The following is a 230,686-nucleotide window of genomic DNA, read 5'->3' as shown; positions in this document are numbered from 1 at the left end:
TCCTGCGTTTGGTGTTGGCTCCGGTAAACGGTGTACCGTGATATTGAATCGGATTTCAGCAGGACATCCGTAAGCACTATACGTATTTTTAACTACCGCAATGATTTCGTGCGTCAGGTAATCCGTGATCGTATAAGCTCCCGGTGTTCCAATTGGTGTTCCGTTGGCTAAATCAGCATCCGAAGCATAGTAGCTTATGCTAAAGTTCGGATCCGCTGCCTGTACAGGCCCTAAGATCGTAGCGTCTAAATCATTCAAGTTAAACGTTTCCGTTTGATCATTCAGATCATCACATCTGTCGATATCCGCTACATCGGTAGCTTCCGATCCTCGCTCTACAAATAATTGGAAACTGGTCGTATTGTAACATCCTGTTGCGGTGTTTACCACACGTACATAGATGGTCTCTCCGTTCACGGTACTTGGGTGACTGGTTGCCAGTGGATTTGCTCCGGTATCCGCATCTGCCTGGTTAGCATGGTAGCTCACCGTGTAACCTGCTGGACCTTGTCCGGCTAAAGCTTCAGGGGTTTTCGTACTTAAATCAAATACACCACTTCCTGTGAATAGAATCTGACACATATGGTAATCCGTTACAGGACCTGCCGCTGGTCGTGGGTTTACGATTAATGGTTGTTCTACTACTAACGAACAACGGTCACGGTTGTTAGCCGGTGCAGTTGTTACACGTACCCATACGCTGGTTAAAGCGTTTCCGTTAGCATCCATATTTTGCCAGTTGGTTGGTGTAGCAATCGCGTTGATTCCCGCTAAAGCATCCGCCTGAGTTGGGTGATACGTTAATACGTAGTTCGCATTATTTAAGATGTAGCTCGCATTTTGCGTTACATCAAAGAACGTGATTCCGTCTCCAGGGTAATCATCATCACAGGTTACAAGTGGTGCCGGGTCGAATTTCGGTTCCGGTAGTGGCGTAACACGGATGGTTAAGGTTACATAACTGCTACAGCCTGCTCCGCTTACTACTCCTACTAATAACGTCTGTACTGTAGCCGTATTGTGGAACGCGGTTGGATCGGTGATCAACGTAGCCGGGTTCGGTGGTAAAGCCGTACTGCTGTAGTAGTTGAAAGTATATCCTGTGGCGCCTCCGGTGATTTGCGCCTCGCGAATCGTTAGGTCAAAGATCTGACGCTGATCGTTTGGTAAAGCATCATCACAAAGGGTAATCTCATCCGGCTGGGTTAATTGCAGCGGACTGTTTACAATCAGTTTAAAGCTTCCGATGGTGAAACATCCCGTTGCTTTATGCGTAACACGTACCCAGATCGTTTGTCCGTTGGTTCCGATAAAGTTCCCGTTGGATACGATAAATGGTGAACCATTCTGAGCATTGGTTTGTGAAATATAGTAGTTCACTTCATAATCCGATGCCGCTCCTGGTTGAGCCGCAAGGATTGTCGCAGTGTGTACTGTTAAATCAAACATCGTCTGGTTGTCATGCGGATTCGAATCCGTATCACACTCGGCAAGATCCAATAACGTTGGCATGATTGGTGCCGGCTCTACTTTTAACTGGAACGAGTATACACTCTTACATCCCGTTACCGTGTTAGTCGCCAATACCCATAACGTCTGGTTCCATGGGTTGATGTTTTGGTACGGTTGAACCGTAATTGGGAACAAGCCGTTTTCTGCATTTTGTTGTGTTTCGTGGAAACTCAACACTACGTTAGCTTCGCCACTTAACATACCCGGAATTAAAGTCGTTAAATCAAAATCACCAATTCCATCGTTGTTCGTTCCGTCACATGTGGTTACCGGAGCGGTTGGCATTACCAATACCGGTAGTGGCTCTACCCGTAGGTCCATTGCCGTTACCGTGTAACAACCTGTTGTACTATTGGTCACACGTACAAAAATCGTTTGTACTGTGGCTACTTCGTTGGTATATAATGTTGGTAATTCCGTTCCGGCTGTTCCGGCATTGGCTAAAACCTGTGTTTTATAAAACTTAACCTCCAAGCCGGTTGTTGTTCCGATGATTTCCGGAATCTTGGTCGATAGATCGAATTGCTCGTATAACGCCTGTCCGGTGTAATCACACAATGTATACGCCGGCACAGGGTTCGGTACCGTTGGTAGTGGGTTTACGATTAAATCGAATGAACCTACAGCGATACATCCTGATGCATTTTGCAATTGATACCAGATCGTTTGTGGGTTCGTAGCATTAGTATAAGCTGCCGCACCTGTAATTGGGTTGGTACCTGCTAAGGCATCCGGTTCGTTTGTATAGTACGTTACGTTTACTCCTGTCTGACCATTGATCGCTTCGGTATCTTTAGTCGTTAGGTTAAAGATTTCAAATCCGTCTCCCGGTGTACTGGTCTCACATAATTCGTAATCGGTAATATCTCCTTCTACAATACGTGGTCTTTCGTTAACAATTAAAGTTAAGGTACTGAAAGAAGCACAAGCGTTTACTCCGGTGTTTACCACACGGATGTAAATAATTTGTGTATGTGGATTAATATTCGTGTATAATGGCATTGCAATCGGATAGTTACCTAACTGAGCATCTTCCGGTGTTTCGTGGAAGGTTACCGTTAAGTTAGGATCACCTCCGGTGATTTCTGCAATTTTAATACTCAAATCAAACGTTTCAATTCCGTCGTCGTAGTTGGAGTTACAAACTTCTAGTGGCGTCGGGTTGAAAATGGTTGGCGCTACTACTGTAGTTACCGTATGGCTCGTTGTTTGCGGCTGACTACAGTTTGGTGTTCCGTTGCTTTGTACGCTTACCAAAGCATACGTAACCGGTCCGGTTATTGCTCCTGTGGCAACTGTAGCGGTTCCGGCACTGTTTAAGGTAATTGTAAACTGAGTCGGATCCGTTCCGATAGTATAGGTTACCGTAGCATTTGGCGTTCCGTTGAATACGATATCCGCAGAACTTCCTGAACATACCGAAGCTGGTCCGGTTACTGTTGCTACCGGTAGGGCTTTAACACCTATCGTTACCGATGCACTTAAGTTCTGGTTACATGCCGGTGGTCCCGCAACCGCTACATTTACTAAGGTATAGGTAGCCGATGCTGTTAGTACAGGAGTCGTGATAGTAGCTTGTCCTGCCCCATCAAGATTGATTGTAGCAGTAGCCGTCCCGTCACTATAGGTAATCGTAGCATTCGCAGGACCTGTAAAAGTTACTACTGCTGTGTCTCCAGAACAGATTAATGCAGGCGCGCTGATTGTAGCCGTTGGTAATGGGTTTACGGTAATTGTAGCACTGCCCGTTAAGGTTGCCAGACAAGCAGGAGTTCCCGAAGAAATAACCCGCACAAGATTATAAGTCGTTGTTGCTGATAACGGACCAACTGTTACGCTAGCAGCTCCGGTTCCATCCAATGTTACCGTTTGATCAACAGTTCCGTTATTATAAGTAACAACAGCATTTGGTGTTCCGTTAAATGTTAGTACTGCGGTATCACCGGAACAGATTGTCGTATCGGTTCCTATTGTAGCCGTTGGTGCATTATAAACCGTTATATTAACCGAACCCGTAAGGTTTCGGGCACACTGTGGTGCTGTATCATTACTTACCACGCTAACCAGACTATAAACCGTATTAGCAGTTACTGGCGGCGTAATTACCGACCCATTTCCGGAAGCATCCAAAGTGATGCTGGCCGGATTAGTATCAACCGTATAATTTACCGTTGCATTAGGCGTACCTTGAAAAACGATTATTGCCGAACTACCATTACAAATACCATCAGGTCCGCTAATAGTAGCCAAAGGCAATGCTTTTAGAATCAAGTTAAAACTGGTTGTTCCAAAAACAGTTGGATCTGCTGCTCTTTCCATACGGATATAAACCGTTTGGTTGCCTGTAGTAAAAGCATTGGCCGGTGTAATTGGATTCACATCATTATCGGCATCTGCCTGATTAAGATGGAATGTAATATTGTAGTCGGACGCATTTTGTCCTCCCAGGATAGTTGTATAGAATTGCGTCAGATCGAATGTTTCCAAACCATCACTATCAATATCACAAACTGTTTGATCATCTGGGCGTACCGGATCAGCTGTACACGAAATCACGTTTACATTAAACTGACGGATAACATAACAGGCATTTTCACCCGTTGAAACATTCACATAAATCGTTCGGGTAATTGGCGTCAGGAAATTTGTTGGATCCTGGACATAATTTGCTCCTTGTTCCGCATCGGCCAAACTGGTATGATACGTAATGATGGTACCCGGATCAAGACCCGCTAATATTGCAGCATGATTTTCATCTAAATTAAAGCTAACCGGAGTTGTCCCGTCACCACACCTAAATAAATCGATCGGTGTCCCGGCCGCAATAGGTGGAAAGACCTCCACCGTAACCGGATCGGGTTGTTGGACACAGGCACCGGAAACATTTGTAATGATAACACCATAAGTCCCGGGTGCCGAAACACCATAGGAAGGTCCGGTTGCCCCAGGAATAGGATTTCCTCCGTTAGTCCACTGGAATGTATAAAAAGCCGGATCCAATCCGGTAGATAAGGTTCGAATCTCACCCGGACACAAAGCCCCAAGGTTATCAATTGTAAGGTTTCCGCCTAAAGAAGCCTGTCCTACGTTAAAACTACCTGCCTGTAAAAATACCGCAGAGTCATAAGCGGTATCACTAGTATTATTAGGTGGTTGTCCACCTCCATCTCCAATTACCATTTTAATCCGGTAAGGGGTATTTGGAGTAACCATTGCAGAAGCATTCATTACAACCGTTCTTCCGTTAAAATTGATCGGAGCCGCCGGGGTCCCATTTTGCGGATAATACATCCCAAAATAAGCCGGGTTTTGAGAAACACAGCTATTATTATTTGCCTGATCACTTACTGTAAAAACAGAAATTGGAATTGAAGTTCCCGGCACAACAGCCAGATTCGTACTCTGCCCCGTGGTTAAATTTGTTAAAATAAAAGCAAAAGCATCCGTATAATCGGTCGTACATTGATACGTTCCATATTCTTCCGATGCAAACAGGAAATTAAAACTAAAACTATCCGTTAAAGGTGTAAAGTTAAACTGTATATAGCTGGCATTGTTATACACATATGCGTTACTCACAACACCTGCATTTACCATTGCTTGTTTCAGATCGGCATCTCCGGTCCAGGAAGTACTACCCTGACTTAAAATTCCGTTGTTCGGTCCGGGAGCTGAAGTCGCTCTACCGGTACTCAGGATAACTCCCGACTGAATTGGGAAGTTAGGATTGGTATTTTGAAAATATCCGATACCGTTTTCTGATCCTTGTCCATTGGTATTTCCTGTTCTCCAGGTCACGTTCGAAATTTGCGCACATTGAGAGTTGATCAAAACATCCTGCACCAATTGAGGAACTGTATACGTATTGGAATTCACGGTTATAGGCTGGGAAAAAGCCACAACGGAGAATAGCAAAAACAATAGAGGGGAGAGTTTTTTCATGTTTGCTTAAGCTTGTAAAATATCTTATTTTTGGGTTAAAACAGTTCCTTAATGTTAATTTTTCCTTTAAAATTTCCAAATATACTTATTCAAACGATATATGTTCGTTAAATTTGCAAAAAATCACAAAAAAAATGTTAAAAGTAACAATACGAGATACGCAAAACCCTGCTATTGTGAAGTTTGAATTTCCAGATTTCATAACAAAAAGTGAAAGTTTCGAGTTTAAAAACATCGACGAAACCGCACCGTCACCCCTTGCAAAACAGCTATTTTACCTACCTTTTGTTAAGACCGTATATATTTCTGGCAACTTTATTGCCATCGAAAAATATTCGATTGTAGAATGGCATGAGGTAAAAGAATTATTGGCCGAACAGATCGAAAGTTTTGTAGATAAAGGCGGAAAAATCATCAACATCGATGAAAATAAAAGCAAAAAAGTACCGGTTACGGTTTATGCGGAAACAACCCCTAACCCATCGGTATTAAAATTTGTTGCCAGTCGGCTACTGACTAAAACCAGTGTGGAGTTTAAAAACATCGACGAAACGGCTGCGTCACCGTTGGCAAAAGAATTATTCAAGCTTCCGTTTGTAAAAGAGGTTTTTATTGACGAAAACTATATTTCGATTACCAAATACGACATTAACGAGTGGCAGGAGATTACACAGGAGGTGCGTACCTTTATCAAAAATTACATTGAAGAAGGCAACCCCATTATTGATGAGACCCAGATTGTAAAAACTTCTAATCACGAAAAACAACAGGAGGAGTATTTCAACAACCTGGATGTGACGTCACAGCAAATCATCAATATCCTGGACGAATATGTAAAACCGGCTGTAGCTTCGGATGGTGGTAACATTATTTTCGAATCGTACGATGAAACCGACAAACGCGTAAAGGTGATCCTTCAGGGCGCTTGCAGCGGTTGCCCGTCGTCGACTTTTACGTTGAAAAACGGTATTGAAAACATGCTAAAAGAAATGTTACACGATCAAAACATTAAAGTAGAAGCGGTAAACGGCTAACACACAACTCTTTTCGGGCAATTCCGATTGTTTTTTAAACTTTTATATACTACCTTTAATAGCTTAACCTTAAAACTGGTAAATTATGGGAGTCCTAAAAGTTATCGAGTTACTTTCCAGTTCGGAAGTAAGCTGGGAAGAAGCCACCCGAAAAGCGGTTGCGGAAGCATCGAAAACCCTGAAACATATCCGATCGGTTTATGTTCAGGAACAGAGCGCCGTTGTTAACGATGATCAGGTGACAGAATTCAGGGTAAACCTGAAACTTACTTTTGAAATAAAATAAAAAAGATACAGGCGTTCGAATGAACGCCTTTTTTAAAACCATGAACGAACTCCAATACGAATCCAGTCCTTACCTACTCCAACATGCGCAAAATCCGATCCATTGGAAAGCGTGGAACGATGCTACACTGGCCACTGCCAAAACCGAAAACAAATTGATGATCGTTAGTATCGGATATTCGGCCTGCCATTGGTGCCATGTGATGGAACACGAAAGTTTTGAAGACACCGAAGTAGCCGCCGTAATGAATACCGGATTTATTTCCGTTAAAGTCGACCGCGAAGAACGTCCCGATGTGGATGCCATCTATATGAAAGCCGTACAACTAATGACCAGTCATGGCGGATGGCCGCTCAATGTGGTTTGTTTACCGGATGGCCGACCGGTTTGGGGTGGCACCTATTTTAAAAAGGACAACTGGATGGATATTTTAAGCCAGCTTCAAAACCTGTATCAGACCAATCCCGGCAAGATGCTGGAATATGCCGAAAAACTACACGAAGGCATTTCGTTTTTAGGAATCGTAAACCACACACAAGCCAATCCCGAAGAACAGGATCCGGCACGTATTAAAATACTGATTGAAAAGTGGTCCAAAAGTTTCGACTGGGATTTTGGCGGTTATGCACGTGCGCCTAAATTTATGATGCCGAATAATTTTATTTTCCTACAACGATTCGGCTACCAAACGGCTTCAAAAGACCTTTTAGATTTTGTAGATCTAACCCTGACCAAAATGGCTCACGGCGGACTATTTGACGTTTTGGGTGGTGGCTTTTCCCGTTACTCCGTCGATATGCGCTGGCATGTTCCGCATTTCGAAAAAATGCTTTATGATAACGGTCAGTTGGTTACACTATATGCTCAGGCTTATAAGCGGACACAAAATCCGCTGTATCAAGAAGTAATCGAAAAAACGTTGGCATTCGTCGAACGCGAACTTTTACATCCGGAAGGCGGTTTTTATGCGGCGCTCGATGCCGACAGTTTAAATGCAAAACAGCAACTCGAAGAAGGCGCTTATTACGTTTGGCAAAAAGAACAACTGCAACAACTTTTACAGGACGATTTTGAAGTTTTTAGCGCCTTGTTTAATATTAATGACTTCGGCTATTGGGAACACGACAATTACGTGCTTATCCAAAGTCAGACACTGGACAGTATTGCTGAACAATTCGGATTAACCGTAGCCGTGCTTTCTGACAAAAAACAACAGTGGGAACAGTTATTATTCCGCGAACAGCAAAAAAGGCCCAAACCACGACTGGATGATAAATCGCTCACGTCGTGGAATGCCATTATGCTAAAAGGTTATACCGAGGCGTACAATGCTCTTGGCTCGGCTTCCTTTTTGGAACGGGCACTTCAGAACGCCTCTTTTATCATCCAAAAACTTTGGTCGGAAGATGGCTATTTATGGCATAGCTATAAAAACGGACAAAGTAGTATCGTTGGATTTTTAGAAGATTATGCCTTTACGATCGACGCCTTTATCAGTTTGTATCAGGCTACACTGGACGAAACCTTTTTGTATCACGCCAAACAATTAACCGATTATTGCTTTGATCATTTCTATGATGAAACACAGCAATTTTTCCTGTTTAAAGCCAAAAACACCACAGCCTTAATCGCCGAACATTATGAAATTGAAGACAACGTAATCCCGTCGTCCAACTCGGTTATGGCGAACAACCTGTATACGCTTGGGATACTGTTTCACAACAGTCATTATGAAAAAACGGCCCTGCAAATGCTTAACCATGTCATTCCCAATATCGATTATGGTTCGGCTTTTTCAAACTGGCTGAATTTATGGATGAACCTATCAACCGACAACAAAGAACTGGCCGTTTGCGGTGCGGATGCGATTGCCGGTATAAAGGCGGTGCAGCAGCAATACCTACCGCATGTGGTTCTCGCCGGAAGTACAAGTCCGTCAAAAATTCCATTCCTTCAAAATCGATTTGACGAAAAGGACACACTGTTTTATATTTGCGAAAACAGAAACTGTCAGCTACCCGTTCGTGAACTGACCACCGTATTAGACGAATTAGCAATTAAATAAATCCCCCTTATGGAACAAATGAATAACTTTTTTATTCACTATTTTAATGTTTTACTGGATTATTCACCCAAAGTGATCTCGGCCATCATTATCCTTTTTGTCGGAATTTGGGGAATCCGTTTTATCCGGAAAATTGCCGAAACGGTAATGACAAAAAGAGAACTGGAACCTACATTGATCAAATTCCTGTTGGACTTCCTGATCTGGGCTTTGCGTATTCTATTATTTGTATCGGTAATTTCCAAACTAGGTATCGAAACGTCATCGTTTGTCGCTATTTTAGGAGCCATCGGATTGGCCGTAGGTTTGTCGCTACAAGGTTCGCTTTCAAATTTTGCCGGTGGTGTATTAATCATCCTTTTTAAACCCTTTAAAGTAGGCGACACCATCGAAGCGCAATCTGAAAATGGAAAAGTATTAGGCATTCAGATATTTTCGACTAAAATATTAACCGCTCAAAACCAGATCATCTATATTCCGAACGGACTTTTATCCAACGGAAAGATTAAAAACTTTTCGCAGAAAACAACCCGTAGAACCACACTGGTAGTACCGACAGGATATGATTCGGACATCAAAAACATCAAAATCAAACTGGAAGCACTGGTAAAGAATCATCCGAAAGTATTACAAACTCCGGCACCTGAAGTAGTGATCAGCGATATGGGCGAAAAGAACCTGATTTTTTCCCTTCGCGCCTGGACCTATAATGCCGATTATGGTACCGTTTGTTCGGAATTACTGGAAGAAAGCAGCAAGATTGTTAAAGTTACGACTTCTTAGGCTTTGTAGTCATCACGAAGTCTTTTAAATAAAAAGGTTCAAAGTAAGCGACATCTACGGTGTCGCTTTTTTGATACTTTTCAAAGGAGATCCGGCTCATTTCTCTGGCCGACGGATATACAATAGCATCATGGTATATAAACCTCGGATCGTTTAAAACCGCTTTGCATTTTGCGGCACCATCGCCAACCAAATGCAACGTTCCTTCGAGTGTATCGTATGTTGTAGTTTCAATAATTTCTGCTTCCGTAGCCCGTAATCGGGAATAGGAAGAATCAAAAACAGCGGTAAAAACTTCCATTCTTCGGGCATCAATCATCGGGATAATCTTTCCTTCGGTTAGCGTTAACTGTCGCGCCAGGGTTTCCAGCGTATCAATCGCCAACAATGGAATATTCAATGCATAACACAAACCTTTGGCCGCCGAAACACCGATGCGAAGTCCGGTATACGAACCCGGTCCCTGACTTACCGCTATCGCGTTCAAATCCTGAAATGCCAACCCAGCCTGTTGCAAAGCCTGTTCAAAAAAGACATGAAGTTTTTCTGCGTGGGAATAGCCTTCTTCGGCCATCTCAAGACACACCAGTATTTCTCCGTCTTTTGCGAGGGTTACGGAACAATTCTTTGTTGCCGTTTCAATATTCAGAATGTAAGCCATTTTCAGTAAAATTATTGGCAAAGATAATCATATATTTTTTTGCCACGGTTGCAATATCTTACCGACTTTTTCGTCAGAAAAAATAGTGCAACCGTGGCAAATGTATTCCCGGGAATTACCCCGGTGGTAATCAAAAAACTAAGCGTTATTATTTTTTATCTTTTCCTTTATCGGAGACTCCGTTTTTTTTGATCACAACTTTATCTCCGGGCTTTAAATCTTTGGTAACTGTAGTATACGGACCAGTAATAATCGCATCCCCTTTCTTCAAACCTTCGACAATTTCGATATTCGTATCGTCCTGGATTCCGGATTTGATTTTACGCAATTCTGCTTTATCGCCTACTTTTACAAATACACATTCGAATTTCTTTTCGGTAGATCCTTTTGTTTTTTCCTTTTCTTCTTTTTCCAACTCTTCCATGACATCTTTTTTAGCTCCTGAAATATCGGCATCGGTTTTCATCACTACCGCACTAATCGGCACGGCCAGAATATTTTCTTTACGTTTGGTTTCGATATCAACCGTTGCTGTCATTCCCGGTCGGAAAGGCGAATAATTCTCCTGTTTTCCAACCAAAAGATCCTGATACGATTCTTTTAAGATGCGCACTTTTACTTTAAAGTTTGTCACCTGATCGGCTGTTAGTGTCGAACTGGCCGAATTGGAAATACTGGTTACCACTCCTTTAAATTCTTTTTTCAGATAGGCATCCACTTCGATTTTGGCCGGATCGCCGATATTTACTTTAACGATATCGTTTTCGTTTACATCGACTTCTACTTCCATATTGTTGAGGTTGGCCACACGCAATAATTCGGTACCCGCCATTTGTTGCGTTCCTAACACACGTTCCCCTAATTCCACATCCAGTCGGGAAATGGTTCCGTCTACCGGTGCATAAATAGTGGTTCGGTTTAAATTATCATTGGCTTCGGTCACGGTTGCCGTAGCACTTTGTACATTATAATAGGCCGATTGTTTGGCAGCAACCGCTACTTCGTAGGCCGATACGATTTTATCCCATTCGGATTTAGAAATAACTCCTTTAGCAAACAACTGTTTGTTACGATCGTAGTTAGCTTTGGCTTCTTTCATCTGAGCTTCCGCCTGGCTTAATCCTGCTTTGGAGGTTGATAAAGACGCTACCGATCGGTTCACTCCCGACTCGTATAAGTCGCGTTTGATACGAACCAACAAATCTCCTTTTTTTACGTTTTGTCCTTCTTTAACCGGAAGGCCAATAATCTCTCCGGAAACATCGGATGAAATTTTCACTTCAATTTCAGGTTGTATCTTCCCGGTAGCCGAAACCGTTTCGACAATCGTCATCTGATTGGCTTGCGTCGTTTCTACTTCCGTTCCTTTTTCTTTGTTACCGATTACACCCGATTTACTAAGGGCAACCAATACAACAACCAACAAAACAACACTACCCAACAGGATGTATTTTGTACTCTTTTTCATAAATTTTTATTTTTGAATAATTGGCAACCCAAAGTAGAATTCCAATATTTTCGTTCTGAATATATAATCATATTTTGTTCGCAACACTTCCGACTGGGCATTTACGAATAAGGTTTGCGCCTGTGTAAAATCGAAAACATTCATCAAGCCCACTTCATAACGCTCTTTTGCATAGTTAAACGATTCTTGTCGGGCTTCCAGCGTTGCCACAGCCGCTTCGTATGATTTAAGCGATCCTTTGGTATCGGTAAAAGCGGTATAAACAGTTCTTTCCAAATCCAGTTCCTGTTGTTCCAATGCGATTCTGGAACGCTCCAACGCTACTTTAGAACGCTCGACATTATTACGAACTGAGAAACCATTTAGCAACGGAATATTTAACGATAACCCAAAATTCTGTCCTTTGTTATTGCTAAACTGATCAAAAATTGGTTCCGGACTTCCTAAAACCGGACGGTAGTTGTTTTGCAACACCTGTAATCCATTTTCCGTGAAATACTGTGTTGGAAGCGTCGGATTAGCCGCATCCAGTTGGTAACCGGTAATTCTATCGGCATAAGCCGCACGGGTACTGAAACTATAGAATCCCTGAAGTGTCGGATGGTATTTTCCTCTTGCGATAGACAAATCTTTTTCGGCTATCGAAACATTGGCTTCCGCAATTTTTATATTCGCTCGGGTTTCTTTTGCTTTCTGAAAAATATTTTTTGGATTTTCAAGCAACACACTACTGTTTTGCACCGGCGTTTCAGAATCAACAATATCAAACTCCTGAAAGTCGTCCAGTTGTAATAATTGCGCCAAACTTAGCTTTGACAACAACAGTGCGTTTTCTCCGGCAATCAATTTCTGATTGTCTGCCATCACCGTAGCTTTCACATCCAGTAAGTCCCCTTTAGGCACTACTCCGGCATCCACAAGCTCTTGTGTACGCTCCATTTGTTTGGTATCGTAGGCCAGCTGTTTGGTCTGAACTTTCAGATTTTCTTTATTGAAAAGGATTTGCAAATAGGCATTCACAACATTCAACGAAACATCTTCCTGCATTTTCTGCAACTGATATTGTGACGCGATGATCGAAAGATTGGCTTTTCGCAACTGATTTTGATGCTGTAACCCTTTATAAATATCAATTCCCACATTTAATGCGGCAGAAGTATACTGAATGGTTTGATTTTCCAAAAGACCTGTGGTGATGTTCTGGTTTAAACCCACGTTCCAGGAGTGCGATGCTTGTCCGTTAACAGTTGGCAGGAAACTACCCCAGGCATCTTTTTTAGAGATTTCGGCCACCTGTTTATCTAAAATCGATTGTCGGATCGAAATATTCTTCTCCATTGCGTGATTCACACACTCTTCCAAAGTCCATTTTTTAGCTTGTGCTTTCATTTGAATTGTCACCATCGACAAACCCAAAAACAGCAATGTTGTGTTCTTCATATTATTGATTTTCCTACAAATATAAAATTTCTGTGCACATATGCATTTTTATTCGGTATCCATTAGACGCAATTCTTTAACGAACGTTACAATTTTATTTCAATAAAAACCTACTTTTACCGAAGATTTTTAGACAACTCTTATGAAAACTTTTTTTTCATTCCTGGCAGTGATAAGCCTGGCAATGCTAATAACCCGTTGCGGAACTACCGGAAAAATTAACACCCTAAAACCGGAGCCGAGCGACAACAAACCCGCGGTTTACGAAACCACCACTTCTTTTATCAATATGCCGATAGAAATTCCGCTAAAGGAAATTGAAATCCAACTTAACAAATCCCTAAACGGATTAATTTATAACGACAGTATTCTGGCCGATGATAAAACGGAAATGAAAATCTGGAAACAGGCTCCGATAAAATTAACGGAAAAAGATGGCAAAATCCGATCGGTAATTCCTTTAAAAATATGGACCAAATTCAAATACGGGACTGATTTTTTAGGGTTGAACGACACGAAAGAAATCAACTTAAACGGACAAATCACTCTTTTGAGTGATGCAAAATTATCGAACTGGAAACTTTCGACCACTTCTGTAATTGAAGATTTCGAATGGAAAGACAGTCCGAGTATTGTGGTAGCCGGCAAAAACGTACCGATCACCTATGTTGTCAATCCGACGATCCGTTTGTTTAAAGCCAAAATTGCCAAAACGATAGACGATGCCATCAACAAAACCACCGATTTCAAGCCACAGGTATTAGCCGTTCTGGAAAAAATCAGTACGCCGTTTAAAACCAGCGAGGTTTACGAAACCTGGTTTAAGGTAGCGCCAACCGAATTATACGTGACCGACGCCATCCTTTCGAAAAGCAAAATCACGATGGATATGGGCTTAAAATGCAAAATGCAAACCATCGTAGGTCAGGAGCCCCTAAACACGTTTAAAAAAGAAGCTATCGTTTTAAAACCGGTAGCCAAAATGCCAAACAAGATCGAAGCTACGGTTGCCGCGGTTTCGACTTATGAAAGTGCATCGCGTATCATCACCAAAAACTTCCAGGGTAAGGAATTTGCTTCCGGAAGCCGCAAGATCACCATTCAAAAAGTTGACCTATGGCATAAAGATGGTAAAATGATCATAGCATTAAGCATGACCGGCAGTTTAGACGGGACGATTTACCTGTCGGGAATCCCGAACTACAATGCGGTTTCGAAAGAGATTTATTTTGACCAAATGGACTATGTTTTAAACACCAAAGGTATTCTAACCAAAACGGCCAACTGGTTGATGCAAGGCTATATTCTAAATAAGATACAGGAAAGCTGTCGTTATTCGATTAAGGACAATCTGGAAGAAGGCAAGAAAAACATGTTGCCATACTTAAACAACTATTCGCCAATGAAAGGTGTTTTTGTGAACGGAAACATTAACGATTTTATTTTTGATAAAGTTGAGGTTACCGATAAAGCGATTATTGCTTTTATTAAAACTTCCGGACAAATGAGTATTAAAATCGACGGAATGGAGTAATTAACAACAATAAAAAACAAAATCCCGGGCATCGGTTCGGGGTTTTGTTTTTTATTAGTAAGGAATTTATTTGCTTGTTTCTCTATTCACTCGGATTGCAAATCCAAGCGATCTGGCAATCTGGATGTAAACCTGTAGAAACAAGGTTTTTCCTTAATGAAAATCAACTTTTTTATCAATATACATATATCTTTCAAGCATATTAACAGGTTTATCACCAACATTCTCTTCCTTAGCATATTGCTCAACAACAATCCCTCTTATATTTTTTCTTCCATTGCTTTCGAAAATAACAGGAAACTCCATTATTGCTTTATCTCCAAATGTGATTGTATCAAATTTAACCGAATCCATATTACTGAAATCATCTTTAATACTATCACTAAATAATATTGAAACATAACTTTTTTCATTCAGCTTTCTATTATATATCAGTTTCCCTTTAAAGGAAGCTCCTCCTTTATCTTTATAAAAAACAATGTCAGCAATATCGCTACGTAATGTATCAAGTAACCCATTCTTATAAAAAAGCACTTGATTACTCAACTGTGAATTATTGAGAATCACATAATGTTGCTTTTGAAAGAGCCTTCTATTCCTGTCATAATAATTCCACCAACCAATTTCTCTACACCATCTATCAACATTTCCTTCACCTATTACTATTCCATTATCATAATATGTTTCACTATCATATAGAGTATCATTCTTTCTAAAATATTGAGAAACGAGTTTTTTTCCATTATAAATTTTTGCATTATCCAGCTTATCATTTTTAAATTCTATAATAGCTTTAAGATTTCCTTTTTTATAAAAAGCATCTCTTCTAATCAGAATTTCATTTTCATAATAATCTATATAAAAATCTCCATTTGAAAAAAAATTCTTCTCTTCTTTAGTCTTAACACAACTTATAAAAAGCATCATTAAGCAAACAATTGACATTTTTTTTATCATTACCCCATTATTTATCATTTTAGTTTCAAAGTATCTTTCCCATTAATAAACATATATCCTTTTTTCTCTTTTATTTTATAACCATTAACAGTTCCTCCAAACCCACCAAAATCATCGAATCTATTAGTTTTCAAACGAACTGTATCACTATAAATAAAAGTTTTAAATTGTACATCTTTATCATTCCTATTTTTCATAATTCCAGTCATTTCCATTTCAGTGGAAAAAAGATCCGCAAACAATTTTATATCCTCTAAAACTTTAGAAAATTTTGTTGCATACAAAGTTGGTCCAGGTGCCCATGGAGACTCAACTGCATTATAAATCACGCCTTTCTTTCCAGGATTGTCTCCTAAAAAATCTGTTTTCATTTCTCCATCCATCTGCACGTAACCGCTTTGCCTATCAAAAATATCACGAAGAAAACTGAAACCACTCAAGATTGATGGATTTAACTGGGAATTATGATGGCATGTATTGCATGGTATCGTTTCTTTATTTCTCTGGACAACAATATCATTTAAATTAACAGTGTATGCCACATCATTTGTCTTTTCTATTTCTTGGTAGCCAGTTTCTTTAGCACCTTTAAATGTACTCTTAAACCAGTCCCCAATTCGCTTAAAGAAACCTGGTGGGTCAACTGACTGCATTCCATCCGGATCAATCAAATTAATCGGGTTTTGCATCGTATAATTATACGGATTCCATCCCTGATAGTTCTGAGCCAACGGATCCACACTTAACCAAATACTAATTTTTGGATCGTAATAACGGGCACCATAATAATACATTCCTGTTTCGCTATCCAGTTCTTTACCGTTAAATTTATAAGGTGATGCATAGTTTTCTGTAAAACTGTGCATTTCCACCATTGTTTCTCCGAATGGTAAATTTAAGAAAAATTGGTACGGCATTCCATTCGCATCTGTTAAATACGTACTCGATCCCAAATGATCCGGATGGTAGTAATAAATATCCGTATACGGGAACTGCTCTGTTACCTGCGAGGCTCGTTCACTCTCCAGCTCCTCACCATCTTTTTCTTTCGTAAGTATCTCCGGTTTATAATCTTTAAAGTATACTTTTCCGTTATCCGATTTTGAAACCATTTGTTCCAAATCTGTTTTTTGAGCCAATTGCAGCTTTTTAATATCCAACTCCGTTTTATCCAAACGTTCAAAAATACTTGCATCGCTTTCTCCGATTCGACTAACAATACGTTGCGCTCCGGCATAATAGTGCTTGCTGTATTCTCCTCTTCCGTCGACTACAACATACGCACTCGGATAAGTCGTATAGGCTTCAAAACTTACACCACTTCCGTTTACCAATGTTCCATTTTCGAACACCTGTTCCACTCGTGAAGTTCCCTTTAAGATACGCTCTCCGATAGCATCATAAATATAATGTTGCATCTGACCGTCTTTATCGACCACGCGTAAACGGTTACTTTCATCCCAATACATCGAAGTATTCATTCCTACCGATGTTGATCGTACGGTCATATTACCGTTTAAGTCATATTTAAAATCTTCCATATTTCCGGTATTCGAATCGACAATACTCTTCACTCTATGCGATCCCGAAATATATTCGTAATTATTACTATAGGTATTATCCGGATTCGTCAAATAACTATTAACAGCATGTGTCTGGTTTTTCACTTTGATACCATGCGTATCATTATACTCCATATCCGATGAATAATCACTGTTGTTATTCGTCTCCCGATTTACAAACCCTATAAAACTTCCTCTGCCCGATGTCAGTCGGTTTAAGTTGTCGTATTTGAATGTATGCTCATACGTTCCTCCTAATTGATTTGTAGGATTATAAGGCGCATTGTTTGAAATTGTTCTGACATTCCCGACATTATCATATGCATAATTATTATTAAACATATTCTGCTGGGCAGCTGTTTTAACATTCAGATTACTCAAACGTCGTAATGACGGGCTATATGTATATTTTGTTTCCGTATTATTTCCATATAACAAATACGTTCGCTGTTCATAGTGATCATAATCGATTCGCTGGATATATTCGTAATCTGTACTGGCTACATTTCCTAGCACTCGGTTCAAGTTTCCACCAAGATCGTAGTAATATGACACTCTTTCTCCGTCCGGATAAGTCATCTTTTTTAATCGGTTCCAGCTATCGTATTCAAAATACGTTTCAAATACACGCGTCGGGATATTCGGCCCTACTACGGTACGTTTGTTATAAATCAGTTCGCCCATACTACCATAATCAAAATGTTGCTCTCCCGAAGCATCTTTTTGATAGACTAGTCTACCCGTCACCGGCCCGCCATTTCCATATTTATAGGTCACATCACTAATATTGACTCCACTTGCGGTTGGCGGAAACTTAATCTTAATCGGTCTGTTGTATTCATATTCATATGAAATAGCAGTTCCGGCATTTGTTAAATTAGCGGTTTCCAATTTCGTAAGGTTACCAGCATTGTCATATGCATATTTTGTTGTTCCGTTATCCGGATGTGTTACTTCCGTCTTTCTTCCCAAATCGTCATAATCATACGTTGTAGTTAAATCTTCCGCATCAACATAGGCCAACAATTCGCCAATTCCATTATAGTTGAATTTTGTCCAGATGTCGCCGGATGGCCCTACATTCTTAGTCATATTCACTCTTCCGTTGATATCTTTAAAAATTTCCGATATCACTTCTTGCGATCCGTTTTGGTCGGTAACCGATCTCGTTTTCAATGCCATACTACCATTTTGATCTGTATCGACGGTATACGTCATTGTCGCTTCTTTACCATCCTGATCGGTAGTTTTTACCACACGATCCAATTCGTCGTATTCCGTTTTCGAGAAATACGGAACCACCTGTTGGTTAATCTTATAATTTACCGCACAACTCTTACCTTCATAAGTAGGATTATACTGTCGGATTCCTCTTCCGTAATCATCGTAATACACCCATCCGGAAACCGACATCGCTTCTTCATACACCGGCTTATCGATTGTTCCAGTATTGATTTCAATATCTTTTTTCACCTGCATTGGTCTTCCCAATCCATCCATAAACGTAAACGTTTCAATCGCATTCGGATCGTGTTGTTCGTCATAATGCGTTGTTACCGCTACCGGAAGGAAGTCGGTACTTGAAACACATGGGTTAGCTCCTAAATCCGCGTGAGTAGGATAATATTTAAATTTAATCGTATAATCCGAAATGGCCGCAACGAGTTCTTTCGGTCCTTTTACTGTAACTAGTCGACCAAAGGTATCATATTGATATTGCGCAATACTACCACCAATATCGATAGTCTCCAATACTTTATCAAATTTCGGATCGTATTCTGTAGTCGAATAATAACCAAAGGCATCATCGATCTGCGTCACATACTTATTGGTTGCTGTATCATACCCGTACATATACCAGAAAGCCTGGTTATTATGATTTCGAGGGAATTCCACCCGTGTAAGATTACCAAAACCATCATATTCCATAGTGGTCTTTACAAAACTACCCGCGTCTTTATAGGCCAGAATCGCTCCGATTGCTCCTGTATTCGGGTTGATTTCATCCGTTATTCTTCTTCGTTTTAATACAGATGAACCGCTACTGGAATCGAACACCTTAATCTCTTTCGGAACATTCAAGATATTTTTAGCGACTAAAACAGCATCATTATGATAAGAAACCGTAGACGAATAATTATCAGCTGTTGTTGCCAGATCACCATCATTTATATAATCAGTCACCCTTCCGTAACCGTCATATTTCATACGACTTTCCGAAACAATTGTATTTGTACCTAATTCATAAACCTCATTTCGGGTTTTAACCATTACAACACCGGCCTGTCTTCTACCTTCTTTACCACCCACGTCAAATGTTAACGGTAATGAAGAATTGGTATCCATCTGCCCGTTAGCTAATATCTTTCTTAACTCATAGAAATTCTCCATTTGTGAGAATACAGGACCGCTGGCTGTACCATAATAAGGGCCTTTTTTTACATACGATTTCTTCACCAATCCTTTTAAGAAATAATTATCGTTATGGTATTCCGCTATCGTAGTTCTGTACGCTTGTTCATTTGGTTTATAATCAAGCGTTCTTACGATTCCGTAACCATAGAACTCTCTTTCTCGTCTGTCATAACGTCCTCTTTCGTATTCGAAACTTTTTCTATAAATATCAACTCCTTCATTAGCCAATGTTTTTCCGTCATGAATTACAAGACCGGACATTACCCATCGGGAATGCGGGTTGTTATAATCAACCGGTTTCGGTGTATAGTCAACTGTAAAAGTTCCTCCTAATGGATTCTGAACTGTTTTTAACAAGTTGGTTCTTTTAATATTAGAGTGATAAACTATAAAATCCCCTCCGTCTTTGGCTACCATATCGGTAAACCCGTCTTTATTAAAATCTCTGTATGACTTCAGGTTTTCAGTAATCGCAAGATTGGCATTACCTCCTACACTAGCTCCCCATTTAAAATGTAGGATAGGAAAATAAACAAACAGAAATTTACAACAGATTGTAAAATGGGAAAACATGGCTACCTGTCCGGCAATGGATAAAGCAGTACTTTGAGAGTCATTATTCAGATTTACTGTGATTGGATAAACCGTATCTGAGAATCGGGTCCCTTCATTAAAACGCACCCCATTACTTGTAATTATATCTACAAGTCCGTCATTATTAACATCCTCAAAAGTAACTCTTGTGTTATTTCCATTTCTACTAGCTCCTATATCAATACTAAATTCTAGCGGTACAGATTGTAATAAGCCTGAAACCATTCCATCAATACTAAAACCTAAACTTACTCCCAACGGACTTGGTGTACTCATATATGATGTTAGGTTTCTATAATTAGCATTTTCAAATACCGTTTGTCCTATTGTTCCTTTATTTAACTGGACTCTAAAAACATTGCCATCGATATTAATTCTGTCGGGCAATCCGTCACCGTTAACATCCTGCCAAAAGTTTTCACCGTGATTATCTCCATCCAGACTCACCGACACTCCAATTCTATCAGAAGGTTTCCCAATATTCATTGCTCTTTTTTCTTCCCCCCCTCTTCCATTGCTATCACTATTTGAATCGGATCCGGTACTCTTATTCCCTGCAATAATAGATCCTTTAGCTAAGGTAAAGCCATTATTTTCACTATGACTAACCGATATATGTCCAAAACCGGGATCTCCCGACGGGCTTCTATGTCCACCCGTCATAGTTGTTGTTTGTAGATTGTCTGTTAGAAATATTTCCGGGTATCCGTCACCATTCAAGTCCATAAACTCACGTGTTGATTGGCTATATCCCTCATCATTCAAGCTACTACGACTAAAGTTAATCGGTCCCCAACCTACAGTATACGATCTTGATGCACTTTGATGCTGTTTGTTAATAGCAAACATACCTGTATTCATATCCGCTTGCTCTGTAAAATGAGTATGACTGTCGTCTTCATTAAACATATCTCCAAAAGACGATGTTGTAAAATCACCAGCCCGCATAGTCGTTGCACTGGAATATGTGGTATCAAAAAAACCTTCCCATTTCTCAATCATTTGGTTATTTTCATTCACATTTCGCGTTGGCTTTGCTTCCAATAAACAAATAGCTGGCGGATTAATCGAAAACTGGTTTAATAAATCACCCAACGCTTGTAAATCCTGAATGCTATACTGTGAAAAATCAGTATTTTCATTCGGCAAATTAAACGCCGAAGTCAACACCCCTTGTATACAGGCTCCTGGATCCGGAGCATTATCACACTGACTGGTATCAATGCCCATATCTGCCAATATATCGGTAGACATTCCTAACATCGGATTGGCAATTACACTATGATTAAGTAGTTTTCCATAACTATCTGATCGTGTATTGGGATTTGGATCATGATTTTCGTTGTACAAAAACTGTCCCCATCCATTATGCAATGAGCCTAAATGTTCTAAAGAATACCTGAATATTTCTCCCCAATATTGATATTGAGAATTTCCATAGCTTTTACTGGTATAGTAAGCGCTATAAGGAACTTCACGATTATAATAAGATCCAGTTTGATAGGGTAATGACCAATCATAACCAATATAAATTAACGAACCTCTATCTTTATAAGTTGTTACTATTGTAACACCATCTGGCGCTATATAAGACTCATAGTGACTCTGCACCAACCCTCTCCATTTTACAAAAAGCTCATCATTTTGCGCACCATCAACATAAAACTCTACGTTTATATCAACCGGTGTCGCAATACTGTTTATATTTCCAGTATAAAGAGGGATGGGGTCATTATTATTTGAAACATTGACTGTTCCATTTTGGATCGTTATTTTTCTTTTCGCTATATATTTTCCATTTTTCTTTACTACCATCAGGAAAGAACCATTATCTTCATTTGTAAACGGATAAGCTGGATTACTTTCCAACATATTATTAATTTTTAAACCATAGGTCTGAACCGTATTAGGCACATTCCAAATTATAGGTCTGCCATATACATTGTTATGATTGGGACCTAAACGATATTTACTTGTGTATCCTCTATATATTGAATATTTGACTATCGGATATTTATAGACGCTTCGATTTACCACTCCCCCAGTAATTGCATTGGCATCAGGGATATAGGTGAATTTTGGTTTCCATTCAATTGCTTTCCATTTTACGTTAGAATCAGATTCTACAAATAATTTAAAAACAACTTGTTGGTTATTTGAGAGATTAGACATGACGTAGTTACTAACATCTATAGCCATTGTATTCCCTGCCATTGACACAACCGTACTCGAGTTTTGCGGGCAAATTTTCTGATAGATCACCTCCTCCAACGGTTGTGCTTGAAGATTAGTCAGATCATACGTATATTTTACAATTTTATAAGTCACATCATCCGACATATTCGCCACTGTAAAATTGGACCACTCAAATTTAACAGTTCCTGTCCCTGGTAATTCCGTTTCGTCCTCCTTACTCAAAATAAAAGAATCTGCATAGTTACTTCTATTATTATCGATTCCGTTCGGATCTAAAAGCGGCCCCATCGGCACTCCAAATTCATCAACAAACTCTATACTAGGATTTGAATTTAAAACGGCATTAGAGCCATTTGTATTTTTATGTAGCCTAAAATAGAATTTAACATTTTTATCAACTGCTAATACTCCATTATTATTGAGAAAGTCTGCCCCTAAAGGGACATTATCATCTGTAATCAATACATCTACCGGTGGTTGAGCAGCTGTTAATTCTTTTAAATAAAGTCTGTAACCGATGTTTCTTCCTCCTAATACTTCAATAGAATAGACTGCCTTATCTTCAGGGTTATTTCCTTGTAGAGAAATTCGGTCTCTTATTATAACATGTCCACTAGCTGGTGATACCCATACCCGTACGACATCATAATCCGTCATCACATCCATCTGCTGATCATCTGGATCTGGCTCTTCATTTGGTCTTATACCTGGATCGGCAGTGATTACCATATTTGGTGTTAGCTCACTGGAAGCATAAAACGTTGGTGTTTCATTACTATCCAGTCGGTTAAAATACACCACTCCATTACTTACAATGTCAATTAAACCATCATGGTTCGCGTCTGTAAAATAGGTAATGGTTTCCGAACTACTTTTAAATCGTTTTGTTCCGAAAAAGAATGGTGCTCCAAACAACTGGAACTTAAAATTCCATCCTTCTAAAAACTTGTTCTTAGATGTACCCTCACTTCTAAAAAATTCTCCCGCTTTATTTATTTTTTTGGCGGAATCAAAATAATGTTCCGTTGTATCATAGTCCCGAACTTTATGCCCAAGATACCAAAGTCCATCACTTTTTTGATATACCACATCTTCTAATCCATCTCCATCAATATCAACTAAAGTCACTTTTCCAACCTCTTTTGTTGTAGATTCACCAAACGGAAAACCAAACATAAAGGTAGGCGACGGATTCTGACTGATGCTCCAAAACCTTAACTGAATCCCTAAAGACGGTTCTACTTCCCATCCTTTATCAACATTTTGAGAAGAATTCATTTTTGATGCATTCAGCATATTACCAAAACTAAGTTGGTAATTCGGTGCGATTTCCGGGACCTGTACTTTTACTCCCTGATTGAACAAATTGGTATTCTCTAAATCATCATAATACATTAAATTATGAGAATAGGCTATCTGTCCCGTTGCATCTTTTTCAGTAATTGTCTTAAGCAATGATTTATTGAACTTTCCAATCGCATATACAAAGTCATAGCTTCTTATCGATGCTGTATTATATAGAACATCAATCTTTTTCAATCGGTATACATTAATCTGCTTAATTCCCAGTCTATTGTTTACAGACACATCTGGTCTTATTACATTTGTCTCATTTGTAAAATCGACACGGTATTTTCCATCGTCTCCTCCTTTACCGGTGTAATAAATATTTTTTATATTAAAAACTCTCCCACCTGTAAGAATTGCATTATCACCTGACTGGACTCCAAGGTTAAAATTATCATATACATACTTTATTCGGTTTCCATTTACATCTTCCGTCATATAAAGCGCCCAATGCACGATATTATTATTATCATTTTTAATAACCGCATTATCGACTATTGCTCCATCTTTTCCACCATACCAACTTACAGTCCCATCGGTTGCCGTTACTTTCCAAAAGTAATTTGCAGGTGTTGAACCAAATCTTTCAACTAATGTATTATCCGTTTTCTTTCTAAATGAAAATGCTTTTTTATTTGCGGATAAAGCATAGGAACGTAACTGTTTTTCGGTACTATATACCGTTGATCCGTTTGATGCTGTACCGGCATCCATATGTCGGTTCGGCATATAGTCTTCTCCGTTGGCCATTTTCGGATACATTAACTGCTCTCCTGCCAATGTATAAATTTCCGTTTCTTTTTGCACATCAAAAAGCGGAACTCCCCAACGGGTATCTAATGTGATCGCCGGAACAGAAATATTCCACCCTTCTCCTAACCATCCACCCTTGGATTCGCTGCTATATTGTACGGCAAGATTAGGTTGCATTCCTTTTCTTCCGGCCGGTATTTTGATCGGATAACTTACGTTCGCATTACCGTCGTATGATGCCTGCGGTGGACTCATCATTGTGATTTCTGCTGATGGATCTGCGGCTTTTATATCATTCATCATGGTGGGCGCAAATGCTGTCGACTGCGGACTTTCCGGCACCTGAATGATTCCGTTGATATAATCTGTAAAATGGGTTGTTTCGGAGACAATACTTTTTGCTTCCGTATCTACCTGATCTCTTTGTACTTCAATCCATCTTTTTTGTTGGGTATCAAAATAAAAAGTTTTAATATCGGCAGCTGTATATCCTTTCGGGATTAGCAGACTATCATATTCCAATGCAATTTTTACGGGTTTTTCAAATTTTGTTCCATCCGGTAAAAAACGATAGGCCTTCCCGCCTTTTGTTACGTTGATCAATCCTGAACCTAACGGAACGATATCTATTTTTCGTAACTCCCGAATCGAAACCAATCTGGATTTTACCAATGCACTGTCCGGTACGGTAATTTTAGCTCCAGATATGGCAAACATACCGCCTTTGTAGGCTTCAAAACGATTGGTTATAAAATCTTTCGTTTTTTCGATTTCAAAATACTGATCGGCTTCTAAAAGATAACCAACGGTAAGTAATTCCTGTCCGATTAATCCCTCTTCATCTTCCGCTTTGATCACAACAAGCTGATCTTTTTTAATACGGTCACTTAACTCGATAAATCCTTCGAATTCACCGTTAGTATAGCGCAATGCTTTTCCATTAGCGGTTACTTTAGCAATCGCTTCTTCTTTTCCCTTTAAAAATCCCTTAATATAGATTTTATTATCTTTTGACAGTGTAATATCTGAGTTATGTACAACGACCGTCGGTGCGATTTCTAACGGTTTCTTTTTCTCAACTGCAATCGTCACATTTTTAATGCTGTATTGGTAGGTTGATCGTTCCGGAGTAGCAAAAACAACTTTGTTCTCTCCATTTTTTAACCAATCCCCATCGATCTCTTCTTTTTGTTGGCTCCAATTTTTAGTTTCTTTAACAATATAACCACCCGTTGCCAAACGGTCGTTAATGGATCTTGATACGGCATTAACACCGTCTACACCATATACATCATATTTCAGATAGACATTATAATCACGGCTATCCGGCAACGCATCGATATTGAATTTAAAAACATTATCCGAAGGGCTATCCATCGGCATTTCTTTTGTACTTCCGATAATTCCCGACGGGATATCTGCTACCCATTGCTTTACAGCCGTCGTTACTGTTTTTACTGTTGAAATATCATCCGATACACGAATCGGTTCCGTTTTAATTTGTCCGACTTGATTAGACAAAGTTGTAGTATCGGAATTACCGAATAATCTTTCCGGATGTTTTTTTGCCATCGAACCGGCATAATATTGGATGTTCGACGGCTTAAAATAGGCTTCTAAAATACCTTGAGCGGGCGCTACAAATGTACTGTGCAGCATACCGATCAAAACAATATAATGAACCGTTTGAAAAACGTTTTTCTTTATTCCGGAATAACGGGTATTTCTATAATCCATGCTTATAAATATGAGTAGGGGTAATTGTATTATCTAACTATTAATTTTCGGGCTGATGTTTCACCATTTATACTGATCAGTACCATATAAGTTCCTTCTACACTAATACTATCTTTATGTGTATGGTACTTTATATTTTTAAAGCTTTTCTCGCGAATTTGTCTTCCGTTTAAATCGTATACTTTAATCTGAGCATCGGCTTTTTCCAATAAGTTAAACATTATAGAAAAATCGCTGGTAATGCCAACCGGATTCGGATAAAGGACCAATTGATCACCATTACTATTATCGTTTGCCAATACTTTAAAAGGTAGTACTCTTGAACAACCTTCCTTATTAAGAATACGAAGCGAATAATTTCCGGTTTGAGTCATGGTTGCTTTTTTATCGGTTGCGATTATATCAGTATCATGTAACCACTCATAAGAAAGGCCTTTTTCATTGCCTTCAGTGATTATAGGCATGATATCGATTGATCCATCAGTACTTAAATACCATTTTTCGGCAAGTTTTACATCCAGATTATCCAGACTTTCTACGATCGCTTCTTTTTCAAATATCTGTTTATTATGATCTACCATCGTTAAACGGTAAATACCCGGACGAACATCTTCCAACATTAAAGACGTTTCTGTTGTAGTATATTGTTTTTTCAGATTTCCGGAAAATAATGTCACATTATACGGAGCCTGACCACCGATAAATTTAACTTCGATCTTACCTTGTTGTGCCGTGATACAATTAGGATCTGTTGTTTTTATTTCGGCAAAGAAAGCCGGTGCTTTTACAAAGGTAAACAACGCTGTATCTTTCCATGGAATTTTATTGAAATGAAGAGTATCATTGTTTAGCGTCTCTACTTGTTTGTAATAAATAGCAGAAGTATAATCGAATTCCCCTTCCGTTTGTGCTGAAACTGCTAACCAAAGGAATTTATCTTTTTCAGCACGACCAGAATCGATTTTCATTTCTTTTTTCAGGATTCGCACCTGAGTAAAAATAGTGTCTTGTGCTATTTTATTAAAAGCAACCGATTTCCATATTCGATCCATTTTTTGTACTCCCGCATCATTTTTAACCGGAATACCAGACATCTTATTATTATCTCCCCAAATAAGATATGTATTATCTTTCAGCTTATTTTTATTGGCTCTGTTTTCTTTTTCAATCGTCCCTAAACCAATATATAAGCCGTCATGTTCTGCATTCCCGGACTGCTTTTGATACAATTGCTGATAATCAGCACGACCGATACCGGTTACCCGACTATTATAGCTTTTGTTTTTGTTATAATCCCATATCGTATCGTGGGTAGCATTGATATAGTCGTAATTCCCTTTTAAGGAAATACCGTATTTTATCGAAAGATAGGTTTCTATTTTACGGCGTTCTACTGCGCTAACGACTTTCGGGAAATAAATAAATTCCAACAATTGTTCTTTGTTGTCTTTACTATTTTGAATATCATCAACAATATCAAAAAGAAGGGTATTTTTCTTTTTTACAAATGGTTCTGTTTTATCATAGAGATAACTTAATACAATACCATTTTTAGAATCAACTTCTTTATATTCCAATACTTTATCACTAAGTATTTGTTTATTGGTTACAAACGTTCTTTCTTTTCCATATTGAAGTGTCAAAACAGATTTTTCTTCTTCTACATCCGATTTAAAAACCACAAAAAGAGACGATTGATCACTCAATTTATTTTTGAACAGACTTTCCGTTTTTAATATTGTTGGATTAAAATTAAACAGCAGAACATTATCCCCTGTGTTATGAGAAGTTGGTAAAGGATCCTGTACGCCTTTTATCCATAATCGATTTGAGGAAAAGCCATTATTATACTGGGCTGAAACCGATTGAAAACCTAGAATAATCAGCGATATCAGTAAAGATTTCACAAAAAAAGTTGTCTTCATTACTATTTTATCAAAAATTTAATACTGTTTTCTAAACAAAACAGCAAAAATATAAATTATAATAGCAACTCCGATTTTTATTTAAATTATTAATAAAAAGATAAGCTTTTCATTATAAAATATTAAAAAAAACACAACACTTAGAGTTTTAAAATACTAAAAACAATATTTTAACAATAAAGTCACTTGAAAATCATTTGAAAAATCAAAAAACAGAAAAGCCGGAGTTTTATCACTTTTTAATTTATTTAAGTGATAAAATCCGGCTTTATCCAATAATATAACATTTCTTTATCTCTGTTTCTTCTTAGTCTTTAATCGGTAAATCGCATAACCCAACACTCCAACCAACACATACGGAATCACCATCAGGTATACAATTCCGTCGTTTACGGCTTCTGCTTTTACACCACCTTCTTCACTTTCCAAAGCCGCCCGACACATCGCACATTGCGCATTTGCATTTAGCGACATTAGCAATACCACAATCGATAAAAACAGTGGCTTTATAGTCTTCTTAATGCGCATAATAGGGAGCAATCATAAGGTAAACAATCACACCAGTCACCGCCACATACAACCACATCGGGAATGTAATCTTCGCAATCTTTTTGTGTCGCTCAAAACTACCGGCCAAAGCCCTTACATAGGTAATCAACACAAAAGGAATGATGATCACTGATAAAAGGATATGTGTTACCAAAATAAAATAATAAATATAGCGGATCGCACCTTCGCCTCCGAACTTCGTTGAATCGGATGTCATATGATAGGCCACATACATCGCCAGAAAGGCTACCGAACAGGCAATCGCCACCTTCATCAGGTTTTCATGCAGGCTTCTTTTGCCGTTTTTAATCGCCCAAACCGCCGCAACCAATAAAACCGCTGTTATTCCGTTGATCGTCGCGTAAATAGGCGGTAAAAAAGATAACGGCTGTACATCATAGCCTAATTTTCTAAGGTTAACACCAAACAACAACGCCACTACTAACGGTATCGCTACCGAAAGCACCACAATCCATTTATTGTATTTTTTTTCTACTGAATTTTCCATTATACTTATTCTTCTAGCAATTTCTTAATATCTTCTTTTATCGCTTTAATTCCCGCTTCTTCCAAACCATCGTAATACAAAATAGGGTTATCAAAACTATCTTTTCGACAACGGATATTTCCTTCTTTGTCGATTAACGCAAACAAACCGGAATGTTCAAATCCGCCCGCCTGTTTGTCGTTTTCCCCGGCATATAGGTTAAATCCTTTTAACGCCAGATCGTAAATATATTTTTTATCACCGGTAAGGAAATGCCAATTGTAATTCTTCACCCCCAACTGATCGGCGTGTGCTTTTAAAACCGCCGGTGTATCGTGTTCCGGATCGATCGTAATAGAGGCAATTCCGAAACTTGGATTTCCGTAAAACTCTTCCTGTAGTTTCAGCATATTCTGATTCATAATCGGGCAAATCGTCGGACAAGTCGAAAAGAAGAATTCCACCACGTATACTTTTCCGAGGTAATCGGCATTGCTTATTTTTTTATTGTTCTGATCGGTTAGTTCAAACTTCGGCACCGGTCCGATGGTTACTAAATCTGCTTTTTGAAATTTGGCCAGGATTTTCGGCACCGCCCAGATCCCGAAGATCAGTACGATAAATGAAATTCCGATATACGATTTGTTTTTCATGAGGTAAACTATTTAGAGTAATGCGGATTATATTTTGCGTTTGTTATTCTTTTTCAGCGCCAGTCGGTATTCGGCCAGGATGATTTTCACATCGTCACTCATTTCATTGTGCAAATCGGCAGCCGAAATGGTATTATACCCTTCTTTGTATTCTTCTTCTCCTTTTTTATTCTTGCCTTTACGCCCTCTTAGGTTGAGGTCTTTATCGATAATAAAAACATTTGGCGTACGTAGGTTTTTATCCAGCTTTCCAACCAGTTTCAGCGCGTCGTAATAAGCTTGAATCTCTTCCGGTTTAGCAAATACATAATGCCACACTTTTAGATCGGAAATTCCGCTTAATTCCGTTTTTAACTGACGCGCCTGCTCTTCGGTTCCTTCGGGCGCAATCATCACCACCTGAAAATCGGCAAACTCTCTGTTTTTATTATAGATTTTCTGATCGAGATTAAAGGCATCCCCTTTATTGAACAGGATTTCGGATCCGGGGAATCCCAGAATCGTGATTTTATCTTTTAGACGAACAGTATCGCCATCAAGCGATTTCCAGTTGGAAAGCTCCTTGATATTGGGTGTTACGGTAGGCAATTTTGCAAAACTGTTTACGCCGGATGCGAAGAACAGATACGCACAGATAGGCAATGCAAAAAGAACGGTGAGAACAATATATTTTTTCATGGGATACACCTGAATTTTAGTCTTCACAAAATTAAAAAAAGGCGGTTGAATAACCGCCTTTTTTATAATTTAATATGCTATTAAAAAATCCATCTGTAATCGGAATTTTTAAACACATCAAAGATATAATTACCTTCTACCAGTAAGATGAACACTAAATAGATAATTAAAAAAACCAGTGGTCCAACAATCGACCATCTGAAACTTCCTTTTTCTCCTTCAAGGTGCATGAAGGCCCACATGATATAGTAAGCTTTCACAACGGTTAAGATAATGAAAATCCAGTTAAGCAAATTCATAGACAATAGGTTTGTCATGTATAATGCTTTTGGTTTATCGATACCTAAAATAACTTCGATGATTGTAATTACGGACAGGATTCCGAAAACAACCCATATTCTTTTTGTATTTGATTCGTGCGCGGTATGTGCCATGATATACTTATTCTTTTAAATCAATTAAACTAAATAGAAGAATGTAAATACGAACACCCAAACTAAATCTACAAAGTGCCAGTACAATCCAACTTTTTCAACCATTTCATAACTTCTTCTTTTCTCGTAGGTACCTAAGATCACATTAAAGAAAATCAAGATGTTGATCAATACTCCGGTAAATACGTGGAATCCGTGGAAACCTGTAATAAAGAAGAAGAAGTTAGCAAATAATTTATGACCATACTCGTTACGGATCAGGTTAGCCCCTTCCACAACATATTTCACGTCATTTAATTTTTTCAATGATTCTTCTCTCGACAATACCGTTTTCGTTTTGTCTTTAGTATTGAATTCCGAACGAATCAATAGATCCGGATTGGCTTTGAATCCTTCTACAACCTGTTCTACAGAATAGTTAGGAGTAGCATGTGAATCACTCATATACCAAACCCCTTTATTTCGGGTTAATTGTTCTCTTTCTTTAGGAAGGTGCGCAGCAAAATCACCCAACGCTACTCTTTTTCCGTCTTTATCGACGAACTGAAGGATTAAACCTCCTTTAGTTTCCACAGCCCCGTAAGTACCCTGGATAAAGTTTTTCCATTCCCATGCCTGAGATCCCAGGAAGATAAAACCACCAATGATGGTTAAAAGCATGTAAACGGCTACTTTTGTTTTTTTCATATGATGTCCTGCATCAACCGCCAATACCATGGTTACAGATGAGAAAATCAAAATAAATGTCATCAATGCCACATAATACATCGGTGCATCAACGCCATGCATGAACGGGAAGTGATTAAAAACCTCGTCTGCAATAGGCCAGGATTCTATAAATTTAAATCTTGAAAAACCGTAGGCTGCTAGAAATCCAGAAAAAGTCAAGGCATCCGATACGATGAAAAACCACATCATCATCTTACCATAACTTGCTCCCATCGGCTCATTACCGCCGTCCCAAGTTTTTCCATTAGTAGCTGTTGTAGTAACTGTCGCTCCCATTATAAAGTAATTAGTTAAAAAGTTCCCAAATTTACATTTTTTTTCTATTTGTAGAAATAGAAAAATAAAAACAAATACACCCAAAGAAAATCAAGAAAGTGCCAAAACATCGCACCAAGCTCTATACCAAGGGTTTGACCTGAATTGTATTTTTGTTTAAAATGATTATAAATTATGATCAAAAGTGCTACTAAACCCCCGAATAAGTGGGCCAGATGGACAATCACCACCACGTATAAAAACGAAGTTGTGATCGTACTCTCACTTCCGGTAAAAAAATAGCCGCTTTCGATAACCTGTGCAAAACCTTCAAATTGTAGGACCACAAAAGTAATCCCCAAAGCCAATGTTAGCCATAACAAATTGGTCGTTGCTTTTCTATTATCTTTTTGAATGGCTTTTTTAGCCAGATGAAACGTCACACTACTCAGCAACATCACTACCGTACTGGCGATAAAAGCACTTGGCAAGGTAAAATCCTTTAACCAATCTGGTCTGGACTTACTCACCACATAGGCACTTGTTAACCCTGCAAACACCATCACAATGCTGATCATCGCGAACCAAAGCATCATTTTATATGATTTTGCTTTTCTTTCGTTATGTTCTTCAACTGACATTTTTATACTATCTGTCGTACTCATACTCTACTATCGTAAAAATTTATCTATAACATACACCAATTGCAGCAACGAAATATACGAAACACTCACCAGCATTAACTTGCGCGCTGCTTTTTCGTCCATTTCCCGGTATAATTTCACTGCAAAGTACAACATCCAAAGTCCCAAAAGCAATACAAAACCGGCAGCCACATAACTCAGCTTTAAATCGCCTGTAAAACCGACAACCGGAATCAAAGAAGCAATAATCAACCAAACCGTATACAATATCGTTTGCAAAGCTGTTTTCTTATCTTGTTTTCCTGTTGGCAACATAAAGAACCCGGCTTTTTCGTAGTCTTTATACAAAAACCATCCGATAGCCCAGAAATGCGGGAACTGCCAGAAAAACTGGATCAGAAAAAGTGTTCCGGCTTCGATGCCAAACTCGTTGGTCGCGGCCACCCATCCCAACATAAACGGAATTGCCCCCGGAAAAGCGCCCACAAACACCGAAAGTGGCGTCATGGTTTTCAAGGGCGTATATACACTGGTATATAAAAAAATGGATATCGCACCAAACATAGCGGTTTTCGGATTGATCGAATACAGAATTGCAATCCCGACAACGGTTAGTATCCCTCCTAAAACAAAGGCTGTTTGTTTGGAAATTCTCCCGGAAGGAAGCGGTCTGTTCTTGGTACGATCCATCAACGCATCCAGATCTTTTTCGATAATCTGATTAAACACATTGGAAGCGCCCACCATACAATAGCCACCAATTCCAAGCAGTATAAAAGTAACCCAACTAAAAGGCGTTTCATCAGAAACCCCTAATAAATAGCCTACTATAGACGAAAAGACAACACTAATAGCCAGTCCTGCTTTGGTGATTCCTTTAAAATCCGCAAATAAAGAGGTAAGTGAAATTGTTTTTTCTGAAGCGTTCAAGGCAGTTTTCATTATTATTTATAAAAACGGTGCGCAAATATACTTCAAAAATTAGTTTTCATCAAAAGTAAAGCCTTAAAATCAACCGCAAACAGCAGTTTTAACAAAAAAGAGAGGTCCTTCAACCTCTCTTCGTAAATTTTTATTGTTTTTCCAATATGGCTTTCATATCCTTCAAGCCGGTTTCCAAAGCACCACCCAGTTCTTTTTCCATATCCATAAACAGCAACAGCAGATTCATCGGATAATTGATCGAACCTTTAAAACCCCATTTTACTTTGGTTTGGTTTTCCGATACCGCTTCGGTTATCATATACGCATCATCATCGGCTTCCATTGGTTCTTTAAAACGCAACTTCATGTCTACCCGATCGCCATCGACAATACGAACAATTTCCTGCTCACCTTTTCCAACTTCCTTATTGGTACTTTCCCAGGCATAAACAAAACCAACTTCTCCATCGTTTCCTTTATAATCTTTTTTCATTGCCGGATCTTTCTGATTCCAGACACTAAAATTATCCTGGTTTTTAATATGCCGTATATAATCGAACACTTCCGCTTTAGGTTTGTTGATCACTATTTCTCTTTCAATAGCATAATCTTTTTTCACAAACAAACCTGCCACGAGTAGCAAGACAATAATCGCCAGAAAGAACAGTATAATATTTTTTATTATTCTCATAAAATGATGTTTTTTAGTAGTTATAATACTAAAGTTACAAAAAATAATTAAAAATCATAATACCAATTAAACAAATCCACCCGCAAACCGACTGAAAACCAGGTTGTCGAACTTTTTACTACCGTTGGTGTTTCGGTAGTCGGATCGAAGTTTCTATAGATTACATTCCCGAATATTTTCAGGTTCATCGCCGGATTGACCAGATAACCCGCCTGAAGATCTGCCATTAAAACATTGGTCTTATTCCCTTGTCCGGTAACGACTCCGGTGTCATATGGCCGGTCTTCGTCATAATTCCGATAGATATCACCACCGTAATTATAGGTATTATCAGCCGTATTAAAATCAAGACCTCTTTGTCCGTAAATCAACTTTGCATCGACAAACCAACGGCCGTAGTAGTAACGGGCAATTCCCATCACTTCTTTCAGATTGGCACCCCAAAGGTGTCCCATACTTTGGTTGTTATGTCCGTAGTTCGTTAACACATTACTATGCGAATACACATACGGACGCACATAATTGTATTCGGCCTGCAACATCAGGTTTTTAATTTTAAACGCATCGTAATATTTTCCTCCGATCTGGAAGCCATATTTATTTTTCCAGCTTCCGTTTCCGGCTTTAATATCGCTTAATGAAAACTCATCCAACAGGAATTGTCCGTAGATATTCATTTGGTTGCTCAGCTTATACTTCGAGGTAAGTCCCAAAACGGCATTTCCACTTTTGGAAGACGAAGTAAACTCCACCGCACGGTAAAAAATGATCGGATTCACAAAACTAAAATCAAAACCACGGTCGTTCGTATTACTCCAAACCACCGATTCAAAGAATCCCATATTCCAACGCTTCGACACATTCCAGCTTAGGTAATGATTCGCCATATATTTGGTCGCATAGGTTTTTTCGGCCGTTACGTCATTGCGGACATCTTTTAGCCACATATACGTATTGGTATATTTGATTTTCCAAAACGTCGTATTGATTTTAAAATACGGGTAAGGACTCGCTACATCACTAAAAATCAGCGAACGATAGCCATCCCCGATAAAATTCCGACCGTATCCCAATTGCAGGTTGATAAATTTATTGGGTGTATAGGATATATTAGCTTCAGCCAATGGAAAATCATAACCATCGCCATTAAATTCTTTCGCAATACCGATACCCGGAATAATCGCCGGATTTCCACCCGATGGTTTAATCGACTCGGCATAGCGGTTGTAATAATCCGCAAAACGCCCCTGACTTTCATAAACCGAACTCGAGAACGTGAGCTGCTCACCCAACGCTCCCTGAACATGAATCCCACGAGTGTTTACATAGGTATATTTGAGTTCGCTATCCATATCTTTTCCAACGCGCAGGTCGAAGATCGGATTGATCGTAAACCAATAGCCGTCACCCTGAATGGCAACCAGGTTTTCGTTCCAGAGTTTTCGTCCCCACCAGGAGGTTTTATTTTTAAGCAGTTTTTGCTGTTCTTTATCGAAATCGTAATATTTGGATACTTCTGCATAGGAATACGGTTTGGAAGCCGAATGATTATTACTACCCACCTGATTTACGGCCGCATCGAAAACGGCATAATTCTGATGTGAGAAAGGAATATTCAAATGGCTTTTAAACTGCGGATTCCGGAAGGGCTTGCTAACGATTTTATCAAACTCATCCAGTTCCCGTTGCACTTTCGGATTGGTTTTTCCGGAAGTAGTCGCTACAGCTGTTGTTTCATCCGTTACCGGTTTTTCCAACGGAATAGCAATACGCACCGTATATTTAGCATAGGTTGCCCGGCCTGCAAATTTTGCCGGCTCTACCTTTTCGAACTGCTCAAAAACCCTTTTGGTTTCCTCTTTCAGTTCCGGGTAGGCCGCATCGATATACAAGGGTTTAAAAGTCCCGGTCGAATCGACTTCAAACAAGGCGATAACGGTCCCTTTATAATTCGCATCCGTTACTTGCTGCGGCACCTTAAAATGCGAATAGAAAAAATCCTGAACTTTAGCATTAAAGCAGGATTCCTGATCTTTTGGGGGATTATTTCTACAGTCCTTAAAAACCGGAAACTGCTCGCTTTCTGTTTGAGAGAAAGAATTTGTTATTCCAAGGAACAACAATGCTACGCACCATAAATGCCTCATGTACTACAGGGTTTAATATTCGCTATTTGAATTTTCGCCATGAGCGATGGCTTTCGCCGAGGACGTACCGATTCTTTTCACGCCCAGTTGAATCATTTCGAGGGCTTCATTACGCGTACGTACACCACCGGCTGCTTTTACCGGTAATGGGAATGAATTTTCGAGCATTAGCTTTATTCCGGGTACGGTAGCGCCATTTGGCTTCCCATCTTCGGTTTTATAAAACCCGGTTGATGATTTTACAAAAACCGATTCGTATTGATTTTCTTTAAAATTGGCAATAACCACATTCTTTATCAATGCAGACAATTGTACAATTTGATGATCATTTAGAGCGGCTATTTCGATAATCCATTTTACAATTTTATTATGCGACAATCCCAAACGGGTACATTCCAGGACATCTTTTTTAACCTTATCGGTTTCGCCACGTTTAAACGCTTCGTAATCTACTACAAAATCGAGATCGTCCGCACCATCCTGAATCGCCTGCTCCGCTTCTTGCAGTTTCTCTTCCAGTGTTCCGTTACCGTTTGGAAAATCGATAACCGTTCCGATGGTTACGGCCGAATTATTTTCAGCGATCATCGTTCTGGCCATGGCTACCATATCCGGGCGAATCATAATCAGTTTAAATTTTTCCCGAATCGCCTCCGCAACATAGTCGGCTACAATTTTTCGGTTTTCCGTTTCTGAAACACCAGCCTGTTCGGCGGTTTTTAAATAGGTCGAGTCTAAATAATTTCTAATATCCATGGTATAAAAATAAAAAAATCCCACAAAAGTGGGATTACTATGTTGCAATTAATTTAGTCTTTCAGCTTCTGACTTCTATTTAGATACAGCAATGCTATTGCTATAAGTCCTCCTGTGGTATTGGCCAGTACATCAAAAATGTCTGCCGATCTTGTTGCTGTAAACAGTCCCTGACAGATTTCAATTCCAACACCATAGCAAAAACCGAAAAGAAATACGATTCGTAGTTTTTTTACCAATGGTTCATTCGGGAATCTACTATCGAGTGTCCGAAACCACAAAATTGTAAACAGGAAGTAAAAAACGAAATGTACAAACTTATCTTTAAAAGGAATTTTCCCACCCACATTGGTATTAATGGTTATCAGACAGGCAATACCTATCACTAACGACCACACTAATGCGAGTAAAAGATTGAGTTTACGCACCAATCAAGGCTTTATAATCGTCGCTTGACAAAAGTCCTTCCACTTCAGCCGGATTGCTGATTTTTACTTTGATCATCCATCCCGCTCCGTAAGGATCGGTGTTCACACTTTCCGGTTCCGACTCTAAATCTTCGTTAAATTCAATGATCTCTCCTGTTAAAGGCAAGAACAAATCCGATACTGTTTTTACCGCTTCAACGGTTCCGAAAACTTCGTCTTTGTCCAGTGTCTGATCCAATGTTTCCACTTCAACATAAACGATATCTCCCAATTCTTTTTGTGCAAAATCAGTAATTCCAATCGTTGCAATCTCGCCGTCAAGGCTAACCCATTCGTGATCTTTTGTGTACTTTAAGTTAGATGGTATATTCATTGTGTTTATTTTTATTGACAAATGTAATTTTATTAGCGGTAACTTTAAAATGTTTTGCTTATTAATTTCCGAAGTTATATCGCAGTGTAAAACCGGAACGGATATTCGTCATCGGGAACGAAGTCGAGATCACCGCCTGCGAGAACGAATGGTCGTAATAGAAAATCGCTGTCAGGTTTTTACTGAACATATAATCGGCTGTTAATTTTAACGACCAGATATCCTGACCACCAGCCAACTGGTTATTATCGTAATCCAAATAACGAACGATCGTCTGATTTTGACGCAATGTTAAATTCGCTTTCAGGTTAATATCACTACGAATCACACCCATTGGATTATCGGCCAGTTTGGAGTTGATTGTAACATCTTTAAAACGATATCCAAATTCCAGCGTATACTCATTTCCTTTCACTTCGGTTAACAATCCGTTATCGAAACTCAATGATAAGCTTCGGTCTTTTTTCATTTCGGCTAAAATCTTGAATGAGTTTTTCATTTCAAAATCCACTCGCATCAACGGATTAAACTGCTCCACTAAGTTGACATTCGCTACAATTGTTTTCACCGGATAGTTTCCTGTTGTCGGGTTAATAGCATTCGGATCGGCATCGTAATCGAAATTCGAACGGAATGAACTTACCGTATACGAGGCACGATAACCGTGTTGTAATGAGAATCGTTTGAAATTTTCTTTAAAGAACCCATAACGCATCAATCCGGTATATTTTATATTCCAGTTCGGAATTGGCACATCGCGGAAAATTCCTGTTGACACACTTGAAGCGCTTGTTCCGGTATAAGCAGCAAGGAATGCTGGTAATAATACCGCCTGGCTATTTCTTCCAAATCCAACCGGATAACCATCCGGAGTAGTATTATTCGGATCCAGACCTCTTTCGGTTGCCAAACGTCTTGCAATGGTCAATCGGTTTTCTCTAAAATCGTTAAACGCATCCGAACCGGTTTCGTCACTTCTTGAAAACGCTGTTTTAATCAACACTGTTGAAATCGAGAAGTTACCAAAATCGTAAGGCGAACGGGCGTTATAATTTCCGAATGCATCCACATCGTACTGTTCTGAGAAATTCTGCGAATAGGTACGATTCGCATTTAAGTCAATTTTTAAATCATTAAACGGTTCTACCTGTGCGGTAATATCCAATAATTTATTACGCACCTGTGTAAAACTCTGGTTGAATTCCGGATAAGTAGTTAACCATCCGTTTTTGGCTGCTTCATAACGAATATCCGACTGGCTACCCATAATAAATCCTAACGACGGTTGCATGGTTCCGAAGAAACCTACTTTCGGTAAATACCCCGGAAGTACGGTACCACCATTATCGGTATAGTTAATCTGAATATTTTTCACACTGGTTGCCAATCCGATCAAACCGTCGATAATCACATTTGGTTTGTCTTCCGGAGCTTGCTGGATCTGGGTAATTTTCTGACCCGGAACCGGAGCTTTCGGAGCCGGTGTATTCGCTTTTGGCACTGCTTTTCTACGTTGTTTGGTCAGACCGATATACTTATAGAAATTATCCATTGTCAATACCGTATTCAATCGGTGTGACGCTGCATTCTGAATCGTGTTCCCCAAATCGTAACCATCGATCGACGAGAAAGCATCCGACGAACGTTGCCAGTTGTAATCACCGGTATACGTATAGGTCGATTTTACAAAGCTTAAGAACGGCAATTTATTTATCGGCAGATCGTAATTTACGTTTAACTGTTGCGTATGATTGTTTGGCTCTCCGATATCAAAATAGCTATCCCAGATAGTATTTGTCGGATCCGGTATTTTATTTTCATCCAGATAATTTCGAACGATATTATTGGATGACGCACTATAATTAATACGCAATGATTTCGTCAGGTTATAGTTGAATCCGTATTGGTAATTAAAGAAGTAATTTCTTCGGTACAACGGATCGATTCCAATACCATCTACCCCTTCCACTTGTCGGAACTGTTGTCTGTTATACTGACGCAAAATGGTCGAGCTGAATGAAATGGTTGTTGGCAGGTAATTAAAATTAAAATCGCTCAACATCTTCCAGTAGCTGCTTTTCTTCATAAACTTCGTTTTCTTAAACGGCTCCACAGCTTTTGGCTTGAATGTATAGGCATAATCGGCTGAGGTTTTCACCTGCTGATCCACCAAACTTTCCACTTCAAAATCGTGGTGTTCCATTTCGTTAAACGAGTACGACAAGGTTAGATTTTCTACATCATACACGTGCTGTTTCTGTTCCGGTGCCCGGTCTTTTTTCACCCCGATAAAGTTGATACTTTTACGTTTGGTATAATTAATCGCACGGTTGCGGATATTGTCTTTTTCAGCGCCATCGGCAGTTACATCCAACAACTGTTGCAGCTTGATATCCTGATTAAACGGATCGTATTGCGGTGTAATGATCTCCTCACCCACCCCATAGTTAAACGGCAAGTTGATTCCCCATTTCTTTGGCAATAATTTACCGATGTTAATGTTGGTAACGATGTTATATTGTTTGGAATCCTCACGACTTCTTTCGTTAGGTCCCTGTTCTAATGTTCCGAAACCGATGGTACTCATTCTACCGGTTGCCGAAATATTCATCAGGTCGGCAAAGTTGGTATCTAAATTAGCAATAGCCGCCATACCGCCTTTGTTATCCATATCAGACATCCGCAATTCGTTAAACCAAACTTCCCCGCGCACTTCCTGAGTGGAGATATTTTTCACCCCGACCATTAAGGTACGTACCAGACCAAAGTTCGGATTACCTTTAATACCTAATGTCAGCATATTTGGTTTTCCAGACAATGACGGATCCAGGACATCCTCACGTGCATATCCGATACCCGTTAACGGATCCACCGGATTCGGCAGGTTTCCTTGTAATGCGAGTACTTTTAATTTGGTTAACAATTCCAGACTTAAATCGATTTGATTATCCGCAGGCCAGATTTCTTCTGCCGAACGCGACGAGAAAGCCGACGGTTTAAGCGGAATCTCCACCTGGTAGAAGTTTTGGGTAAAGTCGTTACCAAAACGGATAAACGCTACCATCTGATCGGCCATTAACGGTTGTGTTTCGGCCGGTGGTTGCAAAGCTTCGGCGTGAAGGAACATACGTAGTTTTTTAAACTGACGCATATCCACACTTACGTTTTTAAACACCGCTCTGGCATCGCCCGGTTCCAAACCTCCTAATCCCGGAAGGTTCGCATCTTTTTTATAAACACGCAACGATAACGATTGCTCGTTTTGGTTGATAATCGTATTGTTGTTGTATAATTGTTCGCGGGTTACTCCCGGAGGTGTTACATACGGAATTGGCAAACGGTTGCCATTTTCCTGGATGTTTACCGCTACTACGTCAAACCCGGTATTGTCATTTTCGTTTTGTTGTTCGGTTTCGTTTGGATCCAGTGTTCCGGTATAACGTCTCCACTCCCCACGTACCAAATCTAAAGCTCCGAAACGCAATGTGATCTGATCGGAGAAGTTCGACATAAACATTCTCATAAAACGGATCGAACGGAAATCGGAAATTGAACCTTCCTGATTGGCACTGGTTGCTTCCAGAATTGGAATTTTATATAAGATCCAACGTACACGACCGGTACCACCATTGGCAAGGTCAACGTTATTGTTTACCCGAACGTCGGCAATATAATCCTGTCCCACCGGAACTTCACCCGGATAATATTTCACCGGAACTTCGAACTTCCAATACGCATTAATCGTATTCATCGTGTTATCACGGTTGATATCCTCTACATCCGGTAAGGTTGTCGATCCACGGTTGGTATCCGAAACGGCGATTGGCGAGTTCCCCTGAACACCATTATAATTTCGGTAACGCTGAATAATATTTCCTTGTGCATTTAAGAAGTACTGGTAGTTATCGGCAGCGGGATCGGGATTACTGGCAAAAGCAGGGAATTTTGCTGCTTCTTCGGCATCGTTCAATCCATCCAAACCAACATCCTGCGCTTCACGATTCCCTTCATTGGTATCGAACGCATAGATTAGCGATTGCGACGCCGGCACATTCCCCCAAGGACCTTGCGGTTGTACCAGAACCTGGTTCGGCCCTAATCCGTTTTCATAGAATTTTCTTCCGTCTTTTAAGATGTCTTCCGAAATCTCTCCAATATTGAACGTTAATTTCCCTTCATTGGTTGTAATCCCCTGAACATCGGAACCGTAATACGGATCCATCATCCAGAACTGGATATACTCCACATTCGACTGTTCGAAGTTGGTTGAGTTAATCGCTCTCATAATACCACCCCAGTTATTTTGTGGGTTGGCTAAGGAGTTATCAGAAGGATTTGCCAACGGGCTAAAGTTATACGGCCCTCTTTCCTTTGGATAGTAGGTTAAATCGAGTGTATTGACCACCGTACTTTGCCCCTGTGCAATATCCGTAACCGGATATAACTCCTGACTATAAATACGACGGGTACGGTTTGAAGAAATATCATCTACCGATAAACCGGCCGGTAATTGCGACGACGCATAGAAGGTCGGGTCAATAGAATACCATGATAATTTTGCTCTTCGGAAACCATAATCCGGAGCCGTCAATTCGTCTCCGTAGCCCACCGGCGTACTCGCCAACGACCAGGCCTGAGCCGAACGCATATCGATGGTAGTCTGCGAACCTTCGAAGTCATCGATATAAGTTGTCGCTTCCCCGTTAAACTGATCCGCGGTAGAAGCACCCGGTTGTAAATAGGCGATCTCTCCACGGAAGGATAAGTTCGACGGTACATCGGTATCCACATTCGGAAGTTTGTTTACCAAACGGGTAAAGAAGGGTACTTCGGTAGAGAAATTGGTATTTAGACCATAAATGGTATTGTTTACCGACTCCTGACCGTAGTTTGATTTTTGTGTAAACGGACGTTCCGATAATCGTAGGAACGTACCTCCTACCAGGAATTTATCCGAGAATTTGTGTTCCACGTTTAAACCGTAAAAACGTCGGGTTTGCTGACCAAAGATGGCGTTATTCTCCAACGACACTTCAATCGGAATACTGGACGCCTGTAAAGACGGATCCAGGATTTGTACGCGTCCTCTCTGATAATCTACGGTATAATCCACACCTTCAACCAAACGACGTCCACCGGCGGTTACAACAACCGACCCCTGTGGTACGTTAAAGGCTCCAATCGCAATACCGTCCCCTCCCGAGGATTTGAATTTACCTTTTAACTGGAACTTATTTTTATCACTATCCTGTAATGCACCCGCCTGAGTGGTTTTATACAGGTTTCGGAATACATATTTACGCTGGTTGGCATTATAATCGATACCACTGGTTACGTCACCATCATAATTTTCATTTCCGTTGGATCGTAATTTTTCAAAAAGGTGATCCCCGAATGGCTCTACAGTAGTAAAGATGATACGTCCATTTTGCTGATCGACCGTAATACCCGGAACAAAATCGAAGAAACCGTCGCCCCCTACCTGCGGGTCGTTCGTATAATTCAGACGGTCTACATTGAAAACTTTAATCAATGGTGTATTTTCCACATCACCCGGTAATGGAATCGCGGGTTGCGATCCACTGCCCGGACCAGCCGGAACAATATAGTTTAACGGTGATGGGTCGGTATACAAAATATTAAAACGGAAATCTTCCTGCGACAACTGGTAAGCACCCGGGATCTGATAGATATTTTTCATCATCAAATTCCAGATGGGCTGGTTTACGTTGGTCAGGTTACTTTTTAATAATTTTACGATAAGACTTTGTGTCGACGGGATTCCGTTTTGAACCTGTGTGGCATCGATACCATCGGTTCCGAATTCCCCAACCTGGTATACTTTATCCCCGATGGTATACTGGTAGGCTACTGCCAATACTTCGTCGTTTGCCAAACGCTGGTTTAACGAGATGTATCCCAATTGCTGGTGATAGGTATATTCGTTGGACGATAATTTACGCGCATTTTCCAATTTGGCGTAATCTTTACCTTCGACCACGTTATAGGCTGGCACACTAAATCCGGCACTTCCGTTTACAATTTCACGGATACCCGAATTCAGGTAGTTGGTTCCGATCGCTCCGGGATCGAATTTGTTATTTTTATTATCAACAGGAGATCCCGAAGGCTGGTTAAAAAATCCACCGGAAGGGATTCCAATGATGCTGGCATCAGGCACACCCAATTGTTGCGCCTCTCCCAAATCCTGTAACGCCATAATGTTACGCAGGTTGTTATCGGTACCACTAACACGGTTTTGTTTGTTGGTGATCCAAACTTCCACACGGGTAATCTGTACCCGGCTGTTAATTTGCGGATACTGCTTTAAGGCTTCGTCATAACGATTGCGGAAATACTGCGACAGGAAATAGTGTCGGTCGGAATCATAATCCAATGCAAATAACTGGAATTCCTGGATTGTTCCACCACCTTGCGCGGTAACGGTTTTTGTTTGTGATTTCTGTTCGGAGAAAACCCCGGTAATGGTCGTCTTCCCAAACTGGAATTGCGCTTTCACCCCGAAAAGACTTTGCGCGCCACGGATCAAAGAACTGTTTAGCGGCAAGCTTACGTTTCCGACTTCGATCTTTTTAATAATATCGTCTTCGGTTGGTGTATATTCTAATTTAATTAAATTCTGGAAAGCAAAAGTCGACTGGGTATCGTAGTTGGCATTTACATTTAAACGGGTTCCTACTTTTCCTTGTAAACTCAAACTGATTCGCTGGTCGAAATCGAAAGTAAAGGTAGAACGGTTTCTAGGCGAAAATGCCGGGTTATCCTGTTTGGTATACCGCATTCCCAAATCCACTTCAACGGAACCGAGCGGTTTTACGTCGATTGTATTTCCTCCAAAGATGGCTTCGAAGAAATTGGAATTTACATAATATCGCGGTAATAAATCTTTTTTCGCATTTTCGCTACCTTCTTTTTTACCGTCGATAGCACTTGATTTTTTCTTGAAATAGTCTCGCATGGACTCTCGCAACACCAACTCTTCATATTCCTTTGGCGTTAGGATGATCGGGTAATTAATATTAAAACCGTCGAATGTTTTGGTATAGATATACCGGTTGGTTACCGGATCATAGGTATAAGCTTCTACAATACTTTTCGGATTGGAGATATTAAGTTTTCCTACTGAAGAACCGGTTTTAACAGAATCCTGTTCTTCTTCGTCAACCTGAGCCTGGACAGAAAAACAAAAGAATAAAACCAAAATCGTGAGTCCGGTCTTTATCTTCTTAAAAAAATCATGCGAGTAAAATGTTTCCAAGAATTATAAATTTTTTAAAGCTAGTTTAATGATTGATTCCACAGAAGCATCTGGATTATCTTTAACAATTTTATCAACTACTTTTTCGGCTGATTTCCTCAGGAATCCCAAAACCTCCAAAGCTGATAACGCTTCATTTTTATTTGTATTGCTTTCTACTGCCGAAACTTCCTCTAAATTATAAACTTTAAGCACTTTATCCTTCAGATCCAGAATAACGCGTTGCGCCGTTTTAGCCCCGATTCCTTTAATAGACTGGACCGTCGCGACATCGTTATTGGCTATAGCATGGATAATTTGTTGTGGAGGAATAGACGAGAGCATCGTCCGTGCAGTTCCTGCTCCGACACCGGAAACAGAAATCAGTAGTTTAAACAGTTCTCTTTCGGCTTTTTCGACAAAACCAAAAAGGGTATGCGCATCTTCTTTAATCTGAAGAAACGTATAGAGCTTAATATTTTCCGTATCTGGTAATAACGAAAACGTATGGAGCGAGATATGGATCTGATATCCTACGCCATTACAATCTATAATTACCTCTGTTGGCGACTTTTCGGCAAGCCGTCCCTTAATATGTGCAATCATATTGACCCGTATTCGTTATTACCAAAAATAAGAAAAATCTTTTACTATCCTAATTTTATAGTACAAAGTGACTATTTTGTTCCGTTACCCGTAATTATTTCTTTACTGATTGTTGTTTCGACCGCTTCTCTTTTTCCTGAGCATCGACAACCGCAACGGCAGCCATATTCACCATTTCTTCTACACTGGCTCCTAACTGGAAAATATGTACCGGTTTCTCCAATCCTAACATGATTGGTCCGATCGACACCGATTTATACAACTCTTTTATCATCTTATAGGTGATATTGGCGGCATCCAGATTTGGAAAAATCAGGGTATTTACTTTTTTATTCGCCAGTTTTGAGAATGGGAATTTGCTTTTTAGCATATCCGAATTCAACGCAAAGTCGGTTTGAATCTCACCGTCCACAATTAAATCCGGGTGGTTTTTATGCAAATAGGCCACTGCTTCGCGTACTTTGGAAGCGCCTTCATTTTTAGATGATCCAAAATTCGAGAACGACACCATGGCAATCACCGGTTCCATACCGAACATTTTTACCGTTTTGGCGGTCATCAACGCAATTTTAGCCAAATCTTCCGCTGAAGGATTCGGATTGATTGCTGTATCAGCCAGGAATAATGGTCCGCGTTTGGTCATCATCAGGTTGGTTGTCGCAACTCTTGAAACACCAGGTGCTTTTTCAATTAGCTCCAACATTGGTTTTACCACTGTTGGATAACTTCTGGAATATCCGGTTACCAAAGCATCGGCTTCGCCTTCATTGATCATCATCGCGGCGAAATAGTTACGTTCGCGCATCCACTTCTGAGCATCCAATAAAGTTGTGCCTCTTCTTTGACGGGCTTTCCAATATACTTCGGCAAAACGATTTCTTCGTTCTTCCTCTTCTTTGGTTTTCGGGTCGATAATCAACACTTCCTCTTCGAAACCGATTTCCGCTTTTAATTCCAAAATGGTTTCGCGGTTACCCAATAAGATCGGCTGTCCGATACCTTCTTCCAAAACGATCTGTGCTGCTTTTAACACATCCAAGTGGTCGGCTTCGGCAAAAATGACACGCTTCGGATCTGTTTTGGCACGGTTCTGTAACAGTCGTAGCATTTTGTTATCCGATCCCATACGTTCCAATAATTCCTCACGGTATTTATCCCAGTCGGTAATTGGCGCTGTTGCCACTCCTGATTCCATAGCTGCTTTGGCTACAGCCGGTGGAACTTCGGCAATCAATCTTGGATCAAACGGTTTCGGAATGATATAATCTCTACCGAAAATTAATTTGGTTTCGCCATACGCGATATTTACCTGCTCCGGTACGGATTCTTTGGCCAGATTAGCCAAAGCCACTACCGCAGCTTTTTTCATTTCTTCATTAATTTTGGTTGCACGAACGTCTAAAGCACCTCTAAAAATAAAAGGAAACCCAAGTACGTTATTGACCTGATTAGGATGATCCGAACGACCGGTAGCCATAATAATATCTTTACGGGTTGCGATAGCGACGTCATAATTGATTTCCGGACGCGGATTTGCCATGGCAAAAACAATTGGATTCTCAGCCATTCCAACTAACATATCCGGTGTTACGATATCGCCCGAAGACAAACCGATAAATACATCGGCTCCTAACATCGCATCGCCAAGAGAAGCGTATTCTTTATCGGTAGCATATTTTGCCTGCATTTCGGAAACTCTAGGATCTCCTTTACGCAGCGCTCCTTTACTGTTAAACATTACGATGTTCTCCTGTTTAACACCAAACGACACATACAGGTTGGCACAGGCAATAGCTGCCGAACCGGCTCCGGAGATTACCATTTTCACCTCTCCCATTTTCTTCCCGGCCAATTCTACAGCATTTAATAAGGCTGCAGCCGAAATAATCGCTGTTCCGTGTTGGTCGTCGTGCATTACCGGAATATTCAATTCTTCCACCAATCGTCGTTCGATTTCAAACGATTCCGGTGCTTTAATATCTTCCAGGTTGATTCCGCCAAAAGTGGGCGCAATATTTTTAACCGTTTCAATAAATTTATCTACGTCTTTGGTATCCACTTCAATATCAAACACATCAATATCGGCGAAGATTTTAAACAAAAGTCCTTTACCTTCCATAACCGGTTTTGAAGCTTCCGGTCCGATATCGCCCAATCCCAAGACAGCCGTTCCATTGGAAATCACTGCTACCAGGTTTCCTTTGGCCGTATACTTATACACATTGTTTACATCTTTCTCAATCTCCAAACATGGCTCTGCAACTCCCGGGGAATATGCCAATGCCAGATCGCGTTGTGTTGCATATTTTTTAGTGGGTACTACCTGGATTTTTCCGGGTGTAGGTTTCGCATGATATAATAAAGCCTCTCTTCTTTTGCTGTCTTTATGCATAGTTTTTTATTTTACTAACTCACAAAGATAACGGTATGCACATAATTTTAGAAACTTTTAACAGCGAATATTTTAAAAAACCGCGCCCTTTTATAAAGACAGCGGGTCATCTAAAAAGATAACCCGCTGTACAACAATAGGCTAAACAAAATATTTTAAGGCGTACTACTTACTTCTTCTACATAAATTATACATTTAGCTGTAGGCAATGATGCCACCGTACCGCCAGGATTGATAAACATAAATTCCACCCGCCAAAACTTGTTATAATTGATATCATCGACAGTTAGGGTATATTGTCTTTTTTCACTGGTACTTCCTCCTGAATCCTGGATAAATCCGGATTCGCCCCACCAAGCCCAGGTATTTGCCGGTAACGTACGGCTATTCGGATTAACCAGATTTACAGCCGTATTAATTACCGTTCCGGAAGTATAGTTAATTGTACCAGAACCGTTACCATAATTCATCGCAGCAAAACCGGTAAGATCAATACTATTTTCGGTATTATTTCGGATTTGCGGAGAAACCCGTTCGCTTGTCGTCCCACTTGTGGTATTCGGACTAAGAAACAAACGGAAAGAAAAATCCCCGACACTGATTCCATTAAGCTGACCGGCATAAGCACCCACATACGCATATGTTTTAACAGTAGCATTACTACCATTGGAATTGGAGGTTTCGGCAATATTCACCCATTTTGTTCCATTCCAGTAGTGATACCCCGTCGGTATTTCGGCATTGGTTCCCACGGCAGCTGCCGTAGTATTATAAACCAGTAATCCTACCGCCGGATCCCGTATCGTTTCGGTATCGGTATTTGCTGTCAGCGCAACTCTGGACAACAACGTTCCTTTATCATGTCCGGCCACATGAAGCATCGCCGACTCATCAGGATGAGCTGTTCCTATTCCGACTTGTCCCCGGGCATAGGTTGTACAAAAAACAATCAGTAAAAAAGCAATTTGGGAGGTAATTAATTTCATAAGTTAAATTATTAAATGTTACTATTTTATTTATTTAACACAGTAATGTTTCATTTATAAAAAACACCTAATAAATTTAACAAAAAGAAACCAAAAAGAACTTTTTAATGACGTAAAAAACTGACAATTAGTCTTTCAAGAAGTTTAAATTACGAACCAACCCCTCATACTTGGTTCGTTTTACGGCCGAATCCTTAAAAACCTTTCGGAAGGTTTCATCGGTAATCTCCTCCCAGTCTTTTTTCGAAAAAGACAATATGGATTCATTCGGTTTAAGCAACGGCTCCTGATGTGGTTTTGAAAAACGATTCCACGGACACACATCCTGACACACATCGCAACCAAACATCCAGTCGTCAAATTTCCCTTTTACCTCCGACGGGATATTTTCCTTTAATTCGATCGTAAAATAGGAAATACACTTACTCCCATCGACCACATAGGGCGCCACAATCGCTTCAGTAGGACAAGCATCGATACAGGCCGTACATTTCCCGCAATGATCGGTTGTCGCATTGTCGTAATCCAATTCCAGATCTACGATTAATTCGGCGATAAAGAAAAACGACCCCACCTGTTTAGAAAGCAGGTTACTGTTTTTCCCGATCCAACCCAAACCGCTTTTCGCCGCCCAGGCTTTATCCAAAACCGGAGCCGAATCGACAAAAGCGCGACCGGACACTTCCCCGATCTCATTTTGGATAAAAAACAATAACTCCTTGAGTTTTTCCTTGATCACATAATGATAATCCTGACCATAGGCATATTTGGAGATCTTATAACTCCCCATGTTTTGTTTGATTTCCGGATAATAATTCAACGTCAGGGAAATAATACTTTTGGCATCCTCGACCAACAAAGTCGGATCGAGCCGCTTGTCGAAATGATTTTCCATATACCCCATTTTTCCGTTCATCTGGGCATTAAGCCACTTTTCCAGTCGGGGCGCTTCGGCTTCGAGAAAACCGGCACGGGATATGCCACATGACAAAAAACCGAGGCGTTTGGCTTCGGTTTTTATCAATTGGGTATATTTCTCTGTATTATTGATCATGCTAATTAAAACAATCCGCCCTGAACACCGGGACGGATTCTCCCCAGATGATTATAGGCTTTTTCGGTTACTTCGCGACCGCGTGGTGTTCGGATGATAAACCCTTCCTGAATCAGGAACGGCTCGTATACTTCTTCGATTGTTTCGCCGCTTTCGGATACCGCCGTTGCCAGAGTCGACAACCCAACCGGTCCGCCTTTAAACTTATCGATAATTGTAGTCAGGATTTTGTTGTCCATTTCGTCCAATCCGTGTGCATCCACATGCAAGGCTTTCAGCGAGAAACGGGCAATTTCCACATCGATTCTTCCGTTACCTTTTATCTGCGCAAAATCACGAACACGACGGAGTAATGCATTTGCAATACGCGGTGTTCCCCTACTTCTGCCGGCAATTTCGATAGCGGCTTCCATGGTAATTGGCATTTTTAAGATAGAAGCACTACGTTGTACAATCGTCGTTAACAATTCGGTATTATAATATTGTAAACGGCTTTGGATTCCGAAACGAGCCCGCATCGGCGCGGTAAGCAAACCGGAGCGCGTTGTCGCACCAACCAGTGTAAACGGGCTAAGATTAATTTGCACCGTTCTGGCATTTGGTCCACTTTCGATCATGATATCGATTTTAAAATCCTCCATAGCCGAGTACAGGTATTCTTCCACTATAGGACTTAGCCGGTGAATCTCATCAATGAACAACACATCCCGTTCGTCCAGATTGGTCAACAAACCGGCCAGATCGCCAGGTTTGTCCAATACCGGACCAGAAGTGATCTTGATATTTACATCCAGCTCATTTGCCAGAATATTGGCCAGTGTTGTTTTCCCCAAACCGGGCGGTCCGTGGAACAAGGTATGATCCAGTGCTTCCCCTCTAAGATTGGCAGCCTGTACAAACACTTTCAGGTTTTCCAGTACCTGATCCTGTCCGGTAAAATCGTCAAAAGACAGCGGTCTTAATTTTTTCTCTAAATCAAGTTCCTCCGGATTATATCGTTGGTTAGTCGGATCTAAATGCTCATTCATTTGGCAAAGATAGGAAATGTTTGGCTGGGATCAAGCGCATTCTTACTAGGCAACAATCGCTTCCCATTCCGGGTGCCTTTTAATATAGGCCGCCACAAAAGGACACAATGGTACTAATGAATAGCCGTTATCTTTTATATAGTGAAGTGTTTTCAGTACAATCGCATTGCCGATCCCTTTTCCTCCCAATTCGGCCGGCACTTCGGTATGGATGAGGTATATCTTTTTGTCTTTTATTTTATAATCGATAAAAGCGATATGTCCGTCTACTTCCAGTTCGAAGCGGCTTTTTTCTTCATTGTTCACCAACTTGAAATGATCTTCCATTTTATTTTTTATTATAGTAATATGACAAAGCACCCGAAGGGCATTTTTTTATCTGTTCCACAATTTCATCCGAGCCCGCTTTGCGGACTTCGATCCAGGGTCTTACTTTAGCCCGGAAAACTTCGGGTAGTCCACGAACGCAATTTCCGGAATGTTCACATAATTGTTGTTTCCAAACTATGGTAATTTCACCATTGGAATATTCTTTTGGACTTTCCATAATGTCTTGTTTTTGTCTTTATGAAAGTTACAAAAAAAAGCATAATAAAACGCATTTTTCATATATTTATCCTCAATAAATCAACAACAACACATGCAAAAAGAAACCCTAACATTAAAACGGGAATTAAGTCTTCTGGACGGAACCATGCTGGTAGTCGGCTCCATGATTGGCTCCGGAATTTTTATTGTCAGCGCCGGAATTACCCAGAACATCGGAAGCGCCGGATGGCTGATTGCCATTTGGGTTGTATCGGCTTTAATCACCATAACAGCTGCGGTGAGTTATGGCGAGCTAAGCGCCATGTTTCCACATGCCGGCGGGCAATACATCTACCTTAAAGAATCGTATAATAAACTGATTGCTTTTTTATATGGATGGAGCTTTTTTTCGGTCATACAAACCGGTACGATTGCCGCTGTTGGCGTAGCGTTTTCTAAATTTACCGCCTACCTGATTCCGTCGGTAAGTGATACCAATATCCTATTTGAGGTTGGTACGTTTCAATTAAATGCTGCGCAATTGGTTTCGATAGCCACTATTATCTTCCTGAGCTATATCAATAGTAAAGGTGTGAAAAATGGCAAATACATTCAAACGGTCTTTACAATTACCAAGATTGCATCTTTATTCGGATTGATCATTTTCGGTTTTATTTTAGCCGCCAAAGCGGAAATCTGGAATGCCAACTGGGCCGATGCCTGGAATGCGCAAACGTTTAACAAGGATACCAATTCCTGGGTTGCTATTTCGGGATACACACTGGTTTCGGCCATAGCCGCTTCGATGGTTGGTTCATTGTTTTCGAGTGATGCCTGGAATGGGGTTACGTTTATTTCGGGTGAAATCAAACGACCGGAACGAAACGTAGGACTGAGTTTGTTTTTAGGCACCCTGATAGTGAGTGTGATTTATATTCTGGCCAATGTGATGTATGTAGCCGTAATGCCATTAAACGAGATCGCGTTTGCCCCATCAGAACGGGTTGCTGTAGCAGCTTCCCAACATATTTTTGGCGCTACCGGTACGATTGTGATCGCGGTAATGATTATGATTTCGACTTTTGGTTGTAATAACGGATTGATCATGGCCGGATCGCGCGTATATTACACCATGGCTAAAGACGGCCTTTTCTTTAAAAAAGCGGCCGAATTAAACAAAGCAAGTGTTCCGGGTTGGGGACTATGGATTCAGTGCATCTGGGCGTCTTTTTTATGCCTTACCGGTAAGTACGGGGATTTATTGGATTACGTAATGATTATCGTAATTATCTTTTATATACTGACGATATACGGAATCTTTATTTTACGCCGCAAAATGCCGGACATGCCACGTCCGTACAAAGCATTTGCCTATCCGGTGTTGCCGGCATTATATATTATTGTAGCAACCGCCATATGCGTGGCTTTATTGATCGACAGAACCAGTACCTGTGGTTGGGGCGTTTTGATTATGCTGGCCGGAATCCCGGTTTATTATCTGACGAAACAGAAAGAGATCAAAGAGTAAAGAACAAAGAAAAAGATACAAACCTGCCGGATCTTTATCCGGCAGGTTTTTTATTTTACAAACTACAGTTTACTTTCTAAAAAAATAAATAAGATATTCAAGCTGGCATACTTTACTCTTTTCTCTTTTACACCTGACAGGTTTTGAATACCTGTCTGGTGTTTATCCTGAAAATCTTTAGATCTTTCTCGGCATAAACACCCAATCATTTTGACGTTATAGCATTCCATAATTAGATTATACTGATCGAAATTCTCGTTTACTAACTTCCATAACGTACGACATCCAACAAGGTTTTGAAAATCTGTCAGGTGTTTATCCGGAAAGTCTTTTAAGCTTTTTTCGGCATAACTACCTATCATTTTGACGCTATACCATTCGGCATCTTAATTATCCGGACTGAAATTCAACTTGCGTACTATACTGACAAAAATAAAACAGCCTCCGCAAATGCGGAGGCTGTTTTTATATCGAATTGAATTAATTCTTAATGGTGTAATTGTTCTTCACCTGGTTTCATAGGTACATTCTGAGGAACGAAATCTTCATCATGTCCTGGTTTGCTATAGTCATAAGACCATCTGTACACTTCCGGAATTTCACCTGGCCAGTTACCGTGAATATGCTCCACCGGAGTAGTCCACTCTAATGTGTTGGATCTCCATGGGTTTTGCGTTGCTTTTTGTCCTTTGAAGATGCTGTAGAAGAAGTTCCATAAGAATACCAACTGGAATGCAGCTCCGATTAAAGCGAACATTGTGATTAGTACGTTAACATCTGCTAAATCATCAAATAAAGGGAAAGCCGTGTTGGTATAGTAACGTCTTGGAAGACCCGCCATACCGATAAAGTGCATTGGGAAGAAAACTCCGTACGCACACACTGCTGTTACCCAGAAGTGGATGTAACCTAAGTTTTTGTTCATCATTCTTCCGAACATTTTAGGGAACCAGTGGTAGATTCCGGCAAACATACCGTAAAGCGCAGAAATACCCATTACTAAGTGGAAGTGAGCGATTACGAAATACGTATCGTGAACGTTAATATCCAATGTACTATCTCCAAGGATGATACCTGTTAAACCACCTGTAATGAACGTCGAAACGAATCCGATACAGAATAACATAGCTGGGTTTAACTGAAGGTTACCTTTCCAAAGTGTCGTGATATAGTTGAACGCTTTTACAGCTGAAGGGATTGCGATTAACAATGTTGTAAAGGTAAATACCGATCCTAAGAAAGGATTCATACCGGATACGAACATGTGGTGACCCCATACAATTGTTGATAAGAAAGCGATCGCTAAGATTGACGTGATCATCGCACGGTAACCGAAAATTGGTTTACGAGCGTTGGTCGCGATAATTTCAGACGTGATCCCCATCGCAGGTAAGATTACGATATATACCTCAGGGTGACCTAAGAACCAGAACAAGTGTTCGAACAATACCGGAGAACCTCCCTGGTAGTGTAATACTTCTCCGGAGATAAAGATATCCGATAAGAAGAATGATGTTCCGAAGCTACGGTCGAAGATCAATAATAAAGCAGCCGATAATAATACCGGGAACGAAACGATACCGATAACAGCCGTGATGAAGAAAGCCCAGATCGTTAATGGTAAACGTGTCATAGACATTCCTTTTGTTCTAAGGTTGATAACTGTTACCACATAGTTCAAAGATCCCATCAATGAAGACGCGATAAAGATCGCCATCGATACCAACCAAAGTGTCATACCGGTACCCGATCCTGGGATCGCCTGTGGTAATGCACTCAATGGCGGATAGATTGTCCAACCTGCTGAAGCGGGTCCTGACTCCACAAAAAGGGAAATAATCATGATAACAGAAGAAAGGAAGAACAACCAGTATGAAACCATGTTCATAAATCCGGAAGCCATGTCCCTTGCTCCAATTTGAAGCGGAATTAAAAGGTTACTGAACGTACCGCTCAATCCGGCCGTCAATACAAAGAATACCATGATGGTACCGTGTATGGTAACCAATGCCAAATAAATATCATTTCGCATTACGCCACCCGGGGCAAATTTATCTCCTAAAAGGACATTAAAAATTTTAAAAGACTCTTCCGGCCATGCAATTTGCATACGGAATAAAAGAGACATTACAATACCGATGATTCCCATTACAATACCCGTGATCAGGTATTGTTTTGCAATCATCTTGTGATCGATACTAAAGATGTACTTAGTGATAAAAGTATCTTTATGGTGGTGTTCGTGACCGTGATCGTGTTCGTGATTGATATCGTGTCCTACTGCTGACATATTTTTTAATTTATATTAAAAGCAATTATTTTTTTACTACTTGTGCCAAAACTTTAGTGGTATCGGCAACCGGAGCTGCTGCTGCCGGTGCTTTTGCTTCAGATGCTGCTGCAGGAGCCGGGGCTGCTGCTTTGCTTGCATCTTTAATAGCGCTAGCTAAAGTAGGTTTTTCTTTTAACCATTTTTTATAATCTGCTTCGCTTTCTACAACGATTTTCATCTGCATGTTGTAGTGAGACGGTCCACAAATTTTGTTACATAACAATAAGTAATCAAAAGTATACGGATCTAAAGCAGTTTCACCTTTGGCAACAAGTTCAGCACTTTTCTTTGCTCTAATGATATTAATGTTGGCCACTTTTTCCACAATCGCAGGATCCTGACGCATTTGATCAGTAGTTACTGTTGGTGTGAAAGCGAATTGTGTTACCATACCCGGAACACAGTTCATCTGCGCTCTGAAGTGTGGCATATAAGCGGAGTGCAATACGTCCTGAGAACGGATCTTGAATACCACTTTTTTACCTACCGGTAAGTGTAATTCGTTTACAATTTTATCATCCTGAGCATTCGGATCTGACATGTCCACACCAACGGTGTTGATTCCTTCGATAAAACGAACGTTCGCTTTACCTAAAGCATTGTCATCACCTCCGTAGCGTGCTTCCCAGCTAAATTGTTTTGCGTATAATTCAACATAGATAACTTCTTCCTCTTCGTCTACAAACATAATGTTTGTCCAGGCATATAATCCGTAAAGAATCAAACCAGCTAAAACGATTACCGGGATAATAGTCCAGATAAACTCTAATTTATCATTATCAGCGAAATATAACGCTTTGGTGTCTTTCTGACCTCTGTATTTGAATGCGAAGTAATGTAATAATGCCTGAGTGATGGTCTGAACGAAGAAAATCAACACCATTGAAATCATCATCAGATTATCGTAATCCTTACCGTGTTCAGAAGCTGGCGTACCTAAAACCAGGTGACCCCATTTCAATAAAGAGTAAATAGTGAAAATGTAAATAAACCCTAAGAACCCGAACATCAAGTAACCATTAACATTATTGTCTTTTTCGTTAGCGATTTCTGATTTATCAGCAACGCGTCCAACCTGGGTTAAATCGAATATCTTAGTCAATTGCCAGATAGCAATCCCTAATAAAACTACAACTATAAGTATCAATAAACCTGTCATTTGTTTATTACTTTAAATATTAATAATGAAAATGTTTACTTTCTTCAATAAGCGGATTACGTTTTGCCAATAAAGGAGCTTTAGTTAAAGCTGTAAATACGACAACGATAAATAGTCCGAAGAAGAACATTAATGAACCGATCTCAGATACTCCGATGAACCACTGGTCACCAACCGTAGCCGGCATAATCATATTGAAGAAGTCAATATAGTGCCCGGTTAAGATTAACAGACCTGCCATTACCACAACCCAACTTAAACGTTTGAAATCAGTGTTGATCAAGATTAATATAGGGAATACGAAGTTTAAGGCCAACATTCCGAAGAATGGCAATTTATAATTTTCAATTCGCGTGATGAAGTAGGTTACCTCTTCCGGGATGTTCGAATACCACATTAACATGAATTGTGAGAACCATAAGTATGTCCAGAAAACAGAGATACCGAACATGAATTTAGCCAAATCGTGGATATGACTTGTATTCACGTGCTCTAAATATCCTTTTGATTTTAAGTACAAGGTAACGAAAGCGATTGTAGTGATTCCGCTTACGAAGAAGCTGGCGAATACATACCATCCGAATAAGGTACTGTACCAGTGTGGATCAACCGACATAATCCAATCCCAAGAAGCGATCGATTCTGTCACGATAAAGAATACTAAGAATCCGGCCGCCAATTTGAAGTTCTTTTTGTAGAAAGAATCATCGTTAGCGTTATCCTGAGCAATAGAATTTTTTCTGGAGAAATAACGGTATAAGTTCCAACCTGCTAAGAAGATTGCAGCTCTGATCAGGAAGAAAGGTACGTTTAAGAAACCTTGTTTTCCCTGAATTAACTCATCGTGTTTTACAACTTCCGGATCCATCCAAACGAATAAGTGGTTTAAATGCATTCCGCTTGCTACCAACAAGATGAAGAAAATGATAGAACCTGGTAATAAATAGCTGGTGATACCTTCCATAACACGGAATAATACCGGAGACCAACCTGCCTGAGCCGCCCATTGGATAGCGTAGAACGCCAATACTCCAACTGAGATCAACATAAAGAAGATACATGCCACATAAAGTGCTGCCCAAGGTTTGTTTTGTAATTGGTGCAAAACATGCTCCAGGTGTTCCTGGTGTTCTGCGTGTGCATCAGCACCAGCATGATCATGACCATGAGCTGCTTCCGCTTTGTGATTATCGTGATGGTCTGCTGCTACAGGCACAGCTGCAGCTACAGTATCATTTTCTGTTTTTAATGAATCGGCAACAACAGTTTCTGTTTTAGCTTCCTCGTGGTGCGTTGCAACAGCAGCATGTTCCTCGTGTGATTCGTGCGCCACAGCTTCTGTATGATGTCCGCCATGATGACTATCCGCTAAAATTTTCTCTACGTCTTCGATGGTCTTAGGTGCAGTCAAAAAACCAAAAGCAATTCCCACAAGCCCTAAAGCCATCATGACAAATGCAAAAGTTTTTAATTTGCTTGAAAATGTGTACATATCTAATACTTTCAAATGTGTTCTACAATTATAATCCTGCTTTTAATTTCATCACGTGATCCACAACCTGCCAGCGTTCTTCCTGACTTAATTGGTTGGCGTGAGAACCCATGGAGTTTAATCCATAAGTAATTACGTGGAAAACACTTCCTTCCGTGATCGGTCTGTCAGCATAACTTGGTACACCTAAGAATTTCTCTCTTTTAACCAGTTTTCCTTTTCCATCACCCGCTTCACCATGACAAATAGCACAGTAAATATTGAACAGTTCCGTTCCTTTTTTGGAATCAATTTTAGTAGAATCCAAAGGTGATTTTAAGTTTGCTTTTGCTAATTCATAACCAGCGGTTGAGTTTTCGTACGCATAGGGTTCGAAACCTCTAGGAATAGAACCTTTTGCAGGTAACTGACCTTCTTTACCATTTTTGAATGCACCGGACTGTGAATACGTTTCGTAAGCCACAGACTCATACATATTAGGAAAGAACTGATAGTTAGGCTTTGATTTGTTAAAACAAGATGTTGTAACAACCGATACACCTACTAATGCTACTATTTTATATAAGGCTTTCATATCTTCAATTAATGCTTATCAATTACTTTAACTTCTACAGCACCTGTATTCTTGAAGAACGAAATCAAATCATCTTCGTTTCCGTGAAGTGCCACTTCCATTAAGAAGTGATCGTCTGTAGTTCTTACATCCGGGTTTTCAGCGGCTTTGAACGGCCATAATTTACTTCTAAGGTAGAATGTAATTACCATTAAGTGAGCTGCGAAAAATACGGTAAGCTCAAACATAATAGGCACGAAAGCCGGCATGTTATCGATAAAACTAAAACTTGGTTTTCCACCGATATCCTGTGGCCAGTCAACAATCATAACATAGTTCATTAATGATGCTGCAACTGATAAACCAACTAAACCGTAAAGGAAAGAAGCAATCGCAATTCTTGTAGGCGCTAACCCCATTGCTTTGTCCAACCCGTGAACCGGGAATGGTGTGTAAACTTCTTCAATATGATGATGCGCCGCACGGGTAGCTTTAACAGCATCCATCAGGATGTCATCATCATTGTATATAGCATGTATTACTTTATTACTCATGATCTATTAATGATTATGTGAATTGTGTCCTTCTAATTCTCTTTGTCTCTTGTAGTTATCACCCGATGTTTTCAGGATCGTTTTAACCTCTGCCTGTGCAATTACCGGGAAGCTTCTTGAATATAACAAGAATAATACGAAGAAGAATCCGATTGTACCGATATAGATACCAGCATCAACAAACGTTGGCTGGAACATAGTCCAAGAAGATGGTAGGTAATCACGGTGTAATGAGGTAACGATAATTACGAAACGCTCAAACCACATACCGATGTTTACTACGATAGAGATAATGAATGAGAACATGATACTGGTTCTTAATTTTTTGAACCACATGAACTGCGGCGAGAATACGTTACACGTCATCATCAACCAGTATGACCACCAGTAAGGACCTGTTGCTCTGTTTAAGAAAGCGTATTGTTCGTATTCTACTCCTGAATACCAAGCTACGAAAAGCTCAGTGATATACGCGATACCAACGATAGAACCTGTAATCATCACTACGATGTTCATCAATTCGATATGCTGTACGGTGATATACTCTTCAAGATTAGACACTTTTCTCATAATGATCAAAAGTGTGTTTACCATTGCGAATCCGGAGAAGATCGCACCCGCAACGAAGTACGGCGGTAAGATTGTGGTATGCCATCCCGGAATAACGGAAGTAGCAAAGTCAAAGGATACGATCGTGTGTACGGAAAGTACAAGAGGTGTTGCCAAACCGGCTAATACAAGAGATACCTCTTCAAAACGCTGCCAGTCTTTAGCTCTACCACTCCATCCGAACGAAAGGATTGAATAAACTCTTTTTGTAAATGGTGTTACCGCACGGTCCCGTAGCATTGCGAAATCGGGTAATAAACCAGTCCACCAGAAAACCAATGAAACCGATAAATAGGTAGAGATCGCGAATACGTCCCAAAGTAAGGGTGAGTTAAAGTTAACCCAAAGTGAACCGAATTGGTTCGGGATTGGTAATACCCAGTATCCTAACCATGGACGTCCCATGTGGATAATCGGGAATAAACCTGCCTGAACTACCGAGAAGATAGTCATCGCTTCTGCAGAACGGTTAATCGCCATTCTCCATTTTTGACGGAATAATAATAGTACGGCAGAAATTAGGGTTCCGGCGTGACCGATACCTACCCACCATACGAAGTTGGTAATATCCCATGCCCAACCAATTGTTTTATTTAATCCCCATGTTCCGATACCGGTAGAAATGGTGTAGATCATACAACCTAATCCCCAAAGGAAAGCGGTTAACGCGATAGAGAATACTATCCACCATAGTTTGTTCGCTCTTCCTTCAACAGGTCTAGCTACATCTACTGTTACATCGTGATAAGTTTTATCACCTATAACCAAAGGTTTTCTAATGGGTGCTTCGTAATGAGACGACATAATCCTTTATATTGATTCTTAATTAATTATTTTACTTGTTTAGGTATTTCTAACTTTTACGTGATAGAATACATTTGGTTTTGTTCCGATGTGCTCCAGTAAGTGATACATTCTGTCGTCTTCGGCCAATTTAGCAACCTGACTTTCTTTATCATTTACGTCACCAAATATCATCGCTCCGCTTGAACAAGCTGCCGAACATGCTACCTGGAACTCGTCTTTACCTACCAATCTTCCTTCGCGTTTCGCTTTTAAGATAGTAGATTGCGTCATCTGGATACATAGTGAACATTTCTCCATAACCCCTCTTGAACGAACGTTCACATCAGGATTCAATACCATACGTCCTAAATCATCATTCATGTGGTAGTCGAACTCACTGTTTTTGTTGTATAAGAACCAGTTGAAACGACGTACTTTATACGGACAGTTGTTTGCACAGTAACGGGTACCCACACAACGGTTGTAAGCCATGTGGTTTTGTCCCTGACGCCCGTGAGAAGTAGCCGCTACCGGACATACTGTTTCACATGGTGCGTGGTTACAGTGCTGACACATTACCGGTTGGAAAGCAACCTGTGGATTTTCTGACGGATCTTCCATACCTGTAAAGGTATCGATAGAGTTCATTAATCCGGAAGCACCTTCTTTTAATTCAACATCTCCTTTGAAAGTATCCTGAGAAGAATAGTAACGGTCAATACGCAACCAGTGCATATCACGACTTCTTCTAACCTCAGATTTACCTACTACCGGTACGTTGTTTTCTGCGTGACATGCGATAACACATGCGCCACAACCTGTACAGGCATTCAAGTCGATCGATAAGTTAAAGTGATGTCCTACTGAACGGTCGAAAGAATCCCAGATATCAACTTTAGTAACCGGAGTTTCTTTGTGATCTAAGGATACTACCGGCATTACATTCCATTCCGCAGCATCTTTAGTATTGAAGATTTCAAGGGTAGTTTCTTTGATGATATCACCTCTACCCATTAATGTTTTTTGTAACTGAACACAAGCGAATTCGTGATCTCCGTTTGCTTTGGAAACTTTTGCAGACTGGTCGGATTTCATGTTTGCATAAAGCGTATAGGCATTAACTCCAACCTGCATTTCCTGTTTCATTGCTTCTTTACGGCCGTAACCTAAAGCAAGACCGATAGTTCCAACAGCCTGACCGGGTTGAATGATTACCGGAACGTTTTCCAACTTCACACCACCTACTTCAATAGTAGAATAGCTTCCGTTTAATCCACCGTTTGCTACGTTATAATTTACTAAACCTAGTTTTTCGGCGTCTTTTTTAGAAACAGTTACGTAGTTATCCCATGATACACGTGTAATCGGATCCGGGAACTCTTGTAACCAAGGGTTGTTCGCCTGTTGACCATCACCCATACCGGTTTTAGTATACAATACTAATTCCAGTCCACCAAGGTTTTTAGCTTGCGCTAAAGCTCCGGCAGCAGAAGCAAAATCAACATTAGCACCGCCAGCAGCTGTAGTAACCGGAGTTACATAGAAACCATCGTGTACTAATTTGTTCCAGGTAGCACCACCCGCTACTACAGAAGTACCGTGTGCTTTAAGGAAATCATAGTAAGAAGCCGGATTTCCTGTCCAGGCTAATAATGCCTCCTGGAATTGTTTTGTATCAAACAAAGGACGGATTGTTGGCTGCGTAACACTATAGTGTCCTTTTACGATGGAAACATCACCCCAAGACTCTAAATAGTGTGGCGCTGCAACAGCAACCTTTGTTTTGGAAGCCGTTTCGTCTTCTTTTAATGAAAACGCAACAGACATTTTTACTTTATTAAGACCTTCTACGAAATCAGCCGCATTTGGTAACGTATAAACCGGGTTAACACCGTTCATGATTAACGTGTGTACAGCACCCGTTTTCATGTCTTTTACCAATTGTGCTACTGCTTTCGCATCACCTTTACGGATCAGTCGAGGTGTAGCAGGATTGAATGCTTCAGCATTTAAAGCTCTGTTAATAGCCAACACCAATAATTGTGCATTAACATCATCCAGACCCGAAACTAAAACTCCTTTTCCGGCAGCCGCTTTTAATTGTTGCGCTGCTTTCATTACCGCTTCTTCGTTTGCTACTTTCGGAGTCGAAACAGAAGCACCGGTAATTACATTGTATATTTTTACTAAAGCATGTTTTTGCTCGGTAACTGTCATCGGGATACGCTTGTCAGCGTTTGCTCCCGCAAGTGACATATTGGATTCAATTTGGATATGTTTCGACATTTTCCCGTTTTTAGGAATACGCCCCTGTGCATATCCGGCATCATATCCACCACCTTGCCAATCTCCTAAGATATCAGCACCAACAGAAACAATAACATCCGCTTTTGAGAAATCATAATCCGCTAAAGCTCTTTCACCATATACCATTTGGAAAGCATCAAGAGCATCAGAACTTGAAACCGCATCATACACTACATGTTTAGCAGTAGGGTTTTTTGCGATAAAGTCAGCGATCAATCTATCAGTAGAGGGACTCGCCATCGTTCCGGTTAAAAGAACCACTTGTCCACCTTTTGCTTTAGCATCCGCCAATGCTGCTGTTACTTTAGCATCAACATCTGCCCATGAAGCATCTTTACCTTCAATTTTAGATTGCTTTAAACGAAGACTATCGTAAAGGGACAATACAGAAGCATGAACTCTTGCATTTGCTCCGGTTTTTGCATTCGGTAAATTATTATTTTCAACCTTGATAGGACGACCTTCACGCGTTTTGATAAGGATATTTGCGAAATCGAAACCATCAGCAATAGTTGTTGCATAGAAATCTGCAACACCCGGAATGATCTCTTCAGGTTGAACTACATAAGGAATAGACTTGATTACAGGACCTTCACACGCAGCTAAAGAAGCTGCTGCTGTAGAGAATCCTACGTATTTCAAAAAGTCACGACGAGTAGTCGACGAAGTCGATAAGGCATCCTTATCTCCAAGAAATTCATCAGTAGGAATTTCCTCAACAAACTCATTGTTTCTTAGCGTCTCAACAATAGAACTATTTTCGTTTAGTTCTTCAACACTTTTCCAGTATTTTTTGTTTGATGCCATTGTATATAGATATTAGCTTCTTAATTTATTTATTAATAGTGACATTTACCACACTCTAAACCTCCCATTTGTGCAGCAGTCAATTTATCTACACCATATTTTTTGGATAGTTCTTCGTGGATTTTTTTGTAGTACTCGTTACCTTCCACATTAACATTGGTTTCTCTGTGACAGTTCACACACCATCCCATAGTTAACGGAGAATGTTGTCTCATAATTTCCATAGTCTCAACCGGACCGTGACATTTCTGACACTCTAATCCTGCAACAGACACGTGCTGTGAGTGATTGAAGTACACAAAGTCAGGAAGATTATGAACACGAACCCACTTAACAGGTTTCACTTTTCCTGTATATTTTTGAGCTGTTTTATCCCATCCTACAGCATCGTATAGTTTTTGGATTTCAGCAGAGTAGAATTCTTTAGTATGCTCAACATAAGTTGAATCCGCATCCCCCTGGAATTCATTGATGTTTTTATGACAGTTCATACAAACATTCAACGATGGAATACCTGAAGTTTTACTAACACGAGCAGAAGAGTGACAGTATTTACAATCAATACCGTTATCACCAGCGTGAATTTTATGCGAGAAGTGAATTGGCTGAATCGGCTCATACCCTTGATCAACACCAATCTGCATTAAGTATCCGTAGATAAAGTATGCTCCAACTAAAAGCATTACAATAACCGACACTAATACCAGGAATTGATTTCTGGCGAATGCAATCCAGATTGGTAACGACTTCTCTTTTACAGGAGCTTCGATACCATTCGCTTTCGCAATTTTGTTCAGTACGTTTTTCACAAACAATAACATTGCTACCAACATAGCAAGCACTACCGCTAAAACCCCTAAAACCAGGCTATTAGAAACCCCACCTTCCTGAGCACCGGCAGTACCACCACCACCTGCAGCAGCAGCCTTAGGCTCCTCCTTAGGTTGAGAAGTATACGCTAAGATATTATCGATATCGGCATCAGACAATTGCGGGAAAGCAGTCATTACTTTCTTGTCATTCTCCTCAAACACCTTAATAGCTTTGGCATCACCGGATTTAATCAACTCGGAACTGTTTTTAATCCATTTATGCAACCAGGCTGTGTCATGTCGTTCTGTAACACCACGAAGCGCAGGCCCCGTCATTGCTGCATCCAACTTGTGACAAGCGGCACAATTAGAATTAAAAAGCGCTTTACCTGCAGCTGCATCCTGTGCATTAGAGGTAAAAGAAAAAGATAGCACTAATGCTAAACTGAACAATAAAATCTTTGAAAACGATTTATGGTTACCCACTTTTTTCATAGTTAAAATGATTATCAACTAAATTTGGCACGATTTTGTCTGGAATAGTCCTAAAACAAAAGCCTACCTTATTTATAAACTCCGACAAAAATACGACTTATGTACTATTCAAAAAACCTTAAATTTATCTTAATTGCAATTTATACCCATTCTAAATAAACTGTCAAGGCCTGTTTTCACGGAATAATTGTATTTTTGCAGCAAACATACTTCATTATGAGAATCTTACCCGTAAACAAAATTCACTTTTTACCTTTAATCGCTTTATTTTTAAGCCCAATAGCACAGGCACAAACCTCAAAAATTAACATCGATCAGGATCCGAAATTCGAACAGCTTTTAAATGAAAAACGAAAAATAAATAGCTCTATAACTGTTAACGATCGGTATAAAATTCAAATTTTTTACGGTACTAATGACGAAGCCAAAAAAACGTTGGTAAATTTCCGAAAAGAATTCAGAAATATGGACGGAACCATCGTGTATAACAATCCTTCTTACAAGGTTTGGATCGGTTCGTTTAAAACACGAATAGAAGCCGAAAAAAACCTGTTGGACATCAAGAAGAAATACCCGAATGCTTTACTGATAAAACCGAACAAACAATAAAAACAAAACCCCGTCACCGGGTTTGCAATAAAAAAAGCTCCGCAAAATTGCGGAGCTTTTTAGTTATCATAACACCTGACAGGTTTTAAAAACCCGTCAGATGTAAGCTATTATTTCAGTTTCTTTTTCACTTCCACTTCCTGGAATCCTTCAATGATATCGTATTCTTTGATATCGTTGTAGTTTTTGATCTGCATACCACAGTCATATCCTTTGGAAACTTCTTTCACATCGTCTTTAAAACGTTTCAGCGTACTCAATTCACCGGTAAAGATTACCACACCGTCCCGGATAAGTCGGATTCTCGAGTTACGGAAGATTTTACCATCGGTAACCATACATCCTGCAATCGTACCCACTTTCGAGATTTTGAATGTTTCGCGGATTTCGGCAGTACCGGTAATTTCTTCTTTTAATTCCGGTGACAACATACCTTCCATCGCATCTTTCAAATCGTCGATAGCATCGTAAATGATCGAGTAGTTTCGGATATCGATTTCTTCTTTATCAGCCAATTGTTTCGCACTTCCGGAAGGACGTACATTAAATCCGATGATGATCGCATCCGATGCAGAAGCCAACAATACGTCAGATTCGGTAATTGCACCTACTCCTTTATGAATGATACGGATCTGGATTTCTTCGGTTGATAATTTAGAGAAGGAATCGGATAATGCTTCAACCGATCCATCCACATCCCCTTTAAGGATGATGTTTAATTCTTTAAACTGACCTAAAGCGATACGACGACCGATTTCGGCAAGTGTAATATGTTTCTGCGTACGAACCGATTGCTCACGTAACAACTGCGTCCGTTTAACAGCGATTTGTTTTGCTTCTCTTTCATCTTCAAACACACTAAACTTATCCCCTGCTGTTGGCGCTCCGTCAAGACCTAAGATTGAAATCGGTGTAGAAGGACCTGCTTCTTTAATATTATGTCCTCGCTCATCGTGCATGGCTTTCACCTTACCGTGATGTTTACCCGCTAATACATAATCTCCGATTCGCAATGTACCTGCCTGAACCAAAACAGTAGACACATAACCACGTCCTTTATCAAGGAAGGCTTCCACTACGGTTCCGACAGCCGGTTTGTTTGGATTCGCTTTTAAATCAAGGATTTCAGCTTCCAACAATACTTTTTCAAGTAATTCTTTCACTCCTAATCCTGTTTTAGCAGAGATATCGTGTGATTGGTATTTACCACCCCAGTCTTCAACCAATAGGTTCATACCGGCTAGTTTTTCTTTAATTTTTTCAGGATTTGCCGTAGGCTTATCCACTTTATTAATTGCAAAGATCAACGGTACACCTGCAGCTTGCGCGTGGCTGATCGCCTCTTTGGTTTGCGGCATGATGTCGTCGTCGGCAGCAATCACGATAATTACGATATCCGTAACCTGAGCACCACGGGCACGCATCGCGGTAAACGCCTCGTGACCAGGAGTATCCAGGAATGCAATACGCTGACCGTTATCCAATCGTACTCCATAAGCACCAATGTGCTGTGTAATACCTCCGGACTCACCGGCAATTACATTTGTTTTACGGATATAATCCAATAAGGATGTTTTACCGTGGTCAACGTGACCCATTACCGTTACAATCGGTGCGCGGTGTTCCAGATCTTCCGGTCTGTCTTCCACTATTTCGATTGCTTCCTCGATATCGGTTGTAATAAATTCTACTTCATACCCAAACTCATCGGCTACGATAGAAAGCGTTTCAGCATCCAATCGTTGGTTCATGGTAACCATGATACCCAATGACATACAGGTTCCGATAACTTTAGTGATTGGCACATCCATCATGGTAGCAATTTCACCTACAGTAACGAATTCCGTTACTTTAAGCACTTTGCTTCCTTCTTCCATCGCTCTTTGTTCGTCGTCTGATTTCTGACGGTGCGAATCTCTTTTATCTCTTCTGTATTTTGCCGCTTTAGACTTACTTCCTTTACCTTGAAGTCTTTCTAAAGTTTCTTTGATTTGGTTTTTAACTTCTTCTTCCGTAGGCTCGACTTTAGAAACAATTGCCGGACGGTTTCCTTTTTGGAATCCCGGTTTATTATTTCCGAATCTCGGATTATTTCCACCACCCTGACGGTTGTTGTTATTACCACCACCTTGCTGAGGATTGGTACCTTGCTGAGCTCCTGGCGTTCCCGGTTTTGGCGGAATACGTTTTCTTTTGCTCTTATTGGCATTGTTGTTATTTGAATTCTGACCACCCTGACCGGCATTGGCAGCATTACCAGTGTTCGGTTTGTTGTTATCCTTTTTGAATTCTTCTTTCTTCTTTTTCGGTTTATTAAACTGAGAAAGGTCGATCATCTGACCGGTAAAAGTTGTTCCGGAAAGTTTTTGGTATTGCGTTTCAATACGCTCTTCCTCAACAGGAGCATCAGCAGCAGCGGCAGGTTTAGCCGGTTCCGCTTTTTCTGTTTTTTCTGTTTTTTCTTCCTTAACTTCTTTAATTTTTTGAACCTCTTTAACTTCCTTGACTTCCTTAACCTCTTTCGGTTCCGGCGCTGCAGGAGTTACCTCTGGTGTTTTTTCTACGATTTTTTCTTCCACCGCTTTATGTTCTACTTCCGGTTTTACTTCCGGAGTGTTTACGACTTCCGTTTCTTCTGAAGAAGGTTTTTCAGCAACAACTTCAGTTTTTTTCGGGTTCAGGTCGATTTTACCAATAGCTTTCGGCCCGGAAAGGGTCGCTTTGGCTTTGATGATATCCTGACGTTGTTTTTCTTCCTCTTTGCGTTTCTCTTCCATCTCACGTTCTCTTTCCACCCGCAAGGCCTCTTTCTCTTTCTTTTTCTCCTCGCTCACCTCCAGAGAAGCCACCTTTTTACCTTTATCAGCAGAGAATTGACCGCACAAGATAGAATATTCCTCATTAGAAATTTTAGCATTCGGACTGGATTCAATTGTATATCCCTTATCTTTTAAATAGTCCACAGCTCTATCCAGAGAAATGTTTAATTCCCTTAAAACCTTGTTAATTCTTATTACTCTTTCTTCAGACATATAATCTTTTTAATATTATCGTAATGCGTGTGTTGTTGTTGTTTAGCTGGTATTTCTTATGTTAGTCTTCGAATTCTTCTTTTAAAATTCGGATAACCTCTAAAACCGTTTCTTCTTCAAGATCCGTTCTTCTTACTAAATCGGCCACATCCTGGTTTAATATACTTCTTGCTGTATCCAATCCGATTTTAGCAAACTCTTCGATAACCCATCCTTCGATTTCATCGGAGAATTCAGTTAATTCCACATCATCCTCTTCCTCCAGTGCATTTCCTTCGCGGATCACATCCAATTCGTATCCGGTTAACAATCCTGCCAATTTGATGTTATGTCCACCACGTCCGATTGCTTTCGACACTTCTTCCAGTTTCAGGAATACTTCGGCTGATTTCTTTTCTTCATCAATTTTCACAGAAGACACTTTAGCCGGGCTAAGCGCTCTGGTAATAAACAATTGCGTATTGGAGGTATAATTGATCACATCGATATTTTCATTACCCAATTCGCGAACGATACCGTGGATACGAGAACCTTTCATTCCCACACAAGCTCCAACCGGATCAATTCTGTCATCGTACGAATCTACAGCTACTTTTGCTTTTTCGCCAGGAATACGGACTACTTTTTTCACCGTAATCAAACCGTCGAACACCTCCGGAATTTCCTGTTCGAATAATTTTTCCAGGAATTTCTCAGAAGTACGGGACATAATGATTTGCGGCTTATTCCCTTTCAACTCCACATTTTCAATGATTCCACGTACGTTATCTCCTTTACGGAAGAAATCGGACGGGATTTGTTTTTCCTTTGGCAACACGATTTCATTTCCTTCGTCGTCCACCAGAATAACTGCTTTTGGACGTACGTGGTGTACTTCTGCCGTGTAAATATCGCCAATTAAATCTTTAAATTGCTTATAAAGATTGGTATTATCGTGTTCGTGAATTTTAGAAATCAGGTTCTGACGCAATGCTAAAATAGCTCTTCTACCTAACTGGATTAATTTCACCTCTTCAGACACTTCTTCCCCTACTTCGAAATCCGGCTCGATTTTACGGGCTTCAGACAAAGAGATTTCGGAGTTTTGATCTTCTACTTCACCATCGGCAACCACCACACGGTTTCTCCAGATCTCCATATCCCCTTTATCCGGGTTTATAATAATATCGAAGTTATCATCCGAACCATATTTCTTCTTCAATGCATTTCTAAACACATCTTCTAAAATTGCCATTAAGGTAACTCTGTCGATTAGTTTATCGTCTTTAAATTCTGAAAACGACTCGATTAATGCAATATTTTCCATGCAAACTTTTTATTTAAAATGTTATTATAACAATTGCTTCCTTGATATCCGAATAAGGAATTTCCGCTTTTTTCTGAACGGTTTCTTTTCCTTTGCCAACTTGTTTTGGTTCTCTGGCTTTCCATTCCAAAACAATAAATTCATCATTGGCATCTGTTAGTTCCGCTTCGATTTTTTCGGTTGCGGTTGTCACTTTCAGTTTTCTTCCGATATTTTTTTTGTATTGTCTCGGGGTTTTAAGCGGTGTGGATGCTCCTGCAGAAGCCACTTCCAGCGAAAAATCCTGTTCTTCCCGATCCAGGTTATGCTCGATAGCCCGGCTAATGTCAATACAGTCCTGAAGACTCACACCATTATCACCGTCTAAAGTTACAATAATTTTGTAAGTATCGGTTATTGTTAAATCAATTAAAAAAAGAGACGGCTTTTGAGACAACCCCTCATCCAGCAACGCGCTAACTTTATCTTTAAATGCCATATTAGTATAAAAAGAGGGGACCTACTGCCCCCTCATTATTTAGTTCATTAATAAATAACGGCGCAAATATAGTGTATTTTTTTTAATTATTGAAAATCAATTGTGTATTGTAATTTAATTTCCTATCTTTATGAATAACATTTACAACAAATAAAACACCAAAAATCTTACATCCCTAGTATTATGAAAAAAATTTTAGTCCCTACCGATTTTTCCGATCATGCCGAATACGCCTTAAAAGTAGCCGCACAAATCGCCAGAAAAAACAATGGAGAAATCGTTTTACTTCACATGCTGGAATTACCACATGAAGGAAGCGATGCTATTGGAAGCGGACACGACATTCCCGAAATCATCTTTTTCAAGAAAAAAGCAGAAGAGAGATTGGACGAAATTGCCAATTCCGATATCCTATCCGGAATCAATGTTACGCAAATCACCAAACTGGAAAGAGCTTTTGACGGAATTCTAAATTTTAGCGGCAAAGACGAAATCGACCTGATTGTTATGGGTTCCCACGGAGCCAGCGGTTTTAGAGAAATGTTTATCGGATCCAACACCGAAAAAGTAGTTCGCCATTCCGAAACTCCGGTATTGGTTATTAAAAAAGACTCCGACAATTTCACAGTTAACAATTTTGTTTTCGCATCCGATTTTACCGACGAAGCCAAAAAACCATTCAAAAAGGTTATCGAATTCGCGAATGAATTCAACGCAAAAATCCATTTATTAATGGTGAACACACCTAATAATTTCAAATCGACTTCCGTAGCCGAAAAAATGATTCAAGATTTTACTGCTTCTTTCGACATCAGCAATTACGCTACACATATCTACAATGATGTAAACGTTGAAAAAGGAATTTTACATTTTGCCAAAAGCGTTAACGCCGATCTTATCGGAATTAGCACACATGGTCGAAAAGGTCTTTCTCACTTCTTTAACGGAAGCATCAGCGAAGATTTGGTAAATCATGCCAAACGTCCGGTTGTCACTTTTAAAATCTAAAACAAGTATACCAACAAAAAACCGCTTCAACATGAAGCGGTTTTTTTATATATACAACCCGAAAGCCGGTTGTTCTTTTCCTTAAAAAAACAAACCCAGATAAATTAAAAAAGCCTCTCAAAATTGAGAGGCTTTTTGTTGACCCACTAGGACTCGAACCTAGAACGACTGAACCAAAATCAGCTGTGTTACCATTACACCATGGGTCAGTAAAAGCGGCATCGTTACTGATTTCCGGGTGCAAATGTAGGACAATTATTTTACAATCCAAACTTTTGATAAAAAAATATTAAAAAAATATTTTCAGCGCTCTTTCTCCAAAAAAATAGTTTCTTTGTAAAAGATTTAATACGAAAAAATTAGACGGTATTATATGGTAACATTTAACTTTAAAAAATGGAATACCATCCTTGGATGGTTCACATTTGCAATTGCCTTAATCACGTATTCACTAACAGTAGAACCCTCATTAAGTTTTTGGGATTGTGGTGAATATATTGCCACTTCAGCCAAACTGGAAGTAGGTCACCCGCCGGGAGCACCTTTATTCCAAATGATAGGTGCCTTTTTCGCCATGTTTGCCTCCGGTCCGGAAAAAGTAGCCCTGATGGTAAACATGATGTCGGTATTTTCGAGTGCTTTCACCATTTTATTCATGTTTTGGTCAATGACCCTTATCCTGAAAAAAGTTGTTTCCAGCTATACCGAATTTAACAAAAACAATGCAATCGTAGTTTTAGGAAGTGCTTTAGTAGGTTCTCTTGCTTTTACTTTTACCGACAGTTTCTGGTTTAGTGCTACCGAAGCCGAAGTTTATGCTATGGCTTCCCTGTTTATAGCCGTATTATTTTGGCTTGGATTGCGTTGGGAAGAAGACATGCACAGTCCGCGTGGCAATAAATGGTTGTTATTGATCTCCTTGATGATCGGTTTGTCGTTTGGTGTCCACTTTATGGCATTATTAACCATTCCTTCCATTGGTTTGCTTTATTATTTTAAGAACTATAAAACCGTAACCGTTAAAAACTTTATCATTGCCAATATCGTTATTGTTGTGATCCTGTTTTTTGTTTTCAAGTTCTTATTACCGTACACCTTAGCCTTTTTCGGAAAAATGGAAATCTTTATGGTAAACTCCCTGGGATTACCGTTTAACTCCGGAACCATATTTGCCGCTTTACTGATTGTTCTTTTCTTCTATTTTGGTTTACGTTATACCAAAAAGAAAGAAAAACCATTATACAATACACTATTACTTTGTATCCTGTTTGTACTAATCGGGTTTTCAACCTGGCTGATGTTACCAATCCGTGCCAACGCAAACGTAGTGATCAACGAAAACAGACCGTCAGATGCGGCAGAAGTATTAGCGTACTATAACCGAGAGCAATACGGAGAGCAAAAAACATTTTACGGCCCGTTATTTACAGAAGGCTATGTAGGACTTGACGAAGAAAACCCCTATCAGGATGAAAAACCAAACTACGAACGGGATTATAAAACCGGAACGTATAAAATCGTAAACAACTACGTAAACGCCCGTCAGAACACCAGCGACGATCAAAAAGGATTTTTACCGAGAATGTGGAGTACCGATAATGCGGTAAACTATATGACCTTTACCCGTCCGGTTAAATTCACCATCAACCCGGAATATTCGCACGAAGACGAACTGGTACAAATCGTATCCGAATTTCGCAATGCATACAGCAGCGGTAAATTAGGAATTGAAGAATACGACAAATTCCTAAAAGCCTATGGCGAATACCTGATTATCGAAAAACCATCGTTTATCGACAACATGCAATTTATGTTCGAATACCAATTCGGCTATATGTACTGGCGTTACCTGATGTGGAACTTCACTGGCCGTCAGAACGATATACAAGGAAAATACGACACCCAAAACGGAAACTGGATCAGTGGTATCAAATTTATCGATGCCATTCGTTTAGGCTCACAAGACAACCTTCCTTCGGACGTATTAAACAACAAAGCACGTAACACGTATTACTTCTTACCTTTTATCCTGGGAATCATCGGAATGGTTTTCCATGCCCGAAAAGACCTGAAAAGTTTCTATGTATTACTGGTACTATTCCTTTTTACCAGTTTGGCCTTAAAAATATTCCTAAACGAACGTCCGTTTGAACCACGCGAAAGAGATTATGCCCTAGTTGGCTCTTTCTATATTTTCGCCATGTGGCTGGGCTTTGGTGTCTACGCTATTTACGACGGAATTAAAAATTATTTACAGCCAAAAATCGCCGGACCTGTGGTTATCGCAGCCTGTTTACTGGCCGCTCCGGTATTAATGGCTAAAGAAAACTGGGATGATCACGACCGTTCGCACCGCTATACGGCTGTTGCCATGGCAAAAGCGTATCTGGATTCCTGCGAACCAAATGCCATATTATTCACCATTGGAGACAACGACACGTTCCCACTTTGGTATGCTCAGGAAATTGAAGGTTACCGGACTGATGTACGAATTGTAAACACACAGTTATTCACACAAGACTGGTATATCGATCAGATGAAGTCGAAGGCCTACAATTCGGATCCGTTACCGATTTCATTTACACATGATCAGTATGTAAAAGGGAAACGCGATTATATGTTCTTCCAGGAATTAACTAAAGACCGTATCGACATCAAGCAATTCATCGACTTTATTAAGAGTGATGATGAACGAACCTTATTTACAATTCCAAGAAGCGGACAGAAAATTCACTTCTACCCGACCAATAAAATCCGCATTCCGGTTGACAAAGCAACCGTGATCAAAAACAAAGTAGTTAATCCGGCCTTAAACGATTCGATTGTTCCGGCTATCGACTTTGAAATCAAAGGAAGTGCTTTATATATCAACCGATTGATGATGCTGGATCTGGTTTACAACAACAACTGGAAACGTCCGATTTACTTTACCGGCGGAAGCTTTGGTGACGACGATTATATCTGGATGAAAGACTACCTGCAACTGGATGGAATGGTTTACAAACTGATTCCGGTTAAAACACCAATTCCAAAAGACGGAAGTCCGCTGGATATGGGGAATATCGATACCGAAAAGATGTATAAAATTGTGATGTCATGGGATTGGGGCAATAGTGGTGATCCGAGAATTTACCACGATCCGGAAACACGCAAAAACAGTATTTCTTACCGTACCAACCTGGCGCGATTAACCGAAAAGTTAATCGAAGAAGGCAAAAAAGACAAAGCCAAAAACATTATTGATCTGGCGATGCAAAAAATGCCAATCGATGCATTTGGTTTCTACACTTTTGTGGAACCGTTTGCATCCGGATATTACGAAGTGGGTGAAACCGCCAAAGCGCGCGACATCCTAAACAAGCTATCCAAAAAATACCAGGAAAACCTGACCTATTACAAAGGATTAAAAGCGGTAGAACAAAACGATATGTATGTTGACATTGTAACGGATATTGAGCGTTACCGCGCCTTACTCGATATCATGAAGCGATACGACAAAGACTTCTTCAACACGAACAAAACGAAGTTTAACAGTTACAACAAACTGTTCGAACGATTCGGAAGAGATATGGAATAACAAACCGAGAATATGCCTATGAAATCATGGGCATATTTCTTTTTTAGCTGATTTTATAATGAGTTTCTGGGTTAAAACAAACAGCATTGTCAAAAGACTATTTTTCAACCAGATTTGGGATATTCCAAATACGGAAAAAAAAGTATTTCTTACGTTCGACGATGGTCCGACACCTGAGATTACCGAATGGGTTTTAAACGTACTCGAAACGCATCAGATCCGGGCTACTTTTTTCTGCATCGGCCACAACATCGAAAAACATCCGGAGCTATTCAAAAAGGTTATAGCCGCCGGTCATCAGATCGGCAATCATACATTTAATCATTTAAAAGGCTGGAAAACGGATAACAGCACGTATATCCGCAATGCCAAAGCCTGCGAAGACACTATTGTAAAATACTCGGATGGTAAAATCAATTCCCGTTTGTTTCGTCCGCCTTACGGCAAGATAAAACCATCCCAATCCCGCTTATTGCGGAAACAGGGCTATAAGATCATTATGTGGGATGTTATCAGTATGGATTTCGACAAAACTATTACACCGGAAAAGTGCTTACAAAATGTAATCGAAAATGTCGAGCAGGGAAGTATTATCGTATGTCACGATAGCGTAAAAGCATTCGGAAACCTCGAATACCTGTTACCAAAAGTCATTCAGAATCTACAGGAACGCGGCTTCCGTTTTGGAGTACTTTAATTAATATTGCTCCTGCACCAGTGCAATAATTGTATTGGCATCCAACTCCCCGGATTGACGCCATACCATTTGCCCTTCTTTATAGATCATCAATGTAGGCAAACCTTTTATCCGTAATGCTTCGGCCAGTTCCTGATTTTTATCCACATCAATTTTGATCACTTTTGCTCTATCCCCTAAAGCAGCAGCGACATCCCGGATAACCGGATGCATGGAAACAGAAGGCTCATTCCAATCGGTATAAAAATCGATTAACACCGGCACTTGTGCATTGATAAGTTCTCCAAATTTTGACATAGTATACAAGTTTAAAATCTTTAACTAAACTTTTACGATCAATTAGCTATACAAATGTAGCATTTTTAACGAATTACGCTACTTTTTCGCCTTTTTTTAGTTCAATAACGGTAATTTCCGGCCAGATCCCCACACGTCCGGGATAGGCATGAAATCCGAAACCGCGGTTCACATAGATATATTTTCCCATTTCTTCATAAAGCCCTGCCCATTGTTTGTAAACATATTCAATTGGACTCCACTTGATTACACCCGGAATTTCGATTCCAAACTGCAACCCATGGGTATGTCCGCTCAAGGTAAGATGAAAATGTTTGTCGTATTTTTTCACTTCTGCATCCCAATGCGACGGATCATGGCTCATTAGAATTTTAAAATCATTATTCGTCAAACCTTCTGAAGCTTTGTGCAAATCGCCCGCCTGTTTGAACTTTACACCCCAGTTTTCAACCCCAACCAATGCAATTTCATCATCTCCCTTCCGAATCTTTACATGTTCGTTTAAAAGCAACTTAAAATCAATCTGTCGGTGCAGATCTTTAATCGCCTTAAAGTTATCGTCTTTTGCTTTTTGCGACGGCCATTCGATATATTCCCCGTAATCGTGATTCCCTAAGACGGAAAACTTACCCAAAGCCGGGGTTTCAATCTTTCGAAACGTATCGATCCACGGATGCATTTCATCAGCATGCGTATTAACGATATCACCCGTAAACAGGATAATATCCGATTTTTGTTCGTTGATCAAATCAATAGCATAGCTAATCTTCTCCGGGTTATCAAAGCTACCGCTATGCACATCGGATATCTGCGTAATGGTAGTTCCATCGAAACTATCTGGCAAATCCGGAAAGAAAATCGTTTGTCGGATTACCTTAAAATTATATTTCCCTTTGGTCATTCCGTACAACAGCGATGTAAACGGGATCAATGCCACCATTAGCGCCACCTGACTTACAAATTTGCGCCTTTCGGGAATGGCTTCCTTGATATTATCGGCCTGCGTAAAATAATTAATGGCGGTTGCAAACAAACGGTATATATCTTCCGTTAGCAATATAATCGCTATCAACAATTTCGGGATCAACGTGATTAAAAGCACCCCCATAGTAAACAAGGTCTGCTTTGTTTGTCCGACACTTCGATCAAATTGCGCAAACGAATAAATCAGATATATAAAAATGGCCAGACTCACCAACTGATAGCTTATCAATATCCATCTTTCTTTGGTGATGGTTCGGAATGCCTGGAATGCATACAATTCCACCAATAGTAAAATTACGCCTATAAAAACTAATCGCATTACAATAAATTAAGAAGCAAAGTAACAAAGAAAGCCATTACCGACGGATTTTCATTAGCAATAATTTAACTATACCTTATCGGATGGAAACACTAAACGATTTTATCGTAAAACTCTGATTACCGGTATTGATTCGTTTTACCCATATTTCAACAGCATCACCGGTATCCAGCATCACCGTTCCCTGAACCGGAAACGATTGTACATAACCGGCATTGGTATCGATAAAGGTTTCCGAAGCCGTTACCGCCGATGTACCGCCGGCTGCCGGAATTTTCATAATATAAAAAGCATAAGTCGTATTGGTACTTCCGGTAATATCGCCAAATGAAAGCGCGGCATTTACGGTAAAAATTCTGGATTTTCGTCCCTGATACGTCAGTCTGTTATTCGATGAAGTAAAACGGTATAAATTATTATTCGCCGTATTTGGAATATCGATTTTAACACCAGTGGTTGAAGGCAAAGCTGTAGCCGATTGCGTCAGTGTTCGATCGTAAAAAATATTCCCGGTCGAAACCGCATCCCCTTCCACAGGAATACCCGAACTATTCACCACCCAACGGTTATCAAAATTAAATCCGGTATAACTTCCCGTAGTATAGCGTTTCACATAGGTTCCGGCCGTACCTGTGGTATAAAACACCACATCTTTTAAAAGCGCATCACCCGTTATGGTTGGATTAAACGATACATCAATCCCGGTTTTCCCGGAGTTAACCACGCTAAAACCACCGGCGCGTTGTAACATATTGAACGTACCTTTAAAGGTTTCGAATGTCCCGGAATTCGTATCCTGCCAACCCACATTACTAATGAGTAACTGGTTTACATTTTCATAGGTAATCCCGGTTGTATTGGCTACAAACTGAACAATTGTTAAAAACACCAGGCCGAAGTTTTTAATATCACCAACCGCACCGGAACCCACCACAATGCAATCGCGAAAAATCAGATTCTGACTTGATGTCCCATTCAAATCGAACACTTTTACTGAAGCGGTTAGTGTGAGATTACGAAGGCTTCCTCCGGTAGCACCGGTAAAAAGTGTTCCGGTACGCACCAGCTTGTCGTTATTGGTATCCAATCCGGAAACATAGGCACCATTTAATTCGATTGGTTTGTCCAAATTAATAGTCCCATTGATTTCATAAAACGTACCAGCCGTTAACTTATACGTAGTTCCGCCTCCGGCTGTCGATTCGGCTGCTAAAACAGTCGCGAGTACATCGGTCGATTTGATTCTTTTAAAATTCAGTCGCCTGTCGCCATCTCCCAGCATCTTAATCCACGTAGTTGTTGGTAAATCATAAAAATAATAGGATTTAATATCCGTATCATATACCAGTAATCCATTCGCAGGACTTGTAATTGCTGTCCTTTGCGCAGTCGTCATACGCGGTGTTAATAGTCCTTTTGAGGTTGAGGTCATATCCAAAAGCGAACTCGCATCTGGCATCGTGGTTCCTATTCCAACCTGAGCCATAATTGGAGTGGCAAACAGGATCGATACAGCGAATAGGAGATTTCTAAAGAATGTAAAGGCTATTCTTTTCATAGAGGATGGATTTGGGGGTAGTTGTTTATTGCAACTAAAAATACTACATCCTAACAAAAAAAAATACTAAAAAACCAAATTTAACTCATCAAAAAACAAAAAATTAACATATACAAAGTATTTATTACGATTCCAATCACAAAACACTTACACACTCCGTAATAATAACGATCCATACCTTACCCTTTAGAACCGTTGTACATTCCGATATTCAGGAATATTACAAATACACCATTCCCAGTTATATTTCAAACAACACGCTTTAGACATACTAAAATTAGTACCGTATTTTTTTTCACTCCACAAATCATTCGTTAATTTTTTTAGCATTTCGAAACTCGGGCTGCCAAAAATCTCAAAAACTATCAAAAAAACCGATCTATTATTTTTATTTAATCTAAATAAATACATTTGTACCCACTTATTCAAATTTATCATGAAGAAAATATACTTACTCATTACGCTATTTTCCATGGCACAGGTGGATTGTAATGCGCAATTACTCACCCCAAACAGCTCGGTTTTTACCGGAGCCTTCTATGGGGATTGCGTGGCAGCCGACTTTAACAGCGATGGAATTAAGGAAATCATTGTATCCGGTGCACTTCCCGGCTACGATGGACATACGGCTTTGTATGTCAATCAAAACGGAACCTACGTTCCCAACACGGCAACCGCATTTACCCAGATTATGTATTCGGCGATAGGAACCGGCGATATCAACAATGACGGGCATCTTGATTTTGCCATAACCGGTACCCGAACCGATACCAACGAACAGGTTTTTGAGATCTACTACGGAAACGGCGACAATACCTTTACAAAAGCTACTGTAGACAACATTCAGGCAACGATTTACGGTGCGATAGAAATTGTCGACTTTGACAAAGATGGTGATATGGATATTCTGGTAAACGGAATGCTGGACAGTGGCGACAAAGTATCGACTATTTACCTACAAAACGGTACTACCGGAACGTTTACCGTTTCGGATACAGTGCTTTCGGGAACCTATTTCGGTGCTGCAAAAGTATTTGATGCCAATGGAGATGGCTGGCCAGATATAATGATCACTGGGTATACCAATGCCTATGTTCCGGAAACAAAATTCTACCTAAACCAAGGAAACGGAACATTTGTAGGTCATAACAGCGGATTGGATAACGTTTATTTTTCATCGATCGACACTGCCGACATCAATGGTGACGGGCATTCGGATGTACTATTATCCGGCATGAGCGATTCATTCGAGCCAACCCTGACAGTCTATTTAAACAACAGTTCGGCGCATTTTACACCAACCGGAGCTTCATTTATGGGAACCTACTACGGTAGTTCTCGTTTTGTAGACTATGACAACGACGGAGATCTGGACATCCTAACCTTGGGTTCGAATGCCGATGGAGACAATAAGGCTTTGTTCTACCGCAATAATGGCGCCGGAGAATTTACACTCGATACCGAAAACGCCAACCTTTTAACAGCCGTAACCATGTCACGCGCTTTGGTTTTTGATTATGACAACGACGGTGACACCGATCTTTTCCTGATGGGATATAAAGAAAATGACGTTGCATCCGCGACATTGTATACCAACAACAGTGTTCAGAATTGTACGCCAACCTATCAATACAATGCCGATAGTAATATGATCACCAATGTGTCTTTTGGAAGTATTAACAATCCATCACCTTTCCAATCGGGAACCACACCGACTTATGAAGATTTTTCAAGTATTAGTGCTACCGTAACCAAAGGACAAACCTACCCGATAGCAGTAAAAGGACCTTCCAGTTCTTTTCCCAGTGATGTAATGGTTTATATCGATTTTAACGGAAACGGAAACTTTAACGATGCCGGCGAAGGATTTTACATCGGTCAGTTAGCACCGGCGAACCCGGCCAATGCCAATACCGTGACTGCCAATATAACAATCCCGGCTACGGCTACTAACGGAACTGTTAAAATGCGAATCATTAAAAATACCAATGTAGCGGCATTGAGCAATCCGAATGCACCGAATACCATTACTGATCCATGTGACACGACTTTGAGAGCCGGACAAACGGAAGATTACACGCTTACGATCGAAAACAGTACGGTTTGCAATCAGGAACCGGGACAAGCCATAGGCGATGTGGGTTGTGTTACCTTTACGTATCAGGGACAAACGGTAACCTATGCTACGGTACGTGGTGCCGACAGAAATATCTGGTTACAACAAAACCTGGGAAGCCCGGCTGTAGCGACATCATCAACCGATGCGAATGCTTTTGGTGATCTATTCCAATGGGGGCGTTGGGACGATGGACATCAATTGCGTACTGCGACTACTGCCACATCACCGGCGAACAATAATCCAACCGGTATCGGAGCAGGAAATGCAAACTACTTTACGTCATCGCCAGCATGGTGGAACTCCAATCAGCTTACCGATACCTGGAGTGCTGCAACACCGGCCGCTGTTACCGCAACAGACGGATGTGATCCATGTCGCGCTTTGGGAGAAGGATGGAAAATGCCGTCGCAAACCGACTGGGAATTAATTGTTGAAAAAGAAGTGATCACTTCTCCATCAAAAGCCTATGACAGTAATTTAAAACTAACCGTAGGCGGAAACAGAGACACTACAGGAAACTTTAACTTTACCGGAGTACGTGGTTATTACTGGAGCCGTACGACAAGTTCAACCGGAGCAAAAAATTTATACTTCAGTAATGCAATCGTCAATCCGGCAGCCGGAGGTCCAAGAGGACAAGGCTCATCAGTACGTTGTTTAAAAGGCACGGCAGCACTTGGCGTAAACGACAATCTGAAAACAAAATTCAACATCTACCCGAATCCGACGCGTTCGCAGGTAACGATTGCGACTACTCAAACGGACATTATGGTAAAACTATTCAACGCGATAGGACAACAGGTATTGACCACCCAATCGAATGTGATCAACATGTCTGATATGGCCAGCGGTATTTATATCATCCAGATACAAACCGAAAATGGCGAAACCTATTCGCAAAAAATTGTGAAGCAATAATACGGTGCAAGCAAACACCTAAAATAAAAGAGGCCGGTTGATCACCGGCCTCTTGCTATTTTCTGACTATTTTTTTTCGCTTTTCATTTTTTGGTTATCCATTTTGGCATCCCCTTTTTTAGCTTCTTCTTTTTTTGGTTCTGCTTTTACTTCGGTTTTCGCATGATGCTCATGTTTTTTAGTGGTAACTGTTTTTGCAGGTGCTGTTTGAGCGAAAGCCATTGCTGTTGACACTACCATCCCAGCAACTAACATTAATTTTTTCATGATTTCAAAGTTTAATGATTAATTTATGAGTCAAAGTTACCTGCTGAAAATGAAGACAAAATGAAGATTAGACCTTATCTAAAATTTTAACATTTAATTGGCTTTTTCCGGTGACAGAAAATAAAGTGTAAACGTACTCCCCTGTCCTACAACGGAACGTACCTCGATACTGCAATTGTGAAAGCGCGCAATACTGTTGGCTATGGCCAAACCAAGCCCTTGCCCTTCTACTTGTAAATTGATTCGCGTAAAACGATCGAACAAGGTTTCCATCTGATCCGTCGGAATTCCTTGTCCGGTATCACTGATCGACAGCCAATACATACCGTTTTTAAAACCATCGGTCAACACAATTCGTCCAGCTTCCCGGTTATATTTAATCGCATTTCCCAACAGATTAAACAACAATATATGTACCAGGGTTCGGTTTCCCATAAAACAATAGTCGTGCTGTAATTCCGAAACCACCATGATCTTGCGATCCTTAATCCGGTCGTCGAGCTCTTCCAGCAATTCATCCAGTAATTCCCGCAATACAATGGTTTCATCCGACAGGAATTTGTGGTGTTCGATTTTTGAAATCAGCAATAGGTTATTGATAATCTTTTTCAGGTTGTCCAGAGTCCGGAGAGAACTTACAATTTTCTCCTGTCCTTCATCATTGATCGAATCGTTTTGTAACAGGTTTTCAAACCGGTTTTTCAGAATTGCGATCGGTGTTAGCAATTCGTGCGAAACATTGGCTATAAACTGTTTTTCTTTCCGGATCACATCCTGCATTCGTTCCATCATCTGATTTAGCGCCAGATCCAATTCCTTAAAATCGTCGGAATGCGTCTGAATCGTAGTCATATTATAGGTTTCCGGATTATCGATATGTCGGATTTTCAGATCAATAATTTTATAAAACGGACGCAACAGATAGTCGATATAAAACGCTTCCAGCAAAAACGTAAGCACAACCAACCCGATCAAAACGGCCACCGTAAAAAACCGAATCACAAAATACAGGTCTTTGACCTGCGCGAGGTTATTTCCGATTTCCAACAGATACGATTTTCCTCCATATTTAAAGAAATACTGTAAAATCCGGTATTCGTTTTCTTCTTTTTCGATGATCCGGGGTTCGGTTACAAAAACTGTATGCTGCTTGACAACCTGATGATCCGGCAATCGCGACAATTGCAAAAATTCACTGTGTAGCTTTGAAAAACTGGCATAGGTATCGTCCATACTGTTATCCGAAAGGAAATTAGTGATTTCTTCATTATCGAGATTCCGGATAAACTTCTCTTTCTTTTCCAGCAGACTGGTCGTGATATGCCGGAAGACTACTTTTTCGACCAATACCGGCAATACAAACCACAAAACCACGATCAGTACGATTCGGGTCAGAATACTAAAAACGGCTACCTGGTGTTTAAATTTCATCTGTTATTCATTGATACGATATCCGACATTCCGAACGGTTTCAAACCAGTCCAGTTTTTCATAATGCTCCAGTTTTTTCCGCAAATTCCGGACGTGTACGTCGATAAAATTCGAATCGGCATTCAATTCCAGAATATCGCCCCAAAGGTGTTCGGTTAACTGTAATCGGGTCACCACCCGGTTTTTATTCAGTACGAGATACTGAAAAACATCAAACTCTTTTTTGGTCAGTGCTATGGCATTTTCGCCATGTTTTACCTTATAATCCTGTAATTGGATACTAAATCCGTGAATACTCAGCTCATTTAAAGTAAACCCATGCATTCGTCGTATCACGGCAAAAATACGTGCACCGAGTTCGCTCAGTGCAAAAGGCTTGGTCAGATAATCATCGGCACCAAGCTGAAACCCGTTGATCCGATCGTCCAGTTCCCCGCGGGCCGTAATCACAATCACCCCCATTTTATGGCATTCTTTTCGAACAGCTTTTAGCAAATCCAATCCGTCGCCATCCGGCAAGCCCAGATCGAGCAACATCAGATCATAGGGATTTCGGTCGATCTCCTCCAGTGTTTCCCGACAACTTTGTTTTATTTTACAAAAATGGCCCACGCTGCTGAGGTAGGTTACTATTTCCCGAGCCAGTTCGTCATGATCTTCTACGATAATAATATTCATAGCTAACAAGGTTAAAACCAATTAAAATTACAGAATAATCGGAATCGACCGACAAGCGGTCGCATAAATTTCCATTGGAATTTCGATCGTATCAATATCGGATTCCGTATTTTTACAAGCAAATAGCATATATCATGTCACAACAAAAACGCCTTTTTCTACTGGATGCCTACGCACTGATCTTTCGTGGGTATTATGCCTTTATCAAAAACCCGCGCATCAACTCCAAAGGATTGGATACGTCGGCCATTATGGGATTTATGAATTCCCTGATGGATGTGATTAAAAGAGAAAAGCCCGGTTATCTGGCCGTTGCCTTCGATAAAGGAGGAAGCGAACTCAGAAGCCAAATGTTCCCCGAATACAAAGCCAACCGCGATGAAACGCCGGAGGCCATCAAAATAGCCGTTCCGTATATTCAGGAAATCCTGAAGGCCATGCATATTCCGATTATGGAATTACCCGGTTATGAAGCCGACGACCTTATCGGAACGTTGGCCAAACAAGCCGAAAAAGAAGGCTATACCGTTTATATGGTTACACCCGATAAAGACTTTGCTCAGTTGGTATCCGAAAACATTTTTATGTACCGGCCGGCACGTATGGGTAATGATATTGAAATCTGGGGTGTTCCGCAGGTATTGGAAAAATTCGAAATTGAACGTCCCGAACAGGTGATCGACTTTTTGGGAATGATGGGTGATGCCGTAGACAACATTCCGGGACTTCCGGGTGTGGGCGAAAAAACCGCGAAAAAATTATTAAAAGAATACGGATCGATGGAAAACCTTTTGGCCAATACGCACGAGCTAAAAGGTAAAATGAAAGAAAACATCGAGGCCAATGCTGAAAAAGGAATATTATCCAAAACGCTGGCCACCATTTTATTGGATTGTCCGGTGCAATTCGACGAAAAAAACTTCGAATTATCCCGCCCGGATGTAGCCAAAACCGAAGCCATTTTCCAGAAACTGGAATTCCGTAGAATGCAAGAACAGTTCGATAAACTTTTTGCGGACGGTTCCGAATTTGACGAGATTAACACCAACAATCTGGAACCTTCCGCTTCAACCGTATCCAAAACACGGAAAACAGCGAAAAACGAAGACCAGACTTCTTTATTTGACGACGGTCAGGTAGCAACAACCACTACGCACAACAGCTTTTACGATACACTGGAAACCACCAGTCACAATTACCAGATCGTACAAGGTGATTTAGGAATCCGTTTGTTGGTTCAAAACCTGTTACAGCAACCGGAAGTTTGTTTTGACACCGAAACAACCGGATTGGACGCCTTACATGCCGAACTGGTTGGAATCGCTTTCTCTTATGAAAAAGGAAAAGGCTTTTATGTTCCGTTCCCGGACAATCAGGAAGAAGCCAAAACCTTATTGGAAAAACTACTACCCTTTTTCGAAAACGAAACCATCCTCAAAATAGGACAAAACCTAAAATACGACCTGAAAGTGCTGGCCAATTATGGCATTACGGTAAAAGGTCGTTTATTCGACACCATGATTGCACATTATCTGATCAATCCGGATATGCGTCATAACATGGATGTCTTGTCTGAAACCTATTTAAAATACGCCCCAAAATCGATCGAAACACTGATTGGTAAAAAAGGGAAAAATCAGAAATCAATGCGCGATGTCGCTTTGGAAGACATCAAGGAATATGCGGTGGAAGATGCCGATGTTACGCTACAATTAAAAGCGCTTTTCTCGGAAAAACTCGACAAAACCGGAACGAAAAAGCTATTCGAAGATATCGAAATTCCGTTGGTAGCCGTATTGGCCGATATGGAACGTGAAGGTATCCGACTGGATGTTGACTTCCTGAAATCCTTATCTAAGGATATGGAAATTGAAATCAAAACCCTGGAACAAAAAATCTATGAAATTGCCGGAGAACATTTTAATCTGGCCTCACCAAAACAGTTGGGTGATATTCTGTTCGAAAAGCTGAAAATCGGCGGAGCCAAACAGAAAAAAACCAAAACCGGTCAGTATGCAACCGGCGAAGAAGTTTTGAGTTACCTGGCCAACGAACATGAGATTGTTCAGAGTATTTTAGACTGGCGTCAGTTGGTTAAATTAAAAAACACCTATATCGATGCGTTGCCAACACAGGTCGACAAAGCCACCCAACGCGTTCATACCGATTATATGCAAACTGTTGCTGCAACCGGTCGTTTAAGTTCGAACAATCCGAACCTGCAAAACATTCCGATCCGAACCGAACGAGGTCGCCAGATCCGGAAAGCATTTATTGCCCGCGATGAAAACTACACCCTGGTTTCTGCCGATTACTCGCAGATAGAGCTTCGTATTATCGCCGCCTTAAGCGGAGAACCGAACATGATCAAGTCGTTCCAAAACGGCGAAGACATTCACGCGTCAACCGCAGCCAAAGTATTTAACGTACCGTTGGAAGCCGTAACCCGCGAACAGCGTAGCCATGCCAAAACAGTAAACTTCGGAATCATCTATGGTGTTTCGGCCTTCGGATTGAGTAACCAAACGTCGTTATCCCGTTCGGAAAGTAAAGAATTGATCGACGCCTACTACCAGACCTACCCGAGACTAAAAGCCTATATTCAGGAACAAATGGAATCGGCTCGTGAACACGGCTATGTACAAACCGTATTAGGCCGTCGTCGTTATTTAAAAGACATCAACTCCGCGAATGCCGTAGTTCGTGGCGCTGCCGAACGAAATGCCGTTAACGCGCCAATTCAGGGAAGTGCTGCCGACATCATCAAAATTGCCATGATCAATATTCATAAACGATTGATTTCCGAAAACTGGAAAAGTAAGATGTTGTTACAGGTACACGATGAGCTTGTATTTGACGTTCACAACAGCGAACTGGAACGTATTCAGCCCATGATTAAACACGAAATGGAAGAAGCTTTTAAACTGGATGTCCCTTTGGAAGTAGAATTAGGATATGGAAAAGACTGGCTACAGGCACATTAATCATTCTAAAAACAATTTGTTATATCTTTTTATATCATATTTATAAAAATTTAATATCAATCCAAAGATTTTGCTAATTTTAAATTGTCCAATATGACCTTTTATTAATAGCAAAATCTTTTGTTTTGAAGATATTAAAGCCGATTCTTTATTTCTCTATTTTCAACCATCCTTTACAGCTAGAGGAAGTCTATTCCTTCTCTGATCACGAGAACAGAACGGATTTTGATCTCGAAATCGAACAGGCCTTAGAACAAGGTATTATTAGCAAAACCGACCGCTATTATCATATCAACCTGACTGCCGAACACATCCAACGTAGGGAAACCGGCAACCGAAATGCTATAAGTGCATTGAAAAAAGCGCAAAAAAAGGCACAGTTCATTACATCATGGTTTCCATTTGTTGAAGCCGTAGCGATCTCCGGCTCGTTATCCAAAGGGTATTTCGACAGCAAATCCGACATCGATTATTTTATCATCTGTAAACCGGGACATTTATGGACCTGCCGGACGTGTCTGGTACTCTACAAAAAGTTATTCCTGTTTAATTCCCGGAAATATTTCTGTATGAACTACTTTATTACAGCAGATAATCTGGAAATTGAAGAAAAAAATCGTTTTACGGCTACAGAAATTGTAACTTTAATTCCACTATACGGGAAAGAGAAACTCACGGCGTTTTTTGAAAGCAATCAATGGGTACATTCCTTTTTCCCGAATAAAACCCGAACCGATATTGACAGTATCCGTCCGATAAAAAAGAAAAAAGTAACGGCTGCTTTCGAACGTTTTTTATCCGGTTCGATTGGCCGCAAAATAGAACAGTTGACCTTTAGAACTACTTTTTGGTTTTGGAAATTAAAATTCGAAAGAAAACTGGCTTCCGAATTTTCAATAGCCTTCAAGTCATCAAAAAGAGTATCCAAACACCATCCGTCCAATTTCCAGAAAAGAATCATCGATGCTTTAAATCAGAAATACGACGACCTTAACACTACGCATCATATCCAGCTAACCAAAGAACATGTCTGATATCCTGTTTTCACATTCGTACTACTACCGGCTCGATCCGAAGCAGTGGAAAAACCATACCCCTTTTCCACCTTTAGGAACGCTCTATGCTGCGTCATTGTTACGTAAATCCGGTTATCAGGTCGATTTATTCGACACCAACCTATTGGACAACCCGCGTGCCATTGCCGGCAAACTGGAAAACAACAAACCACACTATCTGGTGATTTATGACGACGGTTTTAATTACCTGACCAAAATGTGTCTGACCAAAATGCGGGAAGCGTGTTTTGAGATGATTGCCATCGGAAAACAACATCAGTGTACCGTTATTGTATGCAGTTCCGATTCGACCGATCATTATCCAAAATACCTGGACAAAGGCGCCGATTATATTTTACAAGGCGAAGGCGAAGCCAGTCTTTTGGAACTGATCAATACCTTAGAAAACAAAACATCCGTTGCTACGATTAGCGGAATTATTTATACCGATCCGAACACGCACCAAATCCGGATCAACCCCAAACGACAAATCATCCAAAATCTGGACGAATTGCCGCTTCCCGCCTGGGATTTAGTCGACATCGATTCATATAAAGCCCAATGGCAAAAAAGCGGTCAGCCGTTTACGCTCAATATCGCCACCACGCGCGGTTGCCCGTACAAATGCAACTGGTGCGCCAAACCGATTTACGGAAACCGCTACAACGCGCATTCGCCCAACTATATCGTACGGCATATCGCCCATCTAAAGTCCGCATTTGGTGTAACCCGATTCTGGATGTGCGACGATATTTTCGGTCTAAAACCCAACTGGGTACAGGAGTTCGGAAAACTACTGGACGAACAACAGCTATCGATCCGTTATTATATACAAAGTCGCGCCGACTTACTTTTAAAAGAAGATACCATTGCCGTATTGGCTCGTACCGGATTGGAAGAAGTCTGGATTGGCGCCGAAAGTGCTTCCCAGAAAATTCTGGACGCGATGGACAAAGGCACCACGGTAGCTCAGATTTATGAAGCCACCCGTTTGTTAAAAAAGAACCACGTTCGAATTGCTTTTTTCCTGCAATTCGGTTATCTGACCGAAAACCAGGAAGACATTCAAAAAACCATTGCCATGGTTAAAGAACTGTTACCCGATAATATCGGGATTTCCGTTTCCTATCCCTTACCAGGCACCAAATTTTACGACAAGGTCAAAGAAGACCTCAAACAGAAATCCAACTGGACCGATTCGGACGATCTGGACATGATGTTTCACGGCACCTATTCCTCCGAATATTATCGCAAATTACAGCGATTGGTTCACAAGGAATACCGTATTAGTCAGGGGCTTTATTTTCTAAAAAACCTGTTTCGCGATCCGGTACGCCCTGACAAATTAAAATCCATTGTCAAACTGGGTTATTATATTCCGAGTGCCGGAATCGACCGTTATCAGATAAAAGCTTTAGAAAAACCATGAGTGCTTCGTTCGACATAGCCGCAGCCACGTACGACCAAACGTTTACCCATACGGTAATCGGAAGGTTGCAACGCGATCTGGTCTATCGTCATATGACAGAAGCACTTCGTAATAGTACAATCCGCTCGCTATTGGAAATCAACTGCGGAACGGGCGAAGATGCCATTTGGTTATCGCAACAAGGCTATCAGATAACAGCCACCGATATTTCGGAACAAATGATCATCACAGCCAGACAAAAAGACACTACCGGGACGATTACTTTCCGGCAGGCTGATATCAATACGCTTCCCGCGGCTTTTCCAAATCAGACGTTCGATGCGATCTTTTCCGATTTTGGCGGACTGAATTGTCTTTCCGAACCGGAACTTAAAGCCTTTTTCGAAAACGCCCATCGGTTGCTAACATCAAACGGTCGGTTATTTTTAGTGATCATGCCAAAAAATACGGTATGGGAACAGTTTTATTTTCTGCTAAAAGGCCAATGGAAAGCAGCCTTCCGTCGTAAACGCGAAAAAGCAATCGCTAATGTCGACAGAGAAGCGGTGACGACCTATTATTACAATCCATCCGACATCAAACGAATGGCACAACGCCATTTTGCCGTAAACCAAATAAAACCCGTTGGTTTTTTTATTCCACCCTCCTACCTGGAACCCTTTGTAAAAGATAAAAAACGCTTAACTGCCGTTTTGGGTTCTCTGGAAAACACTATTCGAAACATTCGATTCCTGTCGCGCTATTCCGATCACTATTTTATTGCGTTGCAAAAAAGATGAGTATACTACTGACACACGGGTATTATATATCGGACGATCCGAAGGAGCAAAAAATCATGAAGCCTTATCCACCATTGGGATTGCTTTATATTTCGGGCTATCTGCTGGAACGGAATATTCCGAATAGCGTTTACGACAGTACGTTTTATTCCCAACAGGAACAACTGGATTATATCATTGAAATGCAACCCGATGTTATCGCCATTTACACCAACCTGATGACCAAAGTTGAGGTAATCCGATTGATTCGGATCCTGAAAACGGACTACCGTTACGGTTTTCCGAGAATCATTTTGGGTGGACCCGACGTGACCTATAATTGCGAAAATTATCTGAATGCCGGCGCCGATTTTCTGATTATAGGCGAAGGCGAAGAAACGACCTACCAACTCTATCAGGCCATTATGGAACAGTCGGATTATACGGTTGTTGATGGTATTGCTTTTTTCGACAACGGTCAATTGATCAAAACAAAAGCCCGAACCAAGTTCCGGGAATTGGACGAGTTGCCATTACCCAACCGGGAAGCTGCTCCGATCGAAAAATATTTACAAACCTGGAAAACGAATCACGGGAAAAGCTCGATGACAATTTCCACACAACGCGGCTGTCCGTATACCTGTAAGTGGTGCAGCACGGCTGTCTATGGCCAGAGTTACCGTAGACGACCGGCGCAACAGGTAGCTGCCGAAATGCGCCTTTTAAAAGACCAATACAATCCCGACACCCTCTGGTTTGTAGACGACGTATTTACCGTGAGTCATAAATGGCTGACGGAATTCCATAAAGAAGTACTCGCCCAGGACGCCAAAGTTCCGTTCGAATGTATCACCCGGGCCGAACGTCTTAACGATGCCATTTTACAACTTTTAAAAGAAGCCGGCTGTTATCGGATCTGGATTGGTGCCGAAAGCGGTTCCCAGAAAATCATTGACCTGATGGATCGCCGTGTTGATGTATCGGTTGTCAAACAGGCTATTCAAAAAACCAATGCCCTTGGTATCGAAACCGGAACGTTTATCATGGTAGGCTATCCCGGTGAAACCGAAGACGACATTCACCAGACAATTCAATACCTCAAAGAAGCCAACCCTACGGAATATACCATTACGGTAGCCTATCCGATTAAAGGCACTTCTTTGTATGATGAGGTGGAAAGCCGCATCACCGTACAACCCGATTGGGAAACCTCAACCGACCGTCAGATTGATTTTAAAAGAACCTATTCCCGTAAGTTTTACGATTATGCCGTGAGTAAAGTGGTAAACGAAGTGGAATTTCACCGGGAGCGGATCAAAACCGAAAACCGGAATCCGATCAAAATACTGAAATTAAAAACCAAATCCATTTTGGCCAGTGGCCTGATGCGGATTAGTAAACAGTTATAGCGATGAACCAATCGGCCGAAAAGAAATACTTCATTTTTATCACCCTGCTTTATTTTACAATAAGCCTGCTGGGTATTTTGCATCATGAACTTTGGCTGGACGAAGCACATCACTGGTTATTGGCGCTGGACAGCGGTTCTTTTTCGGAACTGTTTTACAACATGCGCCACGAAGGCCATCCAATGCTGTGGAACATCCTCTTGTTTTTACTCACCCGAATCACGGATAATCCGTTTTGGATGCAATTCCTACATATACTTTTATCCACGCTAACGGTTGGCATTTTTCTACGGAAATCGCCTTTTTCGACGCTTTTTAAAGTATTGTTTGTCTTTGGTTATTTTATGCTGTTCGAATACAACCTCATCAGTCGGAATTATATTTTGGGCTTATTATTCCTGTTTCTGGCTTTGGGACTATACCGCCAACGAAAGGAAAAATTCCTGCTTTATGCCTTTTGGTTGGTATTGGCCGCCAATATTCACCTGATGTTTACAGTAGTCAGTCTGGCACTACTCTTATTATTCACTATTGAAAACAAAAAAAACATACTTCGTTATACCAGCGGCTATCTCGTTTTTGCTGCGGGTCTTGTTTTATTAATCGTACAATTATTCCCGTCTATCGATAGTATCTTTCTATCCCGAACACAAAATATTACGCTATACGAACGCTTTACCAAAGGCTTTATCTCACTTTTTAAAGGATGGATCACGATACCCGATTTCCGAACCATTCATTTTTGGAATTCCAATTTACTGGTTAACTATAGCAAACCGATCTCGGCCGCCATCGGGTTGTTGTTATACGGACTTCCGCTATTGTTATTTTACAAACGAAAAGCCACTTTGTTGTTTACCTACACCGCCTTGTTTGGCGTACAGTGTTTTTTCTTTATCACCCAATTGGGCGCTACGCGATTCGATGGTATCAACTATATCATATTGATCACTGCTTTATGGATGGATCATTACCATGTATATCGTATCCGGAACAACATCAATCGGGATTTTGCACGGAGAACCGTTCTTTATTTACTGTTATTATTACAATTCAGCAGTGGAATCATAGCTTATCTATACGACTATTGGAAACCCTTTTCGTCCGGAAAACAGGTAGCCGCTTATCTGGAGCAACAGCGTTTATCGAAAATGGAAACCGTTACGCAGTTTTGCGAAGGAACCATTATTGCCCCTTATCTGGACAAGCGTCCGTTTTTCCTATGCACCAATCGGAATCAGGGACTTTGCAATTGGGAACAAAACTGTAATACTGCTATAACCGATAGTCAGCTCATCGCATTACTGGCAACGCATAGCGAACAAAACAGTGATTTTATTTTTATTACCGCCCGAAATATCACCCAAAACCCGGAAAATACGATTCGCCTTAAAAAACTAACCCATTTGTCGCCTTGTATTGTCCGAAACACAAATTATTATATCTACCGCGTTACCCGTATTATTACCAAACCAATCCCGCATGAAAAAACTATTGCTCGTTTTTAGTCTGTTACTTGTCGCCTGCGCGAACGATTCCTATTCCGATCTGATGGAAAAAGGAGACGATTCGCTTGTACTCCGATGGAACAAGGCGTATGAGGACGACGATATCAATAAATCGTTGATCGGATTAAAATGGGCTTTGTCGTATATCGGTGCGAAGTTACCTTCTGATGTATCCGGTGTGTATAGCAATGGCAATCGGATTTATGTGGACAGTAAAGCCATTGGATTATCGGAAAATGCACAGGTTCTATTGAACCGTTTGCATCAAAAGATCAAAAATTCCCAGGAATACCAACAACAGCAAACAATCGATTTGGGTCGGTATGTTACCTTGTTGCTCGGTGCTTCCGAACATTATTATGCCTTAACAGGCGTACCCGAACAACTGGACATACTCCTGAGCCATTACACCTTACAACCCGAAAAAGGTTATGTGGACAATTCGGGTGTATCACTGGAACATCGTATCATACGGTTTTCCGAACAAAACGGATTAAATCAGGTCTTTTTGTCAACCGAGATCAATCCGGCCAATGGAGCGGTAACCGAATACGAAACCATCGAATTATTAGACAACGGTCAGCTTCGCTTTGGGATATTCGACGCCAACGGGATTCGGAAAAACAATGCCGATCCGACGCATTCCAATGCCGGAAAACCCGCCAAATGCATGTGGTGTCACGAATCGTCCATACAACCGTTATTTACCGTTCAGAACAACCACAACGGTTTTCTGCCGTATACCGATTTCCGCGACCGGCTTTTGGACTTCCGGACTTCGCATAACACGTTAAAAAACAACCTCCCAATGGGTGTCAATTTTTCGCAAACACAACAACACACCCTAACGGAACTGCTTTATATTTCCTTTATGGAACCTTCGGCCGAACGTTTAAGTCGGGAATGGAATCTCACCTTAACCGAGGTTCAAAACCGCCTGGCCGGACTACCCACGCATACGTACGATGAATTTCCATTTCTGGGAAACCTTTACCATCGTAAAGATATCGAATCGCTGGCACCATTGCAGAGCTTAAGCGTTTCGGATCACGTACGGGAACTATCACAAACCGAAGTCAACCACCTGAACTGATATGGTATACAATCAAAAAATAGTAGTCGTACTTCCGGCTTATAATGCCGGTAAAACCATAGAAAAGACGTATAACGAAATTCCTTTCGACATCGTCGATGACGTCATCCTGACCGATGATTTTAGCAAAGACGATACGATTCGGATTGCACGGGAACTGGGTATTGAACATATCATTGCCCATGACCGCAACAAAGGTTACGGCGCCAATCAGAAAAGCTGTTATCAAAAAGCCCTTGAATTAAACGCCGATATTATCATCATGTTGCATCCGGATTATCAATATACACCCAAACTGATTCCATCGATGGTACATCTGGTGGTAAGCGATTTATATGACGTGGTATTGGGTTCACGAATACTAGGCAAAGGCGCCTTAAAAAACGGCATGCCGGTTTACAAATATATCGCCAACCGTATGCTGACGTTATTTCAAAATCTGATGATGAATCAGAAATTATCCGAATACCATACGGGTTACCGTTGCTTTAAAGCCTCCGTTTTGCAACAGATCGACTTTGAAAACAATTCCGACGATTTTGTATTCGACAACGAAATACTGGCGCAATTTTGCTATCACGACGCCCGGATTGGCGAAGTTTCGTGTCCAACACATTATTTTGAAGATGCTTCTTCGATCAACCTCCAACGCAGTATTGTGTACGGATTGGGTGTTTTACGCGTCTCGTTGCGTTATGCGCTACAAAAAACCAACTTGTTTCATTTTGCCTTATTTTCCAAATCATAAAAAAGGAAACAATCTGAAGTCAACCCTTATTCTTCACTATCCTGATTCCAAAATTCATCCCATCGGATTACCTCAAAATTTTGTTGGGTGATGGTCGCAATTGCAGAATCCATATCATAACCGGGAACAAAACCGTATCGTGACTCGATATAGAAATCATCGGTATCAAGGTCGGTCATGATTTTAAAAACACGAGAAAAACCGGGTGTTTTCGCTTTCCCTACATATTCGTTCCAAATGGCCTTAAGGATTGCAAAACCGGCATCACAATCTTCATCGTTTATGGGCTTTTCATCCACAAATTTCAGGTCTCTATCTTTAAAGGATCGATCGTAGATATAGAAAGGGGAATCATAAACCGTTTGGGAGAGGTTTGCAATCGAGATCCCATACGTTTGAAAGAATTCCGATAGATGAAAAACCAATACTGCGGGTTTCTCGGGGTTATGTTGTAAATTTTCGTTCATCTCTATTTTTGTTAAGCACCAAATCTCACGGCTTTCGCGCTGTCATTTACGTTGAATTCGCTTGCTCCCAAAGCCGCGTCCCGGATCAGGCGAATCGCAAACGCCAGATTGTTACTAAAATACATCGCGTCCGGATGAATCGTGTCTATATCTAAAATCGCTATTTTGTTTGCGACATCAATCGATTTTACTTTTACATCGTATAAATAGGCCATATCTCAATTAGGATTTAAAGGTCAAAGACCAAAACTGCAGGTTTCTCAGTGTCCTGTCGTTCATTTTCGAAACACAATACCAATTCTAAAACCTGCAACTAAAAAAGTGTTATTTTTCTTTCAACTTTTGAGTGGAAAAATACTACTTTATTCTTATAAAACTTTAAAAAGTAGCATAAATACAAGTCGGGTTTTGCAGTTTAACAGTAAAGAGGATATTTTTTTAATAACGAACAACCTGTTTAATAGATCACATTATTCGTTGTGTACAGATTAAGGGTTTTCGCGTATCTTTGAACTAAGTCCTGCAAAAACAGGCTGTTTATGTTCCGGATTATGAGAAAACTGTTCGAAACCTATTATCCTTTGCTTCCGATAATTACACTGTGTGGTTTTTACCTCTATCAGGCGAGTGGTTTCGTCTTACATGATTTTGCGAATTACTATTTTGGCAGCTATTTTCTTTCGGAAGGTCATTTTACCTCCGATTTGTATTTCCCGGCTATTTTTAATGAAAAGATTTCGGCCTTGGGTTATACGTCCGTTTTTACCAGTTTCGCACCCAACACACCGTTTTTAGCACTGTTTTTTTATCCGTTTCACATTCTTGATCCGTATACGGCTAAAATTATATTCAATCTGATCAGCAGTGTGCTGTTTCTTTATAGTCTGAGGCGGATCTTCCAGTACTATTCCATCCAACCGATCTATCTGGTTTTGGTGCCGTTTCTCTTTTTTATTCCGATCAAAAACAACCTGTTGTTCGGACAATTGTATTTTTTACTTTTCTTTTTGTTGGCTGAAGGCTGGCTGGCGTACGAAAAAAAGCAGTTTTTCCGGATGAGTCTGTTTTGGGGTATTGCCATTCTTTTAAAAATATTCCCCGTACTATTGATCTTATTTTTACTCTTTCGAAAAAAATTTAAAGCCGCTCTATATCTGATCGGAGTTTGCGCAGGTTTGACATTACTGTCGGTTGCCATAAGCGGATTTGAAATCTGGGTTTTCTTTTTAAAAGACGTATTTCCGAAAGCTTCGAATGGTGAAATCGCTACCGCTTTTGTCGACAATTACCAGTCGTTTTATATGTTTACCAAACGACTATTGCTTTTCGATCCGATCGAAAATCCAAATCCGTTATGGAACAGTCCGCTATTTTTTCAAATCGTATGGATCACTTTTAAACTGAGTCTGCTTTATATCGGATTTTTCGTTTCCCAAAACCACGATAAACTGTTTGCTTTTTCCTATTGGATCATCGCTGCCATACTACTGTCGCCCTACGGAAGTACCTATACGTTTATTGTATTGCTATTTCCTTTTATTTTTCTGGCAAAAGAACGCCTACCGTCTTATACAAAAATCACCCTATTTATAGTACTATTCGCGATCTGCAATGCTCCGTTATCACTATTTTTAACCAAAGCATTCCCGTTTTCCTATATCCGACTAGCAGGTCTATTGTTCTTTTTTGTACTGTTTCTCTTTCCCGAGCGCAAAACCATTTCTCCAAAAGGAATGCTGTTACTTCCGTTAATTATCATACCGATTGGTTTTGTTGGTTCCTATTCCAAACCATCCGAAAACAGCAAAGCACTTCTTCCAAAAGACAGTCCGATATTGCTTTATGATTATACCATTTCCGGCAACGAACTCCGTTATTTTTACCGGAATGAAAACGGAACCCATTCGGCGGTTCTTCCTCTTCCCGAGGTAAAAATAGCCGAAGCGGTTATCCAAAACAACCAGATTTTTTATAACGGACAACAACAAACCGTTGGCAGTGATCACAAACAAAAAGCCATCGTATTAAAGAACAAAACGATCCTGTACTTATCGGATTACGGCCGTGGTATCGGATTTTATACCTTGCGAAAAAACACAGTCCATTGAGAGCAAACCATTACAACCGAATTGCACATATTTCGAGCAATACGCTACGCCAAATCATCGTATCGGCCTTTGGTATGGCTATTCCATTTTTGGTGATTCATTTTGCGCAAAAAGAAATCTGGGGTGCATTTGTTTCGATTTTGTTGTATACGCTGTTTGCCATTCAGGTGATCAACTGGGGAAATAAAGAATATGTCTTGCGGTTGTTTAGTATGCTTCCGAATAGAATCAAAAAGAACTATTCCCGAATACTGTTTACCCGTTTGCCTTTAGTCTTTCTATTTTCGATTGGAAGCCTCTGTTTTTTTCCGGTTACCTATACATTTTACATTTTTATATGGTTATTGGGACGCTATTTTAATCATTCCACCGAAGCATTGGTCATTTACGAAAAGAAATTCAACGCCTCCATAGCGATCGAAGTCATTAGTTTTTTGGTATTCCTGTTTCCTTTCTATTGGCTAAAAGACGATTTCGGGATTTATTCGTTGTTGGTTAATTACAGTTTTTACCAGTTTATCCGCGGCACCGGTTATTTTGTATTGTTTCAAAAATACCTATCTTCCGGGAATATCAAAATGGACTTTTCCTATTACAAACAGGCTTTTCCATTCTTTTTATTGTCGGTTTTGGGCTTTTTCACTTCAAAAATCGACTTATATATCATCGACTATTTCGAAAACCGAACCATTGTTGCCAATTATCAGGTACTCAATAGTCTGCTGGTTTTTGCCATGTCGGTTGCAGCATTTATTTATACCCCGTTTACCAAAAACATATACCGGAATACCACGTCGGTTGTGGGTCAAATTCAAAAACAACTAAGCTTGCTGGGATTATTCCTGGTCCCAATCGGCTTATTGATCATCCATTTGATCACGATGTACTACCTAAAAACCAGCCTTTCCATTTGGTTTTACACGATTGCTTTCCTATATGTATACCCTTCGTTTATTTATGGTATCAAAATTGTGGAACTCTTTCGGAATCATCAGGAAAAAACCGTTATAAAAATTTTACTCACCGGAACGTTGATCAATGCTATACTATCAACAATATTAGTATATTTAAACTATGGAATGAGTGGCGCTTTATTGGGTGCCGCCATAGCACAACTGGTTCAATTAGTACTTACCTCAAAACCCTCGTTATTGCGATAACATGAATACGAACAAGGTTATATTATTCAATCCCCGAAGTGCCAATAGTAAGCACCGGATACCGAATTCCATTTTACAGGTAGGCGCCTCTATTCATGGGCATTACGACTATGTTTTTGTAGATGGCAATCTGGAAACCGATCCGTGGCAAACCATCGAACGTTATCTTTCGACAGGCGAATTCAAATACTTTGGTTCTACGGTTATGCCCGGTCCGCAATTGAAACAAGCCATTCCATTTACCAAAAAAATAAAACAACAGTTTCCGCAAATCACAACCATATGGGGTGGTTATTTTGCGTCCAATCAATATAAAGTCGCTTTGGATTCCGGTTATGTGGATTATATTATCAATGGTCCCGGCGACAAAACCTTTCCATCGCTTTTAGCTGCCTTGGAAAACAACGAACCCGAAAGCATCGTTTTAATCAAAAACCTGATTTATAAAAAAGCGGACGGTACGATAACCAAAACCGCAACCGAAGCCTTATTGGATCAGGATACGCTACCAAAGTTCCCCTACGAATACCTAAACCAGTTTTACCCGGTACGCAACTACCTGGCCAAAACTTTTATGGGATCGAAAACGCTTTCCTATCATTCCAGCATGGGTTGTCCGTTTAGCTGTTCGTTTTGTGCGGTTGTTCCGATTTACAATGCCCGTTGGAAAGGCATGTCGGCTGCACGGATTTACGAAGATGTACGCTATTTTAAAGACACCTATAACATTGACGCGATCGAATTTCACGACAATAATTTTTTTACGTCGAAAAAAAGAGTGTTGGAATTTTCAGAACTAATCCTAAACGACAACATCAGTTATTGGGGTGAAGGTCGTATTGACACGATCAATATGTATTCGGACGACGAACTCCGACTGATGCGCAAAGCCGGTTGCAAAATGATCTTTTTAGGTGCCGAAACCGGAAACGATGCCATTTTAAAACAAATGAACAAAGGCGGTACGCAATCCGGACAAATGATCAAAGATTTTGTGTTACGGATGAAAAACGTCGACATTGTTCCGGAGTTATCCTTTGTACTGGGTATGCCGGCTGCGACCGAAAAAGAAGTATACGATCAGATTTTATGGGATATTAACTTTATCCGCGAAATCAAAACGATCAACCCGAAATCCGAAATTATCATTTATTTATATAGTCCGGTTCCAACCGAAGGATCGGAACTGTACCAGCAAATTCTGGATGCCGGATTTTCATTTCCTACGCAATTGGAAGACTGGATTTCGCCCAGCTGGGAAAACTTCGACCTTCGAAAAAACCCGATTACGCCGTGGTTAAAACCCTATATGATCGATACGATCAAAAACTTCGAAACGGTTTTAAACGGCTATTATCCTACGGTATCCGATTTCCGGATCAGAGGATTTAAAAAAACACTATTACAAACCCTGTCGGGATTACGTTATAAAACCGGAATTTATCAGTATCCATATGAGATCAAAGCTTTGCATAAAATCTGGCGCTACCGTCAACCCGAAATCGAAGGTTTTTATTCGGAATAATGAGAAAACTGATCCAACACATCGTCAGTCCGTTTTTGCAAAAAGCCAGTGCGATCTATTTGTCGAAACCGCGGAACTATCGCTATAAAAACATTCGTGTTCGTGTAGAACCGGGTGTGTTTCCGCCTTTTATTACGATCAGCACCAAACTGCTGTTAGAATTTATCGAGCCGCTTCCGTTGCAAAACAAAACCTTCCTCGAACTGGGTTGCGGCTGTGGTATCATTTCCATACTGGCCGCCCAAAAAGGCGCACAGGTGACCGCTTCCGACATTAACGAAACGGCACTTGAAGCACTCCAAAAAAATGCGATCACCAATCAGGTAACTTTATCTGTCATTTATTCCGATTTGTTTCAGGAATTATCGGATCGGCAATTCGATTATATCGTGATCAATCCTCCTTATTATCCAAAAACGCCTCAAAACACCGCTGAAAGGGCCTGGTTTTGTGGTGAAAACTTTGATTACTTTGAAAAACTATTCGCAGAACTCCCGAAATATTGTACCGAAACCAACAAAATCTATATGATCCTTTCGGAAGATTGCGATTGTGATACCATCCAATCCATCGCCACCCGGAATGCGCTTCGGATGCAAGTTGTTCGCACTGCAAAAGTGTTTCGGGAACAGAATTATATTTTTGAAATCGGAAGCCAATAATTTTTGGTAACTTTCGGACGTTATTTATGATAACTAAAAGTCCGTTTTCTATGAAAAAAATAATTGTCGTTTCACTACTACTTCTGTCCTTTTCCATCGTTGCTCAGGAAAAAACGCGTTTCAACAAAATAGACAGTTTGCTAACCTATTTACATGAAAACAACAAATTTATGGGCGCCATAAGTCTGCGGGAAAACGGAAATGTGGTTTTTGAAAAGAATTATGGCTTTGCAGACGTGGAAAACAACATCTCAGCCGATAGCAATACCAAATACCGAATCGGTTCCGTTACCAAAATCTTTACTGCGGCTATCATTTTTCAATTGATTGAAGAAAAAAAACTGACCTTAGACACCAAACTATCCAAGTTTTATTCTGAAATTCCGAATTCCAACACAATTACCATCGGAATGCTGCTCAACCATAAAAGCGGCATCGCCAACTATACCGACAACAGCTTTGATTCCTATAAAACCAAGCCGCAAACCAAACGCGACATGTTAAAACGCATCGCGGCAGCGCAACCGGTTTTCGAACCCGACACTAAAGCCGAATACAGCAATTCGAATTATCTTTTATTGGGTTATATCATCGAATCGATCACCGGAAAAAACTATGGCGATAATGTTGCCACCCGAATTGCTGGCAAAATTGGTTTAAAAAACACCTATTACCCTAAAAAGAGCGTACCGGGTAAAGACGAGGCCTTTTCCTATTCTTTCGCCGGTAACAAATGGAAAAAAACGCCATCCTGGGATTTAAGCGTGGCCAATGCCGCCGGTGCCTTAGTATCGACACCATCCGATCTGACCGATTTTATCAACGCCCTTTTTACCGGAAAAATTGTCAAACCCACTTCACTGGCACAAATGACCGCTATGGAAAACGGATACGGCAAAGGATTGTTACAATTTCCATTTAGCGACAAACGCTTTTTAGGTCATAACGGAATTATTGAAGATTTCCGTTCGGTTGTAGCGTATCATTCAACGGATAAAACGGCGGTTTCCCTTATCGTAAACGGAAACAACTATAACGAAAACGACCTGTTACTGGGCGTCCTAAGTATTTATTATAAAATCCCGTATCGCTTTCCGAACTTAAAATCCATAGCGGTCGATCCGAAGCTTTTAAAAAGCTATGAAGGTGTGTACAGTTCCAAACAGATTCCATTACAACTAACGATCCGCGTAGAAAACGGAAAACTACAAGGTCAGGCGACCGGACAAAGCCCGTTTCCGCTAAATGCGTTAAGTCCGACGGAATTCATTTTTGATCCGGCCGGAATTGAAATCACCTTTAAAGACAAGGGATTACTTTTAAAACAGGGCGATAGCAAACTGACTTTCACCAAAGAATAGCATCAAAACCGGTATTTAACAGGATAACTATTTCCGGATCCGGTCAAAAAAAGCGTCTGAATCGACAACGACACTCTTAAATCGTTATAAAATGACAGATAACCCAACTGATTATCAATCGATAAAATATTATTCGACAGACATTTGTATTTAAAATAAATATTTGTACTTTTGCAACCCCTTTATTGGGGATGGAATGTTTAATTAAAATAAATTATTGTGAACAATTTAAGCTACAAGACAGTATCAGCTAACAAGGCAACTGCTCAAAAAGAGTGGATCGTTGTAGATGCTGAAGGTCATAACTTAGGTCGTTTTGCTTCAAAAGTAGCCATGCTATTAAGAGGTAAATACAAGCCAAGTTATACACCGCACGTGGACTGTGGAGATAACGTGATTGTTATCAACGCAGAAAAAATCAACCTAACAGGTAACAAACTTGAGGATAAAACGTATATCCGTCACACAGGTTACCCAGGTGGTCAAAGAAGTTTATCTGCTAAAGTAATGCAACAAAAAAACCCTGCATTATTAGTAGAGAAAGCTGTAAAAGGAATGTTGCCTAAAAACAAATTAGGAGCACAATTATTCCGCAATTTAAATGTATATGTAGGTACTGAGCACAAACATGATGCACAACAACCTAAAACCGTTAACTTAAACGATCTAAAGTAATGGGAGTTATTCACAAAATCGGTAGAAGAAAAACCGCTGTTGCTCGTGTATATGTTACAGAAGGAACTGGAAACATCACGGTAAACAAGAGAGAATTTACAACTTACTTCCCAACGGCTACATTACAGTACAAAGTGATGCAACCATTAGCAATGACTGAAAACGCTGCTAATTTTGACATCAAAGTAAATGTATACGGAGGAGGAACAACTGGTCAGGCAGAAGCTGTACGTATGGCAATCGCAAGAGCTATGTGTGAAGTAGAAGCTGAGAACAGAGCAATCTTAAAACCAGAAGGATTACTAACAAGAGATCCTCGTATGGTTGAGCGTAAGAAATTCGGTCAGAAGAAAGCTCGTAAGAGATTCCAATTCTCGAAACGTTAATATTTATTTATTATTAAAAAAACTAAGTTTTTGTTGCTCTCCTGCTGAGGCAGGAATTAGTTTAGCATCTAAATGGCGAAGACCAGACTATCAGTTCACTGATGTACCGCTACTTCACCATTGCTAATACAACAGAACGTAAACTATTACAAAATGGCAAACAAAGTAGAAGTTAAAGAATTACTAGAAGCAGGTGTTCACTTCGGACACATGACTAGAAAATGGGATCCAAACATGGCTCCTTACATCTATATGGAGCGTAATGGTATTCACATTATCAACCTATATAAAACGGCAGCTAAAATCGAAGAGGCTAATGAGGCTTTGAAAAAAATCGCTGCATCTGGTAGAAAAGTACTTTTCGTAGCTACCAAAAAACAAGCAAAAGATATCGTTGCAGAAAAAGCTGCAGCAGCAAACATGCCGTACATCACTGAAAGATGGCCAGGTGGTATGTTGACTAACTTCGTAACGATCCGTAAAGCTGTTAAGAAAATGGCTTCTATCGATAAAATGAAGAAAGACGGTACTTTTATGACATTATCTAAAAAAGAACGTTTACAGGTAGATCGTCTTCGTGCAAAACTTGAGAAAAACTTAGGTTCTATTGCCGATATGACCCGATTACCAGCTGCGTTGTTTGTAGTGGATATCAAAGCGGAACACATCGCTGTAAAAGAAGCACAAAAATTAAACATTCCAGTTTTTGCTATGGTAGATACCAACTCTGACCCACGTCAGGTTGATTATGTTATCCCGGCTAACGATGATGCTTCAAAATCAATCGACAAAGTTTTATCTTTAGTAAGTGGTGCTATCATTGAAGGACTTTCTGACAGAAAATCTGACAAAGAAGAGCAACCAGCTGGAGAAGTAGCAGCTGCTCAAACAGAAGCTACAACGACTTCAACTGAAGAATAAAAATAACATTATGATAAAGTCGTTATGCTGGTGGATGCTTACTTTTGGGGCGACTATCAACATAACGACTTCATTTTTTTAACCTAAAAATAAAACACTTTCAAAATGGCAAATATTACTGCTGCAGACGTAAATAAATTAAGACAAATTACCGGTGCCGGTATGATGGATTGTAAAAAAGCTTTAGTTGAAGCTGATGGAGATTTTGATTTAGCAATCGAAAACCTACGTAAAAAAGGTCAGAAAGTTGCTGCTAACCGTTCTGACAGAGAGTCAACTGAAGGAGCTGTTATCGCTGTTGTAAACGCTGACAAAACTGCTGGTGTTGTGATTTCACTTAACTGTGAGACGGACTTCGTAGGTAAAAACGAAGGTTTCGTAAAATTAGCTACAGATTTAGCGAATCAAGCAATCAACTTCGCTACTAAAGAAGAATTTTTAGCATCTGATTTCAATGGAATCACTGTTGCTGACAAATTGATCGAGCAAACAGGAGTTATCGGAGAGAAAATCGAAATCGGTTCTTTCGAGCGTTTAGAAGGAGCATTCGTAGGATCTTATATACACGCTGGAAACAAAATCGCTACATTAGTAGCGTTATCAGCTAACGTTGACGGTGCTGAAGAAGCTTCAAGAAACGTAGCAATGCAAGCGGCTGCTATGGCGCCAATCGCATTAAACGAAGAAGGTGTTGATGCTGCTATCATCGAAAAAGAAATTGAAATCGCTAAAGATTTACTACGTCAGGAAGGAAAACCAGAAGCTATGTTAGACAACATCGCTAAAGGTAAATTAGCACGTTTCTTCAAAGACAACACTTTAGTAAACCAGGATTATATTAAAGAACCAAAAATGAGCGTTACAGAATATGTAAAATCAGTAGACGGAGCTTTAACTGTTACAGGTTTCAAAAGAGCTGCTTTAGCATAATAACACTATTCCGGTTTTACCGGAAAACAATTTTGCCAGCAATGGTAAAACGAACCCCAATCTGTGATTGGGGTTTTATTTTGTTTATTTTACTTCTTAAAACAATACAAAATTGAGAAAAATCATTTTCCTCCTATTCGCAATTTTCTTTTCCGGAATCCTGTCGGCTCAGAATAATAAAAGCCTGTTATGGGAAATTTCCGGAAACGGCCTCTCTAAAAATTCCTATCTCTACGGGACAATGCACCTCAGCGATAAAATCTCCTATCACCTGTCGGATAATTTTTTCACACACTTACTGGCCGCTGATATGGTTGGTAACGAAAGCGACCCGGAAACCTGGAATGACGCTTACGAACTGCTCACCAATACTACAATCAGTATTCAGGACCGCTTTTATTCCGGCTTCTATATGTTCCCGGTAAAAAAACAGGACCTTCAAAACATATTTACCTCTCACAATTATTTCAACAGTCTGTTATCCCGTACCGACAATAAAAAAGCTGATTATCAGGAAAACACCTATCTGGATATGTTTATCTATCAGACGGGACGGAAACACAAGAAAAAAGTGGTAGGACTGGAAGATACCAAAACCTCATTTCTTTCATTGTCACAGATTAAAACCGACAATTTTGTCCCGAAGGAAGAACACCGTCTGGCCTTATACAAACTACTAAAAAACCGCAGTTTAGCCGACGCCATATCCGAATACTACCGCGAAAAAGACGTCGAAATGCTGGACTCTCTTTACCGGATGATCTTCCCACAAAAAGCCTATGAAGCACTGATCTCTAATCGGAATACGATTATGACCAAAAGTATCGACTCTTTGGCTCACAAAGGAAGTCTTTTTTCGGCCGTAGGAGCGGCACATTTGGGCGGCAAAAAAGGAATCATCAGTATGTTGCGCGAAAAAGGCTATCAGGTAACCCCTGTTTTCGGCTCCTTTACCGATGTGGGTAAAAACAAAAAAGAAGCGATAGAAAATTTCTTTATGGCTCCGAAATACAAAATGTCCGGAACCAGCGACAGTATGGTACAATTGCCGTTAACACCCAATATACTGGAAAATGACAACAACCTGGGCGCTCCCGATTTCACCAATGGTGGCGTGATTAGCATTAAACGGCAAGCCCTGAACCTTTTCCTGAAAAAAGACCCGGCTGTTTTTAACCCAAAAACTATCGACAGTCTCTTTTTTGAAAACATACCTGGAAAAATACTCGAGAAGAAATATTTTCAAAAAGACAGCATCAGTGGCTACGACATTAAGAACATCACCAAAACCGGTCAAAACCAACGCCACCGTTTCTATATTACCCCACTGGAAATAATCACTGTTTCAATGACAGGCCCGGGTAAATATGTACGTCAATACGAAAACGAAGTATTTCCAAACATCAAAATAAAAACCGTACATCAAAACTGGGAAAAAAGCAGCCCCGCTAAAGGTGGTTTTTCGGTAATGCTTCCCGTTTTTAACAGCATTTATGGCAATTCACCCGAAAAGATAAACGATATTCAAATCCAGGCATACGATCCCGCCACAAAAGCCTACTATTTTGTAACCGAAAAAACGTTGCACGATTATCGCCTTGAAAATTCGGAATACGAACAAAAACAAATCCATTACGAATTCTATTTACAGCAGCATATCGATTCGCTGTCGACGCATTACGACCAGCCCAGACAAAGCTTTGAATCCCGGTCAAAAATAGGCGATCGCGACATCCGGCTTAAGACCTATATATCCGGACAGAAATACTACCTGTTAGGCAGCGTAAACGCAACCGAAAAGGACAACCGCCGTTTCTTCGATTCGTTTCAAAAGGAACCTTTCCGCTATAATACAACCAACAAGGTCTATACCGACAGTCTTTATTCATTTCAGGTGACCATACCCAAAAAGCACAACGGAACCTTATTCTACAAACCCGATACCGAAAAAAGCAACGAAAAAAACACCTTCCTTTCAAAATCACAGAATTACAGTTTAAAATCGGATTCCGGTAAAATTGTCGACCTGTTATACTACCAGTTTCACAAATACGAAAGTGAAATAGGCATGGATAGTATCCGAACCAGATTCCGGGATTTCTTTTTAAACCGTTATAATACCGACGATGCACTAAATGTTGATTATGATTTTGACTTGCACATCCACTCCAAAAATTCCCTGCTCAACCCACTGCTTTATAGCAGAAAAGGGCTACAACCATCACTGTGGAACGAGATTATGAAAGACAAAGGCGACACTTATACGCTGCTAAAAGAAACCGAGCAATACGACAAAGAAAAGAACATCCGCGTATTTGAAGCCTTATCATCAAAAGACAATTCTACACAGGCCATTAAATATAAAGCAGTCTTTATGGAACATGGTTATTACCTGTTACGTGCATTGGTGCAAAAGGACTATCACAATGATGATTCATTTATCGAAAAGACATTCCAGTCGTTCAATCCGTTGCCATACAAAGCGGAAAGCTCCATATTCGACAACAAACTCGAGCGTTTTAGTACCGATGCGCTAAGCACAAACGATACCATCCGTTATTCGGCTTTAAATTCGGTTGACCAGTTAAAAATTACCGATAGGGATTTTCAAACTCTAAAAGACTTTTTAAACCATTTTGAATTCCGTGACAGCGAAACTTCAGCACTAATCGAACTCCTAAACAAAATCGGTGCGCTGGAAAACAACAGCAGTATAAACCTTTTGGAAACCTTTTATAAAAAACCCGATGCCAAAACAACAGTACAACTAGCCATACTTAACATATTGGCACAGCGAAAATCAAAAGCGGGTTATAAAAAAATACTGGAATTACTGGATTACGACCTTCCGCTTTCGGATAACGAGGATGACATCAGCACCTTGTTTTACTATTTTAACCTGGACCTGAACGGTAGCAAAATCCTGTTTCCGGAACTATTCCGTTATTACACTATAAAAGAATACAGCACTCCGGTCCTGTCACTGTATAACAATATGCTCGACGAAGGTCTTATACAACCGGGTAAAATGAAAAATTACCACAATAACATTGCAGCCAATGCCAAACTGGAATACAAACGACTGCTAAGCTGGATCGAAAAAAACGAGGAAGTGGAAGACGAAGCCGATTACGAAACAGAAGCACCGTCCGAAAACCTGATTTTACATATCAACAGTATGTATCATTCGCAAAACAACAAAAACACGTTGCAGTTATTACAAAAAATCAAGGCATTAAACCTGACCGAAGTGGATATTGAACTGGCTCGTCTGGATGCCATCAACAATAGGCTGAACAGCAAACAAACAGATGATTTATTGCAAAACCCAAAAACCAACTTTGTAACCCTGCAATTGCTGGCCAACAAAAAGGATTTCTCTTTTTCAGATCGCTTTACCGATGAAGAAATTGCAACATCGGCCCTGCTAAATCTTGAAAGCCTTACCGAAAATGATTCCCTTTCACTACTTGAAAAAAGAGTAATTGAAAACAACGGTAAGAAAATAAGCTATTATTTTTATCAGTTGATCAAGGCTAAAAAAGACGATGAAAACACCAGCAGGCAGCTGCTTCCGATCGCGTTTATCCATAACGGGGAACGTATTAATGTACAAGCCTACCGGATTTTTGAAAAGACCGAGATCATCGACACCGAAAAATTACCTTCACAGTATAAAACCATTATTGAACAATCGCTCAACGAAAATCATTTCAGGGCTAGTTTCCGGAAAGTCGAAGACAATACCACCTCCTTTTACCAAGAATACTAAACAAAAAGCAACCGTGATCCGGTTGCTTTTTTTATGTTTTCGCAATTCACAAATTCATTAACTTTGGAAATACAAAAAACACTACCCTAAAATGTTTAAAACCAAAAGGGATCTCGTCTATATCATCTTAGCCGGGATCTTTATAGCCAATGCCGTTGTAGCCGAATTGACCGGTGGAAAACTGATCCAGATAGGCCCTTTTATTATGAGTATCGGAATCATTCCGTGGCCTGTGGTATTTATCACTACCGACTTGATCAACGAGCATTTCGGCCGTGATGGTGTTAAAAAATTATCGTTTATCACTGCCGGACTCATCGCCTATTGCCTACTGATTCTCTTTATAGCCATACAAATTCCGGCCGCCAAAGGCATCAGTACCGTAAGCGACGAACAATTTAAAGCCGTATTCGGACAAGGCATCTGGATTATGATCGCCAGTATCATTGCGTTCCTTATTTCGCAGCTCATTGACGTATCTATATTCTGGTTTTTACGCAACAAAACCGGTAAAAAGATGATCTGGCTCCGAAGTACCGGATCGACCGTAATTTCGCAGTTGTTCGACAGCTTTATCGTTTCCGGTATCGCCTTTTGGATGACCGGTAAAATCACCACTGCCGAATACATTAACATGGCCACAACCGGCTATACGTTCAAATTGATCATTGCGATTTGCTTAACGCCGATGATTTATTTAGGACATTATATAATCGAAAAATATTTATCAGAAGACCCAATATCCGATGGAGACTAAAGAACGCTGCGGATGGTGCAAAAACGACGCACTATACGAAAAATATCACGACGAAGAATGGGGCGTACCCGTTTATGAGGACCAGAAACTATTCGAATTTCTAATATTAGAAACTTTTCAGGCCGGTTTAAGCTGGATTACCATTTTGCGAAAACGGGAAAACTTCCGCGAAGCTTTTGATCAATTCGATTATACAATCGTTGCACAGTATACCGAAGACAAAATACAGGAGTTATTGGAAAATCCCGGTATCATCCGCAACAAACTTAAAGTGCGTGCGGCCGTTTCCAACGCTCAGGCTTTTATGCAGGTACAACAGGAATTTGGCAGTTTTTCCAAATATATCTGGGGATTTACTGGCGATGGTCCGATAGTAAATACCCGCACAACCTTGCGCGATATTCCGGCCACTACACCCCTATCCGATCAGATCAGTAAAGACCTTAAAAAACGAGGTTTTAAGTTTGTCGGATCGACGGTTGTTTATGCGCATATGCAAGCCACCGGCATGGTAGATGATCATATCGAAAGCTGCTGGAAACGGAACTGATCCATATCCCGTCCGAATGTTAAATCCGTACTTTTCGGATTTACATTTCAAATTAAACAGTACATTTGCTTCACTTTAGGGGTGTCTATATACCATATAGGCTGAGATTTTACCCTTTGAACCTGATCCAGTTCATACTGGCGTAGGGAAAAGTGCAATGACTTCATTCTATGTAGCCATTCCTAAAGTGCATACCTATATCACAACTTTAAGGAATGGAAATCACAATCAACAATCAACCCGTAACAATACCCGACGACGGCCTGACCGTCCAGGACTTGCTATATCGCGAACTTCCCGATAAGCAAAACGGTATTGCTCTTGCCATTAACAACACGGTTATTCCTAAAACCGAATGGCCCAACCATTACATCACCGAAAACGATCACATCTTGATCATTTCTGCAACCCAGGGAGGATGATAACTTGCTAAACACCACATAAAATGAACGAAAACCAACACGAAATTTCAAGAACACCGTTTCCGAATTCAACGAAAGTCTATATCCCGGGTGAGATTCATCCGATTAAAGTCGCCATGCGCGAAATTGCCTTACACGATACCAAACTGAGTAATGGTGGCAGCGAACACAATCCGCCGGTAACGATTTACGATACCAGCGGTCCGTATACCGATCCCAACGTAACAATCGACGTTCGCAAAGGACTCGAACGGCTGCGCGAACAATGGATTCTCGATCGTAACGATGTAGAAATTCTGGATTCCGTAAGTTCCGACTATGGAAAAGAACGTTTGAACAATCCGAAACTGGATCATTTGCGTTTCGAATACCTGCATCAACCCAAACGCGCCAAAGCGGGACACAATGTAACCCAGCTGCACTACGCCAAAAAAGGCATCATCACACCGGAAATGGAATATATCGCGATCCGCGAAAACCAGCGCATCGAACAACTCAACACCCAGACCACCGCGATGCAACAGCAGCATAACGGAGAGAGTTTTGGAGCCAATACACCCAAAAAAAGCATCACACCGGAATTTGTCCGTAGTGAAGTTGCCGCAGGTCGGGCGATTATACCAAACAACATCAACCATCCGGAAAGCGAACCCATGATTGTAGGCCGCAACTTTTTGGTTAAGATCAACGCCAATATTGGGAACAGTGCTGTGACTTCGAGCATTGAAGAAGAAGTCGAAAAAGCCGTATGGGCCTGTCGTTGGGGTGCCGATACAATTATGGATTTATCCACCGGAAAAAACATCCACGAAACCCGCGAATGGATTATCCGGAATTCACCGGTTCCGATTGGCACCGTACCGATATATCAGGCATTGGAAAAAGTAAAAGGCATCGCCGAAGACCTGACCTGGGAAATCTTTCGAGACACCTTGATTGAACAGGCCGAACAAGGCGTTTCCTACTTCACCATCCATGCCGGCGTATTACTACGCTATATTCACCTAACCGCAAATCGCGTAACCGGAATTGTCTCCCGAGGTGGCTCCATCATGGCCAAATGGTGTTTGTTTCATCATAAAGAAAACTTCCTTTATACCCATTTCGAGGAAATCTGCGACATCATGAAAGCTTACGACGTTGCTTTTTCCCTTGGCGACGGACTACGTCCCGGATCGATCGCCGATGCCAATGATGCCGCGCAATTTGCCGAACTGGAAACTCTGGGCGAACTAACCAAAATTGCCTGGAAACACGACGTTCAGGTTTTTATAGAAGGTCCCGGACACGTGCCGATGCACATGATCAAAGAAAATATGGACAAGCAGCTGGAACATTGTGCCGAAGCGCCATTCTATACCTTAGGTCCATTAACCACCGATATTGCTCCGGGATATGATCATATTACATCCGCGATTGGTGCCGCGATGATTGGTTGGTACGGAACCGCCATGCTGTGTTATGTGACCCCAAAAGAACACCTCGGATTACCGAACAAAAAAGATGTAAAAGATGGTGTGATCACCTATAAAATTGCCGCGCATGCCGCCGATTTAGCCAAAGGACATCCGGGTGCACAATACCGCGACAATGCACTGAGTAAAGCCCGATTTGAATTCCGTTGGGAAGATCAGTTTAACCTGGCGTTAGATCCGGATACGGCTCGGGAATTCCACGATGAAACCCTACCGGCCGACGGTGCCAAAGTGGCGCATTTCTGTTCGATGTGTGGACCGAAATTTTGTTCGATGAAGATTTCACAAGAGATCCGTGAAGTAGCCGAAAAAGGCATGCAGGAAAAATCGGAAGAGTTTATCGAAAGTGGAAAAGAAATTTATCTATAGTCATGATTGTAATCACCTGTCCGGATAATGTAACCAACGAATTCGAAATTATTTCCGAAATGTTCCGGGAAGGATTAGCAGTGTTGCATATCCGAAAACCAGATTTTTCGCTAATCGAGATGCAACATTATCTTGATCAACTTCCGGTTGCGTTTCGGGATAGACTGGTACTACATCAACATCATAAGCTCGCGGAAGCTTTCGGAATAAACCGGATTCATATCCGGGAATCGGATCGCATGCAATTCGCACCAGCTACACCTGACCGGTTTTTGAAACCTGTCAGGTGTTACTCCACAGGTATTCATTCCGTCAAAAGTTTCAACAACTTACCAGATATATATCAATACGCCTTTTTAAGTCCGGTTTTCGAAAGTATTTCCAAACCCGGTTATCGATCGTCCGAAAACCTATTGGAAACTGTAAAAAACAGAACCAATCACAACACCAAACTAATTGCTTTGGGCGGAATTACACTTAGCAATATGACAATAGCATTCGAAAATGGCTTTGACGACATCGCGCTTTTGGGAACGATCTGGAACAGTACCAATGCGATCCAACGTTTTCGAGAATGCCAACATCATTACAACAACAAAAACTAACGCTTTATGCTTCCTAAACTCCAGTATATTTCACAAGGTGACACGCTAAGTGAACAATTGCACCATATCGAATCCGTTTTGGAAAATGGCGGTAAATGGATTCAATTGCGCTTTAAAAACGGAACCGAAAAAGAGCAGTATCTTTTAGCCGAATCCGTCAAAAAAAGCTGTTTGCAATACAACGCTACCTTAATTATCAACGACAATACCGAAATTGCCAAACAAATTGAAGCCGATGGCGTTCACCTTGGATTGGACGATATGGCCGTATCCAAAGCCCGACAACTGCTTGGAACCAACAAAATAATTGGCGGTACGGCAAACACCTTACAACAGGTATTCCAGCGCTATCACGAAAAATGCGATTATATCGGTTTGGGGCCGTTTCGCTTTACGCCCACCAAACAAAAATTAAGTCCGCTATTAGGTCATAGTGGGTATTCCGACATCCTACAATCGTTAGCCGAACTACAGTACAATATCCCGATATATGCCATCGGTGGCATCACCTTAGATGATATTGATTCCCTACTGGAAACCGGCATCCACGGTATTGCCGTTTCGGGAATGATCAGCGAACATCCGAATCCAAAACAACTACTCACCCAACTCAATCAAAAACTATATGGAACCCTTTAAACTCGCAGATAAAACCTTTCGTTCCCGTTTATTTTCAGGCACCGGAAAATTCGGATCGACTGCCCAAATGGAAGCCGCCGTTTTGGCTTCGGAAAGCGAATTGGTAACCGTAGCCTTAAAACGTGTCGATTTTCAAAAGGAAACCGACTCTCTTTTAACAGCGTTACAACACCAACACATTCATCTTTTACCCAACACCTCCGGTGCCCGCAATGCTAAAGAAGCCGTGTTAGCGGCACAATTGGCTCGTGAAGCTTTGGAAACCAACTGGCTAAAACTGGAAATCCATCCCGATCCGAAATACCTGTTACCCGATCCGATCGAAACCTTAAAAGCCACCGAAGAACTGGCCAAACTTGGTTTTGTAATTCTCCCGTATATCCACGCCGATCCGGTTTTGTGCAAACGACTGGAAGATGCCGGAACCGCTGCCGTAATGCCATTGGGCGCACCAATCGGAAGCAACAAAGGGTTAAAAACCCAGGACTTTCTGGAAATCATTATCGAACAAAGCAAGGTTCCCGTTATTGTTGATGCCGGAATAGGCGCACCATCGGATGCCGCTAAAGCAATGGAGCTTGGAGCCGATGCTGTACTTGTCAATACGGCGATCGCTGTGGCCGGAAATCCCGAGCGCATGGCCGAAGCCTTTAAAGAAGCCGTAATCGCCGGACGTAAAGCGTATGAGGCTCGTTTGGCACCTATCGTAAGTAACGCCGCTGCCTCGAGTCCGCTGACATCTTTTTTATATGAATAAGCCGGTTATGGAAAAAACATTCCAATCTGTTTTCGAAGCATATGACTGGGACGCAGTACAGGCAAAAATTTACCAAACCCAGGCCAGTCGTGTCGAACAAGCCTTAGTCAACTCCAAACGAAATCTGGACGATTTTATCGCTTTAATTTCTCCGGCGGCACAACCCTATTTGGAGCAAATGGCGCAGATTAGTCATACGCTGACCAAAAAGCGCTTTGGAAAAACGATACAGATGTACGCGCCGATGTACCTCAGTAACGAATGCCAGAATATCTGTACCTATTGCGGTTTTAGTTTTGACAACAAACTCAAACGGCGTACGCTAACTGCAACTGAAATCACTCAGGAAACCGTTGTTTTAAAAGAAATGGGATTTGATCATGTATTATTGGTTACCGGAGAAGCCAACTATACGGTAAATATCGATTACTTTTTAAAAGCCATTGCGCAGATCAAACCGGATTTTTCGAATATATCCGTAGAAGTACAACCGCTTTCAGAGACCGAATACCGGCAATTGCACGACGCCGGTGTTTACTCCGTATTGGTGTATCAGGAAACCTACCATCGGGACGTTTACAAACAGTACCATCCCAAAGGAAAGAAATCAAACTTTGACTTCCGACTGGAAACACCCGATCGGATCGGAACGGCCGGTATCCATAAAATCGGACTTGGCGTATTGTTAGGTTTGGAAGACTGGCGAACGGATAGTTTTTTTAACGCGCTTCACCTCGATTATCTGCAACGAACCTACTGGCAAAGTAAATTTTCGGTTTCCTTTCCGCGGTTACGTCCGGCTGAAGGTATTATCGAACCCAACTTTATCATGGACGACCGCGACTTAACGCAGCTTATTTGTGCGTATCGCCTTTGGAATGAAGACCTGGAACTTTCGATTTCTACCCGGGAAAATGAAAAATTTCGCGATAATATTATCCCGATTGGTGTTACCAGTATGAGTGCCGGATCGAAAACCAATCCCGGTGGTTATGCCGTCGACCCGCAATCGTTGGAACAATTTGAAACCAGTGACGAACGTCCGGCCACCATTATCGCACAAATCATTGCGGCAAAAGGATACGAACCCGTTTGGAAAGACTGGGATAACAGTTACAACTAATTAAACATGATCACAATACAGGATTTTTTACGATACAACCGTCAGATGCTCCTACCGGAAATTGGCGAAACGGGTCAGTTACGGTTAAAAAACGCCAAGGTACTGGTTATCGGTGCGGGTGGTTTGGGTTGTCCTATTCTACAATACCTTGCCACAGCCGGAGTGGGTACATTGGGAATTATCGATTTTGACACGGTAGAAATGCATAACCTTCACCGTCAGATTTTATATACGGAAGCGGATATTAATCAACCAAAAGCAGAAATTGCAGCCGTAGTAATCCGACATCTAAACCCGGAAATCAGCTGCCTCGTTTTTAATAAAAAACTAACCGCTGCAAATGCTATTTCCATTTTACAGGATTTTGATGTGATAGTTGATGGTTGTGATAATTTTGCGACGCGATACCTGGTGAATGACACTTGCGTTGCTTTGGAAAAACCGTTGGTTTACGGTAGTATTTTAAAATTTGAAGGACAACTGGCGGTTTTTAATCATAACGGAAGCAAACAACTCCGCGATTTATTTCCGGAGCCACCCGATCCGAAAGATGTACCCAATTGCAGTCTGAATGGCGTTATGGGAACCTTACCCGGAATAATCGGTACGATGATGGCGCACGAAGCCTTAAAGTTGATCATCGGTTTACCAACACTGCAAAACGAATTGGTCCTTTTTAATACCCTGTCGTGGCAGTTTACGAAATTAAGCTTTTAAGACCACACCTGACAGGTTTTGGAAACCTGTCAGGTGTAGCGTTAAATAAAAAAAGACTACCTAAACAGGTAATCTCCTTATACTTCTATTCTTTTTACATCAAGGTTATTTAGGATGTATCAACTGTTCCAGTCTTGTCATCATATCGTCTTTCTCCTTTAACATCCGCTCGTATAAAGCTATTTTTTCGTCATGCAGTTCGACTAATTTATCAATAGGATGAAATGTACAATTTTCATTTTTTTGGTAACCCGTTTGAAAGCCAGTAATACTAGCATTATCATTATTAAATGTATTTGTAATAATATTTACAGCCTGTTCTTCATCAAAGTTTTCAATGGCCTGTACCGGCACCCTTAATATTGTAGCTACCTGCGCCAATATATTGGCTTCAATCGTTTCTCTTTGTTCCAGTAAAAACACTTTTTTCTGATTCCAGTCATCGCCCAATTCATAAGCCATCGCTTCCTGTTTTATACCCAGCATTTCGCGAAAACGCTTAATATTTCTTCCCTGATGTATCTTTTTTTCCGGCGTATCGAAGTGTGTCATACGAGCTATTTTTAAAAATTCACGGTATAAATATAACTAAAATTATCGTACTACATTATCCCTAAAAGAGACAATACAATCGCAATACCTGACAGGTTTTTGAAACCTGTCAGGTGTGCAATCTGGAACTAAAAAAAGCTGTTTTACACAGCTTTTCTACTCTTCAATACTTTCATAAAACTTTCGCGGTTCACTTCGAAAGCACCCAGACTTTCCAGATGTTCGTTATACACCTGGCAATCCAACAACAGGTAATTATTCGCTTTTAGGTATTCCACCAATTTGATAAAAGCCACTTTCGAGGCATTCGACACTTTGGCAAACATACTCTCGCCACAAAAGATATGACCGAGATCCACACCATATAAGCCACCAACCAACTGATCGTCCTGCCAAACCTCAACCGATTGCGCATGACCCAACTCGTGAAGCTTACAATACGCCTCAATCATATCGTCGGTAATCCAGGTTCCGTTTTGGCCTTCGCGTTTAATGGTCTGACAATTCGTAATCACTGCGCGGAAATCCCGATTAAAAGTCACTGTAAACATATTCCGGTTTAGAACATTCCGCATACTTTTCGAAATGATCAACTCATCCAAAAGCAGCACCATCCTCGGATCGGGTGCCCACCAGGTGATCGGCTCCCCATCTTCAAACCAAGGGAATATCCCCGAATTGTAGGCCAACAACAACCGCTCGGTCGACAAATCGCCACCAACGGCCAGGATGCCGGAAAAATCCGTTTCGGTTACCGGAGGAAAATAAAGTTCTTTGGTTAAAAAATACATGGGCTATAAAAAACAAATCCTGAAAGCTAGCACCATCAGGATTTTTATTTTTGGATTAGAACGGTAAATCGTCGTGTTCTTCTTCGTTAAAATTGGATGCCGGTTCAAAAGCATCGGCTGCCGGAACCGCAGGCATTGGTTGTGCATATCCTGCAGGAGCTTCCGCTTGCATTCTTTCGATACGCCATCCCTGGATTGTATTGAAATATTTAGCTTCACCCTGTGGATTAACCCACTCTCTACCTCTTAGGTTAATTGACACTTTAACCTGCTCTCCTACTTTATAACTGTCTAGCAATTCACATTTATCCTGAGTAAACTCAACCATAATATGTTGTGGATATTGCTCTTCTGTAGTTACAACCAACTCTCTCTTTTTAAAACTGGCACTGATTTGCTGTGTTCCGTTAATCACTTTTATTTTCCCTGTAACTTCCATAGTAAAAATATTAATTGTTTTTATCGTGAGGTTTATCGCTAAACCGCCTATTATTTTTTAGATAAAAGTACCTTCCATGCGGTTGCTACTTCATTATTGTCCAGATATTCTTTGGCCATCTGGTGTTTTTTGGTTTCATCGTCGGCACTAATCACCGCTTTTACGCCAAAATCTTCTTTTACAAAGATCGCGATATCTTCGTCGGTTGGCAAGGCTTCTACATTTCCTAATTTCCCCAGATCATTCCCGTCGAAAACCGGGCTTTCTTTGATAAAATCCGGAATAGCATCGACACCAATTCCCAATGTGGTCAGTGGTTTTTCCACTTCAAAAAGCCCCATATTGGCTCTGGAATACCAGTTTCCGCCCATTCGGGATACCAAATCAATTTTATGCTGATCGATTGCACCGTTTTCGTCCAGTATCGCTTCATCGATATGGATTTTCACCACTTCGCAAATAATCAGATTTCCGGCACCACCTTCAGTTCCCAATTCGATGATTTCATTTACTTTACATTCAAATTGTACCGGACTTTCGCCCACACGATACGGTTTTACCACATCCGAAGGAACCATCGTTAATCCGGATTTCAGGAACTCATTTACGCCATCACCATATTCAGTACTCGATAACGATGCCTGCTGTACGATCGGGTAATTTACAATATTAATCACCACTTCTTTGGTTTGTTGCGCGTTGATTAAAGTATGCTTTACCGTATTGTTCCGTACTCTTCTAGCCGGCGAAAAAATCAGTATCGGCGGATTAGAACTAAACACATTAAAAAAGCTGAACGGTGATAAATTCGGATTTCCGTTTTCATCCATTGTACTGGCAAAAGCAATTGGCCTCGGACCAACAGCGCCTTGCAAATACGCTTGTAATTTCATCGGATTTAACTCCTTTGGATCGACACTAAGCATGGTTGTAAAAGTTTTGACAAATATACTTTTTTAGCCGGAATGAAACCACAAAACCGATCAGATAATCGGGAAAATTTGATCCCGCCGGAGCATTTCCCGATCTTCTTTTTGCTCCCTTATATCTTTTCCTTACTTTTAAACACAAATACTGTATCGCATGAATCTTTCCGAAAGACGTAACCTTATCCGTTGGATCATTATCTTAGGCTCCTTTAATTTTCTGGTTTTCATATTATGGAATACGTATACTTTTTTCCAGAAATTTAAGGACGAGGAACGTTTAAAGATGGAACTTTGGGCCACGGCTACCAAAACGCTGAACAATGCCGATGAAAACACCGAAGTGGAACTTCCGTTTCAGATTTTGAGCAACAATACCACCATCCCGATTATCCAGACGACGGACAAAGACAGCATTATCAATATGATCAATGTTGACAAGGAAATCAGTGCCGATTCAGATCGTTCTAAAGCCTATCTAAACAAATTACGTTCGGAGAACCAACCGATTATTATGGATTTAGGCGGTAAAAACCAATACCTCTACTATGGAAACTCTTCACTACTGACCAAATTAAAGTTCTATCCAATTGCCTTGGTACTTATCGGACTGTTTTTTAGTGGTATGATTTTCAGTTTTTACCGCGCCAGCAAAATGGCAACCCAAAACAAACTATGGGCGGGTATGGCAAAAGAAACCGCACATCAGATCGGTACACCGCTATCATCGCTTATCGGATGGGTCGAAATTATGAAAGCGGATGATGTAGATGAGACGACCGTTTCGGAAATTGAAAAAGACATTAACCGACTACAAACCATTACCGATCGTTTTTCTAAAATCGGATCCGAACCGGTACTCGAAGACCATGATCTGATACAGGAAACAGAACAATCCTATGACTATCTAAAATCGAGAACTTCCAAACAGGTTGAATTTACGTTTCAGGCACCGAACTATCCGATTCATATATTGATGAACCCGGCTTTACATAGTTGGACCATCGAAAATCTGGTTAAAAATGCCATCGATGCGATGAAAGGCAAAGGCAAACTTCATATCGCGATCGAAGACACCGAACGCTTTGTAAAGATAAAAGTGAGTGATACCGGAAGTGGTATTCCGAAGAAATTATTCAATAGTATATTTGACCCCGGATTTACGACCAAAAAACGCGGTTGGGGACTTGGATTATCACTAACCAAACGTATCGTAGAAGAATATCACAGTGGAAAAATTAAAGTGGCGCATTCGGAAATTGGAAAAGGCACCACGATGCAGATTACGTTTAAAAAGGCTATTGCTTAATCAGCCCCTTTTTTAACAGGTTCTTTCTAACAAACGTTGCTTTTTCACCATCCCAGGTATAGGTCTCTTTCCAGACCTGTTCTTCCATTACGGATTCGTTTTCATTGGATGATTCCTGTTCTTCGGCTTCTTCAATAATTTTAAAGATATGACCTGGTTTACCGCCCGGTTCAGCTGGAAAAATAAACGTTTCGCCATGGTAGTAAACACCGGCATCGGCAACCGACATCTTTTCGGGCAATACCAGTAGTTTTTTTCCGGTCCATCCGAAATAAAAATAGTAGGTAGGAATTCCACAGGCTTCACCGCTAAAACGGATCCGGTAGATATTTTGTATATTCTGAAGTCCGTAATTGCCCATCAGGGTTTGCTCGTGAAAATGACTTTCACTAATATTTTTTCGGATTTCCTTACTATCTAACAGGGCATTGTTTTGATCCAGGACTTTAACCGCCAGAATATATTCCGAACGGATATAACCCTCCTCTTCTTTTTTGGCAATAACACGCTCTAAAGCCGTTAGAAAAGTACGATTTTCGATGGTTTTAAAATCAAGCGCCAGAAAACCCAGCCATAGATAGCCTTTTTTGGTTTCGTTACCGGATCTGTATTGGATTTCCACCCAATCCATATCGATTCCTTTTATTTTCTGCGTCTTCTGAGTTAGTCTTTTTACCACAACTCTTTTCCCCAGTTGTAAGGAATCGACCAACTTTCCGGAAGTTGATGGCATATCGCGGACATAACAGTTTGCAACGCCTACAATTCCTTCTTTTTCAATAGTTGTATCCTCTTCCGAATAGCCTGCATTTTTACCATAAAGCCACAGGCCACTGTCGGCACCCTGCGCAAACACCGCTCCGGAAACCAGAAGCAGCAAAAGCAACGCTATTTTTTTCATGCTTAAAGATTGCCGGCGATAGCTTGTGCCAGCTCTTCAAATTGTTGTTGGGTTAAACTGGTTTTACGCTGGAAACGCATATCGTCCATGTCCTGAAGTGGAATAAGGTGTACGTGAACATGCGGTACTTCAAGGCCAACAACAGCCATACCGATTCGTTTACAAGCCACGGTTTTTTCCAAAGCTTTGGCTACTTTTCTGGAAAAGCGCATCAGCTCCAGATAGTGTTCTTCTTCCATATCGAAAATCTTGTTGATTTCCGTTTTCGGAATACAAAGCGTGTGTCCTTTTGCATTTGGGTTAATATCCAGAAATGCCAGAAAGTTATCGTCTTCCGCTACTTTATGGCAGGGAATTTCGCCGTTGATGATTTTGGTAAAAATGGAGCTCATAGGAATTAGTCTCTTGAGATTTCTAAGATTTCGAATTTTAAGGTTCCGTTTGGCACCTGGATTTCTGCGATTTCACCCACCGATTTTCCAAGTAATCCTTTACCGATTGGAGAGGTAACCGAAATTTTCCCGGTTTTCAGATCCGCTTCGCTTTCGGCTACAAGCGTATATTTCAATTCCATACCATTGGTCTGGTTCTTGATTTTCACGGTTGACAATACCAATACTTTCGAAACATCCAATTGTGATTCGTCGATCAAACGGGCGTTTGCCACTACCTCTTCCATTTTGGCGATTTTCAGTTCCAAAAGTCCCTGTGCTTCTTTTGCAGCATCGTATTCGGCATTTTCGGACAAGTCACCTTTATCTCTTGCTTCAGCAATAGCCTGTGAGGCACGCGGACGCTCCACACTCTTTAGCTGATCCAGCTCATCTCTTAATTTTTTCAATCCTTCGGCAGTATAATAAGATACTTTAGTCATATTTTTGTCGTTTATATAAATAGAAAAAATCCCATCAAAAACGGGATTTATGTCTACAAAGATATATTTTTTTATTTATTTCGTTTTTAATTATGCTCTTTATAGCACAAGTCAAAGTTAATTAAATTAAATTTGTTTTTCAATTGTTTTACCAGATTTTATATGAAAAAATACCTCTTTTTATTGTTTTTAATGGCTTTTATCGGAAGCTGTAGCAAAGACAGTGTTGTAAACAATAATAACCCCTACCTACCCAACTATCCGGTTTCTTTAACGATCAACCTAAACCTTCCGGCTTATAGTTCCTTAAAGTTTATGAACGGTTATGCTTATGTATCGGGGCCGGGAGCCGGAGTACGCGGTATTATTCTTTTTAAAGGCGCCAACGGAATTGCAGCTTTCGACCGTGCCTGTCCGAATCAGGGATTGAGTGATTGTTCGACTATGGATGTAGATGGCATTGATGCGGTTTGTCCCTGCGACAATAAAAGATATAGTTTATACACCGGAATTGGCGGTGGCCAATATCCGATGAAACAATATCGTACAGAACAGGTCGGTGATATCGTTAGGGTTTACAATTAATAAAAAAGGGGCTGTCTAGAGTGCGCCCAAAAAGTTAGACAAATTTATAATTCCACCTGACAGGTTTTAAAAACCTGTCAGGTGGAAAAATTAAAACTTCAGTGTTAAACCACCCATAAAATTGATTCGCGCTTGCGGATAATAACCAACGCCTTCGATTGTCGTAACCTGATTTGGATTGGACCAGTCGTCATCGTAGGTATAGAAAAACCCGTTCGACTGGTATTTGGTATTGAATATATTATTCACCAATCCGGTAATCACAATCGATTTAAAAATCTTTTTCGGTTTGATTTCATAAATGATATTAAAATCAGAAACCGCATAGGATTTTAAGATTGATTTTTCCGAATCGACATTCCCCATATACTGATTTCCGACAAACTTAGACAACAAGGTTAGCTGTAGGTTTTTTAACGGCAACCAGGTAATCGCATTCCCGGCTATAAAATCGGGTGAAAAAGCAATGTTTGTTTTTCCGAAATTGTGCAATTCTCCATCTTTATTTGCTACAAAATCGACAATCTTGTTTTGGCTGATGGTTGCATTCTGACGCAACACCCATTTCTCCGAAATAAAAATACTGGCATCCAATTCCAATCCGACGCGGTAACTGTTGTCTACATTAACCCGTTTCGATTCACCAACATCATTCAACGCACCCGTCAACACCAACTGATCTTTATATTTCATATAGTAGGCGTTTACATTTAGCTTCGCCACTCGCGATGCATAGCGCCATCCCAATTCATAATCGTCCATTTTTTCTGGTTTCGGAACGTTTCCTTCATAATCATTACGATTGGGTTCCCGACTGGCTTTGGCATACGAAAAATAAAAGCTGTTTTTAGGATTCAACACATAATTCAATCCTCCTTTTGGATTAAAAAAGCGGAACGTATCGTCCACCAATCCGGTTTTAACAGCATTCGCTTTGTAATTCACATTTCGATATTGTAAATCACCATACAAGCTTAACGCCGATGTAATATCATAGGTTGCTTTGGCAAATACATTGACATCCGTTTTGATTCCTTTATCATCGTAAAAAAGCTGACCGTAATCGTAGGCCGCTTTTTCCTTTACCCATAACAATTTCCCAAAGTGACCGCCTTCAAATTTATTGGCACCACCACCGATAACCATATCCAGCTTGTCATTTTTGTAATTGGATGAAAATGTAAAACCGTAGAAATCATTGTCCAGCCATTTTTGGTTGATCAGATCCGATCTTGAGATGGTGTTTCCGTTATCGACAAACGGTGTTAATCCGAATTCGGAAAACTTCCCACTGCGTTTATAACTTTCGTAATACCCTTTTCCTTTGGTATAATGCGCCGCCAGATTTGTCGACCAGTTATCGTTCCATTTTTCATTCCAATGCAACTGGTAATGATCCTGATTGAAATTATCCGTTTGATTATCGTAGAACTTCACTTGTCCGTTATCGTCAAAATACAAACCGGACACATTAAACCTCGGATTGTTATCCAACATATTTTCGTCCAAACCTAAATCTTTCAGTTCCGATCCATCCAAACCATTCCACGACTGGTATGTTTTTTCCGATCCACCAAAAACCAATGCTTTGATCAAGGTTGTTTTCCCCACGTAGGTTCCCTGAAGGAAATACGACTTCAGGTCGGAAGACGCCCGGTCGATATAACCATCGGAATTGATTTTCGACAAACGACCTGCCAATTCAAATTTGTTATCCAACAATCCCGAACTGAATTTCACGGTATGTTTTCGGGTATTAAAACTCCCAAAGGAATTCGAAATTTCACCATATCCTTTTTCAGAATAACTATCGGTTAGCATATTTAAGCTGGCACCAAAAGCACCGGCACCATTGGTTGATGTTCCGGCACCGCGTTGCAACTGCAAACTCTCGACCGATGAGGCAAAATCGGGCATGTTCACCCAAAAAGTCCCCTGCGATTCCGAATCGTTATACGGAATTCCGTTAATGGTTACATTCACACGGGTCGCATCGCTACCGCGGACCCGGATTCCGGTATAGCCAACGCCATTTCCGGCATCGGTAGTGGTTACCACCGACGGCAAATAGTTCATCAGAACAGGTATATCCTGACCAAGATTTCGTTCGGATAATTGTTTTTTTCCGACATTACTAAACGTAACCGGAGTTTTATCGGCAGCCCGAACGGCCGATACCAATACTTCGTCCAGTTGTTTGGTTTTTGTAGAATCCGAAACGGTTTTTTCCTGTGCGAAAAGCATAACCGGCTGAAGACATAATAACGCCACAACGGATTGTAATACTGTTTTCATTCGTAAGATTTTACGAATAAAAGGGGTAATTATTCTTTGATTAATAAAAAATGATGTTTCCACGACACACGAATACCTTACGGCATCGATTGTGTCTTATTCCCTAAACAGCATTACCTGTTCCAGGTTCATTGGGTATGATCTCAGCTCGATTGTCCGGTTTTGAATCCGGATATAAGCACCCCTTTGAGACAGGACAAAATTATAAAAAGAAACCGCACAAAATCAAATCCGAATAGAAAAAACTCAAAAAAGAACGTTTTTTCCCTATTGCGATTACACAATTCCTAATTTATTCCATTCCGGGTTTCCGGCGCGATTCTTTTTTTTGCGCTTGAAATCGTTTGTTTTGAATTCGTTTTTTAACCGCCGCATGCGGAATACGGGTTGCTTTTCGTTCTTTTTCGAGCTGCAAGGCTTGCTGTATTAGCGAAAGAAAACGCGTTGTTACGATTTCTTTATTTTTAAGTTGACTCCGGCTTTCACCACAACCAAGCAGTAAAACCCCTTCTTTTGTCAATCGATTTTCAAGCTTACGCATCAGCAACGCTTTTTCATCATCGGTAAACGCTGCAGAACCAGCTACATCAAAAACCAATTGAATTTTAGTCGCCACTTTATTCACATGCTGACCACCCGCACCACTACTTCTTACCGCTTTATAGCGCAATTCCGCAAATAGTATTTCTTTTTGCATATTATCGTGGCTGATGTGCCGGTTTTAATAAGTCGTTTACAGTTTTCACCGGATTAAACGTCAGAAGCGGTACTTCGACAAAAACCGTAATCCAGTTGGCCATGGCACCGTTCCATAAGCCCGGTAATTCATAGGCTTTAATATCTTTACATCCTTTGGTTTTATTAACAATAAACCCGGTATTGTGATCGACATAATTTTCCAGATTGAACTTTTCTCCTTTATAATCTTTTAAGCCACAAACCAAATCGACCGGATTAAAATGCGTCGATTCACTCAAAATCAATGCCTGTTTTTTATTTTGCAGGTCTATTTGTGACGATTCTACAATTTGTAACGAATACATTCCTTCTTCACCAGTAACCCAAAACGGTCCGCCACCCGGTTCTCCTTCATTTTTCACCATACCGCACACGCGTATCGGTCGGTTTAAAAGCTGAAACAATTGACTCTTTTGGTTTTCGAAGGTATATTTTGAAAAATTACGCGGCAATACAATATTCAATTCTCCTGTTGTAAAAGCAATGATTTCCTGAATAACCGCAGGATCGGAAGTAGTTTCCAACACCTTCAAACTCTCGAAAATTTGCTTTTGAAGCCGAATCAGTAATCCGCCCAATAATTTTTTATAACGAACAATTCCGTCAAAATGATTAAAACAAACGTTATCGATATTTTTAACAAAAATAATATCACTCGTCAGCCGATTCAAATTCTGAATCAACGCCCCATGCCCGCCCGGTCGGAAGAAAAGCGAACCATCCTCCAGTCGGAAGGGCACATTATCGGCACCAACCGCCAAGGTATCCGTGGCTTTATCCTGAAAAGAATAGTCTACAACGACTGTATTTTCACTATTTGAAACCACTTCCGAGAAACCTTCCAAATGCTCTTCCGAAACCGTAAAATGAATATGATGCTTTCCATCCACATTGGTATATACCTGCGCTTCTTTGAGGTGTTTAAAAATTGGCGTTGTAATCGCTTCTTTTTCCTGATGGAATGGCAATACCCCTTTTGGCTTATTCAGAAAATCGAATTTTGCCGGTGACAGCATTGTTTCGATAAAGCGGTAATATTTTTCATCCTGGGAGAAATTATCAAAATCTTTATATTCCGATTTTGTTTCCTGGAGCACATCGGCATAGAACGGAAATTTTTCTATTCCAACCAGAAACACCGACAATTCCGATGCTTTTTTTCTATTTACATAGGCATTGATTGTTTCATAGTGTAATTTAAATTCATTCAGAAAATCGACAAGAAATTTAAACATTCTGCTGGCAGCGCCCGACGCCGGAACCAACTTTTCTATCGAAAACATTTTTTGATGTGCTTCAAAATAATCTACCAGTTCCTGCTCCTGTTCTTTATCAAAGAGTCGTATTCCGTCGCGTACTGTTGCAATTTTATGGAGGTTGATTTTCGCAATCCCTTCGTTGAAGAACTTCAATTGCCTTTCGACAGCATCGATATTGGTTCCCCGATGCCACATTTGCAAAAAATCGGCTGATGTAAAACCCAAACTTTTAGTTTTAAGCAACATTTCGACTGCTTTTACCGCAGTTTCAAAACGTTGCTGTTTATTCCCCGAAAGAACGATATAGGGTTTATTATTTTCGAGTACGGCATTTTCAAAAATCCGAAAGGTTTCCTCCCGCTTTTCCGGCCGATCTCTTAGATCATCTTTTTCCCAGGGCACATCGACATCGGTCAGGAAAAATAAATCGTAATTATGTTCGCGTGCAGCATTGTCCAGTAATTCATCACAAAATCCATAATAGATTTCCGAAAAAACTTTGGTCACCATCAGATTGGTGTCACAAAACAATAACTTACTGGCGATCTGAACAGCTTCATTTTCAAGTTTCATCTGACCAACGGCAATCGGAAGCATATCATTTTCATCGCAAATTGCCTGTTGTTCTTCCCACTTTTGCTGTAGATAATTTCGCGCATATTCGGGTATCCAGATGGTTTTAAAATGTTCAGCCAACTGTTTCGATAATGTTGTTTTCCCTGTACTTTCAGGACCGTACATGGTTACCTTTATAACTTTTGAGTGTCGTTGTTTAAGATCTTTCTCCATTCTAAATAGGCCGAAATTGCCAATAGTGTAAATATTAAATACTGTAACGACAACATCCCCAACCCTCTATATGCATATAGCGGTACCGCGATAATGTCGCCGATTATCCAAAGCGTCCAGTTTTCGATTTTTTTATTGGCCATATACCACATCCCGGTAAAAAACAGCCCCGACGTCAATATATCAACATAATTTTCGTGTTTGATTGGGTAATCAAACACCTTATAAATTGCGAAAATTATAATAATTGTCATTAAAAACAAGAATACTCCGATAATTTTTTCTTTTAATGTTGTCCGGGATATCGATAAGGAATCAACATTTGTTCTTTTTCGGGCCCAATTATACCAACCATAAACGCTCATAATCGAGAAGTACAGGTTAATCATCATGTCTCCGAGATAACCCGCCTGAAAAAGCAAGTAAACCGTGATTGTCGTCGCAATAAGTCCGGTTGGATATACCCATATATTTTCTTTTTTAGCATACCAAACACTGGCAATACCAAACACAAAGGCTATAAACTCCAGTACAATCTGCAACGTTGATGCATTCTTATAGGCATTTAAAAAGAAATCCACCATGATCTACAAATCTGAAAAAAAGTCGTTATCCTTTTCGAAAGCCGTTCCGATCACGACCATGGTCGCTCCGGCCTGATAGACCTGTTCCATATGTGCTTTCGTCCGAATTCCACCACCAACAATAAGCGGAATCGTTATATTTTCGGCAACCTTACGTACTGTTTCCAACGGAACAGGCATTTGTGCCCCGCTACCCGCTTCCAGGTATATCATTTTATGACCAATCATTTCTCCGGCAAGCGCTGTTGCCACTGCGATTTCCGGTTTATCATTTGGCACCGGCATGGTTCCGCTAATATAGGAAACCGTTGTCTGCTTTCCGCTTTCAACAAGTATATAGCCGGTTGAGATTACTTCCAGTTGGGATTGCTTTAATAACGGAGCCGCCTGAACATGTTGCCCGATAAGATATTCCGGGTTTCTTCCGGAAATAAGTGACAAAAACAGAATTCCGTCGGCACGATCGGTAATATGAGCCGCATTGCCTGGAAAAAGTAAAATTGGTAACGTCAGCTTTGCTTTTAGTGCCGTAATAATTGTATCCTGTTGGTCGACAAACAGCAGACTACCACCAATTAAAATATGGGTTGCACCCGATTGACCGATTTTATCGATCAGAACATCCAGTTGCTCACCATCAACTTTATCCGGATCAAGCAAAATGGCCAGCAGTCGTTTTCCCTGTTGTTGTGCTGTTATAATTTGTTTGTAAATTTCCCCCATCATCTACATGCATTTTGTTCGAGGGCATATACCAATGTAAAGTCTTCAATTTCTTCAAAATAAAATTCGAAATCTTTTCGAAAATTATCCTTTGTAACCGTTGCCGTTCCTTTTTTATCATCCATCACAAATGGATGTACGATCATATTATCTTTAAAACTGAGGCTACGGGAATTACACATTTTATATTTTGCTTCCTTCGCGCCCCAAATAACGGTTAACTTCCGGATATAATCGGGTTCGGATTTATCAAGAAAAGCAAATTCGGGATCGATAAATTTATCGGCGATTTTACTGATCTTCTCCCGTCGCAGTTCCATATCGATACCGACATTGTTTTTTCCGACAATAATCGCGGAAAATTCATACGAATGCGTAATGGAGATATTTTTTCCATCGCTTAAATGTGGTTTTCCAAAAGCGTCGTAATACAAATCCAAATCGGTATAACCGAGCTCGACGAAAAGATTTCGCACACTTAGAAATCCTCTTTGATGCTGTTCGGATTTCATTCCATTTACGCGTACGCGGCTCGAGTCCTTTAACGGTTTATCGCGGAACAAATCGTCCAGTGATTCTGTGATTTTCCAAACCAAGACCTTGGTATCAGGATCTATTTTTATCGTTTTATACAGCGGCATTAGCGCGGATGATTTATATATTGAAGTAGTATATTTTTATTTTTCTGATAACGAAAACGTTAGCTTTACCGGCAAACACGAAATATCCGGTTATCCTTCTAATTTTAAAAACTAATTCCGTAAATTTGCACTAAATTTTTTGTAAATACAAATAATAAAGCAGATGAGCACAAAAACATTGCCTTTCGTGGCTTACAAAGTAAAAGATATTTCTCTGGCTGCCTGGGGAAGAAAAGAGATCGAATTAGCAGAAGCGGAAATGCCGGGATTAATGGCACTTCGTGCAGAATATAAAGACGAGCAGCCTCTTAAAGGTGCCCGAATTGCAGGATGTCTTCACATGACGATCCAGACTGCGGTTTTAATTGAAACTTTAATTGCTTTAGGAGCTGAAGTCACCTGGAGTTCTTGTAATATTTTCTCCACTCAGGATCAGGCTGCTGCTGCAATTGCTGCAACAGGCGTACAGGTTTATGCATGGAAAGGTCTTAACGAGGAAGAATTCGACTGGTGTATTGAACAGACTTTATTCTTTGGAGAAGACAGACAACCGTTAAACATGATCTTAGACGACGGTGGTGATTTAACCAATATGGTTATCGACCGTTATCCTGAATTAATTCCTGGCATTAAAGGATTATCAGAAGAGACTACAACAGGTGTTCACCGTTTATACGAAAGAATGAAAAACGGAACATTACCAATGCCTGCTATCAACGTAAATGACTCGGTTACCAAATCGAAATTCGACAACAAATACGGTTGTAAAGAAAGTGCTGTAGATGCCATCCGTCGTGCTACAGATGTAATGTTAGCTGGAAAAAGAGTAGTTGTATGTGGATATGGTGATGTTGGAAAAGGAACAGCAGCTTCTTTCCGTGGCGCCGGTTCTATTGTAACCGTTACTGAAATTGATCCAATCTGTGCTTTACAGGCTGCAATGGACGGTTTTGAAGTTAAAAAATTAGACACTGTAGTAGCCAATGCTGATATCATCATCACTACAACAGGAAACAAAGACATCGTTATCGGGAAGCATTTCGAGAAGATGAAAGACAAAACGATCGTTTGTAACATCGGTCACTTCGATAACGAAATCGATATGGCCTGGTTAAACAAAAACCATGGTGCTTCTAAAATCGAAATCAAACCTCAGGTTGACAAATATACAATCAACGGTGTAGACATTATCATTTTAGCTGAAGGTCGTTTGGTAAACTTAGGTTGTGCAACAGGTCACCCAAGCTTTGTAATGAGTAACTCGTTCACCAACCAAACGTTGGCACAGATCGAATTATGGAAACACAGCGATAAATACGAAAATCAGGTTTATATGCTACCAAAACACTTAGATGAAAAAGTAGCGGCTTTACACCTTGCTAAATTAGGCGTTGAACTGGAAACATTAAATACAGAACAAGCGGCTTATATTGGTGTGGAAGTTTCAGGACCATTCAAACCGGAATATTACAGATATTAATCCCCAAAATATCCTGTAACAGAAAAGACCTCAAAATTGAGGTCTTTTTTTTGTGCCTGATATAAAACCTGACAGGTTTTATATCACCATGCGTTTAAACCTGTCCGATTTGTCCGGCTAATAAGCACAAAAAAGCCCGCTTCAGAGAAGCGGGCTTTTTATATTTTTTCTGGTAAGATAAGATAGATTCTTATGCTTCGAATGGAACTACAGAAACATAGGATTTGTTTTCTCCTTTTTTCTGGAATTTCACCACTCCGTCAACTTTTGCATGTAAAGTATGATCTTTACCCATGTAAACGTTTTCTCCCGGATTGTGTTTAGAACCTCTTTGTCTTACGATAATGTTTCCAGCAATTGCAGCTTGACCACCAAAAATCTTAACACCTAAACGTTTCGATTCTGATTCTCTACCATTCTTGGAACTACCGACACCTTTCTTGTGAGCCATGACGTATTAGTTTTTAATGTTAATTATTCTTCTGTAGCTTCCGCTTTTTTAGTCGCTTTTTTCTTTGTAGCTCCCGCTCCGGTGATACCACTGATTACGATTTGCGTTAAAGATTGTCTGTGACCGTTTTTCTTTTTGTAACCTTTTCTTCTTTTCTTTTTGAAAACGATTACTTTATCACCTTTTAAGTGTTTTAACACTTGCGCTTCTACTGAAGCACCTTCTACAGCTGGGGCGCCTAAAGTTACGTTTCCGTTGTCATCTAATAAAAGAACTTTGTCAAAAGTAACTTTAGTTCCTTCTTCAGAAGCCAAACGGTGAACATAAACCTTTTGGTCTTTGCTTACTTTGAATTGTTGCCCTGCTATCTCTACGATTGCGTACATAACAATAATGTTTGATTAATTTTTTAAGTCTGCAAATATACAACTAATTCTTTATGAAACAACCATATACCTGTAATTTTGGTGTATACACAAATATTAATCAAAAAAAAGCACATATTTTCCAGAAAACAAAACGGTTACCTGTAACTTTTTACCGAAATTGCACACCTATATCGTTATCAAAAATAAATTACTAATTTTTATGAAAAAATCTTTAATGGCTTTGAGTTCACTTCTGATGCTTGGCGGCGTAGCTTCAGCGCAGAAAGTAGCGTTTGAAGAATACAATTTAGACAACGGACTTCATGTGATTTTACACAAGGATCCATCGGCTCCGGTAGTCGTTACATCCGTAATGTACCATGTGGGTGCCAAAGACGAAAACCCAAACAGAACGGGATTCGCACACTTTTTTGAACACCTTTTATTCGAAGGAACCAAAAACATCGCCCGTGGCGAATGGTTTAAAATCGTAACCGCCAACGGAGGAAACAACAATGCCAACACGTCGGACGACAGAACCTATTACTACGAAGTTTTCCCGTCGAACAATCTGGAACTGGCTTTATGGATGGAATCCGAAAGACTAATGCACCCGGTTATCAACCAGATCGGTGTAGACACTCAAAACGAAGTTGTTAAAGAAGAAAAAAGATTACGTGTAGACAATCAGCCTTACGGTAATTTATTTACTGAAGTTAAAAAGAACATCTTTACCAAACACCCATACCGTTGGGCTCCAATCGGTTCAATGGAACATTTGGATGCAGCTACTTTACAGGAATTCCAGGCTTTCAACAAAAAATTCTACATTCCTAACAATGCGGTATTAGTTGTTGCCGGAGATTTTGATTCGGCTCAGGCGAAAGAATGGGTACAAAAATATTTCGGACCAATCCAGAAAGGAACGCCGATTACCCGTGAGAAATTCGAAGAGGCTCCCATCACACAAACATTACACGCGACTTACGAAGATCCAAACATTCAGATTCCAATGGCGGTTACTGCCTACAGAACGCCATCAATGAAAACACGTGATGCGAGAGTATTGGATATGATCTCTTCGATCTTATCGGACGGAAAAAGCTCAAGACTATACAAAAAGATGGTTGACGAGAAAAAAATGGCTTTACAAATCGGAGCTTTCAACTACAGTCAGGAAGACTACGGTGTGTATTTTATCTATGGTTTACCATTAAGCCCGAACACTCCTGCTGACTTAATCAAAGGAATGGATGAGGAAATCGTAAAATTACAAACGGAATTAATTTCTGAAAAAGACTTCCAAAAATTACAAAACCAATACGAAAACCAAAACGTAAACAGCAATTCCAATCTGGAAGGTGTTGCCGAAAATCTGGCATCGTACTATTTATTATATGGTGACGTAAACCTGATCAATACTGAAATTGACATTTACCGTTCTATTACGCGTGAAGAAATCAGAGACGTGGCAAAGAAATACTTAAACCCGAACCAACGTTTGATTTTAGATTACACTCCAGCAAAAGACAAAGCACAAAACTAAGCAGCCATTCATCATGAAAAAATTTATATATATAGCAGCGAGCTTGTTTTTATCGATTACTATGCAAGCACAAGACAGACCTCAACCGAAACCGGGACCAGCACCAACTATCAATGTTAAAAAACCGGAAACCTTTACTTTAAAAAACGGTTTAAAAGTAATGGTTGTTGAAAACCATAAATTACCACGTGTTTCCTACACCCTTACTTTAGACAACCCTCCGTATGCGGAAGGTGATAAAAAAGGTGTTGCCGATTTAACGAGCAGCATGATCGGAAAAGGAAGCAAAAAAATATCCAAAGACACTTTTAACGAAGAAGTTGACTTTTTAGGAGCCAACATCAGTTTTTCTTCTAACGGAGCGAATGCCAGTGGACTATCCAAATATTCGGGAAGAATCCTTGAATTAATGGCCGAAGGTGCTTTACACCCGGTATTCACTCAGGAAGAATTCGACAAAGAAAAAGCTAAATTATTAGAAGGAATCAAATCGCAGGAGAAAAGCGTTACTGCTGTAGCATCTCGCGTTGAAAACGTTTTAGCTTTTGGAAAATCACACCCTAGCGGAGAATACTTAAGCGAAGAAAGCATCAACAAAGTAAGCTTAAACGACGTTGTATTAAACTACAACACCTATTTCGTTCCAGGTAACGCCTACCTTGTTGTAATTGGTGATGTAAACACAAAAGAAGTTAAAAAAACGGTTGAAAAACTTTTCGGTTCCTGGAAAAAAGCCATCGCGCCGCAATTAACCTATTCTGACCCTAAAAACGTTCAGTATTCGCAAATCAACTTTGTAGATATGCCAAACGCGGTACAATCGGAAATTGCCTTGGTAAACACGGTGAATTTAAAAATGACCGACAAAGATTACTTCGCTACTTTATTAGCCAACCAAATCTTAGGTGGTGGTGGTGAAGGACGTTTATTCTTAAACCTACGTGAAAAACACGGATGGACTTATGGCGCGTACTCTTCTATCGGATCCGGAAAATATGTAACGAAATTCCGTTCTTCCGCTTCTGTTAGAAACGCTGTTACCGACAGTGCCGTTGTCGAATTCTTTAACGAACTAAAACGTATCAAAACGGATTTAGTTTCTGCTGAAGATCTTAAAAATGCAAAAGCCAAATACATCGGAAACTTCGTAATGCAAATCGAAAAACCGGCTACTATTGCCCGTTACGCTTTAAACACAGCCACTCAAAACTTACCGGAAGATTTCTACGAAAACTATATTAAAAACATCAGTGCTGTTACTCCGGAGGATATCCGTAACGCAGCCAACAAATATTTCCTTTCTGACAACACTCGTATTGTTGTAGTTGGAAAAGCGGCTGATGTATTACCAGGATTACAGTCGTTAAAAACACCTATTTTCTATTTTGACAAATACGGAAACCCAACTGAAAAACCAGCGGTAAACAAACCAATTCCTGCCGGAGTTACTGCCAAAACAGTATTCGACAACTACATCAAAGCCATTGGTGGTGAAAAAGCCGTAGCCGGAGTAAAATCATTGGCTACTGTTTCGACAGCTTCTATCCAAGGACAAGCTTTGGAATTGATCAGCAAACACACTTCCGACAGCAAATCGCTAATGGAAATGAAAGTAGCTGGTATGACCATGTCAAAACAAGTTGTAAGCGACAAAGCAGCTTATGCGGTACAACAAGGACAACGTAAAGACTATACTGCTGAAGAATTCAAAGAGAAAAAAGAAAACGCTGCTGCTTTCCCGGAATTAGCTTACGCAAAAAGAGCCGACCTTAAAATCAAAGGAATTGAGACGATTAACGGAGCTGACGCTTACGCTATCGAAAACGGAAAAACAACGTTATACTATGACGTAAAAACAGGTTTAAAAGTTGGAGAAGCCAAAACCATGGAAAGAGGTGGTCAGAAAATGACACAAATGGTTACTTACGGTGATTATAAAGAAGTAAAAGGTATCAAAGTTCCTTACAAAACGATCATGAATGTAGGTATGGACCTTGATTTCACTACATCGGATGTAAAAATCAACGAAGGTGTTACTGCTGCTGACTTTCAGTAATCAATAACCCGATTCAAAATAAAAGGCCGCTTTCGAGCGGCCTTTTTTATTTTCGAGCGGAGAAATACACGCCTATCAGAATGATCAGCGCTCCTACAATCTGAAACAATTCCATTTTTTCATTATCCAGTATTCCCCAAACAAAAGCAACCACCGGAATCAGATACGTCACGGAAGACGCAAAAATAGGCGATGACATTTGAATCAGTCTAAAGAAAACAATATTCGCGATACCGGTTCCTAAAATTCCTAAAATTGCAACATACATAGCCGATTCCTGTACTTGCGCCTCACCCATTACCTGAAAGAAATCGGTACAGGATAATACGATAATCGCCGGAATCATCAACACTACGAAATTCCCGGTTGTAATACTCAAAGAATTCACATCCGACAGATATTTTTTGATCAAATTTACATTCATCGCATAGCAAACTGCTGCAATCACCACCAGAATCGCAAAATAATAATTCTGATTGGGATTACTTTTCGCTCCGGAATAAATCAGCACCACACATCCGATAAGCCCTATAATCACCCCGAAAAACTGTCGGCGCTGAAATTCCAATCCAAATAAAAAAGCACCCAGCAATAACGTATTTAAAGGTGTTAATGAATTTAGGATCGCGCTGGTCGCACTACTGACTTCCGTTTGCGCAAAGGAAAACAAAAACACCGGCATAAACGTTCCGACAAAAGCGGTCAAGGCAATGTATTTCCATTTATGCGACGGAATTTTAGTAAGACTTCGGAATCCGACAATCAATAAAAAAGCGGCCGCAAACAACATCCGCAAAGCGCCCAGCTGAAAAGGAGTTAATCCAACAAGACCTCTTTTAATCAGGATAAAAGAACTTCCCCAGATTAAAGAAAGTCCAATCAGCAATATCCATTTGATCTGTTTTGTCATTTTAGTATTTTTTTAAGACGTAAAAGTCCAACAATAAAACGGGAAAACGCTCCTTTTTTTATAATTTTGTAACGCGCTCCAAAAGAGCTTTTTAATCTTAAAATAGTCCTTATGAATATCACTAAAAAAATAGCCGTATTTGCATTTGCCGCATTTGCATTGGTTAGCTGCAAAAAAGAAGAGAAAAACACTACAGCAGGAACGGTAGCGACCGAGAACGCTAAAGATGTTGCTGCCAAAATGGAAACAGCAAGCTTTAACATCGAAGGAATGACTTGTGCAATGGGTTGTGCCGCTACGATCGAAAACAAATTAGGCCGTTTGGACGGTGTAACTTCTGCAAAAGTTGATTTTGAAACCAAAACCGCTACGGTTGAATTCGACGCCAACAAACAATCTACTGCTTCTTTAACACAAACGGTTGAAGGCGTTGCCGATGGAAAGACCTATAAAGTGTCGAACATGAAAGAAGAATTGAAAAAAGCCTAATCAAAAGCTTTGCGACATAAAAAAAGCGAACCGTTTGGTTCGCTTTTTTTATGTCTTTTATTTTTATTTCCAGCGTAAGCTTTCCATAATCTTACGCATGTCATTTTTAATATAACTTGCCGCCGGCATAATGGAATCAAAATTGGGTTTGGTATAAAAATATACCGATCCTACTATAAAATGTCTGGTGCTATCCGTCACATAAAACTGCGCGTTGGTTGCCGCATTTCCACCAACCTGATAAAACATCCCGTATACTTTCTCCCTTCCGTTGATAAACGGCTGTTCTTGTATGTCATCGGCTTTAATTACGTGCTCGTAGGTCAGTTTCTGCGCATCCCGCAACAAGACATCAATATTATTATTAACCGGTTTATAATCGATATAAATGGTTCCTTTCATATTTGGATAACTGATATCAAACCCGCACGCTCCTTTTTTAGTGATCTTCGTCCGGTTGTTTACATCGAAGGTAAACGCACATCCATCGTTAAAAGGTGTGTATTCCGGTTTTGGATATTCCAGACTCAGGTACGCTTTTGGCTTTGGCACCACATCGCCTTTACAAGCCGTAAGCAGCAATCCTGCAGTCATCAACAATGCAAAAGCGGTATTTTTAAGTATTCTATTCATCGAGCAAGGTAACTTTAATTTGTTTGACCCGGCGTTTGTCTACCGATTCGACGGTAAATATACAATCTGCAAAATTTATTTTCTGATGCTTTTTCGGAAAATTTCCCGAAATCTCCAAAATAAATCCGGCCAGTGTTTCCGATTCCCCCTTACTGGTTTCAAAAACCTCTTCGTTTACCGGTACAATCCGATAAAAATCCTTCAGGCTGATTTTCCCTTCAAACAAAAAGTTTTTGGTATCGATCTGTGAAAAGACAATATTTTCATCGTCAAATTCATCACTGATATCCCCAACGATTTCTTCCAGAATATCTTCCAGCGAAATCACTCCTGAAGTTCCGCCATATTCATCAACGACAATCGCCAGGTGATTTTTCATACCCTGAAATTCCTTTAAGAGGTTGTCCAGTTTTTTATTTTCCGGGACAAAAAACGGCTCCCGAAGCAACTTTTGCCATTCAAAATCCGTTTTATCGATATGAGGAAGCAGGTCTTTTACAAACAAAACACCCTCTATATGGTCGATATCTTCTTTAAAAACCGGTATTCGGGAATAGCCTTTTTCTACGATCTGCGCGACAATTTCCGGGAAGGAATCTTCCATATCCAAAGCAAACACATCAATACGGGGACTCATCACCTGTCGGGCTTCGGTATTTCCGAAGCTCACAATTCCTTCCAGTATTTTTTGTTCTTCTTTAGTAGCATCCCCATAATCGGTCATTTCCAATGCCTGCGACAACTGGTCGACCGAGAAATTTTCTTTTTCCCGTCCTATTTTTTTATACAGATAGATAATAATCTTTCGCAGCGGAATACTAACCGGCGTAAGCAGTTTATCGAGCAAAACCACCAAACCACTAACACCCTGTGCAAATTTGACATTATTACGGGTCGCATACATTTTGGGCAGTACCTCTCCAAAGAAAAGAATCAGCACCGCTACCAATGCGATTTCCAGCAGAATTTTAGTCCCGATCGCCATCAATTCCGAAAAAACCCGATCGCCCAGATAGGAAAACAAGACCACGATCGCAATATTCGAAAAGTTATTGGCCACCAAAAACGTCATCGACAACTTTTTAGGCGCTTCCAACAATCTGCCGATTTGCTTTCCACGGATTCCATCGCCAGCTCTCAAGGCTTCGATTTCTTTTTTATTAAGTGAGAAAAGTGCGGTTTCGGCACCGGATATCAGTGCAGAACAGCACAACAGGAACACTATTCCTGCAATTAGAAGTATCAGGTTAAAATCTATAGTACTGAGTAAACTGACGGGGTCTGAGTCCAAATCAAACAGAATTAGTTACACAATTAAAACGGCATATCATCATTTTGCATCGGCGTGCCCGGTGCCTCAAATGATGGTTTAGCGGTATCACCCGAAGTCGGAAAACCTGGTTTATTGTTTTCGATTTCCTTTTTCGTTGTTAAAAAGGTAAACTCGGTCACCTGGATTTCGGTAGTGTACTTCGTAGTACCGTCTTCGGCTTGCCATTGTCTGGATTTGATACGACCTTCCACATAAATTTTATCTCCTTTCGAAAGATATTTTTCGCATATTTCAGCCGCTTTATTGCGCACCACAAGATTATGCCATTCTGTGGAAGTGATTCTTTCGTTTGTTGTCTTATTAATATACACCTCATTGGTTGCTAGAGGAAAACGTCCAATACAATTACCTCCTTCGAAATAATGCATTTTCACATCATCTCCCAAATGTCCAATTAACATGACTTTATTTACCGTTCCGTTCATGGCTCGTACCTATTTATTAACTCAAATATACTAATTCTATTTATTTTTTACATACTCTGTGATAAAATTATATATCACAATAGGAAATGGAAGCTTTTGAACGTCACTCCATGACAAACTGCCCGACATAATATCAGCAGTCTTTAATTCCCAAAAATAAATATGCAAATGTTGATGCGAAAGCTTGTGAAGAATTTGTTTTTCATTTAAAAGGCGGAATTCCTGCAAACGACCTCCATCCGGAATTGTAACACTTTTCACAAGCTGTTCCGGCATAGCATCGCGATGTATATCGGTCATAGTTTCGACCAACGGAAATTCATACAATCCGAACCAGATTCCTTTATCCTGTCGTTTTTGCACAATTGTATTTCCGGAGGGATCTACAAACAAAATATAATTCAGATAGCGATTGGTAATTTTTGTTTTTTTTAATTTTACCGGCAACCGATCCACTTTCTTTTTTTGCAAGGCCGCACAACTGTCATTAAACACACAGGAAGCACAATCGGGATTTTTAGGTACACACTGCAAAGCACCAAATTCCATCATCGCCTGATTAAACAGCGATGCTTTATCTACCGGCAACAATTCGGCCGCCAATGCTTTAAATTCTTTTTTAGCCGCCGGAGCAGCAATATCCGTTTCCACATCAAAATACCGCGCCAATACACGAAACACATTCCCATCGACCACCGGAACCGGCTCTCCATAAGAAATAGATGCAATTGCCGCTGCGGTATATTCCCCTACTCCTTTTAACTTTAAAAGACCTTCGTAATTTTCGGGAAATACGCCATTTCGTTCCTGGGCGATATATTGTGCCGTAGCGTGCAGATTTCGCGCCCTCGAATAGTAGCCCAAACCCTGCCAGAGTTTTAGCACTTTTTCCTCATCGGCATTTGCCAGATCAAAAACAGTTGGAAAAGCGTCAACAAACGCTAAAAAATACGGCAAACCCTGCGCAACCCGCGTTTGTTGCAACATGATTTCTGACAGCCATATACGATAGGGATCCGCCGTTTTTCGCCATGGCAAATCGCGCTTAGACCGCAAATACCACTGGATTAACGAGTTAGAAAAATCCATTATAAAAAATTAGGATACAAAAATAAAACTTTATGTAATTAAATTTTAATCGATTAAGGTTGAAATATTGTATTTTTAATTCCTATATTTGCAAACTCAAAAAATTACACATCAATATAAATACGAAAGAAAATGACGAAAGCAGACATCGTAGCGAAAATTTCCGAGAAATTGGGTCTAGAAAAAGGAGATGTACAAGCAACAGTTGAGTCTTTTATGGACGAAGTAAAAAACTCATTAGAAACTGGTGACAACGTATACTTAAGAGGTTTTGGTAGCTTTATCATCAAAACAAGAGCTGAGAAAACCGGTAGAAACATCTCTAAAAACACTACAATTAAGATTCCTGCCCACAACATCCCGGCTTTCAAACCAGCAAAAGTTTTTGTTGATGGCGTGAAAACGAATACTGAAGTAAAAGTTAACTAATTTATTAATCACTCTAAACACTACAATTTATGCCAAGTGGTAAAAAAAGAAAAAGACATAAGGTAGCAACTCACAAACGTAAAAAGAGAGCGAGAGCTAACCGTCATAAGAAGAAAAAGTAGTTTAAAACTACTTTTTTCTTTTTAAAGTCTAAAGTTCATTGAAATTGAAATCATAAAAAACGGAACAAATCAGTAAGTTTTTAACTACAAATCTATGATTTATAGTTTTTTATTTACTATTCCAATTATGGTTTCCCGGGTAAAACCTGTAAATTTAATGTTAAATCCATCTGTACGTTGGTAGCACTATTACGATAGCGGCTATTATTGTATGGATAAAAATGTACCAAGTGAACAAGGAATTAATTATCCGATCCAGTTCAGAAGCGGTAGATTTTGCCTTATTAAAAGATGGAAAACTAATTGAATTACACAGAGAAGAAGGCGAAAAAAACGGCTTTCAGGTAGGTGATATTTTTATTGCCAAGATCCGAAAACCGGTAGCAGGATTGAATGCGGCCTTTGTAAATGTAGGCTTCGAAAAAGATGCCTTTTTACATTATCATGATTTAGGTCCAAACCTATCTTCTCTAATGAAATTCATTAAACTTGTAAGCGCAGGTAAAATAAAAGATTTCTCCCTAAAAAACTTTCCTTTTGAACCTGAAATCGACAAGGATGGCGCAATATCCGACGTGTTAAGTGCCAATCAGTCAATTTTAGTTCAAGTAGTTAAAGAACCGATATCTACCAAAGGGCCACGAATAAGTTCCGAACTTTCACTGGCCGGGCGATATGTTGTTTTAGTTCCTTTTTCGGATCGCATCTCGATTTCACAAAAAATCGAATCGAAAGAAGAAAAAGACCGATTAAAACGTTTGGTTCAATCTATCAAACCAAAAGGATTTGGTGTTATTGTCAGAACAGTAGCAGAAGGCAAAAAAGTAGCTGAACTCGACAAAGACTTACAGAATTTGCTGGACAAATGGACCACAATGTGTAAGCGAATCCCTACAGCGCATCATCCTTCAAAAGTATTAGGCGAACTCAACCGAGCGTCCTCAATACTACGCGATGTCTTTAATGATACCTTTACCGGTATTCATATTGATGATGAGGATCTGTATTATCAAACGAAGGAGTATTTGCAAGAAATAGCTCCTGCTAAAGTATCTATTGTTAAGCATTATCAATCGAAAGAGTTACCTCTTTTTGAGAAATACAACATAGAGCGACAAATTAAGACGTCATTTGGAAGAACGGTATCTATGAGCAAAGGAGCTTACTTAATCATAGAACACACCGAGGCTTTACATGTAATCGACGTCAACAGCGGTAACCGCTCCAACAAAGCGCAAAACCAGGAAGACACTGCCTTAGAAGTAAATCTGATTGCTGCGGCCGAAATAGCCCGACAATTACGATTACGCGACATGGGTGGTATTATTGTAATCGATTTTATCGACATGTCAAATCCTGACAACCGTAAAGTGCTCTACGATTTCTTACGAGAGGAAATGAGCGATGACAAAGCAAAACATAAAATCTTGCCTCCTAGCAAATTTGGATTAATTCAAATTACTAGACAAAGAGTCAGACCCGAAGTTAATATCAAAACAAGAGAAGAAAACCCGAATAATGAAAACGGGGAAATTGAAGCTCCTATCCTGATTATTGATAAAATATCGGCTGATCTAGAACGAATTTTTAAGGATCACAAAAAAGTGGTTCTGAATGCGCATCCCTTTGTGGCTGCGTATATAACTAAAGGTTTTCCATCATTACGTTCAAAATGGTTTTTTGAACATAAAAAATGGGTGAAAGTTATACCTCGTGACGCTTACACGTACTTAGAATATCACTTCTTCGACAAAGATGGAAGTGAAATTAAATAAATCCAAAACCGCTCGTTGTGAAACGGAGCGGTTTTTTTTATACCTGTAATCAGCGTCTTTTCTGAAAGAAAGCCTTCATTAAAGCCCCGCACTCCTGTTCCATAACACCGGTTACCACTGTTGTTTTCGGATGCAATTGCGCTCCCATTTTACGATAGCCACGATGCGCGTCGTAAGCACCGTAAACGACTTTCGAAATCTGACTCCAATATAAGGCTCCGGCACACATCTGACACGGCTCCAGTGTTACGTAAAGCGTACAATCTTTCAGGTATTTTCCACCCAAAAAATTAGCCGCCGCCGTAATCGATTGCATTTCGGCATGCGCCGTAACATCGTTTAACAACTCCGTCAGATTGTGACTTCTGGCAATGACCCGATTGTCGACAACCACAATGGCACCAACCGGAATTTCTCCTTTTTCGAAAGCAATCTCCGCTTCCTGGAGTGCCTTTTTCATAAAATAATCGTCCGTGAAAATGTTTTCCATAAAAACAAAAATACAATTTCAAATTGTACCTTTGCACCATGGCAGCAAAACTATTACCAAACATACTATCTCCCACCGATTTACGCAAGCTCCCTGTTGAGCAACTTCCGGTTCTGGCACAAGAACTACGGGAGTTTATCATCGATATCGTATCGACAAAGGAAGGCCATTTGGGTGCGAGTTTAGGCGTTGTAGAGCTGACCATAGCCCTACATTATGTTTTTAACACTCCGGATGATCAACTGGTATGGGACGTCGGACATCAGGCCTACGGTCATAAAATCCTGACCGAGCGTGCCGCGGTATTCCACACCAACCGCCAATTGGGTGGTATTTCCGGTTTCCCGAATCGCAATGAGAGTATTTACGATACTTTTGGCGTAGGACATTCCTCCACGGCTATTTCGGCCGCTTTGGGAATGGCAATTGCTTCCCAACTAAAAGGCAAAACCGAAAAACAACATATCGCTGTAGTTGGCGATGCTTCGATTGCCTCGGGAATGGCTTTTGAAGGTTTAAACCACGCCGGTGTGACCGATGCCAATTTACTGGTAATTTTAAACGATAACGCTATTGGGATTGACCCAAGCGTTGGTGCTTTAAAAGCATACCTGACATCCGTAAAAGACGGTAGCAATCCAAGGGATAACAACATGATCCGTTCCTTAAACTTTGATTATTCCGGACCAATCGACGGTCACGATATCCCATTGTTAATTAAAGAACTGATCCGATTAAAAGATAAAAAGGGACCCAAATTCCTGCATATTACCACCACAAAAGGAAAAGGACTCGAACAGGCCGAAAAAGACCAGGTTCGTTATCACGCTCCAGGTAAATTCGACAAAACTACCGGAGAGATTATTCCTCGTCCGGAGGAAAATCTACCACCAAAATTCCAGGATGTCTTCGGTTTGACCTTAGTGGAACTGGCGCGTCAAAACGAACGTATTATCGGGATTACGCCGGCTATGCCCACCGGTTCGTCTCTTAAATTTATGATGGACGAAATTCCGGATCGCGCCTTCGATGTAGGGATCGCCGAACAACATGCCGTAACACTGGCTGCCGGAATGACCACTCAGGGAATGGTTGTCTTTTGTAATATCTATTCCACTTTTCTGCAACGTGCCTACGATCAGGTCATTCACGATGTAGCTTTACAGAATTTACCCGTTATATTCTGTCTGGACCGAGCCGGCCTGGTTGGAGAAGATGGCGCCACACATCAGGGTGTATTTGATATTACTTACCTAAACTGTATACCCAATCTGATTTTATTTGCCCCTATAAATGAAATCGAACTCCGAAACGGTATGTATACCGCACAATTAGGACTGGATCATCCGATAGCGATACGTTATCCGAGAGGAAGAGGTTATATTCAGAACTGGCAACTTCCGTTCGAAAAAATCGAAATCGGAAAAGCCCGAAGACTTTCGAAAGGCCGTAAAATTGCCATTCTATCGACCGGAACTATTGGAAACAATGTACTACAGGCTTTGGAACAAACCGAAAACCGGGATTTGTTTTCCCACTATCATTTTCCGTTTATAAAACCACTGGACATTGATACACTAAAAGAAATCTGTAACAGTCATGAACAACTGATCACGATAGAAGACGGATCGGTACTCGGTGGTTTTGGAAGTACTATAGCTACTTTTATGAGTATTCATTACACCGGGTTAAGTGTTAAAATACTGGGCATTCCGGACGAATTTATCGAGCACGGCACAGTTATTGAGCAGCAAAGAAAATGCAAAATTGATATTAACAGTCTGATAACTATTTTTTCAAGTTACTGATTGTAATACTTTTGCCAAACTAAAGAAAATTAAAAACTAAATTTACCATGAAGATTACTCCGTATCTAATCGGATTACTTTTTATTTTAGCCATTCCAAAAAGTAATGCACAAGACGTAGTAAGAACTACAATTCCCGACACCACCTCCTATTGGCACAAAAAAAACAGCATCGGACTTGATTTTAGCCAAATCGCATTTATCAACTGGAGTGTTGGAGGAAACAACTCTATTTCAGGCCTTTTAAAGGGTGCTTTTTTACGAAACTATGTCAAAGGCAATGTGAAGTGGAAAAACGAACTAATCGTACGCTATGGCGTTAATAAGCAGGAAGAACGCGAACTCCGCAAGACCGATGACGCGATTCAGCTGAATTCGACTTTTGGTTACCGTCACGACAGTATTTCAAACTGGTACCACAGTGCCAAACTAAATTTCAACACGCAATTTACCAGCGGATATGCCTATCCGAATACTGATCTGGCGATTTCCAAAGCCTTTGCTCCCGCCTATTTATTTCTGGGTGTCGGAGCCGAGTATTCTAATAAAGAACAAAAGCTAAATGCTTATTTCTCCCCTTTAACCCAGAAAACTACTTTAGTATTGGATCAGCGTTTAGCCGATCAGGGTGCTTTTGGGGTCGACAAAGCGGTATATGACGAAGCCGGAAACCTGATTACTCACGGTAAACGATCGCGAACCGAAGTCGGTATTTTAGTTACCAACCAATGGAAAAGTGAGATTTACAAGAATATCTTCCTCGACCATCGTTTAAGTCTTTATACCGATTATATAAACAGATTCGGCAATATTGATGTCGACTGGCAATTACAACTGGACCTTGTCGTTAACGAATATGTCAAAGCCAATATCGGGACCAATCTCGTTTATGACGATGATATCAAATCGAAAAAAGAGATCGACGGCGTACAGGTTACCCAAGGGCCTAAAATTCAGTTTAAACAACTGTTAGGAATCGGTTTGAGTTACACCTTTTAAGATATAAAAAATGCCCCCAAATAGTGTCTAACTTTTTGGGGGCAGTTCATTTCGGAACCTTTTTTATTTTAGAATTAATTCAATATAACCTTTTGGGTATGATTTAAATTATCTCCTTCTACTTTAAGAATATACATTCCTGATTGCAATCCTTTCAGGTTGATTGTTTTTTCAACATTGAAGTCTTCAACTTTCTGACTGTATACATTTCTTCCGTTTATATCAAACACCTGTAATGATACTTTACCGGTATAGTTTCCGATAAACACATTAAAGGTTCCGTTAGATGGGTTTGGATATACTTTGATCATATCTTTATTCTCAAAATAATCCACAGCCATCGTACAGTTAGGTCCTTGCGGAGGCGTTGTAAAATCTTCCACCTGATCGTTGATTGCGGCCACACCGCTATTCATACCTGCAGATGCATTAACCCCTAAACCTCTTCTGGCAAAAACATCCCAGATCATACAGTAATTCTGTCCGCCGGTTGTAGCCTGATCGGCTGCGATAATCGCATCTCTTCCGGAAACAAATGAAGGATTACACGGTTGTAATTTTAACGCGTCGATGATCAAACGTAAAACTTTATTATTACCGCCGGTTCCGGTATAGATATTCGGATCATAACCATATTTATTGATATAGGCCCATGTTAAATCCCATAACATAGAAGCCCAAACGGTTCCTACCGCGTGTACATCAACACGCAATGTACCATTCTGATCGGTATAAGACAAACCGTTGGTATCGCCATATGTAAGTGGATTGATTCCCATATCGGTTGAATATTTATATTGACGGATTCCTATACCATTTGTAGGCTGATTGGCAAGGAAAGTTGCAATTCCTTTCCCGGTAACCGGCGAATCACCCGCCTTGATCTGTAATAAATACGCGAAGAAATCCGACCAACCTTCACCCATTTGCTCCGTACTGGTCAAACAGTTTGCAGCAGCAGGTCCACCAGTTAAACGGGAAGAAATACCATGACCATATTCGTGTGAAATCACCCCATTATCAAAATCCCCATCCGAATTCACGAAGTTAACCGTTTCATAAGATAAGGTCGTATTAACCGCTCCGGATTGCATACCGGCAATTATTGCATTTCCTACCGACTGACTTACCAAAATAGCCGGGATCGTGATGCCTGCATTTGCACCACCCATAACCATATATTCATCCAGATTATTCACGACGATAACCGCCACGGCACCGGCATTTTGAGCGAACATTACCTTATTTACGAAATCACAAGATCCTCTGCGAACCAAAACGATTTTACCCGCTAACTGCGCTCCGTTGATGGCTGCAGTACAAGCATCGGCATTATCCGGAACACCATCGTCAAAAAGAGCTAAATCGGCTGTAATTCCTGCTGGTGCCGCTGGCACTGCTACGTGACCGCTTGTAAAGTTATTATCTACTGCAAAATAGGCTCCAGCCAAAGACGCTGGTGAATTGATACGGAAAAAGTTAGGTCTTGGCCCTACATTCCACAAATACATTTGCATACGTGGCGACTGACCGTCAACCGGAGTTGAAAAATTCGCATTATTTGTACCACTTCCATCCTGAGCATCTGCTAAAACCGGATCTCCGTTAAAAGTCACGGTTCCACCGCGACCATAGTTATTTTGCTGGAAATTACCATTAGCCTCATTAAACCCGTACTGATACATAATATCGTGCATGATATTATTCATATAGAACAGGTTTGTTGTCGCTGCGTTGGTATAGGTCGAGGCCGCTACTCCGGTTCCACCGTAAGGGAAGTCAAAAGTCAAACTTAAACCGCCGTTCGGGCTGGCTCCTGTAGTCGCATTATTTCCGGCAATATCTTCTTTTGCCCAAACATTATTACCTCTGGTCGTGGTAAACTCCGGACCGGCAACACCATTGGTATCATGCCATTCGTAAGGAGAAGCCAACGCATTATGCGGTGACACTAATAATTCGCGGTTTCCGTGATTCGGACTTTCTACATTATACGGATAAACGCGATACGATCCTCCCTGTACCTGAGCCAATGCAGTTGCCTCTTTAAATGCCTGACTACTGAAGTTTATCGTATGGTTATGTTCTCTATGATTGGCATCACCGAAGTTACAGCTTAATACCAGATCAAAATTTTCCAGCATCGCACCGTTTACCGCATCAATCCGAACACTCCACAAATGTTTATAATCGGACGTATAGAACGTATAATCCCAGGCCAGTCGCAGGGAAGCATCTTCCATTTGTTGAAAAACAAGCTCTGCACTAACCGGATCATCCGTTAACGTTCCGTTGGTTAATTTATATTCTTTATCACTGATTTTAGTAGCAATCTGCGAACTGAAAGCCGGCACTTTTAAATGGGTTTGTGCCTTTAACAATCCATCCGTTACCGATAAAACCGGTGTCTGGGTATTGATTTTTGCTGCTACATCTGCTATAAAACGGTTTCCAACATTAACCACTTCTCCGTTTTTAACCGAAAAGTTGGTTACCGCATTAAAAATTTCAATTCCCTTATAACGCTGTTTTACGTAGTAGTTATTGATATTCGTTGTTGAAGAACTCGCTTCACTTTCCACAAACCAATCCGCGATATCTTGTCGGGATAAGCCTAACTTTTGATGGTTATTGGTTAGATAGCGTTGGATTTGCTCATTTTGAGATTGTGCAAACCCTGCGCTACCAGCCAATAGCAGCATCATTAGGGTAGTTTTTTTCATAATTTTTTTAGTTAGCTTTTTAATTCAAGTTTCACAAAATTATAATTTTATTCAACTTAACAAAAAAATATTGCTAACTTATCAATAATATCACACTTATCCTTTAATTATGTTAAAAATTTGTAAGGCTTTACCGTCAGTTAACATAGATATAAAATGACAGATATGCATAAGTCGTTCGTACAGGCTCATTTTTTCGGTTACAAATTTCTCCGGAAGTAATTTCAACAACAATTGATCATAATTCGTAGCCGTTCCTTCAAACTTATTGTTATAAGCCGTACAAAACTTATCCAGCAACGTATTGATCACCTGATACCCCATAATTTCTTTTTCGATCACATCGTTACTCTGGTAAATATTTTTTACGCTGATTTTAATGATATCATCCATCTGCGCTTTATACTGACTTTTATCCATCAATGCCATGTGAAATTTCCCTTGCAGAATCGCTTCTTCATTTTCGAGAAACACACGAACCGCATCGCTGATCAAACTACTAATAGCCAATGCCCTCAAATAACTGATCCGATCTTCTTTCGTAATCAGGCTATTGTATTTCTTTCGATCCATAATATGACCGACCAGCTTCACCAGGTATTCCAATGCAAAATCCTCCTCGACTAATCCGAGGTTAATTCCATCTTCAAAATCGATAATGGTATAGCAGATATCGTCGGCCGCTTCGACCAAAAACGCCAGCGGATGTCTTTCGAAACCGATAGCATCACCTTTTTTGTTGGAAAGAAGCCCTAACTCAGCCGCCACATCATTAAAAAACACTTTATCCGTCTGAAAAAAGCCAAATTTTTTATCCGCTATATTGGACGTTGGTTTTTTCGGCAGACTTTCTTTCGGGTATTTCATAAAAGCACCCAGGGTCGCATATGAAATCCGCAAACCACCTTCGTTACCCGGACGCGAACCTGTGAGCACCGAAAAACCATTGGCATTTCCTTCAAAATCGATCAGATCCTGCCATTCTTTATCTGCTAATTGTTCTTTATACTTTATTCCTTTTCCGGTTTTAAAGTATTCACCAATTGCTTTTTCACCCGAATGTCCAAAAGGTGGATTACCGATATCGTGCGCCAATGCCGCGGCTGCGACTATGGTTCCGAAATCGTTCATATGAAAACCGTGCACTTCTTTCAGATAGGGATATTTTTCGAGGATTTTTTTTCCCACCAAACGTCCCAGCGAACGCCCTACGACCGAAACCTCCAAACTATGCGTAAGTCGGGTATGTACGAAATCGGTTTTTGACAAGGGTATAACCTGCGTTTTATCCTGTAAACTCCGGAAAGCCGATGAAAAGATGATTCGATCGTAATCTACTTCAAAACCCAAACGGGTATCATCCTGTTCCTTACGCAAACGTTTGCTTGTATCGCCCTGTCTTTTTAGCGACAGTAATTGTTCCCAATGCATCATAGGAGTATATTTTTAATTCCCAAACGGGATCTGGTTATTATGTTGTTTTTCGATTTCAGCCTGAATAATATTATTTTTCACCGCTGTAAACACCTGATTTTTCGCTTCGGCAAACGACACCTCGTAAATCCGTTCCAACGTACAGAATTCGGCCGGATATTTCGACAACAGTTTGTCATAATACATATCGAGTACTTCGCGCGACGGAAGTGTAAACTCCAGTTTTAGCTCAAACCGTCGTATCAAAGCCTCATCAATCATCTGAATCTGGTTGGTTGCCGCGATCAATATCGATTTTTTCGGAAAATTATCGATCAGCTGTAAGATTGCATTTACCACACGTTTCATTTCGCTACTATCTTTATTATCATAATCCCGTATTTGTCCCAACGAATCGAATTCGTCGAAAAACAATACGGCACTTTCATACAGCACTTCTTTAAACAGACCTTCGATATTTTTGGCGGTTTCGCCCAGTTTGGATGAAACGATACTCGCCAGATTGACGATAATAATCTTTTTATCGAGCTTTTTGGCAATTGCTTTGGCCGTCATCGTTTTTCCGCAACCCGTTTTTCCGTATAACAGCATTTTATTCACCACCGGCAATTCATAGCGTTCCAATACTTCGCGGAAATGATATTCTTTTAAAAACTGGTTGATCTGTCCTGAAACAGCTTCATTAAAAACAACCTCTTCCAGATTAACATTACTTCTGTCGGTAAAATATAAAGTACTCAAGTGATACGGTTTTAGTTAAGTTATGAACAAATGTACAAATACAATTTATCTTAAAAAGGAAACAGCCATCTTAAAAGACAGCTGTTTTGTATATTGTTTTTTTCAGATTATGAACCACACATTTCACAATCGTCCGGCTCTGCATTTCGGGAACGTTCCAACATCGCGCGGAATTCATCTACAGCGATTTCTTCCTGTTTTGCCGGTGTTTCCTGCTTCACCTCGTTGTTTAATGTAAACTTAATGGCATCGACAGCACTCTTCGTTCTCAGGTAGTACATTCCGGTTTTTAAACCGGACTGCCATGCGTAGAAATGCATTGATGTTAATTTTGCAAAAGTAGCACCTTCCATAAACAGGTTTAACGATTGCGACTGATCGATAAAGTAACCACGCTGACGGGACATATCAATAATATCCTTCATACTCATTTCCCAAACCGTTTTGTACAGTTCTTTAATATCCTGAGGAATGTTATCGATATTCTGAATCGATCCGTTGGCACGCATGATTTCCTGTTTCAGGTTTTCGTTCCACAAGCCCAGATTTACCAAATCCTGCAACAAGTGTTTGTTTACCACGATAAACTCACCCGATAATACACGACGGGTATAAATATTGGAGGTATACGGTTCGAAAGCTTCGTTGTTTCCTAAGATTTGTGATGTCGAAGCTGTTGGCATCGGTGCCATCAACAAAGAGTTACGTACTCCGTTTTGCATCACTTCTTTTCGCAGGCTTGTCCAATCCCAACGACCGCTTAAATCGTCATCATTCAATCCCCAAAGATTGTACTGGAATTCTCCTTTTGAAATTGGAGAGCCCTCGAAAGTTGAATATGGACCTTCTTCTTTTGCCATTTCCATCGATGCGGTAAGAGCAGCAAAATACATGGTTTCGAAAATTTCCTGATTCAGCTTTTTAGCGGCATCACTCGTAAACGGCATACGCAATAAGATAAAAGCATCGGCCAGACCTTGTACGCCCAATCCAACCGGACGGTGACGCATATTAGAATTTTCGGCTTCTTTAACAGGATAGTAATTCCTGTCGATTACTTTATTCAGGTTACGAGTTACGCGTTTGGTAACATCGTAAAGTAGTGTATGATTGAATTCTCCGTTTTCCACAAACATCGGAAGTGATATGGAAGCCAGATTACAAACCGCAATTTCGTCGGCTGAAGTATATTCCAGAATCTCCGTACACAGATTCGAAGAACGGATCGTTCCCAGATTTTTCTGGTTTGATTTACGGTTGGCCGCATCCTTATAAAGCATGTATGGCGTACCGGTTTCGATTTGTGATTCCAGGATTTTCTCCCAAAGCTCACGGGCTTTTATGGTTTTTCTACCTTTTCCGGCATTTTCATAAGCGATATACATCGCGTCGAATTCATCACCATATACATCGTATAATCCGGGACATTCGTTCGGACACATTAAGGTCCATTGCCCGTCTTCCTGAACGCGTTTCATAAACAAATCGTTCATCCACATCGCATAGAAAAGATCACGTGCACGCATTTCTTCTTTTCCGTGGTTTTTACGTAAATCCAGGAAATCGAAGATATCGGCATGCCATGGCTCTACATAAATCGCAAAACTACCTTTACGTTTTCCACCACCCTGATCCACATAACGTGCCGTATCGTTAAACACACGCAACATCGGTACAATACCGTTGGATGTTCCGTTTGTTCCTCTGATATACGAACCGGTAGCCCGAACATTGTGGATTGACAAACCGATTCCTCCGGCCGATTGCGAGATCTTAGCCGTATGTTTTAGGGTATCGTAAATTCCGTCGATACTATCATCCTGCATCGTCAACAGGAAACAAGACGACATTTGTGGTTTTGGTGTTCCGGCATTAAACAATGTTGGGGTTGCATGCGTAAAGAACTTTTTCGACATCAATTCGTAGGTCTCGATAGCCGATTCGATATCGTTAAGGTGAATCCCTACGGAAACACGCATTAACATATGTTGCGGACGTTCTACGATTTGCCCGTTGATACGCAACAAATAGGAACGCTCCAAAGTTTTAAATCCGAAATAATCGTAGTTAAAATCCCGGTTATAGATAATTGTAGAATCCAATCGTTCGGCATTGGCCATTATCACTTCATAAACCTCATCCGAAATCAACGGTGATTCCTGATTGGTTCTCGGATTTACGTACTGATACATATCCGTCATCGTTTCCGAGAATGATTTTTTGGTATTTTTGTGCAGGTTCGACACGGCAATTCGCGCGGCCAACTGTGCAAAATCCGGGTGTGAAACCGTCATTGACGCTGCTGTTTCGGCAGCCAGGTTATCCAGTTCTGATGTGGTTACACCATCGTATAAACCTTCAATAACTCGCATAGCTACTTTTACAGGATCAACCAAATCGTTTAATCCATAGCATAGAATTCTAACTCTGTCTGTAATCTTATCAAACATTACAGGCTCACGTCGTCCGTCTCTTTTTACTACATACATCGTATTGAAAATTTATGAATTGATACAAATAATTTTATAGAAAACACATTGGTTTTCGTTCCAATCGCCATTTAGCATGGTCGATTACAGTTCTTTAAAAATCAGCGTCGAAGCTAATTTTTTGCGAGTCGGTATCTTTGTTTAATACACCCGCTTTCTGGTATTCGGATACCCTTTTTTCGAAGAAATTGGTTTTCCCCTGTAACGAGATCATATCCATAAAGTCAAAAGGATTGCTCGCGTTATATACTTTTTCACAACCCAGTTCCACCAACAATCTGTCGGCTACAAACTCCAGGTATTGTGTCATTAGTATTGCATTCATTCCGATCAAACTTACCGGTAATGATTCGGTAATAAATTCTCTTTCGATATTTAAGGCATCAGTAATGATCTCCTTAATTCTGTCTTTCGACACTTTGTTCACCAAATGGTGGTTGTGTAAATGAACCGCAAAATCACAATGCACTCCTTCGTCTCTTGAGATCAACTCATTCGAGAACGTAAGCCCCGGCATCAGACCGCGTTTTTTCAACCAGAAAATCGAACAGAATGCTCCGGAGAAGAAAATTCCCTCTACAGCAGCAAACGCAATTAATCTTTCGGCAAACGAATCGGATTCAATCCAACGTAACGCCCAATCTGCTTTTTTACGGATGGCAGGAAAGACATCTAAAGCATGGAACAATTCATTTTTTTCAGCCTCGTCTTTCACATAGGTATCAATCAAAAGAGAATACGTTTCACTATGAATGTTTTCCATCATAATCTGGAATCCGTAGAAAAACTTCGCTTCCGGATATTGCACTTCGTTTACAAAGTTTTCCGCAAGGTTTTCATTTACGATACCGTCGGAAGCCGCGAAGAACGCCAAAATATGTTTGATAAAATATTTTTCGTCGTCGTTCAATTTTGTATTCCAGTCGGTCAAATCCTGATGCAAGTCAATTTCTTCTGCCGTCCAAAAGCTAGCCTCCATTTTTTTATACCAATCCCAGATATCGTGGTGTTTGATTGGAAAAATAACAAAACGGTCTTTATTCTCTTGCAAAATTGGTTCTATCACCGACATAGTACATTGACTTTTAAAAGATTAATTTTATGTTTTTCTAAAGAAAAACACATTACAAAGATTGGTATTTGAAACGGAAAAAGAAAGACAAATCGAGTCAAACTTATTCACAATTAGGACGAGTTTTTAACAAGCGAAGAAAATTCTTTCAAGCTGTGTTTAAAAACCTATATTTTTGAAAAACAACACATTACAAAATAACGTAATGTTAAAAAAAAGAAGCCGCATCAGTGTCTACACACCAGATTAAAGCCTTTCCAGAAGAAAACAGTCAACCTACTTTTTAAGTTCTTCGGCCACCTTTTCAAGTTCGCTATACCATTCCGGCCCGAACTTACGAACCAGTGCTTCTTTTACGAATTTATACACCGGAACTTCCAGCTCTTTTCCAAGCGAACAAGCATCGTCGCAGATATGCCATTTATGGTAATTCACCGCGGCAAAATCGGAAAAGTCTTTAACCCGTATCGGGTACAAATGACAGGAAACCGGTTTTTTCCAATCGACCAGACCTTGATTGTACGCCTGCTCAATACCACAAAGCGCCGTTGGCCCGTCAAAAATAACATACGCGCAATCCGCTCCGTCAATCAGTGGTGTTTCCAGTTCGCCATCCGAACCTACGATCGAGGTTCCCTGCGCTTCGATTGCAGCAACACCTTCGGGACGTAAAAACGGTTTTACGATGGGATAAATTTTTTCCAGAACCGCCACTTCATTTTGATCAAGTGGCGCACCGGCATCACCATCCACACAACAAGCTCCTTTACAAGCCGACAGATTACACACAAATTCTTTTTCAAGAATTTCCTCAGACACGATGGTTTTCCCTAACTGAAACATTATACTCGAAATTCATTAATTAGCCGACAAAGGTACAAATTAATACCGACTTTAAAACGGGGTAAAACACCCTCTTTCGTTGCGAAATAAACAACAAACCAAGACATTTCGAAGTCAATTTTATTTTTATGTTAAAAATTAACCTTGTTTTTAGATTTTTTGTTATAAATTTATATAATTTTGCAGTCTTAAAAAAATAATAGGTATGGGATTCGATTGGAAAGAATTTTTTACGGTAGGAATGGTTTTATTTGCGGTGATCGATATTTTCGGAAGTATCCCGATTATTGTTGATTTACGCAACAAAGTAGGCCATATACAATCTGAAAAAGCCTCTATAGTCGCGGCTGTGATCATGATTTCCTTTCTTTTTGTAGGAGATGAAATTTTAAAACTTATCGGAATCGATGTCAACTCGTTTGCCGTTGCCGGTTCGTTTGTATTATTTTTTCTGGCACTGGAAATGATCTTAGGCATCACACTCTATAAAGATGATGCGCCCAATACAGCATCCATAGTACCGATTGCCTTCCCGCTGATAGCCGGAGCCGGTACCATGACCACTTTACTATCCTTGCGCTCGGAATATCAGACGATCAACATTATCTTTGGTATTCTGGCCAACATTCTGATTGTATACCTGGTTTTAAAATCATCATCCCGAATCGAAAAAACATTGGGTAAAAACGGACTAGGTGTTATCCGCAAGGTATTTGGCGTGGTTCTTTTAGCGATCGCTGTTAAATTATTCGCAGCTAATGTTAAAGGTCTGTTTGTTTAAGCAGATTTTTACTAATTTCACCGCCATAATTTAACTACTCGTAGTTCTTTTTTTATTTACAATGAAAATTTTCTCATACATACTAATCGCTGCCGCGTTGGGGTTAATACTTTTTAACCTAACCTTACTGGATTTTTCGAATCTTTTTGAAGGCAACAGTTTAGTGGCGTTAATCGGCATTGTGGCTTCGTTATGCGCTGTTTGTATTTTATTAATCTTCAAGATGTCGAAAGCCATCGAAGAAAAAACAAAAGGAAACTAAGACATGTTTGATGTTTTGCTAATTGGTGGCGGTGTAGCCGGGGTTTCGTGTGCCCTTATATTAGGGTCGGCTCAAAAAAAGAGTTTTGTAACCGATAAAAAAATAGGCATTATCACCCACCAGAAAGCGTCGTCGTTACAAGACGCGCTATTCAATAACGCCTATGGTATTCCGGCAGGAAAACCGGGTTCGGAAATTCTAACCGAAAGCACCGATCATCTGGCACAAACCTACCCGCATATCATACAAATTCCGGACGAAAAAGTTATCAAAGTCGAAGGAGCATCCGGCAACTTTACCGTAACGACAAACAAAGCCTCTTATAAAACCCGTGCGATTGTAGTCGCCATCGGTTCATCCAACCTTTTCGGAATAGAAGGCCTGGAACACTATATTGAACCACACCGCAAAGCATTACCGGAGAAAAACCGTATCCAGCTTAAAAACAATGATCATCTTGTTGCCGACGGTATTTATGTAGCCGGGACGCTGGCCGGATGGAGAAGTCAGCTTGCGATAGCCGCCGGAAGTGGCGCATCGGTAGCAACCGACCTCCTAACGTTATGGAACAACGGAATTGAAACCCACTCTCACGACAGTATACGAAAATAAAAAAAGGAGCCTAGGCTCCTTTTTTGTGTTATTTTTTAGCGGCTTCAAACACCGCTTTAATCATCGGATCTTCTTTTAAAACCAACTGATAATAATGTTGCTCATCAAATAACTGACGTACAAATTCGGCAGCCAGATATTGTTTGACCTTATCTTTGTTTTTATCCAGATTAAAAATAAGCCCGCTTTTCGACAAATGTTTACGGAAACCATCGTAATAAAAATCGGTACTTTTCACCTTACTTTCCACTTGTGGAATCATTAACTTCTGAAATTGCATTCTTTCGCGATCCAATTCTTCAAAAACAAAATAGCTCACAATTCCAGATTGCATGATCATGTTTAAGGCTTCATCCCCGTGTTTTCCTTCCATCGGGACAAAAATATCCGGAATGATACCGCCACCACCATAAACCGTTTTTCCTTTTTTGGTTTTAAACTTCAGGCTATCCGCAACTTTGATACTATCGAATGCGTATAATTCGCCGTTCTCGAAACGCTTTTCAAAATCGCCGTAATACGCTTCCAGACCTTTATTATACGGTTTTTGGATCGATCGTCCCGAAGGCGTATAATAACGCGCCACCGTTAAACGAACAGCAGAACCATCTCCTAATGGCATTTCCCGTTGCACCAAACCTTTTCCAAACGATCGTCTTCCCACAATCAGTCCGCGGTCGTTATCCTGAATCGCTCCGGCTAAAATTTCACTTGCCGACGCACTGTTTTCATCGATCAGAATATATAGTTTTCCGTTTTCAAAACTACCTTTCGAAGTAGCATTACTCACGTCCTCCACTCCTTTTCGGTTTTTGATTTTAACGATCTGCTCTTTATCTTTCAGGAACTCATCGGCAATTTCCACCGCGCGTTCCATATAGCCACCACCATTATTACGTACATCGACAATAAGTTCTTGCACACCGGCTGCTTTTAGCTTTGACAGTCCCTGATGAAACTCTTTAAAAGTAGTCTCAGCAAAACGGTTAATTTTAATATATCCGATTTTATTATTGAGCATTAAAGCCACATCCACACTTTTGATTGGCACCAAATCGCGGGTTACATTGACTTTAAACTTTTTGTTTTCCGTTTTTCTAAAAATGGTTAGCTCTACTTTGGATCCTCTCTCCCCTTTTAATTTTGAAAAAAGCGTATCGTTGGATATTTTCTTTCCGAATAATTTACTATTGCCTGCAAACAAAATACGGTCACCCGCACGAATTCCGGCTCTTTCGGAAGGCCCATCTGCGATGGGTTTGATAACCGCCACCGAATCTTTATAGGTATAGAAATTCACGCCAATTCCCACAAAGTCACCTTTCATACTTTGCGCTACGGATTCGAACTCGTTTTTAGCAATATAAACCGAATGTGGATCGAGTTTTTCGAGAATACCGTTTACGGTAATATCCACAATCGAATCGGTATTGACCTCATCGACATATTCGTTATTGATAAAATCCAGTAGCTTATTGAGTTTATTTTTACTCGCGTTTGAAGAAAAATTCGCCGTTGGAGCCGAAAAGTTAAGATAGCCCCCAATAAGCACACCCACAGCGAGTGCCGTAGTGATGATTACCGGCAAATATATTTTTTTAATTTTCATACCAATCCAAATCAGCAATATGCTCTACCTCTACACCTGCTTTTGTCAAAAAATCAAGTCCTTCTTCATCTTTATATCCCTGATAATAAACAACCCGTTTAATTCCGGACTGATGAATCAGTTTACTACAATCCTTACAAGGCGATAAGGTAATATATAAGGTTGCTCCTTCGCAGGATTGTGTGGATCGGGCCACTTTCGAGATTGCATTCGCTTCGGCATGCAATACATACCATTTGGTATACCCTTCATCGTCTTCGCAGCAATTCTCAAATCCGGATGGTGTTCCGTTATAACCGTCGGAAATAATCATACGGTCTTTTACAATGATGGCACCAACCTGTTTTCTTTTACAATACGACAACAGGCTCCATTCTTTAGCAATTCTCAAGTAGGCCTTATCGTATTTATTCCGTTTTTGTTCTTTCATTCAATGTATTAGTTACTTGTAAACCATCACAAAAGGTAATGACCTATCGTTATAGCCCTGATGGAAGCGACATCCTTGTTGCACCAACACGATATAGCGGACAGCAGGAATACGGAATACAAAAATACGCAAACGTTTCGCTACTGATACTGAAAAGATAAGCATTTTTTTTAGCGGTTCCAAATTTCACTACTGATGATCATCGGTAATACCACACCGATCACAAAAGCCGACATAACCAGTGTCCAGTCGCGTTTGGAAAAGCGGAAAAAAGTCTGAATAATATAAGAAAGGATTAACACCACCAGTACCACAATAATTTGGGCTGTTTCGATACCCAATGCGAATTCGAGCAACGGTAGTAATTTATCGGATGCAGCGCCCGGTAATATGGTTTTAAAGTAATTGGAAAAACCCAATCCATGAATAATTCCAAAGAAAAGCGTTACGAAAGCCACAAAACTGACACTTTCGTTTTTGGATGACTTTCCGGCGGTAAACAAATGAAATAATGCCGTCACCAAAATGGTAATCGGGATCAGAAACTCGACCAGATTGGCCTTAATATATACGATTCCATACACCGATAACATAAGCGACAAGGTATGTCCCAAGGTAAAAAGCGTCACGAGTAACAACACCCGCTTCCAGTCTTTAAACGCATAGGGAACCACCAAAGCGATCAGAAACAAAACATGATCATAAGCATTGATATCGAGCACATGACGTAATCCGATGTTAAAGTATATCCAAAATTCTGACATAGTATTTCTTTTAATTTGACTTGGGAATCCAAACTTACAATTATTTTTGATATTTCTATACTCCGCCAACAAAAGCTGCCATTTTGTTTTAACAGGATAGGAAATAAAGTATATTTGTACCTGTACAACACCATTTAATTGTAAAAATATGTCATTTTCAGATTTATTTGATAGCGAATTTAAGTCCCGTAACAAAGGGCACTTTTCAGCTATCGTACGAGTTGCTCTTGCAGACGGCGACCTGACTCAGGAAGAAAGAAACTTCTTAGACAAGTTGGCTATTCAGTTGGAGATTTCGAAAGAGGAGTATGAAGAAATTCTGGAGAATCCTTTAAAATATCCGATTAACCCTCCTTATTTATACACACAACGTTTAGAGCGTTTGTATGATTTATCCCGTATGGTTTATGCAGATCATATTCTGGGCCCGAAACAAAAAGAAATCCTGATGCGTTTCGTTTTGGCATTAGGCTTTACACCAAGTAACGCTTCTTATATTGTAGACAAAGCGTTTTCGTTATTAGTTTTAAATGTAGATCTGGATACGTTTATATACGAAATGCAAAACATGAACAAATAATCCGGTTTTACCGAATAAAAAAGTCCTGAAAATTCAGGACTTTTTACTTTATAGACCTGACAGGTCTTATCTTATTGCATCGCGTTGGCCATAAATTCTTCCGCTTTTTCCACCATGTTTCGACTTCCGCAGAAAAACGGTACGCGTTGATGCAATTCCGTCGGCTTAATTTCCAGGATACGATCAAAACCATCGGATGCTTTTCCTCCGGCCTGTTCGGCGATAAAAGCCATCGGATTGCATTCGTATAACAAACGCAATTTTCCATTGGGTGCCTTGGAACTCGTCGGATAAATATAAACCCCACCTTTGATCATGTTTCTATGAAAATCGGACACCAAACTTCCGATATAACGAGACGTATACGGACGATCGCCTTCTTCCAGCTGACAATATTTGATATAATCTTTAACCCCTTGTGGGAAATGAATATAATTTCCTTCGTTAATCGAATAGATTTTTCCGTCCGGTGCATATTTCATATTCGGGTGCGACAGGTAAAATGTACCGATAGCCGGGTTTAACGTAAAACCATTTACCCCGTGACCGGTCGTATACACCAACATGGTCGACGTACCATAGATTACATAACCTGCTGCTACCTGATTTACGCCCGGTTGTAAAAAATCTTCCAGTGTTACCGGTGTTCCCATTGGCGTAATTCTACGATACACCGAGAAAATCGTTCCTACCGATACGTTCACATCAATATTGGACGATCCATCTAACGGATCCATTAACACTACATATTTGTTATTATGACTGGCATCTTTCCCTTGAACGGTAATAAAATCGTCATTTTCTTCGGACGCGATTCCGCAGACAATCTCACGATTGATCAACGTTTGAATAAAAACCTCATTGGCATAGACATCCAGTTTTTGCTGATCTTCGCCCTGAATATTCTGTTCCCCGGCCGCTCCAACGATATCGACCAATCCGGCTTTATTTACTTTGTGGCTCACCACTTTTGCCGCCAGACGAATGGAATTGATAATTCGGGACAATTCCCCGGATGAGTACTTGAATTCTTCCTGTTTTTCAATGATAAACTCACCTAACGTTTTATTGCGATCTTTCATTATTTATTAGAGTTGTTGTTGTGTTTTCGAGTACAAATATCGCTATTTTTGTGCAATGCCAATATATTTTATTCCGGCAATCACAAAACACTTAATTTCCGTAAAATGAACATTCGAAAAGGACAAAAAGAAGATATGCCAGCCGTACTCGGGCTGATCCGCGAACTGGCGTTATTTGAAAAAGAACCGGATGCCGTAGTGGTTACCGCCGACGAACTGGTGCGCGACGGTTTTGGTGAAAACCCACTTTTTAAAACCTTTATCGCCGAAGTCGACCATGAGATAGTTGGTATGGCTTTATTCTACTATCGCTATTCAACCTGGAAAGGCAAAACGATTCATCTGGAAGATCTGATTGTAAATGAAAAAATGCGCGGTACCGGATTGGGACATGCTTTGTATGCCGAAGTGATCAAACAAGGCGAAAAAGACAAGGTGCGTCGTATCGAATGGGCTGTACTGGATTGGAACCAAAATGCGATTGACTTTTACGAAAAATCGGGTGCCAAAGTTTTAAAAGACTGGTATGTCGTACAAATGGACGAAGCCGGAATCAGTAATTTCACAAATAGCTTACAGCCGCGTTAAAGCGACTGTAATCACACTATTATACAGGTCTAATTTTTAAACAATGAGAGTATTCAAATTTGGTGGCGCCTCTGTAAAAGATGCCAGTAGTATTAAAAACGTATACGACGTTTTGCAAAAAGTAGGTTTTGACGATGTTCTTCTGGTTGTTTCGGCAATGGGAAAAACCACAAACGCTTTGGAAGTGGTTATAAAGAACTATTTTGATAAATCGGCGGAGCTCAAGGCTTCCATTCAGGAAGTCAAGAAATACCACAACCAGATTTTACTGGATTTGTTTGAAGACGAGAAACACGATGTATTTACAGCGGTAAACCGCCATTTTACGGATATGGAGTATTTTCTCGGTACCAACAAATCGCCCAACTACAACTTTGTATACGATCAGATTGTAGGGTATGGCGAAATTGTATCGACTACCATTCTGAGTTATTATTTTAACCATAGTGGCATTAAAAACCAATGGGTGGACGTACGTAATTTGATCAAAACAGACAACACTTATCGTGATGCGATTGTCGATTGGGAATTAACGCAAAAAACCATTTCTAAAAACATCAAAAAGAATGTTTTAAACATTACTCAGGGATTTTTAGGATCGGATGAAAACAATTTCACCACCACATTAGGTCGTGAAGGCTCCGATTATACAGCTGCTATTTTTGCGTATTGTTTGAATGCCGAAAGTGTGACGATCTGGAAAGACGTACCGGGTGTTTTAAATGCCGATCCGCGGTATTTTGAGAATGCAGTCCTGCTCAATCAGATTTCCTACCGCGAGGCGATTGAATTGGCTTTTTACGGTGCTTCGGTAATTCACCCAAAAACCTTACAACCGCTACAGAAAAAGGAAATTCCGTTATATGTAAAATCGTTTATCAATCCGTTGTTACCGGGAACCAGCGTTTCCAAAGGTGCCGATCTGGAACCGCAAACTTCGTGTTTTATCGTTAAGAAAAACCAGTTGCTACTTTCCCTTTCCTCGATTGATTTTTCCTTTATCATGGAAGAAAACATCAGTGCGATATTCGGATTATTCCACCAGTACAAAATAAAAGTGAGCTTGATCCAAAATACAGCGATTAGTTTTTCGGTTTGTCTGGAAGACAAATTCAATCATTTTAACGAACTGAAAGCCACTTTGTCAAAGAAATTCAAAGTGACCTATAACGAAAATGTCTCCTTGTACACGATTCGTCATTTTACAGACAAAGCCGTACAAATGGTTGAAAAAGACAAAACGGTACTAGTAAAACAAATGAGCCGTGAGACGATGCAGATCATCACTATTGAATAGAACTGCAATTAAATAAAAACGGTATAATATTTAATTAAATATTATACCGTTTAAAGCTAAGCCAAACTAACTCCTATTTAAAATTGAGTGTTCTATATATGCAATACCATTATGATTTTCGATTATTTTAACACACTGTGTATTTGAAAAAGTATGCATAAATGCATGATGTGTAGTAAGAACAGCATCCTGTAATTCTTGATCTTCTTCAAGAGATGTAATATTTAAACCTATAGCAACACATTCCTCCTTTGAAATATGCCTTGAATGTGATTTTTGTTCTGTGTGATCCGCGAATGTTTTAATTACATTATTAACTTTATCAGGGTCAGAAGCAAACATGTTTTCAGAAAGCCATTTTGCAACCATTTTTTCAGACCAATCAATAGCTTGCTGACATGCCCCAAGCAGTGTTGGATGATATTTTGATATAATCACTTGCCATAACGCTGCAGAAGAAGGGTTTTTCATTATATCATCTTTAGCCCTTTCAAATTCTTTCAATATTGCTTGGCATGCAACACCCCCAATTTGCGGATCTATTGGTCCCAAATTTGAATGCTTCCCTAAAATAATTTCAGAAGAGGAAAAAGCAATCATAGTACCAGCAGACATACATATTTGAGGGACAATAACTCTTATATTTTTATCAAATATTGCATATAAATAATCCACCAATGATTCCGTCGCTGCTATATCCCCTCCAGGAGTATGCAGGATCAAATCAAGTCCTTTATCTTTATCTAGCTTATGAATTGCTAACATAAAACCAGATTTATCTTTATCATTCACAGCAGTATCCGAAGATGTTGGTTTTTGCAACCAACCAGAATAATATGCAATAACATTTCTACCTGTAATCTCTGATATTTTTTTCAAATATTTCCTTCTAATTACATCTAAAGGATTAGAACTGGAATTTTTAAGCTGCTCTTGTTTAATCTCTTCTATTACTTCATTCCAGTTTGGCATAGCAACTCACATGTTAAAGATGTTGAATTTGAAACAATTACAGGAGAATAATTATCATCATACAATGAAAACATTTTGAAATTATTCCCTTCTCCATTCCATTCAGTAACAACCACTACTGAGTTAGGTATATCTCCTTGAGAAATTATATTATTATACTCCTCAAAAAAAATATCCTCTTTAATTTGAGGTATTTGCTTCTTATTTTCCATGACAATACGTTTTAAAATTACAAATAACACATACAAATGTAACTACAATTACACATCTTTTCTAAATATACAACTTTTATCCAAAACAAAAAAACACAAACAACATTTTCAAACAAGTCATAACCAACTCTCAGCGCCTTTAGTTTCCTCCAAATCTTCATAATTCTAAAAACATAAATCATTAAAAAATTTAGCCCTTTTTAATGATTTTCCCTTCTAACACTTCCTTCTTTTTAAAATTTCTATTGAAATTACACTACTTTTGACATTTTGGAGTTATATCTGTATGCTGAAAAAATGGATTTTGATTCTGGTATTGTTTTGTATTTCCGGCCTTTATGCCCAGGAAATTGAAACGCCCTATAAATCCAAAAAAATCCGGGTTACCCAAGATACCCTTACGATTGACAATGTTAGCATCAACAAAGCCTTTTTTAAAATATTAGACAAAGCCGGAAATGAGATTGACAGCACCTATTATACCGTCGATTATCAGAAAGGCAAATTGCATTTTAGAAACAATTTTCAAAGTAGCGACACACTAACCGTTCGTTATTTAAAATTCCCGGAATACCTGACCAAAAAATATACAATTTACGATCCGTCGCGCGTAGTGAGCAACGGAAACGGTCAGCAATTATACACCATCAAACGGGAACCGGTGAACAACTTTAAACCGTTCGACGGATTGAATACGTCCGGAAGCATCACCCGTGGTATCACGATCGGAAACAACCAAAACACCGTTTTAAACTCCAATCTTGACTTACAAATCACCGGAAAAATTTCCGACAAAGTAAGCCTTCGCGCTTCCATTCAGGACAGTAATATTCCGTTACAGGAAGGCGGTTATTCGCAGAAACTGGACGAATTCGATCAGATTTTTATCGAATTGTTTTCCGACAAATGGAATGTCCGTGCCGGAGACTTATTTTTAGAAAACCGACAATCCCGTTTTCTGAATTTCAACAAAAAAGTACAGGGATTATCCACCCATTTCACCTTTGGTGACACAGGAGGCAAAACCGATGTTTTCGCTGCGGGAGCTTTGGTTCGCGGACAATATACCCGAAGTACCTTCGTCGGACAGGAAGGCAATCAGGGACCTTATAAATTAAAAGGCCCGAATGGCGAATTATACGTATTGGTTATCTCCGGATCCGAACGGGTTTATGTGAATGGAATCCTGTTGAAACGCGGCGAAAGCAACGATTATATTATCGACTATAATGCCGGTGAGATCCGTTTTACGTCGTTATTTCCGATCACTTCTGAAATGCGGATCAACATCGAATACCAATATACCGATCGAAATTACACCCGGTATGTAGCATACGGAGGCGTAACCCACGAACGCGACACCTGGAGCGTAGGTGGATTTTTGTATTCCGAAAGCGACATTAAAAGTCAGCCGTTACAACAAAACCTATCGGCCGAACAAATTCAGATTTTGAGCGAAGCCGGGAACGATCCCAACCTGATGAACGCGCCTTCGGCTTACCCGGACAGCTATTCCGAAAACAAAATTCTGTATAAAAAAGTCATCGCTAACGGCGTAACGACCTATGTCTATTCCAACAACCCACAAGACGAATTGTTCAACGTTCGCTTTACGTTAGTTGGCAACAATCAGGGGAACTATATTCTGGCCAACAACCAAGCCGTTGGGCGCATCTATGAATACATCGCGCCGGCAAACGGTATTCCGCAAGGAAACTACGAACCCATCGTCCGACTGGTTGCACCGACAAGTATTCAGATTGCAACCTTCCTCGGAAAATTTAATCCCAGTGAAAAAACACTCGTTGACTTTGAAATCGGTTTAAGCAACAACGACAAAAACTTATTCTCAAATATCGATGATCAGGACAATCAAGGATTAGCCGGACGCTTTAACGTCAAACAACGGCTATGGTCCAAACGTTGGGAAATAGACGGTTTTGCGAACTATCAGTTTGTACAGCAGAAATTCAAAACCATCGAACGTCTTTTCAGTATCGAATTTGACCGCGACTGGAACCTGACGAATCCACTTGGTGATCAAAGCCTATTGGTTTCGGGATTAAATTTTCGCTTGCCACAAACACCCCAATCCCGCAACAACGGTTTTGCCCGCTATCAATTGGAGAAACTCGATTTTTCCGAAAGCTTTTCCGGAACCCGTCATGTAGTCGAAGGTCAATTTCAACTGGACAAATGGGCGTTTCGAAACAACAGCAGTTTTCTAAATAGTAGCAGTACGTATTCCACTTCCAAATTTATCCGAAGCAATACTCAGGCCAAATATCATATTGGCAAAAACTGGGTTGGCGGTAGTGTACGCATGGAAAATAACGAAGAAAAAATAAAAGAAACCAATCAATTCACCGCCTTAAGTCAGCGGTTTAAAGAATTTGGGGCTTTTGTAGGTCGTGGTGACAGCACCAAGGTTTATATGGAATTCGGCTATTTACAACGGACGAACGACAGTTTGCAAAATGGCCTACTGACGAAAGTCAACACCTCCCGTTCGTATTACCTGAAATCGCGTTTGCTACAAACCGAAAAAAGTGATTTATCGGTATTTGTGAACTATCGGAATTTAAAATACGAAGATCCGGCGCGTGGTAGCGAACCTTCTTTAAACTCCCGTTTATTGTATAATGATCGTTATTTCAATCAACTGATTCAGGTAACAACCGCCTACGAAACCACTTCCGGACGCATTGCCCAGCAGGAATTTACTTACTTACAGGTCGAACCTGGACAAGGGATTTATATGTGGAACGATTATAACGGCAACGGTATTCAGGAGTTGGAAGAATTTGAGATCGCTCAGTTTCCGGATCAGGCGAAATATGTCCGCGTATTTTTACCGAACCAGATTTTTATCAAAACCCATCAAAACAAATTTTCGCAATCGGTAACTTTAAATCCGAACCAATGGCAAAACGAAACCGGATTTCGAAAACTATTGTCGTATTTTTACAACCAGACGTCTTTTATTATCGATCGGAAAATCATCCGCAAAAGCGATAACTTCGACCTGAATCCGTTTTTTGGAAACGACGATGATTTACTCGGACTGAATTCCAGTTTCCGAAACAGTTTGTTTTACAACCGCGGGAAACAAGATCATTCCGTGACCTATACCTTTTTAACCAACCGATCGAAAAATTTGTTATCGGTTGGATCACAAGAAAACACCAATTCGTCTCATCAGATTCAGTATGCGCATTTGGTTCAGAAGATCTGGTTGTTTGGATTTAACGGAAAAACCATCCAATCCAATACTTATTCCGAAAACTATGCGAGTCGGAATTTTGAATTAAAAGGGTATCAATTGGCGCCTAAAGTATCCTATTTATTTTCTAAAAATGCCAGTTGGGATATCTTCTACGAATACCAGTTAAAAGAGAATAAAATATCCGATTTTGAAACGCTTAATCAACAACGGATCGGAACTTCGTTTAGCTATGCATCCGACAAGCGTTTTACGATAAACGGCGAACTATCGTACTATCAAAACAAATTCACCGGAAACGAGTTATCGCCAGTGGCCTATCAGATGTTGGAAGGATTACAAGCCGGCGAAAATCTAACCTGGCGACTGCTTTTACAAAAAAACCTGACGCAATATCTAGACGTTAATCTGAACTACCAGGGACGTAAAAGCGAAACGAGTCAGACGATTCATACCGGGAATATCCAATTGCGGGCTTATTTTTAGAAATCTACTGTTAGTCGAAACAATAACTTTACCTGTTGAAAAAACTGCTTTCGACTTGGCTCATACTCTCTAACTCTCCTAGCCACAAAACTTTTTCATTCCATATCAAAACACGCCATACTACTTTAGAGTACTGATACACAATGAATAACATATACCAATTTTAATACATCTATATTTACTAATTTTAATACATTTGTATTTACTAGTAGAAGCACATGCATATTCACTAGTAGAAGCACATGCATATTCACTAGTAGAAGCACATGCATATTCACTAGTAGAAGCACATACGTATTCACTAGTTTAAGCACCGTTATTATTAATAATTAAAAACTTATTTAATTATGGCAACACCTCAAGAACGTTTAATAGAAGCACTCACTTTTTTAAAGGACATACAAGACAAAGGCATTACTGGCATTCACACCGATGATATTCCCAACATAAAATACCGTAAACTACTCTTAAAAAAAGGTTTTATGAAAGAAGTCTCTAAAGGGTGGTATATCGCTACTGATCCAAACGAAAGAGACGGCGAGACAACTTCCTGGTATAGTTCTTACTGGGATTTCATTGTACAGTTCCTTAATCGTAAATATGGCGATAATTGGAATCTATCAGCCGATCAGTCATTACTTATTCACGCTGGCAACTGGACTGTTCCGCAACAATTAATCATCCGCACTTCACAAGGTAATAACAACCCTACTCCGTTACCTCATAACACATCAATATTAAACCTAAAAACAGAAACACAGCCTTCTGAACAAATCGAAGTTCAAAAAGGTGTTCGCTTATACAATTTACAATCTGCATTAATTTACTGCTCTGCTCCCATATACAGTCACAACCCTATTGAGACTCGTACAGTACTTTCTTTGATAAGCGACGCATCAGAATTGCTACCTATATTATTAGAGAACGGACACACTACTTTAGCCGGGCGTCTTGCTGGCGCATTTAGGAATATCGGAAGAAAAAAAATAGCCGACCAGATTGTAGAGACGTTCAAAGATGCCGACTATGATATCCGTGAAGAAGACCCGTTTACAAGCAAACTTACTATTCAATTACCCACTCGCGAACGTTCTCCATATGCTAACCGTATCCGCCTAATGTGGATGGAAATGCGTGAAGCGGTTATTGCTAATTTCCCTGTTTCTCCAGGTCTAATCACAGATTACAAATCATACCTAAACAACATTGACCATATTTTCGTTACAGACGCCTATCATTCTCTTTCGATCGAACGATATAAGGTAACGCCCGAACTAATTGCAGAAATAAGCAGTGGTGAGTGGAATATTAAAGAAAATGAAGAAGACCGAAGACACAGAGATGCCATGGCTGCAAGGGGATATTTCCAAGCATTCAATGAAGTTAAAAACACAATCGAAAATATATTAAAAGGAGCTAACTCAGGAATACAGGTAGAACTTGACCTCGCCAAATGGCATCGTCAATTATTCGACCCAAGCGTGAGTGCAGGAATACTTCAAACATCCGACCTGGCCGGATATCGCAATCATCAGGTTTATATTAGTAATTCCAAACACGTTCCACTTAACGTAGATGCTATGCGTGATACTATGCCCATACTATTCGAGTTACTCGAAGAAGAATCTGAGGCCTCAGTAAGAGCCGTGTTAGGACATTTTATTTTTGTCTTTATTCACCCTTATATGGATGGCAACGGAAGAATCGGTAGATTCTTAATGAATGCTATGTTAGCTTCGGGCGGTTATCCTTGGACCGTTATTCCGGTGGAAAGACGAGAAGAATATATGCAGGCTCTTGAAAGCGCAAGTGTCTATCAAGATATCGTTCCTTTTTCCAGATTTCTTGGCTATTTGGTTGAAGAAGGGCTAAAAGGTAAAGCCGTAGCGGAACTACCTAAATAAAAAAACCTGCACTTTTCAGTACAGGTTTTTAGTTTCAAGTGGAGAAGATGGGGCTCGAACCCACGACCTTTTGGCTGCCAGCCAAACGCTCTAGCCATCTGAGCTACATCCCCGTTTGAATTCGTGTACAAATATAGCTTTTTCGGAGAACCTACCAATACTTTGTGGCAAAAAGTGTAATTTTAAGGCAAATTATTTTTACGCATGACAACAGACAGACAAAACGGTTCTTTATATACCCGAATTGAAAACAAAATCGCCTTTGTGGAATTCGGTCACCCGGCCAGTAACTCTTTTCCCGGCGAACTTTTACAACGCCTTACCGACGAATTGAACATCTTAAGTACGAATTCCGAAGTTTCGGTAATTGTATTACAAAGCGAAGGCGACGGTGCTTTTTGTGCCGGTGCTTCATTTGACGAACTACTCGCCGTATCCAATCTGGAAGAAGGCGCGAAATTCTTTTCGGGCTTTGCCAATGTGATCAATGCGATGCGCAACTGTTCCAAATTAATCATTGGACGAATCCATGGAAAAGCCGTTGGTGGCGGTGTTGGATTAGCCGCAGCCTGCGATTATGCCCTGGCTACGGAACAAAGCGCCATCAAACTTTCGGAATTAGCAATCGGAATCGGACCTTTTGTGATCGAACCGGCCGTTTCCCGTAAAATCGGAAAAGCCGCATTGGCCGAAATGACTTTAGCCGCACACGAATGGAAAAATGCCTATTGGGCACAAGAAAAAGGATTGTATGCCAAAGTACTCGAAAACGTTTCCGATCTGGACAAGGAATTGGATTTATTTGTCTCGAAATTGGCCAGCTATAATCCGGAAGCCTTATCCGAAATGAAAAAAGTGTTATGGGAAGGAACCGAAAACTGGGACACTTTATTATACGAACGCGCCGGAATTTCCGGAAAACTGGTTTTATCCGATTTTACCGTAAACGCACTGAATCAATTTAAAAAGAAATAAAATGAGGGCTTTATTCCTACTGCTACAAGTTAATATTGAAGAGAAAATCCAGAATGCACCTGATAAAAATTATGAAATCGGCGTATTTATTGGCTCTCTGATTCCGTTTGTAGTGCTCGCCTGTATTGCGTATCTAATGTACTACCGCGCGAAAAAAAGGAATAAGAGCAACTCCTAACATCCAACACCTGACAGGTTTTAAAAACCTGTCAGGTGTACTATATAGGTGTGATTTATTATCGGGTTCGCAACCAGCCGGTGATACTTAACCGCGGTTGTTTTACGGGTTTTACTTCGTGTTCCAACACCTGACTTTCGAAAATAACCATCCGCCCTTTTACCGGGTAAACATTTTCAGTTACTTCTGTACCATCCTTATTGATGTAAATCGCCAATTCGCCACCATACTCCGGTTGCCAGTCCTGATCGTTCAGATAGCATACAATTGACAACTTTCGTCGGTCGTCATTCTGAAACGTATCCAGATGTCTTTTATAAAAAGTACCTTCCGGGTAATAGGCATAATGAAACTCCTTATCACGGATTCCCATAAAACACGTCCGGTTCAGGTATTCAATAAAATCGTTGATCCTATCGAAATAGGCTTTTTCGGCCGGACTACTTTCGGCTTCATTCAGCCAGAAAATAAAATCCCCACGAACGGCTGTTACGATTTGTTCGTTGGTTTGATTTCCGATAGCGGATTTTTTAAACTGGTCTTCTTCGTATTTGTGGAGTAAACTTTCTCGTAAGGCCATTACCTCGTCGTCCGAGAAAAAGTGATCAGCAATGCTGAATTGTTGGTTTAACAAATCGTCGATGATTTGTTCGTATAGTGGATTCAATTGGAAATCGCTCATACCTTGTTATAAAGTGGCAACAAATATATGACAAAAGTGAAATTCGATCGCTTAAATTTATTTACTAAATTTGCAATCTAATTTCTACAGGATGAGTAACATCAGAATCACCAAACAATTTACTTTTGAAACCGGTCATGCCCTATATGGCTACGACGGCAAATGCAAAAACGTACACGGACACAGTTATAAGTTATCGGTAACGGTAATTGGCACTCCGATAACGGACAGTTCGAATGTAAAGTTTGGCATGGTCATCGATTTTGGCGATTTAAAGCATATTGTAAAAGAAGAGATTGTAGATGTTTTTGATCATGCTACGGTTTTCAACCAAAATACGCCGCATCTTGAACTGGCGAACGAATTAAAAAATCGTGGTCACCATGTAATTTTGGTCGATTATCAACCAACGAGCGAAAATATGGTCATCGATTTTGCTTCAAAAATCAAAAACCGACTTCCGAAAGGCATTCAATTGCATTCCCTACGCTTACAGGAAACGGAAACTTCATTTGCAGAATGGTATCAATCGGATAATCTGTAGGCTTATGAACATTCCGTTAAACAAAAAAATATATTTTGCCTCCGACCAGCATTTTGGTGCGCCAACTCCGGAAAAAAGTTTTCCCCGGGAACAGAAATTCGTGGCCTGGCTGGACCTGATCAAAAAAGATGCAGAAGTCCTTTTCCTACTGGGAGATCTTTTCGATTTTTGGTTTGAATACAAAACGGTAGTTCCGAAAGGTTTTATCCGGGTTTTGGGTAAACTGGCCGAATTGCGCGATAGCGGTATTCAGATTTATTTTTTTGTGGGTAACCACGACTTGTGGATGTACGATTATTTTGAACGGGAATTAAACATTCCGGTCTATCATACGCCACAGGAATTCACCTTTAACAATAAGCTGTTCCTGATTGGTCACGGTGATGGTTTAGGTCCCGGCGATAAGGGTTACAAAAGGATGAAAAAAGTCTTTACCAATCCGTTTTCGAAATGGCTATTCCGTTGGTTACATCCGGATTTGGGCGTACGTCTGGCACAATACCTTTCGGTAAAAAACAAACTGATTTCGGGCGCCGAAGATGTAAAATACCTGGGCGAAGAAAACGAATGGCTGGTACAGTATTCCAAAATGAAACTGCAAACGAAGCGTTACGATTATTTCGTTTTTGGGCATAGGCATTTACCGCTCGAAATTACGCTTTCCGAAACGGCCAAATATTTCAATCTTGGTGACTGGATTCATTATTTTACCTACGGTATTTTTGACGGCGCCACTTTCGAACTAAAAAAATTCACCGATCAGTGATGATGCGGTCGTGGTTTTACCACTTTACCATGCCAATATTGCATTAATAAGATACATCCCACTACGGAAGACGCTATACCTTCAAATAGTAGTCCGATACAATATTCATTTACTTTTGGTTTTCCACCCACAAACAGGAAGCCATCCGAAAGACGCGCCAGATACGGTTCGCCGCCTCGTATATGCACATAAACAATAAGCGCGGCCACACTAACCACGATACCGATTACACAGGTCTTAAAACTTGAAAGCATATTGTTCAGGTATTCGGTATTGCCATCTCTGAAGTTTTCTTTGATGGTTCTGTTGGCACCATAGAGCACAATTACCGCATTAAACAATCGCAAATACAATTTATCGGTTAAGCCCAATACTTCCATGATTAGGAAATACAATGCAATTCCGATAAAAATAACCATCCCGTTTTTAAATTCTCTTGACTTCAACATAATCGTAAATTTTAAAGTGAGACATGGATTTTGTCTTCGGAGCTAAAAAACGAATGGTTTCAGCCTCAAACACTTATCAAATTTACAAAATTTTAAGCCTGATTCTTTTAATTTAGCAGATTAATCGTTAAAGTGATTTATTTTCTCTTTCTAAAAAATAGTTTTTGGCTGTTTGCTTATCCAGTGCCAATTGTTTTTTCAGTTCGTCAAGAGAAGGGAATTTTTGTTCGTCCCTGATTTTTTCATAAATGGAAACACTTAGTTTTTGTCCGTATAAATCACCGTCAAAGTCCAGGTAATTCACTTCTACGGTTAACGCTACACCCTCTACCGTTGGCCGTACTCCGATATTCATCATGCCGGGCACAACCTGATCATTAATTACAGACGACACGATGTAGACCCCATTTTGCGGAATCAGCTTGTAGTCTTCTTCGATTTTAAAATTGGCAGTCGGAAAATTGATGGTTCTTCCTAATTGGTTTCCTTTTACCACTGTTCCGGTAAAAAAGTAATGATATCCGAGGTACGAATTGGCCAGCGCCACATTTCCTTCGGCCAATGCATTTCGTATTTTGGTCGAACTGATCGACACATCGTCAATTTCCTGAGCCGAGATTTGTTCCACTTCAAAACCATATTCCTCCCCAAACCGAATCAGGTCATCAATGGTTGCCGTTCTGTTTCGTCCAAATCGATGATCATGACCGATAATTATTTTACAGATATTAAACTGATCGACCAGTATGTTTTTCACGAACTCTTCCGCTGTTAGCCTTGAGAACGACTGATCAAACGGATGAATAATCAGATTTTCGATTCCGAATTCGCGAAGTAAAATAATTTTCTCATCAATTGTATTCAGTAATTTAATATCCGAATCCTGTTGCAACACCATCCTTGGATGCGGAAAAAAGGTCAGCAATAAACTTTCGGCCTGCATTTTTTTACTACTGGCCATTACTTTTTCCAATATACTTCTGTGTCCCAAGTGGACACCATCGAACGTTCCCAGCGTAACTACCGTTCTGGTATTCGTTTTAAATTCCTGAATTGATGAAAATACTTTCAATGGATTGATTTTGATTCGCAAATTTACGTGTTCCCGTTTATATAAAAAAAGAGGATGGCAATAAAACGATCCTCATTGAAACAATAATTAGAGTATTACTTTTAATTTTTTACAAATTTTATTATTTTCAAACGCCCTGATTTGTTCAGTTCAACAAAATAAATACCGGCACTCAACCCGGACACATCCATTTTTAAGTCGTTATTCGTTCGAACATCAACCCGCGACAATTCCTGCCCCAATCCATTAAACAAACGGATGTACTCCGGTAATCCGATTGCGACAGGAAGTAAAATGGTTATTTTTTCGTTCGATGGATTCGGGTAAAGACTAATTGCTCCTGCCTGATCGGAATCATCAAACCTGGCATTCAACTTGTTGATTTTAAAATTATGCTCGTCTTTCGTTTCAAAAACGCCCCCTTTAACTATAGGGATATGATTTGCCGTTTCTATAGTATAATAGCCCGCCCCGCCTGTTCTGTTGTTAATTCCGTCATCACCGAGATCATACATTGTAAAGGTATAACAATCGCTTTCCTGCAGTTTCCAGTTTTCTACAATTGGAGGATCAAGTGGATTTGGTTTAAAGCCAATCCATCTAGGCGTATTCCTGTAAGGCCCACCCGAATACAATACGGTTCCAGCACTATCGGTCAATGCCCAGGTTGTATCCGCTCCAAAATAATCTCTTTGGAGTGTAAATATCAGTTCATCGGCAGTATAACTGGTTGCAAACGTTTTCCCTATATCATTATTTCCGCTATATTCATCAGCTTTGTCATTTACAGTTTTCAGGCTCGCATAAAACGTATGTATACCCGGGGTGCTATTTTGTTCCGGAAGATTTATGGTAACCGAAGCATTACTATCCAATGTTCCGGTCCAGTTAAAAACCTGTCTATCCGATTCGTCTATTCCAAAGGCTATGGTTGCACTTATGATTGTTTCACTCCCATTATTTTTCAAAACAACAGAAGGCACAACGGTATTTTCACATTCTAGCATCGCCAACTCTTTCATGCTAATGGCCGCTTCTGTTTTCAGATGTAAGGGTACCCCGGCATTTGAAAAGCGCAATGCCGAACGCCGGGGCGCATGGTACAAAACAGCCTGCATTCTGTATTTCTGATCCTGAGTAAACACATTCATACAAACATCTTTTGTATAATCCATATAATTTTCGATCATGTCTTTACCCGGAGAATCCGGACAGGAATCCACGCTCTGATCTTTACAATACGACTCGTTAGGTCCCGCCGCTAAGGGAGTATCGGCACAAAAATCGTCTACATCACAACCGCCATCACCCCATATATGGCGCAATCCCAACCAATGCCCAATTTCATGGGTGGCTGTTCGACCACGATCATATAGCAATTGATATGTGCCATCCGGATAAATACTTCTGGAACCAAAAGCGCTATAATTTATTACGACACCATCTGTATTCGCTATTCCATTATGCTCTTTGAGTCCGGTTAATTTCGAAGCTGAAGGAGGCTGTGCATACCCCAACCGTTTCGACCATTCTCCTGTTCCCTCAATATTGATCACCCAAATATTAAGATAGCGTTCCGGATCCCATATTGTAGCTGGTTTTAACACATCCTCCACTTGTTGTCGCGATGTATAGCCGGACACACCTGTATTTACCCTGTCGATTCCATTAGTCGGACCACCATCTGGTGTTCGTTGCGCCAGGCAGAATTCAATTTCGGTATCGGCTCCAACCGGATTCTCATTATACCCAGATGTATTAACTTTTCGTCTAAAATCCTGATTGAGTACTTTAATTTGTGACAAAACCTGTTCGTCGGCAACATTGAAACCTACTCCAACCTCTTGTCCGTTATGAATTACATGAATCACCACCGGTATTCTGATCACACTACTTCTCCTACTGTTTACCCCCTTATCCGCATGCTGTTTTACCTGTTCTACCAATGGAGACAACCATGCTTCAAATTCGTTGGTTGAGGCTCGCCCCTTATTTTTAAGCTGTAAAAAAAGTTCATTTTCTATTGTGTAACATCTCGCATATCCTTCTTTGTTTTGCTGTATTATATCCTGCGCCCTCTCTTCGAAAGGCAGTAACAACAAAATCAAAAAGAATAGCTTTCCTCCTATTCTCTTCATTTTAATCGTTTTAATTCACAAACCAATTGTTGTAAATATAACAAATAATCACTTTATTTTGATATGTAGAACTTTTGATCAGGTTTGAGAAATCCTGCTTTCACAAAAAAAAGCTGCGGGTACACCTCACAGCTCTGCTATAAAATAGTCGATTCCCTTTTAGTTTTAAATCAACCTGATTGTTTTGACACGACCTACTTTACTAAACAAAATATACACCATTACCTCCATTAGCATTAATCGCCAGATCCGCGATAGTACGGGTTTTTACCGCAAGGGGATTTATCCAATATCTTTACAAACAGGATCGCTATCCAGCAAACCGACACCTTCCGGCATAACGGCTATTTAAAATTTCTTTTTCCGGATTTGGATAATCCGACAGCACTTCGAGCATGGTAAAATCGTTTGCTTCTATAGTATTTAGATGCAAATCATTTATTTCTGACACACCAAATTGTCCACTTAAAGCCGTAATTGTTCCTATTTATGCTTGAATAGGGCAATATCCATTACCCTCTCACAACAAAAACACCGCTATAACCATTATTCCGCGCTATTTTTCGGGTTTTCAACTTGTTTCGCCCCCATTTATCCAATTTCAAATTACAATTTAAACACAAACGGATTAATCCTCCGACATAGATAACCCAATCGCACCTACTGCCAAATTGTTCGAACTTCTCTGGCGGACACACCGGTTTCCAAAAAAATCAGGCTTATTATCCGTTAACCATCCAAAGCCAACATAATAACAAAATACATTCCGGTTAAAACGAAATACTCGTAAAGTTCCTAATAAAGTAGTTTTTATATAATATTCTGGTAAGAATTATTTAACCCCTAAATTCTGGTATTGCTTTTTTCATATAAAACAGGATAAACCTGTAAAAAGCAACATTAAAAACAATTAAATCACACAAAATACCATTTAGTGGCTATTTTTTAACATTATAAAGTTTAATTTTCACATTTCAAAACATCAAAAAAGTAGCTCCAACAATTGCCAAATTTGACTATAATATACAATATCAATGCTTTTAGTTTGCCGTTTTTTGTTAAAAAAAGGAAAAATCTTTTTTTTTTATATAAATGGTGTACTTTTACAAAACTTAACTGTTTAACAACCTAAAATCCCTCAGATGAAAAGAAAAATACTTTTGTCTTTCGCATCAGTATTTGCTATGTCCGTTGGCTATGCCCAAAATGGCCGACTATGGACACCCGCAAAGCAAGAAAGAGTAGTTATTTCACAAAAAGCACAGAGAGAATCTTTCCCTACTAACTATTCTCTTTATAATTTAGACTTCAGCAGCTTAAAAGCAGAGCTTTCGAAAGCACCAAGTCGTTTTTCCAACAATTCGGATGTAATTATTTCCATCCCGAATGCAGACGGAAAAATTGAGAAATTCAGAATTTACGAAGCGTCAAACTTTGCTCCGGAATTGCAATTACAATTCCCGGATATTCGTTCTTATATCGGGATCGGAATTGACGATCAATATGCGCAATTACGTATAAGTATTTCACCGGAAGGTATTCAGACTATGGTATTCCGAGCTGGTAAAAAAGCGGAATTCATGGAGCCATATTCAGCAGATTCTAAAACATATGCGCTTTACACTTCGGCAAGAGAGAAAGGAAAACTTCCTTTTAACTGTTCTACACCGCACGAAGAAGCAGTAAACAATGAATTACTAAACAAAATCAACCCATCACAACAACTTTCTAACACAGGACAGTTAAAAACGATGCGTTTGGCACTATCCTGTACAGGAGAATACACCACTTTCCACGGTGGTACGGTTGCCGGAGCTTTAGCAGCTATGAATGCAACTATGACACGTGTAAACGGTGTATTTGAAAAAGACCTTGCTATACATTTAAACATTATTGCCAACAACTCGTTAGTAATTTACACCAATGCAGCAACAGATCCTTATTCTGATGCAGCTGCCGGTGCCGGTGGTGCATGGAATGCCGAATTACAAAACAACTTAACTGCCGTTCTTGGTAATGCTGCCTACGATATCGGACACTTATTTGGTGCTTCCGGAGGTGGAGGTAACGCCGGATGTATCGGTTGTGTTTGCGTAGACAACAGCAAAGGTAGCGGATATACATCCCCATCTGACGATGTACCAATGGGAGACACTTTTGATATTGACTATGTGGCACACGAACTAGGCCACCAATTAGGAGCTAACCACACGTTTTCACACAATATTGAAGGAACAGGTGTAAATGTTGAGCCGGGTTCAGGATCATCCATTATGGGATATGCCGGAATTACCGACTATAACGTTCAGGCACACTCTGACGACTACTTCACTTACAGAAGTATCCTACAGATCCAAAACAACATGGCTGGTAAATCTTGTCCGGTAACCACTCCAACAGGAAACCAGGCACCGGTTATCAGTGCAGGAGCAAACTATACCATTCCAAAAGGAACAGCTTTCGTACTGAGAGGTACCGGAACGGATCCGGACGGAAACCCATTGACGTATAACTGGGAACAAAACGACACTGCTGTTTCGGGTAACACAGGAGCAAACAGTGTAGCATCGCCAACAAAAGCGACTGGTCCAACTTTCCGTTCTGTAGCACCGTCTGCAACACCGGTACGTTATATGCCTGATTTCGCTACGGTATTACAAAACAAATTAACGACAACATGGGAATCGGTATCTGATGTAGCGCGAACCCTTAACTTTACGCTTACAGGAAGAGATAACGTAGCCAACGTAGGACAAACCAACACGTCTTCAATGGCAGTAACCGTTAATGCTTCTGCAGGTCCGTTTAAAGTAACATCTCCGGCAAACGACAACGTATCCTGGACACAAGGATCTACACAAACCATTACCTGGGATGTTGCCGGTACAACCGCAAACAACATCAACACGGCTAATGTTAACATTTTATTCTCAAGCGACAATGGAGCAACATTTACTACTTTAGTAGCCAATACACCAAACGACGGATCTCAGGCAATCACCGTTCCTAACGTAGCCGCTCCATACTGTAGAATTAAAGTAGAAGCTGTAGGAAACATTTTCTACGCTTTATCGAAAAACATCTCTGTAGGATATACTGTAACGGTACAAAAAACATGTACAGATTACACCAGAACATTTGCAGCAGTTGAATTACCAACAAGCTATACCGGATACGGCATTCCAGTTCCGGACAACTATACAATTTCTGATTTCAACATCAAAGTAGACATCAACAGTCAAAGAACAAGTGATTTGAGCTTAGGTGTCGCCCTTCCAAACACTTCAACCATTAACTCTTTATTCTTTACAGGAGGAAACTGTTTAGCATCGATCGGTAACTTAAAAGCTACTTTCGACGATGACGGAGCCAACTTCAGTTGTGCTGCAACAGCAACCAACCAGACGTACAAACCAAGTTCACCATTAAGCGTATACGAAGGAATGAACTCTGGCGGACAATGGATGTTTGCTGCTAAAAAAGCCAATGCATCAAGATCGGCAACCTTAAACAGCATCACGTTCCAATTCTGTAAAACAGAAACATCGGTAACCCTTGGATCTGATAGCTTCAATTTACAAGATTTCAACATCTACCCGAACCCGAACACCGGAAACTTCAATGTGGAATTCAAATCGAATTCCAACAACGAAATCAAAGTGGTTGTTCACGACATCAGAGGTCGAGAAATCTTCAACAAATCGTACCAGAACGCAGGCTTATTTAACCAGAACCTTCAGTTAAATAATGTACAATCCGGAATTTATCTGGTAACTGTTCAGGATGGCGACAGAAAAGAAGTTAGAAAGATTGTCATAGAATAATCGGACTTAAAAAAGCCTCAGAAAACACTCTGGGGCTTTTCCATTTATAGTATGCCTACTGAAAAATAGCGCATTTCAACCCTAACCTTATAATTATTAACTATAAATCAAATAACTAATGAAAAGAAGATTACTATTCGTAGTATCGGCCTTATGCCTTGCAGCATCGGGCTATGCACAGGGTTCTCTCTGGACGAAAGTCAAGGAAGAGCGAATCCAGATGTACGAAAAGATGGAACGCGCTTCTCAGCCGCTGAAATTTGAAGTATTTTCACTTGACCTTCCAGCGATGAAAGCCAAGTTACAAAATGCTCCGTTACGCGATGTTTCCAATGGCAATTCCGATGTTGTGGTTGCCTTCCCTAACCCACAAGGAAAATTGGAAAACTACCGTATTTTCGAATCTCCGGTAATGGAAGCCGAACTAGCTGCGAAATACCCTGGTATTAAGACCTATATTGGTCAGGGTATTGACGATCCAAGTGCGACGATTAACTTTAGTGTTACCCTTTTTGGTCTTCACACAATGACTTTATCAGGCACTAACGGTACTTCATATATCGACACTTACACCAAAGACCTTAACAACTACATCGTTTACTCCAGAAGCGAACTAACTACAAACCGTTCTTTTAGCTGTATGACTGAAGACGATGCTGAAGAAGTAGCCGGACGTGTAATGAACGATAACGCAACTGCAATGGCAACCGATGGAAAATACAGAGTATACCGTTTGGCTATGGCATGTACAATCGAATACGCTGCTTTCCACGTAAATGCAGCCGGATTAGGCAGTGGTACAACCGCTCAGAAAAAAGCAGCTGTATTGGCCGCGATGAACGTTACGATGGCACGTGTTAACGGTCTTTACGAAAGAGACATGGCCATTCACATGAACCTTGTAGCGAATAACGACGTAATTATCTTTATCGATTCGGATAACTTTACCAACGACGTTGCTAATACATTAATCAACGAAAGCCAGACTGTAATTGACGCGAACATTGGTGCATCAAATTACGATATCGGACACACTGTAAGTACAGGTGGTGGAGGTTTAGCACAGTTAAACTCACCATGTACAAGCAACAAAGCAAGAGGAATCACCGGTTCTCCTTCGCCAGTTGGAGATCCATATGATATCGATTTCGTAGCACACGAAATGGGTCACCAGTTTGGAGCAACGCACACTTTTAACGGAATTGGTGGTAACTGTACTACTTCAACACGTAGTGCCGGAACAGCTGTAGAACCAGGTAGTGGTAACACCATCATGGGATACGCTGGTATCTGTCCTGGAGTTGACGTTCAGAACAACTCTGACGCACATTTCCACGCGGTAAGTATCGCTCAGATGCAAACATTTGTAACCACAACAGGAACCTGTTCTGTTACCACAAACAATGGAAACACTGCACCGGTAGTAAATGCTGGAGCAAACTATACAATTCCTTACGGAACTGCCTTTATTCTTAAAGGAAGTGCAACCGATACAGCAGGACAAACTCTAACGTACTGCTGGGAACAAACCGATACTCAGATTTCAACACAACCACCGGTAGCAACATCTACAACAGGACCGAACTTCCGTTCCTTCCCTCCAACAACGTCACCAAACCGTTATATGCCTCGATTCCAAGATGTATTAGCCGGCAACCTTACCCCAACATGGGAAGTAGTGCCAAATGCAGCCAGAACGATGAATTTCGCTTTAACGGTACGTGATAATGCAGCACCAAACGGCGGACAAACCAACCGTGGCAACATGGTAGTAACATTTGCCAACACCGGACCATTTAAAGTAACTTCTCCTGCTACAGCAGACGTTACCTGGACGCAAGGTTCTTCTCAGACCATTACATGGAACGTAGCCGGAACCACAGCAAACGGAATCAATACTGCTAACGTAAACATTTTATTCTCCAGCGACAACGGAGCTACATTTACTACTTTAGTAGCCAACACTCCAAACGACGGTTCAGAAGCGATTACCGTTCCAAACGTAGCTTCTCCAAACTGTAGAATTATGATCGAAGCCGTAGGAAACATTTTCTATGCTTTATCTCCAAATATCGCAGTTGGTTATACTGTAACTACAACTTGTAACACCTATACTGCTAACCCTAACACTACTATTGCAGGTTCCGCGCAACCGGCATGGGCAATTCAGGGTACCGTTAACGTTCCGGACAACGTAACGATTTCTGATCTTAACTTAAACGTGAACATTACACACCCAAGAATTAACGACTTATATATCGGTTTATTAAAACCAGGCGCTACAACAGTAGGTGAAATCCGTATCGTATACCAACAAGGATGTTCTACATTGTTTAGCAACATGAACACTACTTTTGATGATTCAGGAGTAAACTTAAACTGTTCTGGTCTTAACACAGCTGGAAATGCCTACAAACCACTTAACACATTAGACATCTATAACGGACAAAGTTCTTTAGGAGGATGGAGACTTGTTATTGCTGATTTAACTGTAGCAAACAGCGGAACTTTAAACAGCTTTGGTGTTAACATCTGTTCCAGAACAGTAACATTAGGTAGCGAAAGCTTCGGATTACAAGATTTCAACATCTACCCTAACCCGAACAACGGAAACTTCAAAGTTTCATTTAACTCGAATTCAAGCAATGAGATTAAAGTTGTATTACATGACATCAGAGGTCGTGAAATCTTCAACCAATCGTATCAAAATGCAGGTTTATTCAACCAAGACATTCAGTTAAACAATGTTCAGTCTGGTATCTATATCGTATCTGTTCTTGATGGAGATCGTAAAGAAGTAAGAAAGATTGTTATCGAATAAGACAACAACCCAATACAAACAAAAAAGAGTCCCAAATGGGACTCTTTTTATTTTAACCTTATTTTATTTTACGACCGTAGCATTTACTTTCGTATACAACTGCGGCACTTCGTCTACTTTAAAATCGAGATCAAAGGTTACATGACTTTCCTTTTGCGACAAATTCAATGTTCCTTTACTAACCGCAAAGAACCCCGCCTGTCCGCGACAAAAACAATGTCTTCCGAACAACATCTTTACATTCTCCAATTGCGCATCTTTCAATTTAAGATCAAAAACGCCATTATCGATCTCAAACACAATTTCTTCCTTATGTTGTCCGTCCTGTAATCCTTCTTCCGTATTGCGATTGTACTCATAAATAACAACAGATTTTTTATCGTTATCGGCCAACTGATAATACAACTTCCCAATACCATCAATTTTTTTATCCATACTCTTATTTTTAAGCAATTGGATGGTACACTTACCATCACTTGGACATTCGGAGGCGATTACTGTTGTCATATTACTTTTATTTGGATTAGCGGTATCGCAAAACGACATGGTTAACAATACCGGGATAAGCAATAATTTTCTCATACGTTAAATATTTAGTGATCAAACAAATATACTAAAAGTATTACTTCCCATTAAAAGTATTCATGGTGATGTCCAAACCTGATAAGGCAAAAGAGCGGATTGACTCCACGGCAACATCCAGTCGCTCCGGAAGTTTACTCTTTTCTTCTTCACTCCATTCGCCCAAGACATAATCGACCTGCTGCCCTTTTTTAAACTGATCACTAATTCCAAAACGGAAACGCGGGTATTCGACTGAATTCAGCAACAATTGAATATTTTTAAGTCCGTTATGACCGCCATCACTTCCCTTCGCTTTGATACGGATTGTTCCGAACGGCAGGTTAAGATCATCGGTGATCACAAATATATTTTCTTTCGCAATTTTCTCTTTATCCATCCAGTACTGAACCGCTTTTCCACTCAGGTTCATATACGTATTGGGCTTTAGCAAAAACAACGTACGTCCTTTAACTTTATACTCGGCCATAGTTCCCAGTTTAACGGTTTCGAACGAAAGACCTTCTTTTTTCGCCAGGTGATCCAAAACCTTAAACCCAATATTATGACGCGTATTGACATATTCTGCTCCTATATTTCCCAGGCCTACAATTAAAAACTTTTTCATCGGATCTGTATTTTCTTCTATTTCTTTTTTCCGGAATAACCAGTCAAATATTTTCATGTTGCAAAAGTAAGCTATTTCCAAACGCGATCAAATCGTTAGCATTGGGCTATAGTCATAAAAAAAGCACCGGGATTCCGGTGCTTTTCAGGTATATAAAAAATAAAATTATTTTTTCTTTCCTTTTGCTGGTGCTTTTGCAGCTTTTGCAGCTTCCTGAGCAGCTTTCATAGCAGCACGTGAAATTCTCACCTGACATACTACTGTATTGTCCGGGTGTAATAAACGGAAGTTATTTGTAGGCAATTTCGTTACATACAATTTGTTACCCATTTCTAAATCCGTGATATCTGCTTCAACGAAATCAGGTAAGTTAGCTGGTAAAGCTCTTACTTTAAGTTTACGTTGGTTTAAACGTAAAACACCTCCGGCCATAACACCTTTAGAGTTACCAACGATTTTCACAGGAACTTCCATAGTGATTTCTCTATCTTCGTGTAACTGGTAGAAATCGATGTGTAAAATTTTGTCAGATACCGGGTGCACCTGAATATCTTGTAAAATAGCGTTGAAAGTTTTACCATTTTCCAATTCAACTACAACAGTGTGTACGTTTGGAGTGTAAACTAAACTTTTAAACGCTTTTTCTTCAGCGTTAAAATGTACTGGTTGTTCTCCTCCGTATAACACGCAAGGAACCATTCCAGCATTACGTGCCGCTTTCGTTGCCGACTTGCCCACGCTTTCTCTTTCAGATCCTTTGATCGTAATTGATTTCATTTTGAAATATAATTAAATTAATAAAAAATTCTTAAACAATAAACTTGCTGCTGATCGAATTATTATTGTGTACCATGTGCATCACATCGGCAAATAATTCGGCACAGCTCACCACTCTGATTTTCGGGCTTGATTTTTTCAACGGAATAGAATCCGTAACAATCAACTCCAGAATTTTCGAGTCCTCAATTTTCTGGTAAGCATCCCCTGATAAAATAGCATGCGTACAAATAGCACGTACACTCAAGGCACCTCTTTCCATCATCATATCAGCTGCTTTTGCAAGCGTTCCTCCGGTATCGATCATATCGTCTACCAGAATCACATTTCGTCCGGTAACATCACCGATCAACTCCATGGTATCGATCACGTTAGCCTGTTTTCTTTGTTTGTAACAAATTACCACATCCGACTCCAGGAATTTCGAATAGGCATAAGCCCGTTTCGATCCACCCATATCCGGCGAAGCAATTGTCAATTTATCCAGGTTCAAACTTCTTACGTACGGCAAGAAAATAGTCGACGCAAACAAATGATCAACCGGCTTTTCAAAAAAGCCCTGAATCTGGTCAGCATGTAAATCCATCGTCATAATTCGGGTAGCACCCGCGGCTTCGATCAGTTTCGCCACCAATTTAGCTCCTATTGGCACCCTTGGTTTATCTTTTCGATCCTGACGCGCCCATCCGAAATATGGAATTACAGCTGTAATGTGTCGTGCCGAAGCTCTTTTAGCCGCATCGATCATCAACAAAAGCTCCATCAGATTGTCGGAACTCGGAAATGTCGAACACACTAAAAACACGCGTAATCCGCGTATTGACTCTTCAAAAGACGGCTGGAATTCACCATCGCTGTATTTTGAAATTGTAACTTTACCAAGTGCTACACCGTAGTGCTTGGCTATCTGTTCAGCCAGATATTCACTTTGAGAACATGCAAATATCTTTGCTTCCGGTTCTATATGTGACATTTTAATTCGTTGTTTAGTAGTTAGTTAGTGTTGTCGTGTTTAAACGAGGTGCAAATTTAGAAATTAAATTCCACACTTAAAGAATATTTTCCTTTATTTTTTTGATTATTTCTAATTTTTTTATTTACATTTGCACCCACAATTGACAACCAGTTGTCCACAAGCCTAGGTGGCGGAATTGGTAGACGCGCACGACTCAAACTCGTGTACTTCGGTGTGTGGGTTCGATTCCCACCCTAGGTACAAAGCTCCAAACAATGTTTGGAGCTTTTTTTTATGCACCACATCTATCAAATACAATATCACATCAGCCGCCACGCTTTCAGCACCTTACCCGAAAATTTCATTTAACAATTAAAGTATTACTTAAACTAAAGAATTGTTAAAATATTAATTATATTTGATAGACTTATTATACCTTCCTGATTTTCTGATTTAAAAAGGACTTCTATTGATCAATAATAAGACATTCCAGGCTTAATTTATTTTTTTTCCGAATCTAAATTAGAGTACATGTATGAAATCCTTTATCATTAACAGTTTTACTGTAATTTCGATTTGTCATACGTTTTATATTCAGGCACAGAATATAGAAAAAGAGCCACTTCCTACGGTATGGAATCTGGAACAATGCATTTCCTATTCCCAAAAAAACAACATTCAGATCAACACGCTGCGACTCACCGAAAAATCCACGGAACAGGATTTATTATTGTCCAAAGCCGCGAAATTCCCGAGTCTTTCCGGTAGCGCCTCACAAAGCTATACCAACGCCAAAAATGCCGACTTAGTTGTGGGCGGTTTTCAAACGCAGGCCACTTTTGCCGGAAATTATTCCCTTGGCTCATCGGTAACCCTATATAATGGCGGCTACCTTAACAATGATGTCAAACAAAAAAAATTACTGATCGAAACCGCCAAATACAATGCCGCCGCCGCCGAAAACGACATTACCCTGCAAATCACTCAGGCTTATCTCACCATTTTACTCACCAAGGAAAACAGCGTTTATCTGAATGAAATTGCAGAAACCGCAAAAGCACAGTTAAAACTCGGCGAATTACAATACAACGCCGGCAGCATTGCCAAAAAAGATATGGTTCAATTAAAAGCCCAATTGGCCACCGACAACTATAACCTCATCAATTCACAAAACACCGAGAGGCAAAACACACTCACCTTAAAACAATTATTACAGCTTCCTTCCGGATATAATTTAACCATTCAGAAACCCGACACACTGGCCCCTGTTTTACCCGTTATCAATCTCGAAGAAGCTCAAAAAGCAGCGGTCGAACAACGCCCGGAAGTTAAAAGCAGTGAACTCGCCACGGAAACCGCCAAATTAGACCTGTTAAAATCGAAAGCCGGCTATCAACCCACATTGAGCGCCAGCGGAACCCTGGCATCCGGATATTCGGACAATCAAAATATCGCTTACGCCACGCAGTTGGACAATAATTTTTACCAACGACTCGGCCTTTCGCTATCGATTCCCATTTTTAACAACCGGATCGCCCGAACCAATGTCGAAAAGTCAAAAATTGCCGTCGATCAGTCCGATCTGAATCTTACCAACACCAAAACCATACTCGCCCAACAGGTAGAGCAAGCCTATATTAATGTACTCAACGCTCAATCCCAATATACTGCAGCCAAAGAACAAATGGACGCCAACAAAGAAAACTATCGCATTGCCAACGAACAATTGCGATTGGGCGGCATTAGCACGGTCGATTATTTATTACAAAAGAATCTCTATGTTCAGGCATTTCAGAATTTTATTCAGGCAAAATTCAATGCCGTGATAAGTTTAAAAATATACGACTTCTATAAAGGGGAGCCGATCAAACTCTAAAAAAAGTACCATGAAAAAAAGCAGATTGATAATTGGCGTCATAATTGGATTACTACTTATAGGAGGTATCGCATATTTTATATTTCATAAAGAAGAAAATGCAGTACAACTAATAACCGAAAAACCGCATTATGGCACTATCGCCACCAGCGTATCGGCCACCGGAAAAATACAACCCGTAGATACTGTAGCGGTAGGAACCCAGGTATCGGGTACGATACAAAAAGTATTTGTCGACTTTAACTCGGTGGTTAAAAAAGGACAATTACTGGCGCAGATAGATCCTTCGTTATTAACCGCTCAGGTACAACAAATCACCGCCAATTTACAACAGGCAAAAAGCACCTATAGCTACCAGCAATCCAACTTTAACCGACAAACCCAATTATACAATGCCGGCGGTATCAGCCGGGCCGATTTCGAAACGGCAAAAAACCAATATGAAGTCGCACGCGACAACGTCAACAGCGTCGCAGCACAATTGCGATCCATACAGAAAAGCCTTTCTTATACCAATATCTTTTCACCGATAGACGGCACCGTTTTATCCCGAAAAGTCAGCGAAGGACAAACCGTTGCTGCCAGCTTAAACACGCCTACCCTTTTTAGTATCGCCAAAGACCTTACCAAAATGCAGGTTCAGGCATCGGTAGACGAAGCGGATGTTGGAAATGTAAAAGTTGGCGAACGCGCTACGTTTACCGTAGATGCCTTTCCCGACGACGTATTTACCGGTACCGTGATAGAAGTACGCCTGCAACCGGCCATTTCGTCCAATGTGGTTACTTACACCACCATTATAAACGCACCAAACGACGACCTCAAACTCAAACCGGGTATGACCGCCAACATCGTTATTTACACCAAAGAAATAAAGAACGCCTTGTTGATTTCGACCAAAGCGATTGCCTTTCAGCCGGATTCCACTTTGGTAAAACAATTTAAAATCGGAAAAATACCGGCACATCATCGAAAAGACAGGAAACCCTCACAAACCGGCACTTCTCACAACGACAGCATCATCCCCAAAAAGGCCACGGTATGGATAAAACAAGGCCAGTCATTAATTCCAAAACAGATCCAAACCGGATTGGACAACGATATCGACGTACAGATAGTTAAAGGTATAACCGATAAAGACGAAATTGTAACTGGTATAAACGCGCCCAAACAAGCTAAAAGCGGCAAAGCAAACAATTCAAGTCCGTTTATTCCCAAACGTCCGGGCGGCGGTGGCGGTGGAAGAAATTAACGCTTTAGTCTAAAACAATCGTCATGGGTAAAAAAATTCTGGAGATACAAGACCTGAAAAGAGAATTCGTAATGGGTTCCGAAACCGTACGGGCTTTAAAAGGCGTTTCTTTCGACATTATGGAAGGCGAATTTCTGACCATCATGGGAAGCAGCGGTTCGGGAAAAACCACCTTGCTCAATATTTTGGGATGCCTGGACAAACCTTCCGACGGAAATTATCTGCTGGATAATGTCAATGTAAAATCCTTATCCAAAAACGAACTCGCCGCCTTACGGAACTCTAAGATTGGTTTTATATTCCAATCGTACAACCTATTGGCGCGCACCTCAGCTATCGAAAATGTAGAACTACCTTTATTATATAATCCAAAAATATCCACAAAAGAGCGAAAAGAAAGAGCCATCAAAGCTCTTGAAGCGGTAAAATTGGCCGATCGGTTGGACCACTTCCCAAATCAATTATCGGGCGGACAACAACAAAGAGTCGCCATAGCCCGCGCCTTAGTGAACGACCCGGTGATGATTCTTGCCGACGAAGCCACCGGAAATCTCGACACCCGGACATCGTATGAAATCATGGCTTTGATTCAGGAATTAAATGCACAGGGAAAAACCATTGTTTTTGTAACCCACGAACCGGATATCGCCGCTTTTAGCAGTCGGACGATTACCCTTCGCGACGGCAAAATCATAAAAGATTTTTACAACCAAAACATAAAATCAGCCAAGCAGATGCTTGCCGATTTTCATGTGGATGAAGATTATAAATATGAAAATAGCTAACCTTTTTCTAATCGCCCTAAAAGCTTTGCGCCGCAACAAACTCCGCGCATTATTAACCATGCTCGGGATTATTATTGGTGTGGCATCGGTTATTGCCATGGTCGCCATCGGACAAGGCTCCAAACAAAGCATACAGGATCAGTTATCCAGTATGGGATCGAACATGATCACAATACGCCCTAACAGCAATGTTAGCGCCGGCGCCCGTTTGGACATCTCCAGCGTCCAGACCTTAACCCTCGCCGATGTGGACGCCCTCAAAAAAGAAGCCACCTATCTCAATGCCGTTTCCCCCGCCGTTTCTTCAAAAGGCCAGGCCATTAACGGCTCTTTAAACTGGCCCACCACCATGCAGGGTGTTGCGGTCGATTATTTAAAGATTCGCAACTGGCCACTAAAAGAAGGCATCGCTTTTCGGGAATCGGATATTCATATCGCGAACAAAGTATGTCTTTTAGGACAAACAGTTGTCGACAATATATTTCCTCCGGGAGTCGATCCGATTGGTCAGACCATTCGTTTTAATAAAATTCCCTTCCGTATTATCGGGATTTTGGAAACCAAAGGTGAAAATGCCTTTGGTCAGGATCAGGATGATGTGATCATCGCACCGTACAGCACCGTACAGAAAAGAATTACCAACTCGATTTACCTGCAAAACATATATGCTTCCACGGCCGATGAAAGTCAGACCACAATGGCGACAGCCGAAATCGAACAAATCATGCGGACGTCCCACCGATTAAAAGTCAAAGATGACGATGATTTTTCGGTACGCACCCAAGCCGAGCTGATCAGCACCTTTAGCTCCACCAGTCAGTTGCTAACCGTTCTACTCACGGCGATCTCCGGCATCTCCTTATTAATAGGCGGTATTGGTATTATGAATATCATGTACGTTTCGGTAACCGAACGCACCAAAGAAATCGGCCTGCGCATGTCGATCGGGGCCAATGGCAACAATATTCTACTCCAATTCCTGGTAGAAGCGATATTGATCAGTTTAACCGGCGGACTTATCGGAATCATATTGGGCATTATCGCCTCAAAACTGATTCAGTACTTTTTACAATGGCCCACCCTGATTTCGGAATCCTCCGTTATTCTTTCGTTTTTGGTTTGCGCGATAACCGGTATCTTTTTTGGCTATTATCCGGCACTAAAAGCGTCAAAACTCGACCCAATTGAAGCCTTACATTATGAATAATCATTTATATCACAACCACATTCATCTACAAAATTCCAATCATCACACCGATAAAAAGAAAAACAAACCACAATTCCGATTTAAGATTAACGCATTCTATATTTAAATATTTTTCACAAACATGTGAAAATAAATATCTTAAGAAAATTCGCTCCTATAGACGAGCAAAAAAGACATTACGAATACGCATTTTTTAAATCCGCAATTATTGCGCCAAAAGTTAATTTTATCTTCACAAACAGGCGAACTACTATAACTACAAAACAACCAATTCGCACCTACAAAAATTAAATGTAATTACCACATAATCAACAAACAAACTACTGAAAAGACCGCAATCTAAATATCACATTTCCCCCTTCAAATGTTATTTCTTAAAAAGGCGTAAAATCCGCATAATGTAATCCTAATTTTACACACGTGCATTTTATCGATTTTTTACGTCTGTTTAAAGATTTATTAACGCAATCATAATAAACAGGTATATATTCGTGACACTATCAGAATAATACAGTATAAACTTTGACAATATAACAAAAATGAAATCTCCCAATCTTTTTGTTTTTTCACTGCTTTTTTCCTTTCAATTATTTGCACAAGGACAAAGCAGTATTACTAAAAACATTAAAATACCGCAGAGTAACGGTTTTAGTTTCACCACCTATGATGCAGGTGTAAATAGCGAACTTTCGGAAATTGGCACCGCCTTCTTTATGAATAAGTACCTCATCTTATCCAATAAGAAAAGGGGCTTTTCCACTGTTTCTATCGATCCGAAAACAAATACGCCAAACCACAACCTGTTTTGCGTTGAATTCGACAAGAACGGCAACCTGTCACGCCCGGTAATTTTCTCCAAACTTTTGGACAGCGACGGTAATGAAGGTAGTGTTACCTTTTCGACAGATGAGAAAACCATCTACCTAACCCGTTCCAAAGAAGACAACAGCAAACAGTTTTCACTTTATAAAGCTACCCTTGATTTGGAGGCAAAAGGATTCTGGAAAGACATACAACCATTGGCAATTAACGGAAACTATTCTATCGAAACACCATTTATGGGACCAAAAGGCCAGAAAATATACTTTTCGTCCGACATGAAAGGTGGTTTTGGTGGTTACGATTTATATAGTGCCGAGGTCATGACTGACGGTACTCTAACCAATGTTACCAATCTTGGACCAACGGTTAACTCGGCCAAAGATGAAAAATACCCGTATGTAACCGGCGATAACCGTTATCTATATTATTCGTCAAACGGACACGAAACGTTTGGTGGTTATGACATTTTCCGTGTTTCATCGGTAAACAATGAATTCATCAACCGTTCCAACCTGGGCGAAACGATCAACACCAACAACGATGAGATCGCTTTTACATTTAGCTACCAAAACAAAGGTTATATTTCATCCAACCGAAAAGCTGACAAATCCGATTTTGACATTTACAAATTCGAATTAGTTGTATTGGAACAGAATTTCAACGCCGTGGTGGAAGAAAACAAAACCAAAACAGTATTACCAAATGCCACGGTTGTGGTTAAAAACGAATTTGGTGACATCATCAAAACCCTTAAATCCGACAACAATGGAAAATTCGGACTTAAGATGGATCCATTAGTGGATTACACTATCGAAACCACCAAAGAAGGGTACGAACCGAACACCCATTATTTCAAACCAAACGGCAATAGCCTGGACTATACAGGCAAAATCGACTTAAGCCAGTTAAAAGCAAAAGTAACCGATAGCGCGATCGAAATTGAAAACATTTATTTCGATTTCAACAAAGTGACACTTAAAAAAGAATCGGAATTATCCTTAAATAAGATCCTTGGCGTATTACGCGACAACCCGGAGATGAAAATCAGCATTAATGCACACTCCGATTCTAAAGGTAAATCGGATTACAATATGGTTTTATCCGAAAAGCGTGCCCAATCGACTTACAATTATTTAATCAACAACGGCATTTCCAAAGACCGTCTGGCTTACAAAGGTTACGGAAAATCACAACTTAAGTTTAAATGCAACGGCAATTGTACGGAAGAACAGGAAAGCCAAAACCGCCGCGTTGAATTTATCATAAAAAAATAAACCACTATAATTACTTAAACAAACCCCATGAAAAAATTATTCATTGCAGGTATTATTACGGTATCTGTTTTATCCGCATCATGCTCAAGCGGTTGGAATTGCAAATCAAGTTATGTAAAAAATGACGTAACAAAAAAGAAAGAAATGCAGAAAGAAGCATAGCAAAAAGTCCCTTATTAGGGACTTTTTTGTTAGTTTTGCCGTCCTTAAAAAAACAGCATAAATCGAGATGGGCGCATTTGTAATCACCAAAAGAGAAAACGGACAATACCGCTTTAATTATACTTCCCGCAAAGGAAAGATCATCCTGACCGGCGCCAGTCATAATCAGAAAGTAGGTTGCGTACGCGATATTCAGATGCTAAAGCTCTACCACGCCGACACGTTGTTTTTAAAGTTTAAAACGCCGGGCGGAAAGTATTTTTTCCGCGTAGTGATTCAGGATCATATTTATGCCACCAGTCGGAAGTTTACCACCGAATTGCGGATTGCCAAAGGGATTGAAGAGATCCAACGCAATGTCGAAATAGCCGAAGTACTGGATTTTAGCGTCGAAATTTTCTTTTAAAAATACTTTTTCACATTTTTTGAATCGCTAATAGTACTTATTTTCAGCATCATTCAAAAAACCCTGTAATTTAAAGGCATTCTATCACAAATAAAGCTTGCAGAATTAAAATATAATACTACCTTTGCAGCCGATACCAAGAAATGCTCGAGTGGTGGAATTGGTAGACACGCTGGACTTAAAATCCAGTGAACAGTAATGTTCGTGCGGGTTCAAGTCCCGCCTTGAGTACAAATCGGAAAGATATTTAATTGAATATTTTTCCGATTTTTTATTTTATAAAATTTTGGATATCAATTATTTACAAAATAAACTAGATTTCAAATTCTCGTTTTCTTCAAAATTACATTTTTACCCTATTGAACCAACCCAATAAAACACAAACATCTAAACATCAGCACATTACAACCTGAAAATCAGGTTTTTCAATCAATTATACATTGGTTTCCCAGCATGTTGGTTGACAGGACATGAACCACTACAACAAACTGATTTACAAGCAAAAATAAATTCAAAAAAATCATTTTTACCCTCTAATGATCAACAAGGTTATTTTCTTTAGGAAAACGACGATATTTTTAAGATTTTCAGGTTGAAGCATTTTCTTTTCCTTAAAATAGTCCATTTTATTTAATATCAAACATCACAAAAACAAGAACTCTATGTATTTTACACAGTGTTCCTGTTTCAATTTTGTGTAATACTTTAATTATCCCATTTCTGCATTTCTTTTATTTTAACTGTGTCCACAATTTTTGCGTAAACTTGTGTCGTTCGGATACTTGTATGTCCTAAAAGTTTACTCACTACTTCTATCGGAATACCCAGTGATATTGATGCAGTAGCAAATGTATGTCTAGCTACATGACAAGTAAGCTTTTTTTTGAGTCCCAGATCTGCACCTATTTTTTTTAGTTCTTTATTAGTCACCTTATTACAATACACCCTAAATACACTACTTCCTTCAAAAGTTATATTAGGAAGAAACATTTTTGCTTTTTTACTTAGAGGAATATTTACCAAACATCCTGTTTTATGCATACGAAGGCGTATAGAATTATCAACTATTAAATCAGTTGAGAAGGTTTTTAAATCAGAATACCGAAGTCCGGTATAACAAGCAAATAAAAAATATCCAAGAATATCTTTCTCTATCAATTTTGCAAAATTATCTTTTGAATAATAATCAGTAAGTTTATTTAACTCTTCAATTGAGAGAAAATCCCTTTTTCCATCGACTTTTTTTATCGAAATATATTGAAATGGGTTCGTCTTTATATAACCAAATCGCATAGAAATATTGACAAAAGTTCGGAGGACTCGCAGACTTTTACTTGCTGTATTTTCATTATTGCTTAAAGTATTTAACATATATTGTCTGTAATCATTTATAAATCTTTCATTAATATCTGAAAAAAGTATTTCTTTCTTGAATTTAAGCATCTTGGAAATCTGAGATTTGTACCCGAACCAGGTTTCTGTCTTGAATTTTGTTTTATTTTCTTCTAAATAACCAAGAATATAATCTGTAAAACTTTGTTCTACTGAATAATGATTTAAGGCTAGTAAACGGTCTTTGAACTGCACTAATGACAGAGGGTATTCTTCATTTAAAAAATTATTCACCAATAACTTGATGGATTTTTTATCTATTGCATCCAGTATCATGTTGTATCTTTCATGGTAATTATTTTGAGATTTCACCCGTTGATTTCTCAATGACCAATCACGCAAAGGAATCGTTACCGGTGTGGCGGTTTCTATTTTCTTTCCTTTTAAAAATGCTCTCAAATAAATTGGATATAATCCCTGTTTGTTCTTTTCTTTTTTTATTACAAAGCGATAGCTTATTTGTATGCTCATAGTTACTGAAGTATTTGTGAAGTGAATTTATTCATAATCTGTAAAGTGACAGATTTAAAGCAGTAAAAACCAGTATCTATATTCAAAATTTGGAGAGATAGGAAAACCTATGCCTTTGTTGTCGAATAAAGGAAAGAGTTTTCAAGGGAGTATTGTGTTGGGGAAAGGTTTTATATTAACTCCAGAAGAAGCTTTATCTTTGATTGATAAGGATCCTCGAAATAAAGAAGTTTTGTTTCCTTACTTAAATGGAGATGACCTTAATAACAGCCCCACTCAAGAACCTTCACGTTGGGTAATTAACTTTTTCGATTGGTCAGAAGAAAAAGCTCGAAGCTATCCAGACTGTTTTGATATAGTTGAACGTTTAGTAAAACCAGAACGTCTAATTCAGAAAGATAAAGGAGGTAAGGAAAAATGGTGGCAATTTTTAAGACCAAGAAAAGAACTCTACGCTACTATATCTGAGTTAGACCAGGTAATGGTTATTACTAGAGTTTCAAAATATGTTGTAACTACTTTTGTTGACTCTTCATATATATTTATGGATAAGATCGTAGTATTATCTTATGAACAGAAAGATGTTTTTTCTGTTTTACAATCAACAATATTTGATAGTTGGGCTTGGAAGTATAGTTCTACACTAGGAGCAAATACTATTAATTTTTCACCTAATGATTGTTTCGAAAATTTCCCATTTCCATTATCAACTGAAAGTTTAGAAAAAATTGGTGCATTATACTATAACTCCCGAAAAGAATTGATGAAGAAATCTCAATTAGGGCTCACCAAGATATATAATCTTTTCCATTCTGAGAATATCAGTCAAAACGCAAATATTTCTAAGTTAACTTTTTTACAAAAACATTTAGAAAAAGCTAATTGTTGCTTGAAGATTGAAGAAATAGTCTCCAATATACAGAATCTAAGAAATCTACATATTCAGCTTGATCAAACAATAATTAATTCATATGGCTGGAAAGACATAGTACTTACCCATGATTTCTATGAAATAGATTATCTGCCCAAGAATGATCGGGTGAGATTTACAATGCATCCAACTGCGAGAAAAGAAATCCTTAAGCGATTACTTATATTAAATCTTCACCGATATAATGAGGAATCAAAATCCGATACCTTTGATAAAAATATTAGTAAAAAGAGATCGAAATCGACTCACAAAGCTTCAAATATTATGTTATTTCCCGAAGATTAAAATAACTTCGGGAAATTATTTTTATTAATTCTCTTTTTAGACTTGAACATAATGTTAGAACTTTTAGATTCTTCCTCATTGTACAGCTGATGATTCAGTAGAAGTAAGCGTTTTAATACTTCTCTACGAGCCTCGGGATGAATAGTGAAACGTGTGTTATCATTTCCTGGTAAATGTTCAAGATTATAAAAATCGTGCTGTAAATTAAGATCGCTCCATCCATAAGCTAATAATACAAAATTATCCAAACGAGCCTGTAAACTTCTCATTTGATTAATAATATCATTTATTTCGGAATAATCTATCTCATTATATTTTTGGAGGTGTTTTTTTAGCCATGCATTTGTACCATCATGCAAATTTCTATCATGAAAAAGGTTGTATGTTTTTGTTAATCCAATTTTAATACGCTCCATCACCTCTTTTCGTTTTGAAAAATATGATTTAGCTAATATTTCTAAATTGCCTTTTTCATTATCCATGATTTTTGGTAGTGGAAAAGTTTCGAATACATCCGATGGGGTATAACGAGTATCTGATTTTAAAGCTGATGCATATTTCTGTACCCAAGATTGATGTATCGAGTTCTGCAATAAACCAAAATGTAAATAATCATCAAATCTAAGTGCAATACACATCATAGAGATAACTTGATTTGTAGGCACAAAAGTAAATGCCAAAGTTTTGCTTACTTGGGCAATAACCATTACCTGGTCTAACTCAGATATGGCATTATACAGACTTTTAGCATCAGAGCCGTATTTCCACCAATTTTTTTTTCTGTTTTTATTAGTTGCACTTTTCGTCTCATCTAATTTCATCCTTTCGTGTTTAACGAGATTTTCAATAATCTCATAACAGTCTGGATAGCTTCGAGCTTTTTCTTCTGACCAATCGAAAAAGTTAATTACCCAACGTGAAGGTTCTTGAGTGGGGCTGTTATTAAGGTCATCTCCATTCAAGTAAGGAAACAAAACTTCTTTATTTCGAGGATCCTTATCAATCAAAGATAAAGCTTCTTCTGGAGTTAATATAAAACCTTTCCCCAACACAATACTCCCTTGAAAACTCTTTCCTTTATTCGACAACAAAGGCATAGGTTTTCCTATCACTTCGGAATCATCCAAATAAGATGTAATTCTATCTACCGATTTATTGTCTAAAATAAACTTATTTTTCCATTCGCCTTTATGGATAGTAATTAAAGAAACCTCAACAGCAGCTTGTCCCGGCCATTTCATCGAACGAATAGCATGATTAATAACTCCCTCATTTGAACATATAACATCTAAGCCTCCTTCACGCGCAGAACCTTGAGCAATAGTATTTGTAGAAATTAAAGCCTGAAATCCATTTATTTTAATTACATCAAAAATTCTTCTGAAAAAATAGGTTACTAAATCTACTGCTCCAATCGGTCTATATGTATACTTTATATATTCAAGAAAATTAGTCCCGTAATTTCCACTTAACTTTTGTCCTCCTAAAAATGGGGGATTACCTAATATGCAATCAAAACCTCCTTGTTGAAAAACCTCCGGAAATTCCAGAAACCAATGGAAGAATTTTTTATTTTCTGCAATTGTCATACTTGCACCACGATCTAAGATCTGAGTGCCAGAATTCAAATAAGTCTTATATTTGCTATTTGTAGTTAGCTTGTCTATGTTTTCTGTTGTTTTAGGAATGAAGAACTGTGCTACTTGTAAGTCTGCCAGTTGTTTGAGTCTGAACCATTTTTTGCCATTGGTTAAATCGTGATAAACTTTAGCTTTCTTTTCAATTTGCTCAGAAGTTTTCTCTGGCATTTGGCTAAACTGATCTACTGACTTTTGTACATCTACAAAATCACTATCAACTGCCTCCAGATCAAAAAGCTCACTCATTTGCAATTTATGCTCTTCATCGTTACGTTTCTTAAAAGCAGAAGCTATTGTTTTTTCATCGCCAGACAAGAACTTAAAAGCTTCACTAGCAATACCATTTTTCAGTTCTTCATAATGTGCCAATCCTACAATGGCATTACCATTTTTAATATGATGGTCTAGAAAATTTAAAGGTTCACCTGGATCATGAGCTTCTAGCCATAAAGCTACTTTACATAGCTCTACAGCTAAGGGATTTAAGTCGACTCCGTATATGCAGTTTTTAATTACATCACGAATTGCCATACGCAAAACAGATGGTGTAGGCTGATCTTCATTACTTCTTATTCTTGCGAGTTCAAATCCAATTCTTCGGGCAGCGGAAAGTAAGATATGACCACTTCCACAAGCCACATCACATACTGTAATACTCAACAATGCCTTTTCGGGATCGGCTTCTTTTAATTTGTCAGCAATCACATAATCTAAAGAATGGATAATCAATGGCTTTACCAACTCTTCAGGAGTATAGTGCGAACCAGATGAAGATCGGTCATCACCCCGTTTAAATCTAAATTCGACGTTTTCTACTACTGGCTCAAACTCTAATAATCCTTCATACACCGAACCAAATTCTTCTACATCTAAATCTGCATAGTTCACCCGAATGGTCTGTTTGTTTTCATTTTCAAATGTAACTAAAGATTTAAACACATTCAATATATCTACATTACTCAATCTAGTAGATTCTATACTTACAATAGCGTTCCGATTAAAAATCCCAGAGCTTAGTGCTTCAATTCCCAATTCTTTGCCATAATGTCTATCTTCAAAGAGCCTGAATGTTGTCATTAATGATTGCCAAAGATCAGTTTTATTAGGATCAATATAAACCGATTTGTTCACTAGAAAAGTAAGACGTTGAATGCTGTAATACTGGTAGTAAATATCTTTAAGCTTCTTTTCTTCTTCTGTTAAATTTTCTTTGTATATCAGATTACGCTCTTCGATTACCAACAGAAACAATATCCGATATACAGATCTTAGGATATGTAAGTAGTAATCTTTTACGGAAAGCGTTCCTTCTTCAAAAGCACTTCTTAATTCAGTATTTTCCTGTTGTGAAAGTAGTCCATTAGCTAACGCTAGGATTGAATGCTCAACAGCCAAACTTAATCGCTCACGAATACGTGATCCTGAAGCTAAAGCTTCGTTATGATAATATTCAAGAACAGCATCTTTCCCTTCTTCCTTTTTATCGTTGATGCGGGAAGCGTGTAATAAACGGTAGAAAATGGCAAATTCGGCATAGTGTCCCTCTTCCATCATTTGCTCAAGATTGAACTCCAGATAGCTTAGTCTTGAAAGTCGTGTCGCATCACGCAATACACGGAAATGATTTCCATTGGTTACAAAGCCATAAATATATTCTGTAGAATTAATATATTCCTGCACCAATGAATGAGGAGACAGTCTTGGTCCGCTCTCTGCCTTTTTATCCATTGACTGCTCGCTACCCACAATGTGTATAGGAAAATTATCTTTATTGGAAACTCTGTGGGAAATAGCATAAGATTTTCCATTAACAATTTCAGCATTGGAAAGAGCAACCTGATAGCCTAAAATATTGAGAAGCGGAACAATCCAATATTTGCGAGTTTCCGAAATTCCTTTATCAATTTCTGAAAAAGAGCTTCGTTTCTGTTTAAAGATTTGCCAATGTGTATTGAGCAGGCTCCAGGCGTTACTTATCTCATCTCGAACTTGTTCACTAGGTTTTAATCCAAAGTCTTGCGGTTTTTGAAAACTAATATCATCCTGACGAATTTTTTCAAGAATTTCGCTGGTAAAAATATTCCCCTGTATATTTATAGTTGTTAATTTCATGGTCTAAAAAAGGTCTTTAGGTTTTGGCAATAAGATATAAACCCCCATTACATCTGGCGGAAGCACTGGCGTTGATTTCTCATAACTACGCCCCCCAATTAACGTTTTAAATCGTCCGTGAGCCTCAACTAATCTATCGGCACGCTCTGTCGCAATTTCTATAAAAGCATCTTTTTTATTTCCAAACGAATTTAGTTCTATTCTCAAAAGTTGCTGCTGCTGTTCAAGTGGCATATTGCTCAAAGGAATAGCTTCATTCATGAGTTTCTGTGCCTGTTCAAAATCAATAGGTTGTAAACCATTTGTATTTTCTGTGTACCCCCATAAATACATTTCTTCTGCTACAGATTCATTTCGAGAACGTACTTCTTTAACTACATTTCTAACTCTAAACATTACCAAAGTTGTCTTATTTTGAACACTTTTTGTTTGCATCACACTAGTTCTTGCTAAACCATAGGAATTACCTTTTTCTTCAAACGCATTACTCACTATGTAATGACAAAGCTGCTCCACAAAGCGATGATTTCTTCCAATATATTGGTACCCTTTAGGTGTAGGTGAAATGAAAGCAATTTTAGTTTCTGTTTTTCCTTTTAGTTGTTCTGTTTTTGAAAGCAACGCAACTTGTAAATGTTTAGGAAGATTCGTTGTCTGGATTTTATACCCTTCAAAATCAGGTGTAACTGAGGCTCCTAAAGATTGTAAAGCAAATACAGTAAAACTTTCCACAACTTTCGGATCACCAATTGCTTCATCTACTTCTTGTAGATCTTTTTTAATTGTTTCGGCATCTACAGATTCCTGAGCAAAAATAGAGCGCAAGTTTTCTCCTTTTTTACGAGCCATTTCCAATTCATTATCAATTTTTATTTTGTCTTCGGCAAAAAGAGTCAATTGTTCTGTTTCTGATACAGTTTTCAAAATCTTTTGTGTAAGTTCTGCCATCAGCGATTTATTATTTTCACCTATAGGAATCGTAACTCCGATACTTTTTTGAATTTCACGTACTTTACGAATCAGTACCTCCAGAATAAACTTATCCATCGGATTATTTTCTCCATAAAGCATATATGTTTTAATATCCTTTGAAGCTTGCCCGAAACGATCAACCCTACCTTCTCGTTGTTCTATTCTGTTCGGATTCCAAGGAAGGTCATAATGCAAAACTGCATTAAAGTGATCCTGTAAATTGATTCCTTCACTTAAACAGTCTGTAGCCACAAGAACTCTTTTTTCCTGTTCTCCCATTCTTTCAATTTCTTCTTTACGCTGCTCATCCGCCAGTTCAGAAGTAATAGCCTGTACTAATACGTTTTTAGGAAGAGCTTCTTTTAGCTTCTCTTCCACATATTTTGCTGTAGCAATGTAGTGACAGAAAATGATCGGCTGAAAGCCTTCTTTTATCCATTTTCGAATCAAATCAATGGTATGTTTTATCTTAAGATCTGTTTCTTCATTTTCATTTAGAAACTCCGCTCGTTTTAATAATTTGGTAAGTCCCTCCAATTCTGCTGTTTTATAATCAACAGCATTTAACAGATCAGATCTCGAAAAATCCACACCAAAATCATTTTCTTCAAACAATGTATCTCCTACAGCGTCTGTACCAATTTCGGTCAGTTTTTCTTCTACAGTCAATTTTGCCTGGCGTTTTTCCAACATTTCTTTTGCCATAGCAGGACTTGACATGGTTCCTTTAATCAAAGCAATTGCGGCCCAGGAACGCAAAAGTCTTGTATTTTCATTGTCTGTCTCAACATCTGAAATTCCTCGTGCAAATGTCACTAGTTCATTATAAAAGACTTTAGTTTCTTCTGACAATGTGAAACCTACTTCCTTAGAATCCCTTTCAGGAAACAACGTATCTTCATTTAACCATCTACGGATATTTTCACGCTTACGCTGGATAAAATACTGTGCAATTTTTCGTCTGTCAGCCTGTTCAAGTCTCTCAAAATTTAATCGCTCGAAAACTGGGTTTAATAAGCCTAAAAGGGAAAGAAACTCTTCATCCTTACCACTGTGCGGTGTTGCGGTAAGTAATATCAAGTGTCTATTTTTATTTAAAGCAATATCGTGAACTAGGTTATATCGCTGTTGTTGATTTTTTGAAGATGCTCCTTTTGGCAAGGTACAAGTATGCGCTTCGTCTACAACAACTAATTCAGGACAATCATTTAGGAAAATACCTCTACGTTTATCTGTTTTTATATAATCAACTGAAATTACCTGATAAGGAATATGATAAAATACAGAGTGATCATCAGACACTATACGATCTAAACGGGATGCTGTACTGGAGCGAATAATTTCCGCATCAATATCTAATTTGTCTTTTAATTCCTGCTGCCATTGTTCGCACAAATGAGGTGGACAAATCACTGCAAATCTTTTGATCTCGCCTCTTTCAATCAGCTCCTTGATAATGAGTAAAGCCTCTATCGTTTTTCCAATACCAACATCGTCAGCAACCAAGAGTCTGGCAACATCCTGCTTCAGTGCCATTACTAATGGAACAACCTGATATGATCTGGGTCTGAAGGAAAGTTTTCCCATACTTCTAAATGGACCCGCGGCATTTCTTAAAGAAAGACGGGAGGCATTATACAAAAGTTTCGCTGTTTCAAAGTTTCCGATTTGAGTTGGTGTTGGTTCTTTAAAGGTCGCTTTCTCTATGGCTTCGATATCTTTGGCTAAAGGCATAAAAACACCGGTAGTTTCCTCATCGGAACCACCCAGTGGTTTTACCAAAATAACTTGATCTTCATTAGATGGGAGTACCATCCAATCTCGATTTCTATATCGTATTAAGTTTCCCGGAGTATATTTATTGTTCATTATTTATACTTACTTTTTTATTAACCCATGAATTTACTGACAGGTTATCGTATTTTTCTAAAAATGTCTTTTCGTCTTGCCATTAATTCCTCCAAAGGCTCCATATAATGCCAGCGTATAACATCATAAGCTCCTTCTTTTAATATTTGATCAATCATTTGATCGCGTTTTTTAACTTCCTCTAAGTCATGTACCGAACCATCGCAGAAGATTAATGTAAAGCCAGAATTGTTTTTATAAACAAAGTCTACATTAATATAATAGCCCTCCATATTAAATTGAGCTTTATCAGGAAGTGCATATCCGTTTTCATATAGGTGTTTTATCAGCATCAGCTCTGTACTACTTTTTTTATCATACGCATCTAGTAAATAACGATATTGTTCTTCCCTATCATTTTTACCTTGTACAGGATCGATCTCACAGTCCATCAGACTTTCAAGAACACCATAAATCTTACCCCTATCTAATTGTTTATGATGTATTTGATTATAATAGCTTAATAAGTCCTGATAGGTGGCTTTTGGCAATGATTTTCCCAATTCCGTTTCTGTTCTAGTTTCCGGATCATAATGTATGACCTCATAGGAAGTTTTAAACCATTCTCTCATTTTGACAGGATCAGAAATTAATTGTGAGAGTATACCAAGAGAACCTTCTGATGCTTCATAAATAAGAATATTAGGCTTTTCTTTATCTCCAATTACACTTACCGCCATTTCACTTTCTTCTACAAGTAATAATTTTTCTATCCCCCTTTTTAAAGCATAGCTTAATGAAATAACCTGATCAGGTGTGGTTCCGATATTGCCTAATGGCTGAATATACAAAACATCTGCGGTATCTTTGGTGTAAAGCGTAACATCTCTTGTATTTTGCTGTAATTCTACATTATTCGCTAAGTTTCGTTGCTGCACCCAAACACCATTCCTTTGGTCAATCTTGAAACCGTCATTTGGTGATCTTTTTGCTTTTTTATTAACTTTTATCAGATTAGCAGCTTTGCTAAAATATAATTGAAGTAATTTTTCACCACCTTTTTTTAAAACAACAGACTCTGTATTCTCAATTCCATGAGGAAAATTAAAATACGAAAAAATGTCATAACCAGATCGACTTCTTTCCTCTTCAATACAGGAGATTTTTTGTAAAGGAATACCTTCACACTCCGAAAATTCTAAAACTTTAGAATAATTAGTCGTGCCACTATTTAAAAGTGGACTTTTAGTAATAGGATCAATATTAGCTATTTTAATTTCATCATTTAGAAAGGCATAGCCTGTTTTATTGGATATAAGTATCTCTTCTGTAACATTTTCAAGATCTGAAACCATCATTCGGTTGATTCTGAATTTACTTCCTGAATGATAAACAGTATTTGCCGGTCCAAATTCAGATAAAGCCAAAGCACGAGGTCGTGAAAGAACTTCTACATCATCGCGATAACTTTTACCTAATACAGCCCGAACCGGAAGACGTGTAAAATTATAGCCTGGTAAAAATCCTTCTGCTGCCAGATAACGGAATACATAAAACTCAGAATTACTAGAACTCTGTTGCTCTTCATTTTTCAACAAAGCTATTTGCTTTCTAGCAAATCGTTCTTGTTTAGCAGCTTCTTTTCTTTCCACACTATCCGCTTTGTAAGTATGATTATCCAAAATTGCTTGAGCTTTATTTCTAAGCATACAAGCATTTTGAAACATCCGGATCCAACGCTTAAATGATAAAGCAAAATGGATTGGAAATTTCTGAATCTTGTCTAAGATCCATGATTGAGTAAACCAATTGGTTTTATTAAGCTCAGGTAATAAGGAATAAGCTATCTTTTCAAATTCAATAAACAAATCATTTTTTGAGATAGAGACCAGATGCTGTATTCTCCCCAATATATCATTTTTTATGAAGACGTTTTTTTCATCAGATAAATCTAATACATCTGCTACCGAGGTTTTTAGTTCACTAATCTCCAATCTCATCAATAGAAAGGCATTCAGATGAGTTGTTATAAGCTCTTCATTTATCAGATCAATTCTAGGTGGCTGTACAACACCTGCAACCATTTCCGTGGAATTTTTAAAATAATTGACATCATGAGGAGACATAGTAGAACAGTAGGTAAAAACTAAAGCTGTCTGTCCTCCTCTTCCTGCACGTCCACTTCTCTGAGCATAATTCGCCGCATTGGGAGGAACATTCCGCATATGTACAATGTTAAGATTAGCTATGTCGATACCTAATTCCATTGTAGGCGAACAATACAGAGTGGAAATATCTCCTTTTCGGAATTGATCCTCTCTTTCGATTCTTTGTGTTGCACTAATTTGTCCTGTATGCTCTTTTGCTATTAGTTCTTTTTTAAATTTATTAAAATCTGTCTTATACAAATTTTGGAAATAAAGATTAGGAATTAATTCAGGTAGTTCTGCTTGAAAATTGAAACGTGTATGATCTAACTTTAATCTTTTCCCATCTCCTTTTATCCATAATAACTGATCCGATCTTAATTTATAATACTGTAAATCAGTATTTTTCTTATCTTGTTCGATTGTGATAAGATTTGCCTTTTCAAGTTGAGTAAGTAGTTCTTGAATAAACTCGTTGTAAGCATCTCTATTCATTTTTTGATCACCAGCTTCAACCACACAACGATTGATGTACTTACCTAAATTAGATCTAAGTCCCATTGACACTACATATTTTCCTTTTGGCCTTGGAGAAGGAATGGTTATAACCATTTCAGCAGGTTTATCCAACTTTTCATTATAATCAAGAGACCATAAAGATTCAGGATGTAGTCGGTCTCTCATCAACTCTTCAATATTGGCTATATCTTTAAAAAATTTATGATCAAGGGCAAAGTTGGTTCTAAAATAATCCAAAACATTGCTTAAAAATTCTTTCCTGATCTCTTTAGCAGCATTTTTTAAAAAGCCAAGATTTTTAAACCGATCGTCTAATTCCGAAAGTCTGTTCAGATTTTTATAATCAATATCTAAAAGCGCTACTTGTTCCAAGTTAGGCAATGTATATCGCCAACCTCTTTTCAAATCTTGAAATATTCTATACTTCAGATAATCCTTAAGTGCTTCAATATTTCTTTCATCAGGAAAATCCTCATCTCGTGATGGATATAACGCATAATCTTTTTCTTTTAATCCCAGACTACGGAATAGGGACTCTGCTATTTCGTGTATTTCAAGAGGTTTTTTATTTTCTTTTAAAGCTTTATAGAGTGCTGATCTCAAACGAACTGTTGTATAGAAGTCATTAAAGTGCCCCGATTGCAAAGAAGCATCTTGTCTATTATCTGTAAAACTTAATAGTTTTTGATCCTGCAATTTTTCTCCTTGCTCTGCAAGGCTGTTAATCACAGCATAAGAAATTACGGAAGTTGCAGTACTTCTACCTTCTGAACCTAATCTGGAAAGCTTTGTAAAATCACTGGTTTTACTATCTTCATAAATAATTTGTGCCGTTGGGTCAATTCTCAATTTCGCAGGAATGAAATAACCTTTTATAGGGAACTTAGGTTCGAAAGAAAACTGTCCGTCACTATTAAAATATATTTCATGTGGCATCAGCATTTGATAATAAGGAAGAAGTTCACTTCCTCGCTTGTTAAACCATTCTGCAGGCACTAAATCACGAAAATCTGTATTCCAAAAATCTTCTCCCTCATCTAATACGATATATCCAAACTTAAAATCCTCTATATCTGGACTTTTCTGATTAACTTCAGCTTTCTTTTTATTTACAAATTCTTTATTTGGTATAACCGGTACAAGTTCATTGTTATGAATATCTAATTCAACGCAAAGAAATTCGTAACCGGAATATCTGGAAAAAAGTAACGGGTAAAGTTTTCTTTCCTTTCCTTCAATTTTAATGAAAGGCTCATCAGATGAGGTTATATATCGTGTATTTCTTGGTTCGAGTGTTACTGAAATCGATCCTGTCTGAGAAATGAATTGATGAAAGCGAAAAGGAAGGAAGGATTTACGAGTTCCTTTTAATCTATTACTCTCATTAATGCGTTCTGCCCATTTTAAAAGATCATAAAGAATGCCTCGTATCTCATCTTTCGACAAAGACGTTTCATTATGTATTTTTTCTGCAATTTGGTCGATACTTAGCGGCTTTCCCCTTTCTAATACATTGTGATTAGTCTTTAACGCGATATTCGTCTCCAACCAATTAGCCAAATCATTCTTAATAAAATCTTCTTCTGTTCCCTCAGGATCAATACCATTCCGTATTGCATTAGTTAATTGGAAAGGGTTTACCTCTTTAGCGATAGTACAAGGCTCAAGATATTCATTAACAATATACTCCGACGGAAATTCTTTACCAAATATCTGTGTTGCAACCTCAGCTATTTTTTGCTTTTTTTCTTCAGGAGAACCTTGTGAAGCCATAGTAGCCGAAGTACCTATAAAAATTAAATCATTTTTCGTAAAAGCCTGAATTCTTCGGTTCAATAAACTTACATCGGCTCCTTGCCTACCTCTATAGGTGTGGAGTTCGTCATAAACTATATATTTGAGGTTTTTAGCCATTGAATCTCTTAACCATTTTTCAGATTGTCTAGTCATTATTAGTTCCAGCATCATATAATTAGTTAAAAGAATATCAGGTTCTTCATTCTTTATTTGATCTCTGACATTTCCAGACTCTTGTCCAGTATATTGGGCAAATGTGATAGGAAAACCATCACCATAGGTATCAGCATATTTTTTAATTTCTTCATATTGGGAATTGATTAAAGCATTCATAGGATAAACCAATATAGCTTTCACTCCTTTTTCTTTTCCTACTTCCCTCTTAAAAATATCATTAAAAATAGTAGCTAAGAACGTTAAAGACTTACCCGAACCTGTACCAGAGGTCACTACAAACCCTTTATCTTGGATACCAATTTGAATTGCTTCAACTTGATGTTTGTATAGCCTATACGAACCTAAAGTTTTTGATAGATTTGAATGAATTGTATTTTTCTTAATTAATTCATCGAAAGATTCTCCTTTTTCAAAAGAAGGATTAAACTGTATCAATGGTTTAGGTAGAATATTGTTGATCAAAGTAGAATCATTAACAAAATCAGAGATTCTTTCATCTTTAATATTAATAAAAGATTGCAAATATGATTTGTAATCTTTTATAACTTTTTCGTGAGTTTTAAAGGCATCCATTGTTAATCGCGTTTGTAGTAAATATAGTAAATTGTAATAAACAGAAAATAATTATCCATCTACAAGTTCTTATACATAGCAAGACACAAATTTTATTATGTAGAATCTTATTTAGAAATTTCATCAATATTCTCCCTATCTAACAACTTCTTTTCAATCGTTTAACCCCTATCTAGATTAATCTATTCTTTAGTATTTTAGATTCTAATTTATCCATTAAAAATGGTCTAAATTGATTTACTATCAGATAAAAAGTATTCTGTTATATCCAAACAATTTCATTTGAAATATGATGGTTTTAGCACTGTAAATTTTAAAATTAAAATCAAGACAACAATATGGTTTTCCATAAAAACAATCCAAAATAAGTATTAACAAGTAACTTGATTAAGTAAAAACACTACAAGTATATGTTTCAACAACTCAATAAAAAAAATCCGGAATAAGTTTATCCCGGACTCTATTTTAAAAACCAATTTCTCTAATAAATATTAGTGATTTTTTACTTCATCACCTCGGAACTTGACAGTACATCGAACACCTCCTCTCCTCCTTCATCCTGAATATTGACCCAAAGTGACTCCATTTGTCCAAGATCGGCTTCGAATCGGTTCGAGATTTGTACCACAGTGGGTACAAAAGCTCCAAACGATGTTTGGAGCTTTTTTGTTTTACAATGATTTGAATATCAATTATTTACAAAATAAATCCAATTTCAAATCCTCGCTTTTTTCAAAATTGCGTTTGTAGTCTATTGAACCAATTCAACAAAACACAAACGATTAAAAATCAATATATTACAATATAAAAATCAGATTTTTCAATCCACTTTTAGGGGGTTTCCCAGCATGTTGGTTGACAGGACATGAACCATTACAACAAACTGATTTACAGGTAAAAATAAAATCAAAAAATTCATTTTTACCCTCTAATGATCAACAGGGTTATTTTCTTTAGGAAAGTGACGATATTTTTAAGATTTTCAGGATTAGATATTTTCTTTTCTGCAAAATAGTCCTCAAGAAAGATTAAATACTTTTCATCCATTACCTGGAAAGAACCTGATTCATTATAGCTGTGATTTCTCTCAGCGATATGCCGGATAAGTAGTACTTGAAAATTTGTTGAACGATTTCTGCTTCCTGATGATTTACAACAAGAAGATCTCTACTATTGCTATAACCATAGGGGGCTTTATTTACAAACCGTCCTTCCAGATGTGCTCTCTTTACCCCCCGGATGGTTCTGGCACGGATATTTAAAAGTTCAGCATTTGCAGTGGCATATCGGAATGCACGGCTAATGAATACCGTTGGATCTGTCGGATCAATATCAAGTGGTTCGTCCACAGAAACCACTTTAACGCCATACTGACTCTCAAATTTCTTTATCTTTAAAAGAGCCTCGGAAAGATCTCTACTAAAACGATCGTGCTCCATAACGATCATATATTACACCAATCCTTTATTCTGCTTTATAAACATTTCGAGTACCTGAAAATCCAACCGGCTAAAAGAAGAGCTACACTGACCATTGTCTTTGAAAAGCGCGATGAGTTCCAGTCCGTATTTAGCGCAATAGGCATTTATGGCAGCTTCCTGCACATCTAAGGAGTATCCCGACTGATCCTTCGAACTTAAACGTAATCTATTATTTTCACAATCAAACATCCTACTCTTACAATGTAGTGATATAATGATTTATCACGCAACTATATCGCATTGTTTATTATTAGAACATGTTTCACTCTTTTATATTCCAACCACATTTTTAATCATAATACTCTATTATACCAGCAATTCCATATAACACATCATTAAAATAGTTACTATACTAATCTAATTCATCATTATTCAAATACTTAATTCGTTTTAAATCACTAACTTTACAATATCACTTTTAAATTCTCTTCACCTATGAAGCTATTGTAAAAAGTGATCATTTTAAATGAATAGTAAAATTATCGGTGTAGGAAATTATATTCCTTCACAAACCATTACCAATGTATTTTTTGATAAACATCACTTTTTAGACCAAGCAGGATACGTATTAAAACAAGATAATGCTACAATAGCTAGTAAGCTTAAAGAAATTACTGGTATTGAAGAAAGGCGTTACGCGAATTCTAATCAGGTTACTTCTGATTTGGGTTTTTTAGCGGCTCAATCCGCTATAACAGATTCCGGAATTGATCCGGAAACTTTAGACTACATTATTTTTGCGCATAATTTTGGAGATGTTCAGGCGGGTACAATACAATCTGATATGGTGCCGAGTCTTGCCTCTAGGGTTAAACATCTTTTAAAAATCAAAAACAATTTTTGTGTAGCTTATGATGTTTTGTTTGGATGTCCTGGATGGGTTGAAGGCATGATACAGGCTAATGCCTTTATAAAATCCGGAATAGCCAAACGATGTCTCGTTATAGGCGCGGAAACACTTTCCCGTGTGGTTGACATTCACGATAGAGACAGTATGATTTATGCTGATGGAGCCGGTGCTGCAATTCTGGAAATATCGGATGATGAATCCGGAATAAAATCGCATATATCCGGTTCATTTACCTTACATGAAAAGGATTATTTACATTTTGGGAAATCGTACAACAACGACAATTGCCCGAGTGTACGTTATCTAAAAATGGATGGCAAAAAGATTTATGAGTTTGCCCTTTTAAATGTACCGGGAGCCATGCAAAAATGTCTGGACGAAAGTGGTTATTCGATTAATGATCTTACTAAAATAATCATCCATCAGGCAAACGAAAAAATGGATGAGGCAATCGTTAAGCGATTTTATAAAATCTATAAGACAGAAGTGCCCGAAAATATAATGCCAATGGTAATTCATAAGCTTGGAAACAGTAGTGTAGCTACTATTCCATCGCTGTTGAAAATGATCATGAAAGGCGAGCTGCCTGAGCATTCCATAAAAAAAAATGATATCGTTCTTTTTGCCTCTGTAGGAGCGGGAATGAATATTAATGCATTTGTATATCGGTTTTGAAATAAAAAAAGGCGTGTATAAAACTTATACACACCTTTTTACAAACAGAACAGGCATTTATTTTCTTTTGACGTTGATTGCCGTTAGTCCTTTTCTACCTTTTTCAATGTCAAATACAACTTTGTCATTTTCTTTAATATTATCTAATAGTCCGGTACTGTGGACGAAAATATCTGAATTATTACTTTCCTGAAAAATAAATCCAAAACCTTTGGATTCATTGAAAAATTTTACGGTGCCTTCTTGCATCTCTTGTTTATTTAATTTATTACTATATTACTTTTTTTTAATAGTTGTGGCCTGATATCCTTTTGGTGTTTGCTCCTTTTTAAAGTGAACCAAATCGCCCTTACTGACAGGCTCGTTTAATTGGCCGTAGTGAAAAAACACGTTTTCGCTGGTGTTATCTTCCGTGATAAACCCATATCCTTTCTCACTCATATAAGACACTATACCTGAAAAATCAGAGTCGAGCATATCTGCCTGAGCCTTTTTAGCCCGTTTTGCTTTTGCAAAGTCCTCTTCCTTATTCTGAAGATGAGGAGGTAATGAGGTAAAGTTTCCATTGACATCGATATAAATGATCATATCGTCAAGGCTTTTTCCTTTATTGTTGTTTGTTTTCCGTTCTTCCCTGCGGGATGTTTTATCTTGTTGCTTTTTTTGCTTCTTTTTATTGTTCTCTTTTTTTGAAAACGAATCTGCCATATTTACTGATTTCTTTTAAATTAAACGGGAATGGAGTAGCTTTTTTTGGGATGTAGGACCATTATGCTAGGACCAATTAGTTTCTGAATGCTTTTCAATTCTTTTTTCTCTTCATCATCACAAAATGAAATAGCAATACCTTTCATTCCGGCACGTCCTGTTCTTCCGATTCGGTGAACGTAAGTTTCCGGTACATTGGGCAATTCGTAATTGACAACATGTGGTAATTCATCTATGTCAATTCCTCTTGCTGCAATGTCGGTTGCAATTAAAACGCGAATACGATTGTTTTTAAAATCATTTAATGCTTTTTGTCGGGCATTTTGGGACTTATTGCCATGTATTGCGGCGGCATAGATTCCTGTTTTAGCCAGCCTTTTCGCTAACTTGTCGGCTCCATATTTTGTACGGGCGAAAACCAAGGATCTTTCGATCGAAGAATCATCCAGAATATTCATAAGTAAGTCAAACTTTTCATTTTTATCTACAAAATACACCGACTGTTTTACAGTTTGTGCGGTAGATGAAACAGGAGTCACATTGATTTCTATAGGGTTGTATACCATAGTATGTGCCAGTTTCCGTATTTCAGGAGGCATTGTTGCCGAAAAAAACAGGGTTTGTCTTTTTGAGGGAAGCTTTGCCACTATTTTTTTGACATCCTTTACAAATCCCATATCTAACATGCGATCGGCTTCATCCAATACCAGTATTTCGATAGCGGATAGGTTGACATGGCCACTTGCCATAAGGTCTAATAATCTACCCGGGGTGGCAATCAGAATCTCGATGTTTTTTTTAAGAGCCTTTATTTGGTGCTCTTGCGATACACCTCCAAAAATTACCAAATGATTTGATGCGAGTTTTTGGCTATACATTTTGAAATTTTCATCAATTTGTATTGCCAATTCTCTTGTGGGAGCCAATACTAAAGTTCGGATACCTTTTTTAGCAGTAGGATTCTGGTGTAATAATTGCAAAACAGGTATCGCAAATGAGGCCGTTTTTCCGGTTCCCGTTTGCGCACAACCGATTACGTCCTTACCATTTAAAATTGGAGGAATCGCTTGATGCTGAATTTCAGTTGCTTCTTTATAACCGGCCTGATTTATAGCTTCTATAATAGGCGGTATTATATTTAAGTTTTTAAAGTTCATTATATGTGTGTCGGAATACCGATATTTTTAGTGGGTAAAATAGATTGACAAGACCATCAAAAAAGATATCTTTTGAAATGGCCGTTATTTTTCTTTTAAGATTTTAAATGGTGAAGGATTTTTTAAATCTTAAAGAATATTTAGAAAGGGAATTATTAATTCTAATTGTATTTTTTCTTAAAAGGATTGTTGTTTTCCTGAGGAAGCGCTTCTTTAACGACCATCATACGGGAATCCAGCTCGGAATTGTTCAAATTGGTTATGGCGTTCTCGGCTTCTTCTAATGTTGCCATTTCTACAAAAGCAAATCCCCTAGAGTGTCCGGAGAACTTGTCAGTAATAATTTTAACTGAAGTTACTTTTCCAAACACCGCAAATAGGTTTAACAATTGTGCTTCTGAGGTTTTAAAATTAAGGTTGCCAACAAAAATATTCATACGTAAATAAATTTAAGATTAAAAAATGGCACCTGAAAAAAGCAAAAACTGAGAGAGAAAAAAAGAATGCTTTAAACTATTCCAGAGAAGGCAACAGAAACCTGTTATATATTTGATTGGTACAAATGTAGTTAAAAATAATTGATAATCAGTAAAATATGTTTTATATTTTGAAATAGGGCTATTGTTTTTAATTAATACCGCGATAAAAAGTTTCTTTTTATGTGTTGTTTTTTTACTTTGCGGGATAAGAAGACCAGTCGGCAATATGCAAAAGAACAGCACAATCGCCAGTGTTATTCCATATATTGTATTCTAGTTCCCAATAGAAGAAATGACTATAGGTGTTATCTTCGTTTAATCGGGTTTTGTTCTCTCCTCGTTTTGTATATAATACAACAGTATCTCCTTTTTTGACAATTTTATCAGGGAACCAATAGGGATGTCGCACTTTGTTTGATGCTCTTCCTCGGGCTGTAAAAGTTGAATCCAAGATTAAAAAATCACCAATATCGGTGTCCGTATTCACATCCAGTATTATTCTTTCATCGTTATTGCCGTGATCATAGATACCTCTTATATGTATTTTCATAATGTAAATATTTAATTGTTCTTTTTATTTGCTTTTGATTAAGATACTTTAAAGTTACAATAGTAAATCAAAAAGATGGATCTTATTTAGAATAATTATTGAATAAATACACTCTTAAATTTAAAAGAGAGCTAATGCAAACAGGCAAAATCGATATCCTATCATGACAGAGAAAAAAAATTTAGTACAAATCCAACACACAAGTGGATTAAATTGGCTTAACACGTTGCATTATAAAAAACTTTCAACAACTAAAAAAAGACTGGAAAAACACAGACAATAGTTATAGAATTTATAAACATAATGAAGCTATTTATTTTTTCTCAACTTCTTAATTTGTGAAGCTTTCCTATTTTTAGGATATAAATTTAGTTTTATATAAATTTTAAAAAGCAAATATTTTATGACAAGCACGATTAACGCTGAGATAAAAAATGAGCTTTTCGGATTGTATTCTAATATAAAACGTTTTGTAAATACCAAAAACTGACAATCGATAATGAGTAGCATAAACATACAAGGAACTATTGATACTATAAGAAGTAAATCAAACATTTACACGCCAATTATCGAAGCGATTGTTAATCCAATCAATTGTTTTAAAACAAATTGACAATGGTAAAATAGAAATAATTCTACACCGGGAAAAGATTTTAGATATAGAGAATGCAATACCAAGCGTAAAAAGCATTGAAATTAGGGATAATGATCAATCCTTAAAATCTCGTTACTTCCGCTTTGAAAGAAAAGCAAGTGAAATTTCAAAAGAAGCATTTGGAGAAGATGTTCAAGTTCGTGTCCAGAAAAAAGCGAACAAATACGAAATTACGTAAATGAATCAGCTCCTTGGCACAAATCATATTTAAATGGATTAGATCTATCCACGATCCCATATAATTTAAAAGATGAAAACATTGAACTTGCTTTACAGGAAGTAAAATTCAGAAAAGAGCAAAAAACCAGAGCTGAACTAAAAAACCTTTTGGATAATCCAGAGGTTTCTCACAATGGACAAATGGCGGAAGCCATTTCTAAGATTTCAGAAATTGGAAAAAGTGATCTGGCACATTATGTATTCAATAGAAAAATTGTTTTAGAAGCATTTCGCCACCTACTGAAGAGAAAAGAAGATGGGAAAGGAGAATTAGAAAAAGATATACAATAATTTAATTTTTCCTATGGGCAAAACCTCTGAAAACTACGATTATCAAGAACATAATTTATGGTTATTGGATGAGCGATTAATTTTCTCGGAGTTTGTTGCATCCGACAAGAAAATATCAACAAAGAAAGATGCTTTGGGTGAACCTGATTTAGTGGTATTTGACAAAAAGCAGTCCTTTAGAAGCGGTGACAATAATTATAGCAACCCTCTTACTATCTTTGAATTTAAACATCCTAAAAGAGAGGCATATAAAACAGATGATGATCCGATAATGCAAATTGGAAAATATGTAAAGGATATTCGAGCTGGTAAATATGAAATGCCAGAAGGTTTAGAAAAGATTAAAGTCAATGATTCAACACCCGTTTATGCTTATGTCGTATGTGATTTAACTCCTAAAATAAGAGAGTTTGCGGAGGAATTACATTCTCTTACTAAAAGTCCCGATGATGAAGGTTATTTCGGTTTTTTAAGAGGATACAATATGTATGTTGAAGTAATAAACTTCAAAAAAATGATGGATGATGCGACACTCAGAAATAAAATATTTTTCAAAAAACTGCATCTTGAATAAGCCATTAAATGCGACATCCACAAATATTCTTATCCATTTTTTTTGTAGTCTTACAATAGATTTCTTACTCTAGATACATTGAACAAAATTCCATAATCGCTCGTTATAAAATTGGGTTATTAAATACACTTTAAAATTTAGACTAAGGCACAAAACCTGCTCGCAAAAGCAGGCTTATTGATTTATTGACAAACGAACGATCCATTATCTTACTCAAAACCTTCAAAAATGCCAATAAAAGTTCAAAAGTACTCCCATCCTTGATACAAAAGCTCCAAACGATGTTTGGCGCTTTTTTGTTTTATAAACCTGACTTCAAAATTCACATTTTCTTCAGAATAGGAAAAATTTAAAGTCTGTAGATTTTTTCTTACCAATGTTGTCCATGCTGGTATTTTTATTATTTTAGTCAACGGGCTGGCTGCATTGTAACGTTTCCACGAAATGGAACTTTCCGTCCAATTTACCCCTGCTTCACCAAGCTGCCGAACCATTAGCTACAATTAAAAACAATATGGCAAAAAGAAAAACATTACCGAAAGACTTTGAGGAACTTCTAAAAAAAGGAGACATTCAGGAACTTATTCAATTATTTGACAAATGCGAGATAGAAGCTCGTGGCGGATACAGCAAAGGAACAGCCTTGTCGTTTGCAGAATGTCCACACGAATTAGCCAAATGGCTGATGGAACAGGGCGCCGATATAGAAGCGCTTAATGACTATAGCTACACGCCACTTCAGGAGCGTTCCGGCAGACGTTTTTCGAGCAACATCAAGAGTTTATTAGAATTAGGAGCCAACGTAAACACAAACACCCGTCAGGGAACAGCGTTACATTGTGCTGCAAAAAACCATAACACCGAAAACATAAAAATACTGCTTGAACACGGAGCCGACATTAAGGCTTTGGTTTCGGAAGGTTATGGCGAAAAAGGAGGTGAGTATACAGCGTTGGAACTGGCTTTGAGGAGTTGTAATAATATCGACATAGAAGATACCCTTGAAATTTCCAAAATATTATTGAACGCCGGTACTCCGAAAACAGAAAAAATGAAAACGTTCGTTACTGAAATCGGAAAAAGGTTTGAACAACACAGACCGGATTTTTATGATGAAGAAACGGAACAAACAAGCAATGCTTTAGATGAACTTTACAACATCTTCGGGGTTGATCCTGTTCCAAGACGGATCGTATATGATAGCAAATCGCCTATTACCGTCACAGCTACAACCTGGCAGAAGCAACACGAAGAATTATGGGAGCTTTTGGTTCCCGGACGTGGCGCAGCCCAAACCGTACAGGGAGAAGTCATCCGTATCACCGGAAAAGTAGCCCGGGAACTATTAGACAATGGAGGCAGTAACTGGGACATTGAATATAAAAAAATGGTGGACGGTTATTTCAACTATATCCAGCAGGAAAATCAACTTTCGAAAGGAGAAATAGAAGAACTAGCCATTATTACAAATGAAGTAAAAGCCAGAAACACTGAAAACATCTATGTAATGAGTGAATTAGGCGTAAAATGGGTACTTAACAATCCAATTCCAATACATCTTACTGCTACAGATTATAACCGTTAAGAACAAAAGCAAACAAGGGTTTTACCGGATTAAATTCATTTTATACAAGAAAGCTAATCTCTTTAAGCTTGCACCATTTTTAGCAGGATATTCCGTATCACTCAGGTGCTTTAACGAAGGGGTATACTTTCATAAAAGAAACATAAAATGCCCTGACAAACAGGGCATTTTTTTATTTTATCCTTTTCGGACGATTTTACTTTCTTTATTAAAACGTACCTCAACGGAATCTTTAAAAACTTTATTCAGCATCAAACCTTCCACTTCCTGACCTTTATGAAGGCGATGAATCTTATTTCCGATTTTAAGCATGACCAATTCGTTTTTATCACCACTTTTGATATAACCGTAATACGACACTATTGGCCAGTATTTTACCACTTTAGGCTTATCATCAACCGTTTTTACCGGCACAACCTTTCTCGTTCCGGAAATTGCCGCTCTTGACACGACAGCAGGATTACTTTCGGCGCGTAATAAGGCTTTGTTCAAAAAAGGATCGCGGTTTATTTTTTCCAGTGTAAACGTATCCCTTTCGATCTTTCTGGCTTTGAAATTATAATCGGATGCAATGGCTGCCGTTTTTACTTCCTCCGAAAAAAAATATTGAGATACAGCTTTATAGGCCACGGTTCCCCATAACCCTAAAACAGCCAGGATCAATACAATATTTATTTTCTTTTTTGCCATAGTATTTTAGTTTAAAACAATTTTAAAGCCTGCGCTATACGTTCCTTCATTACCCGCTTTATCCTTAGCTTTTACACGCCAGTAATACGTTCCTGCCGTCGTAAATGTTTGTTGGAAAGAGGTTGACGTTACATCAAATTGCTGGGTGATATTCGAGAAGCTCTGATTATCTGAAAACTGTAAAACATAGCTTATTGGCGATTGTACCGTTCCGGAATCCTGCGAAATCGTCCAGGAAAAAGTGATTTGCTGGTTGATACTCAATGTAGCATTATTGGCCGGTGTCGTATTTTGCGGCTGATTCGGATTTACACGATCAATATTAAACTTACGGGTACTGAATTGCGTTTGTGTGCTATTGTTGCTGTTCATCGCCTGAACTTTCCACTGGTAAACACCATCTGACGTCAAGGCCACATTATCCAACGAAATAGAAGTCGCCGTTAGGTTGGTGTTGGAATATACCGACTGACCCGTACTGGTATTCACTACTTCGGCACTATAATTTGTCGCCGCCTGCAGACTTTGCCAGCTTAATGTCATCGTAGCCAGATTGGTATAAATATCCGAATCCGGACTGGACAACACCACCAACTGATTGGTTAGATCTTCGGTGATTTGTGTGGAAAACGAAATCGGGAACGTATATTGCGACTGATACGCAAAATTTTCCCCGCGTACACGCCATTGGTACTGACCCGATGGCAATTCCTGTTCCAAATGCAAATCTTCCGTTTCTTTTTCGGCGATCAGCGACTGATGCACATCATAAACCTGAACTCTGTAGGTTTTAGCCCCGTCCATTTTATTCCACTGGAAATTCACCACATTGCTCTGAACAACTGCCGCATTTAACGGATAAGTCGCCTGAACCGTACTATTGGAAATATCCTTTTCCAAAATATCTTCACAGGAAGACATAAAAACCGCTACCAGAAAAAGGGCAATCTTACTTATTGTTCTCATAGTTTTGAAATATCATTTTTAAATGTAAAACTTCTTCTTTATTATTCTTTTTTGCTGTAAACAATTTGATTCCGACCATTCGTGAATAATCGTATTGTTTTTCGAAATCATAGGCCATTTTAAGCAACTGATTCGTATTTCCGACCACATCCAATTGGTTGGTAAAAACCGTATAATTCTCGTCCGTAAAACTGTGAATTGGCGCCAGTTCGTGGATTGATACTCCGGGTTGCGACCGCGTAGCAAAATCGACCATTCCCTGCTGCACCATTTCTTTTGTTACGCCTTCTTTGCCCAACATGGCATCGAGATAGGCAATCTCTTTTCGCAATTCGTCGGCATTTTTGGCTTTCTTATTAATATCCTCCACGCGCGATGAAAGCTCCCGGTATTCTTTTATCACCTGAAACAGGGACGAAAAAGACCTTTTATAAGCGGTAACCGACAGCATGATAAAAACCACCACCAGCGCCCCGCATTTCTGTTTATAGGAATAATTCTCAAACATCTTTAATCGTGATTTTTACTTCAAACTGGGTTTTATTCTTTTTATCCTTTTTTAGCTGCGTAATCTCAAACTTTCGGATCCATTTGTTGTTCTTCAGATTGCCCATCCAGTTATTAAAAGACGCTTCGTTATAGGTTTCTCCTTTTAGCACAATCGTTCCCGGATCAAGCAATACCCTTTCGGTCGCTTTAACCTCTTTGGCCAGCGGTACAACGTTTAATTCATTCAGTACGATATCGCCCGGTGTCATTTTGATCAATTCGTAGGAATAAAACGAAAGGAAACGCGACGATCCAAAGCCCGATTCTTTAAGGATATTTTCTTTTTTCTCTTTTTGTTTTTCCATATCCAGCACCAATTGATACGACTGATTGGAATACACATTCTGAAGATTGAGTTCGGCATTTTTACTCCCGTAATAGTGGATCAGCAGATAGCTCGTTAGCAAACTCAGTAAGAAACCAACCAACATCACCGTTCCGAGCAGCGTAAATGCTTTTTTATAAATGATCTCCTCTACGTTGAGCATACCACTTTCCGTTTTAGTAACGGCTTTTGGTTGTAAAAAGAAATGTACCAACACCCCATAAAGCGGGATAAAATCGCTGTTGATTATATCCTCGTTGATTTTGTATTTCAGCTTCATCGGAATTTCGGCGAATTGTTTTTCAAAACCCGAAAGTCCGGTATCGTCAAACTCCAACATCAGATCGCTTGCCAGAATTTTCGGTTCCGCGATAGCCGGTTGTAATAAAGCCGCCAGAAAAGCACCGACATACACATCGATTACCTGAAATTTTTCGGCGGTAAATTTCTGCAATACTTCCGTAACGGCATTTTTCCGGCAAAAACTCATATAATTGGCCGTTCCCGCTTTATAGGCCGTAAAGTAAATCGAATTATAATCGACATTCTTTTGCCAGTTTACATCGGCTTCATTATTAAAATCGATCTTTTTATTTAGTACGCCTTTACCTTCGAGCGCAATAATGACCGGCAATTTGAGATCGATCTTTTTCTTTAGACTTTCGAACGAATTGTAGGTCGCCGTTTCGACAATATCAATTTTATTCCCCTTGCGTTTTACCGTAAGCAGATTATAGGTTTCCGTATTTTCATCTCTGGAAACCCCGACGATATTGACCGTGTTGATCTTTATTATTTTAGACAGAAAAGTCAGCATTAGTAAACAACGGTAGGTTTAATAAAAATGTGCAATTTCGAGTCGTTTTTCGCTTTTTTACGACTACTGAAAAACCACTTAATAATCGGAATACGGGAAATTAACGGAACCCCCGAACCGGAGTTTTCCTTTTTCAATTCATCCAATCCGCCCAATAAAATCATTTCGTTGTTTTTTACCCGTACCAACGATTCAAACTTCTGTGTTGCTTTCCCCGGAGGTGCGGTATCTCCTGCTCTTCCCAGGAAGGAACTTTTTTCCACAGCGATATTCAACGTTACGGTTTCATCTGCCGACACGTACGGTTTGATCGACACGCTCAGATTCGCATCGGTTGACTTCCAGGTACCGGATTGTAAAATATCGTTACCAATACTATTCGTTAATAATCGGTTGTTTTGTTCGAAATAATAACTGGTTTCCCCGATTGCCAGTTTGGCTTCGTGACCGCTAATCGTTGCGATTTTAGGAGTCGATTCGATTTTTACGATCGAATTATTTTCCAGCAATTTCAGATTCAGGTAAAACGCCTCGGTTACTTTCCCGAGTTTAAACAATCCGAAACCGTTAAACGCGTTGATCAAACTATTTACAGACGAACCGTTTAACGTCATATCCGCTGACGGGAATAAACCGCCACTTGTTTTCGGGATATTACTCTTATCAATACCGGCTTTAATTCCCGACTGGATATCGTAGGATTTATTGTATTGTGCGATGATCACTTCAATCTGTACCAAAGGCACCACTTTATCAATTTGCTTCATATACACCCGAAGCTCCTCGATGGTCAGTTTAGACCCCGACACCACCAATCCGTTAAGTTCGACAAACTCCTTGATTTCCAATTTTTCGGAAAACACTTTTGGCAAAGACGACAACACCGATTCAATCGAACGATTTTCCAGAGCGATCAATTCGGTTGCCCGTAATCCTTCCGTAGCGTGTTCACCAATCAGATACAGATTATCCTGTTTTCTAAAAATATATTTTTTCCCTTTAAAAACGTGTTCCAGCAAGTCGTCGAATGTAATATTATCGGCTGCCAAAGTCGTTTTCTCATTTTCAGGTTTGTTGTATAAGAAATAGTTGATGTGTAATTTTTCGGCGGCTTCGGTAATCAAATCCGACACATCGGCCACATAGGCTTTTACCGATAAATAACCCGCTTTATTCAAATCGACTTCATAATAACCCGGAACGCCTACCGATGCTTTCGCCTGTTTACTACGGTTACCACCACCGGACGACATACTTGTGCTTCCGGTATTCGTATTGGTATTGTTATTTTTCTCCAGATAAAAGAACCCGTTTTCGTCTTTGGTCGCAATCAAATCGTTGGATTTTGCCATCATATCGATAACCTGATCAAATGGTCTGTTCAAGATATACGAAGACACCTTCATTCCTTTAATATCCGGTGCCAGAATTAAATTCTTACTGGATTTATCGATAATCGCTTTGGCTACGGCCGGAAGGGAATCGTTTTCCAACTTTACCGATAAGAAATCGTTTTGCGGATTATAACTGACATCAACGAATTTAGGCTGTTTCTTTTCGATAATTTTCACCTCTTTTCGTTTTTTAAAGGTGATGATATTGCTCACAAAACCAATTTCCAGATCGTATTTTTGCGCCAGGAATACAAACACATCCTTCACTGTAACATCAAAAAAGTTATTCACCACCGATTGTGTCAAATCGGCATCCGGGCTTACATTTAACTGGTGTTCTTCGGCAATGGAAAGGATAAAGTCGTGTAATGTCAATCCGGAGACATCAATTTTGATCACTTCATTCAGTCCTTTTTTCTGTTTGGCAAATTCATCCAGTTTTTGCTGCAGATCCGCATCCTGTGCTGCTGCCAGACCAGTAATCAGAAGACTTATAATTAAAAAAACGGTTTGTTTCAACATTATTTATGCGTTAATTAAAATAGAGTATATTTCTTCCAGTGAGGTTTCTCCTTCGGCCAGAATAGCAAAGGCTTTTTCGGACAACGACTGGTGTTTTTTATCATTCTCCATCGTTTGTGCGATGGTATTATTTTTTATGGATTCCGAAACCGTATGATTGATGTTTAGCACTTCATAAATGGCACGTCGTCCCTTGTAACCGCTATGGTAGCATTTATTACACCCAACCGGTTTAAAATAGGTTTCGATTTCAAACGGGAAATCAAAATGCGACGGAAAGTCCTCTTTATTGCAAACGGTTTCTTTTTTACAATCGTTACACAGCTTTCGTACCAATCGTTGCGCTACGGAAAGATTGAGTGTTTCCGCAATCAGATAGGAAGGCACCCCCATATCCACCAATCTGGAAATGGTTCCGATGGCCGAATTGGTGTGGATGGTCGACAGCACCAGGTGACCCGTTAAAGATGCCCGAATCGCCATTAAAGCCGTTTCGGAATCCCGAATCTCCCCCAACATGATCACGTCCGGATCCTGTCGCAGGAACGATTTTAAAGCCGACGCAAACGTAAGTCCGATATCTTCTTTTAATTGTACCTGATTGATCCCTTTAAGCGTATACTCAATTGGATCCTCCACGGTTACAATATTCCGTTTGGAATCATTCAGCAAGCGTAGCGTCGCATATAACGTCGTGGTTTTACCCGAGCCTGTCGGACCACTGATCAATATAATTCCGTTTGGTTTTTTTACCGCCTCCAGGTAACTTCTCAGCTCCTCTTTTTCCAATCCGAGCGTATTCAGATCGATATTGGACGCATCCTGACCGAGTAAACGCATTACGATTTTTTCCCCGAACAAGGTTGGCAAAATCGAAACCCGGATATCGAATGTCTCGTTGGTAATCCGGCCGTCTTGTGGCAATCGTTTTTCGGTAATATTCAGTTTGGAGCGAATCTTAACCTTATTGACCAACTCCAGGTAATTCTCCTTTTCGATTTTATACCGCTCGATCAACTGACCGTCGATTCGGAAACGGATACGCGCCGATTCTTCGTACACTTCAAAATGGATATCACTGCTTTTAAGTGACTTCGCCTCTTCCAGCAGGTTTTCCAGGAAATCCCCTTTTTCGATATTCAGCGATTTCTTACTTCCGGTTTCCCGTTCTTTCCGGTAATGGATGGAGAGTGCTTTTTCGATTTCCACCGCATCACACAATTCAAACACCACCTGCTTTCCAAGCAACAACTCCAATTCGTCCTTCAAATCGTTCCGATCGCCGGAGCTATCGCTATACAACTCGATCGTCGTTTCGGTGACTGCTTTTGGCAAAACCCGGTAATGGTTGGCCATATCACTGGAAATAATATGCTGTATATCCTGATTGATCGCTATCGTCATATTTTATTGATCAATGTAATTTTATAAACATTTAAAAAGAGATCCTTCAGTATCAGCACCACTAATAAAAGCGATGCAAATCCCGCCAAGGGTACGGTTTCGTGCTTCATACGCTTTTTTAACCCCAACTGCAACAGTATGGAAAAAAGCATCGACCCGATAAAGTAAATCACATAGTTTTTAAGCAAAAACAATGGTGTTATCGCCAGATAGAACATCAGATCGCCCAATCCGAAATAATGCTCAAACGGATTTAGAAAGCCTTTGTTTTTCCAGCTCATATATCCGATAAGCCCTACAAATGTTATCCCGAAAAAGGCAACATTACAGGCCGTTATCGACCAAACTATTGCGTTATAATCCTGCTTTATCTGCAACAGGGAAAGCACAAACACCACCACGGGCAACGCCACATGGATCATTCTGCTTTTCCAGTCCTGAAAAACCATTAGTAGTAAACAAAAAAGGAGTACTGCGAGTAGCATATTATTCTTTCGTAACTTCCGTCAGTACTTTTTTATTATCGATTTCCCAGGTGTTGAAATTCCCATCGCCGTCCAAATCGGACACCGAAGTCGCCCGCGCCATAAAGGAATCGTTTGACGCTTCGATGATTTCCACTTTATAAACCGCTTGTCCGCCTTCCTGAACCGTTTTTTCCTGTTCAAATCCCAATTCTTCCAAACTGTTGGAATATTTGGAATGGCGGTAAAAATAACTTTTCTGCAAACCGTACACCTGATTCAGCATCGCCTGCGCTTCGATGGCTTTGGCCTGACTGATGACCGACGTCTGATTCGGCAATACCATCAGCAACAGAATTCCGATGATACATAAAACGATCAGAATCTCCGTTAAGGAATAGGCCTTAACAGCGGCTTTCTTTATTTTTTGAAGATATTTTTTAGTAGTGGTAAACATCTTTATCCTATTTTATTTATTAAAAAAGTGTTAATTATTAACGGGCGCAAAAATACAAACATTAATGACATCCGTATTAGTTCCTTATTATTTTACTTAAATCGAACATCGGTGCATACATCGAAACCATGATAACACCAACAATAACCCCGATCACAATGATGATCATTGGTTCTAAAACGACACCAATCATTTTCGTTTGGTGACTGATTTCTTCATTGTATTGTTCCGAAAGCCTTTCGAACATGGTATCCAATTGGTTCACCTGTTCGGCCACTTCGACCATCGAGACCATTTTATTTTCAAAAACAGTATGCTTTTTTAAGCTATCGCTTAATGAAACACCCCGGGTAATATCGTCTTTAATGGCTTCGATGGCGACTTCAATCGGATAAAAACCGATCATCTTAGACGTCAACGTAAGCGCATTGATCAAAGTTGTTTTTGATGTGATCAATAAATTCATCGCCTGACAAAACCGGGAGATATAAATCTTGCGAACCAGGTTTCCGAAATACGGAATCCGAAGCAGCAAACCGGTTGTAAAAGCCCGATAACTGTTTTTTCCTTTTAACAGAAAATGAACCGCAATCAAGCCAAAAATCACAATAGCAACCATCGTAAAAATGGTTCCCGAATGATTGGATATTTTTAGGATCACCTGCGTACTTTTGGGTAGTTCACTTCCGAATTGTTTAAAAACAGAACTAAACATCGGCACCACTTTATTCAACATAAAATACAGTACCAATATCGTTACCAACATGACAATCGTCGGATAGGTTAACACCGAAACAATTTGTCGTTGCATCTGGATTTTACGGTTAAAATATTTTTGCAACTCCGTTAGCACTTCTTCCAACTTTCGGGTTTCTTCCCCAATCTGAATACTGTAATATTCGTAGGGCGAGAACTGATTGGTTTCGCGCATCGATTCGTAAATACTTCTTCCTTCGACCACCCGTTCTTTAATTCGGAGGATGATTTCTTTTTCCAGTTTATTCGCCGACTGGTTGCTTAATATTTCCAGCGCTTTTTTAAAATCCACGCCCGATTTTAGCAGCATTCCCAATTCGCGGTAAAAAACCTCCTTCTTTTTATCGGATAGTTTTTTCGAGAACTGAAACTGCCCGGTATTGCGTTTCAACTCTTTTTTTTCCGGAGCTTCCTTTTTATAGGTACTTAAATCAAAACTCATGGTTTCTGTATTGCCTGTATTAATTCACTGGCATAAATCTGTTTATAAAAATGCAATCCCATTTCTTTTTCATTCACATCCAACTTGACATTCAGTTTCCGGAAAGCCAGTTGTTTGGAACGACTGTAAACCGAATCCAGTTGTATTTCTTTAATCTGAATTCGAAACGTGTCGACAAAATCCCCTTTTGTTCGCAACAGATACTCGTTCCCGATACTATATAAAACCTGTTCGCCGGCATATCCGGTAAACAGGAGTACTTCTTCCTGAAGCTTTATTTTTTCATTTTCAAAAATGTCTTTATTGACCGAATAGGTAAACCGATTCAGATCGTTCACCGGCTGATTCTGGTTTTTAAAATCCAGTAATCTTTCGCTTACAATCGAAAACACCACAAAAATCAGACTCATGATGATGGCCGTAATCGCCATGCTCACAATTGCCTCAATCATTGAAAAGGCTTTTAGCTGCGTTTTATTCGCCGTTACCTTGTATGTAAAAATTCTTTTCAAACTTGAAATTGGTACTATCTTTATAGTGTACGGATATTTTTTTCACTCCGGGATTTACGGTTTCCTCTTCTATTTCCAGGTTTGGATCTTCACCCTCATATTGCAACGAATCGCCTTGCAATTGCATCAGGTAAAATATTTCATTGACTTTATTCTGCGTATTGTAAAACTTCGCTGATGTACGCGGTGTAAATACGGCCGCATAAACCGAAATCGCGATATAGAGACAAATCGAAATGATCGTCAGTGCGATTACGGATTCCAAAATGGAATTTGCCGGGATTTTACAATACTTTTTTAATAATGCCATATTTATTTTTTTTCGCCTCAAATAGCGGAATCGCCATAAAAAAATCCGGTCGTTTTTGCGGATCGATCTCGATATCCACAATCATATTATCATTGACGGAAGATCCGTTTTTATGAAAAAAATAATTGGTATAAACCGAACCTTGTACATCGCTTTTTAAATCCAGTTTTCCGGTACAATAGATATCCCCCATGATCCTACTCTTTTCGTCCACCACCATAAGGTTCTTATTGACGGTGAGAATTGAACTTCCAAACAACACTATGGCGCCTTCAATTTTACATTCCTTTTTGATTCTAAGCTTACTTTCCTCATTGGTATCGTTATACACACAAACGACTGACGGATATTTTAGCGTCACCTTTTCTTGTAATTCGATTCCTTTGGTGGCAAAAGCCTGAACCGTTCCTTTGAATCCCTCCTCAAATGTTATCTTCGGTGCGATCAGGATCACATCTTCCAGAATGGCATTTTTACTCACCACGATGGAATCTTTGGCCCGCAACACAAAATTCCCTTTTACATTGAGGCCGGAAAGCGTATTCACGCCCACTTCAATTTCCTTGGTTTCCTTTAGAAACGAATTAAAATAGGGCATCCCTTTTTCTTTTTCAAAATCAGACAAGGCCACCTTTTCCGTTTTGATTCCTTCAAAGATCTTTTTAAAACTGGCATTGATCTCCGGAAGTTTAATCTCGGATACCGTATTTTGTCCGGTAACCGTAAGCTTACTTGCTTTATTGGTCAGATAGGATGTTTCTATAAATGTTGACGGCAATTGATTATCGCCATTTAACCGAACCGTTCCCGAATACCGAAGCGACTTCGTCAGATTTGCCAAATGAATGGCGGTTTTATCTTTGGAATAACTTCCTATAATATGTGCCGACGTTACCGTATCATTTCGCAACATCGTTTTAGCTAGCAACACGTGCAATAAGCCATACGGTTTTGCTTCATAACTTCCTTCCACACCGGATTCTTCGTCAACCGGAAGCTCCTCTCCTGCCAATTTATTCCCCAGCGCATAATTCACCACCGACTGATTGTGAATGTATAATTCCTCCTGCAAATTGTAATATAAATTCAGCTGATTGTACAACCCGGAGAAATACAACAACGCTCCGCAAATAATGGACACAATCAAACAGATATAAACTGCATATAAAAGACTATGCGCCTTTACCATTGGTAGTTACTTTGGGTTCTTTTTTGCGGAATAGTCGCTTAAAGAAACTTTCCTTTTCCTGCGGCTGTTGCTGCTGTTTCAGGTTTTGCTGTTCTTTCTCGCGTTCCTTTTGTTGCTTTTTATTTTCTTTATCGCGCGCCTTTTTCTCTTTATCCAGTTTCTCCTGTGCTTTTTTAGCAGCTTTTGCCGCTTTTTGCTCTTCTTTTAGTTTGGCTTTTTCTTCTTTTGTAAGCTTTGGTTTGGCGACAAAAACAACTCCGTTTTTATAGACTACCGTATCTTTTTTAGCCAGATCGATCCATTTACCATGTCTTTGATCCTTTTTAAAATAACCTTTTTCGATCAGCTCACCTTTATCGTTAAAGCGGTTAAACGCTCCGGTTTTTAAACCGTTGTTCCAGTATTGGGTTGTTTCCAAAGTTCCGTTGGTATACCAGGTTTTCCACCAGCCGGTTTTTAGTCCTTCGTCAAATTTCCCTTGTTCCGCGAGTTGGTTACTGTGGTACATTTTGGTATAACCGTCGTGTAGCAACTGACCGGCAACGCCACCCTGCGCGTTATGAATCGCACCCCCTTTAAACCAATAATAGGTTTTTCCGGATTTTGGGTTTACACTTTTATCGGTTGTGTAAAACTCGTAACGAAAGTTGCTATCTGAAATCCGTTTTATCAGGTACGGATCCGTAAAAGAAAGGAATAGTACTACTAATGGTATGTAAAAAAAACGAAATAAAGTCTTTGTTTTCAAGGGGTTCAATTATTATTTTAATCGTCGCAAGATAATATTTTTTCCTTAACCTGAGAAAAAACCTTTTTATGCCGATATTATTTCTAAAAGCACGTTAAT

187 protein-coding genes, 4 tRNA genes and 2 riboswitches (1 of these 193 cut by a window edge) are annotated in these 230,686 nt (G+C 39.6%); of the genes, 76 read left to right on the top strand and 115 right to left on the bottom strand.

The window, feature by feature from the left end; translation table 11 throughout:
- Positions 1-5,454 carry the 5' portion of a choice-of-anchor L domain-containing protein gene (locus ABFU83_RS17170; protein ID WP_347067728.1) on the bottom strand. It extends 726 nt beyond the left edge of the window, so 5,454 of the gene's 6,180 nt are visible here — the first part of the coding sequence; the start codon lies at positions 5,452-5,454; its stop codon lies off the left edge, out of view.
- A gap of 134 nt (positions 5,455-5,588) precedes the next feature.
- Here ABFU83_RS17170 and ABFU83_RS17165 point away from each other — a divergent pair, with 134 nt between their 5' ends.
- The 4 genes from ABFU83_RS17165 (at position 5,589) to ABFU83_RS17150 (ending at position 9,622) form a co-directional block, all read left to right on the top strand.
- Positions 5,589-6,488: a NifU family protein gene (locus tag ABFU83_RS17165; RefSeq protein WP_347067726.1), complete on the top strand. Its 900-nt coding sequence runs from the start codon at positions 5,589-5,591 to the stop codon at positions 6,486-6,488.
- A gap of 85 nt (positions 6,489-6,573) precedes the next feature.
- On the top strand, positions 6,574-6,774 hold the full coding sequence (locus ABFU83_RS17160; protein WP_347067724.1) for a dodecin family protein: 201 nt from the start codon (positions 6,574-6,576) through the stop codon (positions 6,772-6,774).
- Between the two features lie 19 nt (positions 6,775-6,793).
- Positions 6,794-8,839, top strand: a complete 2,046-nt coding sequence (locus ABFU83_RS17155; protein ID WP_347067723.1) for a thioredoxin domain-containing protein — start codon at positions 6,794-6,796, stop codon at positions 8,837-8,839.
- A gap of 18 nt (positions 8,840-8,857) precedes the next feature.
- The gene (locus ABFU83_RS17150; RefSeq protein ID WP_347067721.1) at positions 8,858-9,622 is read left to right on the top strand and encodes a mechanosensitive ion channel domain-containing protein; all 765 of its coding nucleotides are present in this window, start codon (positions 8,858-8,860) and stop codon (positions 9,620-9,622) included.
- On the opposite strand, the gene tsaB is transcribed toward ABFU83_RS17150, so the two are convergent.
- The 3 genes from tsaB to ABFU83_RS17135 all read right to left on the bottom strand — a co-directional run bounded on the left by tsaB (position 9,609) and on the right by ABFU83_RS17135 (position 13,191).
- Complete coding sequence (tsaB, locus tag ABFU83_RS17145) at positions 9,609-10,283, bottom strand: tRNA (adenosine(37)-N6)-threonylcarbamoyltransferase complex dimerization subunit type 1 TsaB (RefSeq protein ID WP_347067719.1); 675 nt, start codon at positions 10,281-10,283, stop codon at positions 9,609-9,611. The two genes, ABFU83_RS17150 and tsaB, sit on opposite strands and share 14 nt — an antisense overlap.
- 148 nt (positions 10,284-10,431) lie before the next feature.
- Positions 10,432-11,751: an efflux RND transporter periplasmic adaptor subunit gene (locus tag ABFU83_RS17140; protein WP_347067717.1), complete on the bottom strand. Its 1,320-nt coding sequence runs from the start codon at positions 11,749-11,751 to the stop codon at positions 10,432-10,434.
- Between the two features lie 6 nt (positions 11,752-11,757).
- Complete coding sequence (locus ABFU83_RS17135; protein WP_136403862.1) at positions 11,758-13,191, bottom strand: TolC family protein; 1,434 nt, start codon at positions 13,189-13,191, stop codon at positions 11,758-11,760.
- A 142-nt stretch (positions 13,192-13,333) separates the two neighbouring features.
- Between ABFU83_RS17135 and ABFU83_RS17130 the strand changes: the two genes are divergently transcribed.
- On the top strand, positions 13,334-14,725 hold the full coding sequence (locus tag ABFU83_RS17130; RefSeq protein ID WP_347067715.1) for a DUF4403 family protein: 1,392 nt from the start codon (positions 13,334-13,336) through the stop codon (positions 14,723-14,725).
- Positions 14,726-14,878: 153 nt separating this feature from the next.
- Here ABFU83_RS17130 and ABFU83_RS17125 read toward each other — a convergent pair whose 3' ends face one another.
- The 24 genes from ABFU83_RS17125 to ABFU83_RS17010 all read right to left on the bottom strand — a co-directional run bounded on the left by ABFU83_RS17125 (position 14,879) and on the right by ABFU83_RS17010 (position 51,830).
- The gene (locus tag ABFU83_RS17125; RefSeq protein ID WP_347067713.1) at positions 14,879-15,682 is read right to left on the bottom strand and encodes a hypothetical protein; all 804 of its coding nucleotides are present in this window, start codon (positions 15,680-15,682) and stop codon (positions 14,879-14,881) included.
- 14 nt (positions 15,683-15,696) lie between these two features.
- Positions 15,697-26,286 (bottom strand): RHS repeat-associated core domain-containing protein, encoded by a 10,590-nt coding sequence (locus ABFU83_RS17120; RefSeq protein WP_347067711.1) that lies wholly within the window; start codon positions 26,284-26,286, stop codon positions 15,697-15,699.
- A 29-nt stretch (positions 26,287-26,315) separates the two neighbouring features.
- Entirely contained in the window at positions 26,316-28,211 is a 1,896-nt protein-coding gene (locus ABFU83_RS17115) for a T9SS type A sorting domain-containing protein (RefSeq protein ID WP_347067709.1), read from the bottom strand.
- 291 nt (positions 28,212-28,502) lie between these two features.
- Positions 28,503-28,685 (bottom strand): hypothetical protein, encoded by a 183-nt coding sequence (locus ABFU83_RS17110; RefSeq protein ID WP_347070234.1) that lies wholly within the window; start codon positions 28,683-28,685, stop codon positions 28,503-28,505.
- Between the two features lie 43 nt (positions 28,686-28,728).
- The gene (locus tag ABFU83_RS17105) at positions 28,729-29,268 is read right to left on the bottom strand and encodes a DUF420 domain-containing protein (protein WP_347067708.1); all 540 of its coding nucleotides are present in this window, start codon (positions 29,266-29,268) and stop codon (positions 28,729-28,731) included.
- Between the two features lie 5 nt (positions 29,269-29,273).
- The gene (locus ABFU83_RS17100) at positions 29,274-29,900 is read right to left on the bottom strand and encodes an SCO family protein (protein ID WP_347067706.1); all 627 of its coding nucleotides are present in this window, start codon (positions 29,898-29,900) and stop codon (positions 29,274-29,276) included.
- A 27-nt stretch (positions 29,901-29,927) separates the two neighbouring features.
- Positions 29,928-30,578, bottom strand: coding sequence for a hypothetical protein (locus ABFU83_RS17095; RefSeq protein WP_347067704.1), 651 nt, complete (start codon positions 30,576-30,578; stop codon positions 29,928-29,930).
- A gap of 80 nt (positions 30,579-30,658) precedes the next feature.
- Positions 30,659-31,012, bottom strand: coding sequence for a cytochrome C oxidase subunit IV family protein (locus ABFU83_RS17090; protein WP_136403856.1), 354 nt, complete (start codon positions 31,010-31,012; stop codon positions 30,659-30,661).
- Positions 31,013-31,036: 24 nt separating this feature from the next.
- On the bottom strand, positions 31,037-32,017 hold the full coding sequence (locus ABFU83_RS17085; protein ID WP_347067702.1) for a cytochrome c oxidase subunit 3: 981 nt from the start codon (positions 32,015-32,017) through the stop codon (positions 31,037-31,039).
- A gap of 44 nt (positions 32,018-32,061) precedes the next feature.
- Positions 32,062-32,661: a cytochrome c oxidase subunit 3 gene (locus tag ABFU83_RS17080; protein WP_347067701.1), complete on the bottom strand. Its 600-nt coding sequence runs from the start codon at positions 32,659-32,661 to the stop codon at positions 32,062-32,064.
- A gap of 6 nt (positions 32,662-32,667) precedes the next feature.
- Positions 32,668-33,570, bottom strand: coding sequence for a heme o synthase (gene cyoE / locus ABFU83_RS17075; protein ID WP_347070233.1), 903 nt, complete (start codon positions 33,568-33,570; stop codon positions 32,668-32,670).
- A gap of 142 nt (positions 33,571-33,712) precedes the next feature.
- A complete protein-coding gene (locus ABFU83_RS17070; RefSeq protein ID WP_347067700.1) occupies positions 33,713-34,255 on the bottom strand; it encodes an SRPBCC family protein in 543 nt (180 codons plus the stop codon).
- Positions 34,256-34,302: 47 nt separating this feature from the next.
- Positions 34,303-36,402 carry a gliding motility protein RemB gene (locus tag ABFU83_RS17065; RefSeq protein WP_347067698.1) on the bottom strand — a complete coding sequence of 700 codons (2,100 nt, stop codon included), beginning with the start codon at positions 36,400-36,402 and terminating at the stop codon, positions 34,303-34,305.
- 12 nt (positions 36,403-36,414) lie between these two features.
- A complete protein-coding gene (deoC, locus tag ABFU83_RS17060) occupies positions 36,415-37,158 on the bottom strand; it encodes a deoxyribose-phosphate aldolase (protein WP_347067696.1) in 744 nt (247 codons plus the stop codon).
- 53 nt (positions 37,159-37,211) lie between these two features.
- Positions 37,212-37,586 carry a VanZ family protein gene (locus ABFU83_RS17055; protein WP_347067694.1) on the bottom strand — a complete coding sequence of 125 codons (375 nt, stop codon included), beginning with the start codon at positions 37,584-37,586 and terminating at the stop codon, positions 37,212-37,214.
- Entirely contained in the window at positions 37,579-37,959 is a 381-nt protein-coding gene (gene gcvH / locus ABFU83_RS17050) for a glycine cleavage system protein GcvH (RefSeq protein ID WP_347067692.1), read from the bottom strand. The genes ABFU83_RS17055 and gcvH overlap by 8 nt, the downstream gene beginning before the upstream one ends.
- Before the next feature lie 61 nt (positions 37,960-38,020).
- Positions 38,021-45,238: a cell surface protein SprA gene (sprA, locus tag ABFU83_RS17045; protein WP_347067690.1), complete on the bottom strand. Its 7,218-nt coding sequence runs from the start codon at positions 45,236-45,238 to the stop codon at positions 38,021-38,023.
- A gap of 3 nt (positions 45,239-45,241) precedes the next feature.
- A complete protein-coding gene (gene ruvA / locus ABFU83_RS17040; protein WP_136403847.1) occupies positions 45,242-45,823 on the bottom strand; it encodes a Holliday junction branch migration protein RuvA in 582 nt (193 codons plus the stop codon).
- A gap of 94 nt (positions 45,824-45,917) precedes the next feature.
- Entirely contained in the window at positions 45,918-48,215 is a 2,298-nt protein-coding gene (locus ABFU83_RS17035; RefSeq protein ID WP_347067688.1) for an NADP-dependent malic enzyme, read from the bottom strand.
- 155 nt (positions 48,216-48,370) lie between these two features.
- Positions 48,371-49,201, bottom strand: coding sequence for a hypothetical protein (locus ABFU83_RS17030; RefSeq protein ID WP_347067686.1), 831 nt, complete (start codon positions 49,199-49,201; stop codon positions 48,371-48,373).
- A gap of 127 nt (positions 49,202-49,328) precedes the next feature.
- Positions 49,329-50,255: a tRNA epoxyqueuosine(34) reductase QueG gene (queG, locus tag ABFU83_RS17025; protein WP_347067684.1), complete on the bottom strand. Its 927-nt coding sequence runs from the start codon at positions 50,253-50,255 to the stop codon at positions 49,329-49,331.
- A gap of 5 nt (positions 50,256-50,260) precedes the next feature.
- On the bottom strand, positions 50,261-51,283 hold the full coding sequence (gene ruvB / locus ABFU83_RS17020) for a Holliday junction branch migration DNA helicase RuvB (RefSeq protein ID WP_347067682.1): 1,023 nt from the start codon (positions 51,281-51,283) through the stop codon (positions 50,261-50,263).
- 45 nt (positions 51,284-51,328) lie between these two features.
- Entirely contained in the window at positions 51,329-51,610 is a 282-nt protein-coding gene (locus ABFU83_RS17015; protein ID WP_347067680.1) for a GNAT family N-acetyltransferase, read from the bottom strand.
- Position 51,611: 1 nt separating this feature from the next.
- A complete protein-coding gene (locus ABFU83_RS17010; RefSeq protein WP_347067679.1) occupies positions 51,612-51,830 on the bottom strand; it encodes a (4Fe-4S)-binding protein in 219 nt (72 codons plus the stop codon).
- A 93-nt stretch (positions 51,831-51,923) separates the two neighbouring features.
- Here ABFU83_RS17010 and ABFU83_RS17005 point away from each other — a divergent pair, with 93 nt between their 5' ends.
- Positions 51,924-53,339, top strand: a complete 1,416-nt coding sequence (locus ABFU83_RS17005) for an amino acid permease (RefSeq protein WP_347067678.1) — start codon at positions 51,924-51,926, stop codon at positions 53,337-53,339.
- A gap of 487 nt (positions 53,340-53,826) precedes the next feature.
- Here ABFU83_RS17005 and ABFU83_RS17000 read toward each other — a convergent pair whose 3' ends face one another.
- Genes ABFU83_RS17000 through ABFU83_RS16965 form a run of 8 tightly spaced genes read right to left on the bottom strand, consistent with a single transcriptional unit; the run spans position 53,827 to position 65,245 of the window.
- Entirely contained in the window at positions 53,827-55,629 is a 1,803-nt protein-coding gene (locus tag ABFU83_RS17000) for a cbb3-type cytochrome c oxidase subunit I (RefSeq protein WP_347067676.1), read from the bottom strand.
- A 25-nt stretch (positions 55,630-55,654) separates the two neighbouring features.
- Complete coding sequence (locus ABFU83_RS16995) at positions 55,655-56,830, bottom strand: cytochrome c oxidase subunit II (RefSeq protein WP_347067674.1); 1,176 nt, start codon at positions 56,828-56,830, stop codon at positions 55,655-55,657.
- 19 nt (positions 56,831-56,849) lie between these two features.
- Entirely contained in the window at positions 56,850-58,322 is a 1,473-nt protein-coding gene (locus ABFU83_RS16990) for a quinol:cytochrome C oxidoreductase (RefSeq protein ID WP_347067672.1), read from the bottom strand.
- Between the two features lie 28 nt (positions 58,323-58,350).
- Complete coding sequence (locus ABFU83_RS16985) at positions 58,351-58,896, bottom strand: cytochrome c (RefSeq protein WP_136403838.1); 546 nt, start codon at positions 58,894-58,896, stop codon at positions 58,351-58,353.
- Between the two features lie 8 nt (positions 58,897-58,904).
- Complete coding sequence (locus tag ABFU83_RS16980; protein ID WP_347067670.1) at positions 58,905-59,429, bottom strand: DUF3341 domain-containing protein; 525 nt, start codon at positions 59,427-59,429, stop codon at positions 58,905-58,907.
- Between the two features lie 6 nt (positions 59,430-59,435).
- Positions 59,436-60,842 (bottom strand): NrfD/PsrC family molybdoenzyme membrane anchor subunit, encoded by a 1,407-nt coding sequence (nrfD, locus tag ABFU83_RS16975; protein ID WP_347067668.1) that lies wholly within the window; start codon positions 60,840-60,842, stop codon positions 59,436-59,438.
- Between the two features lie 39 nt (positions 60,843-60,881).
- Positions 60,882-63,938 (bottom strand): TAT-variant-translocated molybdopterin oxidoreductase, encoded by a 3,057-nt coding sequence (locus tag ABFU83_RS16970; protein ID WP_347067666.1) that lies wholly within the window; start codon positions 63,936-63,938, stop codon positions 60,882-60,884.
- Between the two features lie 32 nt (positions 63,939-63,970).
- Positions 63,971-65,245 (bottom strand): c-type cytochrome, encoded by a 1,275-nt coding sequence (locus tag ABFU83_RS16965; RefSeq protein WP_347067665.1) that lies wholly within the window; start codon positions 65,243-65,245, stop codon positions 63,971-63,973.
- 216 nt (positions 65,246-65,461) lie between these two features.
- On the opposite strand from ABFU83_RS16965, the gene ABFU83_RS16960 reads away from it, so the two are divergent.
- Entirely contained in the window at positions 65,462-65,854 is a 393-nt protein-coding gene (locus ABFU83_RS16960) for an SPOR domain-containing protein (RefSeq protein WP_136403833.1), read from the top strand.
- A 110-nt stretch (positions 65,855-65,964) separates the two neighbouring features.
- On the opposite strand, the gene infB is transcribed toward ABFU83_RS16960, so the two are convergent.
- The 3 genes from infB to rimP form a co-directional block, all read right to left on the bottom strand.
- Positions 65,965-68,886 (bottom strand): translation initiation factor IF-2, encoded by a 2,922-nt coding sequence (infB, locus tag ABFU83_RS16955; RefSeq protein WP_347067662.1) that lies wholly within the window; start codon positions 68,884-68,886, stop codon positions 65,965-65,967.
- 61 nt (positions 68,887-68,947) lie between these two features.
- On the bottom strand, positions 68,948-70,192 hold the full coding sequence (gene nusA / locus ABFU83_RS16950; protein WP_347067661.1) for a transcription termination factor NusA: 1,245 nt from the start codon (positions 70,190-70,192) through the stop codon (positions 68,948-68,950).
- 13 nt (positions 70,193-70,205) lie between these two features.
- Positions 70,206-70,670, bottom strand: a complete 465-nt coding sequence (rimP, locus tag ABFU83_RS16945) for a ribosome assembly cofactor RimP (protein WP_347067659.1) — start codon at positions 70,668-70,670, stop codon at positions 70,206-70,208.
- A gap of 183 nt (positions 70,671-70,853) precedes the next feature.
- Between rimP and ABFU83_RS16940 the strand changes: the two genes are divergently transcribed.
- Positions 70,854-71,678, top strand: a complete 825-nt coding sequence (locus tag ABFU83_RS16940; protein WP_347067658.1) for a universal stress protein — start codon at positions 70,854-70,856, stop codon at positions 71,676-71,678.
- A 138-nt stretch (positions 71,679-71,816) separates the two neighbouring features.
- Here ABFU83_RS16940 and ABFU83_RS16935 read toward each other — a convergent pair.
- Positions 71,817-71,887 (bottom strand) — tRNA-Gln (locus tag ABFU83_RS16935).
- Between the two features lie 164 nt (positions 71,888-72,051).
- Here ABFU83_RS16935 and ABFU83_RS16930 point away from each other — a divergent pair.
- Both ABFU83_RS16930 and ABFU83_RS16925 read left to right on the top strand, forming a co-directional pair.
- Positions 72,052-75,255 (top strand): DUF2723 domain-containing protein, encoded by a 3,204-nt coding sequence (locus ABFU83_RS16930; RefSeq protein WP_347067656.1) that lies wholly within the window; start codon positions 72,052-72,054, stop codon positions 75,253-75,255.
- Between the two features lie 58 nt (positions 75,256-75,313).
- The gene (locus ABFU83_RS16925; RefSeq protein WP_347067654.1) at positions 75,314-75,952 is read left to right on the top strand and encodes a polysaccharide deacetylase family protein; all 639 of its coding nucleotides are present in this window, start codon (positions 75,314-75,316) and stop codon (positions 75,950-75,952) included.
- Here ABFU83_RS16925 and ABFU83_RS16920 read toward each other — a convergent pair whose 3' ends face one another.
- The 3 genes from ABFU83_RS16920 to ABFU83_RS16910 form a co-directional block, all read right to left on the bottom strand.
- Positions 75,953-76,249 (bottom strand): co-chaperone YbbN, encoded by a 297-nt coding sequence (locus ABFU83_RS16920; RefSeq protein WP_136403826.1) that lies wholly within the window; start codon positions 76,247-76,249, stop codon positions 75,953-75,955.
- Positions 76,250-76,322: 73 nt separating this feature from the next.
- Positions 76,323-77,558: a metallophosphoesterase gene (locus tag ABFU83_RS16915; protein WP_347070232.1), complete on the bottom strand. Its 1,236-nt coding sequence runs from the start codon at positions 77,556-77,558 to the stop codon at positions 76,323-76,325.
- A 70-nt stretch (positions 77,559-77,628) separates the two neighbouring features.
- Positions 77,629-79,110, bottom strand: coding sequence for a hypothetical protein (locus ABFU83_RS16910; protein ID WP_347067651.1), 1,482 nt, complete (start codon positions 79,108-79,110; stop codon positions 77,629-77,631).
- Positions 79,111-79,546: 436 nt separating this feature from the next.
- Here ABFU83_RS16910 and ABFU83_RS16905 point away from each other — a divergent pair, with 436 nt between their 5' ends.
- On the top strand, positions 79,547-82,147 hold the full coding sequence (locus tag ABFU83_RS16905; protein ID WP_347067649.1) for an FG-GAP-like repeat-containing protein: 2,601 nt from the start codon (positions 79,547-79,549) through the stop codon (positions 82,145-82,147).
- A gap of 66 nt (positions 82,148-82,213) precedes the next feature.
- On the opposite strand, the gene ABFU83_RS16900 is transcribed toward ABFU83_RS16905, so the two are convergent.
- From ABFU83_RS16900 to ABFU83_RS16890, 3 genes are all read right to left on the bottom strand, one after another.
- Positions 82,214-82,414 carry a hypothetical protein gene (locus tag ABFU83_RS16900; RefSeq protein WP_347067647.1) on the bottom strand — a complete coding sequence of 67 codons (201 nt, stop codon included), beginning with the start codon at positions 82,412-82,414 and terminating at the stop codon, positions 82,214-82,216.
- 93 nt (positions 82,415-82,507) lie between these two features.
- Positions 82,508-83,845, bottom strand: coding sequence for a HAMP domain-containing sensor histidine kinase (locus tag ABFU83_RS16895; protein WP_347067646.1), 1,338 nt, complete (start codon positions 83,843-83,845; stop codon positions 82,508-82,510).
- A gap of 3 nt (positions 83,846-83,848) precedes the next feature.
- Positions 83,849-84,523: a response regulator transcription factor gene (locus ABFU83_RS16890; RefSeq protein ID WP_347067644.1), complete on the bottom strand. Its 675-nt coding sequence runs from the start codon at positions 84,521-84,523 to the stop codon at positions 83,849-83,851.
- Between the two features lie 134 nt (positions 84,524-84,657).
- Between ABFU83_RS16890 and polA the strand changes: the two genes are divergently transcribed.
- The 8 genes from polA (at position 84,658) to ABFU83_RS16850 (ending at position 95,507) form a co-directional block, all read left to right on the top strand.
- Positions 84,658-87,507 (top strand): DNA polymerase I, encoded by a 2,850-nt coding sequence (gene polA, locus ABFU83_RS16885; protein ID WP_347067642.1) that lies wholly within the window; start codon positions 84,658-84,660, stop codon positions 87,505-87,507.
- Positions 87,508-87,632: 125 nt separating this feature from the next.
- A complete protein-coding gene (locus ABFU83_RS16880; RefSeq protein WP_347067641.1) occupies positions 87,633-88,541 on the top strand; it encodes a nucleotidyltransferase domain-containing protein in 909 nt (302 codons plus the stop codon).
- The gene (locus ABFU83_RS16875) at positions 88,534-89,991 is read left to right on the top strand and encodes a radical SAM protein (RefSeq protein WP_347067639.1); all 1,458 of its coding nucleotides are present in this window, start codon (positions 88,534-88,536) and stop codon (positions 89,989-89,991) included. The genes ABFU83_RS16880 and ABFU83_RS16875 overlap by 8 nt, the downstream gene beginning before the upstream one ends.
- Complete coding sequence (locus tag ABFU83_RS16870) at positions 89,988-90,770, top strand: class I SAM-dependent methyltransferase (RefSeq protein ID WP_347067637.1); 783 nt, start codon at positions 89,988-89,990, stop codon at positions 90,768-90,770. The genes ABFU83_RS16875 and ABFU83_RS16870 overlap by 4 nt, the downstream gene beginning before the upstream one ends.
- On the top strand, positions 90,767-92,158 hold the full coding sequence (locus tag ABFU83_RS16865; protein WP_347067635.1) for a radical SAM protein: 1,392 nt from the start codon (positions 90,767-90,769) through the stop codon (positions 92,156-92,158). Before ABFU83_RS16870 ends, ABFU83_RS16865 begins: the two co-directional genes overlap by 4 nt.
- Positions 92,159-92,160: 2 nt before the next feature.
- Positions 92,161-93,666 (top strand): hypothetical protein, encoded by a 1,506-nt coding sequence (locus tag ABFU83_RS16860; protein ID WP_347067633.1) that lies wholly within the window; start codon positions 92,161-92,163, stop codon positions 93,664-93,666.
- On the top strand, positions 93,641-94,759 hold the full coding sequence (locus tag ABFU83_RS16855; protein ID WP_347067631.1) for a hypothetical protein: 1,119 nt from the start codon (positions 93,641-93,643) through the stop codon (positions 94,757-94,759). Before ABFU83_RS16860 ends, ABFU83_RS16855 begins: the two co-directional genes overlap by 26 nt.
- A 1-nt stretch (position 94,760) precedes the next feature.
- Positions 94,761-95,507 carry a glycosyltransferase family 2 protein gene (locus tag ABFU83_RS16850; protein WP_347067629.1) on the top strand — a complete coding sequence of 249 codons (747 nt, stop codon included), beginning with the start codon at positions 94,761-94,763 and terminating at the stop codon, positions 95,505-95,507.
- A gap of 26 nt (positions 95,508-95,533) precedes the next feature.
- Here ABFU83_RS16850 and ABFU83_RS16845 read toward each other — a convergent pair whose 3' ends face one another.
- Both ABFU83_RS16845 and ABFU83_RS16840 read right to left on the bottom strand, forming a co-directional pair.
- Positions 95,534-95,974 carry a hypothetical protein gene (locus ABFU83_RS16845; protein ID WP_347067628.1) on the bottom strand — a complete coding sequence of 147 codons (441 nt, stop codon included), beginning with the start codon at positions 95,972-95,974 and terminating at the stop codon, positions 95,534-95,536.
- 11 nt (positions 95,975-95,985) lie between these two features.
- Positions 95,986-96,189 carry a hypothetical protein gene (locus ABFU83_RS16840; protein ID WP_347067627.1) on the bottom strand — a complete coding sequence of 68 codons (204 nt, stop codon included), beginning with the start codon at positions 96,187-96,189 and terminating at the stop codon, positions 95,986-95,988.
- A gap of 336 nt (positions 96,190-96,525) precedes the next feature.
- Here ABFU83_RS16840 and ABFU83_RS16835 point away from each other — a divergent pair, with 336 nt between their 5' ends.
- From ABFU83_RS16835 to ABFU83_RS16745, 19 genes are all read left to right on the top strand, one after another.
- Positions 96,526-98,082, top strand: coding sequence for a glycosyltransferase family 87 protein (locus ABFU83_RS16835; RefSeq protein WP_347067625.1), 1,557 nt, complete (start codon positions 96,526-96,528; stop codon positions 98,080-98,082).
- On the top strand, positions 98,079-99,242 hold the full coding sequence (locus ABFU83_RS16830) for a hypothetical protein (RefSeq protein ID WP_347067623.1): 1,164 nt from the start codon (positions 98,079-98,081) through the stop codon (positions 99,240-99,242). The genes ABFU83_RS16835 and ABFU83_RS16830 overlap by 4 nt, the downstream gene beginning before the upstream one ends.
- Before the next feature lies 1 nt (position 99,243).
- Positions 99,244-100,767, top strand: a complete 1,524-nt coding sequence (locus ABFU83_RS16825; RefSeq protein WP_347067621.1) for a radical SAM protein — start codon at positions 99,244-99,246, stop codon at positions 100,765-100,767.
- Positions 100,767-101,429 carry a methyltransferase gene (locus ABFU83_RS16820; protein ID WP_347067619.1) on the top strand — a complete coding sequence of 221 codons (663 nt, stop codon included), beginning with the start codon at positions 100,767-100,769 and terminating at the stop codon, positions 101,427-101,429. Before ABFU83_RS16825 ends, ABFU83_RS16820 begins: the two co-directional genes overlap by 1 nt.
- A gap of 50 nt (positions 101,430-101,479) precedes the next feature.
- Entirely contained in the window at positions 101,480-102,790 is a 1,311-nt protein-coding gene (locus tag ABFU83_RS16815) for a serine hydrolase domain-containing protein (RefSeq protein ID WP_347067617.1), read from the top strand.
- Between the two features lie 219 nt (positions 102,791-103,009).
- Positions 103,010-103,465, top strand: coding sequence for a 50S ribosomal protein L13 (rplM, locus tag ABFU83_RS16810; RefSeq protein ID WP_136403806.1), 456 nt, complete (start codon positions 103,010-103,012; stop codon positions 103,463-103,465).
- On the top strand, positions 103,465-103,851 hold the full coding sequence (gene rpsI / locus ABFU83_RS16805) for a 30S ribosomal protein S9 (RefSeq protein WP_136403805.1): 387 nt from the start codon (positions 103,465-103,467) through the stop codon (positions 103,849-103,851). Before rplM ends, rpsI begins: the two co-directional genes overlap by 1 nt.
- A 153-nt stretch (positions 103,852-104,004) precedes the next feature.
- Positions 104,005-104,772 carry a 30S ribosomal protein S2 gene (gene rpsB / locus ABFU83_RS16800; protein WP_136403804.1) on the top strand — a complete coding sequence of 256 codons (768 nt, stop codon included), beginning with the start codon at positions 104,005-104,007 and terminating at the stop codon, positions 104,770-104,772.
- A 105-nt stretch (positions 104,773-104,877) separates the two neighbouring features.
- Complete coding sequence (tsf, locus tag ABFU83_RS16795; protein WP_347067614.1) at positions 104,878-105,702, top strand: translation elongation factor Ts; 825 nt, start codon at positions 104,878-104,880, stop codon at positions 105,700-105,702.
- A 112-nt stretch (positions 105,703-105,814) separates the two neighbouring features.
- The gene (locus ABFU83_RS16790; protein ID WP_347067612.1) at positions 105,815-109,474 is read left to right on the top strand and encodes a TraB/GumN family protein; all 3,660 of its coding nucleotides are present in this window, start codon (positions 105,815-105,817) and stop codon (positions 109,472-109,474) included.
- A gap of 91 nt (positions 109,475-109,565) precedes the next feature.
- Positions 109,566-110,231 (top strand): queuosine precursor transporter, encoded by a 666-nt coding sequence (locus ABFU83_RS16785; protein WP_347067610.1) that lies wholly within the window; start codon positions 109,566-109,568, stop codon positions 110,229-110,231.
- Entirely contained in the window at positions 110,221-110,781 is a 561-nt protein-coding gene (locus tag ABFU83_RS16780) for a DNA-3-methyladenine glycosylase I (protein WP_347067608.1), read from the top strand. The genes ABFU83_RS16785 and ABFU83_RS16780 overlap by 11 nt, the downstream gene beginning before the upstream one ends.
- A 67-nt stretch (positions 110,782-110,848) precedes the next feature.
- Positions 110,849-110,947, top strand: a riboswitch (TPP riboswitch).
- Positions 110,948-110,996: 49 nt separating this feature from the next.
- A complete protein-coding gene (thiS, locus tag ABFU83_RS16775; protein ID WP_347067606.1) occupies positions 110,997-111,203 on the top strand; it encodes a sulfur carrier protein ThiS in 207 nt (68 codons plus the stop codon).
- Between the two features lie 23 nt (positions 111,204-111,226).
- On the top strand, positions 111,227-113,047 hold the full coding sequence (gene thiC, locus ABFU83_RS16770; protein WP_347067604.1) for a phosphomethylpyrimidine synthase ThiC: 1,821 nt from the start codon (positions 111,227-111,229) through the stop codon (positions 113,045-113,047).
- A 2-nt stretch (positions 113,048-113,049) separates the two neighbouring features.
- Positions 113,050-113,652, top strand: a complete 603-nt coding sequence (locus ABFU83_RS16765; RefSeq protein WP_347067603.1) for a thiamine phosphate synthase — start codon at positions 113,050-113,052, stop codon at positions 113,650-113,652.
- 6 nt (positions 113,653-113,658) lie between these two features.
- Positions 113,659-114,291 (top strand): thiamine phosphate synthase, encoded by a 633-nt coding sequence (locus tag ABFU83_RS16760; protein ID WP_347067601.1) that lies wholly within the window; start codon positions 113,659-113,661, stop codon positions 114,289-114,291.
- Complete coding sequence (locus ABFU83_RS16755; protein WP_347067599.1) at positions 114,278-115,048, top strand: thiazole synthase; 771 nt, start codon at positions 114,278-114,280, stop codon at positions 115,046-115,048. The genes ABFU83_RS16760 and ABFU83_RS16755 overlap by 14 nt, the downstream gene beginning before the upstream one ends.
- Positions 115,049-115,055: 7 nt before the next feature.
- Positions 115,056-116,171 carry a 2-iminoacetate synthase ThiH gene (thiH, locus tag ABFU83_RS16750; protein ID WP_347067597.1) on the top strand — a complete coding sequence of 372 codons (1,116 nt, stop codon included), beginning with the start codon at positions 115,056-115,058 and terminating at the stop codon, positions 116,169-116,171.
- Between the two features lie 6 nt (positions 116,172-116,177).
- Entirely contained in the window at positions 116,178-116,888 is a 711-nt protein-coding gene (locus ABFU83_RS16745; protein ID WP_347067596.1) for a HesA/MoeB/ThiF family protein, read from the top strand.
- A 105-nt stretch (positions 116,889-116,993) separates the two neighbouring features.
- Here the strand turns inward: ABFU83_RS16745 and ABFU83_RS16740 are convergent, their stop codons facing one another.
- The 4 genes from ABFU83_RS16740 to ABFU83_RS16725 form a co-directional block, all read right to left on the bottom strand.
- Complete coding sequence (locus ABFU83_RS16740; protein WP_347067594.1) at positions 116,994-117,440, bottom strand: XRE family transcriptional regulator; 447 nt, start codon at positions 117,438-117,440, stop codon at positions 116,994-116,996.
- A 143-nt stretch (positions 117,441-117,583) separates the two neighbouring features.
- A complete protein-coding gene (aat, locus tag ABFU83_RS16735; protein ID WP_347067593.1) occupies positions 117,584-118,231 on the bottom strand; it encodes a leucyl/phenylalanyl-tRNA--protein transferase in 648 nt (215 codons plus the stop codon).
- A gap of 55 nt (positions 118,232-118,286) precedes the next feature.
- Positions 118,287-118,670: a DUF3127 domain-containing protein gene (locus ABFU83_RS16730; RefSeq protein ID WP_347067592.1), complete on the bottom strand. Its 384-nt coding sequence runs from the start codon at positions 118,668-118,670 to the stop codon at positions 118,287-118,289.
- A 50-nt stretch (positions 118,671-118,720) separates the two neighbouring features.
- The gene (locus ABFU83_RS16725) at positions 118,721-119,596 is read right to left on the bottom strand and encodes a flavin reductase family protein (protein WP_347067590.1); all 876 of its coding nucleotides are present in this window, start codon (positions 119,594-119,596) and stop codon (positions 118,721-118,723) included.
- A 157-nt stretch (positions 119,597-119,753) separates the two neighbouring features.
- On the opposite strand from ABFU83_RS16725, the gene ABFU83_RS16720 reads away from it, so the two are divergent.
- Positions 119,754-120,905, top strand: a complete 1,152-nt coding sequence (locus ABFU83_RS16720) for a HAMP domain-containing sensor histidine kinase (protein ID WP_347067588.1) — start codon at positions 119,754-119,756, stop codon at positions 120,903-120,905.
- On the opposite strand, the gene ABFU83_RS16715 is transcribed toward ABFU83_RS16720, so the two are convergent.
- The 3 genes from ABFU83_RS16715 to greA are packed head-to-tail and all read right to left on the bottom strand — an operon-like array spanning position 120,895 to position 122,680.
- On the bottom strand, positions 120,895-121,806 hold the full coding sequence (locus ABFU83_RS16715) for a hypothetical protein (RefSeq protein ID WP_347067586.1): 912 nt from the start codon (positions 121,804-121,806) through the stop codon (positions 120,895-120,897). The two genes, ABFU83_RS16720 and ABFU83_RS16715, sit on opposite strands and share 11 nt — an antisense overlap.
- Before the next feature lie 2 nt (positions 121,807-121,808).
- A complete protein-coding gene (locus tag ABFU83_RS16710) occupies positions 121,809-122,198 on the bottom strand; it encodes an HIT family protein (RefSeq protein WP_347067584.1) in 390 nt (129 codons plus the stop codon).
- Positions 122,199-122,203: 5 nt separating this feature from the next.
- Entirely contained in the window at positions 122,204-122,680 is a 477-nt protein-coding gene (gene greA, locus ABFU83_RS16705) for a transcription elongation factor GreA (RefSeq protein ID WP_136403786.1), read from the bottom strand.
- A gap of 162 nt (positions 122,681-122,842) precedes the next feature.
- On the opposite strand from greA, the gene ABFU83_RS16700 reads away from it, so the two are divergent.
- Positions 122,843-123,265 (top strand): hypothetical protein, encoded by a 423-nt coding sequence (locus tag ABFU83_RS16700; RefSeq protein WP_347067583.1) that lies wholly within the window; start codon positions 122,843-122,845, stop codon positions 123,263-123,265.
- Between the two features lie 90 nt (positions 123,266-123,355).
- Here ABFU83_RS16700 and ABFU83_RS16695 read toward each other — a convergent pair whose 3' ends face one another.
- The 6 genes from ABFU83_RS16695 to ABFU83_RS16670 all read right to left on the bottom strand — a co-directional run bounded on the left by ABFU83_RS16695 (position 123,356) and on the right by ABFU83_RS16670 (position 130,294).
- Positions 123,356-125,560: a TonB-dependent receptor gene (locus tag ABFU83_RS16695; RefSeq protein WP_347067581.1), complete on the bottom strand. Its 2,205-nt coding sequence runs from the start codon at positions 125,558-125,560 to the stop codon at positions 123,356-123,358.
- An 83-nt stretch (positions 125,561-125,643) separates the two neighbouring features.
- A riboswitch (TPP riboswitch) is annotated at positions 125,644-125,756 on the bottom strand.
- Between the two features lie 96 nt (positions 125,757-125,852).
- On the bottom strand, positions 125,853-126,257 hold the full coding sequence (gene arfB / locus ABFU83_RS16690; RefSeq protein ID WP_347067579.1) for an alternative ribosome rescue aminoacyl-tRNA hydrolase ArfB: 405 nt from the start codon (positions 126,255-126,257) through the stop codon (positions 125,853-125,855).
- A 1-nt stretch (position 126,258) separates the two neighbouring features.
- Complete coding sequence (locus tag ABFU83_RS16685) at positions 126,259-128,298, bottom strand: DUF4301 family protein (protein ID WP_347067577.1); 2,040 nt, start codon at positions 128,296-128,298, stop codon at positions 126,259-126,261.
- 8 nt (positions 128,299-128,306) lie between these two features.
- Complete coding sequence (gene pnuC / locus ABFU83_RS16680; protein WP_347067575.1) at positions 128,307-128,930, bottom strand: nicotinamide riboside transporter PnuC; 624 nt, start codon at positions 128,928-128,930, stop codon at positions 128,307-128,309.
- Positions 128,931-128,933: 3 nt separating this feature from the next.
- On the bottom strand, positions 128,934-129,656 hold the full coding sequence (locus ABFU83_RS16675) for a geranylgeranylglyceryl/heptaprenylglyceryl phosphate synthase (protein ID WP_347067573.1): 723 nt from the start codon (positions 129,654-129,656) through the stop codon (positions 128,934-128,936).
- A complete protein-coding gene (locus ABFU83_RS16670; protein WP_347067572.1) occupies positions 129,653-130,294 on the bottom strand; it encodes a 4'-phosphopantetheinyl transferase superfamily protein in 642 nt (213 codons plus the stop codon). Before ABFU83_RS16670 ends, ABFU83_RS16675 begins: the two co-directional genes overlap by 4 nt.
- Before the next feature lie 163 nt (positions 130,295-130,457).
- Here ABFU83_RS16670 and ahcY point away from each other — a divergent pair, with 163 nt between their 5' ends.
- Entirely contained in the window at positions 130,458-131,774 is a 1,317-nt protein-coding gene (gene ahcY / locus ABFU83_RS16665) for an adenosylhomocysteinase (RefSeq protein WP_347067570.1), read from the top strand.
- Between the two features lie 190 nt (positions 131,775-131,964).
- On the opposite strand, the gene rpmA is transcribed toward ahcY, so the two are convergent.
- Positions 131,965-132,225 (bottom strand): 50S ribosomal protein L27, encoded by a 261-nt coding sequence (rpmA, locus tag ABFU83_RS16660; protein ID WP_300485383.1) that lies wholly within the window; start codon positions 132,223-132,225, stop codon positions 131,965-131,967.
- 23 nt (positions 132,226-132,248) lie between these two features.
- A complete protein-coding gene (gene rplU / locus ABFU83_RS16655; RefSeq protein WP_136403777.1) occupies positions 132,249-132,611 on the bottom strand; it encodes a 50S ribosomal protein L21 in 363 nt (120 codons plus the stop codon).
- Between the two features lie 202 nt (positions 132,612-132,813).
- On the opposite strand from rplU, the gene ABFU83_RS16650 reads away from it, so the two are divergent.
- Positions 132,814-134,139, top strand: a complete 1,326-nt coding sequence (locus tag ABFU83_RS16650) for a pitrilysin family protein (RefSeq protein WP_347067567.1) — start codon at positions 132,814-132,816, stop codon at positions 134,137-134,139.
- A gap of 13 nt (positions 134,140-134,152) precedes the next feature.
- Complete coding sequence (locus ABFU83_RS16645) at positions 134,153-136,195, top strand: pitrilysin family protein (RefSeq protein WP_347067565.1); 2,043 nt, start codon at positions 134,153-134,155, stop codon at positions 136,193-136,195.
- A gap of 46 nt (positions 136,196-136,241) precedes the next feature.
- Here the strand turns inward: ABFU83_RS16645 and ABFU83_RS16640 are convergent, their stop codons facing one another.
- Positions 136,242-137,105, bottom strand: coding sequence for an EamA family transporter (locus ABFU83_RS16640; protein ID WP_347067563.1), 864 nt, complete (start codon positions 137,103-137,105; stop codon positions 136,242-136,244).
- 111 nt (positions 137,106-137,216) lie between these two features.
- Between ABFU83_RS16640 and ABFU83_RS16635 the strand changes: the two genes are divergently transcribed.
- A complete protein-coding gene (locus tag ABFU83_RS16635) occupies positions 137,217-137,594 on the top strand; it encodes a heavy metal-associated domain-containing protein (protein WP_347067562.1) in 378 nt (125 codons plus the stop codon).
- Between the two features lie 63 nt (positions 137,595-137,657).
- Here ABFU83_RS16635 and gldD read toward each other — a convergent pair whose 3' ends face one another.
- The 4 genes from gldD to mutY are packed head-to-tail and all read right to left on the bottom strand — an operon-like array spanning position 137,658 to position 141,074.
- A complete protein-coding gene (gene gldD / locus ABFU83_RS16630) occupies positions 137,658-138,227 on the bottom strand; it encodes a gliding motility lipoprotein GldD (RefSeq protein ID WP_347067561.1) in 570 nt (189 codons plus the stop codon).
- Positions 138,220-139,518: a gliding motility-associated protein GldE gene (gldE, locus tag ABFU83_RS16625; RefSeq protein ID WP_347067559.1), complete on the bottom strand. Its 1,299-nt coding sequence runs from the start codon at positions 139,516-139,518 to the stop codon at positions 138,220-138,222. Before gldE ends, gldD begins: the two co-directional genes overlap by 8 nt.
- Before the next feature lie 23 nt (positions 139,519-139,541).
- Positions 139,542-139,985, bottom strand: coding sequence for a single-stranded DNA-binding protein (locus tag ABFU83_RS16620; protein ID WP_347067558.1), 444 nt, complete (start codon positions 139,983-139,985; stop codon positions 139,542-139,544).
- A gap of 36 nt (positions 139,986-140,021) precedes the next feature.
- Complete coding sequence (mutY, locus tag ABFU83_RS16615) at positions 140,022-141,074, bottom strand: A/G-specific adenine glycosylase (protein ID WP_347067556.1); 1,053 nt, start codon at positions 141,072-141,074, stop codon at positions 140,022-140,024.
- Between the two features lie 132 nt (positions 141,075-141,206).
- Here mutY and ABFU83_RS16610 point away from each other — a divergent pair, with 132 nt between their 5' ends.
- On the top strand, positions 141,207-141,503 hold the full coding sequence (locus ABFU83_RS16610; RefSeq protein WP_136403768.1) for an HU family DNA-binding protein: 297 nt from the start codon (positions 141,207-141,209) through the stop codon (positions 141,501-141,503).
- A gap of 343 nt (positions 141,504-141,846) precedes the next feature.
- Positions 141,847-143,400 carry a ribonuclease E/G gene (locus ABFU83_RS16605; RefSeq protein WP_211089549.1) on the top strand — a complete coding sequence of 518 codons (1,554 nt, stop codon included), beginning with the start codon at positions 141,847-141,849 and terminating at the stop codon, positions 143,398-143,400.
- Between the two features lie 49 nt (positions 143,401-143,449).
- Here ABFU83_RS16605 and ABFU83_RS16600 read toward each other — a convergent pair whose 3' ends face one another.
- The gene (locus ABFU83_RS16600; RefSeq protein WP_347067553.1) at positions 143,450-143,890 is read right to left on the bottom strand and encodes a nucleoside deaminase; all 441 of its coding nucleotides are present in this window, start codon (positions 143,888-143,890) and stop codon (positions 143,450-143,452) included.
- Positions 143,891-143,928: 38 nt separating this feature from the next.
- Here ABFU83_RS16600 and ABFU83_RS16595 point away from each other — a divergent pair, with 38 nt between their 5' ends.
- Together ABFU83_RS16595 and ABFU83_RS16590 are read left to right on the top strand one after the other, a co-directional pair.
- Positions 143,929-145,698, top strand: a complete 1,770-nt coding sequence (locus ABFU83_RS16595) for a 1-deoxy-D-xylulose-5-phosphate synthase (protein WP_347067551.1) — start codon at positions 143,929-143,931, stop codon at positions 145,696-145,698.
- Between the two features lie 47 nt (positions 145,699-145,745).
- Positions 145,746-146,696, top strand: a complete 951-nt coding sequence (locus ABFU83_RS16590; RefSeq protein WP_347067550.1) for a DUF3078 domain-containing protein — start codon at positions 145,746-145,748, stop codon at positions 146,694-146,696.
- A 74-nt stretch (positions 146,697-146,770) separates the two neighbouring features.
- On the opposite strand, the gene ABFU83_RS16585 is transcribed toward ABFU83_RS16590, so the two are convergent.
- The 6 genes from ABFU83_RS16585 to ABFU83_RS16560 all read right to left on the bottom strand — a co-directional run bounded on the left by ABFU83_RS16585 (position 146,771) and on the right by ABFU83_RS16560 (position 155,998).
- Positions 146,771-149,419 (bottom strand): T9SS-dependent M36 family metallopeptidase, encoded by a 2,649-nt coding sequence (locus ABFU83_RS16585; RefSeq protein ID WP_347067548.1) that lies wholly within the window; start codon positions 149,417-149,419, stop codon positions 146,771-146,773.
- A 96-nt stretch (positions 149,420-149,515) separates the two neighbouring features.
- Positions 149,516-150,850 (bottom strand): deoxyguanosinetriphosphate triphosphohydrolase, encoded by a 1,335-nt coding sequence (locus ABFU83_RS16580; RefSeq protein ID WP_136403869.1) that lies wholly within the window; start codon positions 150,848-150,850, stop codon positions 149,516-149,518.
- A 15-nt stretch (positions 150,851-150,865) separates the two neighbouring features.
- A complete protein-coding gene (locus ABFU83_RS16575; protein ID WP_347067546.1) occupies positions 150,866-151,594 on the bottom strand; it encodes an ATP-binding protein in 729 nt (242 codons plus the stop codon).
- Between the two features lie 107 nt (positions 151,595-151,701).
- The gene (locus tag ABFU83_RS16570) at positions 151,702-154,083 is read right to left on the bottom strand and encodes a ribonucleoside-diphosphate reductase subunit alpha (protein ID WP_347067544.1); all 2,382 of its coding nucleotides are present in this window, start codon (positions 154,081-154,083) and stop codon (positions 151,702-151,704) included.
- Positions 154,084-154,177: 94 nt separating this feature from the next.
- Positions 154,178-155,155 carry a ribonucleotide-diphosphate reductase subunit beta gene (locus ABFU83_RS16565; RefSeq protein ID WP_347067542.1) on the bottom strand — a complete coding sequence of 326 codons (978 nt, stop codon included), beginning with the start codon at positions 155,153-155,155 and terminating at the stop codon, positions 154,178-154,180.
- Positions 155,156-155,431: 276 nt separating this feature from the next.
- Positions 155,432-155,998: a DUF3109 family protein gene (locus tag ABFU83_RS16560; protein ID WP_347067540.1), complete on the bottom strand. Its 567-nt coding sequence runs from the start codon at positions 155,996-155,998 to the stop codon at positions 155,432-155,434.
- Positions 155,999-156,203: 205 nt separating this feature from the next.
- Between ABFU83_RS16560 and ABFU83_RS16555 the strand changes: the two genes are divergently transcribed.
- From ABFU83_RS16555 to ABFU83_RS16545, 3 genes are all read left to right on the top strand, one after another.
- The gene (locus ABFU83_RS16555; RefSeq protein ID WP_347067538.1) at positions 156,204-156,779 is read left to right on the top strand and encodes a MarC family protein; all 576 of its coding nucleotides are present in this window, start codon (positions 156,204-156,206) and stop codon (positions 156,777-156,779) included.
- Between the two features lie 61 nt (positions 156,780-156,840).
- Positions 156,841-157,041 (top strand): hypothetical protein, encoded by a 201-nt coding sequence (locus ABFU83_RS16550; protein WP_347067536.1) that lies wholly within the window; start codon positions 156,841-156,843, stop codon positions 157,039-157,041.
- Positions 157,042-157,044: 3 nt separating this feature from the next.
- A complete protein-coding gene (locus ABFU83_RS16545; RefSeq protein WP_347067534.1) occupies positions 157,045-157,653 on the top strand; it encodes an FAD-dependent oxidoreductase in 609 nt (202 codons plus the stop codon).
- 28 nt (positions 157,654-157,681) lie between these two features.
- Here the strand turns inward: ABFU83_RS16545 and ABFU83_RS16540 are convergent, their stop codons facing one another.
- The 4 genes from ABFU83_RS16540 to ABFU83_RS16525 are packed head-to-tail and all read right to left on the bottom strand — an operon-like array spanning position 157,682 to position 160,456.
- Positions 157,682-159,262 carry a S41 family peptidase gene (locus ABFU83_RS16540; RefSeq protein WP_347067533.1) on the bottom strand — a complete coding sequence of 527 codons (1,581 nt, stop codon included), beginning with the start codon at positions 159,260-159,262 and terminating at the stop codon, positions 157,682-157,684.
- Positions 159,252-159,692 (bottom strand): dCMP deaminase family protein, encoded by a 441-nt coding sequence (locus ABFU83_RS16535; protein ID WP_347067531.1) that lies wholly within the window; start codon positions 159,690-159,692, stop codon positions 159,252-159,254. Before ABFU83_RS16535 ends, ABFU83_RS16540 begins: the two co-directional genes overlap by 11 nt.
- Positions 159,693-159,704: 12 nt before the next feature.
- Positions 159,705-159,857, bottom strand: a complete 153-nt coding sequence (locus tag ABFU83_RS16530) for a hypothetical protein (RefSeq protein ID WP_347067529.1) — start codon at positions 159,855-159,857, stop codon at positions 159,705-159,707.
- 5 nt (positions 159,858-159,862) lie between these two features.
- Positions 159,863-160,456, bottom strand: coding sequence for a HupE/UreJ family protein (locus tag ABFU83_RS16525; RefSeq protein ID WP_136403753.1), 594 nt, complete (start codon positions 160,454-160,456; stop codon positions 159,863-159,865).
- A 148-nt stretch (positions 160,457-160,604) separates the two neighbouring features.
- On the opposite strand from ABFU83_RS16525, the gene ABFU83_RS16520 reads away from it, so the two are divergent.
- Positions 160,605-161,036, top strand: a complete 432-nt coding sequence (locus ABFU83_RS16520; RefSeq protein WP_347067528.1) for a TerB family tellurite resistance protein — start codon at positions 160,605-160,607, stop codon at positions 161,034-161,036.
- 71 nt (positions 161,037-161,107) lie between these two features.
- On the opposite strand, the gene fbp is transcribed toward ABFU83_RS16520, so the two are convergent.
- Positions 161,108-162,118, bottom strand: a complete 1,011-nt coding sequence (gene fbp / locus ABFU83_RS16515) for a class 1 fructose-bisphosphatase (protein WP_347067526.1) — start codon at positions 162,116-162,118, stop codon at positions 161,108-161,110.
- 105 nt (positions 162,119-162,223) lie between these two features.
- Here fbp and ABFU83_RS16510 point away from each other — a divergent pair, with 105 nt between their 5' ends.
- The gene (locus ABFU83_RS16510) at positions 162,224-162,706 is read left to right on the top strand and encodes a GNAT family N-acetyltransferase (RefSeq protein WP_347067524.1); all 483 of its coding nucleotides are present in this window, start codon (positions 162,224-162,226) and stop codon (positions 162,704-162,706) included.
- A 43-nt stretch (positions 162,707-162,749) separates the two neighbouring features.
- A complete protein-coding gene (locus tag ABFU83_RS16505; RefSeq protein WP_347067522.1) occupies positions 162,750-164,003 on the top strand; it encodes an aspartate kinase in 1,254 nt (417 codons plus the stop codon).
- 66 nt (positions 164,004-164,069) lie between these two features.
- Here ABFU83_RS16505 and ABFU83_RS16500 read toward each other — a convergent pair whose 3' ends face one another.
- Together ABFU83_RS16500 and ABFU83_RS16495 are read right to left on the bottom strand one after the other, a co-directional pair.
- A complete protein-coding gene (locus ABFU83_RS16500; RefSeq protein ID WP_347067521.1) occupies positions 164,070-164,975 on the bottom strand; it encodes a S49 family peptidase in 906 nt (301 codons plus the stop codon).
- The gene (locus tag ABFU83_RS16495) at positions 164,954-165,187 is read right to left on the bottom strand and encodes a hypothetical protein (protein ID WP_347067519.1); all 234 of its coding nucleotides are present in this window, start codon (positions 165,185-165,187) and stop codon (positions 164,954-164,956) included. The genes ABFU83_RS16500 and ABFU83_RS16495 overlap by 22 nt, the downstream gene beginning before the upstream one ends.
- Before the next feature lie 286 nt (positions 165,188-165,473).
- Between ABFU83_RS16495 and ABFU83_RS16490 the strand changes: the two genes are divergently transcribed.
- On the top strand, positions 165,474-168,896 hold the full coding sequence (locus tag ABFU83_RS16490) for a hypothetical protein (protein WP_347070231.1): 3,423 nt from the start codon (positions 165,474-165,476) through the stop codon (positions 168,894-168,896).
- Between the two features lie 347 nt (positions 168,897-169,243).
- Positions 169,244-170,800, top strand: a complete 1,557-nt coding sequence (locus ABFU83_RS16485) for a Fic family protein (protein ID WP_347067517.1) — start codon at positions 169,244-169,246, stop codon at positions 170,798-170,800.
- 39 nt (positions 170,801-170,839) lie between these two features.
- Here ABFU83_RS16485 and ABFU83_RS16480 read toward each other — a convergent pair.
- Positions 170,840-170,913: transfer RNA gene (locus ABFU83_RS16480), tRNA-Ala, on the bottom strand.
- A 91-nt stretch (positions 170,914-171,004) separates the two neighbouring features.
- Between ABFU83_RS16480 and ABFU83_RS16475 the strand changes: the two genes are divergently transcribed.
- Both ABFU83_RS16475 and ABFU83_RS16470 read left to right on the top strand, forming a co-directional pair.
- Entirely contained in the window at positions 171,005-171,775 is a 771-nt protein-coding gene (locus ABFU83_RS16475) for an enoyl-CoA hydratase/isomerase family protein (RefSeq protein WP_347067516.1), read from the top strand.
- A 1-nt stretch (position 171,776) separates the two neighbouring features.
- Complete coding sequence (locus tag ABFU83_RS16470; protein WP_347067514.1) at positions 171,777-171,953, top strand: hypothetical protein; 177 nt, start codon at positions 171,777-171,779, stop codon at positions 171,951-171,953.
- A gap of 58 nt (positions 171,954-172,011) precedes the next feature.
- On the opposite strand, the gene ABFU83_RS16465 is transcribed toward ABFU83_RS16470, so the two are convergent.
- Positions 172,012-172,635 (bottom strand): 2OG-Fe(II) oxygenase, encoded by a 624-nt coding sequence (locus ABFU83_RS16465; RefSeq protein ID WP_347067512.1) that lies wholly within the window; start codon positions 172,633-172,635, stop codon positions 172,012-172,014.
- 91 nt (positions 172,636-172,726) lie between these two features.
- Between ABFU83_RS16465 and ABFU83_RS16460 the strand changes: the two genes are divergently transcribed.
- Entirely contained in the window at positions 172,727-173,179 is a 453-nt protein-coding gene (locus ABFU83_RS16460; RefSeq protein WP_136403745.1) for a 6-carboxytetrahydropterin synthase, read from the top strand.
- A 4-nt stretch (positions 173,180-173,183) separates the two neighbouring features.
- Positions 173,184-173,945: a UDP-2,3-diacylglucosamine diphosphatase gene (locus ABFU83_RS16455; protein ID WP_347067510.1), complete on the top strand. Its 762-nt coding sequence runs from the start codon at positions 173,184-173,186 to the stop codon at positions 173,943-173,945.
- Here the strand turns inward: ABFU83_RS16455 and ABFU83_RS16450 are convergent.
- From ABFU83_RS16450 to ABFU83_RS16440, 3 genes are all read right to left on the bottom strand, one after another.
- Positions 173,939-174,394 (bottom strand): hypothetical protein, encoded by a 456-nt coding sequence (locus tag ABFU83_RS16450; protein WP_347067508.1) that lies wholly within the window; start codon positions 174,392-174,394, stop codon positions 173,939-173,941. The two genes, ABFU83_RS16455 and ABFU83_RS16450, sit on opposite strands and share 7 nt — an antisense overlap.
- Positions 174,395-174,521: 127 nt before the next feature.
- Positions 174,522-175,466: a bifunctional riboflavin kinase/FAD synthetase gene (locus tag ABFU83_RS16445; protein ID WP_347067506.1), complete on the bottom strand. Its 945-nt coding sequence runs from the start codon at positions 175,464-175,466 to the stop codon at positions 174,522-174,524.
- 101 nt (positions 175,467-175,567) lie between these two features.
- The gene (locus ABFU83_RS16440; protein ID WP_347067504.1) at positions 175,568-177,604 is read right to left on the bottom strand and encodes a M43 family zinc metalloprotease; all 2,037 of its coding nucleotides are present in this window, start codon (positions 177,602-177,604) and stop codon (positions 175,568-175,570) included.
- A 1,142-nt stretch (positions 177,605-178,746) separates the two neighbouring features.
- Between ABFU83_RS16440 and ABFU83_RS16435 the strand changes: the two genes are divergently transcribed.
- Together ABFU83_RS16435 and ABFU83_RS16430 are read left to right on the top strand one after the other, a co-directional pair.
- A complete protein-coding gene (locus tag ABFU83_RS16435) occupies positions 178,747-181,428 on the top strand; it encodes a reprolysin-like metallopeptidase (protein ID WP_347067502.1) in 2,682 nt (893 codons plus the stop codon).
- 118 nt (positions 181,429-181,546) lie between these two features.
- Positions 181,547-184,249: a reprolysin-like metallopeptidase gene (locus ABFU83_RS16430; RefSeq protein ID WP_347067500.1), complete on the top strand. Its 2,703-nt coding sequence runs from the start codon at positions 181,547-181,549 to the stop codon at positions 184,247-184,249.
- Positions 184,250-184,312: 63 nt separating this feature from the next.
- Here ABFU83_RS16430 and ABFU83_RS16425 read toward each other — a convergent pair whose 3' ends face one another.
- The 4 genes from ABFU83_RS16425 to ABFU83_RS16410 form a co-directional block, all read right to left on the bottom strand.
- Positions 184,313-184,831 (bottom strand): hypothetical protein, encoded by a 519-nt coding sequence (locus ABFU83_RS16425; RefSeq protein WP_347067499.1) that lies wholly within the window; start codon positions 184,829-184,831, stop codon positions 184,313-184,315.
- A 40-nt stretch (positions 184,832-184,871) separates the two neighbouring features.
- Positions 184,872-185,495, bottom strand: coding sequence for an aminoacyl-tRNA hydrolase (pth, locus tag ABFU83_RS16420; protein ID WP_347067497.1), 624 nt, complete (start codon positions 185,493-185,495; stop codon positions 184,872-184,874).
- A 108-nt stretch (positions 185,496-185,603) separates the two neighbouring features.
- The gene (locus ABFU83_RS16415; RefSeq protein WP_347067495.1) at positions 185,604-186,215 is read right to left on the bottom strand and encodes a 50S ribosomal protein L25/general stress protein Ctc; all 612 of its coding nucleotides are present in this window, start codon (positions 186,213-186,215) and stop codon (positions 185,604-185,606) included.
- 31 nt (positions 186,216-186,246) lie between these two features.
- Positions 186,247-187,188, bottom strand: coding sequence for a ribose-phosphate pyrophosphokinase (locus ABFU83_RS16410; protein ID WP_347067494.1), 942 nt, complete (start codon positions 187,186-187,188; stop codon positions 186,247-186,249).
- A 163-nt stretch (positions 187,189-187,351) separates the two neighbouring features.
- Between ABFU83_RS16410 and ABFU83_RS16405 the strand changes: the two genes are divergently transcribed.
- The 8 genes from ABFU83_RS16405 to ABFU83_RS16370 all read left to right on the top strand — a co-directional run bounded on the left by ABFU83_RS16405 (position 187,352) and on the right by ABFU83_RS16370 (position 195,185).
- Positions 187,352-187,431: transfer RNA gene (locus ABFU83_RS16405), tRNA-Leu, on the top strand.
- Positions 187,432-187,705: 274 nt separating this feature from the next.
- A complete protein-coding gene (locus ABFU83_RS16400; RefSeq protein ID WP_347067492.1) occupies positions 187,706-189,046 on the top strand; it encodes a TolC family protein in 1,341 nt (446 codons plus the stop codon).
- 10 nt (positions 189,047-189,056) lie between these two features.
- Complete coding sequence (locus ABFU83_RS16395; protein ID WP_347067490.1) at positions 189,057-190,298, top strand: efflux RND transporter periplasmic adaptor subunit; 1,242 nt, start codon at positions 189,057-189,059, stop codon at positions 190,296-190,298.
- 23 nt (positions 190,299-190,321) lie between these two features.
- Positions 190,322-191,083, top strand: coding sequence for an ABC transporter ATP-binding protein (locus ABFU83_RS16390; protein ID WP_347067488.1), 762 nt, complete (start codon positions 190,322-190,324; stop codon positions 191,081-191,083).
- Positions 191,070-192,290 (top strand): ABC transporter permease, encoded by a 1,221-nt coding sequence (locus ABFU83_RS16385; RefSeq protein WP_347067487.1) that lies wholly within the window; start codon positions 191,070-191,072, stop codon positions 192,288-192,290. The genes ABFU83_RS16390 and ABFU83_RS16385 overlap by 14 nt, the downstream gene beginning before the upstream one ends.
- A gap of 539 nt (positions 192,291-192,829) precedes the next feature.
- Positions 192,830-194,386 (top strand): OmpA family protein, encoded by a 1,557-nt coding sequence (locus ABFU83_RS16380; protein ID WP_347067485.1) that lies wholly within the window; start codon positions 192,830-192,832, stop codon positions 194,384-194,386.
- 229 nt (positions 194,387-194,615) lie between these two features.
- Entirely contained in the window at positions 194,616-194,954 is a 339-nt protein-coding gene (locus ABFU83_RS16375; RefSeq protein WP_347067483.1) for a DUF1508 domain-containing protein, read from the top strand.
- Between the two features lie 145 nt (positions 194,955-195,099).
- Positions 195,100-195,185: transfer RNA gene (locus ABFU83_RS16370), tRNA-Leu, on the top strand.
- A gap of 474 nt (positions 195,186-195,659) precedes the next feature.
- Here ABFU83_RS16370 and ABFU83_RS16365 read toward each other — a convergent pair.
- Positions 195,660-196,817, bottom strand: coding sequence for a site-specific integrase (locus ABFU83_RS16365; protein ID WP_347067482.1), 1,158 nt, complete (start codon positions 196,815-196,817; stop codon positions 195,660-195,662).
- Positions 196,818-196,932: 115 nt separating this feature from the next.
- On the opposite strand from ABFU83_RS16365, the gene ABFU83_RS16360 reads away from it, so the two are divergent.
- Positions 196,933-198,033 carry a type IIL restriction-modification enzyme MmeI gene (locus ABFU83_RS16360; RefSeq protein WP_347067480.1) on the top strand — a complete coding sequence of 367 codons (1,101 nt, stop codon included), beginning with the start codon at positions 196,933-196,935 and terminating at the stop codon, positions 198,031-198,033.
- Here ABFU83_RS16360 and ABFU83_RS16355 read toward each other — a convergent pair.
- From ABFU83_RS16355 to ABFU83_RS16335, 5 genes are all read right to left on the bottom strand, one after another.
- Positions 198,030-201,785 carry a DNA methyltransferase gene (locus ABFU83_RS16355; RefSeq protein WP_347067479.1) on the bottom strand — a complete coding sequence of 1,252 codons (3,756 nt, stop codon included), beginning with the start codon at positions 201,783-201,785 and terminating at the stop codon, positions 198,030-198,032. The genes ABFU83_RS16360 and ABFU83_RS16355 overlap by 4 nt on opposite strands.
- Positions 201,786-201,788: 3 nt before the next feature.
- Positions 201,789-204,626, bottom strand: a complete 2,838-nt coding sequence (locus tag ABFU83_RS16350; protein ID WP_347067477.1) for a helicase-related protein — start codon at positions 204,624-204,626, stop codon at positions 201,789-201,791.
- Positions 204,627-204,670: 44 nt separating this feature from the next.
- Positions 204,671-209,818 carry a DEAD/DEAH box helicase gene (locus tag ABFU83_RS16345; RefSeq protein ID WP_347067476.1) on the bottom strand — a complete coding sequence of 1,716 codons (5,148 nt, stop codon included), beginning with the start codon at positions 209,816-209,818 and terminating at the stop codon, positions 204,671-204,673.
- Positions 209,819-210,864: 1,046 nt separating this feature from the next.
- Positions 210,865-211,257 (bottom strand): recombinase family protein, encoded by a 393-nt coding sequence (locus tag ABFU83_RS16340; protein WP_347067475.1) that lies wholly within the window; start codon positions 211,255-211,257, stop codon positions 210,865-210,867.
- A 12-nt stretch (positions 211,258-211,269) separates the two neighbouring features.
- Positions 211,270-211,488 carry a recombinase family protein gene (locus ABFU83_RS16335; protein ID WP_347067474.1) on the bottom strand — a complete coding sequence of 73 codons (219 nt, stop codon included), beginning with the start codon at positions 211,486-211,488 and terminating at the stop codon, positions 211,270-211,272.
- Between the two features lie 277 nt (positions 211,489-211,765).
- On the opposite strand from ABFU83_RS16335, the gene ABFU83_RS16330 reads away from it, so the two are divergent.
- Entirely contained in the window at positions 211,766-212,824 is a 1,059-nt protein-coding gene (locus ABFU83_RS16330) for a ketoacyl-ACP synthase III (protein ID WP_347067473.1), read from the top strand.
- A 57-nt stretch (positions 212,825-212,881) separates the two neighbouring features.
- On the opposite strand, the gene ABFU83_RS16325 is transcribed toward ABFU83_RS16330, so the two are convergent.
- From ABFU83_RS16325 to ABFU83_RS16305, 5 genes are all read right to left on the bottom strand, one after another.
- Complete coding sequence (locus ABFU83_RS16325; protein ID WP_347067472.1) at positions 212,882-213,073, bottom strand: cold shock domain-containing protein; 192 nt, start codon at positions 213,071-213,073, stop codon at positions 212,882-212,884.
- 27 nt (positions 213,074-213,100) lie between these two features.
- Positions 213,101-213,532 carry a cold shock domain-containing protein gene (locus tag ABFU83_RS16320; RefSeq protein WP_347067471.1) on the bottom strand — a complete coding sequence of 144 codons (432 nt, stop codon included), beginning with the start codon at positions 213,530-213,532 and terminating at the stop codon, positions 213,101-213,103.
- A 20-nt stretch (positions 213,533-213,552) separates the two neighbouring features.
- A complete protein-coding gene (locus ABFU83_RS16315) occupies positions 213,553-214,689 on the bottom strand; it encodes a DEAD/DEAH box helicase (RefSeq protein ID WP_347067470.1) in 1,137 nt (378 codons plus the stop codon).
- Positions 214,690-214,850: 161 nt separating this feature from the next.
- A complete protein-coding gene (locus ABFU83_RS16310; protein WP_347067469.1) occupies positions 214,851-215,126 on the bottom strand; it encodes an RNA-binding protein in 276 nt (91 codons plus the stop codon).
- A 235-nt stretch (positions 215,127-215,361) separates the two neighbouring features.
- Entirely contained in the window at positions 215,362-215,718 is a 357-nt protein-coding gene (locus ABFU83_RS16305; protein WP_347067468.1) for a hypothetical protein, read from the bottom strand.
- Between the two features lie 578 nt (positions 215,719-216,296).
- Between ABFU83_RS16305 and ABFU83_RS16300 the strand changes: the two genes are divergently transcribed.
- The 4 genes from ABFU83_RS16300 (at position 216,297) to ABFU83_RS16285 (ending at position 219,042) form a co-directional block, all read left to right on the top strand.
- Positions 216,297-216,551, top strand: coding sequence for a hypothetical protein (locus ABFU83_RS16300; protein ID WP_347067467.1), 255 nt, complete (start codon positions 216,297-216,299; stop codon positions 216,549-216,551).
- Positions 216,552-216,700: 149 nt separating this feature from the next.
- On the top strand, positions 216,701-216,883 hold the full coding sequence (locus ABFU83_RS16295; protein WP_347067466.1) for a hypothetical protein: 183 nt from the start codon (positions 216,701-216,703) through the stop codon (positions 216,881-216,883).
- Between the two features lie 13 nt (positions 216,884-216,896).
- A complete protein-coding gene (locus tag ABFU83_RS16290; protein ID WP_347067465.1) occupies positions 216,897-217,457 on the top strand; it encodes a hypothetical protein in 561 nt (186 codons plus the stop codon).
- Between the two features lie 514 nt (positions 217,458-217,971).
- Positions 217,972-219,042: an ankyrin repeat domain-containing protein gene (locus tag ABFU83_RS16285; protein WP_347067464.1), complete on the top strand. Its 1,071-nt coding sequence runs from the start codon at positions 217,972-217,974 to the stop codon at positions 219,040-219,042.
- 177 nt (positions 219,043-219,219) lie between these two features.
- Here ABFU83_RS16285 and ABFU83_RS16280 read toward each other — a convergent pair whose 3' ends face one another.
- From ABFU83_RS16280 to ABFU83_RS16220, 13 genes are all read right to left on the bottom strand, one after another.
- On the bottom strand, positions 219,220-219,732 hold the full coding sequence (locus ABFU83_RS16280) for a hypothetical protein (protein ID WP_347067463.1): 513 nt from the start codon (positions 219,730-219,732) through the stop codon (positions 219,220-219,222).
- A gap of 6 nt (positions 219,733-219,738) precedes the next feature.
- Positions 219,739-220,698 (bottom strand): hypothetical protein, encoded by a 960-nt coding sequence (locus ABFU83_RS16275; protein WP_347067462.1) that lies wholly within the window; start codon positions 220,696-220,698, stop codon positions 219,739-219,741.
- Positions 220,682-221,206, bottom strand: coding sequence for a hypothetical protein (locus tag ABFU83_RS16270; protein ID WP_136403728.1), 525 nt, complete (start codon positions 221,204-221,206; stop codon positions 220,682-220,684). The genes ABFU83_RS16275 and ABFU83_RS16270 overlap by 17 nt, the downstream gene beginning before the upstream one ends.
- Positions 221,199-222,389, bottom strand: a complete 1,191-nt coding sequence (locus ABFU83_RS16265) for a hypothetical protein (protein ID WP_347067460.1) — start codon at positions 222,387-222,389, stop codon at positions 221,199-221,201. The genes ABFU83_RS16270 and ABFU83_RS16265 overlap by 8 nt, the downstream gene beginning before the upstream one ends.
- Complete coding sequence (locus tag ABFU83_RS16260; protein ID WP_347067458.1) at positions 222,389-224,305, bottom strand: type II and III secretion system protein; 1,917 nt, start codon at positions 224,303-224,305, stop codon at positions 222,389-222,391. Before ABFU83_RS16260 ends, ABFU83_RS16265 begins: the two co-directional genes overlap by 1 nt.
- Positions 224,306-224,308: 3 nt before the next feature.
- Positions 224,309-225,709 (bottom strand): GspE/PulE family protein, encoded by a 1,401-nt coding sequence (locus ABFU83_RS16255; protein WP_347067456.1) that lies wholly within the window; start codon positions 225,707-225,709, stop codon positions 224,309-224,311.
- Entirely contained in the window at positions 225,706-226,194 is a 489-nt protein-coding gene (locus ABFU83_RS16250) for a hypothetical protein (RefSeq protein ID WP_347067454.1), read from the bottom strand. The genes ABFU83_RS16255 and ABFU83_RS16250 overlap by 4 nt, the downstream gene beginning before the upstream one ends.
- A 1-nt stretch (position 226,195) precedes the next feature.
- Complete coding sequence (locus ABFU83_RS16245) at positions 226,196-226,630, bottom strand: type IV pilin protein (RefSeq protein ID WP_136403723.1); 435 nt, start codon at positions 226,628-226,630, stop codon at positions 226,196-226,198.
- 76 nt (positions 226,631-226,706) lie between these two features.
- Positions 226,707-227,828: a type II secretion system F family protein gene (locus ABFU83_RS16240; protein WP_347067452.1), complete on the bottom strand. Its 1,122-nt coding sequence runs from the start codon at positions 227,826-227,828 to the stop codon at positions 226,707-226,709.
- On the bottom strand, positions 227,825-228,280 hold the full coding sequence (locus ABFU83_RS16235) for a hypothetical protein (protein WP_347067450.1): 456 nt from the start codon (positions 228,278-228,280) through the stop codon (positions 227,825-227,827). Before ABFU83_RS16235 ends, ABFU83_RS16240 begins: the two co-directional genes overlap by 4 nt.
- Positions 228,281-228,302: 22 nt before the next feature.
- Positions 228,303-228,650 carry a hypothetical protein gene (locus ABFU83_RS16230; protein ID WP_136403720.1) on the bottom strand — a complete coding sequence of 116 codons (348 nt, stop codon included), beginning with the start codon at positions 228,648-228,650 and terminating at the stop codon, positions 228,303-228,305.
- On the bottom strand, positions 228,625-229,839 hold the full coding sequence (locus tag ABFU83_RS16225; protein ID WP_347067448.1) for a hypothetical protein: 1,215 nt from the start codon (positions 229,837-229,839) through the stop codon (positions 228,625-228,627). Before ABFU83_RS16225 ends, ABFU83_RS16230 begins: the two co-directional genes overlap by 26 nt.
- Positions 229,823-230,587 (bottom strand): hypothetical protein, encoded by a 765-nt coding sequence (locus tag ABFU83_RS16220; RefSeq protein WP_347067447.1) that lies wholly within the window; start codon positions 230,585-230,587, stop codon positions 229,823-229,825. The genes ABFU83_RS16225 and ABFU83_RS16220 overlap by 17 nt, the downstream gene beginning before the upstream one ends.
- Positions 230,588-230,686 lie beyond the last annotated feature (99 nt).

Origin of the sequence: Flavobacterium sp. WV_118_3, assembly GCF_039778605.1 — a bacterium.
Lineage (GTDB): Bacteria > Bacteroidota > Bacteroidia > Flavobacteriales > Flavobacteriaceae > Flavobacterium.
Note: the sequence above shows the minus strand (reverse complement) of the source record. Positions and strands in the feature narration are given on the sequence as shown.

What these genes read in the sequence shown, in the direction of transcription:
- ABFU83_RS16315 (WP_347067470.1), bottom strand. Translation starts at nt 214,689, where the DNA reads ATGAACTTTAAAAACTTAAATATAATACCGCCTATTATAGAAGCTATA.
- ABFU83_RS16605 (WP_211089549.1), top strand. Translation starts at nt 141,847, where the DNA reads ATGTACCAAGTGAACAAGGAATTAATTATCCGATCCAGTTCAGAAGCG.
- ABFU83_RS16990 (WP_347067672.1), bottom strand. Translation starts at nt 58,322, where the DNA reads ATGTACACATTTTCAAGCAAATTAAAAACTTTTGCATTTGTCATGATG.
- ahcY (WP_347067570.1), top strand. Translation starts at nt 130,458, where the DNA reads ATGAGCACAAAAACATTGCCTTTCGTGGCTTACAAAGTAAAAGATATT.
- ABFU83_RS16280 (WP_347067463.1), bottom strand. Translation starts at nt 219,732, where the DNA reads ATGGCAAAAAAGAAAATAAATATTGTATTGATCCTGGCTGTTTTAGGG.
- ABFU83_RS16495 (WP_347067519.1), bottom strand. Translation starts at nt 165,187, where the DNA reads ATGGAAAATAAGAAGCAAATACCTCAAATTAAAGAGGATATTTTTTTT.
- ABFU83_RS16725 (WP_347067590.1), bottom strand. Translation starts at nt 119,596, where the DNA reads ATGCTTAGTGTCGATCCAAAGGAGTTAAATCCGATGAAATTACAAGCG.
- ABFU83_RS16905 (WP_347067649.1), top strand. Translation starts at nt 79,547, where the DNA reads ATGAAGAAAATATACTTACTCATTACGCTATTTTCCATGGCACAGGTG.
- ABFU83_RS16415 (WP_347067495.1), bottom strand. Translation starts at nt 186,215, where the DNA reads ATGAAATCAATTACGATCAAAGGATCTGAAAGAGAAAGCGTGGGCAAG.
- ABFU83_RS16900 (WP_347067647.1), bottom strand. Translation starts at nt 82,414, where the DNA reads ATGAAAAAATTAATGTTAGTTGCTGGGATGGTAGTGTCAACAGCAATG.
- gcvH (WP_347067692.1), bottom strand. Translation starts at nt 37,959, where the DNA reads ATGAATATACCATCTAACTTAAAGTACACAAAAGATCACGAATGGGTT.
- ABFU83_RS16350 (WP_347067477.1), bottom strand. Translation starts at nt 204,626, where the DNA reads ATGAACAATAAATATACTCCGGGAAACTTAATACGATATAGAAATCGA.
- ABFU83_RS16400 (WP_347067492.1), top strand. Translation starts at nt 187,706, where the DNA reads ATGAAATCCTTTATCATTAACAGTTTTACTGTAATTTCGATTTGTCAT.
- ABFU83_RS16595 (WP_347067551.1), top strand. Translation starts at nt 143,929, where the DNA reads ATGGCAGCAAAACTATTACCAAACATACTATCTCCCACCGATTTACGC.
- ABFU83_RS16635 (WP_347067562.1), top strand. Translation starts at nt 137,217, where the DNA reads ATGAATATCACTAAAAAAATAGCCGTATTTGCATTTGCCGCATTTGCA.
- ABFU83_RS16815 (WP_347067617.1), top strand. Translation starts at nt 101,480, where the DNA reads ATGAAAAAAATAATTGTCGTTTCACTACTACTTCTGTCCTTTTCCATC.
- ABFU83_RS16335 (WP_347067474.1), bottom strand. Translation starts at nt 211,488, where the DNA reads ATGTTTGATTGTGAAAATAATAGATTACGTTTAAGTTCGAAGGATCAG.
- ABFU83_RS16380 (WP_347067485.1), top strand. Translation starts at nt 192,830, where the DNA reads ATGAAATCTCCCAATCTTTTTGTTTTTTCACTGCTTTTTTCCTTTCAA.
- ABFU83_RS16870 (WP_347067637.1), top strand. Translation starts at nt 89,988, where the DNA reads ATGAGTGCTTCGTTCGACATAGCCGCAGCCACGTACGACCAAACGTTT.
- ABFU83_RS16500 (WP_347067521.1), bottom strand. Translation starts at nt 164,975, where the DNA reads ATGCCAAACTGGAATGAAGTAATAGAAGAGATTAAACAAGAGCAGCTT.
- ABFU83_RS16230 (WP_136403720.1), bottom strand. Translation starts at nt 228,650, where the DNA reads ATGGCATTATTAAAAAAGTATTGTAAAATCCCGGCAAATTCCATTTTG.
- ABFU83_RS17090 (WP_136403856.1), bottom strand. Translation starts at nt 31,012, where the DNA reads ATGGCACATACCGCGCACGAATCAAATACAAAAAGAATATGGGTTGTT.
- ABFU83_RS16245 (WP_136403723.1), bottom strand. Translation starts at nt 226,630, where the DNA reads ATGTTTACCACTACTAAAAAATATCTTCAAAAAATAAAGAAAGCCGCT.
- ABFU83_RS16980 (WP_347067670.1), bottom strand. Translation starts at nt 59,429, where the DNA reads ATGAGTAATAAAGTAATACATGCTATATACAATGATGATGACATCCTG.
- ABFU83_RS17000 (WP_347067676.1), bottom strand. Translation starts at nt 55,629, where the DNA reads ATGTCAGCAGTAGGACACGATATCAATCACGAACACGATCACGGTCAC.
- ABFU83_RS17015 (WP_347067680.1), bottom strand. Translation starts at nt 51,610, where the DNA reads ATGGAAGATCATTTCAAGTTGGTGAACAATGAAGAAAAAAGCCGCTTC.
- ABFU83_RS16375 (WP_347067483.1), top strand. Translation starts at nt 194,616, where the DNA reads ATGGGCGCATTTGTAATCACCAAAAGAGAAAACGGACAATACCGCTTT.
- ABFU83_RS16225 (WP_347067448.1), bottom strand. Translation starts at nt 229,839, where the DNA reads ATGGTAAAGGCGCATAGTCTTTTATATGCAGTTTATATCTGTTTGATT.
- tsaB (WP_347067719.1), bottom strand. Translation starts at nt 10,283, where the DNA reads ATGGCTTACATTCTGAATATTGAAACGGCAACAAAGAATTGTTCCGTA.
- ABFU83_RS16940 (WP_347067658.1), top strand. Translation starts at nt 70,854, where the DNA reads ATGAAAAAAATTTTAGTCCCTACCGATTTTTCCGATCATGCCGAATAC.
- arfB (WP_347067579.1), bottom strand. Translation starts at nt 126,257, where the DNA reads ATGCAAAAAGAAATACTATTTGCGGAATTGCGCTATAAAGCGGTAAGA.
- ABFU83_RS16910 (WP_347067651.1), bottom strand. Translation starts at nt 79,110, where the DNA reads ATGAAAAGAATAGCCTTTACATTCTTTAGAAATCTCCTATTCGCTGTA.
- ABFU83_RS16710 (WP_347067584.1), bottom strand. Translation starts at nt 122,198, where the DNA reads ATGAGCTCCATTTTTACCAAAATCATCAACGGCGAAATTCCCTGCCAT.
- ABFU83_RS16600 (WP_347067553.1), bottom strand. Translation starts at nt 143,890, where the DNA reads ATGGAAAACATTTTCACGGACGATTATTTTATGAAAAAGGCACTCCAG.
- ABFU83_RS16450 (WP_347067508.1), bottom strand. Translation starts at nt 174,394, where the DNA reads ATGTTGAAGTCAAGAGAATTTAAAAACGGGATGGTTATTTTTATCGGA.
- ABFU83_RS16470 (WP_347067514.1), top strand. Translation starts at nt 171,777, where the DNA reads ATGAGGGCTTTATTCCTACTGCTACAAGTTAATATTGAAGAGAAAATC.
- ABFU83_RS16995 (WP_347067674.1), bottom strand. Translation starts at nt 56,830, where the DNA reads ATGACAGGTTTATTGATACTTATAGTTGTAGTTTTATTAGGGATTGCT.
- ABFU83_RS16540 (WP_347067533.1), bottom strand. Translation starts at nt 159,262, where the DNA reads ATGAAAATTAAAAAAATATATTTGCCGGTAATCATCACTACGGCACTC.
- ABFU83_RS17110 (WP_347070234.1), bottom strand. Translation starts at nt 28,685, where the DNA reads ATGTCGCTAAATGCAAATGCGCAATGTGCGATGTGTCGGGCGGCTTTG.
- ABFU83_RS16455 (WP_347067510.1), top strand. Translation starts at nt 173,184, where the DNA reads ATGAACATTCCGTTAAACAAAAAAATATATTTTGCCTCCGACCAGCAT.
- infB (WP_347067662.1), bottom strand. Translation starts at nt 68,886, where the DNA reads ATGTCTGAAGAAAGAGTAATAAGAATTAACAAGGTTTTAAGGGAATTA.
- ABFU83_RS16855 (WP_347067631.1), top strand. Translation starts at nt 93,641, where the DNA reads ATGAAAAAACTATTGCTCGTTTTTAGTCTGTTACTTGTCGCCTGCGCG.
- ABFU83_RS16310 (WP_347067469.1), bottom strand. Translation starts at nt 215,126, where the DNA reads ATGAATATTTTTGTTGGCAACCTTAATTTTAAAACCTCAGAAGCACAA.
- ABFU83_RS16825 (WP_347067621.1), top strand. Translation starts at nt 99,244, where the DNA reads ATGAATACGAACAAGGTTATATTATTCAATCCCCGAAGTGCCAATAGT.
- ABFU83_RS16395 (WP_347067490.1), top strand. Translation starts at nt 189,057, where the DNA reads ATGAAAAAAAGCAGATTGATAATTGGCGTCATAATTGGATTACTACTT.
- nrfD (WP_347067668.1), bottom strand. Translation starts at nt 60,842, where the DNA reads ATGTCGTCTCATTACGAAGCACCCATTAGAAAACCTTTGGTTATAGGT.
- ABFU83_RS16330 (WP_347067473.1), top strand. Translation starts at nt 211,766, where the DNA reads ATGAATAGTAAAATTATCGGTGTAGGAAATTATATTCCTTCACAAACC.
- rimP (WP_347067659.1), bottom strand. Translation starts at nt 70,670, where the DNA reads ATGGCATTTAAAGATAAAGTTAGCGCGTTGCTGGATGAGGGGTTGTCT.
- ABFU83_RS16545 (WP_347067534.1), top strand. Translation starts at nt 157,045, where the DNA reads ATGTTTGATGTTTTGCTAATTGGTGGCGGTGTAGCCGGGGTTTCGTGT.
- ABFU83_RS17070 (WP_347067700.1), bottom strand. Translation starts at nt 34,255, where the DNA reads ATGAGAATAATAAAAAATATTATACTGTTCTTTCTGGCGATTATTGTC.
- ABFU83_RS16985 (WP_136403838.1), bottom strand. Translation starts at nt 58,896, where the DNA reads ATGAAAGCCTTATATAAAATAGTAGCATTAGTAGGTGTATCGGTTGTT.
- ruvB (WP_347067682.1), bottom strand. Translation starts at nt 51,283, where the DNA reads ATGAATGAGCATTTAGATCCGACTAACCAACGATATAATCCGGAGGAA.
- ABFU83_RS16365 (WP_347067482.1), bottom strand. Translation starts at nt 196,817, where the DNA reads ATGAGCATACAAATAAGCTATCGCTTTGTAATAAAAAAAGAAAAGAAC.
- ABFU83_RS17035 (WP_347067688.1), bottom strand. Translation starts at nt 48,215, where the DNA reads ATGCATAAAGACAGCAAAAGAAGAGAGGCTTTATTATATCATGCGAAA.
- ABFU83_RS16835 (WP_347067625.1), top strand. Translation starts at nt 96,526, where the DNA reads ATGAGAAAACTGTTCGAAACCTATTATCCTTTGCTTCCGATAATTACA.
- ABFU83_RS16585 (WP_347067548.1), bottom strand. Translation starts at nt 149,419, where the DNA reads ATGAAAAAAACTACCCTAATGATGCTGCTATTGGCTGGTAGCGCAGGG.
- ABFU83_RS16290 (WP_347067465.1), top strand. Translation starts at nt 216,897, where the DNA reads ATGGGCAAAACCTCTGAAAACTACGATTATCAAGAACATAATTTATGG.
- ABFU83_RS17065 (WP_347067698.1), bottom strand. Translation starts at nt 36,402, where the DNA reads ATGAGGCATTTATGGTGCGTAGCATTGTTGTTCCTTGGAATAACAAAT.
- ABFU83_RS16430 (WP_347067500.1), top strand. Translation starts at nt 181,547, where the DNA reads ATGAAAAGAAGATTACTATTCGTAGTATCGGCCTTATGCCTTGCAGCA.
- ABFU83_RS16960 (WP_136403833.1), top strand. Translation starts at nt 65,462, where the DNA reads ATGAGAATCTTACCCGTAAACAAAATTCACTTTTTACCTTTAATCGCT.
- ABFU83_RS17085 (WP_347067702.1), bottom strand. Translation starts at nt 32,017, where the DNA reads ATGGGAGCGACAGTTACTACAACAGCTACTAATGGAAAAACTTGGGAC.
- ABFU83_RS16240 (WP_347067452.1), bottom strand. Translation starts at nt 227,828, where the DNA reads ATGAGTTTTGATTTAAGTACCTATAAAAAGGAAGCTCCGGAAAAAAAA.
- ABFU83_RS16875 (WP_347067639.1), top strand. Translation starts at nt 88,534, where the DNA reads ATGTCTGATATCCTGTTTTCACATTCGTACTACTACCGGCTCGATCCG.
- tsf (WP_347067614.1), top strand. Translation starts at nt 104,878, where the DNA reads ATGGCAAATATTACTGCTGCAGACGTAAATAAATTAAGACAAATTACC.
- ABFU83_RS16505 (WP_347067522.1), top strand. Translation starts at nt 162,750, where the DNA reads ATGAGAGTATTCAAATTTGGTGGCGCCTCTGTAAAAGATGCCAGTAGT.
- ABFU83_RS16565 (WP_347067542.1), bottom strand. Translation starts at nt 155,155, where the DNA reads ATGTCGGTGATAGAACCAATTTTGCAAGAGAATAAAGACCGTTTTGTT.
- pth (WP_347067497.1), bottom strand. Translation starts at nt 185,495, where the DNA reads ATGAAAATATTTGACTGGTTATTCCGGAAAAAAGAAATAGAAGAAAAT.
- ABFU83_RS17125 (WP_347067713.1), bottom strand. Translation starts at nt 15,682, where the DNA reads ATGATAAAAAAAATGTCAATTGTTTGCTTAATGATGCTTTTTATAAGT.
- ABFU83_RS16525 (WP_136403753.1), bottom strand. Translation starts at nt 160,456, where the DNA reads ATGTCAGAATTTTGGATATACTTTAACATCGGATTACGTCATGTGCTC.
- ABFU83_RS16255 (WP_347067456.1), bottom strand. Translation starts at nt 225,709, where the DNA reads ATGACGATAGCGATCAATCAGGATATACAGCATATTATTTCCAGTGAT.
- rpsB (WP_136403804.1), top strand. Translation starts at nt 104,005, where the DNA reads ATGGCAAACAAAGTAGAAGTTAAAGAATTACTAGAAGCAGGTGTTCAC.
- thiH (WP_347067597.1), top strand. Translation starts at nt 115,056, where the DNA reads ATGGAAAAAACATTCCAATCTGTTTTCGAAGCATATGACTGGGACGCA.
- ABFU83_RS16410 (WP_347067494.1), bottom strand. Translation starts at nt 187,188, where the DNA reads ATGTCACATATAGAACCGGAAGCAAAGATATTTGCATGTTCTCAAAGT.
- queG (WP_347067684.1), bottom strand. Translation starts at nt 50,255, where the DNA reads ATGATCAATAATACAGAGAAATATACCCAATTGATAAAAACCGAAGCC.
- fbp (WP_347067526.1), bottom strand. Translation starts at nt 162,118, where the DNA reads ATGAAAGATCGCAATAAAACGTTAGGTGAGTTTATCATTGAAAAACAG.
- ABFU83_RS16850 (WP_347067629.1), top strand. Translation starts at nt 94,761, where the DNA reads ATGGTATACAATCAAAAAATAGTAGTCGTACTTCCGGCTTATAATGCC.
- aat (WP_347067593.1), bottom strand. Translation starts at nt 118,231, where the DNA reads ATGTATTTTTTAACCAAAGAACTTTATTTTCCTCCGGTAACCGAAACG.
- ABFU83_RS16250 (WP_347067454.1), bottom strand. Translation starts at nt 226,194, where the DNA reads ATGCTACTCGCAGTACTCCTTTTTTGTTTACTACTAATGGTTTTTCAG.
- ABFU83_RS16390 (WP_347067488.1), top strand. Translation starts at nt 190,322, where the DNA reads ATGGGTAAAAAAATTCTGGAGATACAAGACCTGAAAAGAGAATTCGTA.
- ABFU83_RS17135 (WP_136403862.1), bottom strand. Translation starts at nt 13,191, where the DNA reads ATGAAGAACACAACATTGCTGTTTTTGGGTTTGTCGATGGTGACAATT.
- ABFU83_RS16460 (WP_136403745.1), top strand. Translation starts at nt 172,727, where the DNA reads ATGAGTAACATCAGAATCACCAAACAATTTACTTTTGAAACCGGTCAT.
- ABFU83_RS16590 (WP_347067550.1), top strand. Translation starts at nt 145,746, where the DNA reads ATGAAGATTACTCCGTATCTAATCGGATTACTTTTTATTTTAGCCATT.
- ABFU83_RS16695 (WP_347067581.1), bottom strand. Translation starts at nt 125,560, where the DNA reads ATGAAAACAGTATTACAATCCGTTGTGGCGTTATTATGTCTTCAGCCG.
- ABFU83_RS16610 (WP_136403768.1), top strand. Translation starts at nt 141,207, where the DNA reads ATGACGAAAGCAGACATCGTAGCGAAAATTTCCGAGAAATTGGGTCTA.
- ABFU83_RS16670 (WP_347067572.1), bottom strand. Translation starts at nt 130,294, where the DNA reads ATGCCGCTGTATAAAACGATAAAAATAGATCCTGATACCAAGGTCTTG.
- rplU (WP_136403777.1), bottom strand. Translation starts at nt 132,611, where the DNA reads ATGTACGCAATCGTAGAGATAGCAGGGCAACAATTCAAAGTAAGCAAA.
- ABFU83_RS16715 (WP_347067586.1), bottom strand. Translation starts at nt 121,806, where the DNA reads ATGAAAAAAATAGCGTTGCTTTTGCTGCTTCTGGTTTCCGGAGCGGTG.
- ABFU83_RS17120 (WP_347067711.1), bottom strand. Translation starts at nt 26,286, where the DNA reads ATGGATTATAGAAATACCCGTTATTCCGGAATAAAGAAAAACGTTTTT.
- ABFU83_RS17155 (WP_347067723.1), top strand. Translation starts at nt 6,794, where the DNA reads ATGAACGCCTTTTTTAAAACCATGAACGAACTCCAATACGAATCCAGT.
- ABFU83_RS16640 (WP_347067563.1), bottom strand. Translation starts at nt 137,105, where the DNA reads ATGACAAAACAGATCAAATGGATATTGCTGATTGGACTTTCTTTAATC.
- ABFU83_RS16930 (WP_347067656.1), top strand. Translation starts at nt 72,052, where the DNA reads ATGGTAACATTTAACTTTAAAAAATGGAATACCATCCTTGGATGGTTC.
- ABFU83_RS16895 (WP_347067646.1), bottom strand. Translation starts at nt 83,845, where the DNA reads ATGAAATTTAAACACCAGGTAGCCGTTTTTAGTATTCTGACCCGAATC.
- ABFU83_RS17115 (WP_347067709.1), bottom strand. Translation starts at nt 28,211, where the DNA reads ATGAAGACAACTTTTTTTGTGAAATCTTTACTGATATCGCTGATTATT.
- ABFU83_RS16475 (WP_347067516.1), top strand. Translation starts at nt 171,005, where the DNA reads ATGACAACAGACAGACAAAACGGTTCTTTATATACCCGAATTGAAAAC.
- ABFU83_RS16780 (WP_347067608.1), top strand. Translation starts at nt 110,221, where the DNA reads ATGGAGACTAAAGAACGCTGCGGATGGTGCAAAAACGACGCACTATAC.
- ABFU83_RS16920 (WP_136403826.1), bottom strand. Translation starts at nt 76,249, where the DNA reads ATGTCAAAATTTGGAGAACTTATCAATGCACAAGTGCCGGTGTTAATC.
- ruvA (WP_136403847.1), bottom strand. Translation starts at nt 45,823, where the DNA reads ATGATTGCACATATTAAGGGACGGCTTGCCGAAAAGTCGCCAACAGAG.
- ABFU83_RS16965 (WP_347067665.1), bottom strand. Translation starts at nt 65,245, where the DNA reads ATGAAAAAAGTGGGTAACCATAAATCGTTTTCAAAGATTTTATTGTTC.
- ABFU83_RS16320 (WP_347067471.1), bottom strand. Translation starts at nt 213,532, where the DNA reads ATGGCAGATTCGTTTTCAAAAAAAGAGAACAATAAAAAGAAGCAAAAA.
- ABFU83_RS16530 (WP_347067529.1), bottom strand. Translation starts at nt 159,857, where the DNA reads ATGCTTATCTTTTCAGTATCAGTAGCGAAACGTTTGCGTATTTTTGTA.
- ABFU83_RS16340 (WP_347067475.1), bottom strand. Translation starts at nt 211,257, where the DNA reads ATGGAGCACGATCGTTTTAGTAGAGATCTTTCCGAGGCTCTTTTAAAG.
- mutY (WP_347067556.1), bottom strand. Translation starts at nt 141,074, where the DNA reads ATGGATTTTTCTAACTCGTTAATCCAGTGGTATTTGCGGTCTAAGCGC.
- gldD (WP_347067561.1), bottom strand. Translation starts at nt 138,227, where the DNA reads ATGAATAGAATACTTAAAAATACCGCTTTTGCATTGTTGATGACTGCA.
- ABFU83_RS16435 (WP_347067502.1), top strand. Translation starts at nt 178,747, where the DNA reads ATGAAAAGAAAAATACTTTTGTCTTTCGCATCAGTATTTGCTATGTCC.
- ABFU83_RS16845 (WP_347067628.1), bottom strand. Translation starts at nt 95,974, where the DNA reads ATGAACGAAAATTTACAACATAACCCCGAGAAACCCGCAGTATTGGTT.
- ABFU83_RS16620 (WP_347067558.1), bottom strand. Translation starts at nt 139,985, where the DNA reads ATGAACGGAACGGTAAATAAAGTCATGTTAATTGGACATTTGGGAGAT.
- ABFU83_RS16510 (WP_347067524.1), top strand. Translation starts at nt 162,224, where the DNA reads ATGAACATTCGAAAAGGACAAAAAGAAGATATGCCAGCCGTACTCGGG.
- ABFU83_RS16720 (WP_347067588.1), top strand. Translation starts at nt 119,754, where the DNA reads ATGAATCTTTCCGAAAGACGTAACCTTATCCGTTGGATCATTATCTTA.
- ABFU83_RS16785 (WP_347067610.1), top strand. Translation starts at nt 109,566, where the DNA reads ATGTTTAAAACCAAAAGGGATCTCGTCTATATCATCTTAGCCGGGATC.
- ABFU83_RS16550 (WP_347067536.1), top strand. Translation starts at nt 156,841, where the DNA reads ATGAAAATTTTCTCATACATACTAATCGCTGCCGCGTTGGGGTTAATA.
- ABFU83_RS17160 (WP_347067724.1), top strand. Translation starts at nt 6,574, where the DNA reads ATGGGAGTCCTAAAAGTTATCGAGTTACTTTCCAGTTCGGAAGTAAGC.
- ABFU83_RS16970 (WP_347067666.1), bottom strand. Translation starts at nt 63,938, where the DNA reads ATGGCATCAAACAAAAAATACTGGAAAAGTGTTGAAGAACTAAACGAA.
- ABFU83_RS17080 (WP_347067701.1), bottom strand. Translation starts at nt 32,661, where the DNA reads ATGAGTACGACAGATAGTATAAAAATGTCAGTTGAAGAACATAACGAA.
- greA (WP_136403786.1), bottom strand. Translation starts at nt 122,680, where the DNA reads ATGACTAAAGTATCTTATTATACTGCCGAAGGATTGAAAAAATTAAGA.
- ABFU83_RS16555 (WP_347067538.1), top strand. Translation starts at nt 156,204, where the DNA reads ATGGGATTCGATTGGAAAGAATTTTTTACGGTAGGAATGGTTTTATTT.
- ABFU83_RS17030 (WP_347067686.1), bottom strand. Translation starts at nt 49,201, where the DNA reads ATGAAATTAATTACCTCCCAAATTGCTTTTTTACTGATTGTTTTTTGT.
- ABFU83_RS16325 (WP_347067472.1), bottom strand. Translation starts at nt 213,073, where the DNA reads ATGCAAGAAGGCACCGTAAAATTTTTCAATGAATCCAAAGGTTTTGGA.
- pnuC (WP_347067575.1), bottom strand. Translation starts at nt 128,930, where the DNA reads ATGGTGGATTTCTTTTTAAATGCCTATAAGAATGCATCAACGTTGCAG.
- ABFU83_RS16465 (WP_347067512.1), bottom strand. Translation starts at nt 172,635, where the DNA reads ATGAGCGATTTCCAATTGAATCCACTATACGAACAAATCATCGACGAT.
- ABFU83_RS16285 (WP_347067464.1), top strand. Translation starts at nt 217,972, where the DNA reads ATGGCAAAAAGAAAAACATTACCGAAAGACTTTGAGGAACTTCTAAAA.
- ABFU83_RS16890 (WP_347067644.1), bottom strand. Translation starts at nt 84,523, where the DNA reads ATGAATATTATTATCGTAGAAGATCATGACGAACTGGCTCGGGAAATA.
- ABFU83_RS16570 (WP_347067544.1), bottom strand. Translation starts at nt 154,083, where the DNA reads ATGTATGTAGTAAAAAGAGACGGACGACGTGAGCCTGTAATGTTTGAT.
- deoC (WP_347067696.1), bottom strand. Translation starts at nt 37,158, where the DNA reads ATGGATATTAGAAATTATTTAGACTCGACCTATTTAAAAACCGCCGAA.
- ABFU83_RS16760 (WP_347067601.1), top strand. Translation starts at nt 113,659, where the DNA reads ATGCTTCCTAAACTCCAGTATATTTCACAAGGTGACACGCTAAGTGAA.
- ABFU83_RS16860 (WP_347067633.1), top strand. Translation starts at nt 92,161, where the DNA reads ATGAACCAATCGGCCGAAAAGAAATACTTCATTTTTATCACCCTGCTT.
- ABFU83_RS16440 (WP_347067504.1), bottom strand. Translation starts at nt 177,604, where the DNA reads ATGAAGAGAATAGGAGGAAAGCTATTCTTTTTGATTTTGTTGTTACTG.
- ABFU83_RS16260 (WP_347067458.1), bottom strand. Translation starts at nt 224,305, where the DNA reads ATGTTGAAACAAACCGTTTTTTTAATTATAAGTCTTCTGATTACTGGT.
- ABFU83_RS16275 (WP_347067462.1), bottom strand. Translation starts at nt 220,698, where the DNA reads ATGAGAACAATAAGTAAGATTGCCCTTTTTCTGGTAGCGGTTTTTATG.
- ABFU83_RS16305 (WP_347067468.1), bottom strand. Translation starts at nt 215,718, where the DNA reads ATGAAAATACATATAAGAGGTATCTATGATCACGGCAATAACGATGAA.
- ABFU83_RS16685 (WP_347067577.1), bottom strand. Translation starts at nt 128,298, where the DNA reads ATGTACGGTCCTGAAAGTACAGGGAAAACAACATTATCGAAACAGTTG.
- ABFU83_RS17150 (WP_347067721.1), top strand. Translation starts at nt 8,858, where the DNA reads ATGAATAACTTTTTTATTCACTATTTTAATGTTTTACTGGATTATTCA.
- ABFU83_RS16265 (WP_347067460.1), bottom strand. Translation starts at nt 222,389, where the DNA reads ATGCTGACTTTTCTGTCTAAAATAATAAAGATCAACACGGTCAATATC.
- thiC (WP_347067604.1), top strand. Translation starts at nt 111,227, where the DNA reads ATGAACGAAAACCAACACGAAATTTCAAGAACACCGTTTCCGAATTCA.
- ABFU83_RS16270 (WP_136403728.1), bottom strand. Translation starts at nt 221,206, where the DNA reads ATGTTTGAGAATTATTCCTATAAACAGAAATGCGGGGCGCTGGTGGTG.
- ABFU83_RS16700 (WP_347067583.1), top strand. Translation starts at nt 122,843, where the DNA reads ATGAAAAAATACCTCTTTTTATTGTTTTTAATGGCTTTTATCGGAAGC.
- ABFU83_RS16485 (WP_347067517.1), top strand. Translation starts at nt 169,244, where the DNA reads ATGGCAACACCTCAAGAACGTTTAATAGAAGCACTCACTTTTTTAAAG.
- ABFU83_RS16490 (WP_347070231.1), top strand. Translation starts at nt 165,474, where the DNA reads ATGCTGAAAAAATGGATTTTGATTCTGGTATTGTTTTGTATTTCCGGC.
- ABFU83_RS16740 (WP_347067594.1), bottom strand. Translation starts at nt 117,440, where the DNA reads ATGACACACTTCGATACGCCGGAAAAAAAGATACATCAGGGAAGAAAT.
- ABFU83_RS16645 (WP_347067565.1), top strand. Translation starts at nt 134,153, where the DNA reads ATGAAAAAATTTATATATATAGCAGCGAGCTTGTTTTTATCGATTACT.
- rpmA (WP_300485383.1), bottom strand. Translation starts at nt 132,225, where the DNA reads ATGGCTCACAAGAAAGGTGTCGGTAGTTCCAAGAATGGTAGAGAATCA.
- polA (WP_347067642.1), top strand. Translation starts at nt 84,658, where the DNA reads ATGTCACAACAAAAACGCCTTTTTCTACTGGATGCCTACGCACTGATC.
- ABFU83_RS16675 (WP_347067573.1), bottom strand. Translation starts at nt 129,656, where the DNA reads ATGATGGGGGAAATTTACAAACAAATTATAACAGCACAACAACAGGGA.
- ABFU83_RS16650 (WP_347067567.1), top strand. Translation starts at nt 132,814, where the DNA reads ATGAAAAAATCTTTAATGGCTTTGAGTTCACTTCTGATGCTTGGCGGC.
- ABFU83_RS16535 (WP_347067531.1), bottom strand. Translation starts at nt 159,692, where the DNA reads ATGAAAGAACAAAAACGGAATAAATACGATAAGGCCTACTTGAGAATT.
- ABFU83_RS17010 (WP_347067679.1), bottom strand. Translation starts at nt 51,830, where the DNA reads ATGGAAAGTCCAAAAGAATATTCCAATGGTGAAATTACCATAGTTTGG.
- ABFU83_RS17105 (WP_347067708.1), bottom strand. Translation starts at nt 29,268, where the DNA reads ATGGAAAATTCAGTAGAAAAAAAATACAATAAATGGATTGTGGTGCTT.
- ABFU83_RS16235 (WP_347067450.1), bottom strand. Translation starts at nt 228,280, where the DNA reads ATGATTGAGGCAATTGTGAGCATGGCGATTACGGCCATCATCATGAGT.
- ABFU83_RS16580 (WP_136403869.1), bottom strand. Translation starts at nt 150,850, where the DNA reads ATGCATTGGGAACAATTACTGTCGCTAAAAAGACAGGGCGATACAAGC.
- ABFU83_RS16425 (WP_347067499.1), bottom strand. Translation starts at nt 184,831, where the DNA reads ATGAGAAAATTATTGCTTATCCCGGTATTGTTAACCATGTCGTTTTGC.
- ABFU83_RS16765 (WP_347067603.1), top strand. Translation starts at nt 113,050, where the DNA reads ATGATTGTAATCACCTGTCCGGATAATGTAACCAACGAATTCGAAATT.
- ABFU83_RS17005 (WP_347067678.1), top strand. Translation starts at nt 51,924, where the DNA reads ATGCAAAAAGAAACCCTAACATTAAAACGGGAATTAAGTCTTCTGGAC.
- ABFU83_RS16730 (WP_347067592.1), bottom strand. Translation starts at nt 118,670, where the DNA reads ATGGAAGTTACAGGGAAAATAAAAGTGATTAACGGAACACAGCAAATC.
- ABFU83_RS16925 (WP_347067654.1), top strand. Translation starts at nt 75,314, where the DNA reads ATGAGTTTCTGGGTTAAAACAAACAGCATTGTCAAAAGACTATTTTTC.
- ABFU83_RS17130 (WP_347067715.1), top strand. Translation starts at nt 13,334, where the DNA reads ATGAAAACTTTTTTTTCATTCCTGGCAGTGATAAGCCTGGCAATGCTA.
- ABFU83_RS16560 (WP_347067540.1), bottom strand. Translation starts at nt 155,998, where the DNA reads ATGTTTCAGTTAGGGAAAACCATCGTGTCTGAGGAAATTCTTGAAAAA.
- ABFU83_RS16520 (WP_347067528.1), top strand. Translation starts at nt 160,605, where the DNA reads ATGTCATTTTCAGATTTATTTGATAGCGAATTTAAGTCCCGTAACAAA.
- ABFU83_RS16840 (WP_347067627.1), bottom strand. Translation starts at nt 96,189, where the DNA reads ATGGCCTATTTATACGATGTAAAAGTAAAATCGATTGATGTCGCAAAC.
- ABFU83_RS16820 (WP_347067619.1), top strand. Translation starts at nt 100,767, where the DNA reads ATGAGAAAACTGATCCAACACATCGTCAGTCCGTTTTTGCAAAAAGCC.
- ABFU83_RS16385 (WP_347067487.1), top strand. Translation starts at nt 191,070, where the DNA reads ATGAAAATAGCTAACCTTTTTCTAATCGCCCTAAAAGCTTTGCGCCGC.
- ABFU83_RS16355 (WP_347067479.1), bottom strand. Translation starts at nt 201,785, where the DNA reads ATGAAATTAACAACTATAAATATACAGGGGAATATTTTTACCAGCGAA.
- nusA (WP_347067661.1), bottom strand. Translation starts at nt 70,192, where the DNA reads ATGGAAAATATTGCATTAATCGAGTCGTTTTCAGAATTTAAAGACGAT.
- ABFU83_RS16345 (WP_347067476.1), bottom strand. Translation starts at nt 209,818, where the DNA reads ATGGATGCCTTTAAAACTCACGAAAAAGTTATAAAAGATTACAAATCA.
- ABFU83_RS16755 (WP_347067599.1), top strand. Translation starts at nt 114,278, where the DNA reads ATGGAACCCTTTAAACTCGCAGATAAAACCTTTCGTTCCCGTTTATTT.
- ABFU83_RS16745 (WP_347067596.1), top strand. Translation starts at nt 116,178, where the DNA reads ATGATCACAATACAGGATTTTTTACGATACAACCGTCAGATGCTCCTA.
- rpsI (WP_136403805.1), top strand. Translation starts at nt 103,465, where the DNA reads ATGGGAGTTATTCACAAAATCGGTAGAAGAAAAACCGCTGTTGCTCGT.
- ABFU83_RS17095 (WP_347067704.1), bottom strand. Translation starts at nt 30,578, where the DNA reads ATGAAAAAATATATTGTTCTCACCGTTCTTTTTGCATTGCCTATCTGT.
- ABFU83_RS17165 (WP_347067726.1), top strand. Translation starts at nt 5,589, where the DNA reads ATGTTAAAAGTAACAATACGAGATACGCAAAACCCTGCTATTGTGAAG.
- ABFU83_RS17140 (WP_347067717.1), bottom strand. Translation starts at nt 11,751, where the DNA reads ATGAAAAAGAGTACAAAATACATCCTGTTGGGTAGTGTTGTTTTGTTG.
- ABFU83_RS17100 (WP_347067706.1), bottom strand. Translation starts at nt 29,900, where the DNA reads ATGAAAAACAAATCGTATATCGGAATTTCATTTATCGTACTGATCTTC.
- thiS (WP_347067606.1), top strand. Translation starts at nt 110,997, where the DNA reads ATGGAAATCACAATCAACAATCAACCCGTAACAATACCCGACGACGGC.
- ABFU83_RS16865 (WP_347067635.1), top strand. Translation starts at nt 90,767, where the DNA reads ATGAGTATACTACTGACACACGGGTATTATATATCGGACGATCCGAAG.